At 39.3% G+C, this 230,686-nt stretch carries 193 protein-coding genes, 1 other RNA gene and 4 pseudogenes (1 of these 198 cut by a window edge); 109 read left to right on the forward strand and 89 right to left on the reverse strand.

Annotated elements, in window-relative coordinates:
• Window positions 1-197 precede the first annotated feature (197 nt).
• The 6 genes from DFQ12_RS27990 (at window position 198) to DFQ12_RS25925 (ending at window position 5,340) form a co-directional block, all read left to right on the forward strand.
• On the forward strand, window positions 198-413 hold the full coding sequence (locus DFQ12_RS27990) for a hypothetical protein (protein WP_147420480.1): 216 nt from the start codon (window positions 198-200) through the stop codon (window positions 411-413).
• 1,126 nt (window positions 414-1,539) lie between these two features.
• Entirely contained in the window at window positions 1,540-2,373 is an 834-nt protein-coding gene (locus DFQ12_RS25905; protein WP_120261930.1) for a helix-turn-helix domain-containing protein, read from the forward strand.
• 88 nt (window positions 2,374-2,461) lie between these two features.
• A complete protein-coding gene (gene ygiD / locus DFQ12_RS25910; protein ID WP_120261931.1) occupies window positions 2,462-3,346 on the forward strand; it encodes a 4,5-DOPA-extradiol-dioxygenase in 885 nt (294 codons plus the stop codon).
• Between the two features lie 153 nt (window positions 3,347-3,499).
• On the forward strand, window positions 3,500-3,787 hold the full coding sequence (locus DFQ12_RS25915) for an Rdx family protein (RefSeq protein ID WP_120261932.1): 288 nt from the start codon (window positions 3,500-3,502) through the stop codon (window positions 3,785-3,787).
• Between the two features lie 78 nt (window positions 3,788-3,865).
• Window positions 3,866-4,702 (forward strand): methylated-DNA--[protein]-cysteine S-methyltransferase, encoded by an 837-nt coding sequence (locus DFQ12_RS25920; RefSeq protein ID WP_167457356.1) that lies wholly within the window; start codon window positions 3,866-3,868, stop codon window positions 4,700-4,702.
• Between the two features lie 23 nt (window positions 4,703-4,725).
• Complete coding sequence (locus DFQ12_RS25925) at window positions 4,726-5,340, forward strand: alpha-ketoglutarate-dependent dioxygenase AlkB family protein (protein ID WP_120261933.1); 615 nt, start codon at window positions 4,726-4,728, stop codon at window positions 5,338-5,340.
• Window positions 5,341-5,559: 219 nt separating this feature from the next.
• Here the strand turns inward: DFQ12_RS25925 and DFQ12_RS25930 are convergent, their stop codons facing one another.
• Window positions 5,560-7,440 carry a M1 family metallopeptidase gene (locus DFQ12_RS25930; RefSeq protein WP_120261934.1) on the reverse strand — a complete coding sequence of 627 codons (1,881 nt, stop codon included), beginning with the start codon at window positions 7,438-7,440 and terminating at the stop codon, window positions 5,560-5,562.
• Window positions 7,441-7,694: 254 nt separating this feature from the next.
• On the opposite strand from DFQ12_RS25930, the gene DFQ12_RS25935 reads away from it, so the two are divergent.
• The 4 genes from DFQ12_RS25935 (at window position 7,695) to DFQ12_RS25950 (ending at window position 15,339) form a co-directional block, all read left to right on the forward strand.
• Window positions 7,695-9,005 carry a BamA/TamA family outer membrane protein gene (locus DFQ12_RS25935; RefSeq protein ID WP_120261935.1) on the forward strand — a complete coding sequence of 437 codons (1,311 nt, stop codon included), beginning with the start codon at window positions 7,695-7,697 and terminating at the stop codon, window positions 9,003-9,005.
• A gap of 110 nt (window positions 9,006-9,115) precedes the next feature.
• Window positions 9,116-9,925, forward strand: coding sequence for a hypothetical protein (locus DFQ12_RS25940; RefSeq protein WP_120261936.1), 810 nt, complete (start codon window positions 9,116-9,118; stop codon window positions 9,923-9,925).
• A gap of 19 nt (window positions 9,926-9,944) precedes the next feature.
• Window positions 9,945-12,014, forward strand: coding sequence for a TonB-dependent receptor (locus DFQ12_RS25945; RefSeq protein WP_120261937.1), 2,070 nt, complete (start codon window positions 9,945-9,947; stop codon window positions 12,012-12,014).
• A gap of 10 nt (window positions 12,015-12,024) precedes the next feature.
• On the forward strand, window positions 12,025-15,339 hold the full coding sequence (locus tag DFQ12_RS25950) for a DEAD/DEAH box helicase (protein ID WP_120261938.1): 3,315 nt from the start codon (window positions 12,025-12,027) through the stop codon (window positions 15,337-15,339).
• 70 nt (window positions 15,340-15,409) lie between these two features.
• Here the strand turns inward: DFQ12_RS25950 and DFQ12_RS25955 are convergent, their stop codons facing one another.
• From DFQ12_RS25955 to radC, 4 genes are all read right to left on the reverse strand, one after another.
• Entirely contained in the window at window positions 15,410-15,952 is a 543-nt protein-coding gene (locus DFQ12_RS25955) for a hypothetical protein (protein ID WP_120261939.1), read from the reverse strand.
• Window positions 15,953-16,053: 101 nt separating this feature from the next.
• Window positions 16,054-16,455, reverse strand: coding sequence for a hypothetical protein (locus DFQ12_RS25960; RefSeq protein WP_147420481.1), 402 nt, complete (start codon window positions 16,453-16,455; stop codon window positions 16,054-16,056).
• Between the two features lie 305 nt (window positions 16,456-16,760).
• Window positions 16,761-17,510: a class I SAM-dependent methyltransferase gene (locus tag DFQ12_RS25965; protein ID WP_120261941.1), complete on the reverse strand. Its 750-nt coding sequence runs from the start codon at window positions 17,508-17,510 to the stop codon at window positions 16,761-16,763.
• Window positions 17,511-17,527: 17 nt separating this feature from the next.
• Window positions 17,528-18,226 carry a RadC family protein gene (gene radC, locus DFQ12_RS25970; protein WP_167457358.1) on the reverse strand — a complete coding sequence of 233 codons (699 nt, stop codon included), beginning with the start codon at window positions 18,224-18,226 and terminating at the stop codon, window positions 17,528-17,530.
• Window positions 18,227-18,391: 165 nt separating this feature from the next.
• Here radC and DFQ12_RS25975 point away from each other — a divergent pair, with 165 nt between their 5' ends.
• Together DFQ12_RS25975 and DFQ12_RS25980 are read left to right on the forward strand one after the other, a co-directional pair.
• Window positions 18,392-18,850, forward strand: a complete 459-nt coding sequence (locus DFQ12_RS25975) for a peptidylprolyl isomerase (protein ID WP_120261942.1) — start codon at window positions 18,392-18,394, stop codon at window positions 18,848-18,850.
• 26 nt (window positions 18,851-18,876) lie between these two features.
• Window positions 18,877-19,281 carry a DUF5606 family protein gene (locus DFQ12_RS25980; protein WP_120261943.1) on the forward strand — a complete coding sequence of 135 codons (405 nt, stop codon included), beginning with the start codon at window positions 18,877-18,879 and terminating at the stop codon, window positions 19,279-19,281.
• A gap of 163 nt (window positions 19,282-19,444) precedes the next feature.
• Here the strand turns inward: DFQ12_RS25980 and murA are convergent, their stop codons facing one another.
• The 4 genes from murA to guaB form a co-directional block, all read right to left on the reverse strand.
• The gene (gene murA, locus DFQ12_RS25985) at window positions 19,445-20,770 is read right to left on the reverse strand and encodes a UDP-N-acetylglucosamine 1-carboxyvinyltransferase (protein WP_120261944.1); all 1,326 of its coding nucleotides are present in this window, start codon (window positions 20,768-20,770) and stop codon (window positions 19,445-19,447) included.
• A gap of 278 nt (window positions 20,771-21,048) precedes the next feature.
• Entirely contained in the window at window positions 21,049-21,855 is an 807-nt protein-coding gene (locus DFQ12_RS25990) for a DUF4290 domain-containing protein (RefSeq protein WP_120261945.1), read from the reverse strand.
• A 53-nt stretch (window positions 21,856-21,908) separates the two neighbouring features.
• Complete coding sequence (locus DFQ12_RS25995; RefSeq protein WP_120261946.1) at window positions 21,909-24,188, reverse strand: ATP-dependent helicase; 2,280 nt, start codon at window positions 24,186-24,188, stop codon at window positions 21,909-21,911.
• Window positions 24,189-24,331: 143 nt separating this feature from the next.
• Window positions 24,332-25,807, reverse strand: coding sequence for an IMP dehydrogenase (gene guaB / locus DFQ12_RS26000; RefSeq protein WP_120261947.1), 1,476 nt, complete (start codon window positions 25,805-25,807; stop codon window positions 24,332-24,334).
• Window positions 25,808-26,030: 223 nt separating this feature from the next.
• Here guaB and DFQ12_RS26005 point away from each other — a divergent pair, with 223 nt between their 5' ends.
• The 11 genes from DFQ12_RS26005 to rodA all read left to right on the forward strand — a co-directional run bounded on the left by DFQ12_RS26005 (window position 26,031) and on the right by rodA (window position 39,390).
• Window positions 26,031-26,504 (forward strand): hypothetical protein, encoded by a 474-nt coding sequence (locus DFQ12_RS26005; RefSeq protein ID WP_120261948.1) that lies wholly within the window; start codon window positions 26,031-26,033, stop codon window positions 26,502-26,504.
• A gap of 257 nt (window positions 26,505-26,761) precedes the next feature.
• Complete coding sequence (secDF, locus tag DFQ12_RS26010) at window positions 26,762-29,749, forward strand: protein translocase subunit SecDF (RefSeq protein WP_120261949.1); 2,988 nt, start codon at window positions 26,762-26,764, stop codon at window positions 29,747-29,749.
• 117 nt (window positions 29,750-29,866) lie between these two features.
• Window positions 29,867-30,301, forward strand: a complete 435-nt coding sequence (locus DFQ12_RS26015; protein WP_167457359.1) for a MarR family winged helix-turn-helix transcriptional regulator — start codon at window positions 29,867-29,869, stop codon at window positions 30,299-30,301.
• A gap of 5 nt (window positions 30,302-30,306) precedes the next feature.
• Window positions 30,307-31,311: an NAD(P)/FAD-dependent oxidoreductase gene (locus DFQ12_RS26020; protein WP_120261950.1), complete on the forward strand. Its 1,005-nt coding sequence runs from the start codon at window positions 30,307-30,309 to the stop codon at window positions 31,309-31,311.
• 2 nt (window positions 31,312-31,313) lie between these two features.
• A complete protein-coding gene (locus tag DFQ12_RS26025; RefSeq protein WP_120261951.1) occupies window positions 31,314-31,646 on the forward strand; it encodes a 2Fe-2S iron-sulfur cluster-binding protein in 333 nt (110 codons plus the stop codon).
• Between the two features lie 252 nt (window positions 31,647-31,898).
• Window positions 31,899-33,206: an NAD(P)/FAD-dependent oxidoreductase gene (locus tag DFQ12_RS26030; RefSeq protein ID WP_120261952.1), complete on the forward strand. Its 1,308-nt coding sequence runs from the start codon at window positions 31,899-31,901 to the stop codon at window positions 33,204-33,206.
• A gap of 447 nt (window positions 33,207-33,653) precedes the next feature.
• Window positions 33,654-34,676 (forward strand): rod shape-determining protein, encoded by a 1,023-nt coding sequence (locus DFQ12_RS26035; protein WP_028071379.1) that lies wholly within the window; start codon window positions 33,654-33,656, stop codon window positions 34,674-34,676.
• A gap of 92 nt (window positions 34,677-34,768) precedes the next feature.
• Window positions 34,769-35,611 (forward strand): rod shape-determining protein MreC, encoded by an 843-nt coding sequence (gene mreC, locus DFQ12_RS26040; RefSeq protein WP_120261953.1) that lies wholly within the window; start codon window positions 34,769-34,771, stop codon window positions 35,609-35,611.
• The gene (locus DFQ12_RS26045) at window positions 35,604-36,122 is read left to right on the forward strand and encodes a rod shape-determining protein MreD (RefSeq protein ID WP_077437419.1); all 519 of its coding nucleotides are present in this window, start codon (window positions 35,604-35,606) and stop codon (window positions 36,120-36,122) included. The genes mreC and DFQ12_RS26045 overlap by 8 nt, the downstream gene beginning before the upstream one ends.
• A 27-nt stretch (window positions 36,123-36,149) precedes the next feature.
• Window positions 36,150-38,132, forward strand: coding sequence for a penicillin-binding protein 2 (mrdA, locus tag DFQ12_RS26050; RefSeq protein ID WP_120261954.1), 1,983 nt, complete (start codon window positions 36,150-36,152; stop codon window positions 38,130-38,132).
• On the forward strand, window positions 38,125-39,390 hold the full coding sequence (gene rodA, locus DFQ12_RS26055) for a rod shape-determining protein RodA (protein WP_120261955.1): 1,266 nt from the start codon (window positions 38,125-38,127) through the stop codon (window positions 39,388-39,390). The genes mrdA and rodA overlap by 8 nt, the downstream gene beginning before the upstream one ends.
• A 28-nt stretch (window positions 39,391-39,418) precedes the next feature.
• Here the strand turns inward: rodA and DFQ12_RS26060 are convergent, their stop codons facing one another.
• Genes DFQ12_RS26060 through DFQ12_RS26075 form a run of 4 tightly spaced genes read right to left on the reverse strand, consistent with a single transcriptional unit; the run spans window position 39,419 to window position 42,248 of the window.
• The gene (locus DFQ12_RS26060; RefSeq protein ID WP_120261956.1) at window positions 39,419-40,273 is read right to left on the reverse strand and encodes a nucleoside phosphorylase; all 855 of its coding nucleotides are present in this window, start codon (window positions 40,271-40,273) and stop codon (window positions 39,419-39,421) included.
• A complete protein-coding gene (locus DFQ12_RS26065) occupies window positions 40,270-40,887 on the reverse strand; it encodes an IMPACT family protein (RefSeq protein ID WP_120261957.1) in 618 nt (205 codons plus the stop codon). Before DFQ12_RS26065 ends, DFQ12_RS26060 begins: the two co-directional genes overlap by 4 nt.
• Complete coding sequence (locus DFQ12_RS26070; RefSeq protein ID WP_120261958.1) at window positions 40,884-41,756, reverse strand: DMT family transporter; 873 nt, start codon at window positions 41,754-41,756, stop codon at window positions 40,884-40,886. The genes DFQ12_RS26065 and DFQ12_RS26070 overlap by 4 nt, the downstream gene beginning before the upstream one ends.
• Before the next feature lie 15 nt (window positions 41,757-41,771).
• Window positions 41,772-42,248, reverse strand: coding sequence for a thermonuclease family protein (locus tag DFQ12_RS26075; protein WP_120262169.1), 477 nt, complete (start codon window positions 42,246-42,248; stop codon window positions 41,772-41,774).
• A gap of 542 nt (window positions 42,249-42,790) precedes the next feature.
• Between DFQ12_RS26075 and DFQ12_RS26080 the strand changes: the two genes are divergently transcribed.
• From DFQ12_RS26080 to DFQ12_RS26100, 5 genes are all read left to right on the forward strand, one after another.
• Window positions 42,791-43,615 (forward strand): prephenate dehydratase, encoded by an 825-nt coding sequence (locus DFQ12_RS26080; protein ID WP_077437425.1) that lies wholly within the window; start codon window positions 42,791-42,793, stop codon window positions 43,613-43,615.
• A 115-nt stretch (window positions 43,616-43,730) separates the two neighbouring features.
• A complete protein-coding gene (locus DFQ12_RS26085) occupies window positions 43,731-44,843 on the forward strand; it encodes a chorismate mutase (protein ID WP_108636939.1) in 1,113 nt (370 codons plus the stop codon).
• On the forward strand, window positions 44,843-46,093 hold the full coding sequence (gene aroA / locus DFQ12_RS26090; protein ID WP_120261959.1) for a 3-phosphoshikimate 1-carboxyvinyltransferase: 1,251 nt from the start codon (window positions 44,843-44,845) through the stop codon (window positions 46,091-46,093). The genes DFQ12_RS26085 and aroA overlap by 1 nt, the downstream gene beginning before the upstream one ends.
• 215 nt (window positions 46,094-46,308) lie before the next feature.
• The gene (gene aroC / locus DFQ12_RS26095; RefSeq protein WP_108636941.1) at window positions 46,309-47,415 is read left to right on the forward strand and encodes a chorismate synthase; all 1,107 of its coding nucleotides are present in this window, start codon (window positions 46,309-46,311) and stop codon (window positions 47,413-47,415) included.
• Window positions 47,402-48,256, forward strand: coding sequence for an ROK family protein (locus DFQ12_RS26100; protein WP_120261960.1), 855 nt, complete (start codon window positions 47,402-47,404; stop codon window positions 48,254-48,256). The genes aroC and DFQ12_RS26100 overlap by 14 nt, the downstream gene beginning before the upstream one ends.
• Before the next feature lie 120 nt (window positions 48,257-48,376).
• Here the strand turns inward: DFQ12_RS26100 and DFQ12_RS26105 are convergent, their stop codons facing one another.
• Entirely contained in the window at window positions 48,377-50,794 is a 2,418-nt protein-coding gene (locus DFQ12_RS26105; RefSeq protein ID WP_120261961.1) for an alpha-ketoacid dehydrogenase subunit alpha/beta, read from the reverse strand.
• A 278-nt stretch (window positions 50,795-51,072) separates the two neighbouring features.
• On the opposite strand from DFQ12_RS26105, the gene DFQ12_RS26110 reads away from it, so the two are divergent.
• The 3 genes from DFQ12_RS26110 to DFQ12_RS26120 are packed head-to-tail and all read left to right on the forward strand — an operon-like array spanning window position 51,073 to window position 53,554.
• The gene (locus DFQ12_RS26110; RefSeq protein ID WP_120261962.1) at window positions 51,073-52,263 is read left to right on the forward strand and encodes a DEAD/DEAH box helicase; all 1,191 of its coding nucleotides are present in this window, start codon (window positions 51,073-51,075) and stop codon (window positions 52,261-52,263) included.
• 52 nt (window positions 52,264-52,315) lie between these two features.
• The gene (locus tag DFQ12_RS26115; RefSeq protein WP_120261963.1) at window positions 52,316-53,062 is read left to right on the forward strand and encodes a hypothetical protein; all 747 of its coding nucleotides are present in this window, start codon (window positions 52,316-52,318) and stop codon (window positions 53,060-53,062) included.
• A 36-nt stretch (window positions 53,063-53,098) separates the two neighbouring features.
• Complete coding sequence (locus tag DFQ12_RS26120) at window positions 53,099-53,554, forward strand: NUDIX domain-containing protein (protein ID WP_120261964.1); 456 nt, start codon at window positions 53,099-53,101, stop codon at window positions 53,552-53,554.
• Between the two features lie 355 nt (window positions 53,555-53,909).
• Here DFQ12_RS26120 and DFQ12_RS26125 read toward each other — a convergent pair whose 3' ends face one another.
• Window positions 53,910-54,623 carry a class I SAM-dependent methyltransferase gene (locus DFQ12_RS26125; RefSeq protein ID WP_120261965.1) on the reverse strand — a complete coding sequence of 238 codons (714 nt, stop codon included), beginning with the start codon at window positions 54,621-54,623 and terminating at the stop codon, window positions 53,910-53,912.
• A gap of 198 nt (window positions 54,624-54,821) precedes the next feature.
• Here DFQ12_RS26125 and DFQ12_RS26130 point away from each other — a divergent pair, with 198 nt between their 5' ends.
• Window positions 54,822-55,703 (forward strand): LysR family transcriptional regulator, encoded by an 882-nt coding sequence (locus DFQ12_RS26130; protein WP_120261966.1) that lies wholly within the window; start codon window positions 54,822-54,824, stop codon window positions 55,701-55,703.
• Window positions 55,704-55,737: 34 nt separating this feature from the next.
• Complete coding sequence (locus tag DFQ12_RS26135) at window positions 55,738-56,874, forward strand: serine hydrolase domain-containing protein (RefSeq protein ID WP_120261967.1); 1,137 nt, start codon at window positions 55,738-55,740, stop codon at window positions 56,872-56,874.
• A 186-nt stretch (window positions 56,875-57,060) separates the two neighbouring features.
• Here the strand turns inward: DFQ12_RS26135 and DFQ12_RS26140 are convergent, their stop codons facing one another.
• Both DFQ12_RS26140 and DFQ12_RS26145 read right to left on the reverse strand, forming a co-directional pair.
• Complete coding sequence (locus DFQ12_RS26140) at window positions 57,061-57,585, reverse strand: glutathione peroxidase (protein ID WP_120261968.1); 525 nt, start codon at window positions 57,583-57,585, stop codon at window positions 57,061-57,063.
• 11 nt (window positions 57,586-57,596) lie between these two features.
• On the reverse strand, window positions 57,597-58,463 hold the full coding sequence (locus DFQ12_RS26145; protein WP_120261969.1) for an N-acetylglucosamine kinase: 867 nt from the start codon (window positions 58,461-58,463) through the stop codon (window positions 57,597-57,599).
• 260 nt (window positions 58,464-58,723) lie between these two features.
• On the opposite strand from DFQ12_RS26145, the gene DFQ12_RS26150 reads away from it, so the two are divergent.
• A complete protein-coding gene (locus DFQ12_RS26150; protein ID WP_120261970.1) occupies window positions 58,724-60,469 on the forward strand; it encodes a M61 family metallopeptidase in 1,746 nt (581 codons plus the stop codon).
• Between the two features lie 69 nt (window positions 60,470-60,538).
• On the opposite strand, the gene DFQ12_RS26155 is transcribed toward DFQ12_RS26150, so the two are convergent.
• Window positions 60,539-61,039: a hypothetical protein gene (locus DFQ12_RS26155; protein WP_120261971.1), complete on the reverse strand. Its 501-nt coding sequence runs from the start codon at window positions 61,037-61,039 to the stop codon at window positions 60,539-60,541.
• 169 nt (window positions 61,040-61,208) lie between these two features.
• On the opposite strand from DFQ12_RS26155, the gene DFQ12_RS26160 reads away from it, so the two are divergent.
• Together DFQ12_RS26160 and DFQ12_RS26165 are read left to right on the forward strand one after the other, a co-directional pair.
• Window positions 61,209-62,975 (forward strand): AMP-dependent synthetase/ligase, encoded by a 1,767-nt coding sequence (locus DFQ12_RS26160; protein ID WP_120261972.1) that lies wholly within the window; start codon window positions 61,209-61,211, stop codon window positions 62,973-62,975.
• Window positions 62,976-63,010: 35 nt separating this feature from the next.
• Window positions 63,011-64,012, forward strand: coding sequence for a YihY/virulence factor BrkB family protein (locus DFQ12_RS26165; RefSeq protein WP_120261973.1), 1,002 nt, complete (start codon window positions 63,011-63,013; stop codon window positions 64,010-64,012).
• Between the two features lie 5 nt (window positions 64,013-64,017).
• Here the strand turns inward: DFQ12_RS26165 and DFQ12_RS26170 are convergent, their stop codons facing one another.
• Together DFQ12_RS26170 and DFQ12_RS26175 are read right to left on the reverse strand one after the other, a co-directional pair.
• Window positions 64,018-64,704, reverse strand: coding sequence for a hypothetical protein (locus DFQ12_RS26170; RefSeq protein ID WP_120261974.1), 687 nt, complete (start codon window positions 64,702-64,704; stop codon window positions 64,018-64,020).
• Window positions 64,705-64,770: 66 nt separating this feature from the next.
• Entirely contained in the window at window positions 64,771-65,382 is a 612-nt protein-coding gene (locus tag DFQ12_RS26175; protein WP_120261975.1) for a WbqC family protein, read from the reverse strand.
• Between the two features lie 88 nt (window positions 65,383-65,470).
• On the opposite strand from DFQ12_RS26175, the gene DFQ12_RS26180 reads away from it, so the two are divergent.
• The 7 genes from DFQ12_RS26180 to rplI all read left to right on the forward strand — a co-directional run bounded on the left by DFQ12_RS26180 (window position 65,471) and on the right by rplI (window position 71,663).
• A complete protein-coding gene (locus tag DFQ12_RS26180) occupies window positions 65,471-66,337 on the forward strand; it encodes a lysophospholipid acyltransferase family protein (RefSeq protein ID WP_120261976.1) in 867 nt (288 codons plus the stop codon).
• Window positions 66,334-67,365, forward strand: coding sequence for a glycosyltransferase family 2 protein (locus DFQ12_RS26185; protein WP_120261977.1), 1,032 nt, complete (start codon window positions 66,334-66,336; stop codon window positions 67,363-67,365). Before DFQ12_RS26180 ends, DFQ12_RS26185 begins: the two co-directional genes overlap by 4 nt.
• 119 nt (window positions 67,366-67,484) lie before the next feature.
• The gene (ligA, locus tag DFQ12_RS26190) at window positions 67,485-69,509 is read left to right on the forward strand and encodes an NAD-dependent DNA ligase LigA (protein WP_120261978.1); all 2,025 of its coding nucleotides are present in this window, start codon (window positions 67,485-67,487) and stop codon (window positions 69,507-69,509) included.
• Window positions 69,510-69,546: 37 nt separating this feature from the next.
• Window positions 69,547-70,425: a 4-hydroxy-tetrahydrodipicolinate synthase gene (gene dapA / locus DFQ12_RS26195; RefSeq protein ID WP_120261979.1), complete on the forward strand. Its 879-nt coding sequence runs from the start codon at window positions 69,547-69,549 to the stop codon at window positions 70,423-70,425.
• A 147-nt stretch (window positions 70,426-70,572) separates the two neighbouring features.
• Window positions 70,573-70,941: a 30S ribosomal protein S6 gene (rpsF, locus tag DFQ12_RS26200; RefSeq protein ID WP_104385828.1), complete on the forward strand. Its 369-nt coding sequence runs from the start codon at window positions 70,573-70,575 to the stop codon at window positions 70,939-70,941.
• Window positions 70,941-71,204, forward strand: coding sequence for a 30S ribosomal protein S18 (rpsR, locus tag DFQ12_RS26205; RefSeq protein ID WP_028071347.1), 264 nt, complete (start codon window positions 70,941-70,943; stop codon window positions 71,202-71,204). The genes rpsF and rpsR overlap by 1 nt, the downstream gene beginning before the upstream one ends.
• A 15-nt stretch (window positions 71,205-71,219) precedes the next feature.
• Window positions 71,220-71,663: a 50S ribosomal protein L9 gene (gene rplI, locus DFQ12_RS26210; protein WP_046671751.1), complete on the forward strand. Its 444-nt coding sequence runs from the start codon at window positions 71,220-71,222 to the stop codon at window positions 71,661-71,663.
• 562 nt (window positions 71,664-72,225) lie between these two features.
• Here rplI and trxA read toward each other — a convergent pair.
• Both trxA and dnaE read right to left on the reverse strand, forming a co-directional pair.
• Window positions 72,226-72,546, reverse strand: a complete 321-nt coding sequence (gene trxA / locus DFQ12_RS26215) for a thioredoxin (RefSeq protein ID WP_104385830.1) — start codon at window positions 72,544-72,546, stop codon at window positions 72,226-72,228.
• Window positions 72,547-72,670: 124 nt separating this feature from the next.
• Window positions 72,671-77,089 (reverse strand): DNA polymerase III subunit alpha, encoded by a 4,419-nt coding sequence (gene dnaE / locus DFQ12_RS26220; protein ID WP_120261980.1) that lies wholly within the window; start codon window positions 77,087-77,089, stop codon window positions 72,671-72,673.
• Between the two features lie 187 nt (window positions 77,090-77,276).
• On the opposite strand from dnaE, the gene DFQ12_RS26225 reads away from it, so the two are divergent.
• A complete protein-coding gene (locus DFQ12_RS26225; protein ID WP_120261981.1) occupies window positions 77,277-78,059 on the forward strand; it encodes a Cof-type HAD-IIB family hydrolase in 783 nt (260 codons plus the stop codon).
• Here DFQ12_RS26225 and DFQ12_RS26230 read toward each other — a convergent pair.
• Complete coding sequence (locus DFQ12_RS26230) at window positions 78,056-78,544, reverse strand: LytS family sensor histidine kinase (protein ID WP_147420482.1); 489 nt, start codon at window positions 78,542-78,544, stop codon at window positions 78,056-78,058. The genes DFQ12_RS26225 and DFQ12_RS26230 overlap by 4 nt on opposite strands.
• Window positions 78,545-78,700: 156 nt before the next feature.
• Here DFQ12_RS26230 and DFQ12_RS26235 point away from each other — a divergent pair, with 156 nt between their 5' ends.
• A complete protein-coding gene (locus DFQ12_RS26235) occupies window positions 78,701-79,600 on the forward strand; it encodes a pirin family protein (protein WP_120261983.1) in 900 nt (299 codons plus the stop codon).
• Window positions 79,601-79,806: 206 nt separating this feature from the next.
• Here DFQ12_RS26235 and DFQ12_RS26240 read toward each other — a convergent pair whose 3' ends face one another.
• The 8 genes from DFQ12_RS26240 to DFQ12_RS26275 form a co-directional block, all read right to left on the reverse strand.
• On the reverse strand, window positions 79,807-80,778 hold the full coding sequence (locus DFQ12_RS26240; protein ID WP_120261984.1) for an EndoS/ChiA family endoglycosidase: 972 nt from the start codon (window positions 80,776-80,778) through the stop codon (window positions 79,807-79,809).
• A 377-nt stretch (window positions 80,779-81,155) separates the two neighbouring features.
• On the reverse strand, window positions 81,156-82,634 hold the full coding sequence (locus tag DFQ12_RS26245; RefSeq protein WP_120261985.1) for a TlpA disulfide reductase family protein: 1,479 nt from the start codon (window positions 82,632-82,634) through the stop codon (window positions 81,156-81,158).
• 55 nt (window positions 82,635-82,689) lie between these two features.
• Window positions 82,690-84,159 carry a PKD-like family lipoprotein gene (locus tag DFQ12_RS26250; RefSeq protein WP_167457360.1) on the reverse strand — a complete coding sequence of 490 codons (1,470 nt, stop codon included), beginning with the start codon at window positions 84,157-84,159 and terminating at the stop codon, window positions 82,690-82,692.
• A 15-nt stretch (window positions 84,160-84,174) separates the two neighbouring features.
• Window positions 84,175-84,945, reverse strand: coding sequence for a DUF4843 domain-containing protein (locus DFQ12_RS26255; protein WP_120261987.1), 771 nt, complete (start codon window positions 84,943-84,945; stop codon window positions 84,175-84,177).
• A 6-nt stretch (window positions 84,946-84,951) separates the two neighbouring features.
• Entirely contained in the window at window positions 84,952-86,439 is a 1,488-nt protein-coding gene (locus DFQ12_RS26260) for a RagB/SusD family nutrient uptake outer membrane protein (RefSeq protein ID WP_120261988.1), read from the reverse strand.
• Window positions 86,440-86,442: 3 nt separating this feature from the next.
• The gene (locus tag DFQ12_RS26265; protein ID WP_120261989.1) at window positions 86,443-89,853 is read right to left on the reverse strand and encodes a SusC/RagA family TonB-linked outer membrane protein; all 3,411 of its coding nucleotides are present in this window, start codon (window positions 89,851-89,853) and stop codon (window positions 86,443-86,445) included.
• Window positions 89,854-89,883: 30 nt separating this feature from the next.
• The gene (locus tag DFQ12_RS26270; RefSeq protein WP_120261990.1) at window positions 89,884-91,002 is read right to left on the reverse strand and encodes a FecR family protein; all 1,119 of its coding nucleotides are present in this window, start codon (window positions 91,000-91,002) and stop codon (window positions 89,884-89,886) included.
• Window positions 91,003-91,071: 69 nt separating this feature from the next.
• Window positions 91,072-91,638 (reverse strand): RNA polymerase sigma factor, encoded by a 567-nt coding sequence (locus DFQ12_RS26275; RefSeq protein WP_120261991.1) that lies wholly within the window; start codon window positions 91,636-91,638, stop codon window positions 91,072-91,074.
• A gap of 422 nt (window positions 91,639-92,060) precedes the next feature.
• Here DFQ12_RS26275 and DFQ12_RS26280 point away from each other — a divergent pair, with 422 nt between their 5' ends.
• Both DFQ12_RS26280 and DFQ12_RS26285 read left to right on the forward strand, forming a co-directional pair.
• Window positions 92,061-94,907, forward strand: coding sequence for a TonB-dependent receptor domain-containing protein (locus DFQ12_RS26280; RefSeq protein ID WP_120261992.1), 2,847 nt, complete (start codon window positions 92,061-92,063; stop codon window positions 94,905-94,907).
• Between the two features lie 11 nt (window positions 94,908-94,918).
• On the forward strand, window positions 94,919-96,160 hold the full coding sequence (locus DFQ12_RS26285; protein ID WP_147420483.1) for a RagB/SusD family nutrient uptake outer membrane protein: 1,242 nt from the start codon (window positions 94,919-94,921) through the stop codon (window positions 96,158-96,160).
• Between the two features lie 424 nt (window positions 96,161-96,584).
• On the opposite strand, the gene DFQ12_RS26290 is transcribed toward DFQ12_RS26285, so the two are convergent.
• The 3 genes from DFQ12_RS26290 to DFQ12_RS26300 form a co-directional block, all read right to left on the reverse strand.
• Entirely contained in the window at window positions 96,585-97,043 is a 459-nt protein-coding gene (locus DFQ12_RS26290; protein WP_120261994.1) for a hypothetical protein, read from the reverse strand.
• Between the two features lie 332 nt (window positions 97,044-97,375).
• A complete protein-coding gene (locus tag DFQ12_RS26295; RefSeq protein ID WP_120261995.1) occupies window positions 97,376-97,705 on the reverse strand; it encodes a hypothetical protein in 330 nt (109 codons plus the stop codon).
• Between the two features lie 19 nt (window positions 97,706-97,724).
• Complete coding sequence (locus tag DFQ12_RS26300) at window positions 97,725-98,753, reverse strand: hypothetical protein (protein ID WP_208642629.1); 1,029 nt, start codon at window positions 98,751-98,753, stop codon at window positions 97,725-97,727.
• A gap of 313 nt (window positions 98,754-99,066) precedes the next feature.
• Here DFQ12_RS26300 and DFQ12_RS26305 point away from each other — a divergent pair, with 313 nt between their 5' ends.
• On the forward strand, window positions 99,067-99,945 hold the full coding sequence (locus DFQ12_RS26305) for an AraC family transcriptional regulator (RefSeq protein WP_120261997.1): 879 nt from the start codon (window positions 99,067-99,069) through the stop codon (window positions 99,943-99,945).
• 12 nt (window positions 99,946-99,957) lie between these two features.
• On the opposite strand, the gene DFQ12_RS26310 is transcribed toward DFQ12_RS26305, so the two are convergent.
• Window positions 99,958-100,311: a DoxX family protein gene (locus DFQ12_RS26310; protein ID WP_208642630.1), complete on the reverse strand. Its 354-nt coding sequence runs from the start codon at window positions 100,309-100,311 to the stop codon at window positions 99,958-99,960.
• 194 nt (window positions 100,312-100,505) lie between these two features.
• Complete coding sequence (locus DFQ12_RS26315; RefSeq protein WP_120261998.1) at window positions 100,506-101,435, reverse strand: class I SAM-dependent methyltransferase; 930 nt, start codon at window positions 101,433-101,435, stop codon at window positions 100,506-100,508.
• 260 nt (window positions 101,436-101,695) lie between these two features.
• On the opposite strand from DFQ12_RS26315, the gene DFQ12_RS26320 reads away from it, so the two are divergent.
• Window positions 101,696-102,868 carry a glycoside hydrolase family 27 protein gene (locus DFQ12_RS26320; RefSeq protein ID WP_120261999.1) on the forward strand — a complete coding sequence of 391 codons (1,173 nt, stop codon included), beginning with the start codon at window positions 101,696-101,698 and terminating at the stop codon, window positions 102,866-102,868.
• Between the two features lie 94 nt (window positions 102,869-102,962).
• On the opposite strand, the gene DFQ12_RS26325 is transcribed toward DFQ12_RS26320, so the two are convergent.
• Complete coding sequence (locus DFQ12_RS26325) at window positions 102,963-104,711, reverse strand: alkaline phosphatase D family protein (RefSeq protein WP_120262000.1); 1,749 nt, start codon at window positions 104,709-104,711, stop codon at window positions 102,963-102,965.
• Window positions 104,712-104,943: 232 nt separating this feature from the next.
• Window positions 104,944-105,219, reverse strand: coding sequence for a hypothetical protein (locus DFQ12_RS26330; protein WP_120262001.1), 276 nt, complete (start codon window positions 105,217-105,219; stop codon window positions 104,944-104,946).
• Window positions 105,220-105,284: 65 nt separating this feature from the next.
• On the opposite strand from DFQ12_RS26330, the gene DFQ12_RS26335 reads away from it, so the two are divergent.
• Window positions 105,285-106,544, forward strand: a complete 1,260-nt coding sequence (locus DFQ12_RS26335) for a hypothetical protein (RefSeq protein ID WP_120262002.1) — start codon at window positions 105,285-105,287, stop codon at window positions 106,542-106,544.
• 106 nt (window positions 106,545-106,650) lie between these two features.
• Here the strand turns inward: DFQ12_RS26335 and DFQ12_RS26340 are convergent, their stop codons facing one another.
• Window positions 106,651-106,851 (reverse strand): hypothetical protein, encoded by a 201-nt coding sequence (locus DFQ12_RS26340; protein ID WP_120262003.1) that lies wholly within the window; start codon window positions 106,849-106,851, stop codon window positions 106,651-106,653.
• Between the two features lie 326 nt (window positions 106,852-107,177).
• On the opposite strand from DFQ12_RS26340, the gene DFQ12_RS26345 reads away from it, so the two are divergent.
• Window positions 107,178-107,702 (forward strand): hypothetical protein, encoded by a 525-nt coding sequence (locus DFQ12_RS26345; protein WP_120262004.1) that lies wholly within the window; start codon window positions 107,178-107,180, stop codon window positions 107,700-107,702.
• A 78-nt stretch (window positions 107,703-107,780) separates the two neighbouring features.
• On the opposite strand, the gene DFQ12_RS26350 is transcribed toward DFQ12_RS26345, so the two are convergent.
• Window positions 107,781-108,146, reverse strand: coding sequence for a winged helix-turn-helix transcriptional regulator (locus DFQ12_RS26350; RefSeq protein ID WP_120262171.1), 366 nt, complete (start codon window positions 108,144-108,146; stop codon window positions 107,781-107,783).
• A gap of 100 nt (window positions 108,147-108,246) precedes the next feature.
• On the opposite strand from DFQ12_RS26350, the gene DFQ12_RS26355 reads away from it, so the two are divergent.
• Window positions 108,247-109,260: an alpha/beta hydrolase gene (locus DFQ12_RS26355; protein WP_208642631.1), complete on the forward strand. Its 1,014-nt coding sequence runs from the start codon at window positions 108,247-108,249 to the stop codon at window positions 109,258-109,260.
• A gap of 153 nt (window positions 109,261-109,413) precedes the next feature.
• Here the strand turns inward: DFQ12_RS26355 and DFQ12_RS26360 are convergent, their stop codons facing one another.
• Window positions 109,414-110,502: a S41 family peptidase gene (locus DFQ12_RS26360; RefSeq protein ID WP_120262006.1), complete on the reverse strand. Its 1,089-nt coding sequence runs from the start codon at window positions 110,500-110,502 to the stop codon at window positions 109,414-109,416.
• 118 nt (window positions 110,503-110,620) lie between these two features.
• Complete coding sequence (locus tag DFQ12_RS26365) at window positions 110,621-112,936, reverse strand: TonB-dependent receptor (protein ID WP_120262007.1); 2,316 nt, start codon at window positions 112,934-112,936, stop codon at window positions 110,621-110,623.
• A gap of 117 nt (window positions 112,937-113,053) precedes the next feature.
• Here DFQ12_RS26365 and DFQ12_RS26370 point away from each other — a divergent pair, with 117 nt between their 5' ends.
• The 3 genes from DFQ12_RS26370 (at window position 113,054) to feoB (ending at window position 116,338) form a co-directional block, all read left to right on the forward strand.
• Window positions 113,054-113,713: a metal-dependent transcriptional regulator gene (locus tag DFQ12_RS26370; RefSeq protein WP_120262008.1), complete on the forward strand. Its 660-nt coding sequence runs from the start codon at window positions 113,054-113,056 to the stop codon at window positions 113,711-113,713.
• A 195-nt stretch (window positions 113,714-113,908) separates the two neighbouring features.
• The gene (locus DFQ12_RS26375; RefSeq protein WP_120262009.1) at window positions 113,909-114,157 is read left to right on the forward strand and encodes a FeoA family protein; all 249 of its coding nucleotides are present in this window, start codon (window positions 113,909-113,911) and stop codon (window positions 114,155-114,157) included.
• 6 nt (window positions 114,158-114,163) lie between these two features.
• On the forward strand, window positions 114,164-116,338 hold the full coding sequence (gene feoB, locus DFQ12_RS26380; protein ID WP_120262172.1) for a ferrous iron transport protein B: 2,175 nt from the start codon (window positions 114,164-114,166) through the stop codon (window positions 116,336-116,338).
• Window positions 116,339-116,432: 94 nt separating this feature from the next.
• Here feoB and DFQ12_RS26385 read toward each other — a convergent pair whose 3' ends face one another.
• The 4 genes from DFQ12_RS26385 to fbaA all read right to left on the reverse strand — a co-directional run bounded on the left by DFQ12_RS26385 (window position 116,433) and on the right by fbaA (window position 120,261).
• Window positions 116,433-117,023 (reverse strand): 2,3-bisphosphoglycerate-dependent phosphoglycerate mutase, encoded by a 591-nt coding sequence (locus tag DFQ12_RS26385; protein WP_120262010.1) that lies wholly within the window; start codon window positions 117,021-117,023, stop codon window positions 116,433-116,435.
• A 362-nt stretch (window positions 117,024-117,385) separates the two neighbouring features.
• Window positions 117,386-118,054: a sterol desaturase family protein gene (locus tag DFQ12_RS26390; RefSeq protein ID WP_244211856.1), complete on the reverse strand. Its 669-nt coding sequence runs from the start codon at window positions 118,052-118,054 to the stop codon at window positions 117,386-117,388.
• A 233-nt stretch (window positions 118,055-118,287) separates the two neighbouring features.
• Complete coding sequence (locus DFQ12_RS26395; protein WP_120262011.1) at window positions 118,288-118,962, reverse strand: head GIN domain-containing protein; 675 nt, start codon at window positions 118,960-118,962, stop codon at window positions 118,288-118,290.
• 219 nt (window positions 118,963-119,181) lie between these two features.
• Entirely contained in the window at window positions 119,182-120,261 is a 1,080-nt protein-coding gene (fbaA, locus tag DFQ12_RS26400) for a class II fructose-bisphosphate aldolase (RefSeq protein ID WP_120262012.1), read from the reverse strand.
• Window positions 120,262-120,593: 332 nt separating this feature from the next.
• Here fbaA and DFQ12_RS26405 point away from each other — a divergent pair, with 332 nt between their 5' ends.
• The 6 genes from DFQ12_RS26405 to DFQ12_RS26430 all read left to right on the forward strand — a co-directional run bounded on the left by DFQ12_RS26405 (window position 120,594) and on the right by DFQ12_RS26430 (window position 126,639).
• Window positions 120,594-120,941 carry an ArsC family reductase gene (locus DFQ12_RS26405; protein WP_120262013.1) on the forward strand — a complete coding sequence of 116 codons (348 nt, stop codon included), beginning with the start codon at window positions 120,594-120,596 and terminating at the stop codon, window positions 120,939-120,941.
• A 93-nt stretch (window positions 120,942-121,034) separates the two neighbouring features.
• On the forward strand, window positions 121,035-122,981 hold the full coding sequence (locus DFQ12_RS26410) for a M1 family metallopeptidase (RefSeq protein ID WP_244211857.1): 1,947 nt from the start codon (window positions 121,035-121,037) through the stop codon (window positions 122,979-122,981).
• A gap of 153 nt (window positions 122,982-123,134) precedes the next feature.
• Window positions 123,135-123,821 (forward strand): hypothetical protein, encoded by a 687-nt coding sequence (locus tag DFQ12_RS26415; protein ID WP_120262014.1) that lies wholly within the window; start codon window positions 123,135-123,137, stop codon window positions 123,819-123,821.
• Window positions 123,822-123,939: 118 nt separating this feature from the next.
• Window positions 123,940-124,353, forward strand: coding sequence for an Rrf2 family transcriptional regulator (locus tag DFQ12_RS26420; protein WP_120262015.1), 414 nt, complete (start codon window positions 123,940-123,942; stop codon window positions 124,351-124,353).
• 8 nt (window positions 124,354-124,361) lie between these two features.
• Entirely contained in the window at window positions 124,362-125,009 is a 648-nt protein-coding gene (locus tag DFQ12_RS26425; RefSeq protein ID WP_120262016.1) for an NAD(P)-dependent oxidoreductase, read from the forward strand.
• 145 nt (window positions 125,010-125,154) lie between these two features.
• Window positions 125,155-126,639 carry an amino acid permease gene (locus DFQ12_RS26430; protein ID WP_120262017.1) on the forward strand — a complete coding sequence of 495 codons (1,485 nt, stop codon included), beginning with the start codon at window positions 125,155-125,157 and terminating at the stop codon, window positions 126,637-126,639.
• Window positions 126,640-126,760: 121 nt separating this feature from the next.
• Here the strand turns inward: DFQ12_RS26430 and DFQ12_RS26435 are convergent, their stop codons facing one another.
• Complete coding sequence (locus DFQ12_RS26435; RefSeq protein WP_120262175.1) at window positions 126,761-127,303, reverse strand: DUF1543 domain-containing protein; 543 nt, start codon at window positions 127,301-127,303, stop codon at window positions 126,761-126,763.
• A gap of 155 nt (window positions 127,304-127,458) precedes the next feature.
• Here DFQ12_RS26435 and DFQ12_RS26440 point away from each other — a divergent pair, with 155 nt between their 5' ends.
• Window positions 127,459-128,331, forward strand: coding sequence for a serine hydrolase (locus tag DFQ12_RS26440; RefSeq protein ID WP_120262018.1), 873 nt, complete (start codon window positions 127,459-127,461; stop codon window positions 128,329-128,331).
• Between the two features lie 365 nt (window positions 128,332-128,696).
• On the opposite strand, the gene DFQ12_RS26445 is transcribed toward DFQ12_RS26440, so the two are convergent.
• From DFQ12_RS26445 to DFQ12_RS26460, 4 genes are all read right to left on the reverse strand, one after another.
• Complete coding sequence (locus tag DFQ12_RS26445) at window positions 128,697-129,218, reverse strand: hypothetical protein (RefSeq protein ID WP_120262019.1); 522 nt, start codon at window positions 129,216-129,218, stop codon at window positions 128,697-128,699.
• 150 nt (window positions 129,219-129,368) lie between these two features.
• Window positions 129,369-130,256, reverse strand: coding sequence for a bifunctional 5,10-methylenetetrahydrofolate dehydrogenase/5,10-methenyltetrahydrofolate cyclohydrolase (locus tag DFQ12_RS26450; RefSeq protein WP_120262020.1), 888 nt, complete (start codon window positions 130,254-130,256; stop codon window positions 129,369-129,371).
• Window positions 130,257-130,325: 69 nt separating this feature from the next.
• Complete coding sequence (gene lepA, locus DFQ12_RS26455; protein ID WP_120262021.1) at window positions 130,326-132,116, reverse strand: translation elongation factor 4; 1,791 nt, start codon at window positions 132,114-132,116, stop codon at window positions 130,326-130,328.
• A gap of 148 nt (window positions 132,117-132,264) precedes the next feature.
• Entirely contained in the window at window positions 132,265-133,254 is a 990-nt protein-coding gene (locus DFQ12_RS26460; RefSeq protein ID WP_120262022.1) for a cation diffusion facilitator family transporter, read from the reverse strand.
• A 212-nt stretch (window positions 133,255-133,466) separates the two neighbouring features.
• Between DFQ12_RS26460 and DFQ12_RS26465 the strand changes: the two genes are divergently transcribed.
• A complete protein-coding gene (locus DFQ12_RS26465; RefSeq protein ID WP_244211858.1) occupies window positions 133,467-134,672 on the forward strand; it encodes a pyridoxal phosphate-dependent aminotransferase in 1,206 nt (401 codons plus the stop codon).
• Window positions 134,673-134,790: 118 nt separating this feature from the next.
• On the opposite strand, the gene DFQ12_RS26470 is transcribed toward DFQ12_RS26465, so the two are convergent.
• Window positions 134,791-135,318 (reverse strand): hypothetical protein, encoded by a 528-nt coding sequence (locus DFQ12_RS26470; RefSeq protein ID WP_120262024.1) that lies wholly within the window; start codon window positions 135,316-135,318, stop codon window positions 134,791-134,793.
• 95 nt (window positions 135,319-135,413) lie between these two features.
• On the opposite strand from DFQ12_RS26470, the gene DFQ12_RS26475 reads away from it, so the two are divergent.
• From DFQ12_RS26475 to ssrA, 4 genes are all read left to right on the forward strand, one after another.
• Window positions 135,414-137,444 carry a M3 family metallopeptidase gene (locus DFQ12_RS26475; RefSeq protein WP_120262025.1) on the forward strand — a complete coding sequence of 677 codons (2,031 nt, stop codon included), beginning with the start codon at window positions 135,414-135,416 and terminating at the stop codon, window positions 137,442-137,444.
• Between the two features lie 140 nt (window positions 137,445-137,584).
• Window positions 137,585-137,842, forward strand: coding sequence for a transposase (locus DFQ12_RS28700; RefSeq protein ID WP_120262026.1), 258 nt, complete (start codon window positions 137,585-137,587; stop codon window positions 137,840-137,842).
• A 189-nt stretch (window positions 137,843-138,031) separates the two neighbouring features.
• The gene (locus tag DFQ12_RS26485) at window positions 138,032-138,514 is read left to right on the forward strand and encodes a hypothetical protein (RefSeq protein ID WP_120262027.1); all 483 of its coding nucleotides are present in this window, start codon (window positions 138,032-138,034) and stop codon (window positions 138,512-138,514) included.
• 199 nt (window positions 138,515-138,713) lie between these two features.
• Window positions 138,714-139,081: a transfer-messenger RNA gene (ssrA, locus tag DFQ12_RS26490) on the forward strand.
• A gap of 14 nt (window positions 139,082-139,095) precedes the next feature.
• Here ssrA and DFQ12_RS26495 read toward each other — a convergent pair.
• From DFQ12_RS26495 to DFQ12_RS26500, 3 genes and pseudogenes are all read right to left on the reverse strand, one after another.
• Window positions 139,096-140,178, reverse strand: a complete 1,083-nt coding sequence (locus DFQ12_RS26495; protein WP_279634439.1) for a recombinase family protein — start codon at window positions 140,176-140,178, stop codon at window positions 139,096-139,098.
• Window positions 140,161-140,448 (reverse strand): annotated as a pseudogene (locus tag DFQ12_RS28555) (recombinase family protein); the annotation flags it as partial. The pseudogene DFQ12_RS28555 and the gene DFQ12_RS26495, both read right to left, overlap by 18 nt.
• A 115-nt stretch (window positions 140,449-140,563) precedes the next feature.
• On the reverse strand, window positions 140,564-140,752 hold the full coding sequence (locus DFQ12_RS26500; protein ID WP_120262029.1) for a hypothetical protein: 189 nt from the start codon (window positions 140,750-140,752) through the stop codon (window positions 140,564-140,566).
• Window positions 140,753-141,086: 334 nt separating this feature from the next.
• Here DFQ12_RS26500 and DFQ12_RS26505 point away from each other — a divergent pair, with 334 nt between their 5' ends.
• From DFQ12_RS26505 to DFQ12_RS26555, 12 genes are all read left to right on the forward strand, one after another.
• Entirely contained in the window at window positions 141,087-141,458 is a 372-nt protein-coding gene (locus DFQ12_RS26505; RefSeq protein ID WP_120262030.1) for a helix-turn-helix domain-containing protein, read from the forward strand.
• Window positions 141,442-144,477, forward strand: a complete 3,036-nt coding sequence (locus tag DFQ12_RS26510; RefSeq protein ID WP_120262031.1) for an efflux RND transporter permease subunit — start codon at window positions 141,442-141,444, stop codon at window positions 144,475-144,477. The genes DFQ12_RS26505 and DFQ12_RS26510 overlap by 17 nt, the downstream gene beginning before the upstream one ends.
• A 169-nt stretch (window positions 144,478-144,646) precedes the next feature.
• Entirely contained in the window at window positions 144,647-144,874 is a 228-nt protein-coding gene (locus tag DFQ12_RS26515; protein WP_120262032.1) for a hypothetical protein, read from the forward strand.
• Window positions 144,875-144,963: 89 nt separating this feature from the next.
• On the forward strand, window positions 144,964-146,196 hold the full coding sequence (locus DFQ12_RS26520; RefSeq protein ID WP_120262033.1) for a DUF4221 family protein: 1,233 nt from the start codon (window positions 144,964-144,966) through the stop codon (window positions 146,194-146,196).
• Window positions 146,183-146,617, forward strand: a complete 435-nt coding sequence (locus DFQ12_RS26525) for a hypothetical protein (RefSeq protein ID WP_120262034.1) — start codon at window positions 146,183-146,185, stop codon at window positions 146,615-146,617. The genes DFQ12_RS26520 and DFQ12_RS26525 overlap by 14 nt, the downstream gene beginning before the upstream one ends.
• Entirely contained in the window at window positions 146,617-147,675 is a 1,059-nt protein-coding gene (locus tag DFQ12_RS26530) for an efflux RND transporter periplasmic adaptor subunit (protein WP_120262035.1), read from the forward strand. The genes DFQ12_RS26525 and DFQ12_RS26530 overlap by 1 nt, the downstream gene beginning before the upstream one ends.
• A gap of 9 nt (window positions 147,676-147,684) precedes the next feature.
• Window positions 147,685-150,726, forward strand: a complete 3,042-nt coding sequence (locus DFQ12_RS26535) for an efflux RND transporter permease subunit (protein ID WP_120262036.1) — start codon at window positions 147,685-147,687, stop codon at window positions 150,724-150,726.
• Entirely contained in the window at window positions 150,723-152,141 is a 1,419-nt protein-coding gene (locus DFQ12_RS26540) for a TolC family protein (protein ID WP_120262037.1), read from the forward strand. Before DFQ12_RS26535 ends, DFQ12_RS26540 begins: the two co-directional genes overlap by 4 nt.
• Window positions 152,142-152,145: 4 nt before the next feature.
• Window positions 152,146-153,075, forward strand: coding sequence for a class I SAM-dependent methyltransferase (locus DFQ12_RS26545; protein ID WP_120262038.1), 930 nt, complete (start codon window positions 152,146-152,148; stop codon window positions 153,073-153,075).
• A gap of 460 nt (window positions 153,076-153,535) precedes the next feature.
• Window positions 153,536-153,688: a hypothetical protein gene (locus tag DFQ12_RS28245; protein WP_167457361.1), complete on the forward strand. Its 153-nt coding sequence runs from the start codon at window positions 153,536-153,538 to the stop codon at window positions 153,686-153,688.
• Between the two features lie 27 nt (window positions 153,689-153,715).
• Window positions 153,716-154,099 (forward strand): response regulator, encoded by a 384-nt coding sequence (locus DFQ12_RS26550; RefSeq protein ID WP_120262039.1) that lies wholly within the window; start codon window positions 153,716-153,718, stop codon window positions 154,097-154,099.
• On the forward strand, window positions 154,092-157,181 hold the full coding sequence (locus tag DFQ12_RS26555) for a lantibiotic dehydratase (protein WP_120262040.1): 3,090 nt from the start codon (window positions 154,092-154,094) through the stop codon (window positions 157,179-157,181). The genes DFQ12_RS26550 and DFQ12_RS26555 overlap by 8 nt, the downstream gene beginning before the upstream one ends.
• Here DFQ12_RS26555 and DFQ12_RS26560 read toward each other — a convergent pair.
• From DFQ12_RS26560 to DFQ12_RS28710, 5 genes and pseudogenes are all read right to left on the reverse strand, one after another.
• Complete coding sequence (locus DFQ12_RS26560) at window positions 157,178-157,882, reverse strand: LytR/AlgR family response regulator transcription factor (protein WP_120262041.1); 705 nt, start codon at window positions 157,880-157,882, stop codon at window positions 157,178-157,180. The two genes, DFQ12_RS26555 and DFQ12_RS26560, sit on opposite strands and share 4 nt — an antisense overlap.
• 13 nt (window positions 157,883-157,895) lie before the next feature.
• Window positions 157,896-159,056: a sensor histidine kinase gene (locus DFQ12_RS26565; RefSeq protein WP_120262042.1), complete on the reverse strand. Its 1,161-nt coding sequence runs from the start codon at window positions 159,054-159,056 to the stop codon at window positions 157,896-157,898.
• Window positions 159,057-159,631: 575 nt separating this feature from the next.
• Entirely contained in the window at window positions 159,632-159,907 is a 276-nt protein-coding gene (locus DFQ12_RS26575) for a hypothetical protein (RefSeq protein ID WP_147420484.1), read from the reverse strand.
• Window positions 159,908-159,910: 3 nt separating this feature from the next.
• A pseudogene (locus DFQ12_RS28705) lies at window positions 159,911-160,009 on the reverse strand (hypothetical protein); the annotation flags it as partial.
• Window positions 159,963-160,124, reverse strand: a complete 162-nt coding sequence (locus tag DFQ12_RS28710; RefSeq protein WP_120262045.1) for a DUF4372 domain-containing protein — start codon at window positions 160,122-160,124, stop codon at window positions 159,963-159,965. The pseudogene DFQ12_RS28705 and the gene DFQ12_RS28710, both read right to left, overlap by 47 nt.
• Window positions 160,125-160,297: 173 nt before the next feature.
• Between DFQ12_RS28710 and DFQ12_RS26585 the strand changes: the two genes are divergently transcribed.
• Window positions 160,298-160,753 (forward strand): hypothetical protein, encoded by a 456-nt coding sequence (locus DFQ12_RS26585; protein ID WP_120262046.1) that lies wholly within the window; start codon window positions 160,298-160,300, stop codon window positions 160,751-160,753.
• 405 nt (window positions 160,754-161,158) lie between these two features.
• Here DFQ12_RS26585 and DFQ12_RS26590 read toward each other — a convergent pair whose 3' ends face one another.
• The 13 genes and pseudogenes from DFQ12_RS26590 to DFQ12_RS26650 all read right to left on the reverse strand — a co-directional run bounded on the left by DFQ12_RS26590 (window position 161,159) and on the right by DFQ12_RS26650 (window position 175,483).
• The gene (locus tag DFQ12_RS26590) at window positions 161,159-162,082 is read right to left on the reverse strand and encodes a hypothetical protein (protein WP_120262047.1); all 924 of its coding nucleotides are present in this window, start codon (window positions 162,080-162,082) and stop codon (window positions 161,159-161,161) included.
• 69 nt (window positions 162,083-162,151) lie between these two features.
• Entirely contained in the window at window positions 162,152-163,297 is a 1,146-nt protein-coding gene (locus DFQ12_RS26595) for a M12 family metallopeptidase (RefSeq protein WP_120262048.1), read from the reverse strand.
• Window positions 163,298-163,301: 4 nt separating this feature from the next.
• Complete coding sequence (locus DFQ12_RS26600) at window positions 163,302-163,658, reverse strand: DUF4377 domain-containing protein (RefSeq protein ID WP_120262049.1); 357 nt, start codon at window positions 163,656-163,658, stop codon at window positions 163,302-163,304.
• 438 nt (window positions 163,659-164,096) lie between these two features.
• Complete coding sequence (locus tag DFQ12_RS26605) at window positions 164,097-165,632, reverse strand: S41 family peptidase (RefSeq protein ID WP_120262050.1); 1,536 nt, start codon at window positions 165,630-165,632, stop codon at window positions 164,097-164,099.
• A 15-nt stretch (window positions 165,633-165,647) separates the two neighbouring features.
• Window positions 165,648-167,375: a thiol-activated cytolysin family protein gene (locus DFQ12_RS26610; protein WP_120262051.1), complete on the reverse strand. Its 1,728-nt coding sequence runs from the start codon at window positions 167,373-167,375 to the stop codon at window positions 165,648-165,650.
• Between the two features lie 127 nt (window positions 167,376-167,502).
• Window positions 167,503-168,483, reverse strand: coding sequence for a hypothetical protein (locus tag DFQ12_RS26615; RefSeq protein ID WP_147420485.1), 981 nt, complete (start codon window positions 168,481-168,483; stop codon window positions 167,503-167,505).
• A gap of 9 nt (window positions 168,484-168,492) precedes the next feature.
• Entirely contained in the window at window positions 168,493-169,647 is a 1,155-nt protein-coding gene (locus tag DFQ12_RS26620; RefSeq protein WP_120262053.1) for a thiol-activated cytolysin family protein, read from the reverse strand.
• Window positions 169,648-169,668: 21 nt separating this feature from the next.
• A complete protein-coding gene (locus DFQ12_RS26625) occupies window positions 169,669-170,856 on the reverse strand; it encodes a thiol-activated cytolysin family protein (protein ID WP_120262054.1) in 1,188 nt (395 codons plus the stop codon).
• A 459-nt stretch (window positions 170,857-171,315) separates the two neighbouring features.
• Window positions 171,316-171,657: pseudogene (locus DFQ12_RS26630) on the reverse strand (integrase core domain-containing protein); the annotation flags it as partial.
• 515 nt (window positions 171,658-172,172) lie between these two features.
• Complete coding sequence (locus DFQ12_RS26635; protein ID WP_120262176.1) at window positions 172,173-172,778, reverse strand: NAD(P)H-dependent oxidoreductase; 606 nt, start codon at window positions 172,776-172,778, stop codon at window positions 172,173-172,175.
• A gap of 21 nt (window positions 172,779-172,799) precedes the next feature.
• A complete protein-coding gene (locus DFQ12_RS26640; protein ID WP_120262055.1) occupies window positions 172,800-173,438 on the reverse strand; it encodes an NAD(P)H-binding protein in 639 nt (212 codons plus the stop codon).
• Between the two features lie 149 nt (window positions 173,439-173,587).
• Window positions 173,588-174,499, reverse strand: a complete 912-nt coding sequence (locus DFQ12_RS26645; RefSeq protein ID WP_120262056.1) for an alpha/beta hydrolase — start codon at window positions 174,497-174,499, stop codon at window positions 173,588-173,590.
• A 135-nt stretch (window positions 174,500-174,634) separates the two neighbouring features.
• The gene (locus tag DFQ12_RS26650) at window positions 174,635-175,483 is read right to left on the reverse strand and encodes a helix-turn-helix domain-containing protein (RefSeq protein WP_120262057.1); all 849 of its coding nucleotides are present in this window, start codon (window positions 175,481-175,483) and stop codon (window positions 174,635-174,637) included.
• 604 nt (window positions 175,484-176,087) lie between these two features.
• Between DFQ12_RS26650 and DFQ12_RS26660 the strand changes: the two genes are divergently transcribed.
• Window positions 176,088-176,543 carry a protein-disulfide reductase DsbD domain-containing protein gene (locus tag DFQ12_RS26660; protein WP_120262059.1) on the forward strand — a complete coding sequence of 152 codons (456 nt, stop codon included), beginning with the start codon at window positions 176,088-176,090 and terminating at the stop codon, window positions 176,541-176,543.
• A 95-nt stretch (window positions 176,544-176,638) separates the two neighbouring features.
• Here DFQ12_RS26660 and DFQ12_RS26665 read toward each other — a convergent pair whose 3' ends face one another.
• Window positions 176,639-177,487: an AraC family transcriptional regulator gene (locus DFQ12_RS26665; protein ID WP_120262060.1), complete on the reverse strand. Its 849-nt coding sequence runs from the start codon at window positions 177,485-177,487 to the stop codon at window positions 176,639-176,641.
• A gap of 229 nt (window positions 177,488-177,716) precedes the next feature.
• On the opposite strand from DFQ12_RS26665, the gene DFQ12_RS26670 reads away from it, so the two are divergent.
• The 4 genes from DFQ12_RS26670 to DFQ12_RS26685 all read left to right on the forward strand — a co-directional run bounded on the left by DFQ12_RS26670 (window position 177,717) and on the right by DFQ12_RS26685 (window position 182,275).
• On the forward strand, window positions 177,717-179,396 hold the full coding sequence (locus DFQ12_RS26670; protein ID WP_120262061.1) for a GMC oxidoreductase: 1,680 nt from the start codon (window positions 177,717-177,719) through the stop codon (window positions 179,394-179,396).
• Window positions 179,397-179,400: 4 nt separating this feature from the next.
• Window positions 179,401-179,973 carry a gluconate 2-dehydrogenase subunit 3 family protein gene (locus tag DFQ12_RS26675; protein ID WP_120262177.1) on the forward strand — a complete coding sequence of 191 codons (573 nt, stop codon included), beginning with the start codon at window positions 179,401-179,403 and terminating at the stop codon, window positions 179,971-179,973.
• A 62-nt stretch (window positions 179,974-180,035) separates the two neighbouring features.
• Window positions 180,036-181,097, forward strand: coding sequence for a sugar phosphate isomerase/epimerase family protein (locus tag DFQ12_RS26680; protein ID WP_120262062.1), 1,062 nt, complete (start codon window positions 180,036-180,038; stop codon window positions 181,095-181,097).
• 26 nt (window positions 181,098-181,123) lie between these two features.
• Complete coding sequence (locus DFQ12_RS26685; RefSeq protein ID WP_120262063.1) at window positions 181,124-182,275, forward strand: Gfo/Idh/MocA family protein; 1,152 nt, start codon at window positions 181,124-181,126, stop codon at window positions 182,273-182,275.
• A gap of 141 nt (window positions 182,276-182,416) precedes the next feature.
• Here DFQ12_RS26685 and DFQ12_RS26690 read toward each other — a convergent pair whose 3' ends face one another.
• Window positions 182,417-183,463, reverse strand: a complete 1,047-nt coding sequence (locus DFQ12_RS26690) for a glycoside hydrolase family 18 protein (RefSeq protein WP_120262064.1) — start codon at window positions 183,461-183,463, stop codon at window positions 182,417-182,419.
• A gap of 110 nt (window positions 183,464-183,573) precedes the next feature.
• Window positions 183,574-184,767: a DUF5009 domain-containing protein gene (locus tag DFQ12_RS26695; RefSeq protein ID WP_120262178.1), complete on the reverse strand. Its 1,194-nt coding sequence runs from the start codon at window positions 184,765-184,767 to the stop codon at window positions 183,574-183,576.
• Window positions 184,768-185,292: 525 nt separating this feature from the next.
• On the opposite strand from DFQ12_RS26695, the gene DFQ12_RS26700 reads away from it, so the two are divergent.
• Both DFQ12_RS26700 and DFQ12_RS26705 read left to right on the forward strand, forming a co-directional pair.
• Complete coding sequence (locus tag DFQ12_RS26700; RefSeq protein ID WP_120262065.1) at window positions 185,293-185,793, forward strand: GNAT family N-acetyltransferase; 501 nt, start codon at window positions 185,293-185,295, stop codon at window positions 185,791-185,793.
• A gap of 71 nt (window positions 185,794-185,864) precedes the next feature.
• On the forward strand, window positions 185,865-186,305 hold the full coding sequence (locus DFQ12_RS26705) for a hypothetical protein (RefSeq protein ID WP_147420486.1): 441 nt from the start codon (window positions 185,865-185,867) through the stop codon (window positions 186,303-186,305).
• A gap of 85 nt (window positions 186,306-186,390) precedes the next feature.
• On the opposite strand, the gene DFQ12_RS26710 is transcribed toward DFQ12_RS26705, so the two are convergent.
• Window positions 186,391-191,100, reverse strand: a complete 4,710-nt coding sequence (locus DFQ12_RS26710; protein ID WP_120262067.1) for a TonB-dependent receptor plug domain-containing protein — start codon at window positions 191,098-191,100, stop codon at window positions 186,391-186,393.
• Window positions 191,101-191,110: 10 nt separating this feature from the next.
• Window positions 191,111-193,816, reverse strand: a complete 2,706-nt coding sequence (locus DFQ12_RS26715) for a hypothetical protein (protein WP_147420487.1) — start codon at window positions 193,814-193,816, stop codon at window positions 191,111-191,113.
• 199 nt (window positions 193,817-194,015) lie between these two features.
• Here DFQ12_RS26715 and DFQ12_RS26720 point away from each other — a divergent pair, with 199 nt between their 5' ends.
• A complete protein-coding gene (locus DFQ12_RS26720; protein ID WP_120262069.1) occupies window positions 194,016-195,497 on the forward strand; it encodes an FAD-binding oxidoreductase in 1,482 nt (493 codons plus the stop codon).
• 15 nt (window positions 195,498-195,512) lie between these two features.
• On the opposite strand, the gene DFQ12_RS26725 is transcribed toward DFQ12_RS26720, so the two are convergent.
• Entirely contained in the window at window positions 195,513-196,331 is an 819-nt protein-coding gene (locus DFQ12_RS26725) for a universal stress protein (protein ID WP_120262070.1), read from the reverse strand.
• Between the two features lie 118 nt (window positions 196,332-196,449).
• The gene (locus DFQ12_RS26730; RefSeq protein ID WP_120262071.1) at window positions 196,450-197,337 is read right to left on the reverse strand and encodes a sugar phosphate isomerase/epimerase family protein; all 888 of its coding nucleotides are present in this window, start codon (window positions 197,335-197,337) and stop codon (window positions 196,450-196,452) included.
• Window positions 197,338-197,596: 259 nt separating this feature from the next.
• Between DFQ12_RS26730 and DFQ12_RS27995 the strand changes: the two genes are divergently transcribed.
• The gene (locus tag DFQ12_RS27995) at window positions 197,597-197,779 is read left to right on the forward strand and encodes a hypothetical protein (RefSeq protein WP_147420488.1); all 183 of its coding nucleotides are present in this window, start codon (window positions 197,597-197,599) and stop codon (window positions 197,777-197,779) included.
• 91 nt (window positions 197,780-197,870) lie between these two features.
• Here the strand turns inward: DFQ12_RS27995 and DFQ12_RS26740 are convergent, their stop codons facing one another.
• The 3 genes from DFQ12_RS26740 to DFQ12_RS26750 all read right to left on the reverse strand — a co-directional run bounded on the left by DFQ12_RS26740 (window position 197,871) and on the right by DFQ12_RS26750 (window position 203,363).
• Window positions 197,871-198,965, reverse strand: a complete 1,095-nt coding sequence (locus DFQ12_RS26740) for a hypothetical protein (RefSeq protein WP_120262073.1) — start codon at window positions 198,963-198,965, stop codon at window positions 197,871-197,873.
• A gap of 17 nt (window positions 198,966-198,982) precedes the next feature.
• The gene (locus DFQ12_RS26745; RefSeq protein WP_120262074.1) at window positions 198,983-199,795 is read right to left on the reverse strand and encodes an RNA polymerase sigma factor; all 813 of its coding nucleotides are present in this window, start codon (window positions 199,793-199,795) and stop codon (window positions 198,983-198,985) included.
• A 2,827-nt stretch (window positions 199,796-202,622) separates the two neighbouring features.
• The gene (locus DFQ12_RS26750) at window positions 202,623-203,363 is read right to left on the reverse strand and encodes a hypothetical protein (protein WP_120262075.1); all 741 of its coding nucleotides are present in this window, start codon (window positions 203,361-203,363) and stop codon (window positions 202,623-202,625) included.
• A 299-nt stretch (window positions 203,364-203,662) separates the two neighbouring features.
• Here DFQ12_RS26750 and DFQ12_RS26755 point away from each other — a divergent pair, with 299 nt between their 5' ends.
• The 3 genes from DFQ12_RS26755 (at window position 203,663) to DFQ12_RS26765 (ending at window position 206,348) form a co-directional block, all read left to right on the forward strand.
• Window positions 203,663-204,502, forward strand: a complete 840-nt coding sequence (locus tag DFQ12_RS26755; RefSeq protein ID WP_120262076.1) for a helix-turn-helix domain-containing protein — start codon at window positions 203,663-203,665, stop codon at window positions 204,500-204,502.
• A 71-nt stretch (window positions 204,503-204,573) separates the two neighbouring features.
• A complete protein-coding gene (locus DFQ12_RS26760) occupies window positions 204,574-205,179 on the forward strand; it encodes a DUF417 family protein (RefSeq protein ID WP_120262077.1) in 606 nt (201 codons plus the stop codon).
• Between the two features lie 665 nt (window positions 205,180-205,844).
• Window positions 205,845-206,348 (forward strand): helix-turn-helix domain-containing protein, encoded by a 504-nt coding sequence (locus DFQ12_RS26765; RefSeq protein WP_120262078.1) that lies wholly within the window; start codon window positions 205,845-205,847, stop codon window positions 206,346-206,348.
• Here DFQ12_RS26765 and DFQ12_RS26770 read toward each other — a convergent pair.
• Complete coding sequence (locus DFQ12_RS26770; RefSeq protein ID WP_120262079.1) at window positions 206,320-207,366, reverse strand: fatty acid desaturase; 1,047 nt, start codon at window positions 207,364-207,366, stop codon at window positions 206,320-206,322. The two genes, DFQ12_RS26765 and DFQ12_RS26770, sit on opposite strands and share 29 nt — an antisense overlap.
• Window positions 207,367-207,537: 171 nt before the next feature.
• Between DFQ12_RS26770 and DFQ12_RS26775 the strand changes: the two genes are divergently transcribed.
• Window positions 207,538-208,032, forward strand: coding sequence for a hypothetical protein (locus tag DFQ12_RS26775; RefSeq protein ID WP_120262080.1), 495 nt, complete (start codon window positions 207,538-207,540; stop codon window positions 208,030-208,032).
• A gap of 141 nt (window positions 208,033-208,173) precedes the next feature.
• Here DFQ12_RS26775 and DFQ12_RS26780 read toward each other — a convergent pair whose 3' ends face one another.
• Window positions 208,174-208,908, reverse strand: a complete 735-nt coding sequence (locus DFQ12_RS26780) for a hypothetical protein (RefSeq protein ID WP_120262081.1) — start codon at window positions 208,906-208,908, stop codon at window positions 208,174-208,176.
• Window positions 208,909-209,102: 194 nt separating this feature from the next.
• On the opposite strand from DFQ12_RS26780, the gene DFQ12_RS26785 reads away from it, so the two are divergent.
• The 4 genes from DFQ12_RS26785 to pstB are packed head-to-tail and all read left to right on the forward strand — an operon-like array spanning window position 209,103 to window position 212,461.
• Window positions 209,103-209,981, forward strand: a complete 879-nt coding sequence (locus tag DFQ12_RS26785; RefSeq protein ID WP_244211859.1) for a substrate-binding domain-containing protein — start codon at window positions 209,103-209,105, stop codon at window positions 209,979-209,981.
• Between the two features lie 6 nt (window positions 209,982-209,987).
• Window positions 209,988-210,878 (forward strand): phosphate ABC transporter permease subunit PstC, encoded by an 891-nt coding sequence (pstC, locus tag DFQ12_RS26790; protein WP_120262082.1) that lies wholly within the window; start codon window positions 209,988-209,990, stop codon window positions 210,876-210,878.
• The gene (gene pstA / locus DFQ12_RS26795; RefSeq protein WP_120262083.1) at window positions 210,868-211,725 is read left to right on the forward strand and encodes a phosphate ABC transporter permease PstA; all 858 of its coding nucleotides are present in this window, start codon (window positions 210,868-210,870) and stop codon (window positions 211,723-211,725) included. Before pstC ends, pstA begins: the two co-directional genes overlap by 11 nt.
• Entirely contained in the window at window positions 211,715-212,461 is a 747-nt protein-coding gene (gene pstB, locus DFQ12_RS26800; RefSeq protein ID WP_120262084.1) for a phosphate ABC transporter ATP-binding protein PstB, read from the forward strand. The genes pstA and pstB overlap by 11 nt, the downstream gene beginning before the upstream one ends.
• A gap of 127 nt (window positions 212,462-212,588) precedes the next feature.
• On the opposite strand, the gene DFQ12_RS26805 is transcribed toward pstB, so the two are convergent.
• Together DFQ12_RS26805 and DFQ12_RS26810 are read right to left on the reverse strand one after the other, a co-directional pair.
• Complete coding sequence (locus DFQ12_RS26805; RefSeq protein ID WP_120262085.1) at window positions 212,589-212,999, reverse strand: hypothetical protein; 411 nt, start codon at window positions 212,997-212,999, stop codon at window positions 212,589-212,591.
• Window positions 213,000-213,265: 266 nt separating this feature from the next.
• Window positions 213,266-215,128, reverse strand: a complete 1,863-nt coding sequence (locus tag DFQ12_RS26810; protein ID WP_244211860.1) for a vWA domain-containing protein — start codon at window positions 215,126-215,128, stop codon at window positions 213,266-213,268.
• 81 nt (window positions 215,129-215,209) lie between these two features.
• On the opposite strand from DFQ12_RS26810, the gene DFQ12_RS26815 reads away from it, so the two are divergent.
• From DFQ12_RS26815 to DFQ12_RS26835, 6 genes and pseudogenes are all read left to right on the forward strand, one after another.
• Window positions 215,210-215,788, forward strand: coding sequence for an RNA polymerase sigma factor (locus tag DFQ12_RS26815; RefSeq protein WP_120262087.1), 579 nt, complete (start codon window positions 215,210-215,212; stop codon window positions 215,786-215,788).
• The gene (locus DFQ12_RS26820) at window positions 215,775-217,043 is read left to right on the forward strand and encodes an energy transducer TonB family protein (RefSeq protein ID WP_120262088.1); all 1,269 of its coding nucleotides are present in this window, start codon (window positions 215,775-215,777) and stop codon (window positions 217,041-217,043) included. Before DFQ12_RS26815 ends, DFQ12_RS26820 begins: the two co-directional genes overlap by 14 nt.
• Window positions 217,044-217,295: 252 nt before the next feature.
• On the forward strand, window positions 217,296-219,266 hold the full coding sequence (locus tag DFQ12_RS26825; protein WP_120262089.1) for a transglutaminase domain-containing protein: 1,971 nt from the start codon (window positions 217,296-217,298) through the stop codon (window positions 219,264-219,266).
• Window positions 219,267-219,702: 436 nt separating this feature from the next.
• On the forward strand, window positions 219,703-219,993 hold the full coding sequence (locus DFQ12_RS28430; protein ID WP_279634440.1) for a dihydrofolate reductase family protein: 291 nt from the start codon (window positions 219,703-219,705) through the stop codon (window positions 219,991-219,993).
• Window positions 219,933-220,223: pseudogene (locus tag DFQ12_RS28560) on the forward strand (dihydrofolate reductase family protein); the annotation flags it as partial. The gene DFQ12_RS28430 and the pseudogene DFQ12_RS28560, both read left to right, overlap by 61 nt.
• Before the next feature lie 100 nt (window positions 220,224-220,323).
• Complete coding sequence (locus DFQ12_RS26835) at window positions 220,324-220,812, forward strand: MepB family protein (protein ID WP_120262090.1); 489 nt, start codon at window positions 220,324-220,326, stop codon at window positions 220,810-220,812.
• A 214-nt stretch (window positions 220,813-221,026) separates the two neighbouring features.
• Here the strand turns inward: DFQ12_RS26835 and DFQ12_RS26840 are convergent, their stop codons facing one another.
• On the reverse strand, window positions 221,027-222,508 hold the full coding sequence (locus DFQ12_RS26840; RefSeq protein WP_120262091.1) for an aminotransferase-like domain-containing protein: 1,482 nt from the start codon (window positions 222,506-222,508) through the stop codon (window positions 221,027-221,029).
• Window positions 222,509-222,652: 144 nt separating this feature from the next.
• Between DFQ12_RS26840 and bioB the strand changes: the two genes are divergently transcribed.
• The 6 genes from bioB (at window position 222,653) to bioD (ending at window position 228,625) form a co-directional block, all read left to right on the forward strand.
• Window positions 222,653-223,735 carry a biotin synthase BioB gene (gene bioB, locus DFQ12_RS26845; protein ID WP_120262092.1) on the forward strand — a complete coding sequence of 361 codons (1,083 nt, stop codon included), beginning with the start codon at window positions 222,653-222,655 and terminating at the stop codon, window positions 223,733-223,735.
• Window positions 223,736-223,774: 39 nt separating this feature from the next.
• A complete protein-coding gene (bioA, locus tag DFQ12_RS26850; protein WP_120262093.1) occupies window positions 223,775-225,061 on the forward strand; it encodes an adenosylmethionine--8-amino-7-oxononanoate transaminase in 1,287 nt (428 codons plus the stop codon).
• A 111-nt stretch (window positions 225,062-225,172) separates the two neighbouring features.
• Window positions 225,173-226,303, forward strand: a complete 1,131-nt coding sequence (locus DFQ12_RS26855; protein WP_208642632.1) for an 8-amino-7-oxononanoate synthase — start codon at window positions 225,173-225,175, stop codon at window positions 226,301-226,303.
• The gene (locus DFQ12_RS26860) at window positions 226,300-227,007 is read left to right on the forward strand and encodes a DUF452 family protein (protein ID WP_120262095.1); all 708 of its coding nucleotides are present in this window, start codon (window positions 226,300-226,302) and stop codon (window positions 227,005-227,007) included. Before DFQ12_RS26855 ends, DFQ12_RS26860 begins: the two co-directional genes overlap by 4 nt.
• 13 nt (window positions 227,008-227,020) lie before the next feature.
• Entirely contained in the window at window positions 227,021-227,794 is a 774-nt protein-coding gene (gene bioC, locus DFQ12_RS26865) for a malonyl-ACP O-methyltransferase BioC (protein ID WP_120262180.1), read from the forward strand.
• A 198-nt stretch (window positions 227,795-227,992) separates the two neighbouring features.
• Window positions 227,993-228,625, forward strand: a complete 633-nt coding sequence (gene bioD / locus DFQ12_RS26870) for a dethiobiotin synthase (protein WP_120262096.1) — start codon at window positions 227,993-227,995, stop codon at window positions 228,623-228,625.
• Between the two features lie 291 nt (window positions 228,626-228,916).
• Here the strand turns inward: bioD and DFQ12_RS26875 are convergent, their stop codons facing one another.
• A protein-coding gene (locus DFQ12_RS26875) for a phosphocholine-specific phospholipase C (protein ID WP_120262097.1) crosses the window boundary here: on the reverse strand, window positions 228,917-230,686 show its 3' portion. Its footprint extends 744 nt past the window's final position; the window shows 1,770 of its 2,514 coding nt (coding positions 745-2,514); its start codon lies off the right edge, out of view — the gene reads right to left on this strand; it ends in the stop codon at window positions 228,917-228,919.

A 230,686-nucleotide genomic window follows, 5' to 3' on the forward strand; every position in this document is an offset into this window, starting at 1 on the left:
TCTTTTTTTCATGGCCTCTTCTTTCGAAGTAACCGTTCCTCCCTTGCGGAGTGGTGCAAAGATAGGGAGTTTACTAACAAACTTCCAAGCCTTTTATTCTTATTTATTTCATTTTGCCGCTAACTCGCTGTGAACTTGGCCGATTCTTTTTGTAAAACAGGATCCCCAGGGGCTCCGGGGGACAAAAAAGGACGGTTATGGCCAGATCGGACGCAGGGAAACAGCGCCGAGACTGTGGAAACGCTGTGGAAAGGCGGCGCAGGGGGATGGTGGAACCGCAGCGGATACACAGTGGAAAGGTCGGGATTGCCTATGGGACTAGACGTACGCCGCAGCAGCGCAAAACCGGGGAATGCAGTGGAAAGGTTGCAGCAGGGTCAGTTATGCGCGCAAAAAAGACAGCGAAGGGATAAAAGTGGATGGGCGGCAGAAACCGGGGATCAGGGAAGCAAGGAACCGCGACAGTCACTGCCGGAGGGGGCTGAAGGGTATTTTCAAACGGGCGCTCCTCGGGATCTGCTCACCCTTTCTTCGCCCCTCCTTCGGACGCTGCCTACCTTTTACCTATCCATTCCCTATCTATTCCCTATTGTTTGAATAGGGAATAGATAGGGAAACGGTAGAGAATCTATAGAGAAATCCCGAACAAAGGGCGAAGCGGGGACGAACGAGACCCGAACCGCAGCCGAAAAAGGCTATGTACGCGCGGATCGGCCGCAGTAAGGTCCGCGACAAGGCCGGATAGTTACCAAACAGCTGCTCCTCGATGGGGATAGCTGTTCTTATATTGATCATAAGGTCCCGTATTTTGTAATGGAGCGGCAGTAGAAGTGATCCGGGGGATTTCAGAAAAATCCGGACAGCACAGAAAAAGCCTCCGCTATAAGGGTAGAACAACCGGCAGATTGCTTTCTAACTGTTTTAATAATAAAAGGGATATTACTTAGGGTTTATAGGGGGGTAACAGGGGTATAACAGGGGTAAATCCCTGCTAATCCGGTGTTAATACTTTGTTATAACTTTTTTAAGTGTAAACCAGGTAGGAAGTAATCCCAGAGATGGGCCGGAGCGGGATCGGAAATGAGAACCTAATGATTGCCCCCGGAGCTCCTGTGTATCTCAGTCGGGACTGTTTTAGTATCTGTCCGTGCTGTGTCCATGGTGAGTCCGTCTTAACATGGAAACAGCATGTCTACAATCCGGACTTACATCGCTCAAATCTGTACTCAGACACCTTTAAAGCCCGATTTAGCCCCAATTCAAGAGTGACCAAAAACCGAACTGCAGCGTAAAAAAAACACGAAAAAATGCTAAACACGTGGACTAACTCGCTGGAAACGCAGTTTTTTGAAGCAAAAGCATCCAAAAATTGTGCATCACATAACGGGAATTAAGCTGTATATTTCCGCTACAAAAAAAATCTCGGTGGCAGAGAAGATACCAATTAATTGTTTCTATACGAAACGTAATTATATTGTATATCAAAAGCAATTTATCTAAGTTTGGATAATAAGGAAAATTTAATCGTTATCAGCAGTTTTGAACGAACTTTTCAAAATATATCAAGTCGATGCGAAAGAAGCACTACGCATCCAAGAGTCGAAAAATGAAATGCACCAACATGATTTCGAAGAACTGATTATTGGTGTAAAGGGACGATTAGAGCATTTTATCGATTTTAAAGCGCAAACATACAGCGCTCCCTTTGTCAGTTTTGTAGCGCAAGGTAAAAATCATCGTGTAAAACCGCTTCTCCAAGACAATGACATCGATTTTTGGGTTATCCGATTTAAAAGCGAATTCATCCCCGAAACCACCTTCCAACTTTATGCGCATTTTCATGAAAATGCAACATTGACTTTTTTCCAACCAACCTGTTTTTCCAGATTGGTCATCCTGTGCCAAATGATCCAACAGGAAACACAACAGTCCTTAGTAGATTATGCCGTTATTAAGCAATTGTTGAGTACAATCTTTATTATGATCGAGTCCGAGCGAAAAAAACAATTTCCGGATACCCAACAACAATTAAAAAACCAAAGTACAACGTTCACTAGCTTTCTTTTTATATTAGAAGAGAATTATCGACGACCAGAGGGGGTTAACTATTACGCGGAAAAACTTTTTATGTCCGCACGCAATTTAAACCTGATTTGCCAAAGTATATTGCAACAGAGCGTATCGGAGATCATCGAAACAAGAAAACTGATAGAAGCCAAAAATCTATTGTTAACAACCAATAAGACGATTTCGGAAATAGGCTTCGAATTAGGCTATCAGGAAAAATCTTATTTCACCAACGTTTTCAAAAAGAAAGCCGGAATGACACCATCTGAATTTAGAAATGAAATACAGAAATTGATTTCCGAATAATACAACAGATTGACTAAAAAACAATACCCCCTCCCACCCGACTCTACTTAATTTTGTAATAACAATTAACGCTATTAGAAATATTCAAATGCGTAGAAAGGATTTTATAAAAATTATGGCAACATTACCCTTATCAGGCATAGCTAGTCCCGCAAGTTCATTACGTAAATTGTCTACTGAACTTACTGCGACAGATAAATTTCCAGCTCTTTTTTTAGGACATGGAAGTCCCATGAATGCCATTGAAGACAATGAGTTTGTTCAGGGATTCAGAAAAATAGGACAAACATTCGAAAAGCCGAAAGCAATCCTGGTTATCTCGGCGCATTGGGAGACACGTGGAACATTTGTTACCGCCATGGAGCATCCGGCTACCATCCATGACTTTGGAGGTTTCCCCCAAGCTCTGTTTGACGTACAATATCCTGCACCCGGAAGCCCATCCTTAGCCCAAGAAACACAGCGTATCGTTACAAAAACCGAAGTGCATCTTGACGATAAATGGGGATTGGATCACGGCTCCTGGTCTGTTGTCAAACATTTATACCCCAATGCTGACGTGCCCATTATTCAGATGAGTATCGACTACACCCAACCAGCTTCTTATCATTATGAAATCGCACAGCAACTGGCAGAGCTACGGAAAAAAGGTGTATTGATTATCGGAAGCGGCAACATGGTCCACAATCTCAGAATGGTAGCCTGGGATAAACTCAATACAACCGGATACGCCTACGAATGGGCCTCCATTGCGAATGATAAGATGAAAAAGTTTATTCAAGATGGCAACCATCAGGCTTTAATTGATTTCAGGCAGCAGGGAAAAGAGTTTGACCTAGCAATCCCAACACCGGAACACTATCTTCCTTTAATTTATACTTTGGCTTTACAGGAAAAAAATGAAGATCTATTTTTGTTTAATGACAATTCTGTAGCAGGCTCACTGACCATGACTTCATTAAAGATCGGATAGTCGAAAAAACAAGATGATGAACTAAGATTTCACCCCAGACTATTCAACGACTATTTGTCAACGGTCTGGGGTGGATTTCTTATGGACGTTTTGATGACAGCAGAGAGATAAGTACATTTGTTTTATAAAACGCATACTATCTTAGTTTAAATCATGGCATCAAAACCTGTTATCGAAATTGAATACTGTCCAAAATGCAATTGGATGTTGCGTGCAGCTTATATGTCCCAAGAGATATTGAGCTCTTTCACGGAAGATATCCACGGCGTCCTGCTTATTCCAAGTGAAATTGCGGGCCGTTATACCATACGCATAGACAACAAAGAAATCTTTGATCGAAAAAGAGCAGGCCGATTTCCCGAAATAAAGGAATTAAAGCAACTGATCCGGGATATTGTCGCCCCTGAAAAATCATTGGGACATTCCGATAAAACTTCTTAAAATTCGTTCAATTTAGCATAAATCGGATTTTATAAACTTCTTCTTCTTAGCAACTTTGTATAAACTAAATGGACAATCATGACTATTCAACAAGAAGTAGATTTTCAACGTATCGCCAAGGCAATACATTTCTTACAAGAAAATTTCAGAACTCAACCCACACTGGGACAGATCGCTTCTCATGTCTACATGAGTGAAGCTCATTTCCAACGGATGTTTACCTCCTGGGCAGGCACAAGCCCGAAGAAGTTCTTGCAATATATTAGTTTAAATCACGCCAAATCACTACTGAAGGAAAACAATATTGCAGAAACCACTTTTCAACTGGGCCTTTCGAGTAGCAGCAGATTACACGAACTGTTTATCAATATCGAAGGGATGACACCTGCTGAGTACAAGAATGAAGGTGCCAACCTGCTTATTTCATACTATTATTATGAAACACTTTTTGGCCCCATCATCATAGCCTCTACCTCAAAGGGTATCTGTCATATTGCTTATGAAGAAGATAAAGAATCTGCATTCGAAACGCTTCAAAAGCGCTTCCCAAACGCAAAATATATACAACAGAAGGATGTAATGCATGAAAATGCACTAAAAGCATTAAATCCACAGGATAATGATATCGGTCAGGTGAAATTGCATCTCAAAGGAACAGAATTTCAGTTGAAGGTATGGGAAGCACTGTTAAAAATTCCTATGGGCAATTTAAGCACTTATGGTTCGATTGCTTCTCAAATCGGAAACCCCAAGGCTTCACGTGCTGTAGGCACAGCCATTGGCAGTAACCCTATTGCTTATCTGATTCCCTGTCACCGGGTTATCCAAAACAGTGGTATATTTGGGGGGTATCGTTGGGATCCGATAAGAAAAACAGCGATTATCGGCTGGGAGAGCCTCCACACGGCAATATAGGGCAACAAAACGGTAAGGATAACATGGAACTTTTCGACAATCTTTTTGATGGAAACAAAAATATACTTCCCTATGATGGGACAGTCAATTACTATGGCAAAATACTAGATCCGCAACAAGCGGATCATTATTTTAACCTGTTGATGAATTCCATCGAATGGGTAAACGATCGTGCGATTATTTTCGGAAACGAAATTATCACTAAACGCAAAGTCGCCTGGTATGGGGATCAGCCTTTTGAATATAGCTATTCCAATACCACCAAAAGAGCTCTTCCTTGGACAAAAGAACTACTCGAACTAAAAACACTTGCTGAATTAAAAACGCAGGAAACTTATAATTCTTGTTTATTGAATCTATATCACAATGGTGATGAAGGGATGGCCTGGCACAGTGACGGAGAAAAAGACCTAAAGAAAAATGGTGCCATTGCTTCTTTAAGTTTTGGAGCCGAAAGAAAGTTTGCTTTCAAGCACAAAACGACAAAAGAAAAAGTAGATCTTATTTTGGGAAATGGTAGTCTTCTGGTTATGAAGGATCTTACACAGACGTATTGGTTGCACCGTCTTCCCCCTACAAAAAAGGTATTTATGCCTCGTGTGAATCTGACCTTCAGAACTATTGACAATTTTCAATAACACAGACAATTGATTCGTCAAGCTGATTATTTTCAAATTACCCATCCATATGGGAAAGGATATTCAGCACTGATATTAGCAGCTGCAAAGACATCAACTTTAAGTTGGGTCCCGACCTAAGCGCACAATAATTTCATTGTCAGACAATGTGCGGCTATAAATTTAACAGGAATTGTGTCAATCTCCTTTATAAGAAGGAGATTGACATAAATAACGTTGTTATTTTACAGCTGCCCAATCATTGTCTTTGGCTGTATAGTCCATAAAGACACCCCCATCCAACGTAATTTTCTTCACTTTCTTTGAAGATGACCAGCTGATTGTTGCCTGTTTTTCATTTTGTTGCCAAATTACAGGTGTTTGATGTTTTGTTTCCAAAGTGCCGTCTGTATAGGTAATCAAGACATCAAATGGAACCGCAAATCCCCCTGCGTTTGTGATCGACAAGGTATTTTTATTGCCAGACTGCTTAAAGCTATCCACCTTTAAATCGATGTAATTATTGGTAAAATACCAGTTTTTCCAAAACCAATTTAAATTCTGACCAGCTCCGGCATTGATACTATAAAAGAAATCCCATGGCGTAGGGTGTTTACCATGCCAAAGATCCATATAATGATGTAGCGCTTTTTTGAAAACCGCATCACCTAAATAATCCCGTAGCGCGATATACGATAAGGCAGCTTTGATATAGGCATTATTTCCGTAGCCCAGACCATTTAACTGTGAAGTCATGGTAATCAATGGTTGATCCTCTTCTGTAGACGGGTCAAAGATGTATCGTTTCACGCGTGACTCTTTAAAAAGCTCCTTATTCTTTTCAGCTCCGATCTCCGCATTACCAATCCAAAATTCAAGTGCTGTAGCCCAGCCTTCATCCATATAACCATATCGGGTCTCATTGATCCCCATGTAAAAAGGGAAATAGGTATGTGCGATCTCATGATCTGCTGTTTGTCGGGCATCAACAAAATTGTCGGGCACACTTGAATCATTGATCATCATAGGGTATTCCATATCCGCAAATCCCTGTACTGCTGTCATTGTCGGATAAGGGTAGGTCACACCGGGCCAATTTTTGGAAAACCAGTCGATACAATATTGCTGCCAGCCAATATACTGTTCAAAATCGGGAGTACCAGCAACATAACTGGATTGTACACTGACGCGTTTGGTCCCTAGATCAACACTAGCAGCATCCCATATATAATTGTCACTTACACTGAAACAAAAGTCAGGAACATAAGTTGCTTTAAATTTCCACTTATTCCATTCCTGCTGTGCAGTTACCCTGCCCTCCTTCATTTCAGATGCTGTAGCAACATGGATAGGCTCATCACGCCGTTTCGATTGCTCAAAGCGTTCTAAAATAGGCTTCTGCAATACTTCCGCTGCATTCTGAAGCTCCCCCGTGGCCCAGACAACAAAATTCTTAGGAACAGCAATTTCAAACTGATAATCATTGAAACCATTATAGAACTCCTGTCTACCGTTATGCTCCAAAACATCCCAGCCATTATAATCATCATAGACAGATACACGTGGATAGGAATAAGCGCAATAGAAAGTAGATGCATTGAGCATGCCATCGCGATCACTCTCAACTGATAACGGATATTCCCAGCTAATCTCCAAGGTTGCCACTGTTCCGGGAAGAATTTTCTGCCCAAAATCACCGAGTTTGACTGTTCCCCAATCTCCACTATTGACCTCATAAACCTGTCCGTTGAGTTTAAAGGATTTTATCTTTAACCCTGATGTCAAATAGTCGTCCGAAGCATAATTAGAACGTGCAGCATTGGGTTTGTGTACATTGTTCACAAATCGAATTGCCAATTGCTTTAACGTATCGGGGCTATTATTGGTATATAAAATTGTTTCATTCCCACGGACGGTCTTCGCGGCAGGATCCAACTGTACCTTGACATCATATTTCCCAAAGTTTTGCCAGTAATTTTTACCTGGCACACCGGTTGTGGTCCGCGTGCCTTTTTCAATGGCTTGTTTAATATTCCTGGGTGTATAGAGTTCCTGTGCTTGCGCAAAACCCGTTAGCAACAGCAAGGCCAAACTGCAGCGATATATATTTTGTCGTATCATATGTCTGAATTAAATAATCAAAACTAAGATAAATTTCCCCTTACTTCCAAGTTTAATTGCGTGATTCTATCCTATCACTGAAAATTGTCTACCGCACGCATTTCCGCATTTAAACATGCAAAGATTCAAGCAGATAATTTCCGACCCAACAAGAATTGGCTAGCCCCAATAACTGTCCAAAATAAAATTGTGTTCATTCCTTTAAAAAACATTTTAATATTTTTGACGTTTAGATCTAAGATAAACCCGAAGGTATGCAGCAATTTTTACGTCATCACTATTTATTCACGCTCTGTTTTTTACTACCTTGCTTTCTGCTGATATCCAATAGGCTTGTGGCTCAATCTGAAACTGAGATAGATTCGGCTTCCTTCTATAAAAAGCAACGCGATTCCATTCTCGCGAGCCAATATGATATCTCGGATTTGATCGGCCGAATTATTCACCCCAAACGTAAAAAGGAAAAATCCAGCAAACGTTCGCCGATTACCTTAATGCCAAACATTGCCTATAATCCGACGATTGGTGGACAGATTGGAGTCAAGGCTGTTGCTGGAAAAGTACTGGGTGATCCAAAAACAACGACTATGTCAATCGCGGCAACGTCAGCCTCCATTACGACCAAAAACATCATGGTTTTCTATATTAGCCACAATGTATTTACCCCAAACAATAAGTTGAATTTTCAGGGGGCTTTTGCGTTGGTTAAAATGGTTGCCCTAGACGCAGGTTTGGGTATGACCCCGCAGGGCAAATGGAACAATGAGGAGGAGGAAATACTTGCTAATCCCGAGCATAAAAAATATGGGGCCAAATACGATGCCTTCACGTTTAATGAGAAGGTCTATAAAAAGGTTGCTGATGACTTATTTTTAGGAGCCGGACTGGCCTTCGATCTGCGACGGAAAATAACAAGCAGTGGCCCAAATGGCAATATTACACCCAATACAATATATACCGAAAAGCATGGTTTTGCTCCAGATAGCTACAACTCCAATGGCCTCCTATTGAATATGCAATATACCACCCGGGATAATCCCAACAGACCTTATAAAGGAATCTATTCGGATATTGGCCTACGATGGAATACAAGCTTATTGGGCAGTAGCAAAAATGCCGTCCAGCTCACGACCGACTTTCGGAAATACTTTAGTTTATCGCAGTCAGATCCAGCACATGTACTTGCATTTTGGTATTGGGGCTCTTACAAACTTGGTGGCGTTCTCCCCTACTTCGACCTCCCTGGTACAGGAAGAGATGCTGCTGTAAGAACCGGTCGCGGTTATACAATCGGTTATTTCAAGGGGCCTTCTTTTGCCTATGCGGAAACAGAATACCGTTTCCCAATTTTAAAAAACCGCTTTTTGAGTGGCGCAGCATTTTTTAACCTCCAAAGTGCAAGTGATGAATTGGGCACAAAACTTTTTGAAAGATGGCAGCCGGGCGGTGGTGCAGGGCTACGGGTACTGTTTAACAAAGCCACCCGAACAAACCTCTGTTTGGACTATGCCATAGGAAAATATGGATCCCGTGGATTCTTCCTCGGATTGAATGAAGCATTTTAATTTAATGGAAAGCGGCAAGACTTCTTTTCTATAAAATCATTAAATTAGCCGATATTGTGACTTCGTCCAAAATCCAAGGGATGGAGTCCCCCCATTGAAGATAAATACGCATGAATTTACAGACAATTTTTCTATACCTTTTGCTTTTTGGATTTGCTTCCTGTCAGCAAACAACACAATCTAATCCTCAGACCATTCCTACAAAAGACAGTGTGGTCAATAACCAAAGTCAGCAGGCGACTGAAAGCCCCCAGGCAGTGAAACCTTTGCTCGATACCTCCACCTATACTAATCCACGATTCAATAAGATGGCTAATCAGCAACGCGAACAGCTGGTCAAATTGGCTGATGAGGGACTCTTTGAAAAGTTGCATCTAAAAATGCAAGCAGACCTTGCTGAAGAGCAAAAGAATTATTTCGAGAGTCATGCAAATCTCAATATTTTGGCGCATACAAAAGGAGATATTTTTGAGAATAAAGGGAACGATCTGGCATATATTGTTTATGATAAAGAAAAACATCAAATTGAAATCCTTCTTTTTGATCAGAAGAATAAACGCTTTAAAACATTATATCGGGACGTACAAGTATCCAATTTGCTGCATCAATCCGATTGTTACTATGCCAATGGAACATTAGATTATAGTATTGGCGCAGAATTGATTTATCAAGAGGATTATATCCGTTCAAGTCAATCAAATTATTTGATTGATGAAAATGCATTTTCGATCAACAATATTTCAACCAATCATATCTTTGACCTCAAACGAGGATGCTTAAGCAGGGATTTCCCGACAAATGCTATGGCAAATACGCTGTGCATACCGACGAGCTCGGTATATGCCAATTATCAATGCTTGAAATACAATAAAACCAAAGCAGTTTTTGAAATTTACTTTAGCCAAGAATTTGCGGACTAGGCCAACCTAACCATTAAAAATGAAAAGAAATTACCTACTTGCCGCAATTTGTCTATACGGTAAATTATATGCCCAAACGACTGACAGCATCAACAATAGACTTGAACAGGTCGAAATTAAAGCTTATTTTAATAAACAACCCTTACTACGACTTACATCATCCGCTGCCGTATTAAGTCAGCAGCGGATTCAATCTCAGCAATCGCCAGCACTTGTGGCTGTCATGAATACGGTACCTGGACTACGCATGGAAGAACGCTCTCCCGGAAGCTATCGTTTAGCATTACGGGGTAGCATGCTCCGTTCTCCGTTCGGTGTCCGTAACGTAAAGATCTATCTGGATGACTTTCCGCTCACAGATGCTGGAGGAAACACTTACCTCAATCTGATTGATCCTTACGCAATAGACCAGATCAATATTTTGAAAGGACCCGATGGTTCTATTTATGGTGCCAACTCTGGCGGTGTAATTTCACTCTACAGCAAGGGTTTTAATACCCTGACCAAACCAGAAGTCAACTTACAGCTAACTGGAGGTTCATATGGCTTATTTCAGCAGCAGCTCAATGCCATACTTCCAATCAATCAGACACAGCAATTGGCGATCAATCAAAGCTGGACACGCAGTGACGGTTATCGGCAACATTCATCCTTGAACAAGAAAACCGTCCAGTTGAACTACAATTGGCAATATGCAAAACATTCTGAGCTCAAATTCACGGGATTCTATACCGATCTGGGGTATCAAACTCCCGGAGGTCTTACTGCTGCACAACTGGAGAGCGATCGCCGGCAATCTCGTCCCAAAGGTGGCCCGAATCCAAGTGCTGCGGAACAAAAAGCGGCAATCTATGATAAAACATTTTTTGGCGGTGTAAGCAACCAAACGAGTATCAATTCTAAATTAACCTTGTTTGCCAATGTATTCGGTTCGTCCAACCAGATCAAAAACCCATTTATCACCAATTATGAAAAAAGAGATGAAAAAAACTTAGGGACACGGTTGTATTTATCCTATGTTGATCGGTTCAGCAAAAACTTAACGTATGAACTACAATTTGGTTTAGAGGCTCAAAAAGGTTGGTACGATATAGACAATTATGATAATAATCAAGGGCAGGCTGGCAATCCACAAGCCAAAGATAAGCTGGAAAATAGTCAACAGTCATTCTTTGCGCGTACTCAGCTAGCTTGGTTAGATCGTCTTCAAGTCGAACTGTCCATTGGGCTCAATGAAAATAAGATCGCTTACCAACAGCGCTATCCAATTGCACAAGAGGATAAGGCACATATCAATTTTGGCAATACCTGGATGCCGCGAGCCGCCGTCTCCTATATGGCAACGCCAACATTAGCAGTCCGGGCTTCTATTTCAAAAGGTTTTTCAGCTCCGACAATTGCGGAAGTGCGCTCATCTGACAATATGATCAATAAGGACCTAAGGCCTGAGACTGGAACCAACCATGAATTCGGTGTTCGATGGCACTTGTGGAACCGCCGTGTTATATTAGATGCAGCAGCATACACGTATCAAATGGATGATGCCATTATTCGGCAAGTACGCGAATCTGGAGCAGAATATTTTCAGAATGCAGGAAAAATAGATCAAAAAGGAATTGAAGCTTCAATACTCGCCTATCTGTTAACACCAACGTCTGCCGGACTGATCCGTAGTTTACAGGTCGGAAGCAATTTTTCTTTAAATAACTATTCTTTCAAAAACTATCAAGTTGGGGATAAAGATTACAGTGGTAATAAATTAACCGCTGTCCCAAAAACAGTTTGGGTAAACACTTTAAATGTTCTTTTCCCTTATCAACTTCGCTTGGATCTACTTTCCAATTTAACCGCTGCCATACCATTGGATGACGCCAATACCGTTTATGCAAAACGTTACCATCTTTTACAAGGCAAAATATCCTGGAGCAAAGCTGTAGGCCATGGACATAAAGTCAGTATTTTTGCTGGTGCCGACAATCTGCTGAACCAAAAATATAGCCTTGGTAATGACATCAACGCTTTCGGTGGTCGGTATTTCAACCCAGCCCCATTGCGAAATTATTATGGCGGCATGAATTTTAATTTTTAATAGACTCCGTATGGATTTCCATCAACATACATTGACAACAATAGATTTCGGTACAGTAAGCCGTTACTCTTATTTTCCCTGGATGGATACCGCCTTGGCAAATATCCAAATCAATGTCCTGGAGATGGAATTCAATCAAGCTACCTTTCAGGTGATCGAAAGCTATACGAATTTTCAGGTGATGGTTATTTACAAATCACCTGTAACTTCGCTTTTCTGCAATTGTGCTCAAACGGGCTTTTGTACCCACCAGAAAGCAACGTTAACGAAACTATTCGGACAAGAAAACTGGTTATCTTTTTTCGACCTCAACCGTTATCGAAATCTACTAAAAAAGGCCGCTGTTCAGTATGGTTTAGAAAATGAGCCAGCGCTGGAAACCTATTTTTCGGCACAGGTTAAAGATGCTGATCTACAATTCGTCTTAAAAGACAAACACCTGACCTCCATAGATGATTTTGATCTACTGGAACCGAATTCAAGCCCCTCTAAACCTTCAAGCGAACAGCAGCATAGTTTTATCGTACTAACGCGTAATCGCTATTATAAGCAATTACAGGTATTGTTATGCCAGGCGCCACAGTCGAAATCGGGTGCACCGAAAAATCCCATTTCGGTTATGGAAAGTCAAACACGTATCTGGCAAACTGATTCCATTGAAGAAACCCAGTTTTTTGCAGCAATCAACCAGCTTGCCCAGCCTTTACAACAAGCGGATGTCGCTGTTGAACGCAGTTTGCGTGCTATTGCAAAAAATCCGCTGACCCTGGATTTCTACCTCCACGATCACGAAAAAGCAGAAAATATAACGGCTACTTCGTTATCTCCAATTCAAATCAGTTTGAACAAGGGAGAGATTAAATTGTTAGTCGAGCAAAATGACGCATTCTATAGTATAAAAGGGGAATTATCCATTCACGGTATCGCTTACGATCTACAGGATCTGCGTATTCTTTTTGACCACTTTATCCTGATAAAAAAGCACCTCTACCTTGTCGAAAATAAACTTCACCTCAAGCTGATTCGCCTATTTGGAAACAAAGGCAATCAACTGCGCATACACCGCAACAAGTTTAAAGAGTTTAATGAGCTATTTCTAGAACCCCTTGCCAATTCAGTCGTGTTAAATTTCAAGGATATCCCCAAGGCGAGCAAACCACAATTGAAGGAAAATCTCTACTATCAGGATATGCAAGCACTCCTTTTCCTGGAAGAATCGGAAGACTTTGTCAACATAATACCTGTCATGCGTTATGGCGATGTTGAAGTTCCTATTTTGAGTAAAAGGAACATTTTTGGAACTGATGCAAAAGGAGCCCAATTTTTGGTAGAACGAAAAAAAGAGGTAGAAACCAAAGTGATCTCACTACTGCTCAAGCAGCATCCCTATTTTCAGGAGCAATTGGATGATGATAGTTTTCAGCATCTCTATTTGCACCGCAAAAATTTTCTGGATAAAGACTGGTTTTTGAATGCCTTCGATGAATGGCATAATCAGGGTATCCAGATTATCGGATTCAATACGTTAAAGGGGAATAAACTAAGCCGTTTCAAAGGTAAAATACAAATTGAGGTATTAAGTGGACAAAATTGGTTTAATGCCAATATGTTAGTCAAATTTGGCCCTAAAAGTGTTTCACTTAAGAAGCTTGAAAAAGCTGTTCGCAATCGTTCTCAATTTATTAGTCTGGATGATGGTACGTTTGGGATTTTGCCTGAGGAATGGCTAGAAAAATTTGAGGCCTATTTTAATGCCGCTGAAATCATCGAGGATGAACTTATTCAGATTCCCAAATATAAGTTTAGCGAAATCGATCTGCTCTTTGACAAAAAAGAGCTCGATCAGGAAGTATCAGCCGAGGTTAGCTATTTAAAAAATCAACTTTCCGCTTTACCAACGTACCCACCAATAGAATTACCTGATATTTTTGTCGGAGATTTACGCAGCTATCAGTTGCAAGGGTTGCAATGGCTCAACTTTTTGGACCAGTTAAATTTCGGAGCCTGCCTGGCCGATGATATGGGATTAGGGAAAACGGTCCAAATCCTAGCCTTTCTGGCAACTCAAAAAGCAAAGGGTATATCCGCTCCGACACTCTTGGTTCTTCCAACCACACTCATTTTTAATTGGAAGCATGAAATTCAGCAATTCCTGCCATCTTTTAACACACTGATCCTCGAAGGGCCAAACCGAAGCGATATAACGGATCAGTTTGAAGAACTGGATATCGTGCTTATTTCTTACCATAATCTGCTGACCGATATCAATAGATTAAAAAAGCTGACATTCAACTATGTCATACTCGATGAATCTCAGCATATAAAAAATCCAGATTCACAGCGGTACAAAGCCGTAAATCTATTGCGGTCGAGAAACCGTATTATTCTTACAGGAACACCTATTGAGAATAACACAATGGATTTATTTGCACAGCTCTCGTTTACTGTTCCGGGCTTATTGGGGAATAAAAAGTATTTTAAAGACGTCTATACGACACCAATTGATGCTTTTCACGATCGTAAAAGAAAAAGGATGTTGAAGGAAAAAATCAAGCCATTTATCCTGCGGAGAACAAAGCAGGATGTATTGGATGATCTTCCCGTAAAAAATGAATTGGTGCTCTATTGTGAAATGAAAACTGCGCAACGTCGGATATACGATCTTTATGAAAAGGAGTTCCGTGAATTTATCTCCGCTAAAGATGGAGATGAAATCAAAAAAAGTCCCATGCATGTTCTTAAAGGTCTGACCAAATTGCGTCAGATCTGCAATTCCAGTAAATTGCTCCAAAGTGAAGACCTGACATCTGCGGAAGATTCGGCCAAGATCGAAATGCTGGTGGAACAAATTCAACACAAAAAAGATCAACATAAAATCATCGTGTTCTCGCAATTTGTCAGCATGTTGCGACTGATTAAGGAAGCATTGGATAAGAATGGAATACCGTCGCTTACACTGACCGGTCAGTCCAGAAACCGAGGGCAGCTGGTCAGCGATTTCCAAACGGATCAAAATATCCGTGTTTTTCTCATTAGTCTCAAAGCTGGCGGGACGGGTCTTAATCTCACAGCAGCAGATGTTGTCTATCTGGTCGATCCATGGTGGAATCCAGCCGTTGAACAACAGGCGATCGACCGTATCTATCGTATTGGCCAACAAAAGAATGTCACCGCCGTTCGTCTGATCAGTCCTAATACGGTTGAAGATAAAATTCAGGTGCTACAACAGCATAAAAAAGAAATCAGCAGCACGATTCTTGAAGATGGTGGAAGTTTAAATGCTTTCTACCTCGATAAAGAATACCTATTGAATATATTGCGGTAGAAATAATTGATTATACATAAAAAGGGGCATCCATGGATGCCCCTTTTTATGTATAATGCTTTACTAAATACTATTTTTTATCGGAAATGTAAGTTTTATTACCATTTCCATTGATGTAATATTTACCTCCTTTTGGACCTAGATAAACTGTATGACCGTTGTATTTTTCGCTGGTTGCCTTGTCGGCTGTTGCTACGGCATCTTTTTTAACTGCAGACACCTGTTTTTGCGCTTTAGTAACGTCCTTCTTTACAGCTTTCTCTTTGGTTTCTACTTGAGCAGTTTTTGTCTCAGCTGCTTTCGTAGCTTCCTTCTTTACGGCTTTCTCTTTGGTTTCCACCTGAGCAGCTTTGGTTTCAGTAGCTTTTTTTGCTTGAGTAGATTTCTCTTTGGCTACTGCATCTTTCTTTTCCATCGCTTTAGCGGGGGCAGCTTTCGCTTTCGTTTCGGTCCCGGAGGCCTTGGTCTTTACCTCTTTTACTTTTTGTTCTGTTTTTTTGGCTTCTTTCTCCATTTTCTTAGGAGCAGTTTGCGCATAGGATTGTCCCAATCCAAATGTTGCGATCAGAGCTAATGCAGCTGTGATTTTTTTGAAACGATTTATTGATTTCATAACCCAATTGTTATTTAAATAATTATAGGTAAAAGTACAATACAAATGCCAAAATTTCTTTACAATATTTTTTTTAACAAAGTTTTAACTTCACCACATAATCACTTGATGATCTGCTTTCTATATTTCGAATCAATTATATATTTTACCCCTTTTGCATCCACAAAAACTTGCTTTCCATCATAGCGCTCGTCAAGCTGTTTATCCAAGGCTACACGATATAATGTACTTGAACGGGAAGAAGAGTATTTTATCCCCGCTTTAGGCTTGCTATCTTCCACAACGGGAATCGAAACCTCTGCGGTCGGACGATCTACCTTATCTATAGTTTGTTTCTTTACGCCTGAATTTTTGGCTTTATCATTGACGGCTAAGTCCAATGCAACCACATTAGCCTGAATATTTAAAGGGAAAAAAGGATCTATCCAACGATTCGCAAAATGAAAATTTCCCTCCCAACTACTGAAGGAAGTAAGCTGTTGACCGTTTACTCTGCCTGCCAACACGAAAATTGGCACTAGAAATAAACACCGTCTAAAGAATATTAATTCAACTCCAAACATATCTTTTTAACTTATCCCTCAATCACTTCCAAATAAAATGCCATGTACCCATTCCAGCGAGATCTTTAACATTTTTTTAACTATCACAGACATCGGTGATACCGAATGCCATACACTTTCCAATCGGTATCCGCAAGTAAGGATAATGATCATATTTTGCCGCTCATCACACGCATTCGGGCCGACCAAACTCGTTTTCAATAAAAAAAGCAACAAAAGGCTCCCACAGATTCCACTAGTGTGTCTTAGCTGATATAGATCTCGGTAATATATTTAAACACGATACGTTGAGAAATTGCATACTTTTCAAACAATAAGCGGAGGTCATCGTATAAGCTTTTATTTTCATCCCCTTCTTTAGGAAAATAAGAAGATGATCTTACCCTTCCTAGAAACGATTTTAGATCGAAAATCTGTTGGTTAGGTAAGGATACCTTTGTCATTGGTCTATCCGCAAAAAAACTCCGAAGTTCATCATCGCATATATTTTTATGACTGACAGATTGGTAATTAGGAATATGATTACGTAAAAACTGTTCATATTCCTGTTGGAACGCATCCGTTGGATCACGTTGGTTCCAGACCAATACGATATGCCCCGTTTTTGTAAGGATACGATTGAATTCGTTGTAACAGGCTGTCCGATCGAACCAATGAAAAGATTGTCCGGCGAAAATTAAATCCACACAACTGGATTCTATGGACGTATCCTCAGCGGTAGCATTTAATGCAATTAAATTCCGGTAGGTTTTAAAATGGTGTACCAATGATTCCCGCATCTCCCGATTGGGCTCAACGGCAAAGACGTCATTTCCATTTTCTAAAAACAGCTGCGTCGATAAACCTGTACCACTACCGATATCAGCAACCAGCCATTTCTTATCCAAACCTATCTTTTCTTTAAGAATCTGAATAATTTCCTTTGGATAATTGGGTCTAAATTTTTCATAATCCACGACCCTATCTGTAAATCGCTCAATACTATTTTTGCTCATGTTAGATTGTCCTATAGCTAATTAATTATATCTTCATCTCTGAAGCTATAATATCCATTGTCTGTAAAGATCAGGTGATCATTTACTGTAATATCCATAATTTTTGATGCTTCGACAATTTTTTGCGTCAGAATCCTGTCAGCATGACTCGGCTGCAAAGTCCCAGAGGGATGGTTGTGAATCAGCACAATAGAATGTGCTTTTATTGCAAGGGCATTTCTTAGGATGATTCGAACATCGACTGGTGTAAAATCATTTCCGCCACGACCAATGAGCTGTTGATCCAGTAATTTGCATCCAGTATTCAGATATAGTGTCCAAAACTCCTCATGGGGTAAATCCTGTAGAATGGGTTTCATAAAATCATACACGCGCTTGCTGCTATTTAAGATCTTCTTTTCTTCTACAGGAGCCTCCTTCTTACGTCTCGCCAGTTCTAAGGCTGCAATAATCGAGATGGCTTTGGCCTCACCAATACCTTTGTATTGACTCAATTCATAGACTTCCATCTTCGAGACTGTGTCTAAGCTATTGTTCGCATCGGCCAATATACGTCGGCATAGTTCCACTGCACTTTCGTCCATTGAGCCAGACCCAATCAAAATTGCCAATAATTCTGCATCGGAAAGGGCCCTCCGTCCTAAATTTAATAATTTTTCGCGGGGTCGATCCGCCTCAGACCATTTCCTGATAACTAATTTGTGCAGATTTGACATTGTTTAAACTTTAATTGGCTAGCTCACATAAATATATAAAATATTTCGCATTATTTTTCAGGTCATTGATCCGTAGATAGATCAATTAAAAAAAAATGGAGATTACGAATTACTTCACATTTCACTCTGAAACATTATCTTTGTATTTCATAAAAATTTTTGAACATGAGTAAAGCGATTATTAAAACAGAAAAAGGCGACATGACTGTGGATTTCTACACAGCTGATGCTCCAAATACAGTAGCAAATTTTATTAAACTTGCTAAATCAGGTTATTATGATGGTTTGGCTTTTCACCGTGTTATCCCTGATTTTGTTATTCAAGGTGGTTGCCCAAATTCACGTGAAGGCGCTGCAGGCATCCCTGGAACAGGTGGTCCCGGCTATAAAATCGATTGTGAATTAACTGGAGAAAATCAATACCATGACAGAGGTGTATTGTCAATGGCGCATGCTGGTCGCAATACAGGTGGTTCTCAATTTTTCATTTGCCACAGCCGCAACAATACAGCTCACTTAGACCGTAATCATACTTGTTTCGGAAAAGTAATTGAGAATGTTGATCTGGTAGATGATATCAGACAAGGAGACCGTATTTTATCAATTGAAGTAATCGAAGATTAATTCTTGGAGATTTAAAAAAAATTAAAATGAATTTAAGAGCATTAGTATCTGTAACTGGTAAACCAGGATTGTTCAAGTTGGTTGGACAAAATAAAGGTGGTTTTATTTTAGAAACCCTTGATCAAGCGAAAATTAAGTCTATAGTAAGTTTATCTTCGACAAAAATGGCGACATTGGAAGATATTACCATTTATGGTGAAGAAGAAGAAATCCGTCTTTTGGATATTTTCGAAACCATCAAAGAAAAAGGTCTGACATTACCGGACACGAAATCGGATGGTGCTACATTGAGAGATTTCTTCCGTGAAGTCGCTCCTGGCCATGATGAATCGCGTGTATATACATCAGATATCAAGAAAGTGATTACTTGGTACAATATTATCAAGGAATTCCCTTTATTTGAAGAGGAAGCACCAGCTCCTTTGGTATAACGGGCTAGCAAATAAATAGAAAAGGAGTTGATATGATCAACTCCTTTTCTATTTATTTTAAGTTTTGTTATTATGTCTCGTTTCATAAAAAAGCCCCAGATTTTCTCCGAGGCTCTTATTATCAAATATTATTTTTTACGGGCTACTTATTCCCAATTTAAGACTAGTGTCCTTTCGGCTCCACGTCAACACGCTTGATATCTGCTCCTAATTTACGTAGACGCTCCTCGATATCTTGATATCCACGTTCGATCTGTTCGATATTATGGATCACAGATTTTCCTTTCGCCGATAATGCTGCGATCAATAAGGATACTCCTGCACGAATATCTGGAGATGTCATTTCGATACCTTTCAAAGAATGCGATTTATTCAAACCAATTACTGTCGCACGGTGTGGATCACATAAAATGATCTGTGCCCCCATATCGATCAATTTATCCACAAAGAACAATCTGCTTTCGAACATCTTTTGGTGAATCAATACGTTGCCTTTCGCTTGTGTTGCTACCACCAGAATGATACTCAATAGATCCGGCGTAAACCCTGGCCATGGCGCGTCCGAGATTGTCAAGATAGAACCATCTATGAAAGTATCAATTTCGTATGAATCTTGTGCTGGAATAAAGATATCATCCCCGCGCAATTCAAACTGAATACCCAAACGGGAGAATACCGATGGAATTACACCCAATTCCTGGAAGCAAACATCTTTAATGGTAATTTCTGATCCGGTCATTGCTGCTAAGCCAATAAAGGAGCCGATTTCGATCATATCAGGCAACATGCGATGTGATGTTCCACCAAGACGTTCTACTCCCTCAATGGTCAATAAATTGGATCCAATACCTGATATCTTAGCACCCATGCGATTCAACATCTTACAAAGCTGTTGCAAATAGGGCTCACATGCAGCGTTGTAAATAGTTGTTACTCCTTTGGCTAATACAGCAGCCATAACAATATTTGCTGTACCAGTCACAGAAGCTTCATCCAATAAGATATAATTACCTTTTAACTCTGTTGCATCCACATTAAAGAAATGTGTGGCAGCATCGTAAACGAATTTAGCACCAAGCTTTTCGAAACCTAGAAAGTGAGTATCCAAACGTCTACGTCCAATTTTATCGCCTCCCGGTTTAGGGATAGCAGCCTTTCCAAATCTAGCCAACAGTGGCCCAACAATCATAATGGAACCACGTAAGCCACCACCTTTTTCTTTAAATTCAGGTGATTGGAAATAATCTATATTAATATCTTTCGCTTCAAAAACGTAAGTATCTTTATCTATACGATCAATTTTAACACCCAATGCGGCCAACAAATCAATTAACTTATTGACATCCTTAATATCGGGAATATTACTGATGGTCATGGGTTCCTCAGTCAGTAAAACTGCTGACAGAATCTGTAACGCTTCATTTTTTGCTCCCTGAGGAATAATCTCTCCCTTTAACGGTTTTCCACCGATTATTTCAAATGCATTCATTTATATAACTGATATCTTCTTATTACAACAAAACCCGACTCATAATTTAGCTTATGTCACTAAATGACACTTCGGGATTCTTAAAATCGACAAAATTGTATTGAAAAAATTTTGTGGAGCTGTCCAATCAACAATCCTGAGCCGTCTAGGATCTTATTGATCGATTACCTAACCCCGGACTGACAGACAAATCCATACTATAAATAAAGAAGGCAATTGTAAAGAAATCTATGAATCACTTCGCAATTGCCTGCTTCTTAAATCAAAAACTTAAAGAACTAGCCTCTTTTGTTATTGTAATTATTTTGAGGTTTTCTATTTCTATTGTTGTTATTATTGTTATTGCTATTGTTATTGCTGCCAAAGTTGTTACGCTTCATATTGTTATTGTTATTTGACATACGAGGCTTGCCACTACCGCCGCCGCCTTTCGACTGATAACCTGAAGAACTATTATTGTTGCTATGGCTATTATTGTTTCCACTAGAGTTGCTCGTTGTAGGACCTTTGATACGATTTCCTGGAGGCGGGGTCTTAAAATCAAGTTTAGTCAATACCGTACCTTCAGGTAAAGTTAATTGATATCCTGACAATTCTTTCAGATCCTGAATAATCAATTCATCAGATACTGAATCCTTGTTCCAAGTAACGTATGCCATTTTCATAAAATTAGCGATACCGATAACCATCTGCTCGCGCTTAGGTTCATCAGTTACCTTCAACGCTTTATCGATCATTTTCTCCACTGTAAATCCATAGTGTTTGAATTTAATCGAATGTTGCGGATAGCCTAAGTGTTCAACTTCGTGCTTAACACTTTTTGCTGTCGCAATAGGATATGGCGAGTCGATATCAAGCTTAAAATCAGAGATAATCTGTAAGTGATCCCAAAGTTTATGCTTAAAATCTGAAACGTCTCTTAAATGTGGATTTAACACTCCCATCATGTCAATCACGATTTGGGCATGTTTATTTCTTTCTTCCTTTGTGGGTAAACTACAGATGTAATCTACCATATTTTGCACATTGCGGCCATATTCTGCAAGGATCAATTTTGGCCTAGTGCTGTTGTAGTCAAAGTTCATATAGCTAATATAAGTACCTAATTAAACGGTTAAGATCTCGTTTTGGTATTTTATTATTGAATTATTCTAAGTTTTGCAAATTTAAGCAACAATTGTTTCTGTCCCAACTCTTTAAAGAAAATAGTTGCTTTTATATCTCCTTTGTTTCCTTCGAGATTGACAACTTTACCAAATCCAAAGCGTTCATGTTCAACTTCCATGCCGACCTGAAGATTTGATGTGTCAGAAGGAGCAAAACCCGCAGTAGGTTTGTGGGCTTTTGGCAGTATAGACGTTGTTTTAACCATTGCTTTAGGCTTAGGTTTAGAAAACGTATCATCACTGTCCTTTTGTTGCCATGCAATTCGTTCGCCTTGAAAACTGCCGGCTGAGGCGGAAGTTTGTCGTGGTTTAAAATCCAGTGCAAGACAAGCAGGATTCAATTCATCCAAAAAACGACTGGGTTCGCAATTATTCAACGTTCCCCAACGATATCGCGAAGTAGCATACGAAAGTAGTAATTTTTTTTCAGCTCTCGTAACAGCAACGTAAAAAAGTCTTCGTTCTTCTTCTAATTCAGTCCTGGAATTCAATGACAACTGAGACGGAAATAAGTTTTCTTCTAGACCTACGATAAAAACAACGGGAAATTCAAGCCCTTTAGAAGAGTGTATCGTCATCAAAGAAACTGTATCCGCATTGGGGTCTTTATCGTTGTCGTCATTGGTCAATAACGCGATATCCTGCATATAGACGTCCAGACCACGGTCTTCAATATCTTCCCGTTCAGAAAACTCTTTGATACCATTGAGCAGCTCCTGAATATTTTCATAACGCGCCAACCCTTCTACAGACTTATCCTCGTAAAGTTCTTTCAAGATACCACAGTGCTGTGCAATATGCATGGCGGTATCAAACGCATTATTATTTTTAGCCAACGCCTGGAAGCTTTGTACCATCTGTGCGAAACCACCTACAGAGGTCGCACTACGACCATCCAGGAAATGTGCCGCGTTAGCAACAACATCCCAAATACGATATTGATTTTGATCGGCAGCAATCATAATCTTTTCTATGGTTGTATCCCCGATTCCCCGACGTGGATAATTGATCACACGTTTCAGTGCTTCCTCATCATTGGGATTGAAGGTAAGACGGAAATAAGCGATCAAATCTTTAATCTCTTTCCGTTGGTAGAAGGATGTACCACCATAGATCTTATAAGGTATATTGATCTTGCGCAGCGCCTCCTCCATCGCACGCGATTGGGCATTGGTACGATAAAGAATCGCAAAATCTTTGTAATTGAGTCCCTTTAAGGATTTTTCCTCAATAATCTGGTCTGCAACGATCTTTCCTTCTTCATTATCGGAAAAAGCACGTGAAACCTTGATTTTTTCTCCTTCTTCATTATCCGAAAAAACATTCTTTTCCAGCTGATTCTGATTATTGGCGATCACCGAGTTTGCGGCATTGACAATCATTTTGGTGGACCTATAATTCTGCTCCAATTTGAAAATCTTCACGTCTGGATAATCTTTCTGGAAATTCAAAATATTCTGGATATTCGCTCCCCGAAAAGCATATATTGACTGCGCATCATCCCCAACAACACAGATATTTTCATTGACTGCGGCCAGTCGTTTTACAATTAAATACTGGGAAAAGTTTGTATCCTGATACTCATCGACCATCAGGTAACGGAATTGATGTTGGTATTTGTGTAATACCTCTGGATGCTTATTCAATAAAACATTTGTCTTGAACAGGAGATCATCGAAATCCATAGCACCCGCGCGATAACAGCGTTGTGCATAGGTCATGTAAATCTGTCCCAATTGCCCACGTCCATTCGAAATATCTTCGGCTAATATGGCTTCATTTTTATTGTATTCCTGAGGGGATATCAAATTATTCTTGGCTTGTGATATCCGGCCATAAACATGGTTGACATTATATAATTTATCATCCAGGTTCATCTCCTTTAGGATGGCACGCAACAAACTTTTGGTATCGTCTGTATCGTAGATGGTAAAATTTCTAGGGTATCCTATTAGTTCAGCTTCAACGCGAAGTATTTTTGCGAATACGGAGTGGAATGTTCCCATCCAAATATTTTTTGCTTCGCTTCCGACGACTGAAACAATACGCGCACGCATTTCCTTGGCTGCTTTGTTCGTAAATGTCAATACCAAGATATTGAATGGATCAACGCCTTTTTGAATCAAGTGTGCAACACGATAGGTAATTACCCGTGTCTTTCCTGAACCGGCTCCTGCAACAATCATGACAGGGCCCTCTGTTTGCTCTACGGCTCCTCGTTGTGAAGGGTTTAAACCCGCTAAATAATCCAAATTAACTCCTTAAATTTTAAAACCTGAGAATAGGGTATAAAAGTACAAATTTCCTATCGATCACTAGGGCAATCTTGCCAATATTTTTGCACAAAAAAATCCGACAATTTAAAATCGTCGGATTTTTATAGTATCACTTGTGTTTAACCTCTGCTATTATAGTTTGGTGACTCTTTCGTAATAGAGATATTATGCGGATGAGACTCTCTCAATCCGGCACCTGTAATACGAACGAATTGTGCATCTTGCAGTTTTTCGATCGTTGCAGCACCACAATAACCCATTGAAGCACGTAATCCACCGATATATTGATATACAACTTCAGCCAATGTACCTTTATAAGGAACACGGCCGACAATACCTTCAGGGACTAGCTTTTTGATATCATCTTCCACATCTTGGAAATAACGGTCTTTAGATCCTTTTTCCATTGCTTCGATAGATCCCATACCACGGTACGATTTAAATTTACGTCCTTCGTACATGATAGTCTCTCCGGGAGCTTCTTCCACTCCGGCAAATAAAGATCCAGCCATAATTGTGCTTGCTCCAGCAGCGATAGCTTTTGCAATATCACCTGTTTGTTTGATACCACCGTCAGCGATCAAAGGTACTCCTGTTCCTTTAAGTGCTTTAGCCACTTCATATACAGCGTAAAGCTGAGGAACACCGACCCCTGCAATAATACGGGTTGTACAGATCGAGCCAGGTCCGATACCTACTTTTACAGCATCTGCACCAGCTTCAGCTAATGCTGTTGCGGCTGCGCCTGTTGCAATATTTCCTACGATCACCTGTAGTTCTGGAAACTTGGATTTCACCAATTTCAATTTATCAATAACACCTTTGGAGTGTCCATGTGCCGTATCGATCGTTACCACATCCACACCAGCTTTTACCAAAGCCTCAACCCTATCCAATGTATCTGGAGTAACACCTACTGCAGCACCTACTAATAAACGGCCGTGGCTATCTTTAGCTGCATTCGGATAATGCTTATATTTTTGGATATCCTTAAAGGTGATCAAACCCTTCAAGATACCTTCGTTGTTGACAACTGGAAGTTTCTCAATTTTTTCGTTCTGAAGAATTTCTTCTGCTTTCACTAAATCCGTTCCTTCGGGAGCAACGACAAGATTATCTTTCGTCATCAGCTCATTGATCGGACGAGTCATATCTTTTTGAAAGCGAAGGTCACGATTGGTTACGATCCCCACTAATTGGCCTTTTTCATTAACCACTGGAATTCCCCCAATCTTATGTTCCTTCATAATATTAAAGGCATCACCAACAGTAGCATTAGCTAATAGTGTTACTGGATCTTGGATCATACCACTTTCCGAACGCTTTACTTTGCGTACTTCAGCAGCTTGCTCTGCAATAGTCATGTTCTTATGTAACATACCAATACCGCCCGCTTGTGCTATAGCAATTGCTAAATCAGCACCAGTTACCGTATCCATTGCCGCAGAAACCAATGGAATATTTAATTTGATTTTTTTTGTCAGCGAGGTACTCGTATCGACGTCACGTGGTAAAATTTCAGAATAAGCTGGAATTAATAAAACGTCATCGTAAGTGAGACCTTCTGCTACGAATTTTTGTGGATCTAATTGCATGGCAAATATGTATTGGGTTTTCTATTTGCCAGGCAAATCTAAGAAAAATAAGCAATATAAAAAAATAAAATAAACAAATTACAATCGCTAGACAAATTAGAACGGTTATGAATTGACACAAAAGATCATCCCTGTTGATTGCATCTATTTTTTTGGCAAGCTATTTGCTTTTGGTTACACGAAAAGTAATTTTAATTAATGAAAATATAAAGTAAAGATAATTATGAAAAAGACCTTACTCTCATTAGCTGCTGTTGCAGCATTAGCATTTGGTGCACAAGAAGCGAAAGCTCAATCACCACAACGTGCCGCTATTGGTGTTGTTTTTGACGGAACTGGTGGTGATCTTTGGGGTGTTCAATACAAGCAATCTTTTGGTGGAACAAACAATGGTCAAGCGCAAGTGATGTTTGATGACAACGTTGTTGCTGTAGGTGCGGATTATCAATATGCTAGACCATTCCGTGGTGTAAACGGATTAGGATGGTATGCCGGTGTTGGTGCTCAATTGACATTTGTTGACGCTGGTGACAACATTACTCTTGTTGGTTTGAGACCACAATTAGGTTTGGAATTTAAAATCCCTGCTGCCCCTATCGGATTTCACGCAGACTGGAAACCAGACTGGAGATTAAATCATGGTAATGATTTCGATGCTTCAACTTTCACTTTCGGTATTAAATATACATTGAGATAGTGTTAAAGAATTATAAAAAAAGGCCCTGCTCAGGTTTGAGCAGGGCCTTTTTTTATAAAATAAATCCATTAAATATTTCTTTTTTTCAGCATTTCTTCTAATTTTATGCCTTTGACCTAAATGGCATAAATAAAGCTTTTCATTCTACAAAAATTTTATACCTTTGCCATTCTTGGTAAAGTGTGATTAAACAAGAACTAATTATCAATTACATAAACAGTATTTAACATTAAAATTAATACAATTAATAACAGACGATGCAAGGTAAAGGGCTGATTAAACTTTTAGTGATAGTGGTGTCATTAGCGTGTCTATACTCCCTATCATTTACTTGGGTGACCCGCAAGGTGGAGCAAGATGCTGAGAATTTTGCCAAAGGAGATTTGGCAAAAGAAAAGAGCTATCTAGACTCTATGGCAGGTGAAGTAGTGTACAATTTAGGTTTTGCGAAATACACCTATAGGGAAGCAAAAGCGAATGAACTGGCTTTAGGATTGGATTTAAAAGGTGGTATGAACGTTACCATGGAGATCTCATTGGATGAGTTGATCCGTAATCTGGCCAACAATCCAAAAGATGAGAAATTCAACAAAGCGTTGGAACAAGCGGTAGCAAAAAGCAAAACCAGTCAAAAAACGGTTGTCGCTTTATTTATGGAAGAATATAAATCCATAGGAGCTTCTACCCCACTTTCGACATTCTTTTCTACAAAAGACAACGCTTCTTTAATTAAACCAGGTGATTCTGATTCAAAAGTTGAATCGTTCCTTCAAAAAGAAGCTGACAACGCCATTCAAAATTCGTACAAAGTACTCCGTACACGTATTGATAAGTTCGGTGTTGCTTCACCAAACATCCAGATTCAACAAGGTACAAACCGTATCTTAGTGGAATTACCAGGTGTAAAAGACGAAAGTCGTGTTCGTAACCTACTTCAAGGTTCGGCTAAATTGGAGTTCTATGAGACTTACACCAATCAAGAAGTTTACCCTGTATTAGAAAATATTGACAGAACATTAGCAACTACTTTAAAAGCTGCGCCAGCTGCGACAAATAAAACCGTTGCTGACACAACGAAAAAGTCAGACGATTTATTGTCCAACTTAACCGGTGGTCAAAAAGACAGCAAAGCTAAAAAGGATAGTGCGGCGCTTAATCTAGGTCAGAAAAACCCATTATTTGAAGTCTTACGCCCAGCAGTTTATATGGGCGAAAACCAACAAATGGCACTTATGCCTGGCGCTATGGTCGGTATTGCTTCATTGAAAGATACCGCTAAAGTAAACGCTTATTTGCAACGCCCAGAAGTAAAATCAATTCTTCCGGGTAACTTAAAGCTTTTATGGGCTGTAAAACCAGAGCAAAAAACACCAGAGCAACTTTCCCTATATGCTATCAAAGCAGTAGGAGCAGATAATGGCGCGGTATTGACTGGTGACGTGATCACTGATGCAAATGCCAACTTTGATGAGAAAAACCAACCTGTCGTTGGTATGCAAATGAATAATGAAGGTGCACGTGAATGGAAGAAAATCACAGCAAAAGCGGCTCAAAATAGAGATGCTATCGCTATCGTCTTAGATAATGTAGTTTATTCAGCTCCTTCTGTTAATGGTGAAATTCCAAATGGTAGTTCATCAATTTCAGGTTCGTTTACTGTAGAGGATACAAAAGATTTAGCAAACGTATTGAAAGCTGGTCGTCTTCCGACTACAGCTAAAATCGTTGAAGAAGCAGTTGTTGGTCCGACATTGGGACAAGCGGCTATTGATGCGGGTATCAATTCAGCGGTAATCGGTATTGTCGTTGTGATGATCTTCATGATTGCATACTACAACACTGCAGGTATCGTGGCTAACATTGCTGTATTGTTGAACGTATTCATTATCATGGGCGTATTAGCATCGCTCAATGCCGTACTGACCTTACCTGGTATTGCCGGTATCGTATTGACAATGGGTACAGCTGTCGATGCTAACGTATTGATCTATGAACGTATCCGTGAGGAATTGGGCTTAGGAAAATCAATTCGTCAGGCTGTTGCTGATGGATATAAACATGCTTTACCTTCTATCTTAGATTCACAGATTACGACATTCTTAATCGGTATCATCTTATTCTTATTTGGTAGTGGTCCAATTTTAGGTTTCGCAACAACATTGATGGTTGGTATTATCACATCATTGTTTACAGCAATACTTGTAACACGTGTTATTTTTGAATGGATGTTGGAAAAAGATATTAAAATTAAAGTATCTTTCCCTTGGTCTGCAAACACCTTGCATAATGCAAACTTCAAATTCGTTCAAAAACGTAAAGTATTCTACGCAATCTCTGTTGTAGCGGTTTTAATTTCTGCAGCTTCAATTTTCACAAAAGGTTTCAGTTTAGGTGTAGATTTCCAAGGTGGACGTACTTATACTGTTCGTTACGATAAACCAGTTGATCCGGAAGCTGTTCGTACCAGTTTGGACGATATTTTCCAAAAAACAACTGAAGTAAAAGTATTTGGTGCATCAAACCAACTTCGTGTGACAACAACGTATCATATTGAAGAAACTTCTGATGCTGCCGATAAGGAAGTATTGGATAAATTAAACCAAGGACTATCCAAGGTAGATGCTTCCAACAAACATGAGATCCTGTCCTCACAAAAAGTAGGACCTAGTATCGCATCAGACATCAAGTCAAGAGCAACTAGTTCAGCAATCTTCTCCATTATTATCGTGGCGGCTTATATCCTAATCCGTTTCCGCAAATGGGAGTACTCAGTGGGTGCAGCGATTGCAACCATCCACGATGCAATTATTCTATTAGGTTTATTCTCCATATTGGATGGTATTGTGCCATTCTCATTGGATATTGACCAACACTTTGTGGCGGCCATCTTAACGGTAATCGCATACTCGGTGAATGATACTGTGGTTGTATTTGACCGCTTGAGAGAGTTCGTATCAAAACCTAATGCGCATAACGAAGATCTTGGTGAGGTTGTAAATCATGCGATCAACTCAACATTGAGTAGAACAATCATTACTTCATTGACGATCGTTTTCGTTCTTGCGGTTTTGTTCATCTTTGGTGGTGAGGTTATCCGTGGATTCTCTTTCGCGATCCTAATCGGTGTTATTGTGGGTACCTATTCTTCAATTATCCTGGCTGCGCCTTCTGTATACGATTTACGTAAAGGAAAGCACTTAGCTGAAGGTAATACTGCAAAAAAAGCTGAAGTAGTAAGACCATAATAAGCTTTAAAATAACATAAAAAGGCGTTCAAAAATTTGAGCGCCTTTTTTTTATTGCATTCAAATTACTTGTTGTACTAAATAATTTTAGATATATTTGTTGCACTAAATATTTGTATGCTAAACGAAAAATTCGACCGTTATTCTTTCATCTTGGATCAAACGGCCAAGAAGGTAAAACAATTTGCGCAATCGTCCTTTACAGAAAAGGGATTTGACATTACAGTGGATCAATGGGCCGTCTTAAAGGCGCTATATGAAACTGACCAGCTATCGCAGAAAGAATTAGCTAAACGATGCGGCAAAGATCAACCCACGTTGACCCGTATCGTGGATATCTTACTGAAGAAAGGTTTGGCTGAACGTGTTATTGACGAGGCAGACCGCCGAAGTCTCTATCTCCATTTGACGGAAGAAGGAAAACTTAAGGTGGCTTCCTTATCCCCTATCGTTGCAGCGATCCGTATGAAAGCCTGGGAGAAATTAACGGAAAAAGATTTCGAGGATTTTACAAGAATATTAAACACCATTTACAACAATTTAAATGTATAATAGCTATGATAAATACTGATATTTGTATCATCGGTGCTGGACCAGTAGGATTGTTTGCTGTTTTTGAAGCTGGACTTCTAAAAATGAGGTGCCATTTGATCGATGTTTTACCTCAAGTTGGTGGACAGTTATCTGAAATATATCCGCACAAACCCATTTATGATATACCGGGCTATCCGAGCATCACAGCTCAGGAGCTTATTGATAATCAACTTGAGCAGATAAAACCTTTTGCGCCTACTTTTACACTGGGTGAACGCGTAGAACAGATCGAAAAACAGGATGATGGTTCTTTTATCATCGCCACGAGTGATGACACTAAAGTTCATGCACAGGTTATTGTCATTGCCGGCGGACTAGGCTGCTTCGAACCCCGAAAACCTGAGATTCAAAATCTAAATCTCTTTGAAGGTAAAGGGGTGGATTATATGGTAAAAGATCCCGCCAAATATGCGGACAAACGGATTGTGATTGCTGGTGGAGGGGACTCTGCGCTGGATTGGACTTACCATTTAGCTGATATTGCCCAGCAGGTCACACTCATTCATCGCAGTGATTCTTTTCGGGGCGCCCCCGATTCAGCGGAAAAAGTCTTCAAATTGGCCCAACAAGGCAAAATTAATTTACTTTTGTCCCATAATCTGAGTAATATACATGGAAATGGTACGCTTACAACAGTTGAAACGATAAATAAAGATAAAGAAACGATTGCGGTCGAGGCGGATTATTTCATCCCACTATACGGCTTGACACCCAAGCTGGGCCCAATTGCTGACTGGGGGTTAAATATTGATAAAAATGCAATTGAAGTCAATACCTTCGATTATTCGACCAATGTCGAACGTATTTATGCCATTGGCGATATTAATACCTATCCCGGCAAACTAAAACTGATTCTCTGCGGTTACCATGAAGCTGCTCTGATGTGTCAAAGTGCATTCAAATTTGTTTACCCGGATCAAAAGTTAACATTTAAATATACAACCGTAAACGGTATCAATACTTTTTAGCCATGGAAGACAATTTGATACAAGTAACTGTCGTCGATCGCGATGGTTCGGAAAATACAATCGAGATACCTACGGATATCAATCTTTCGTTGATGGAAATTTTAAAGGCCTCAGCATACGACATATTGGCTACCTGCGGAGGTATGGCGCTATGCGCTACATGCCATGTTGAAGTCCTTGAAGGCTTGGATAATCTTCCAGAAGCTAGCGATCAGGAGTTAGATATGTTAGACACCTTACCAGATGCTGACGAACAAAGTCGACTCGCCTGTCAACTTCATCTTCATAATAATAACAATGGCATGAAAATCAAGCTGAAAGGTTCATTGCAATAACAAAGTCATTGTGTATAAAATACACAATGACTTTGTTATCTATGCAAGTTTTTTTTAAGCGCCTCTCTGAGTCATAAAAGACTTAAAACCAAAACACTACAAAATATTTTATTAAAAGAATTGGCCTTATAACGATAAATTTCACAATGTATTGCCATAATAAATAAATATTTTTTAGTTTTTTGGTTCAAAATTTAAGATATTTGCAGCTTAATTCGATTGTACGAATTTTTACAACAAACTATTAAAAATATGCCAAGCAATAGTTCAAATAGAAAATTCCCAAGAGTAATCATTATTGGTGCTGGATTTGGAGGAATTGAAGTTGCTAAAAAGCTTAAAAATAAGGAAGTTGAAGTTCTCTTATTAGATAGAAACAACTTTCATACCTTTCAACCATTAATGTATCAAGTTGCTACTGGTACACTGTCTGCGGACTCCATTTCCTTCCCTGTCCGTAAAATGTTCAAAAATCAGGAGAACTTCCATTTCAGACTTGCCGACGTAAAAAGCATCGATAACGAGGCTAAAATTGTTAAAACTGATATCGGAGATTTTGACTACGACTATTTGGTTGTTGCCACTGGTGCAACGACAAATTTTTTCGGCAATCAGCAAATTACAAAATATGCCTTGCCAATGAAAAACATCCAGGAGGCACTTAATATACGCAGTTACGTTCTTCAAAATCTCGAAGAAGCAGTAATGATCCCTAATCCTGAAGATCGTAAGCCTAATTTGAACTTTGTGATCGTTGGTGGTGGCCCTACTGGGGTAGAGCTTTCTGGAGCTATTGCAGAAATCAAGAATAATGTGCTGGAGAAAGACTATCCTGAATTAAAGAAATCAGAGATGTCTGTTTACCTGGTGGAAGGCCTACCAAAAGTGTTGGCTAATCTATCGGAGAAAGCATCAAAAAATTCTGAAAAATATTTAAAAGATTTAGGTGTTGAAGTACTATTGAATGTACAGGTAACTGGATACGATGGTAACTCCATTACCTTCGCGGATGGTAGAAGCATCGAAACAAAAACAGTCATCTGGGGTGCGGGTGTTGCGGGTCAATATCCAGATGGATTTAAAAAAGAGGTTATCCAACGTGGTAACCGTATACAGACAGACGATCAATGCCGTGTCATTGACATGCCAGGTGTCTATGCCATTGGTGACGTATCTGCATTTATTACAGACGATCTACCTCGAGGTTTACCTGGTGTAGCCCCAGTAGCACAGCAACAGGGTGGATATGTCGCTAAACACATCCTTCAGACGATGTCTAATCAACCTACCGAAAAATTCAGCTATTTTGACAAGGGTTCAATGGCTACAGTAGGGCGTAATAAAGCTGTCGTTGATATGGGCAAAATTCACTTCAGTGGTTTCTTAGGATGGATGACTTGGATGTTTGTCCACTTGATGTCCATTTATGGTTTTAGAAATAAGTTGATCACATTTGTAAACTGGACCGTGAAGTTTTTCACGAAAAACAGTGGTGTCCGCTTAATCTTCCATAAGTATGACGAGCCAACGCCTGAAGAACAAGCGAAAACGATACAATAAAAGTCGATAAATAAAATTGTAAAAGACAGATTAACACTGTTTTTTACACAAAAAAGAGTGCTATTATTCCATGAAAATAATGGCACTCTTTTTTTTCAGCACCACTAAAAAACGACCGAAAGTTGATCAAAAAAATAATTGATCTTAAAACTTGGCGCCCACTCCCCATATCGTTGTCAAAGCTACGATCCTGAAAACCCCAGTGCTCATACGGATAGCAAAGAAGTCAAAAACACATTTTTAATTCCTGCTTGCTATTGCTTCCAATAAAAAATAAGTTACTATTAGACGTAACAATTGTAGATTATATTCGTTAAATTTAAAGACAGTTTTTTCCAGATAGAATTTACTTGCAGAATATAGTTTTTTTTGATGTAGAACCTCAAAAAGATTAATTTTTTTTGTGTAGGTTTGCATATTATTTTAAAATAGCTTAAGGATTAGCAAATGGGCTTATTTAATTGGTTTACGCAAGAAGTTGCGATTGACTTGGGTACTGCAAACACCCTTATAATTCATAATGACAAAGTAGTAGTGGATGAGCCTTCTATTGTTGCATTTGACCGCACCACAAACAAAGTGATTGCCATTGGTCGACAGGCGATGCAAATGGAAGGTAAAACACACGATAATATAAAAACGGTACGACCTTTACGTGATGGAGTAATTGCTGATTTTACAGCTGCTGAACACCTGATCAGAGGGATGGTAAAATTGGTTAACAATGGTAAGAGTTGGTTTTTTCCATCCTTGCGTATGGTTGTCTGTATTCCATCAGGTATCACCGAAGTAGAGAAGAGAGCGGTGCGCGATTCTGCAGAAATTGCAGGTGCCAAAGAAGTTTATCTGATCCACGAGCCAATGGCAGCTGCCGTAGGTATCGGTATCGATGTGGAAGAACCAATGGGTAACATGATTATAGATATTGGTGGTGGTACGACAGAAATTGCTGTTATCGCATTATCTGGTATCGTATGTGATCAGTCCATCCGTGTAGCGGGTGACAACTTTGATTCGGATATTGTTCAATACATCCGTAGACAACATAATATCATGATCGGTGAACGTACTGCTGAAAAGATTAAAATTGAAGTTGGTGCGGCACTTCCTGAATTACAGGAACCACCTGCGGATTTTGCAGTTCAAGGTCGTGACCTCATGACTGGTGTCCCTAAACAGATTACCGTTTCTTACACTGAAATTGCCCATTGTTTGGATAAATCAATTTCAAAAATCGAAGAAGCCATCTTAAAAGCACTTGAAATTACACCTCCAGAGTTGTCTGCCGATATCTATCAAACAGGTATCTATCTGACTGGTGGTGGCGCGTTATTACGTGGTTTAGACCGTCGTATTCAAGCGAAAACAAAACTTCCTGTACACATTGCCGAAGATCCTCTTCGCGCTGTTGTAAGAGGTACCGGTATTGCGCTTAAAAATATTGGTCGATTCAAATTCTTGATGCAATAATTAGCGTTCGATAATTAACAAGATTTTATTAAAGAGCGATATAATATGCAAAATTATTATATCGCTTGCTTATTAAATACCCACGATAAAAAATGAGAAACCTTTGGTTATTCCTGAGACGATATAATGCATTCTTTTGGTTTATCCTATTTTTTGGATTCTCATTATTTTTGATTATTACCAACAATTCGTTTCAACGCAACTCGGTGTTAAATTCGTCCAACAGTGTAATCGGCAACCTCTATGCAAAGGTAAACTCGTGGAAAAGCTATTTACATCTAGGCGAGACAAATGATGCCTTAGCTAAAGAAAACGCGCAGCTACGGAAAGACCTTCAAGCTTATAAATCAACGGATAGTATTAAGATCGGGCCAGTACCACTCATCGATAGCAGTGAATTTGGGCGTTACCAATTTATTATTGCAAATGTCATCAACAATAGTATTCATCAAAAAGCGAATACAATCACGTTGGATAGAGGTAGTAAAGATGGTATTGAAAAAGGCATGGGTGTGATTGCTCCAAATGGCGTCGTTGGTATCGTATTAAATGTTTCGCCTAATTTTTCCACTGTGCAATCTTTATTACATCCTGACACCCGTATATCGGTCACCTTGGGCCGTAGTGAGACCTTTGGCTCCTTAGTCTGGGGTAACAACATCGATTATCGCGCAGCGACGGTTAAGGAGATTCCGAATCATATCAAAGTAAACAAAGGCGACAAAGTTTATACCTCGGGATATTCAGGACATTTTCCCAAAGGTATTTTTGTGGGCACAGTTATTCAAACCGGCATTTCCTCTGGAGATGCATTCCTGGATCTTCGCATTCTTTTAAGCACCAATTTCTCCAATCTACAACATGTATATGTAGTAAAGGATTTATTAAGTAATGAATTAAAAACATTGGAGGAATCGACTAAAGACAATGGCTAGGATTTTAATATTTAATTTTATTCGATTTATCGTCTTAATTGGAATGCAGGTATTTTTGTTCCAAAATATTGGCTATTATAACTTGGTTGCGGCATTTCCCTATATTTTATTTATCTTTTTGCTACCGACCGGAACACCCAATTTTCTGGTTTACCTGATTGCTTTTCTAACAGGTTTGACCGTTGATTCCTTTTATGACACATTGGGGGTCAACACCGCCGCATGCGTGGCTTTGGCTGCATTCCGAATTTTCTTTATGAAGATCACTCTTGAAGTAGAGGAACGGGACTCATTTCTTACACCAATGTTGGGGTTGATGAATGTGAGATGGTTTTTCTCCTATATCTTTTTTGGTACATTGATTCATCATACATTCCTGTATCTACTGGAATCTTTCTCCTTCCAACATATTCAATACACGCTGCTCAGTATTGTTTTAAGTTGTATATTTACGGTAATTATCATGCTGTTATTTAGCATATTATTCTACAAAAAGAAAGATCGATTGTAGTAGATCGGTGAATAGAAATTTATTTCTATGAATAGTTTTTTTGCTCGCAAGTACGTCGTTTCCGGAATCTTTGTTGCCATCGCGCTGACTTTGATTGCCCGTTTATTTTATTTACAGATCATCGACGATTCCTATATACATTCAGCCAATAGTAATGTCATGCGTAAGGTCATTGTCTATCCTGCAAGGGGTGTTATTTTAGACCGCAAAGGAAAAGTATTGGTACAAAATGAACCTGTTTACGACCTAATGGTTACCCCTCGTGAAGTCAAGGAGATTGACACGGCTTTGTTTTGTAAATTAATTGATATTGACAAAGAAGGCTTTATTAAACGGATGGATAAGGCTCGTGCCCATTCTCCATACAGGGCATCAATTTTTGAAAAACAGCTATCCGTCCGGACTTGGGCGCAATATCAAGAATATCAATATCAGTTTCGTGGATTTTATGTTCAAAAGAGAACCATCAGAAGTTATCCCGATAGTATTGCTGCTCAGTTTTTGGGTTATGTAAGTGAAGTAAACGATAAAGATATTGAACGATCCAACGGATTTTACCGAAGTGGTGACTATATCGGAAGAAGTGGTGTCGAACGTTCCTACGAAGATCTAATTCGCGGTAAAAGAGGCGTCAACAATTTGATGGTGGATGCGCTAAATCGTCCCAAAGGGATATTTATGGAAGGGAAATACGATACCTTGGCCGTTGCTGGTGAAGGATTAGTTTCCTCGTTAGACAAGGATCTTCAAATATTAGGTGAAAGCTTAATGAAAAATAAGCTCGGTTCTATTGTCGCCATTGAGCCCGCAACGGGGGAAATCTTGGCCTATATAAGTAGCCCGAGTTACAACCCCAATCTGATGGTAGGTCGACAAGTCGGCAATAATTACATGAAATTATTGAATGACGATACCAAGCCCCTTTTTAATCGTCCTATTCAAGCCTCGTATCCTCCGGGATCCGTTTTTAAGGTTGTTTCAGCCCTGACTGCACAGCAAGCTGGCGTCATCGACCGAAACACCGTATTTTTCTGTCCTCATGGTTATAGCTATGGTGGCGGACGCGGCTGGATGGGCTGTACACACTACCACGGTTCAACCACTTTACAACGTTCTGTAGCAGTATCCTGTAATACCTATTATGGGTTCACCTACGCCAAAATGATCGACGGACGGGGGCTCTCGGGGCCAAAAGCTTATGATCTATGGCGTAATGCAACTACGCAGTTTGGAATCGGGCACAAATTAGGGATAGATTTACCGGGGGAAAAACCGGGATTATTGCCCACATCGGAGTTTTATACAAAACGATATGGCAATGACAAATGGCGTTCAAGTTTCAACATCTCCCTCTCTATTGGCCAGGGAGAGATGGGTATAACACCGCTACAAATGGCCAATATTATGGCTATTGTAGCCAACAAAGGTTTTTACTATAGACCGCATCTCATCAAGGGTATCGGCGCACAAAAAATCGCCAAAAAGGAATTTACAGAAAAGATCAGCGCTGGGGTAGATGAAAAATATTATCCTGTAGTCATCCAGGGGATGAGCGACGCTGTCAACACACCTGAAGGAACAGCTTGGTCGAATCGTATCCCGGGTATTGAAATGTGTGGAAAAACAGGGACGGCACAAAATCCACATGGAGAAAATCACGCCGTATTTTTTGCATTTGCACCACGGGAAAATCCTAAAATTGCCATTGCAGTATTTGTTGAAAATGCTGGTTATGGTGGAACTTGGGCTGGTCCAATCGCCAGTATGATGGTGGAAAAATACCTGAAGGATACCATTACGACACCAAAATATATTCAGGATCGGATTTATAAAGCAAACTTTCTTCCTGCACCAAAGAAAGTAATAGATCCGAAAAGTAAAGATGTCAAGAAAGCGGATTCGATCAAATCAAAAACAGATACTGTTAAATCAAAACGACAATTAGCGGCATTGGTAAAACCAAAAGAAACAATTGTTCACCATAGTGAGGTAAAAAGAAGACATGAATAATCAAAAAAATAGTTTCTTTGGAAAAATAGATTGGTTAACAATCACACTCTGGCTCTCACTTTGTCTGATCGGTCTATTCAATATCCGCGCAGCTGTATTTAATCCAGAAATGCCTGGTTTTTTCACCTTGGGTACCAACTATGGAAAGCAGTCACTCTATCTGATCTCAGCGATTATTCTCGGTATATCCATCTTGATTATCGATGCCAAATTTTTCAGCTCGGCCTCACCCATATTTTATGGTATAACAGCTATACTCCTTGTCATTGTTTTGGTTGTCGGGCGAAATGTCGGCGGAAATCAGGCCTGGATTGATTTAGGATTTTTCAGGTTACAACCCTCCGAGTTTGCCAAGCTCTCCACCTGTCTGTTGCTGGCCAACTTCCTAAGTGCGCAGAGCAATAAAGCCCCCACCATGCAAACACTGGCCATGGGAGCCGGAATTGTGCTATTTCCTGTATTTTTAGTTATGCTACAGCCCGACACCGGTTCTGCATTGGCATTCTTTTCCCTGATTTTTGTTTTTTACCGTGAAGGCTATGTAAACAATGAACTATTGATATTTGGAGGTCTCTGTATCTTACTTTTCGTTTTAGCGCTGTTATTCAATCCATGGATTCTTATTTTAGTCTTGGCTGCTATCATTGGATTTTTTATGTGGAGCTTCCGAAAAAAGAGAAAATATATTATTAATCTAAGTATCCTTTTTGCAGCCTGTACTGCTTTTATATTATGTGTGGACCTGGTGTACGACCATGTATTACAACCGCACCAGCGTGACCGAATCGATATCATTTTGGGCAAAACAGAAGACCTCAAAGGAAAGGGTTATAATTTGAACCAGTCCAAAATTGCCATTGGATCGGGCCAGTTCTGGGGAAAAGGCTATTTGCAGGGAACGCAGACCAAATATAACTTTGTTCCCGAACAAAGTACTGACTTTATCTTCTGTACAGTGGGGGAAGAATGGGGCTTTGTAGGTTCAGTAACATTAATTGCCATCTATCTCACGCTGCTCTTGCGTATCATCCATATTGCAGAACGACAGCGTTCGGCTTTCGCCCGAATCTATGCCTACGGCGTAGCTTCTATCCTATTTTTTCACTTGTTTATCAATATCGGCATGACCATAGGAATTATCCCTGTCATCGGGATTCCATTGCCATTTGTCAGCTATGGTGGGTCTTCACTCTGGAGTTTCACGATACTACTCTTTATCATGCTCAAATTTGACTCCAACAGGAAAGGAGTTGTTTAACGTACATGTGGCACTTGGAGAGATTTTTCTAAATTCTTTCCAATACCAGTTGAATGGCTTTTTCTACGACTGCTTCAGGATTCGGCGAAAATTCTCCCGCTACCCGACTTGCTAAAATGGCATTTATGGATAAGGCCTGATGGCCAAACATTTTCGCCAAAGCATAGATACCCGCGGTTTCCATTTCCAGATTGGTCAAACGGAAATTGTTATGCTTAAATGAATTTACCAAAGGAATCAGATCTGGAATCGTATTATCTGAGCGCAGACAACGTCCTTGTGGTGCATAGAATCCCGGCGCCGTCAATGTCATCCCCTTGGGCAGATCAAAAGCAATTCGGTCTAATAGACGCTCTCCGGCTCCTGCTACATAAGGTTTTAAACTCAATTGTGGAAAATACCGAATTAGAGCCTGCTGGATATTCAATTCAATTTCATCGTAAGGCTTTTGATAGAACTGCATCAATGCATCAAAGCCAACCCCATATTCCGAAGCCAATATGCTTCCCATTTCAACATCCGTCTGTACAGCACCAGAAGTACCGATACGCACGATATCCAAAGAGGTCAGCTCGCTTTTTACTTCCTTATGCTGAAAATCGATGTTTACCAATGCATCCAGCTCATTCAATACAATATCAATATTATCTGTACCTATCCCTGTAGAGATCACGCTCAGCCGTTTAGTACCAATATATCCTGTATGGGTGATAAACTCGCGCTTCCCCTTTTTGAGTTCGATACGATCAAAATATTTCGACACCTTGGCGACACGGTCCGGATCTCCTACCGTAATGATCGTATCCGCTAAATCCTCTGGCAATAAATTCAAATGGTAAATACTTCCATCTGAATTTAAAATGAGTTCTGAATTGTTTATCATATCGTTCTTAAATAATTCAATTGACAACCTTCAATTTTCGAAAAACGTTCTACGACACGGTTCACCTGCATTTTACGCACCTCAAATTCCAGATAGCAATTATTGTCAAATTCCTGCTTTTCGATTTCCAGTCCTTCTTCCTTAATAATGCGCATAACATCATTCATATTTAGATAATCAAAGGTCAACCCATAACTATCATTAACTGTTCGTTCAATTACCTGAGCTTGATCCAAGGCATCCTGTGTGGCCGATTTATAAGCATTAATCAAGCCTGGTACGCCCAAAAGGGTTCCACCGAAATAACGGACAACAACGACGATTATATTTGTAATATCTGCCGAGAGCAAAGCATTTAAAATAGGACGCCCCGCGGTACCAGAAGGTTCACCATCATCGTTTATGCGAAATACATTACGATCTGGAGTCAGCCGATAAGCCCAGCAGTGGTGTCTTGCTTTTGGATGCAGGGATTTCACCTCCTGTAGCAGATCTTTTAATTTCTCCTCAGATTTAAAAGGAAATGCATAGGCAATAAATTTGCTTCCTTTATCTCTAAAAATTCCCTCATAGTTTGCATCGATCGTTCGATAAGTATCTTCAAATAAACTCACTGATATGCGATAATTAAAACTGAAATAATGGAAAGAACTATCCCCAGGTAATTCAACCACGAAAGTCTTTCTTTAAAAAATAATACACCCACCAAAGCACCCAACGAGATAACACCAATATTCATTCCAGTAAATACGATGGAAGGGTTCTCCGGTAATGCCCGATGAGCTTTCATATAAAATAATATATTACAAAAATTGAAAGCGCCTAAAATCAGGCCATAGACGACAGCTTTACCTGAAAAGATCTGCTTTTCAATAAAGATAAAATAGCCTAGTAAACCAAATGCAATCAGCATGGCCATGACAAAGATAATAAACATCGAACTGACATAAGGTATCGTCACATGCAATGCCACCTGTTTAAAAAGGATATCAATAATCCCCATACCAATAAAAACAAGCAATGGGTAGAGAGTATTTTTATATCCTTTATTTGACAGGGTTACTGTAGGGAGAGATTTTCGCCAACCGATGGAACATATTATCGCCAATAGACCTACTCCTATTCCCAACAGTTTATTTCCCTGTAGCTTTTCGTGGAATAAAAAAAACGCTGCTAGTAAGGGAATAAATAAAGACAGTCGTTGGGCTACCTCCGTTTTTACCAAACCACTGTAACGGATAGATAGCGCAATAAATACAAACATCCCCGGTAAAAGTACAGCCAGTGCTACATACAGCGGGAATGGTAAGGCATCCCAGCTAATTTCTTTTATTTCGGGCCGTAATATAAAATAGGTCAAAGCAACCGCCATAGGATAATTCCAGACAATCACTTGTTTTGTTTCTACGCCATACTGTTTTGCCAATTTTAATAATACGGCTACAGTGACGCTACAAATAACACTGATGAGGACAAAAATCATTGTTCTATTACTAAATTATTTCCAAAGCCCACGCTTAGCCTGACGGGCCTGTCGTTCTAATTTTACAAAAAAATCAGCATACTGAACATTCGGTGTCAGGGTGTAAGTCACAGCATAGCCCTGCTCTACCAATTCCGCGTTAACAAATTTCTCTCTAAGATACACATAAGCGAGAAGTCTTCCATAACGATCCTTTTTACCGACATCAAATACCAGCTTTACATTTTTTCCGGTCAACATAGTTTTTAGATATTCTTTTGCCTCCACGCCATAGTAACCAACCTCCTTTCGTGCTGTTCTCCTTGTTTCGGGAGCATCAATCCCAATCAAGCGTACCCGCTCGCCTTTTTTACTACCATTTTCAATCACAAAGGTATCGCCATCAATTACCCGTCGCACCTTCACATACCGCTCCTCCCCTTTATAAGAAAAACCTAAAAACAAGAAACAGATGATAGTGGCACTCACTAAAAAATTAAATCGCTTTAGCATAAAAATTACATTTGGGCAAAGGTAATAAAATACTTTTTCAGCAAACAACGGATAAAACACAGCATATTTTAATAAAAAAAACTAGTATTTTTAATAAAAAAAACATCAAAAAAAACAGCACTTTTTAATGTGTTTTTTATGTTAAAAAATCATTAAAAAAACAGACACAAAAAAGATAGTAAAAATCATAAAGCACTATATAAAAGAAAATTACAAAAACAAAGCATCTCAAAAAAGCTACAAAAAACATATATTTACAACATAAAAAAAGCAATAAAAAGTAGCATAAAACACATCGATAAATGATGTATTTTTTATGAAAAAAAATATTTTTTCTTTGATATTTCAAAAACATTCGTACATTTGAAATGTCAAACAACACAAGGATGAACAGATCATATACATATTTCTATTTTAACTTCTTTTATTTTAAAAATAAGAGCCGGGATTAGATTGTGTATACATTAAAATATAACAAGAAAGAGTCCCGGTTTAGATCATCGGGACTCTTTCTTGTTTAAGGGCAAAATAGCAACAAAAAAATGAGTTTAAAAATTGCGATACAAGGAGCAAAAGCTTCATTTCACGAGGAGGCAGCATTTAAATATTTTGGACGCGAAGTCGAAATTGTTGAATGTGATTCATTCAAAAAAACCTGTGAATTGCTTAAGCAAAGAAAAGTAGATTACATTGTTATGGCGATTGAAAATTCAATTGCGGGTAGTCTGCTACCAAACTACAATCTGCTTCGGGATTATAAATTTCATATCACAGGAGAAGTCTATCTCAACATTCAACAGAATCTGATGGTATTACCGGGTGTTAAATTGAAAGACATTAAACATATCGAATCACATCCGATCGCGATCCGTCAATGCGAAGAATTTCTTTCGGAGCTGGAGGGTGTACGTATTACCGAAGGGTCAGACACAGCAGCCACAGCAAAGATGATTGCTGAACGGAAATTGACTGATACAGCTGCAATTGCGGGCACTTTGGCTGCAGAGATTTATGGACTTGAGATTCTAGAGAAAAGAATCGAAACCAATAAAAAGAATGCAACACGTTTTCTGGTTCTATCGAATGAGGTGGTTGAACACAAAAATGCCAATAAAGCATCTTTATCGTTCCAAACGGGAAATACAGTTGGTTCCTTAGCGACAATTTTACAGTGTTTTGCTGAGCAAAATATCAACTTGAGCAAGATTCAGTCTATGCCTGTTATCGGAAAACGCAACGAATATGACTTTTTCGTTGATGTTGAATGGAAAAAACAATCAGACTATGAGGCTGCGATCCGAAAAGTACTCAAACATAGTATCAATTTCAATATTATGGGCGAATACATCAAAAACGAGAAACTATAATCAACAATTTAATAATTAAAAAAATCAACTTACCCTGAATCTGTCGGAGCTATAAAGACTTACAAAACAAGCATAACAGCTTAGCAGACTCAAATACCTTTAAAAATTTATTCCGATGAAAAATACATTAGAAATCACTCCTTTGAAATCATGGTTGGATACTGGAGACAAACCTTTAATTATCGCAGGCCCTTGTAGTGCAGAAACAGAAGAACAACTGGTATCTACAGCTCATCTATTGGCAAACACTGGAAAAGTAAATATCTTACGTGCAGGAATCTGGAAACCACGTACTCGTCCAGGTGAATTTGAAGGTATCGGTTCCATTGGTTTGGAGTGGTTGAAGAGAGCGAAAGAAGAGACAGGTTTATTAACAGCTACAGAGGTTGCGACAGCAAAACACGTCGAAGAAGCTTTGGCAGCTGGTGTTGATGTACTTTGGGTAGGTGCACGTTCCACTGCAAACCCGTTCACGGTACAAGAAATCGCTGATGCACTACAGGGAGTAGACGTACCAGTTTTCGTAAAAAATCCGGTTAACCCAGATTTATCGTTGTGGATTGGTGCTTTGGAGCGTATCAACCGCGCTGGCATCAAAAAATTAGGTGCTATTCATAGAGGATTCTCTTCTTACGAGAAAACTGCGTTCCGCAATGAGCCAATGTGGGATTTAGCCATCCAGTTAAAAACTGCTTGTCCTAATTTGCCGATCATCAACGACCCTAGCCACATTTGTGGTAACCGCGAATTGTTACCGTACATCGCACAAAAAGCAATGGATATGGATATGCAAGGTTTGATCATCGAATCACATATTGATCCTTCTGTTGCATGGACTGATGCCAAACAACAAGTTACACCAGCAGCCCTAGCAGAGTTGATTAATCATTTAACATTACGTAAAGCTGATTCTGACAACCCTTCATTTGAGGATAAATTAGCCGAATTGCGTAGCAACATCGATAAATTGGATGATTTAATTATCCAAAAAATCGGCGAGCGTATGAAAATTGCAGAGAAAATCGGTGAATACAAACGCGATAACAATGTGACGATCTTACAGGTAAACCGTTGGGATGAGATTGTTCAAAAACGTACAAAACTTGCTGAAGCACTTTCTTTGGGCAGTGAATTTGCAACAAAATTCCTAGAATTAATTCACAACGAATCTATCCGTAAACAAAACGCGGTAATGAATTCACAGGAACAACCAACAGCAGAAGCATAATGAATCAACAAGTCATCAAGCTGACGCACCCATCAAAAAAAATAAAAGGCACGGTTCAACTGACAGGATCAAAATCCGAGAGCAACCGTGCTCTTATTATTCACTCGTTGAGCAAGGGGCAAGTTGATATAGCGAATCTTTCCGAGGCTGCTGATACGGTGACGTTAAACCGTGTATTGCAGATTGCATCAGCTCCTCAACCCGGCTACAACACGATTGACATCGGTCCGGCGGGTACAGCAATGCGCTTTTTAACGGCCTACCTGAACCTTGTTCAAGGAAACTTTATCCTTACAGGGACCGAACGCATGCAACAACGGCCAATCGGTATATTGGTTGATGCCATGAAGGAAATCGGCGCCGACATTCATTATGAAAAAAAAACCGGCTATCCGCCCCTAAAAATAGAAGGTGGCATATTTCAAGGAAAGGACCGTGTCCGGATAAAAGGAAATATCAGTAGCCAATACATCTCTGCGCTGCTATTAATTGCTCCCGCATTGAAAAAAGGGCTTACATTGGAAATCGAGGGCGAACTGACTTCCAGACCCTATGTATCCATGACCCTCGATATGCTAAAAAGCGTCGGCATACAGCATGAGTGGACAGCGAATGAAATACATATTGCCCCACAGACTTTTTCAAAAAGCACGATCTATGTGGAGCCAGATTGGAGCGCAGCTTCTTACTGGTACGCTATTGTAGCACTGGCAGAAGACGGCGCATCTATCGTCTTACCTGGGCTTAAAAAAGACAGTCTGCAAGGAGATATTGCAATTGTCGATATCATGACCCATTTTGGCGTGCAATCCAGTTTTGAAGCCGATGGCTTGCATCTTCATAAAACAGCAATAGATTCGGAAAAAACGTTATTTGATTTCAAAGAATGCCCAGATCTCGCACAGACTGTCGTCGTTGTCGCTGCAGCTTTAGGTCGTGATGTTTCTTTTACGGGTCTTGAGACATTAAAGATCAAAGAAACGGACCGAATCGCAGCTCTCCAGACTGAAATAGCAAAATTTGGCGCTGAATTGATAGCAGATAACGAAACCTATCATCTTAAAACGGCACAGGTATTCCAGCCAAAAGAGGTGACCTTTGACACTTATGAAGACCACCGTATGGCAATGGCGTTTGCTCCCCTTGCATTGGTTTTTGACCAGATCAAGATTGCAGAGCCAATGGTTGTAGAAAAATCGTATCCTGATTTCTGGAAACATCTACAGGCCCAATCTTTTAGCATTGACTAATATTTTAAAAACCAGGGAGAATATAGTTATATACTCCCTGGTTTTATAACCTATATACACGCTATTAATAGCTTTAATGGCAACAAAAGAAATACTACCCGCGGACAAACGCAGTCATGATTGAAAATAATCAACTTGATAAAGTTAGGTTTTACAGTAGTGTTTTCATTGCATTTAAAGGCAAATTTATCTAAGTTTATTGAAATTTAATTCTTATGGCAGGAAACTCATTTGGCGATTTATTCAGAATCAGCACTTTTGGCGAATCACACGGAAAAGCGATCGGTGTAATTATTGATGGTTGCCCCTCAAATATAACGATAGACGAAGAGTTTATACAGTCTGAACTAGATAAACGGAAACCCGGACAGTCCAGAATTACCACACAACGAAAAGAAAGTGATACCGCTCAGATATTATCGGGCGTATTCGAAGGGAAGTCGACCGGAACTCCGATTGCCATTGTTATACCAAATGAAGATCAACGTTCCAAGGACTATACCCACATTAAAGATATCTTCAGGCCTTCCCACGCGGACTTCACCTATCAGATGAAATATGGTATCCGTGACTACCGTGGTGGTGGCCGTTCCTCAGCCCGTGAAACAGCCGCCCGCGTTGCTGCAGGTGCTGTTGCAAAGAGTTTTTTACAACAATTTGGCATCGAAATCTTCGCGCATGTTTCGGGTGTGGGTACGATCGAAGCGCCCAATTTGGACACCAAAGATCTTAAAGCCCTGCTTGAGCTACGCGAATCTAATATCGCACGCTGTGCTGATCCAGCTACAGCCAATGAAATGGTCGAATTTATAGATTCAGTAAGAAAAGCAGGTGATACAGTAGGTGGACGCATTTCGGCCGTGGTAAGACATGTCCCCGTTGGACTTGGAGAACCTGTATTTGACAAACTCCATGCTGACCTCGCGAAAGCGATGATGAGCATCAATGCTGTACACGGATTTGAATATGGATCAGGTTTTGCAGGTTCAGAGTTGCGAGGTTCCGAACATAATGATATATTTGTAGCAGATGACCATGATTTAAATCAAGTGCATACACATACCAATTTCTCTGGGGGAATACAGGGTGGCATATCAAACGGTATGGATATTACTTTTAAAGTAGCATTTAAGCCTGTTGCAACCATCATGAGAGATCAAGAAACAGTCGACATCCATGGCAACCCAGCCATCGCAAGTGGTAAGGGAAGACATGATCCTTGTGTTGTTTCGAGAGCGGTAATTATTGTAGAAGCCATGGCGGCACTTGTGATTGCGGATCATCTACTTAAACATCAAAGTTACAAACATGCTGCAAGATAATTATGTCGTAGGTGTTGATATTGGAGGCACTCATATTTCTGCCTGTATCATTGATACCAAACAATGGAATATACATTTAGAGAACGTGGTCAGAAACCACGTTTTTTCTCAAGGAGATGCTAAAACGATTTTACACACCTGGGCTTCCACAATACAGGATAGTATTACCACCTCACCCACTGCTATTCAATTCATTGGCATAGCAATGCCGGGCCCTTTTGACTATGAAAATGGCATCTCTAAAATGTTAGGGCAAAGCAAGTACGACAACTTGTACGATCAGGACATTAAAAGCCTTTTATCCGCTGAGTTGGGTTTACCTTCTACTGCTATTCACTTTATCAATGATGCAGCGGCTTTCCTACAAGGTGAAATATTTGTACAGAACCTTCAGACCAATCCGAGAATACTCGGGATTACATTAGGGACTGGCTTAGGATCTGCGGTATGGAATAAGGGCGAGAAGGCCTTCGATGCAGACCTTTGGAATACACCTTATCAGGAAAGTATCTTTGAAGAATATCTTGTGACAAGATGGTTTGTCAAACGGTTTAAAGAGATCACTGGGAAAGATGTCACTGGTTTAAAAGAAATTTTGGACAATCATAGAGAAACAGCTGCATTCGCAACAATCAAAGATGAATACGCAACACATCTATTCGATTTTATGCAGTTTTTTGAAGAAAAATATCAGACTAATCTCTTTATTATTGGTGGCAATATTGCGAAAGCACTTCCTATCTTTATCGCGGATCGGGAAGAATTCAATAGATTCACTATCTATACAGCTATATTGGGTGAAAAGGCAGCCATGATCGGCGCTGCAAGTATTTTCAGTTAGTTTAGGGACTTAAAAACACAAAATAGCGTTTCCCCTAAAAAAGAATACTATTCAAAGAGTTTCTTGCAAGCAGCTCTTTGAATAGTATCGCTAAAATAACAGATGCAAAGAAATATCCGTCTATTCAAACATAGATGGATATTTTTCTGGGTTAGCCTCATGCATGATTGCATATACCGTCTCTACAACATCATCTGAAGATGGTTTTGAGAAATAATCACCATCCGAACCATAAGGTGGGCGATGCGCTTTTGCAGTCAATGTTCTAGGTTGGCTATCAAGTAAATAATAACCATTTTGATTTTCAAGTATTTCCTGCAGTATAAATGCGGCAGCACCCCCAGGTACATCCTCATCTACCACTAACAACTTATTTGTTTTTTTCAGAGACTCCGCACATAATTGTCCTTTATCAAATGGCAACAAGGTCTGCGCATCAATAATCTCGATAAATATTCCCAAACGTTCTAATTCTACAGCTGCTTCTTCGACAACACGCAAAGTTGAGCCATAGGAAACAACAGTGATATCCTGTCCTTCTTTAATGCGCTCAGCATAACCTATTGGCACTGTAAATTCCCCAACATTCTCTGGCAAGCGTTCTTTGAGGCGATATCCATTCAAACATTCAACGACAATAGCTGGTTCATCTGAGCGGAAAAGCGTATTATACATTCCAGCAGCTTGTGTCATATTACGAGGTACGCAGACATGCAATCCTCTTAAAGAGCCCAATATCACAGACATCGGTGATCCCGAATGCCATACCCCCTCCAATCGGTGTCCGCGGGTACGGATAATGACCGGTGCTTTTTGCCCTCCGAAAGTACGGTAACTTAAGCTGGCTAAATCGTCACTGGCAACAGTGATACCGTAAATCAAATAATCTAAGTATTGAATTTCAGCAATTGGTTTTAACCCACGGATTGCCAATCCGATCCCTTTACCGATAATTGAATTTTCGCGGATCCCGGTATCAAATACGCGATGTGCACCGAGCTTATCCTGTAGACCTGCAAATCCTTGGTTAACATCTCCTATTTTCCCTACATCTTCCCCGAATGCCAATAAACGTTCATCTCGTTGAAAATTTTCTTCAAAACAAAGATTCAAGACTTCCCGACCATCTACGATTTTAGAATCCTCACTATAAATCGCTTCTACTGTAGGCACATTGAAGGGAGAATCAACGCCATCCGTAAATAATTTGGAGTTATACCGTTTCTCGTTAATCTCCTGTTTAACTTTATACCAATTCAACAATTCCTGACGGCCTTCTGTGTCTTTTCCCTTTAGCTCATGTAAGATCTTCCGAACCTGTCCATATACCTCTTTCAGAGAGGGTTCAACCATCGATTGCAGTTTTTTTGCGGCGAAGTCCGCCTTTTCATTTGGAATTCGTGACAATAGATCAATGGCTTCTTTCGCTTCAAGCGTCAAAGTTCTGATATAATCAGTCCAAGCCCTTTTTTGTTCCTGGCGAACAAAATCCTTAGCATCACGATCCAGTTGATCCAACTCTTCATCTGTAGCGATACCCGAACTTTGTATCCACTCTTTCATTTTCGCAATACAATCGAAGTCCGTTTCCCACTGCAAGCGTTCCTGAGATTTATAACGCTCGTGGGATCCTGAAGACGAGTGCCCTTGCGGTTGTGTCAATTCAGTCACATGGATCAGACAGGGGATATGCTTTTCTCTTGCTATATTTGCGGCCTGTTCGTATGTTTCACACAAGCCTGCATAATCCCAACCTCTGACTTTAAAAATTTCAATTCCGTTTGTCAGTTCCTCTTTTTGAAAACCCTTCAGTATTTCAGAAATATCACCTTTTGTGGTCTGGGTCTCATTCGATACCGAGATTCCGTAACCATCATCCCAAATAGAAATAACCGCAGGAATCTGATGTACTCCGGCAGCATTGACGACTTCAAAAAATACACCTTCTGAAGTTGCAGCATTACCTATTGTACAGAAGGTAACTTCATTTCCCCTATTCGAGAAATAGGACAAATAATCCAAGTTTCTATTTTGTTTATATAATTTAGATGCTAATCCTAACCCCAATATTCTTGCCATCTGCCCACCTGTGGTAGATATATCCGAAAACGAATTCTTCTGCACCGTTTGATCAAGCCAATTACCCTGATCATCCAGCACCCTTGTAGAAAAATGACAGTTCATTTGTCGACCGGCAGAGGAAGGATCAGCTTCAACATCTGGATGTGCATATAATTGAGAAAAAAAACGATAGACATCACTGATGCCTGAAGCAAATATAAATGTTTGGTCACGGTAATATCCCGATCGCCAATCGCCATTTCTGAAGACCTTAGCCATCGCAATTTGTGCCAATTCTTTTCCATCGCCAAAAATACCAAACTTCGCCTTACCTGTAAGCACTTCCTTACGTCCCAATAAACTTACGTAACGACTTTCCAAGGCGGTCCGATAATCATTCACAATAATCTTTCTGAACTCGTCAAAGCTCAAAGTGGAAATAGATTCATTGTTTTGGTCAAATGCAGTATCAAACATATTCTTTTTTGTTTCAACAAATTTAACAAAAATATTATTCTATATAATTGGTGTTTGTCAAATAATTTGACAATCAATAGTTCGTATTTGAAATAGAATATTCTAATTTCTCAAATTAGTACTTTTTGAGAAAAATTCCTAATTTTTGCAGATTTTTAATTATCATAGATAGGGATTGAACGCTAGCGGCAGGGGATCAGAAATTCATAGCTTCATGATCTTCTAAGACAAAGACTCGAGATTGAGATAGTTCTTTTTTTAAATTTTAACTTTTTACTGTGAATTTTTCGACACTACAACTCAATAAGCTCCTTTTTTCCAACATTGAGAAACAAAAGCTTTCGGTATTAACAACTGTCCAGGAACAGGCTATCCCTGCTATATTAGCTGGCGAAGATTGTTTGGCGATTGCCCCTACGGGAACCGGAAAAACCGAGGCTTTTGCCATCCCGATCGTACAACATTTATTAGAAAAAGAACAAAGAGAACACGCCTCCGTTCTTATTCTACTTCCAACACGCGAACTCTGTATCCAAACGAAAGATCGAATTGCTAAACTGATTGAGGGTACAGGTCTCAATATTGCCAGTTTTTATGGTGGCGGAACTTACGAACGCCAGCTTGCGGCCTATCCTAAAGCTCAGCTGATCCTGGCTACTCCAGGCAGATTACTTGACTTTTTGGAACAACAGCTTGTTGATCTAAAAGCGATAAACACCCTAGTCATTGATGAATTCGATCAATTGCTCGATCTTGGTTTTGCATTAGAAATCAATAAAATTATACAGGCACTTCCAACCAAAAGACAGTCTATTTTTGTTTCGGCGACACGCACAGCAGAAATGGATAAGATCATTCAAAAAAGGCTCAAAAATCCGATAGAAGTCAGGGTAGAAGATCATCTAAAAAAAGGAAAAATAAGCGAGTATGTATTATATGTTGATAAAAATGACAAGAAAAATCTAGTCCGTTACCTTCTTGAAAACAAAATTAAATCGCAAGCCCTTATTTTCACCCGGACAGTACATGCTGTCGAACGGATTGAAACAGACCTTCATCGAAATGGCATTTCGGCACTAGCACTATATGGTGATAAGTCGCAACAGCAGCGCGAGGAGATTATCTCCAAATTTAGAAATAAAGAAAACAGGGTTTTGATTGCCACAGATTTGCTAGCAAGGGGCATAGATTTCCCCGATTTGGAAGCTATCATAAACTATGAAGTACCGGACTCTCCAGAGGTATATACGCATCGTATCGGAAGAACGGGCCGCTCTCAGGCTGACGGTACGGCCATCACACTCTGCGACGCCGAAGACAACCAAAAGTGGATCAAACTACAGTTGTCACTAAATAAACAGATACAGATTGACGATCAACATCCATTTTTATTGAGCTGGGAGAAAATGCTGTCCAGTAGCCAAAACAATGGCCGAAAAGGACAATCAAAATCAAGAAAACGTCGTTAAATTATAATTATTCTTTTACTTTTACCTGCAATTAACAAAATCACAGTCCAAGATGAGTACAATACATTTATTTGACGATAGTAACAATGCGAACGACAATCGCTTAGGGGATCTGGAAAAAACCATCATCATTAATAATCTGATGGAGGTTCCTTTTGCAGAGCGGGATGAATTATGGCGTGATACCTTCTTAAATAACATCGCAGAGTGTACATTGAAACTCGCCGAAACCGAAGTCGTCATCGGTCCGGACGGATTTCCCTATTTCCAGTTGGAAAGTGTCCCCAAAGATCAGAATTTTCAGGCCTTTGTGATCAAAAACCGTTTAAAGGATTTTGTACTACCAAAAGGCTTTGGTATTGCCATTAATACACAAAATGAAAATCCAGACTGGATATTTACCTATGGCGATCTGGTCAATTATTTCCTGAATGAGGAGTTTTATACAGACGAGAGTATTTTTTCGCAAAAAAATGAGCAAACCACAATCGGCAAAGATGAAGAAATTTTAGTTGGCCAACCTTCCGAAACGATCCTACCTTATCATGTTCGTACACAGCTTCGTGAGTTTCTGGATTATTATGGTGTCAAGAATGCCAAAATTATGCTTATCGCACGTAATTATAAAGACGAAGAAAAAGCCTCTCAAGATCTGGTATTTAATATCGTTGCCAATCAGTTTAGAACAGAGAAAGAATTTACGAATATCATGGAAGCAATAGGCTGGTTTTTACCAAGACATTACTCCTATATCGGGTTGGATGAATTTGCGGTTGAAAATGGTTTCATGCCATTATAGAAGAAAAAATTTGATTATATAAATAGAGAATAAATAATGTTTCCATTTAACGTAAGAGTATACGGGATATTGATCAACGAGAAAGAGGAAGTGCTGATCAGTGATGAAAGAACGGAAAATGTTTCATTTACCAAATTCCCCGGTGGAGGGCTAGAGTACGGCGAAGGTCTATTGGAGGCTTTAATCAGAGAATATCAAGAAGAGTGTGCATTTGACATTGACGTCGTTAAGCATATCTATACCACTGATTTTTACGAAAAATCAAGCTTCAACGATAGTCAGATCATATCAATTTATTATCAGGTCAAAAATACTTCGACCATTCAGATCAGAACGACGACTAAAGCATTTGATTTTGATCTGGATCAGAAAGTTGAAGATAATAAGCGTCAATCCTTCCGATGGGTTCCGTTACAAATGCTTTCGATAGAAGATCTGACATTCAAAACCGATCAAATCGCTTGGTTGGAATTTTTGAAAACAATCAAATGATAATAAATTTCTAATTTTCGTCGATTTTATTTGTATTTAAAAAATAAACATATATCTTTACGTAAACCAATGGAAATACTTTGTTTTTTTAAAGTATTGACCTTAATAACTACATTTTATTATTTTTTTGATATCTCGCTAAGACGAGATGGGTGCAGGGGGAAGTGATATCAAACAGACATTGGTTTATTGAATTTGTAAATTCCTAGTCCTATAGGTTTTTTAATAGTTAGTGTGATTTTATGGCGATACTCCCCGTATCGCCTTATTTTTTATCATTTTATTGGCTATTTCCATACCAAGCATTTATCCTTGCATCTTGTCTGCTTTGTCGTGTTATTATCAAGCATGAGTACTATTTGAATGCGACAAAAGAAGCAAAACATAAATTCTTGTGTAGTACATCTATATCTTTAAATCCGACCTTAGCCAATAGCTCAAGCTGATAGACCAAGGGTCGTGGTGTATCTTCATGTTCCACATAGGCAAAAACATGGTCACGATATGCTTCGTTTTGCAATTTAGTCAAGTACGCACCATATTTTTCACGATAGATCAGCTGTTGAAGAGGGGCACTATTTTGTTCGATTAAATCGAAAATCCATACACTTCCCCCGCTTTTGAGAAGTTTAAAAAGTTTGCGAAATGCGGTCTCCCAATCTTGATCGTCTCTCAAATGATGCAAAACTGCTGTCGCAATAATCACATCAAATTTCTCCGCGGACAGATCGGCTTGTCGAAAATCGCCTTTAATCAAATGAACTGCGCCAGTTGTAAGAACGCCAACACGTTCTTTGGCTCGCTCCAACATGGGCAAGCTCAGATCGACCAAGGTAACATCGGGATTGGATCTGACTTTCTGAAGCAGTTTCACATCATAATTACCTGCACCGCAGCCGATATCCAACACCTGCTCAAGATTCGGGTAGAGCGATGAAATTGCGTCTGTTATAAGTTCCATATTCCAGACCGCATCCAATGTAGTCGCCTGACCTGTTTCTAAATTAGAGAACCGTTCGACATCTTTGTCAAATCGTGTTTCAATTTCTTGTAATGTTGCCTTACTCATAGCTAAATAAATATTTGTGAGCACAAATGCTCGGTTTGTCATTCCATGGAAATATCGAATATCCAAGTTATTTTCATAAGCGCTTTTTACATTCTATGCATTGATATCACCTATAAATTTTAATTATTTAAAGGTAGGGTTAACTCAAATTCATTAAAAATATTTATTTTGTCATCGATTCATACCAAAAAAGTATCAATGGAAATCCGACATCTTATTTATTTCAAAACAGTAGCCGAAGAACTCCACTTCGGAAGGGCTGCCGAGCGGTTATTTATGTCCCAACCACCGTTAAGTCGACAAATCAAAGATCTTGAAGATGAGCTGGGCGTTATACTCTTTTTCAGAACGAACAAAAGGGTAGAACTGACCGAAGCTGGTAAATACTTTTTGGAAGAGGTTGTTGAGATACTTCAAAACTTAGCGCATAGCAAAACGATCACAAAACAGATCCATAACAATATTTCAGGCGAATTTAAGCTCGGCTATATCAGTTCCACACCAAAGCAGATGTTGGCAACGGTATTGAAACAGATTCAACAAAAATTCCCCTATCTACGGGTCAGCTTGTTTGAGACATCAACACAAAAACAGAAAACAGCCCTGGAAAATGGAAAACTGGATCTCGGCATTATGCGTGCGCCCATTTACGCGAGCGAACTGCTCGTCACTCCCCTATTTGAAGATCCCATGGTTATTGCTGGATCCACGGAAGTTGACTTTAAGAACATCAATTTTTTCAATGAAAATTTTATCTCTTTCAATCAAAAATATGCTTCTGAATATCATCGCCTAACAATCAATACCTGTAATCGCATGGGGTTTGAGCCCAAAATTGTGCACCAAAGCAATTCTATGTCTTCTATCCTTGAACTCGTTTCACAGGGATTGGGTTTGGCTGTGGTCCCGGCATCCACGATAAAACAGTATCCACATCTAAAATTGAAAATCCTGAAACTTGATGACCTAGATAGTAAAACAGAGGTAATTTTGGTTTCGAATATAAAAAGTAAGAATAGTGCTCTTGCTGAATTTATTCAATGTATTCAAAAAGAATACCTTAAATTCAATAAAGGTTAGTAACCAACCTGATCATTTTATTCCCGTACACACTATGAAAAAGACCATTATTACCTTCTTTCACTTAGCGCTGTTACTCCCCGTATTATTGTTCGGACAGGAGACTTCAGAAATTGACCAACGATTGCAAACTATTATGCAACGATATCAAGCAATAGGACTTAGTGTAGTGCTTGTAAAAAACAACCAGATTTATTTTCATAAGAATTATGGTAACAAAAGCATCGAGGACAAGACTTTGCTCAATGACAATGATATCTTTCGGATCGCTTCCATATCAAAGTCATTTACCGCGACCTCTTTTATGCAGCTTTTGAAACAGGGGCGATGTTCTTTAGATGATGATTTCGGAGATCTTATCGGTTTTCCGATTAGAAATCCAAATTATCCCGAGGAAAAAATTACCCTTCGGATGATACTTTCTCACACCTCGAGCATTAATGATCAAAACGGTTATTTTAATCTGGATGTGATCAATCCAACCAAAAATCCGAATTGGAAAAGTTCTTATAATAATTATACACCAGGCAGTCAATATCAGTATTGTAATCTAAATTTTAATATGGCTGGCGCCGTATTGGAAAAATTGACGCAGATGCGTTTTGATAACTACATCTCCAAAAACATTCTTAAGCCATTGCATCTTTATGGTGGATATTGTGTTGACTCGCTAGATCATTCGAGATTAGTCCCTTTATATTCATTCGATAACAACGCTAATATTATCGAAGAACCGAATGCATATGCACCAAGGCGTGACGAACTTGCAGCTTATCAATTAGGCTATACGACTCCTGTCCTCTCCCCGACTGGTGGAATGAAGATCTCGACACTCGATCTTGCAAAATATATGCTTATGCATATGAACTATGGGGTGGCTAGCGGGAAGAAAATAATGGATAAAAAATATGCAAAGATCATGCAAACAGCTGTTAATAGCGATGCAGGATATGGCCTCGCCATTATGAACGAAAATACGGTAATTCCAGGTGTTACATTAACGGGACATACGGGATCTGCTTACGGCTTATACAGCGCAATGTTTTTCAATCCTGTAAAAAAATATGGATTTGTGGTGATCACCAATGGTTGCAACATACCTGATAGCGAAAATTTTAATCCACTGCTCAAAGACTGCATCCGCGCCTTATATGACACGTATATAAAATAGACTAATATTCAGTAAAAAAGTTCCACAATTTTTATTTTCAATCATTTATTTTAACTGCGAAAAAAGGGCTTGATAAGCAGAAGAGTTGGAGCACTTTCAGAATCATCCCGCTGTCTTTCAGCCATAAAAATACCCCCAAATAGTTGAACACTATTTGGGGGTATAGCTGTATTTCTTGCTTTTTACTTATTTCTTATTTCCTACCCAGTTTACAATCGCTGGATCCAATGGATTGGTAGCTGATCGAAAGCGATGTACTAATTTACCATTTTCGTCGATCAGGAATTTTTCAAAGTTCCATTTAATCTCTCCTGTAAAATCGGGATTTTCCTGTGTGATCAGATATTTAAATAAAGGTGAAATCTGATCCCCTTTGACTTCCACTTTTTCAGCCATTAAAAAGTCTACACCATAGTTTTGTTCACAGAATTCCTGAATCTCTGAATTGGAGCCAGGTTCTTGCTGTCCAAAGTTATTCGCCGGAAAACCAATGATAACCAATTTGTCGCCAAATGTTTTGTGTAGTTCTTCCAGGTCCTTATACTGTTTCGTAAAACCGCATTTAGAAGCTGTATTGACAATCAATATCTTCTTTCCTTTGAAATCGGACATTTTCACCTTCTGCCCTTCTAGCGTCTTAAAAGTGAAATTATAAATTTCGGGATTGCCAAATAACATTGACATGTACACCATAATAGTTGCTACGATCATATTTATTTAATTTAAAGACTCAACAATGAGTTACTCTCTCTTTCCAGCACCGCATTGAACAATTCGTTAATAGGTGACTTTAGTATTGTTCCGACCTTGATCTGATGTGTTTCACACACTTCACGCAATAACAGATCAAAGCTATAAGCAATTGAGCCAACAAAGTGGCACTCATACTGTGTATAATCCGCATAAGTCAAAATAGAGGCCTGAACAAACTCTTCAAAACCACCTTTTACCAGATCAATAATAAATGGATGGGTAATATTATCAGACATAAATGGTGCAAAGGAGGCTAAAAAAGCATTCGGCCGTTCTTTTTGGTACACATTTTTGATAACAACCTCTTTATTTATACGGTATTTAACGGCGAATTTCTCATTCAAATCTTTTGGCATACGCCCATATAAAAATAAGCGTAGGAGCTTTTTACCGAAGTAAGCGCCCGAACCTTCGTCTCCCAGCACATAACCATTACCATTGTGGGAGGCCATGAGCTCCTCACCATCAAAAAAGCTAAGATCCGATCCAGTACCAAGTGTAGCTACATAACCTTTTTTATTGCCACAGGTTGCTAAAGCACTACCAAAAAGGTCGTTCTCAACTGCGATATAAGCATTTTCAAATAAAGGGGTCAATGCATTTGAAACCATTTCACGACGGTCAGGGGTAATACAGCCCGCCCCAAAAAAATAAAGCTCTGTAACCTCGTCAGCATAGGGTATTATTTCAGGTATTTCTTTAATAACCCGTGTGATTTCTTTTTCATTAACGAAAAAAGGATTGAGTCCATTTGTACTGAACGAAATAGGAGCACTATCAGGCAATTCCAATTTCCAATCTGACTTTGACGAGCCACTATCAACAACTAAGATCATACAAATTCTTGATTATTTTCCCCTTATAAACTAGTGTATCAAATATACAAAAATTACCTCCAAACTGAAACGACGATTCTTAAAGAAAATACGTATCTTGGAATTCTTATGTGACATCTTTACAATCCAATGAGACTTTTTGAATCAATCAAAGTACGCCGGATTTTAATAAGCTATTGAAGAACCAACAAAACATTTTTTTGTTTGATTTAAGCATAAGATACTTTTAATTTTGTAAGCGCATACTAAAATTATTTTTCATGGATAGTGACCATTTAAATGTACCTACAATAAACTTTGAGGTATCATTTCCAGAAGTACAAGCTCATTACATTGACGTAAAGATGAGCATCAAAAAACTCAATCAACCCTATGTTGATCTAAAAATGCCCGTCTGGTCACCAGGTTCCTACTTAATTCGTGAATACGCAAAAAATGTAGAGCGATTTAAACCTGTCGATGCCAATGGAAATCCCATTCCTTTCAGCAAAATATCAAAAAATACCTGGCGTGTTACAACAGATGCACTGGATCAGATAGATGTACACTATTCGGTCTATGGCTTTGAGGTCTCTGTCCGTACAAATTTTTTCGACAGCGACCACGCATTTATCGTCCCAACAGCAACATTTCTACATATTGAAGGCTATCTTAACGTCCCTTCGACGATCGTTATTGTGCCAAAAGAAACTTGGAAAAGTATATCAACAGGACTTGAACGGTTGACGCAGCATACTTTCCATGCGCCCAACTTTGACGTTTTATATGACAGTCCGATTGAAGTAGGCAACCAGGATATTTGGAAGTTTCATGCTGCAGGAGTAGAACATGAGTGCGCAATGGTGGGTGGTGGCTCCTATGACAAAGAACGTCTTACCACAGACATTACACGTATTGTGGAAGAAGAAACCCGTATTTGGGGATCAAACCCCAATAAACGTTATGTCATTATCACACATAACTATCAATCTGGTGGTGGCGGTCTTGAGCACCTCAACTCTACCGTGCTAGGGGCTTCGAGAAATGCATATCGCAATGAACACAGCTACAAAACATATCTAAGCCTCGTAGCGCATGAATATTTCCACCTATGGAATGTAAAGCGCCTTCGCCCCAAGGCATTGGGCCCATTTGACTATGATGGGGAGAACTATACCACAGGATTATGGATCATGGAAGGGGTGACCTCCTATTATGACAATTTGATCATCAAACGTTGTGGGTTCTATGATGAAAAGGAATACCTTTCATTATTGGCCAATGATTTTAATATTATATTGAACCGTCCAGGACATGAGATACAGTCTGCGGCTGCATCAAGCTTTGATACTTGGATCAAATATTATAGACCAGATGAAAATGCCATTAATTCGGCTATTTCTTATTATAACAAAGGGGCTATGCTTACCGCCCTGCTTGATATCAAAGTAATAGCAGCCACAGATGGAAAAATAAAATTAGACGACATCCTCCGTGCTGCTTATGAAGAATTCTTCTTAAAACTTGACCGTGGCTTTGAAGAAAAAGAGTTTCAGAGCCTGGCGGAGCGTATTGCTGGCACCTCGCTGGATGATATATTCCAGGCAGCACATCAGGATGGCGAACTCGATTACAACGCTTATTTTAATTTGGTAGGATATGAAATCGTGGATACCAACGAAGATAACGACACATTAACCTTGGGTATCACGACCAACAAAGCAGATGGTGTAATCAGTGTTGCGACTGTTGAAAAAGGAACAGGTGCCTACGATGCCGGTTTAAATGTCAGAGATGAATTAATCGCAATCAATAATATCAGACTTGATTTAAAAGACAAGGAGATTGATTTTATCATCCAACATGCTACTGATGGTGAAATATTGAATTTCCTTATTGCAAGAGACGGCTTAATTCGAGAAATACCCGTTCAAATCAGAAAAAATAACAAGAAGATTCATGAAATCCGTCCGCTTAAAGACCAAACCTTCCTGCAGGAACTGTTGGGAAAAATCTGGATGGCTTAATGTGAACGTTAGTCAACTGTACCATTTAACAGAAAGAGCAGAAATATATTTCTGCTCTTTCTGTTAATTTTAAAACTTATATCTTACCGAGAATCCAATAGGATCAAATATCTTGAGGCTGGATTCATTCAGAAAATCAAAGTAAGGTTTTACATCCAATGAAATCTGAAATGGGGCTTGGGGAATATTATACTCTATCCCGACAATACCATCTATACTTAAATTAAGATGCGAATCAAAGGATTGACGTTGACCATTTATAATTTTGTCTTTTTCTTTGTACGATCCGATACTTCCACCAAAACCATAGTACCAATTTAAACCAGTCGCTAAAGGTTTGTAAATTTCATACAATCCAACTACACGAAATCGGCGGAAATCAGAATTGCTTTGAATACTCATAATACCTTCTAACGCATGGTTTGAATTAAGTGTATGACGATAAGTAATCCCTTGAGCAGAACCAAACCGCCCACCAATAGCGCCTTTATTATCCAGCTGAGCTACAGCTTTATTGGATAACGCACCAAACATCAGCATTCCACCGACAGCCAAAAATATTTTTCTCATAAAAATTGAACGCTTTATACTCTACTTTATATCTTTCAAAAGTAACAATTACAGCTATAACGACACAATGTTTAATTTGTTATGACATTAATCCCAATATCTCCAACTTTATTTCTGATATTTTTTTTATATTTAAGTCAATAGTGATAACCAAATAAACTCAAGTGATATGGGCAGAATTTTTGACTTTATAACCTTATATAAAGAAAAATACGCAAAGGACATTATGGTGGCGGGCAGAGATTCCAGTGGCAACTGGAAAACTTACTCCACCAAAGAATATACGGATGCAATTGATTCCTTGAGTAGGGCTCTATTGAAATTGGAGCTTAAGAAAGGGGATCGTGTCGGAATAATGTCCGGTAATAGACCGGAATGGAACTTGGTTGATTTTGCCTGCAATCAAATCGGGCTTGCAACAGTTCCCCTCTACCCGACATTATCTACACAAGATCTTTCATTTATTGTGAACGATTCCGATGTTAAAGTGTTATTTGTAAGCAATAAAGACTTAACAGCCCGTATTGAGCAGGCGATCAAGGAACATGGCATACAACCGCAGGTATATACCTTTGACCAGATTGAAAATCATACTCCTTTAACTGAGTTAATTGCAGGTGCAAAAGAAGACACGACTGATCTGTCCTCCCATCGCGATAGCGTTACCGAAGATGATCTATTGACCTTGATTTATACCTCGGGCACCACAGGGCGTCCCAAAGGTGTTTACCTATCTCATAAAAATGTCTATAGCAATGTCACCGCCTGCAATTATCTGATACGGGAGGATTTCAAAACTGCACTTAGTTTTCTTCCGTTATGCCATATTTTCGAACGCATGGTTGTGTATATGTACTATTCAAAGGGGATTCAAATTTACTTCTCAGAAACCCTGGATAATGTCGTTGCTGATATTAACGATGTAAAACCAGATGTCTTTACAACGGTACCACGTGTACTGGAAAAAGTCTACGACAAGATCATTGAAAAAGGTAAAGCACTGACCGGTATTAAAAAGAAACTATTCTTCTGGGCAGTAGACTTAGGGTTAAAATTCCAGGAGCCAGGCAAAAATGGCATGCTCTATTCGATTAAACTGGGCATTGCCCGTAAGCTGATCTTTTCTAAATGGCAGGAAGCATTGGGAGGTAATATTAAGATTATTGTATCAGGCGGTGCCGCCCTTCAAGAGCGCTTAGCGCGTATATTTTGGGCTGCTGACCTCAAGGTGCTTGAAGGATATGGATTGACGGAAACGTCTCCCGTTATTGCTGTAAACTCTTATTTACCAAATGGACTAAAATTTGGAACAGTTGGAAAACCGCTTAAAAACCTTGAAGTAAAAATCGCATCAGATGGTGAGATCCTAGTGAAAGGCCCTAGTATAACTACAGGCTATTATCAAAACGAGGAAGCCACTAAGGAAGCTTTCGATGAAAATGGTTTCTTCAAAACCGGAGATATTGGCGAAATTACGACAGATGGTTTCTTAAAGATTACTGATCGAAAGAAAGAGATGTTTAAAACAGCTGGCGGAAAATACATTGCACCGCAGTCTATTGAAAACAAATTAATGGAATCAACCTTGATCGGCCAGGTAATGGTAATCGGCGAGAATCGCAAATTTCCGAGTGCATTAATCGTACCTGCTTTTGATGTCCTTTCAAAATGGGCTGCCCAAAAAGGGATATCCAGTAGTTCAAATGAAGAACTTATCAAAAATTCCGACGTTGTTCAAAAATACCAAGAGGAAATAAACCGATTATCAGGTAACTTTGGCCATTGGGAGATTGTCAAGAAATTTATTCTTTTACCAAAAGAATGGTCAATAAATGAAGGTCAATTGACCCCAAAATTGAGTTTGAAACGAAAAGTTATTTTAAAAGAGAATGAAACTGCGATCGACAAATTGTATGTGGAACAGAATCAAGAATAACAATTTGCACGATTATTGGAGCGGATAATCTTATTATGAAGCACGTTACACTAAAAGATTTATTTACATTCGGGTACTGGAAAAATATTTGGCAGGTCATGATTGATGCCTTCAACGGATTCAATGATGACAAGTGCATGAAAAAAAGTGCGTCGCTAGCCTATTATACGATCTTTTCGATCGGTCCGTTGCTAATGATCGTCATTTGGTGTATCGGTTTCTTTTATGGTGAACATCTTCAAAGTGGTTCTTCTGCACAAGATGAAGTGCTGGACGAAGTTACGATACTTTTTGGACAGGGTGTGACCACGCAGATTCAATCCTATCTTCAGAAAATTACTTTTGAAAACAAATCCAATATAGGCATTACAGTCGGTATTGTTACTTTGGTCCTTTCCTCCACGACTTTATTTGTCGATATCCAGGATTCAATAAACAATATCTGGAAAGTGAAGCCTAAACCCAAGAAAGGATGGTTAAAATTGATCATCAATAGACTCATCTCCTTTTCCATCGTGATTGCTTTAGGCTTCTTATTAATTGCTTCATTGATGATAAACGGAGTTATTGTCGCGGTCACCAACCTGGTTATGACCTATTTCCCCATTATTCCGATTGCCCTGATATCTTGGGTAAATACCGGCATTACGTTTTCTGTCATTGTGATACTATTTGGATTTATCTTCTCATTCTTACCGGATGCCAAGGTGAAATTCCGCGATATGCTCGGTGGAGCTATTTTCACTGGCCTTCTTTTTATGCTAGGCCGCTATGGTATCTCGATTTATCTCAACCTCTCCTCCACGGCGAGTTTTTACGGTGCCGCAGGCTCTATCATCATTATGTTATTGTGGATCTATTATTCCGCAGCAATACTTTACTTTGGGGCTGAGTTTACCAAGTTTTATGCGATCAAATTTGGAGCGGGTATTGTTCCATCCGCATTTGCCGTTGCTGTTGAACAAACAGAAAAAGTCAAGAAAATGGGCTCCGATGCAGAAGCCCATATCGGAGATACGATTCAAGTCTTAAAGTAGTCACACTATTTTTTTTCTTTTTTCCCACTGATAGAGCCATCTATTCCGATCACATCAATAACCCTGTCACCAATTTGTGTGATATCTGATTTCAGTCCGATCATCACTGTAAAAATATTGACCGGTGTATCCTGTATCTTTCTGAAATTGTGCAAGTAACCTAATTCCAATCCAAGGAAAAAGCCATTGAATTTATAGTCAGCTCCAGCCCCTAGTTTGCTGGACAGGTTAAAACGATTTATATTTTCCATCTTAACCAGCTTCTGATCAGCCATTACATTCGCACGGGGTTCACTTGTCAAGCCTATTCCAGGCCCAAGAAAACCGTAAACATTCAATCGACGCATCTGTTTTCGCACACCGCCCGAAAATGCGAAAGTATAAAAATTCGTATTTGCATCCTCAATACGATAAGCAAAATTCGGATCAGGTAGGCGCTGTTTATATTTGAATGACAGGGTATACAATGTTGGCGACACAAAAAACATCGAATTTTTAAGGGAGATATCCAGACCAATACTACCAGAAAATTTTGGAGAGAGTATATCTTTCGTTTTGCCTATAGGAAATCCCATTCCGGTGGTTCCCCAATAGTAAACTTTCCGATAATGTATTGTATCAACACCGTTCTGGGCATAAGTAGCAATGCTAAACAAAGGAAGAAGAACGAAAACAAGAAGAAGTCTATTCATTTAAAAGCGTTTAATATTGAATAAGAACAATATTAAACGCAGAATGTTCAAGGTATCTAAAATAATTTAAAGATAGCTTTTGGACTGTGGACCTTGATTAAATAACAGATCGATAATACTCAAATCTGGATAGAAACCATTTTTATCCAAGAAAACCTGATAGTACTCTTTGGGTGCAACCAATATACTTTCCTTTTTCGGATGTATGATTTCCCGATAATCGATCGTGTCCGCATCATTGACCGTATATTCCTCGGTAAAAGAAACTGTTCTTTTTAGCTTAGTTGATTTTAGTATCAATTCCAACTGTGCAACGTTGAAGTCCAAGAGATAATCGAACTTTTCTTGATAAAAACGATTAAAATCATCTTCATAATATTCAAAATACGCAGAACTTCGATAAGCGGTCTGAATACTTAACCAATGTAAGCGCTGCCAGTCAAATTCATAACTTATCCGGATATCTTTCATTGGGACGCGTTCCTTATTACCATGTTGTATTGGAACGATTAAATCCTGTACCCCATTGGCAGAAGCAATGCGCGCCCGCGTACGATAGCTTTGTTTTTGAAAATGTTCATATTTTTCGATTACAACAGGGAGATTATTTTCCTGAATGGTATGAAAATAAGATATCGGCGGAAGATAACATGCTGGAAGTATTAACTGCGATTCCATAAAAACTGATGATTTTTGTTATAAGTGACGCAAAAATAACTTAATTTAAGGATATTTGTAAAATACAACTGGGAATTTTAGCTATAGCATGAAACAAAAAGCGTTAAACGCATTAATCTATGTCATCTCTCTTCTCCCCTATTGGTTTCTATATTTGATTTCCGATGGGCTTTATTATATCCTCTATTATATTATTGGGTATAGAAAGGGTATCGTATTCCAAAATTTAGAAAACGCTTTTCCCGAAAAAACCGAGGCTGAAAGATTGGTAATAGCAAAAAAATTCTACCGCTTTTTTCCGGATTTACTTGTGGAATCCATTAAGCTAAAAACGATTTCAGCCAAAGAAGTCAAGCGGAAAATGACTTTAGAAAATGAAGAGGAACTGACGCGCCATCTTGCTGCCGGGAAAAATGTGATTGGGGTAACCTCGCATTATGCCAACTGGGAACTCGGGATACACCGTCTGAGTTTGATCACTGATTTTCCAACATTGATTGTTTACAAACCGTTAAACAACAAGGATATTGATACAGTATACAATACAATGCGTGGTCGTTTTGGTGCAGAAATGGTTCCCATGAAACAAATTCTCCGGCATATTGTAAAATTGAAGGGGCAACCCAATGTTAGTATGCTGGTGGCTGATCAGACCCCATTATATTCAGACTCTGATTATTTTATCAATTGGTTGAATCAGGAAACATTGGTCTATACGGGAGCTGAGCGGCTATCAAGAATAAGCAAAGCCCCTGTTGTATTTTGTTATATTGGCCGAAAGGCAAAAAGAGGACAATACTTCTGCAAGTTTGTGACTTTGGTAGAGGACCCTTCTGAATTTGCCGAACATGAAATAACCGATTTGCACAATCGCTTTGCGGAGCAAATAATTCGTGAAAATCCTGAATATTGGCTTTGGTCACATAATCGCTGGAAAAGGAAACGTAGAAAATGAGTAAATTACCAAAAGTAGCTGTTGTCATACTGAACTGGAATGGTCGTTTCTTTCTGGAGAAATTCTTACCTTCCGTTTACAACAGTTCTTATCCAAATATTGAGTTCGTCATTGGAGACAATGCATCGGATGATGATTCTATTCTGTTTGTTAAGCAGTACTATCCCACCATTACCATTCTTGAAAACGAAAAGAATTATGGTTTTGCCGGTGGTTACAACAAAATCCTGGAACGTGTAGATGCGGATTATTATGTCTTGTTAAATTCAGATGTAGAAGTTAGCCAAAACTGGATAGAGCCTGTTATTGCATATCTGGAGCGTAATCCGGGTATTGCTGCCGCACAACCCAAGATCCTATCCTTTCATAATAAGGAGAAATTTGAGCATGCCGGTGCTGCCGGAGGCTACCTGGACTATTTTGGTTTTCCTTTTTGCAGAGGAAGAATTTTACATGAGGTAGAGGAAGACTATGAGCAGTACAATCAGGAATCCGAGATTTTCTGGGCATCAGGAGCCGCACTTTTTATCCGCGAGAAAGCCTGGAAAGAAGCGAATGGCCTGGATGAAGATTTCTTTGCCCATATGGAGGAAATTGACCTATGTTGGCGATTAAAAAAAATGGGTTATGGTATAGGTTACTGTCCAACGTCTGTTGTCTATCATGTAGGTGGCGGAACATTAAATGCCAGCAACCCCAAGAAGACCTACCTAAATTTCAGGAATAATCTCGTTATGTTGCAAAAGAACCTACCTTTGGGTAAGGCAATTTGGATAATTTTCCTACGGCTTTGGTTCGATTTGGCCGCATTGATGAAGTTTCTAATTGACCGAAAGCCGAAAGATGCATGGGCGATCAGTCGCGCGCATCAGTATTTCTTCCTAAATATTTTTAAAAATGCTAGAAAACGAAAGAAATATACGGCGATAGAAAACCAGACAGGACAATACAATAATTCAATTATTATTGATTTTTACACGAATAATAAACATAAATTTTCGCAATTGAATCCAAAGGATTTCAAATAAGGCATTTGAAGTCTGGATCGTAAAATGCATAAAAACGCATTTTAGAAATAAGGCACTCTTTACAACAAGATTCTTTATTTATTTTATTTAAACGTACTTTTTATTTGTAATTTTGCAACATGTTGGCGATGGATATTGAAAAAAAGATAAAAGACTTAACAGCAGAACTTAATCATTACAACTATCAATACTATGTATTGGCGAATAGTCTTATTTCAGATTATGACTTCGATCTCAAGTTAAAGGAACTCGAAGCACTGGAACGTCAATATCCAGAATTTGCTGATCCAAACTCACCTACACAACGTGTCGGTGGCGATATCACATCTAAATTTAAAACGGAAAAACATCGTTGGCCCATGCTTTCTTTGGGCAATACCTACAGCCAAGAAGAATTGTTTGACTTTGACCAGCGAATCCGCAAGATCATTGGCGATCAGTTTGAGTATGTCTGTGAATTAAAATTCGACGGTCTTTCCATTAGCCTCACCTATGAAAATGGGATACTCAGCAAAGCGGTTACCCGCGGTGATGGAACACAGGGTGATGTCGTGACAAGCAATGTCAAAACGATTCGTTCCATTCCGATCAGACTCAAAGAAGGTGACTACCCTGAACAGTTTGAAATTCGAGGGGAGATATTTATGCATAAATCCGCGTTTTTACGTCTGAATAAGGAACGCGAAGAGAATGAAGAACAGACTTATGCCAATCCGCGCAATTTTGCTTCGGGCACAATAAAACTTCAGGATTCGGCAGAGGTTGCCAAAAGACCCTTGGATTGTTTTCTATATTTCCTGTATTGTGACAATAGGACCAATTTATTTCACGATCACTGGAACAGCCTGGAACATGTGAAAAACTGGGGCTTTCCTGTTTGTGAACACACAAGAAAATGTAATACACTGACAGATGTCTTTGAATTCATTGACTATTGGGATACCGAACGACATAACCTTGGATACGAAATCGACGGGATCGTTATCAAAGTAAATGATTATGCCCAACAAGAAGATCTCGGTTTTACGGCCAAGAATCCAAGATGGGCGATATCCTATAAATTCAAAGCTGAACGTGTTGAGACAACACTCAAGACCATTAGCTACCAAGTGGGGCGTACTGGAGCGGTGACTCCAGTTGCTAACCTTCAACCTGTATTGTTGGCGGGCACGACGGTCAAACGTGCATCACTGCACAATGCCAATGAAATTGCACGGCTAGATTTACATCAAGGTGATACCGTCTATGTAGAAAAAGGTGGAGAAATCATTCCAAAAATCATTGCTGTGAACCTTGAAAAGAGATTAGCAGATGCAACAGCCTTTGTTTATCCAGACAGCTGTCCAGAATGTGGCACCGCATTAATTAGACAGGAAGGTGAAGCAGTTCACTATTGCCCCAATGAAACAGGATGCCCCCCACAGATCGTTGGTAAAATGCAGCATTTTATCGGGCGTAAAATGATGGATATCGAGGGAATGGGCGATGAAACAGTAGAGACCTTTTTCAAAAAAGGACTACTGCATAATATCGTCGATATCTACGGTCTAAAAGATCATCAGGAAGACTTACAGCAACTCGAGCGCTTTGGTCAAAAATCCATAGACAATATGCTTGCGGGCATTGAGAAATCAAAAGAGAAACCTTTTGAGAAAGTGTTGTTTTCTTTGGGCATACGTCATGTTGGCGAAACAATCGCAAAAAAACTAGCACAGCATTTCAAGAACATCGATGCCCTTGCTCAGGCTTCAACGGAAGAAATTGAAGCGGTACAAGATATCGGACGCCGTATCGCGGAGAGTGTCAAAGAATACTTAGACAACCCTATTCATCAGCAACAACTCATCAGCCTAAGACAGTATGGCTTAAATTTGGAAATTGAGGAAAAGGAAATCATTCTGGCAAGCGAAAATCTCAGCGGAAAGACCTTTTTGATTTCAGGTGTATTTGCTGATTATTCCAGGGAGCAGCTCGCGGAGCTGATTGAGAGCAATGGCGGCAAGATGCTTTCTTCCATTTCTGCAAAGTTGAATTATCTGGTTGCAGGAGATAAAATGGGACCATCTAAATTAGCGAAGGCGGAAAAATTAGGTGTCCCGATGATTAATGAAAAGGATCTCTTAGACCTTATTCATGCCAAATAGGATTTTTTAATTAAATTTATATAAATACAAAAACAAGATGAACGAGCTTCACGGCGCAGGAGTAGCATTGGTCACTCCTTTTAACTCAGATGAATCTGTTGATTTCGAGGCATTAGGTCAACTAATTGACTTGCAAATCAACGAGGGTATGGATTATTTGGTTTCTTTAGGTACAACTGGAGAAGTTGCCACATTGACTAAAGAAGAACGAAAGCGTATCTGGGATTTCACTGTCAAGCGCGTGAACGGTAGACTTCCTTTGGTTGCTGGCATCGGTGGCAACAATACCGCAGAGATTGTAGAACAGATCAAAGCTTTCGATCCGACTGGTTTTTGTGCCATCTTATCCGTGTCACCTTATTATAACAAACCGACACAGGAAGGAATTTATCAGCACTATAGAACTATTGCGCAAGTTTCCCCTTTACCTATTATATTATATAATGTACCGGGTCGTACGGGTAGTAATATGACAGCACAAACGACATTACGTTTGGCTAATGATTTTTCAAATATTGTTGCAATAAAAGAAGCTTCTGGCAATTTTGCTCAATTCAGCGAAATCTTACGGGACAAACCGGCAGATTTTCTATTGATCTCTGGAGATGATCCGGTGACCTTACCCATGATGGCACTCGGTGCTGCTGGCATTATCTCTGTTGTTGGAAATGCATTTCCAAAACGCGTTGCCAAGCTGGCAAAATTATGTGCAGAAGGGAATTATCATGAAGCAAGAGCAATCCATAACGATTTACTCCAGATAACAGATCTTTGTTTTGTGGAAGGAAATCCTGCCGGCGTCAAATATATACTTAAAAAATTAGGCATCGGTCATGATACTTTACGTCTTCCATTGGTAGGTATCAGTGAAAAAACACAAGTAGCGATAGCTGAAGAAATGCACAAATTGAACTAAGTGATCAATTTGTTTGTTGTTGAAAAAGTTTAGATCTCGCTTGGGGTCTAAACTTTTTTGCTTCAAGGCGTTGCAATATAACAATATAATACCTACCTTTGCACTTCCACAAATGTGGAATTTTAAATAACAAAATTAATTAACAAAATGCAACAGTACGAATCTGTAATCGTTCTTACCCCGTTGCTTTCTGAAGATGCTGCGAAAGAAGTAATCGCAAAATTCAAAAACATCTTAACAGAAGGCGGAGCCGAGATTGTCGCTGAAGACAATTGGGGTTTGAAAAAATTAGCGTATCCAATCCAGAAAAAATCTACTGGATTTTATCACTTAACTGAATTCAAGGCTCCAGGTGAATTAATCAACAAATTAGAGGTTGAATACAAACGTGATGAGCGCATTATGCGTTTCTTGACTGTAAGTTTAGACAAACATGCTAGAGCTTACAACGAGAAAAAACGTAGCGGTGCATTCAACAAAAAAGCTGAAACTAAAACTGAGGAGGGCGCAAACTAATGGCTAACGAAAATATCCAATACGTAACTGCTCCTAAAGTAGAGGACAACCGTAAAAAATACTGTCGTTTCAAAAAGAATGGTATCAAATATATCGATTATAAAGATGCTAACTTCTTGATGAAATTTGTAAATGATCAAGGTAAAATCTTACCTCGTCGTTTAACTGGTACATCTTTGAAATTTCAACGTAAAGTAGCTCAAGCTGTTAAACGTGCTCGTCACATCGGTTTGTTACCTTACTTAGCTGATGCAATTAAATAAGGAGGACGATAGAAAATGGAAGTAATTTTAAAACAAGATATCAAAGGCTTAGGTGAGCAAAACGATATCGTTAATGTAAAACCAGGTTTCGGTCGTAACTACTTAATCCCTCAAGGATTTGCTATCCAAGCGACTGAATCTGCAAAGAAAGTTTTAGCTGAGAACATCAAACAAGCTCAGTTCAAACAAGAGAAAATCAAAAAAGACGCTACTGAATTAGCTGGTAAATTGGAAGCTATTAAACTTTCAATCGGTGCTAAAGCAGGTGAATCTGGTAAAATCTTCGGTAAAGTAAATAGCATCCAAATTGCTGATGCATTGAAAGCAAAAGGTTTTGATGTAGATCGTCGTCGTATTACATTCGAAGTTGAACCTAAAGAATTAGGTGAATATATCGCTAACTTAAACTTACACAAAGAAGTTAAAGTTCAAGTTCCTTTCGAAGTAATCGCTGAATAATTTTATATTATTTAGTACAATATACAAAAGCGGCTATCCAATGGATAGCCGCTTTTTTTGTCGCTTACCTTACCTTACCTTACCTTACCTTACCTTACCTTACCTTACCTTACCTTACCTTACCTTACCTTACCTTACCTTACCTTACCTTACCTTACCTTACCTACTTAAAACAAAAAACTCGCGCTGCTGAGAACAACGCGAGGCATAATCTAGGGTATTTGAAAGGGAAAATCTTTATTTATATCAAAATATCAATAAAAAACCATAAATAAAACAAATAAATCAACAAAATATTTAGTTTTATCTCGTTTTCATATCCAAAAGAAGTAAAAATTATCCATTTATCAAAATAAAATCAATTTTATTTTGATAAATGAGTATAAATAAAATAAAAACACAAGAATTAATACGAAATCAAAACAAAAAAAACACACTAAAAACTTAAAAACACATTTTTTTGAATAAAAAACTTACTTAAACAAGATAAAACAAAAGGAATAATCAAAAAAAAGGCCTGAAATAAAAATATTTCAGGCCTTTTTTATCGAAACAGCAATTATTACGCTAATTGCTTCTCTAATTTCTCATTTAAAACTGATTTTGGAACTGCTCCAATTTGCTTATCTACAATTTCTCCATTTTTGAAGAACAATAAAGCAGGGATATTGCGGATACCATAACGAACTGAAATTTCTGGATTTTCATCTACGTTTACTTTTCCTATCACAGCCTTACCTTCGTAATCTTTAGCTAATTCTTCAACAACAGGACCAACCATACGACAAGGACCACACCATTCTGCCCAAAAATCAATTAATACGGGTTTGTCCGCTTTCAAAACAACTTCTTCAAAGTTGCTATCTGTAATTTCTAATGCCATAATCTTTTAATTTTATAAACCGAAGTTATATTTACGATACTACTTAATTGCTAAAATCAATAAACAAAGATAGTAACAACTGTCAATGTTATTGTAATCTTAATTACACAAAATCTAATCCAAATTAGTTCAAACGGTAATTAATCCCCTCAAACTTATCTATACAGTCCAAAAACTCATTTGTAAGGTTTATTTTCAGACTTTTAGCTGGCATTTCGACAGAGATTTCATCCTGAGGATCCCAGATTTTAAATTTCAATTGACAATTTGGCACAACACCTTCAATCTCGTTCTGCGCCAAGATATCTTTAATGCCATCTAAGAATTCTTCGTTCAACTTTGGCAGAGGAATATTAATTGTAAAACTCTTCGCCATCTTTTCGCGGAGCTCAGAAAGCAACTGCACACTTCTTAATTCAAAGCCCCAGTTTCCGACCTGTCTAAAACGCTCCTGAACCAATCCGCGCAATTGAACAAAATAACCCTCCTGTAAATACCCCTTTAGCTTCACATACTCTTCCCCAAACACAGCCATATCGTAAGAATCACTGTAATCCTCGATGATAAAGGAGGCAAACGGTTTACCGTTTTTAGTCAGGCGATGATTTGCCGAAGCTATAATCCCTCCAATAACCAATTCTTTGTTTTTGATACGATTAAACTCGAGTAATGTCTCCTCGTCTACTTCGGCAGCTTTCGCTTTGTTAATCAAGGAAAGATCAGACACCGGATTCTGACAAAAATGTTCGATCTCAAACCGATAAGTATCCAATGGATGACTTGTCAGGTATATACCAATGACATCTTTTTCGTATTTAAGCTTCTCGATCAATCCCCATTGTGGACAAGGTGTCAATACAGGTTCAGGCAGTTCAGCAGCTTCACCGGCACCAAATAAGCTGGCCTGTGCAGAGTTTTCATTTTCTTTATAGCGTTGAGCAAAACGGATTGCCTTCTCCATACCTGTTGAATTATCCTCGGCATGGAAATACTGCGCGCGATGGGTACTTTCGAAACTATCAAAACCACCTGCGTAAGCCAAACTCTCAAAAGCTTTTTTATTGACCGCACGCAAGTCTATACGTTTGGCCATATCAAAAACAGACTTATACAATCCAGATTGTCTCGTTTGCACAATGGCATCTACAGCACCCGCACCCACACCTTTAACAGCACCGATACCAAATCGAATTGCTCCGCGTTCATTTACCGTAAACTTATAGTAAGACTCGTTCACATCGGGACCGAGTACCTCCAAGCCCATACGCTTACATTCCTCCATAAAGAATGTCACCTGCTTAATATCATTCATATTATTGGAAAGCACCGCCGCCATATACTCTGCAGGGAAATGCGCCTTTAGATAAGCTGTCTGATAAGCTACCCATGCATAACAGGTGGAGTGTGATTTATTGAACGCATAACTCGCAAAAGCTTCCCAGTCCGTCCAGATTTTCTCCAGCACTTTCGCATTATGCCCTTTTTCCTCTGCCTGCGCAACAAACTTAGGCTTCATCTTATCAAGTACGGCCTTTTGTTTCTTACCCATCGCCTTACGCAAAACGTCAGCATCACCTTTGGAAAAACCTGCCAGCTTTTGGGATAAAAGCATTACCTGTTCCTGATATACCGTAATCCCGTAGGTTTCCTTCAAATACTCCTCACAAGCATCCAAATCGTAAACAATAGGGTCAATCCCATGTTTACGTTTAATAAAGCTCGGGATATACTCGATTGGCCCTGGACGGTATAGGGCATTCATCGCAATTAAATCGGCAAATACCGTAGGCTTCAGATCGCGCATGTACTTTTGCATCCCCGGTGATTCATATTGGAATACACCGATTGTTTCACCACGCTGGAAAAGCTCGTATGTCAATACATCGTCTATCGGAAATTTGTCGGGATCTAAGACTATACCATGGCTTAATTTAACATTCTCAACAGTATCCTTGATAAGCGTCAGGGTCTTCAACCCCAAAAAGTCCATTTTCAATAGACCAGCACTTTCAACGACGTGGTTATCAAACTGGGTTACATACAGATCGGAATCCTTTGCCAGGGAGACAGGAACGAAATTGGTAATATCATCCGGCGTGATAATCACACCACAGGCATGAATACCGGTATTCCGGACAGACCCTTCCAATACCCGTGCCTGACGAATCGTTTCGGCTTCGAGTCCCGCGCCATCAGCGATCGACTTTAAGCGATTAACGGCCTCGATCTCTTCTGTTCTTAACTTCTCCTTTAGGCCAGCATCATCCAAAGTAAATATTTTGGATAACTTCAGATTTGGAATCAATTTGGCTATTTCATTTGCATCTCCCAAAGGCAGATCCAGCACGCGAGCAGTATCTTTAATCGAAGACTTGGCAGCCATTGTACCATAAGTAATGATCTGAGCCACCTGACTGGCGCCATATTTATTGATTACATACTGCATGACCCGTCCACGTCCCTCATCATCAAAGTCAATATCAATATCGGGCATGGAAACACGATCGGGATTTAGAAAACGCTCAAATAGCAAATCGTATTTTATGGGATCAATATTCGTGATACCGAGGCAATACGCAACAGCTGACCCAGCCGCAGATCCCCGGCCCGGCCCAACCGAAACACCCATGTCACGTGCTGCAGCAATAAAATCCTGTACAATCAAAAAATACCCGGGATATCCTGTTTTTTCAATCGTCGCCAATTCAAAATCCAGACGTTCCCGAATATCAGCTGTTATCTCTTCGTAACGTTTCTCTGCACCAACATAACATAAGTGGGCAAGATATTTATTCTCCCCTCTTTTTCCACCATCTTCATTGTCCTCGGCAACCTGAAATTCTTCTGGTATATCAAATTTTGGAAGTAGGACGTCCCGATTCAATTTGAAGATCTCCACCTTATCTACGATCTCCTGTATATTCAGAATCGCTTCGGGTAAATCTTTGAATAGGGTCTTCATTTCGTCAGAAGATTTAAAATAATACTCCTGATTTGGCAATCCGAAACGGAACCCGCGCCCCCTACCTTTAGGTGTGGAAAGCTTCTCGCCATCCTTTACACATAAAAGGATATCATGGGCGTGTGCATCCCCTTTCTTTTCGTAATAGGTGTTATTGGTTGCAACAACTTTAACATCGTATTTACGGGCAAACTTAAGTAAGGTCTGGTTTACCCGATCCTCATCCTCCTGTCCATGTCGCATGAATTCCAGATAAAAATCTTCCCCAAAATGTTCCTTCCACCATTGCAAAGCTTCCTCCGCCTGGTTTTCACCGATATTAAGCACTTTGCTGGGCACTTCTCCTTGAAGGTTTCCGGAAAGCACAATGATATCTTCTTTATACTGTAGAATAAGATTTTTATCTATACGGGGCACATAATAGAATCCTGCGGTATAGGCGAAAGAAGCTAACTTAGCTAAATTATGATAACCGCGTTTATTTTTCGCCAACAAAACAACCTGATAACCGTTATCCTTTCTGGATTTATCTTTATGATCTTCGCAAACAAAGAATTCACAACCTACTATCGGTTTTAGGAGCTGACCGGTAGGTTCCTCCCCTTTTTCCAGCGCTTCCGCATTCTGTGCTTCTACCTCTTTATTATGACCAATGACCCTGGAAACAAATTCAAATGCCCCCATCATATTACCATGATCGGTAAGCGCAACAGCAGGCATATTATCCTTTACCGCAGCCGAAACTAACTTGTCATAGGACATTGTCGACTGTAGAATAGAAAATTGTGAATGGTTATGCAAATGTGCGAATTTCGCTTCTTTAAGTGCTGATAATGTATCTGCATCTACGACAACGCGAACATCATCTGGTTCAGCCCGTTTTCTGATCTCATCAGAAGCGGCTTTTAAATTAATATGTTTAAGTCCTGCCGTAGGAACGGGACCAGGATTGTTCGTTTTGAAATCGACAAAGTAACCGGTATCAACCTGGAGTTCCTCCACCGTAAATACCTCTCTTCTGACCAGTTCCAGAAAACAACGTGTTGTGGCTTCAACGTCGGCAGTGGCATTATGGGCCTCAGCAAATGGCACACCAAATAAATAGGAGTGTAATTCAGTCAGATTCGGCAGCTTGTATCGACCACCACGACCACCGGGAATTTTCAATAAATCTGCCGTTACCTCGGTACAGGTATCCAGAACCGGCATGCTCGCCATTTTAGATTCTACACCATAACGATAAAACTCACAGCCCATGATATTGAGGTCAAAACCAATGTTTTGTCCGACTACAAATTTTGCACTATTTAACGCGATGTTAAATTTCTCCAAAGCAACCTGCAAGGGCACCCCCTGCTCTTCCGCCAATGCCGTGGATATACCATGTATTTTTTCGGAGTCATAAGGTATATCAAATCCATCCGGTTTAATCAAAAAATCCTGATGTTCGACCAAATTCCCCATCTCATCATGAATCTGCCATGCCAGCTGTATACAACGTGGCCAATTATCCGTATCCGTAATTGGCGCGTCCCAACGCTTCGGCAAACCCGTCGTCTCTGTATCGAAAATAATATACATAAATTTCTAAACCTCTTTAATACAACACATTAAATGTAAGCATATTTACATTTATTTGAACTTGAAATTTACGAAATTCTTAGGGAAGATTATGTCAGATTTTTGCGAAAAGTATTAACAGCTATTTAATATTGTACCTATTACACTATTCCTTTATTTGTTATATTTGAACTTGACTCCAATTTCTATGATTAAAGCGATTTTTTTTGATATAGATGGGACATTGTTAAGTTTCAAAACACACCAGGTCCCCGACTCTACGCAACAGGCATTTCAATTACTAAAAGAAAAAAACATAAAAGTTTTCGTTTCAACCGGTCGTTCCTTTAACCAATTGGGACATATCCGCTACCTTGATTTCGATGGCTTTATCACATTTAATGGTGGTTATTGTGTCACCAAAGATGAACAGGTTATTTATAAAAATAACATTGCTCAAAAAGACATTCGTTCCTTAATTGATTATGCCAAGCATCATCCCGAGCTTACCTTTTCATTTATGTCCGATAAAGAAATCACCTTAAATCAGGTCACGCCCGAAGTGCTAAAAATGTATCAACAAGTCAACGTAAAGACGCCGCCTATACGCAATTACGAAGACAACTTTGATCTGGAATCTGTCATGCAGATCAATGTTTTTATCAATCCGGAAGAAGAGGCTGAATTTATGGAAAACGTTATGCCCAACTCGGTTGCATCACGATGGACATCCGTTTTTGCAGATGTAAACCCAATGGGCCAAAGTAAAAAAGTTGGTATAGATGTTTTTTTAGCACATTTTGGCATCGAACTTTCGGAAACCATGTCCTTTGGTGATGGGGGAAATGATATTACCATGCTCGCCCATACACAGGTTGGTATCGCCATGGGAAATGCGAATCCTGAAGTCAAAGAAATCGCAGATTACATTACCGACGATGTGGATAGTAACGGCATCTGGAATGCCTTAAAACATTTTGGTGTAATTTAGAAGTGAATGGTGAGTGTAGCGCGACAGGTATTGCTATTGCTGTTCAATAGCAAACTATGTCGTTCTGGGAAAAGATATTCCAATCTGTTCTGGAAATCTGTCATTAGGGTATTCTTAAATTGACCGTCCAGGTAATGATTCATACGATGACTTACCTCAAATAGCATTACTTTAGGAGATCCCGAGAGGCGGATTCGGATAGGATGTGAAGACATGCTATTATATCCGTTTGCAACTGCATTTTGCACCATCGGAAATAATAAAAGTGGCGGTATCATCAGCTCATTTTCCGACTGAAAACGGTTTTCCCATTTCAGTGAGAAACCGGCAGGCATCAATCTATTGACCATTTCGAAATATTGGTTTAACAGATCTAGCTCTACCTTTATTTCCTGGTAAGTCCCTAGCTCCAATAGCAACAACTTTTTTTGAAATATCCTGTATTCAGCTTCCAACACGGCCTCTTCAGCTAAGATTTTTTCCATTAGAAAATGATCTATTTGACTGTTAACAAATGACAATCTATCAGACAGTGCCAATAACTCTTCATTTCTTACAGACTTTTTACGCAGAATGCGATCGATTATACCTGACATTTCTTAAATTGCTCTAGATTAGATACACAAAAATAAGGAAACATTATGTCAAATATTGCAATAGTTATTGAAGAAAGAGCCGCAGACATAGGTAATTTCTTGGTGGGAAGACTACTTCCATTCAGACAAAAAAGGATGGTCGGTCCGTTTATATTTATTGATCATATGGGACCTGAAACGATCTCCGAACCTCAGTTCATGGATATTGCACCGCATCCTCACATTGGATTATCAACATTAACGTACCTGTTTGAAGGAAGTATTATGCACCGCGACAGTCTAGGAAATGAGGTCGAAATAAAACCGGGTGCGGTAAACTGGATGACAGCTGGAAAGGGGGTAACACATTCCGAACGAACTCCGGACTATCTAAGATCTATCACCCACAAACTACATGGTTTACAGATTTGGGTCGCATTACCAAAGGATCTGGAACAGATGGAACCAAATTTTGTTCACATTGAAGAACCTCAACTTCCCCATTGGAGCGAAGACGGTGTAAACTACCGCCTGATTGCGGGCGAGATTAACAATCATCGTTCCGAAGTACCTGTATACAGCCCCTTATATCTTATTGAAATTAAAGCTGACAAAGACTCCCTTATTAAATTAGGTGAACATCTCTATGGAGAAAGTGGATTGTATATTCTTCATGGCTCAGTACATGCCGAAGGTCAGGAATTTGGCCCAAAACAAATTCTGATTGCAAAGGATGCTAAATTATGTGAATTCGAAATCAAAGCAGGCACATCAGTGTACATCTTTGGTGGCGAACCTTTCCCCGAACAACGCTATATCGACTGGAATTTTGTTGCTTCGGACATTGAGACCCTCAAAATCGCCAGAGCTAAATGGGAGCAGCACCAATTCCCTGAAGTTCCCGGAGATGATGGCTATATTCCTATTCCGCCAGTAAATCCGGCATTAGGACAAAAGAAAGCTTAACAACAGTTCAAACCTTGGTTGAATGATACAAAATCAGGTATCCAATCTTTGGAGTGCAAAAAAAGTTGGACAAATTAACATTTTTAAGTTTTTTACACGAGAGTTCGGTATTGAAATGCCCCCCAAAAGTTCTTGTTTAACTTTTGGGGGGCATTTCAATAAAGTGGACAACACTTTATTTTCGTACAGATACTTTTAAATAATTACTAATTCGCGGGGTTCATTAGCTGAATCGCCTTTTTCGTAAAGATATAAGAGGGTGTACTATACGTGCCATCGGCATCAAGTCCATAGCTAAAAATGCCACCTTTTTTGCCATCACTAGGTTGCCATGCTGCATATTGATAAAAGAGTGCTGGCGTCCCATTTCTTGCCGAACCATCTTCAAAACTCGCTCCGAGAACGTATTTTCCTGGAGGAATATTTCCTTTATACGCCTCATTGTAAAGTTTGTCAAGCTGACCACCAAAATAGCGCTGCATAAAGAAATAGTCAATATAAGGTTCGATATCTTTTAAGAATTTAGGCGGTAAATTGACATAATTCAGATCCAGGATAAACAATTTCCCTGTTCCAGACGAAGGGCCAAAATGAGCACCTAAAGCTTTTATATTCAACGCAATCTGATCCAAATCCTGCTGGCTACCACTAAAAAAACCACCAAATAAGCCAGTCGATGTCGTCCCTCCACCGCTTTCAAAATCAAGATCTATCCCATCATAGTTGTAGTTCTGGGTATCGTCATTAATGTTTTGAACCCAAGCATTGCGATCTGCTACCGACATTGTCCATGGCATCCCCCTAGTGTAGACAACACGTGTACCTCTGCGATGAAGATAAGGGATGTACTGGTCGCGGAGCGCGGTCCAAAAAGGGCTCGTAGCAGGTGTGTAATCCGTAAAAACATTGACAATATCCACACTATCAGGAATAGCAAGCATCGTTTTTTGTCCCGCGTTTGATTCAACCAATGAATCACCCCAGGTCCGATAATAGCCAGCCATAATCTGGTGCGGGCTTTTTTTATACGCCTTTAATTTTTCAAAATAAGCTATCGAGTCAGAAACAGGTTCCAATTCTAAATTCGGATCAATGCTTTTCTGACATGAAGATACCATGCTGATCAATACAAATAAACCAGCACATAAGTTAAGTAGTGTTTTTCTTTCTGTTCTCATAATTTATTTTAATCTTTTATTGACTAAAGTATCTATACACTATAATATACGATTATCTCGCCTAATTATTTTAAAAAAACCACTTTTAAATAAAAAAATATCTCATATACAGCAAAACACATTTACTTTGCAGAAAACAAAACACTTCCAAATAATATCCTTACACGCGATGAAGTGCTCATTTATGGAAAAGGGAAATCCCACACAATAAGCTGCGGGGCCTCTGCCAATACAGATGAAACCAATCTCCGGCAGACCAAGGTCTTTTATGATCTGCAGCATGTTTAATAAAAAATCCGTAGCTCTCTAAAAAGAAAGCTACGGATTTCAGTAGGCTTAAGTTATTATCGTAAACTTATGCTCTTGTCCTGGGACGGTTAGCCCTTTTTTGCGAGTTCAATCTTGGTTGAGATTTCATGGACAATTTTTTCCACGTCGGCGCCACCACCCGAAGATTGGAAACGAATAAAACCTTCTTTATCAATAATGACTTTAGTCGGTATACCTTTGACACCGTAGGCTGTCACGACCGACTTATCCCGATCTTTCATTTCATCATATAAAACATGGAAACTATATTTATTTTCGTTGATAAAATTATTGACCAGCTCTTTATAATTCTCCTCTTTCTGCCATGTGTTAATAAATAAAAAGGCTACATCAGGATCATTCACATATTTGTTTACCGCAGCCTGCATTCCAGGAAAAGACATTTTGCAAGGACCACACCATGTCGCCCAGAAATCAAGTACCACAACCTTACCCTTCATACTTGCAAGAGAAACTTCTTTACCCGAACGATCTACAAGTGAGAATTGCGGTGCATCCTTTTTCACCATTTCACCTTGCAGCTTAGACACCAACGTTTCATCAATACGCGCATTTAGGCCCTTTAGATAACTTGCCGTATCTGATAGGCTATTATTCAATTTGCTATACAAAGGCAGCAATTCGGCCATTAACTTAGGTTCTTTTCCATTCTTGATTACTTCGGTCTCCAGGAGCTGAAAGGCATCTAGGCTTTTTCCTTTTGCTTCCAGGGCTTTCGCATAGGCAATGGTTGCTGTTTCTGAGGGTAATTCTCGCTGCACTTTTGCTAGTATCTCCAGCGCTTTGTCTACCTGTTGATTGCCCAACAAAGCCTCAGCATATTGTAGACTAATACCGCCCAAATATTGTAACCCTGCATTATTTTTTTGTTCATTGGCAGCAGCTTTTTGCTGGCTCAACTTTAAATATACCGGTTCAAGCATCGCTTGGGTATAGATATATTCCTTTTGCTGGTTTAACTCCCTGCCAATAGCGAAAATAGCATTTGTATAATTTTCTCTAGTTTTCAACAAATCCAGATAATAGCTCACCTTATCCAGGTTTTTTTCGCTCGCGTATTGTTGTGCAATGGCGCTGATTCCGTAGCCATAAATACCTCTGTTTTTTTCCTCAAAACTCGCTTCGGGAAACTTCTTGATCAACTCGGCATACAATAGCTCCGTCTGCTGAGCACCTGGCCCATTTTTTTCAAACAGCTTGCCAAAGGCTTCATTTCGAGCGGTGATTCCTTTCGGGAATTTTTTGGTAATACTCTTTTTTATGGCTTCTTCCTGAGCTGTTTTCTCCAGCCCTCTATAAATCTGTCCGGCCAACAGTAAATCTTCCTCCCTTTTTGATTTCGCCAAAAATTCCGCTTCCTTGAGCACTTCGGCCTTGGATGCCTCCGTATCCTTTTGGAATAATCCATTCAAATGCTTGTACAGTTCATCCTGTGTAACGCCCTTTTTAGCCGCCAGTTGTCCAAAAGTAACCTGACTGCTCAACAGCAATAAAGGGATAGCTAATTTTATCGATTTTATACCCATTTTTTAGATTTATTTATTTTTGATATTTATATTTTGTTCTTTATTGTTGAAATAACTATTCTTCCGGTATGCCCAAATGTAAATCGACAACCTCATCGACAACATGTTTATGCGCCTGTTCCAATACCATAGTATTGGCATTATAGATATAGATCGAACCAGGTTTATTCGCTGTAGGATCATTCGTAGCGACCATTAATTTACCATCCAGAATCTTAAACTTGACAATATTACCGGGAGCATCCGATGGCAGCTGCACATATTTTTGGAATTCTACCCCTAGATAAGAGGCCATATAAATTGTCTTGCCTGCCGCCATATACCATCTGCTTGTCTGCCCGTCAAAATAAACATAGCTTATGGGATCAGATGTGGGCATAGGTCCCTCTCCTAACAGATCAAAAGATACGGGTTTATAGTCCTCGCCGTAGTTCAGGCGATACGAGTACAATTGATTATCCTTTCTAAAAAGGTAAATCTGATTGATGGATGGAATATTGGCATAACTGCAGGCCAAAAATGTTTTGCCATCCATCATTTCTTGACCTGGAATATCTTTGTAATCATTAACATAAAGAAATTCGTTTCCCGTCATGCCATTATCCCAGACTCTGACCTTTTTATTTTTTTCATCATAGACGCTCATAAATAATCGACCATTGCCATAGGGTGTTGCAATACCATTCAGCGCAACCTGATAATCTAGCGGATCCTTAGCAAAGGCCGCTAGTGCAATTTTCCCCTGCCGCAGTACATGGAACTTCCCGTTGTTGATAACATAAATGATCTCAAAGTAATGATCTGAGATGACCTGACTTGGGCGAAAGGTGAAGTTTCCACCCCCGACATAACTTGATGAATTATAATACAAGATTGGTGTAAACTCACGCGAATCAATCACCGTAACCGGATTCGCGGCTTCCTGTACACCGATAGTAATCACATTATAAAAATCGGAAGCAGATGCGCCATATTTTTTCGTACCGCTTATGGATATCGGATTACGCCCTAGCGTCTGCGTCTGAGGAAACAGGACCTCCTCCCAAGATTGTTTTTTCGCAATTGTGGAAAGACAATATACAGAAGCGTCCTTGGCTTTATTCTGCGTCAAGACATAGTACCCCCATTTATAGGGATTAACCACATTCAGGAAACAATGATAACTGGTTACTGTTCCCGTCGATTTATCCGTTACACTAAACGCTGCAGGAATTCTCCCATAGCGTTTATTCGCGACATAAAACAAGTTTTTAGTTTTACTGACCGTAATAGAATCAACCTTCCATTCGAAAGTCAATGCATTCGTATCGGCACCTGATAGCGAGCCGCTGATTACCGGGTTAAGCCGAACCGTATCTTTAAAGGGAATCTCATAAATCCGTCCTGTGGGATGGCTATTTTCCAGCAAACCGCCAATAGTAATCGCATTGATATCCTGATAATTATAATTACCAAGATCTTTGGAGCAGCTTTCAAACACAAGAAGCACAATCACCAAAATATAATATAGGTTTTTCAATTTCATCTGATTCATGATTTATTAAGGCAATAGAATACGTTCTTTTGTACTATCACCATCAGGATACACTTCATTGTCCAGAAGGTACTGTTTGAGTACCTCTATATAATTAAAGGTAATCGGATACCAGCTTGGTACCGGGCTAGCCGGCATATTATTCCAATAATAAATTGGCCCCGGTGCATTCGTGATCAGCTCGGACGAAGGATCAGCTCCCAGATAGTAAATCTGTATCCATCGTTGAAAGACTTCTTTATGATAAGGACCAAAATAATTTTTCCAGGTGCTCCACCATTTGGGTTCATTCAAGATATCGTCAACAATCACCGTCAGCTTCTGGTTGTGCAAATTGCCTGGTATAAACTCATCATTTCCTTTCAAACTTAAATATAAAACAGTCTGTTCAGACAACATCTTAGCTGTACGCTGTAGACTGATATACAAGGTGTCCAGATATCTATCCGCGCTAATAACAGCTTTTGAAAACTTCACAGCATTGACATCAAAACGAGAAGAATCTTCGATCACCAAATTGTAAGAGCGGTCAGCTCCTTTTGCTGAACCACTGATCCGAATAGGAATCGCAATCGTCTTCTCTTTGACCTGAATATCCGGATCTAGGGCAAAACCATAATAAATACTATCGGCGTATCTTTCGATGGCTCTCCTATTCGGATTTGGATAGGCAAAGTATACATAGCTATTTCCTTGATCGTATTGGACTATATTTTCATTTTCTTTACAGGCACTCAGCAGAAATAATGTGCAAAGAAACAAAACAAACTTTTTCATGTTACCTTAATTTTGAGGGTTATACAACAATTCATCATCTGGAATCGGCAGCCTAAAAATTTCTCTTTTTGGCAGTATTGCCGTACGACGGTCAATTGCCCTAAAAAGGCGTTTATACTCAGTAAACAGGTAGCCTTCACCAATATTCTCCTTACGCATTTCGTCAAATATCAAATCTTTGATCCGTTGGCTCGTCATGGCATCACTCATGGAAATATTAGTGGTAATATTTCTTGAGTTGCGTACCAGATTTAAATATTCCAGCGCTTTCGACGGGTTGCTGACCGCATAGTTTTCGGCAGCGATCATATAGATCGTATGGAGTGATATCACCTTGTTTTCAAACAGTGGACGATAGGTTGCATCAGCAGGTTGCCTCGTCTGATCAAATAAGTACTTTGACAGTTTCCAGGGATAAGATGTATTGGGTTGTACAAACCAGTTTGCCAAACGATAATCGTTCAACGACCCATGGCCTGCAGCATTATACAAATTCGTTCGCAACCAAGAATAATTGGGAAATAGAAAAGGTGAAGTTGAACTCGAAATAATTGCATCTGCCGGAACAAATACACTGCCAACTAATGCGGCAATTCTATTGGAAAAAAGAGCAAATATATTCTCCATTGGCATGCGTATATTTCCTATTTGGCCCATCTCACTGGACAGTGCCATTCGGATACTATTGGTTGTCTTGAGTTCAGCGATCAGCTCCTCCGCATATTGCCTAGCCCTTTCCATATCCCCTTTCCATTGCGCGACCATAGCCTGCATGGCTACAATTGCATAATAATTCATCCGGATACCCCGATAGTCAATCAGGCTATTGTACCGTTCATAAGCAAACTGATTGAGATTAGCATCCCGGGGATTTGAACGAATGGGATCCTTATCCAATAATATTCGAGCTTCCGACAAGTCTTGTTCCAACAAATTGATGACTGCTGCGGTAGTCGAAAATTTAGTCCCTGTATAGGAAACTGATGTTTTATAGGGGATTGCCTGTGCATTGATCCCCTCATCTGGAATGGATGGTCCAAACAGTTTTAGCAATTGAAAATGGCTGAATGCCCGCAGTCCGACTGCCTCACCTTTGATCAGGTTGTAATATGGATCGTCTTTTACCCTGTCTACATTCGCCAGAATAATATTTGCCTGATTAATACTCTGATATAATTTACCCCAGATATTTGCGATAATCTTCTTCGGCTCGTCATAATTATATTGATGCTCATAAGAACGATAATATTTATGTGCCTCATTGCTGACATTATAAGATCCGACCAAAGTTTCCATAAAACCATATTTCATTTCCCGGCCGTAAAGTGTATCGGTATTCAATGTTTCATACACCCCTGCCAATGCTGTAGCAAAACCGGTACGGTCTGTCAACAGATCCTCTTCATACGCTTTATCAATCGGGTTTACATTTAAGAACTTTTCGCAGCCCGATAATAGAACGAGCATCACGAATGCAATTAATAACTTTTTCATGTTTTAAAATTGAACCATTACACCAAAATTAAATTCACGTGCGTAAGGATATTCTATCCCTCTTTCCATGCGTACAGTACTCCATCGAAACATATCGTTCATGGAAAAGTTCAGCCGCAGCCGTTCAAGTTTATACTTCTTCAAGACCGCATTGCTAAAAGAGTAGTTGACATTGATGGTCGAAAGCCGCAGAAACGATTCGGTTTGTACAAAACGGCTGGAGGGCTGTGTCGCGGACAGATCATCAATAGCTTTATATTTGGTGATATCTCCCGGCTGTTTCCAGCGTTCTTCCAATACACGACGATCCGCATTCTGATAAGCGTTATTATTTTCAATTTTGTCCATCAGCGTTTGATTATATCTATCGGCACCCAGGGAATAATTCCCGATCACTTGGACGGTCAGTCCCTTAAAATTGACGGTAGACCCTACATTTCCATACAGTGTCGGTTCCGAATTACCCACCACCTGTTGGTTATTGGCATCCCAGGTATAAGTGACATTGCCGTTTCGGTCGCGATAGAGTTCACGTCCGTTGGCGGGATCAATCCCCAACGACGGTACCGCACGGATAACACTCAAGGACTGTCCCTCCTGGTAGAATTGTCCCGGCTGAATAACATTACCATCTTTATCTTTTGTCACCAAGGACTCATTTAAGGCGCGAAGTTCATTGGATATTTCTTTTAGCTTACTACGGTTCTGTACTGCACCGACTGACAGATACCAGCTGAGATCTTTTGTTGTATTATTGAGCACCCGCCAGTTGGCCATTGCTTCAAAACCTTTATTCTGCACCTTACCAAAATTTTGGAAAAATCTGTCTTCATAAAAACCAAAAGATGGCGCCACATCAATAGTAGAAATCATACGGTTGGTCGTGCGGTCATAAAAGGAAAGATCTAATTTCAACAGATCACCCTTGATACCAAACTCTCCACCCACACTCCGCTGCTGTTGCTCAGGCCAACGTACCGCTGGATTACCCTGTCCTGTATAAATCGCCGCATATTGGTTATAGTAGTTACGGCCTGTAATGAAATTATAAGAAGTACTTACCATACCTACATTAAAATTACTCACCGTACTCGATGTACCAGCATTCACATACCAGCGCATCCGTGTCAGGAAATTATTTTTAAACCAGGTTTCGTTGTGCATATTATAGGAAAAACCCGCACTCCAGAATGTCCCAAAACGATTTTGGCTACCATAGATCGATGCCCCGTCAGATCGCAGGGTACTGCTTACATTGTATTTATTATCGTAGGTGTAAAACAGGGAACCCAAAAAACCGACCGAACGTACAGGTAATGAAGTCGATTTTGGCAACGATCCTACCGCATACTGCAAAGCCATCTGTGGTGTCATAAAGCGATCATCCACATAACCTGTCACAGTATTGCTGTTACCTATGGTGTTTTCCGAACGAATTTCTGCGATGCCATTGGCGACAAGCTGATGCTTGTCAAATTTATTAGAATATTGTACATCCACTTTCCCTTCATATTTCGTGAAATTTCGATTTCCGAAAGTATAAGATCCTTTTAGGTTTGCATCGGTAATATTGGTATAATCTGTATGAAAAGGAGACTTGTAGCGATCAATATCTCTCATTTCCCGTGCGATCATACCCGATGCTCTGACAAGTAGTTTTGGCAGCGCAAACCACTCGATAGACATGTTATTCTGAAGCGTTTGGGCTACTTCATCATCGCGGAATCCCAAACTGGCATTATACAATGGGTTAAATTGCGTTGGTCCCCAGTTATACCATTGTCCTAACTCACCAAAACGAACATTGTAGTTACCTTGGTCATTGTATATTCTTTCGTAGGGATTCAGCTCGGTATAGGTTTTAAATTCACCATAGGGGCTATTATAGGCTTTGCTATACAGATAAGTCGCCACGTTGCGGAAAGTAATCACGTTTGGTATGCGATAGATTAGGGTAAAACCTGCATTACCACGTTTTCGACCAGAGTCTTTCATTACACCTTTACTATCAAAATAACCACCTTCAAGACTATATCGCACACCATTCCCGCCCCCTTCCATCCGCAGACTGTGATTAATAGAAAATGTATTTCGAACAGGCTGTTTCAACCAATAGGTATCCGTTCCCCCCTGTATATCCTGCTCTCGTTTTGCGAATAGATTATTATAAAATTCCTGTTGAATAAGGTCAAAACCGCTATCACCACTTTTCGATGTATATAAATTCGCTAATTTTTCATATTGTAATTTCTCCCTCGCATTCATCAAATTGTAATCCGATAAATCCACCATGGAAACTGAAGGTTTCATATCGTAGCTCACTGTAAACTTACCATCTTTGGGCAATCTTGTTTCAATGACCACCACACCATTCCCCCCACGAGAACCGTATAAACTCGTTGAACTGGCATCTTTTAGGATAGATATAGTTTCAATGCGATTCACATCGATATCATACAGTGTCGTCAGTGGTACCTCAAAACCATCCATAATAATCAACGGGGCATTGACGGCATATTCTCCCACACTAGAAACTCCCCGAATATTGATTTGTGGCATTACATTCGGATTAGATCCCGCGGTTACACGCTCATCGACTTTAAAAGAAGGATCCAGCGATTGTAGCACAGTAAAGATATTGGTCGAGTTGAATTTCTCCAGTTCCTGCCGTGTCACCATCGTCGCCGCACCTGTAAAATTCTCGCGGCGTACCCTATTGTAGCCGGTGACCACCGTTTCCTCTATTCTATTGTCCACTTGATGCATCGTCACCACCAGCGGTTTGTCTGAGGTAACCTCAACTTCCTGTCTTTCATAGCCAACCATGGAAAAGCCCAGTTCCAAAGACTCATTGAGCAGGACTACATAGAACCTGCCATTCGCATCAGAAAGAACCCCGCCGCGTGGGCTTCGCAGCACCTTGATCGATACCCCGGCCAAAGGTTTCCCTGAAGCATCCTGCACACGCCCCTCAACGGTGATCTGACGCTGTTCTCCAGCCTCAGTCTTTCGCCCAGCAGGCCGTTCATTGTTTGTTTTCCCGGGAGCGGGTTCTTTTCGCCGCACCAAAATCGTGTTATTTCGAAAGACCAGATCCACATCTTGACCAGCAGCGACCTCCCTTAGTACCTGCTCGATCTCCTTATCTTTTACCTGAATGCTAATCGGTTTGCTATTTTTGAGTAAGGCTAAGTCACCGATAAGATCCGCATTCGCTTGTTTTCGGATTTTTTCCAGAATGGAGTACATGGAACTATTATGCTCTTTCAACGTAATACGCTGCGCCATTGCTGTACCTATGAAACCCGATAGCAACAGACCACTCAGCACAAGCTTCGATAAGCATTTACCGACATCTTTGGGCAAATCGGTAGCCGCCACTCTTTTTTCAAAAGGGTAAACTTTCAATTTCATAAAGTTAATTTTCGTTAGTTAGTCTTTTCGTTATTTGATGTATATAGAATTGTTTTTCAATGTATATTGCATGGGGTGGACTTGAGACAAAAGGTCCAGCACCTCTTTTAAACTTTTATCACGGCGTACGCGACCAAACAATTGCACCTGAGCTAATTGCGCATCAACACGAACATCAACACCATACCAGGCACGCAATTTAAGAGACAGTTGCCCCATATTTATTTCATTCAGATCAAAATAGCCTTCTTTCCAATCGATGTAACGGGTAATATCTTTAGCTTCGATAATCTTCTTTCCATCATATACTTGATTAGGCCTGATTCGCACGGAAAATTGGTCCTTTCTACTCTGCTCCAAGCTTGATCCCCGATCGGAGAAAGCGACCGAACCTTCCAATAAAGCTGTTTCATTGTTAGCCGTAAAATCAGCATTGAATTTCGTTCCCAATACCTGAATTGTTTGTCTATCGCCACGGACAAAAAATGGTACTCTTTTATGGTTTCGTTCTTGTTTGGCAACTTCAAAATAGCCTTCACCATCTAAGGCAACCTCGCGGATATCACCTCTAAAAGAAATCGGATAACGTAATTCACTATTGGTATTCAACCAAACCTGTGTTCCATCTGCGAGCTGTACATGTGCTGTACCCCCTGTCTTTGTGCGAATTGTATTGTAGACAACTTTCGATTTTTGTGCAGGATCAATTAAATAGATGATTTGATCGTCATGAGTTCGCACAATTCGATAACTTCCGGCATTTAAGGTATCATTAGGTTTTAATTTGTCAAGATCATATTCCGTATTATTTTCCAACACGACAATAGCATTGGATTTTATGGGCGCCTGTATCGCGTCAATACTTGCATATCGAACATGTTCAGCCCGTTGGCTCCAATAGATGTAAACAGTCGTTGTCAGCATAACGATAATGCTCGCCGCAGCCAGCCACTTCCATCTGGATTGTTTTTTGCGTTTTTTGATAAAAGGCATTTTGTCGTCCAGATTTTCCAAAAGCATTAACATCTGACGATCTTGAGGTTCGGGAAAACGATCTAACTGATCCAACCAACGCTCAACCAAAGCTATTTCCTCCGCGGAACATTCCCCAGCTTGATACCTTGCGAATAGTGAATCGTCGATCTTCATAGTAATAATTGTTAGTTCAGCTCTAATGCTGCTATACTAAGGTAAACGGCGCTGCCAGACGATTGTCCCTCAAAAAAATAAAAAAAGTAAAAAAGACGAAAAATTAGAGCGTATGATTTTTAAAGTAGATGAATATTGATTGCGTACCGTCTTTTCAGAAAGGCCCAACATAACTGCTATTTCGGGATTGGAATACCCCTGCAAACGCAATTTTAGAACCGCTTGATATTGCGGACCGTAACGATGGAGTACAGCGAAGATGGAATCACGAAAAGACTGCGCGCGGACGTGTTCATCAGCTTCGTCAAATGCAAACTCACTTGCATAGGATTTGAGATCCTCCAGATAACCTTGCGCATTATTTTCTTTGGCGAAATAATCCATGATACGACGTCTTAGCGCTGTAAAAAGATAGGCCTTAAAGTCATCCTGATAATCAATTGAGTACCTATTGTTCCAAGTGCGAATAAAAACATCCTGCACCAGATCTTCCCCAGCATCTTGGCCGACCCGCTTGATCGCATAGACCAGTAAAGCCGCCTTGTACCTTTCATACAACATATGAAATGCCCCATCTTGGTTCTTGGAAACCAAAAGAAATAGTTCCTCATCGCTTAGACTTTCCAACTTAGGCATGATGTATTGATTTGAACAAATATAGTTTTTAGATTTTTTTTATACAAGAAGATCATAAAACCTGAACAGCTAATTTTCACTATGCATTCATTTCTTACCTGCATTATATAATAATAGACAGCACATACGCATGCCATCTAGGATAACAGTGCTACAAAAATAGCAAAACCATAATTAAAAACTACCAAACAAATAGACTTTATTTAAACAACCTAAGAAATACGAAGAGTAGGTTTTCGAAACCGGCATATTATTTATTGTAATTCGACTAAACTATTCCCAATTAAACAGTTAGATTGGTACGTTTCGTTAAAAAAAGTTAAAAACCAATTTGTCAATTCTGAGGATATGATTACCTTTGCGCAAATTTTTACCTTATTTAGATCAAAACTAAATAAAGAAAAACAGTCTATAAAAATCATATGTATCGAATTTTTACTTTTTTGAGCATCACTTTGCTTTCCTGTTTTGCCCTTCAAGCGCAAAATATTCAAGGTATCGTACATGACAAGAGCACGGGTGTGATCGTACCGGGTGCGAGTATAATCATCAAAGAGCGCCCTCAAGGCGGAACTGTCGCCGATGGCAACGGAAAATTTAGTCTTGTACTTCACAATGGGGAGACCCTGCTGGTTAAAATGGTTGGCTATAAAAGCTACGAGCGTTATTTTGCCAAGGTACAGGAAGGACAACAAGTCGAGATCAGTCTTGAATCCGGTGTTGCACTGGACGAAGTATTGGTCACAGCAAGTTTGGCCAATTCACGGAGCAAACGGGCCATTGGTACCAATGTCGATCATATTGATGCCGCAGATATTGTCGCAAAAAGTAATCCCTCTTCTCTAGCGGAACTGGTAAACGGAAGAATTAGCGGCGCCCAAGTATACAATACCAATGGAAAAGTAGGTATGCCCATACGTTTTGATATTCGTTCGGCAGCAACCTTCAGTATGGAACGGGATCCCCTGATCTTTATCGATGGGGTACGCTACGGTAGCAGTAATACTGCTGATGTAAATTCTTCACAAGAAGCGATGAGTGCACTGAATGACTTACCGATGAACGATATTGCTTCTATCGATGTGATCAAAGGACCGGCGGCGGCAGCTTCCTATGGTGCAGAGGCAGCTAACGGTGTTGTTATTATCCAGACCAAACGTGGCCTGAGCGGCAAAAAAGGCGTGGCTGTCAATGTAAAATATACCGGCGGTTTCAGCGAACTCGCCAATAAATACACAAAATATGTCAACAACGATGCGCTGAATAACTTTTTTGACCGCGGTCATCAAAATCAGTACTATGCCAATTTATCGGCACAGTTTGATCAGGCAAACAGTCTATTCTTTTCGGCCAACTCCAATACCACCTCAGGTATTGTTCCGGGCAACAAAGACAATAGACAGACCTTTCGTGCAGGATATGATTTTACTAAAGACAATTTCAAACTGGGTTTCACCGCTGGCTATGTCAAAGGTAAACTGAGTATCCCACAGTCAGCTTCGGGACGTGATGATGCCATCTGGAATCTGATGCGCGATCAGACGCCCTGGCCTTTTATTTCCGAAGAAACCTGGCGTGCCATTGAGAAAAGCTATTCCAACGACCGCTTTACAGGAAGTGTCAAATTAAACTATACGCTTCCTTTTAATATCAAGCTGGAAAGTCTTGTGGGGCTTGACCTCAATCGGATCGATGGGTTGAACTATCTTCCTTACGGCTACCTACAGGGTACAAACAGCACGGGTGCCAAACAGGTCAGTGACCGTAAAAACCAGAATATCAACTGGGATGTCAAGTTGTCGCGCAACTTTGCCTTAGCGGATAAATGGCAACTGAATCTAGCCTTATTATCTCAGTTGACTAAATCTACCGAAACTGTCAGCGGTATCAGCGTACGTAATTTTGCAGTACCAGGCATCAGTAACATCTCCTCAGCAGCTGAAATCTTAGGTACAACCGATACTTATTTCGAAAAACGTACCCATGGTATCTATGGTGAGGCATTTTTAAGCTACAACAATCAGTTATTTATCAATACCGGTGTTAGAAGAGACGTATCCAATATGATTGGTCGGAATGTAGCCAGTATCTGGTACCCCACAGTGAGTGTTGCCTACAATGTGAAACCCTTTGAATTTATGCAAGGTAAGATCGATGAATGGAAGATAAGAGCCGCTTATGGTGAATCTGGTCGTTTACCATATCCAAATGATGCGCAGACAGCCTATCTTATTGAAAACTCTTCGTTTGGCACCTTGGTTAGACCATTGCGCAAAGGTAATCCTGATATCAAACCAGAGCGCACCGGTGAGTTTGAGATCGGTACGGATCTCAGCTTTTTCAAACAACGTTTGGGCTTTACCTACTATTTGCAAAACACACGCGATGCGATTGTATATACCACATTATTGCCTTCTTTGGGTTGGCCTTCAAGCTTGAGTGGGGACTATCCCGAAAATGTGGGTAAAATTCGTGGTAAAGGGATTGAAGTGACTTATAACAGCCGTGTATTTACCAGCAGTAATCAGAAAAACAGTTTGGACCTCTTCGTGATTTTCAATCACCAGTCCAATAAAGTCATCAGCTCAGGTGGAAATGACATTATCAACACGGTCAATCTGATCCGTCCGGGACTCCCAGCATTCTCGTTCTATACAGGTGTATCCGAAGGTGCCAACTTCAATAGCAACGGCGTATATACAGGTGCTAAAGAAAGCGCACCGCAGGTTTTGGGCAAACCTTTCCCTACCTATAATGGATCATTTGGCTTCAATCTTCAGTTAGTCAATAACCTCCGTATCCAATCTTTGTTCAACTATTCAAAAGGCGCTAAAGTCTATAATATCTCCAATAGAAATGTAGCCAGCCAAGGGAATAACTTCAAGACAAGCGAGGATCTCAAAGCACAGCTTGCCACGCAGACACCAGGCACGCCGGAGTATATTGCAACAGCAAATGAACTTGCCCAATATGCTGGTCCTCGCGGTAATTTTATTGAGAAAGCCGATTTCATCCGTTTGAGCAATGTCACCATCTCCTATGATTTAGGTGTTTGGGCCAAGAAACAAACCAATGGTCTATTCAAAAGCTGCGTGCTATCATTAACAGGAAACAACCTGTGGCTGACGACCAACTACGGCGGTATCGAACCACAAATAGATTCACAGGGCGGTAGTAAACGTACCCGTGGTATCAGCTATCTATCATCCGACTGGACTGCGGTACCGGCTCCACGCAGCTACGCTATGAGTGTAAATATTGGTTTTTAAAAATGATAATTATGTCTATCAAAATAAAAGATATTTGGAAAGCAGGATTCGTCTGTATGGCAGTACTTTCCTTTTCCTCCTGTGACAAGTGGGTGAACGACACCAAGTTGCCGGACAACACCATTGATGAATCACAGCTAAACAACATCGCTATGCTCGGTCGTATCGAAAAAGGTGCTTATGTCTATGGTCCTGTCATCGCCGGTGTATGGCGCGCGGGTGCAACATCCGCGTCAGACCTGTTGGTCGCTTCCGGGGCTATTGTGGATGAAATTGTCCCTACCGCAGTTCCAAACTCCCCTTTTTACAAGGAATTGGATGAAGATAAATTAACTCCGGACAACACGTCACTCTTTAGTGTATGGTCCAATGTGCAAAACTACCGTGCCCGTGCCGAAGATGCGATTGCCAATGCAGAATCTTTAAATCCAACGGATGAAGATGGCATCAAGATCAAACAAGCGGCTTTGGTCAATGCAAGATTACATGCCGGTTATGCCTGGTTGCTGATGGCGGATTATTTCAGTGTCAGCAATACCAGCCACTCTGTCTATGCTGACCACAAAGAGGTTAGTCATCAGGAAGCCTATACCAAAGCACAGACTTACTGGCAACAGGCACTTCCTGCTGCCAGCGATACTGAGAAACGATTGCTTCATGCCTTACTGACAAAGCTGGGAATCCATACTGGCAATTATCCCCTGGCTGTGCAGCATATCAACCAGTCGTTTACTGCAACGGAAAACTTCAGCTTTCTGAATACCGTAGGTACTGTAAGCAACGGTTTCTTTAATGCGTTAAATATCAATTCAAGAGATGCGGCCGTTGATCCAAGTTTGGTTGCCGCATCAAAAACCATAGCTGACAAAGCTCGTGTTCCGGTTGTAAAAGCAGCCAAAGGACATTGGTCACTGACCTTGTTTAAGGAAAGAGATCCCTTGCTTGTCAGCGATTTTGATGAAATGCAATTGATCCGTGCCGAATTGGTTGTACGCGGACTGATTCCGGGTAATGCCGTGGAACTTGTTAATTCGGTTATTTCAAAATATGATGCTTCCGGAGCATCCAATTATACGCCATCCACAACCCTAACGCTGAATGACATCGTTGTTGTCCGCCGGATATTTTTATCCTGGCGTGGTACACGTATCATCGATCTGAGAAGGTTTAAAATTGATGGTGATGTCAATCCAGGTTTCACCCAGCGCAAATGGCAATGGATCGGTATACCCGAAATTGAAACACAGTTTTAAGATCATCCTACCCAGGTAGATCATATCCGAAAAGCAAGTAAATCTATGCCATCGTTGATTCGACAGGTATAGCTGGAAAAGATTAAAATAAGGCCGTGAGAATGGGATATTCTACACGGCCTTAATATTATGAATAAATCTAGCTGGTACTGCAGCTACCTACTCTACAGCACATATCTATCATACGGTTGAGATCTCCAATTGTCCCAAAATATTTCAATTATTTTTTCAAAACATCAGAATAACAAAGACTTATACATTTTACAGAACATTACCCATTTATAAGAGATATGAAGCACTACTTCCGGTAGAACATCTTGACACAAACATAGGAACCCGGAGGGAGGCTTGACGAAATGTGGGACAAATTGGGACGAACTGGAACAAACGCTTTTGATATGGGACAACATTTGGGCAAATATTTTCAACATTTGCCCAAATCCCTGACTAGTTTTTGGCTTTTGCTAAACACTCTTTGGAAAATAGTGAACAGTATTTCCAACAAACTGAACACATTTTCCGACAAACTGAACAGTATTTTAAAGATGCTGTCCACTTTTTTAACGCAAGTGATCACCTCGGACCTACAACTGATTACTTTTTGCAGCACTTCGATCACTCCTTCGAATAACGTGTTCAGTTTTTCCCAAAAAGGCAACACTTTTTCACTAGGACTGATCAGTTCCAGCTGCTGACTGATCAGTCTTCTCAACATACTGATCACTTCTTTCAACATACCGAACAGTTCTTCCAATATACCGATCACTTTCTTCAATATACTGATCACTTCCTTCAATATAGTGATCACCTTTTTCAACATTGTGATCAGTCCTCCCAACATAGTAATCAGTCCTCCGAGCATTGTGATCGGTCCTTCGAACATTAGGATCGGTTCTTACCAAAAACTGATCACTTTTTCCAAACAACTGATCGCTTTTTCCGAACAAGTGATCACTTGTTTGGAAAAAGTGACTAGCGAAAGCCAAAAAGTAGTCAGACTTAGGCACATATTATTCAACAATTCCCCCTCTTTCTGCGATCGTTATTATCATTTTGTATGATAGATTTCGAATTGTATGGCAGTATCCCGATAAGTGTGTAAGTTATTGATAAAAGGTAATCTAGGTTTTGAATAAACACTTAACTTTAGAATAGATGTCATACAAGTCCCCCCATAATAAGCATACTTGTGCTAAATAAAGCAACATCACCTATTTATCTTGTCGGCTGTAGCTGAATTTCTGGTAAGGAGCGATTCCGGTCTTTAATATCAATAGCAACAGTATATCCTGTATAATCGGGCACGTCAATCTCCAAAAGATAATGCCCACTGTTTAATTCGCCGATTTTAAATTCTCCATTCTGATGATGTACGGTGTCTACCCGCAATCTGTCTAGCTTCTCTTTCTGTTGATTAGACTTATATACATGAACTACAAAATAGCTAACGGGATTATATTGATGATCCACCAATCTACCTGTTACAACGTAAGCATCTAGAAGAAATGATGAAAGTAGGGTACACAAAAGTTGGAACTTTAACATAACATATATATATTTTCTGTTACTTATTTTTTTTAAAGAGTCCAGCACCTAGATCCGAACCAAAAGATCCCATCTTCAATTGAAGATAATTTGCTTTACTTTGATCTCTTTCAATCTGTATGTCTCCGGAAAGAGTCACTCTTTCCATTGTTAAAAAGTCCGACGAAGTGGGATTGTCACCTCTCAAAGGTCCACTTCCATATCCAGCAAGATTGGTATAGTCAGAAAAAATACAATCGAAGGCTTTGTATTGCTTTGTACTCCCCTTCTCCCTGACCCATACCGTACTACTATTTGCAATAATATTGTGATGGAATTCAAAAGTATCCCCATTGGTTCCATTTGTTGTCCAGACTCCACTAAAGTAGCTACCATATACCAGACAATACCGCATGGCATTACCGCTTCCTGCCTGTCCCTCAGATTTCCAAAAGACAACTGGATTTTTACAATTGGAAAATACACAGTGGTCAATAATTAATCCGTATCCATTAGCAATAACACCCACATGTAATGGTAACACATCAATATCACCCACAAAAAGACATTGTGTGACAAGCAAGTCGTCCAATTGTTTACCATCACGCCATATCGGGTACGAGCGGCGTGAGTTATCCTCATCCATATAGGAATAATCCGGACTCCCCGTAAATCGTATGCCCTCAATGGTCACATGGTTTACCTCGGGTTGAATCCCCCTACCCTCCATTCCACCAAATCCGGGAACTAATGGCACAGCTGTCATGATCACAGGCATCTGCTGTGGAGTCCAACCTTCATCATCAGGCATAAGTTCGGCGCGAATTGTTAGACGATTTTTAGCTGTATATTTATTATTGGAAAATAAAACCGTTTCGGTTAACAGGTGTATACCAGCGGAAAGTACGACTGTGGAGGCTCCCTTTTCTTGATTTGAATTTATACGCTTTGCCGCTGCTAAAATAGTTTTTAGGGGATCTGATTTTTCTCCCGAATTCAGATCATTTCCAGTCTTGGGATTAACATACAACTGCTCCGCCAGTATATCCGACGCTGCTATTGTAAGCATGAAAAGGATGATTAGATACCTCAACTTCATAAGTCTTGAATTTGAATTTGATTATCATCAAAATTACAGGATATCTATTCGTCTAAATGGTCATTTTATGGCAAATATGGTCATTTATAATCCATGTTTTTTGGGGGTATCCCATTTGATGCTGAAACGGCTTTTTTCTAGATTTTACACTAATTCCTCCATAGAAAAAACATTTGTTTTTAAATACCAAATATTAATACCTTAACAATTATGTACTTTCAGCTGTTATCAAAGGAACATAAATGCTATATTGTATCAGTGATCAACGAAAAACTGATTATCAATGGATAAAAGGACCAACAATAGCAAGAAAATTAAAACATATCATTTTCTCCCATATAAATATAATCGACATTTGTTATTCGATATAGGTCGCATTGAAACCTTAGAAAATTATGTTTTAGATGACTCATTGCATCAACTCAGTTTCTATGAGATTATTTTTATAGAAGAAGGAACTGGGACATTATCAATTGGTGATAAAACAATCTCACTTTCCAAGGAAAGCATTGTCTTTACCAGTCCTGGACAGACGCGAAGATGGGCAATTGAAAAGGATATAACTGGTTATGTCCTATTTTTTGAAAAAGACTTTCTTGATCTATTTTTTTTCGATAATCTGTTCCTCTATAGGTTTCAATTCTTCCATCAATATATCCAACCTCCTGCTCTAAAACCGGACGAATATTTTTTCAATCAATGTCTCCACCTGATTCAAACAATAACGCGAGAATTTTCCTGTCTCTTGCATGATAGCGATCATTTAATAAGAGCTCTTTTATATCAGCTACTCATAACAATAAATCGCCTTTATTCAAAAACATATAACCTTCAAGACAATGGTGTCATTCATTCAGATTTCCAAAAGTTCAAGCTTCTATTGGAAAAAGAATATACCATGAACCATAATATAAGCAGTTACACGAAGCTGCTCAATATCAGCCCGAAAACACTTAACAGGCTATGCAAACAATATAGTGGTTTATCGGCTCAACAAATGATCCATCAGAAATTGATATCGGAAATAAAAAAAGAACTAATTTTAAAAAAATCAGCCAAAGAGATTACCTATGCTTTTGGTTTTTCGGACCCATCGAACTTCAATCGTTTTTTTAAACGAAATACCGGGCTTACTCCGCAGCAATTTCAAAAAGAGGTATAGCTCCATCTTTCATCAGCTAGACTTAAACGGATATTGCAAATAAATAATAACTAAATTGAGCATTAGGAACGGTAACTCAATGACCACGCCCTTTAGGTCTTTATGTACCAAATGGAAACAAATAATCATCAGAATTGTTGCAGCCATTAAAAAGTTGCCCCAGACAAATGTCTTAGGAAACAGAATCAGAATAGCTGCAAGAATTGTGACAAGACCATTGATACATACTGCAGTCTTACTGAATCCCCAATTACCAAACAGCTGCAACATTTCCTGTTTACCAGAAACCATGGCATACCCCTGTTTGAAACCCATGGCAACTGCGATGAGTACCAATATCACATTTATAATTTTCAATACCATCATTTTACATCTTTAAAGATCCAAACAACAGTACTATGACTATTGTTTGGAGCAGAACGACCTTTCCTTTTACATCGTTGTTTCTCATGATTTATCGTTTATAATTAAAAAATTTGACCTACATCTATTTTGTGTCAGACGTATCTATATAAGACGATTGAGAACTCGATTTGTCCCTGGAAATAAAAAAATGAGACCTACAAATAGGGGTTTTGCGGAATTTCGACCAACCTATATCCATCAGCAATAAGTGATTGTCGGACTGCGGGAGAAGGCAACTGTTTAAACACAACAATGCTCAATGTTTGACTGGGGACAGCTCCGACCTTTGAAAGCAGGTCACGAAGTCCCTTTTTCCACAGCACTTTCCTGAATTTATGCGATGTCCGTTTTGCTGGAATGTTATTACTCCCCGGAAACCAAAAATTTGGGTTAAGCGCCTTTACTGCAATCATAGGGAGATTCAGCCCTGCCGCAAGTTTTTCAAACTCCCGTTCGGAGGTCTTATAGACAAAATTGCCCACCCGCTCATAAGAAAATCTATTCTTCCAGACCTTCGCTATCAATTTATCATTTACTCGCGCCAATAGATTATTCATAAACAAAAGCAGCGGCATTTTTAAGATCGGATCCTGCGGTTCTATGATGACGATCGCTTCTCGAGCCACCCGTATCATTTCGTAAAGGGCGGCATATGGTCGTGGAAAATGGTGATAGGTTTCTTTACATAGGATATAATCAACACTGTTATCTCCAAGACTCATTGCTTCGGCATTTTCGACAGCATACTTATCGATCAGTCCGATTTCTTGCGATAAGGCCAAAAAATCTCCATTGAGATCACTCGCCGTAACGTCTTCGACACCCTTTTCCAAAAGATACTGGGCATCATGTCCATAGGCATCCCCCACTGTAAACCAACTCGCTTGCTTTTCCTGCATAAAAGGATCTAAGCACTTAAAGAAAAGCTGCTGTAACCAATGGTTGATGCTACCCTGATTATCTTTAATTGAGAAGAGTATTTGCATTTTTTGTATGCGCTCCGGGTAGAGATCATTATACCAGTTTGCATGTCGCTGGTAGCTATTTGTTGCAAATTCTTGATGGGCTGGAATAGAATCTTTCATATCAAATATATCTTCTTGAAACGTTTTTGGCTTAAACACAGAATTTATATCCTTTTTCTTATAACATAGGTGTATACGCTTTTAGGATATCTCATTATACAAAATTATGCAAATTGACATCCCTATATTTTGCATTTTATTGGTTTGTACGTTCAATTTATTAGATAAGGAGCATCGCTTTTTTTCCTCAGCATACACTCCCAATGTGTGCTTCGTTGTGCATTTGAACTTATTTAGTGTTATCTTAGAACAAAAAAAACATGTATTTATCCAACGTCAGAACATTGAGATTATCCTGTCTTTTATTCTTGCAATTACTTGTTCTTACTGTAGTCGGGCAAGAAAACAAAGCGCCTATTATGGGCTGGAGTAGCTGGAACAACTTTCGTATTCACATTAATGAAAACCTGATTAAACAACAGGCGGACGCCTTGATCTCAACAGGCCTATATCAGGCAGGCTATCGCTATATCAATGTTGATGACGGTTATTTCGGAGGCCGGGACAGTCATGGAAAACTTTACGTGGACAGTACTAAATTCCCGAATGGCATGGATGCCATCGCAGCATATCTCCATCAGAAAGGATTAAAGGCCGGTTTATATTCCGAAGGAGGGCGAAATACCTGCGGATCAATTTGGGATAACGATAAAAAAGGTATTGGAGTAGGAATGTATGGGCATGAACAGCAGGATGCCGAACTATTCTTCAAAGAATGGAACTTTGATTTTATTAAGATAGATTGGTGTGGCGGGCTGGAAATGAAACTAAATGATCAGGAACAATACAGTAAGATTATTTCCGCCATACGAGGGGTTAAGCCCAATGCGCGGATCAATATCTGCCGCTGGCAATTTCCCGGCGAATGGGCTATTAAACTAGTGGACTCCTGGCGGATATCCGAGGATATTCGAAACAATTTCGGTTCTGTTTTAGCTATTATTGATCTCAACAAAAATTTGAATCAATACAGCAGCCCCGGCCATTATAATGATATGGATATGTTGCAGGTAGGTCGAGGAATGACTTACGAAGAAGATAAAACACATTTTTCCATGTGGTGTATGCTGAATTCGCCACTTCTAGCAGGGAACGACCTCACCAAAATGTCGAAGGAAACCATTGCCATATTAACGAACAGGGAACTGATTGCCTTAAATCAGGACACAGCCTTTAAACAAGCTGTATTTATAGGAAATGACGGTACCGTTGATCTTTGGGTGAAGCAACTACAGGGAAAAAACAATACCGCTATCGCTATGCTGAACAGATCGGATAAAGCTGTGGATTATCATCTGGACAGTAAAAAGCTTCAAATTTCTCCGAATACCAAAGTACGTGATCTTTGGATAAAGAGGGATTTGGGAAGACTGAGCAACATCAAAACATTACACATTCCGCCACATGGTATTGTGCTGCTAGAAACGAAATAAACATCATGTATATAGACAGTCTCCAAACACTTAGCCCATTTCGTTGAGAGATTGAGCTACTTTGCTTGGAGACTGTTTATTATTGAGGCTCTTACTAGGAAATAGTATACGTCTTTTCCGTCGTAACAGTATAACTATCTGAAATGACGTTATCCACAAATCTCCATTCTGCAAGCGACGTGGCGGCCGTAAATTTCACATGTAGATACCCTCTCTTATAAAGATTGGCATATTCTAGTTCATCAATTAATACAGAAAAAGCCTGAGCAAGTTCCATTGCTTTTTTAGTATCTGTGGTAATTCCCAAGTAACTCTCTAATCCAGGTGAAGAGACCGAACTGCAGGCCAATTCTGTTCCTATAAATTTACCCTGAGCATCTGTCAATTTTCCTAGCCATGCATTGTGTGTATCGCCAGCCAATACGACGACTTTCTTACCTGCTAAAATCGAATATAAACGCTCTCTTTCAATAAAATAGCCATCCCATGCATCGAGATTATAGGGCAGTACCGTTGTAATTCTTGCGATGTCCTGCTGTGTCAGTGTAGGATCTTTTTGTAGGTATCTCGTTTTTAGGATGACCAACTGCCCTATTGCAGCTGAAAGTGCAGCCATTGTAGATGGCTGAGCATTTCCAAAATGTGCTATTTCAGTCATCACTTGGTTCAGCAACATCAAGAGTTCCGCAGGAATCAGCATCTTAGTCATCAGGATCTGTTGCCCCAACACTTTCCATGTTGTCGTATCAGCGTTAATCTGAGTTCCTAACCAAGTCATTTGTTCGTCACCAATCAACTTTCTATTGTTACTGAGCAGATCAGTCTGAAATTGTGTCTGTTTAAAGTTTCCGCTTCCATCTATATAGTTTGTGTAATCCAATTGTTTATCCCGTGCGATTATCCGGGTATCCAGCATATAGAGTGAGAGCAAATTACCAAAGGTAAAACTCCTATAAATACGTTGGTCCTTGCCTGTCTTCAGGGGAATATATTCACTATAAGCTTGAAAAGCGGCCATTTTACGGGTGTCAAAGCTTCCCTCCTCTGGCTGATGATTTTCAGCGCCGGATCGGTATGCATTATCGGCAAGTTCGTGATCATCCCATACACAAATAAATGGTTTTTTCTGATGAAGAAACTGCAAATTTTTATCACTTCTATATTGTCTATATCTTTCTCTGTAATCTGCGAGATTTACAATCTCTTTAGCCGGTTTATGGGCTCTGCCGAGTTCATTGGTATAGGGATTGGTGCCATATTGACCAGGAGCATACTCATAAATGTAGTCCCCGAGGTGTACAACAACATCAGCCTCCGATTTTGCAATCGCCCCATATACGTTGAAAAGTCCAGCTGGAAAATTAGAACAAGATACCACAGCCATTTTTACTTCATTGACATTATCTGTTTTAGCAGGAAGCGTTAATGTTTCACCAACAACACTTGCTTCTTTAGTCTTGGCATTATAAAATCTATAATAATATTTTGTATTGGATGCGATATTCTGAACATCAATGGCCAATGTAAAATCATTGGCAACATCGGCCTTCACCTGTCCCCTTCGAAGGATCTCCGAAAAGCTATTCTCTTTACTTATTTCCCAGGTAATTTCAGCATCTGTCTCTACAGAATATCTCGTCCAGATGATTATCCCGGTTGCCGAGGGGTCAAAGCTCGCAACTCCAGATTCAAAGCCACCATTTTTAAGGTTGTCTGGTGCGCTATCAATATCTGTAGGGTCATCCGAACAGCTTTCAATAAGCGGTGCTATAAAAACCCCTCCTGCTGCAATTAATGAATTTTTAAGGAATCTCCTCCGGTTAATTTGCTCGTTATTTTTCATCTCTACTTTTTTAGGTGAAAATACGGCGCCACCGGAAACTACATGTTAAGCCAATTTTATTTATTCTTTATCTTTCCAATTATATATAAACTATACGATGACCTACTCATTTTTTTAATTTGTCAAACTTGTTGATGGGATACTTTATTCCTATTTTCTCCGATTAGATAGCTTTAGTGTAATAATAGTTGAAATTATCCTGGTGTCAATACTCTTAACAGGAACGAGTAAATTAAAAACCAAATGCACCAAAACCGCCCGACTTATCACCGATCACCACCAAAATCGGTCGTGTCAACAATATTCCGGCGAGATAAAAGCCATCCCAGCCCGTTCCAATACCTAAACGTGAGTATACAACACTTGTGGCACCACCCACATTTTGTCCCCGTGATATTTTGCGATGATCTGTTGCCTCCAATACATCAATATCTGTTATACCGGCAGCTTTACCAGCCTCTACTGATTCAGGTAGCATTTTTTTACTGATATTGATCAACAGATTCATGATACAGGTTCTATTTTAGCTGAATTTAAAATCTTAAATTAGCGTATCGAAAACAATAATTGAACATGCTTAATTTTTTCAAGAATAGCTCCAATTTCCCAAAAGAAAATGATAAAAACCGCATCTGGATGGATGGCGATCGCTTACATTACCTCGATCATGGTAACGAAGAAGAGGTCAACTTATCTCAATTGCGCTATGCATACGTTCAATTATTAGCTGGAGATCCCTACTTATTTCTATTTGACGATCATCAGCATTATATTCCCGCTCGTTCACAAGGTTTTTCGAAGGTCTATCCCAAGTTGTCCGAGCAATTTGGATTTGATGATGCATTATTCTTTCATACCATTAAGCAAAAACAGGACTGCAAGGCCAAAATCTGGATCCAGCAACAAACTCGCAACTATAATATTCTACCCGGGGACTTTGAAGATGACCATATAGGTTTTGAGGTTTATGCCGAACCAACGCAATTTATTTCTTGGGATATCAGCTATGCCGACATCGAAAAACTCGGTATTGGACACCAATATGCAAGCGAATATGGGACACTCTATTTCAAAATAGATTACCCGGTTCGTATCGGCAATCTATGGTTGAAAGAACTGGAAATTTACTGTGATGATATTCCACCGCATGTACCAATTCAAGAGTATTTTATCACTATTTATGACGAGTCCAATACAGATAAAAGTTACAAAGACCTCCGCGATCTCTGGTTAGATGGCGAAGACTATGACGCGGAGGATTATGGTTATGAAAGAGAAGACCAATGCTATTTATCTTTTGATTTTGGTGATCACATCTCCTCCTCCATCTGTTATACCTACGATGATGAGAGCAACTACGACGATGGCGGTACCTCGCTCCATTTTTACAACCAGCGTGATTACCCCACTCTTTTGGAAAATCCAGCATACGATCAGCTTATCGAAGTGACCGAACTTGTCAAATTGAAAAACAAGTGGGACATTAAGGAGGATTTCCGCAAAAATGCTGCTGTAAAAAATATTCCCACAAGCATACAACAACAACTGGGAAAGTCAAGCGGTATCTGGTTGGACAAGAAAAATAATAAAATTGGCTTTGCTGGAAGGAAAACAAGTCTAATTTACGATATCGAGGACATTGATTTCTTCGAAATTGAGAATGTCCTACCTGCAAAAGGCCCCGGCTATGCCATACTTCGTGCGAACTTAATCAATAGCAGTTATAACTATATTTTTGACGCCGATACCTTCGAACTGGATCCTTATGCAATCACATTGGAAAATTGGACGCATAAAAGAGTCTCAATACCTGAAGCGTATTATAACTGTTAAGTTTCTGTCCTATATTACGATTAGAAACAACAGAAATCAGATCCTTCTGCCTCTCAAAACAGTGGAAAACAACCTTTTTCTCAGCTGTTCTTAGCTGTCGCATTTCCTATAATTTTTTAAGTTCCGCTTCCGGCCAAGTAATTAATTCCTTTAGGAGATAGGTCTTTGGCTTGGCCTCATCAGCAAATTGGTCCAAAAACTCCGGCAAATCTCCTTCGACTTTTAACAGCTTCCCATTCTGCAAGACGTCATAACCTTCTGCCAACCATTGTTCTATTTTCTTTCTATTGATTTGAGTATGTTCCATAGTGAAATCTTTAAGCTTATGTTATCGTGCATGTGTTTCCAATAAGTTCTTCTATCCCTGTATTTATTAAATGAACAATGTTCAAGCAGATATCGTTTCAGCAAGGTGGGTTGAATTCCCCAGTTTTCAATTTCAATAGAAATAAAAGGCTAGAAAATTAGCATAAAGGATCAAGAGTGGAATAAAAAAAATAATACACTTATAATAAAATAGTTAACAAGACAAAACATTTTAAACGAATGAAAATCCAAGGCTTGGCAAAGTATTTGTTACAACAGCGAAAGTTTTCAATTCGAAAACTTAACACTAACATTTTTTAAAATATCATGAAAAAAGTACTTCTACCTATTCTGACACTTTTTACATTCTTATTTGTCATCAATAGAGAGGCAAATGCACAAACACCTTATCGTACAGCCCTTGGTCTAGGTATCGACCTTGGCGATGGCCAAACACTATTCGGTCCACAGATAAAACACAGTTTTGGCAGAAATGATGCCGTAAATGCACAAGTATTGTTCGGAGATAACATTACAGTTGTCGGTGTAGACTATTCGTACAACGAACGTATACGAGGAACCCGTGGCCTATCTTGGTATGTTGGCGTAGGTCCTCAGGCATCGTTTATCGACTATGGCAAATGGCATGGCGACTGGGATGATGACTACCATTGGAAAGACGGAAACACACACACGCATTTTGCAATCCGTCCAGCTTTGGGTTTAGAGTTTAGAATTCCTTCAGCGCCATTGGCAATGCATTTTGACTGGAAACCTTGGTGGAACTTATCGCATGGTTCTAATTTCGAGGCCTCTCGTTTCTCATTGGGATTCAAATTCGTTTTGAAATAAAAACTGATATTCAGAAACAAAAAATCCTGCTAACTTTATGTTCACGCAGGATTTTTTGTTTCTGAATCTTTAAACGCTTCAATCTTCTTGCACTGCTTTCATATGCTCCTTCCCCCAGCCCTCCAATTGGCTCAATATGGGCAGAAGCCCTTTGCCTAATAAGGTCAATTCATATTCAACCCTTAGCGGCACCTGTGCATATACTTCTCTTCGGATTAATCGGCTACCCTCCATCTTCTTTAATTGGAGTGTCAACATACGCTCTGTAATATTGGGAATGCTATTTTTCAGTTCAGAAAATCGCAGCCGACCTTTCTTTAGGTGGTAGCAAATACACAGAATCCATTGACCGCTGATCAGGTTAATCGCATAGATTTCAGCACAATCTTTTTCCAACGTTTTTTTATTCTCAAAATTTGTTGACGTCTTTTTAATTTTAGTCATACTTACATTTTTGTATGTTTCATACAACAGGCTGTTTATTTGCAAACAGTTGCTGAGGTATCTAAATTTACAAAAAACACCACAAAAATTTATTCTGTAAATGAAGGAACTTATTTTTTTGACGATCATTCTATCCCATTTTCTTATGGCAACAGCACAAAATAAACTCGATCTAAATAGAATCAATAGCGAACTAAAGGCAAGTATTGAAGGCACCGCGCAATCCCTTGAGCTTGATAGCTCCCTGTTCCTGAATAATCCGGCAGCGATACAACAGGAAAGAGCTGAATTTATAAGAAACAATCCTATTCAAAAACCAGTTCATATTCAGGTTCGCGATATTTTTATCGAAAGTACAATAGATAAATACAATATTAGGCTACACTGCTATCAGCCCAAAGACTATAGCGCTGAACGGGTCATTCTTTATTTCCATGGCGGCGGATATATTTTTGGTCAACCAGAACAAGTTGACGGGCAGATGTTTCAGCTTGCAACGGCAGCCAAAGCCACCATTATATCCGTAGATTACCGTTTATCCCCTCAATATCCCTTTCCTGTACCTGTCACAGATGGTTTTGACGCACTACAATGGATAATTAGAGATGGAAAAAAGGTTTTGAATATCCATCCAGATGCGATCACGGTATACGGCGCCAGTGCCGGTGGCCATCTAGCCGCTGCCGTCACCCAAATGGCTGTAGATAACAATATAAAGAACATAAAACATCAATTTTTGCTGTACCCTGTCATCCATAACAAACTTAATACGCACTCTATGGAGGAATTTACCGATGCCCCACTCTGGAACAAAAAATATGCTGAGATTGCCTGGGCTCATTTTCTCGGTAAAGACAATGTGAAGAAAAGCATTCGATATGCAGATCTAACACACTTTGATAAGTTTACATATCTGCCACGAACCACAATTGTAGCCTGCGAATTGGATCCACTGCGCGATGAGGGTATCGACTATGCCCAGAAATTATACCAGGCAGGAGTAACAACAGAACTATGGGTTGTCCCCGGAGCATTACATGTGTTTGATTTATTCCCGTCTGCACTTACGGATAAATTCACCAGGTTTCTGACGGATCGGATTTTAATGGACTAATTGCTGGGTGTGGACGCTGTTTCGTAAAAGAAAACACGATGACCGAAAGCCGAATAGTTGATGAATACAATCCTCCGGGTATATAAGCAGAGCTAAAAAACATGGGCTATTCAAAATAATTGGATAACCCATGTTTTTAGTATAAAGGGAGATTTACATTCCCTGCTTTTTCATATAATCAGTAGCCAGTTGGATATATACCGGAGTAGCCTCTTTTACAGCTTGACTAAGCTGGTCGAAAGTAATGATCTCGGGGATCCCCAAGACTTTGGCAAAATCAATTACCAAAGGAACATCGGGTTTGATACCTTCTCCTATTCCGTAAAGCTTTCCTGTACGATCTTTAATGACGCTGGTTGTCAAATTGATCATGTAATTATTTCCAACTGCGAATTGCTCGTTCGCGGAAGTATGACCACTTGTTGTCTGCCCGATGACGGTTGCATTTTTCTGCCCTTTAAAATGAGCCGCAAAAAACTCGCCTGAGCTTGATGTAAACCGACTGACCAATAACACAATAGGCACATTTTTATTTTTTATAGCAATAGGTGGCACTTTATCGTATTCCAGGTCAAATAACTTAGCCCATTTTTGATCCTGATCATTCAGATTATTCATTCGTACATTTTGTTTGGATTCAACACCCGCTCTATCCACAACCGAATAAGTGCTGTCGACATCGATCAAATCCGCAAAGTGCCAGATCATCGGAAAAATGCTCCCGCCATCGTTTTCTCTCAGATCGATGATCCAGCCTTTTGGCTGCTGTGCGTCCAATATTTTTAGCTGTGCTCCTATAGTGTCCACATATCGTCGTTGCTCATAAACTACCGCTGGGATTCGAATATAGGCATAATGGTCTTTCGTCATAAAATGACTAAAAACTTTGGGTGGAAAACCGGCCTCCTGATCGGTCATACCGGCCATTCTTACAAACAACTCCTGTTCAGCCTCCTTATTTTGATCAGCTTTCTCAAAAAAAAGTCTGGAATGACCATCCTTTAATTGACTTAAGATTTTTTTAAAATGGGGTTCCAATGCATTAATATCCGATATGGTCCTTGTCTGTTCAATAAAAACTGGCCGGATAGAATCCCATTTGATCAACGATCCACGATAAGCATACCGTTGGACAGTATCTAAAAATGCATTGGCAAGCTGGTTCACCGATGAGACCTGGGCATAGGACCGGACAAAAAAACCGGTTAAAATCAGTAAAAAAAGGACTATTTTCTTTTGCATCTGGTTAATAATTATCCCTCCAATGAGATAGCACTAAATTAGTTTAAAAATATTTCTCTAAGCGTAACAAGTTTGAAATGTTTTACACAGATCCGGTATAATGCCCCTGTCAATTTACCTAGGGTGTCTTTATCTTTAACCCAACAAAGAAAGTTCGGGGCATATTAGGACCGTAAATGTAATTGCTATCCCGATTTTTACCTATATCAAAATCATGTTGATAAGCGTTAAAAATATTCTTTACCCCAGCATAGACTTCGATCACATTTTTAAATTTTGACAGATTAAAAGTATGTGACACTTTACTATTTACCTCTGAGAATGCTTTTGTATGAACCATTTGATCTTCCGGAAAATTGTCCGCACCACCAGCATGAGCGATCTTCATCTTACCCGTGTACACATAGTTCAAATTGATTGTCCAGCGTTTATTCGGTGTAATATTGAGGTTTGCAAAACCATATTCATCTGGTGTTCTCAAGAATGATCTAGTAGCTTCTATACCCTCCAGGTAAGATACAGGATTTTCATATTTGCTCTGTTGCAAGGTAAAGCCGGTCTCCAGTTGCACCTTTTTATTATAATTGGCACGCAATTCAAGTGTAGTCCCTGCTACCTTCGCATTATTCCCATTACGTTTTTCAAACACCTTACCAAAGTCGTCCGTACCGATTTCCTCAAGTACAAAGGCATTTTTCAGTTGTGTATAGAATCCCTCCAATGTAAAACCCGCAATCCATTTCTCCGTGGCTTTATCATAGTTTACCGAGCCGCTGAAACTCTTTGATCGCTCCTCCCGAAGATCTGGAGCTAATTGAACACGTGAAACACCACCTCCCGCAAAGGCAATATGAAGGTCTGTATCAAAAGCCTGTGGTGCCCGAAAACCCGTTCCATAGCTAAGGCGAAACTGCGTATTGGCCGCATGCTTATATAACAGTGCTACACGTGGGCTGACAACCACTTTGTCCAATAGATTATGTTTGTCCACACGAACACCAGAGAGCAAGTTAAACTTGTCCGCAAAGTCCCAGTCACTCTGAAAAAAACTCCCCCAATCTTTCGTATGCTGATCGACCAAATAGTTATAACTCGGAATTTCATCGTAAACCTTATCGGACACATATTCCGATCCAATCGTCAGCACATTCCGATGGTTCAAAAAATTGCTAATCTCATGGTTCAATTGAAAACCGCCCTGTAATGTTGTTGTCTTTGAATCGCCATAAGGCGGATTTTTGAGGTGATTTTCGATCTCTTCCGGACTATCTGGGAATATTCCGGTATAATGCTTTCTATTGGTATTTTGAAAAGCTGTATAGAAGATCAATGAAGATTTATCCTGATTAAAATTAATCTGATAATCCGCACTTCCCATCCATATTTTATGGGTACGTTCCTCAGACTGAAGTGTAAGGTAGGCCGGTTTTTTCGTCATCTCACCCCCAAATCTATATTCGTTCAGATTGCTCAAGGAGACTTCCAATTTTTGATTTTCAGAAAATTGATAGAATGAGTTGATACCGAAGGAGGTATTTTCAATTTTAGGTATTTCCGAAAAATTATCACCATTTGCATCGTAAAAACCGCGATCGCGCTTATTGAAGAAAAAGGATGTTCCAGCATTCCCCTTTTCATTGACCAAGGTGGCATTTCCGCCAAGATTAAAATCGCTTGTTTTTCCATCAATGCTTTGGTAAAAAGAATTGACTTCATAACCACTCTGCTTCGGCAATTTGGTGATCACATTGACAGTGCCCCCTATGGCGCTAGAACCATATAACGAAGAACCTCCACCTCGGACCACCTCAATCTTTTCGATCATATTGACCGGCAGTTGTTCCATCCCATAAAGCCCCATCAAAGGACTAAAAATAGGCCGTCCATTAATCAGTATCTGCGAATATCCCCCCTGGAGTCCATTCATCCGCAATTGAGTGTAGTTACAGGTCTGACAGTCTGTTTCCACCCGCAAGCCCGGTTGAAATTTCAGTCCCTCCGAAAGATTACATACCTGTAGGTTGTCCAGGGTTTTACTATCCAAAATATTGACGATCACCGGACTTTCAGTTTTTCGTTTAAATGTCTTCGTTCCAGTGACCACAATTTCATCCAATAAAAAGATGGAACCATCTAAACGGATATCCCTGGTCTCAGATACATGTTCGATCCTGATCGAATCGCGATAAGCATTAAAACCAATATGCTTCACTTCTACTTCCCAAGTACCATAGGGAATCTTTTCCAATGCGAATTTTCCAAGCTCATTGGATTTGGTGCTCATCTTAAGAAGAGGGATAGCCACAGATACCGACTTCAGCGGAAGTCCATTGCTATCATAAATTTTACCTACTACCTTACCTGTCTGCCCAAAGGAAATAAATCCGATCAGCATGAATACTGTTGTCAAGAGAACTCTGGATCCCGTCATCATTGTTTTGTTTTGATTAATTATAAATTTAGAATTGCAAATCTAATAAGTTAGATTATACTAACAAAATATTTTCTAACATTACTATTAGACGAGACTAATATTTATTAAATTTGGGCTATGATATCACAGACTGAAGAGAACTACTTAAAAGCATTATACAATCTGACTTACCTAAAAGGCGAGGCCAGCGTCAACGAGATCAGTAAACGACTGGAAATCAAAATGCCAACGGTAAATAGCATGATGAAAAAACTATCCGAAAAAGGTTTGGTTCATTACGAAAGCTACAAACCCCTCAAGCTTACTGAAGAAGGAAAAAAAGAAGCTGCGCTTATCATTCGCAAACATCGACTTACCGAAATGTATCTCGTTGAAAAAATGGGTTTTGCATGGGACGAGGTTCACCAAATCGCGGAACAGATTGAGCACATCCATTCACCTGAATTTTTCACCAAGATGGATCAATTATTGGGTTACCCGACAGTAGACCCCCATGGCTCGCCGATTCCTGATCATAATGGTGTCATGCGTTCGGAAAGCTATATCTTTCTCGATACATGCAAAACTGGAGATGTAGTGACGTTAATGGCTGTACAACCCTCTTCCAAAGAATTGTTACAATACCTGAGCGCCAAAGATCTCGAATTGGGCACAACATTAACCATCCTTTCCATTGAGCCATTCGACAACAGTATAACAGTCAGTTATGGCGATCGAACTTCAGCAGTACTCAGTAGTAAAGTAACCGCTACACTACTTGTACGCCCCATTTCTTAATAATAACTCGCTGCATTTTCGGGTCACCCGTCCATACTTCCCAGGAGTCTGAACATAGGACTCCCATTTTTTTCTAATAGCCCAAAAACCTCTTCGACACATCACCCATTTGCATCTTTTGACTAAAATATAACACTACATTTTGTTAGTCTAATCTAATTTTATAATTTAGTAAAACTAAAAATAAAATAAGTAATGATAAATAATCAGGTAATCACATTGGGGTTATTAAAAAAAGGAGAGCTTGCAAGCATCGCGGGAATAGCGACAGATTGTCGCCAGGAAATCCGACAGCGCTTGCTTGATCTAGGTTTTGTCAGGGGCGCTGAAATAAGCATCCAGAATATAAGTCCCCTTGGTGATCCGATCGCCTATAATATACACGGCACCCTGATTTCACTTCGTAAAGAGGATTCGTTACAGGTATTGATTACCCATAAATAGATGACGATGAAAAAACATACAGCATGCGAAACCTGCCAGCTGAATCCCACTTCGGATCTAAAGCAATGGGGAGCAAATTCGGGAAATTCCACCTACACTGTTGCTTTAGCGGGAAATCCCAATACAGGCAAAAGTTCCATTTTTAACGCGCTAACGGGATTAAAACAACATACGGGAAACTGGCCAGGCAAAACTGTTACGCGAGCTGAAGGAAGTTATTCACATAAAGGCGATAAATTTAAAATCATTGATCTTCCCGGTACCTACTCCTTACTTTCTACATCCGAAGATGAAGAGGTCGCCCGAGATTTTATCCTATTTGGCCAACCCGATGTCACTGTCATTGTTGTCGACGCCAGCAGGTTGCAACGCAATTTCAGTCTAGTTCTTCAAATCCTCGAAATTAGCAACAAAGCGGTCTTATGTCTCAACTTGATGGATGAGGCACGACGTCATCGGATAGAGATTGATGTACGAACCCTATCAAAGGATCTCGGTATCCCCGTTATTTCCACCAGCGCCCGTACTAAAGAAGGCCTTTCAGACCTCCTGGCGGCCATTCATCAAGTGGCTAACGGTAGTTTCCTCCCCACAAAAACAACCTCTTTTCAGTTGACAAAGCAAACCGGCACCGCCGTTGCGACAATAGCCAACCATCTCCACACGCTGGACAGCACGCTAACCAACACGAATTGGCTGGCCATGCGTCTGATCGAAGATGATAAAAGCATTATTGATGCCTTACAAAAAGGACAACTATCCAATTCCATTGACAGTGAAAACTTAGCCCCCATATTACATCACGCCACAGCATATCGGTTTAAACTAGGAGATAATTATCGAAATGAGCTGGTTGAAGCGATCTATGCAAAAGCGAGCAAACTGGTAAAAGAACATGTTTCTACAGATTCGGAAAGCTATTCATTTCGAGTAGACCGGAGTATCGATCATATCGTCACCCACCGCATCTGGGGATTTCCGATTATGTTTATGCTGCTCGGATTAATCCTTTGGCTCACCATCACAGGGGCAAATTATCCTTCACAAATGCTGTCAACACTATTGCTCGATCATGTTTATCCGTTTTTAAAAGATACGTCAACAGACATGGGTATTCCTGCTTGGCTAGGTGGGTTTCTGATTGACGGGATCTATCTGGCTACAGCCTGGGTCGTATCGGTCATGCTGCCACCGATGGCGATCTTCTTTCCATTATTTACATTGTTGGAAGATTTTGGGTACCTCCCTAGGGTTGCATTCAATCTAGACCGGATATTCAAAAAGGCGGGTGCTCATGGCAAACAAGCACTAACCATGAGTATGGGCTTTGGCTGTAATGCTGCCGGCGTTGTTGCGACAAGGATCATCAACAGTCCACGTGAAAAATTAATTGCTATCATCACCAATAACTTCTCGCTGTGCAATGGAAGATGGCCCACACAGATTTTGATCGCCAGTCTTTTTTTAGGCATTTTAGTTCCTGCCAAATGGTCTGGCTCAGTCGCCATGTTTGCTGTAATTTTCATTGCGATCCTTGGTATTGCATTTACATTTTTCACCTCCTGGCTATTATCAAAAACATTGCTCAAGGGAGAATCCTCCTTCTTTACGCTGGAACTCCCTCCTTATCGCCCGCCGAGATTCTTTCAGACATTATACAGCTCATTCATAGACCGCACATTGATCGTCTTATGGCGGGCTATCATTTTTGCTGCACCCGCTGGTGCAATTATTTGGTTGATCTGCAACATTCATATCGCTGATCAAAATATCGCGCTCTGGCTCATTCATGGCCTCGACCCGATGGGCTTATTTATAGGTCTAAATGGTGTTATTTTATTGGCTTATATCGTTGCCATTCCAGCGAATGAAATTGTTATCCCGACCATACTCATGTTAACTGCGCTCACGATAGGGAGTACCGGAGCTGGTACGGGTGTATTGTTTGAAGGCTCAGCAAATGAGGTCTCCACCCTATTACATGCGGGTGGGTGGACAACATTGACCGCCATTAATTTGATGCTGTTCAGTCTCCTACACAATCCCTGCAGCACGACAATATACACTATTTATAAGGAAACAGGAAGTCGCAAATGGACCGCAGTAGCGACATTGCTACCCGTATTTTATGGCCTGATTGTATGCTTCCTGGTAACAAAAGTTTGGTACTTTTTTGCCTAATCTTTTGACCGATGATGCCTGTCCATATACCGTGCTGATTGTTTGCAAACAGTTAAGTCTATTCGAACTAAACCTTAGCGACAAAATCCGACTATTATATGATTTTATTATTGTGATCCCATTGATAAGTGATGGGATCTCCAGTCGCTATTTCTCGCTCAAGGATCTGCGCAGGGGTGAGATGTTCCAGATACATAATGAGCGCTCTTAAACTGTTACCATGTGCGACAATAAGAACATTTTTACCTGCGTCCAACTCTGGCTGTATGAAATTCTCAAAATACGGTATCACTCGATCGTAGGTATCTTTTAAGCTTTCACCGCCCGGAGGAGCTACATCAAAAGATCTTCGCCAGATATGGACTTGTTCCACACCATATTTTTCAGCGGTTTCATCCTTATTTAGTCCTTCTAAGTTTCCGTAGCTCCGCTCGTTCAGTGCAGCATCAACGATAATCGGAATATTGGGCTTTCCGATTTCCTCAAGAATAATTTGCAAAGTATGCTGGGCACGAATTAGTGTAGAAGTAAACGCGATATCGATTGATTCATTCATTAACGCTTTCCCAGCTTGTCGCGCTTCCTGTTGTCCCAAGACTGTGATATCAATATTTTGCCAACCGGTAAAACGGTTCTCAAGATTCCATTGCGATTGTCCGTGACGGACTAAAAATAATTTTACCATTACTCCTATTATTTATTGTTTTAGCGGATAGCTACCCGAAGCAAACTTATAACCAGCACAGCAATGAGATTTATTGAAGGGGTATTGCATAGATAATCCCCTATCAGATCATTTCTATTTGTAGCTATCTATAGACAAAATAATACTTTGCGGTCTTTTGTTTTAAAGTATAGCTAATCCTCTTCATATCGCCTAAATTTTATTTATTATTCGCGTTCAAATAATTGTACCTTGAATAAATCAAAAAAAGCACATTCTTTTAGTTCGCATTTTAAAATTCAAATTCGTCTACTATAAATATTGCCCACAAAAAAAGCCTCTGGAATTACTCCAAAGGCTTTCTTATTAAGAATAGAAAAGCATTATGCTTTTTCTTCTTTTAGTGTCGATGTTTCTTTTTTGGGCTCTTTTTCTTCGAAACCTGAACGTAATATTTCATCCCATAATGACGAGCTCACACCGAATCCTTTTTCAGGATCCGAATAGTGATGTAACATATGATGCTGTTTAATGCGTTTGAAAATTCCACTCTTAAAGTTCGCATGGTGCATGGCATAGTGACATTCATCATAGATCAGGTATCCAATCATAAATCCGGAGAAAAAGCAAGCCAGGATAAACTCATTTGAAAAGAACAATGTAAATCCAAAATATACCAGCGCTGCCAAAGGGATACTTGCCGATAAAGGCATCACCAAGCGCATCCGGTCTCTTGGATAGTCATGATGTACACCGTGAAAAATGAAAGCGATCCGTTTCCCCCACTCTGAGGTCGGATGAAAGTGGAATACCCAGCGGTGGAGTGCATATTCAAATGCTGTCCAAAATGCCAAACCAAAAACAAAGTACCCAAGATATGTCATTAGGGAAACTTCTCCCCAAACCAGAGCTTTATACGAAAAGAAAACAACTACGGGTACATAGAAAATCAAAGGTACACTCCAGTGCACTTTCGTCAAAGACTCCAAAAAGTCATTTTTGAACATGCGCGTAGATTCCGTAGAATTTGAAACATAATTACGCTTTGCCATAATACTATTTTTATTATTCCCTCACAAAAATACGTATTTTAAGCACAAATGAAGAAGGTTCAAGACTAGAAAAACAAAATATTTGACCTTTTCAACAAAAAGGTTAAACACATAGTTAGGAAAATCTTAGTCTAAAACCTTTTATTTGATCTTTTAACTTAAACTTTCTTCAAATTTTGTCAATTTTGATCAAAAATACGCACGATCAAAATTGACAAAATCAAGACAGTTTCTTATTTGAAGTTGACTGTTCCGCCCGCCATTTTCTTTTCTACGCGCTGTTCTGGCTTGCCATACACATCGATTGTGCCGCCACCACGCGTTTTCGTTTCAATAGAATCGACCACATTGACTTCCGCTTTTCCACCGCCGTTCACTGTGACGATCGTGGTTTTCGTTTTAAAATCTTTCCCCTCATATTTACCACCAAAATTTGAGATAATCTCCTGTCTATCTGCTTTACCATAGAGTGCTATCGTCGCTCCGGAGGTCACTTTCACCTCAGCATTTTTTGCATCAGCATAGAGGTCCACCAACCCACCCTCCGATGCATAGAGTTTTAGCTGGTCAGATGATACGACATTATTTGATGTAGCAAATACCTTAGCCCCTTTCTTAGCCTCTATATTTTTCAAGCTTTTATAATACACTTTTACAGAGATATTTCCTCCCTGCAACATATTTAAGGTATTCATTTTTAGAGCCAAGGCACCATTTGTATTGACTACCTTTACATTCTCGTGGTTCTGACCTTCAAAGGTCACCAGGGATTCATTGGATTTGATCAGCTCTACCTGTATTTTATCTGTAGCGACAACTGAACTAAAATCGCCTACATTTTGTTTCGCCTGTCCGAAACCGACTTGGGTCATTAATAAAAGAAATGCACTAATTCCTAAAAATTTCATAGCTGTTTTATCTATATTTCCACCTTTTTGATATACTTCTCCGCCGTAGCGTGACTTATATTGCCCACAGGGATTGCATATTCATTCTGACTTATTCGAATTTCTTAATGTCAAAAAACACGCCAATCATCACTATTAAGCCCTTTTTTTAACCTATTTTGACAAAAAAAGGTGTCCTGTAATCCAGGACACCTCATATTATCATATATTTTGTTCAGCTTACAGTTTGCTGTTTACGTCTACTGCATTTAAATCAGCAAACGCCTCTTTCAAGCGAGCAACAAATGTCTCTTCACCTTTACGTAACCATACACGTGGATCGTAATATTTCTTGTTTGGAGAATCTGCACCTTCAGGGTTTCCGATCTGTCCTTGCAAATAATCGTGGTTTTTAGCTTCGTAACCTCTTACACCATCCCAAAATGCCCATTGCATATCTGTATCGATGTTCATTTTGATCGCACCATAAGAGATTGCCTCAGCAATTTCCTCTGGAGAAGAACCAGATCCACCGTGGAATACAAAGTTCACTGGTTTTTCAGCAGCAAGCTTGTATTTTTCGCGGATATATTCTTGAGAATTGTGTAAGATCACAGGTTGTAATTTTACATTACCTGGTTTGTAAACACCATGTACGTTACCGAATGCTGCAGCAACTGTAAATTTGTCAGATACTTTAGACAATTCTTCGTATGCGTAAGCAACCTCTTCTGGCTGTGTATATAATTTAGAGCTGTCCACATCTGAGTTGTCAACACCATCTTCTTCTCCACCTGTAACACCTAATTCGATCTCTACTGTCATACCTAGTGGTTTCATGCGCGCTAAGTATTTTGCAGAAATTTCGATATTCTCTTCGATTGGTTCTTCAGATAGATCCAACATATGTGAAGAGAACAATGGTTTACCATGTTGTGCGAAGAATTTCTCACCAGCGTCCAACAAACCGTCGATCCAAGGTAAAAGTTTTTTAGCAGCGTGATCGGTGTGCAAAATTACCGCAACACCGTAGTGCTCTGCCAATAAATGCACGTGTTGTGCTGCAGATACCGCACCCAATACACAAGCTTGCAAGTTGTCATTATTTAATGTTTTACCCGCATAGAATTGTGCACCACCATTTGACAATTGAATAATTACAGGAGAGTTTACTGCTTTAGCAGTTTCCATTACCGCATTGATAGAATTTGTTCCGATAATGTTTACCGCAGGCAAAGCAAATTTGTGTTTCTTTGCAACTTCAAACAACTCTTGTACTTGATCTCCCGTCAATACACCTTTAAAATCTTTTAGGCTCATATTACTGTTATTGATTTATTTTAATCTTTATTAACTCTTGAAGCTACTAAATTATTAAAAATAATTATCACTTCCTAATTTTTAAAGTGTACTAAATACACTATCAAATATTTGTTACCATAATCCTTGTACGGTGATAAAGCAGGCAGTTGTTCGTCATCCAAGATGTAGTTTATCCAGCAAGGCCAATTCAAGCCAAATCAGATAGATTGACATGCAAAGGCTCACAAACTCCCGACACTGCCTAACTATTCAACAAAAAAACAGGTCTGATAAGGCATGAAATACATCATGGATTATTTAAATTTGAGCTCACTAATATTGTAATCATTATGCTACAGGTATACGGTATCAAAAATTGTAACACAGTAAAAAAAGCCTTGACATGGTTAGAAGACAATCAGATTGCCTATCAATTTCATGACTTCAAAAAGGAAGGTGTCAGTGATGAAAAACTACAAGAATGGGAGAAAAAGGTTGACTGGCAATCACTGGTCAACAAAAAGGGTACTACCTGGAAGAAACTGACCGCAGAGGAACAAGCGGGGGTCATTGACGCAAACAGTGCCAATAATGTATTAAAGGTACACACCAGTATGATCAAACGCCCTGTGATCGAACACGGTAAGAGTATCCTACTCGGATTCAGTGAAGACGACTATAACAGCAACTTAAAATAATTGTTACAAGCTCCTTAAAAAGGAGCTTTTTTTTGCCTTATGTACTTTTCATTGTATATTGTGACCAATAAACATAATTTAATACGAACAGATATGATGAAAAGACTTGCATTGGCTTCTTTGAGCCTTGTTGCTTTGAGCTATGCTTTTCCGTCCTTTTCCCAGGAAAAAACATCCAACTATAGTTATACAGAAGCTTTTGCACCATTATTTTTCAAGAACAATGGAAATGATTATCGTTCTGCGGCCGGTAAGCCCGGGCCCGGATATTGGCAAAATGCTGCGGACTACAAGATACAGGCATCACTAAACGACCAAAATGATCAGGTAACTGGTGCAGTGGAGATTACCTATAGTAACAACAGTCCTGACAATATGGATTACCTTTGGCTTCAATTAGACCAAAATATGTTTTCACAACATGGCCGTGGTCAGTTGATTTCTCCCCTGACTAATAGCCGATATGGTGATGGAAACTCAAAATTTGATGGCGGTTACCAGATCCAATCTGTCACCGATGTCAATGGAAAAACCATAGAGCATATTATTGATGATACACGTATGCAGCTGCGGCTACCTGCCGCGCTGAAAAGTAAGGGTGGAAAAATTACATTCAAGATTACTTACCAATATACCGTGCCACAATATGGTGCTGACCGCACGGGTATCCTTGACACCAAAAATGGAAAAATCTATGCTATTGCGCAATGGTTTCCCAGACTTTGCGTATATGACGACATTAGAGGATGGAATACGCTGCCTTACACAGGACCGGGGGAATTCTATCGCGAATTTGGCAATTATCAGGTAGAGATCACAGCGCCTGCTAATCATATCGTTGTTCTAGGAGGCGAGCTCTTAAATCCACAGGAGGTATTTACAGCAGACCAATTCAAACGATATCAACTGGCGTTACGCAGTGATGAAACGGTATTGATTCGCTCAGCGGAAGAAGTGACCGCAAAAAGTTCCAGACCAAGCAAAAAAGCGTTGACCTGGAAATATCAACTCAACAATGCACAGGATATCGCATGGGCATCCTCTACTGCCTTTATATTAGATGGCGCCAAGATCAATCTACCAAGTGGCAAAAAAGCTCTTGCGCTGTCAGCTTATCCTGTAGAAAGTAACAGCAACAATGCTTGGGAGCGTTCAACAGAATACACCAAAGCTGCCATCGAAATTTATTCCAAAAACTGGTTTGAATACCCCTATCCTGTAGCGGTAAATGTTGCATCCAACGTAGGTGGTATGGAATATCCTGCCCTGTCATTCTGTGGCAATCAAGCCAAGGCAGGCTCACTCTGGGGGGTGACCAATCACGAGTTTGGCCACAACTGGTTCCCAATGATTGTCGCGTCTAACGAACGTGAACATGGCTGGATGGATGAAGGCTTCAATACTTTTATCAATGAGTTAGCGACACAAGAATTCAATAAAGGTGAATATCATCGTCCTCAGGCTAGCCGCTCGTATATTTTCACATCACAGAATCTCGAGCCGATTATGAGTACACCGCAAAATATGAAAGAGCGTAATATTGGTGCCCTTGTATATTACAAACCAGCCTATGGACTAAAATTATTGCGCAATGAGATTATCGGCAAAGAGCGCTTCGATTACGCCTTTAAAAAATACATCCAGGAGTGGGCTTTTAAACACCCGACACCAGAAGATTTCTTTAAAGCGATCGAAAACGGAACTGGTGAAAACCTCAATTGGTTTTGGCGGGGATGGTTTGTCAACAACTGGCAAATGGATCAGGCGATCAAGGCTGTTTCCTATGTCAACAATCAGCCTATGCTCGGCGCACTGGTAACTGTGGAAAATCTGGAAAAATTGCCAATGCCTATTATCGTGGAGGCAACCACCGTATCGGGCAAAAAAATAAGAAAAAAACTACCCGTGGAAATCTGGGAAAGAAACAATGTATGGCAATTTAAAATTGCGACAAACGAAGCTTTACAGTCTGTTCAGCTGGATCCCGATGACGTGATGCCAGACAAGAATCCGGACAATAATACATGGAAGGCAAATTAGCGCGATAATTCAAAATCTATTCGTTATTTTTGATAAGGAAATTCTCTGCAATGAAACCATTATGATCAAAAAATTATTCATCATGGTTTCATTGCGATAAACGAATAAAAACGGAAGGTAACAAGCTCATTTATGTATAATATATATATCCCCATGAAAGTAATACAAACGATTCTAAGCTGCTTATTGATTACGTTGGCCTCCGGACAACTATTTGCACAGGAAAAAACCAAAGGTATTATTATGGAGCTTGTCAGCGGAGAAAAGATAGAAGCTGCGCAGATCCAGAATTTACGGAGCAAAGTAGAAGTTCAGACCAACAGGGATGGATCATTTGCCATCGATGCCAATATCAATGATCTCTTATTGATCAAAGCCAACGGATATGAACAAGATACTGTATTTATTTATGATACAAGTCTACGGAGAATCTATTTGAACAGAATAAATACACCTATTGAATTGAGTCAGGTTGTCGTCGAACGGATGACTGACAGTAGACTTGCAGCTGAAATTCAACGGGAAAAAGAAGCCGGAAAATATTCGGATGCTAGCAAAAACCGCGGCGGGATCCGTATCTCCCCCAGTCGCATATTTGGCAAGGAAGGTAAACAGGCACGCTCAAACTACAAACTTCTCGTAGCGGAAATGGAAAAAAGAGCCGTTGACCGGAAGTTTACTGATAATCTTATCAAAGAGCTGACGCCTCTAAACGCTTCCGAACTAGCATTATTTAAAGAAAGATTTAGACCTTCATATCAGTTTATCCAAAACAGCAGCATAGAAACACTGCGGGTCTATATCATGGATAGTTACAAGAAATTTAACGAGAAAAAATAAAAAACGATACTTTTTATCATGTGATTGTCAGAAGGTTTTAAACTGTAATATTTTTTATTTCAGTTTAAAACCTTTTGCATTACCTTTGTGTTATCAAAATTAAAAAATCAGCAACAGGATGTTACACAACTTGAGATTTGCAACAGCTTTACATATTATGGTCCTAGCACAATTGGAAGAGTCCGAACAGTGGCTCTCTTCCGAATACATCGCGTCAAGCATCCAGGTAAATGCCGTTGTAGTCCGCAAGGAGATCGCTTCGCTGAAAGCCGCAGCTTTATTAGTCAGTAAAGAGGGCAAAGGTGGAGGGATTCGCATAAACAAGGAAAAAGAGCGCATCAGCCTTGCAGACATCTATCAAAGTACAAAACAAAATGAGCTATCGGGTAAATTTAACAATCCCAATCCAGCTTGTATTGTAGGTAAAAACATCAATGCCAAATTGCAGGATCTTTATCAGGAAGTCGACACTGATATTGTAGCGCGTTTGGGAAAAATGACGCTGGTTGATTTCAGTAAAACATTTAATTAAAAACACACATGAAAGTAGCAGTAATTGGATCCACAGGATACGTAGGAACACACCTTGTCAAAGAATTGGTTGACCGCAACTACCAGGTCGTAGCACTAGCTCGTCATACAGATAGCATTCCATCGAACGACAAAATAACGAAAGTACAGGTTGACATCAACAATCATGAACAGTTGGTAAACGCTTTAACAGGCGTTGATGTAGTTATTTCAGCATTTAATGCGGGCTGGACTAACCCTAACCTTTACGAAGATTTTACCCAAGGTGCTTTAGCAATTCAACAAGCCGTTAAAGATGCGGGCGTTAGACGATTTATTGTTGTTGGTGGAGCTGGAAGCTTATTAATTGATGGCAATCGTCTGGTCGATTCACCAGATTTCCTGAGGGAAATCAAACCTGGAGCTTTGGCAGCAGCAGATTATCTTGATACCATTCGCAAGGAAGAACAGCTGAACTGGACGATGATCAGCCCCGCCATAGAGATGAATCCGCATGCTGGCGGTACACGCACGGGCAATTATCGCACGGGTTTGGATGCGCCGGTATTTGATCAAGAAGGGCGTTCGAGACTATCAGTTGAAGATCTTGCCGTTGCCATCGTGGACGAGATCGAGAACAAACAGTTTACAAACAAACGTTTTACAGCTGCCTACTAATCGTGCTACAATCGTTTGATTTAGATTTTATACAAAATTTTATTACAAAAGGGAAGCGCAATCTTCCCTTTTGTCGTTGATATCATTTATATTTGACATTAATTAAACAATTAAAAAGCTAAATAATCGAAAAAGAATTAATCCTATGCTATTTAAAAAATCGATTCCTAAACTGATTGCTGAGGCAAATGAAAATGGTGAACATACACTGAAACGAACATTAACAAGTGGCGGATTAATTGCGCTAGGCGTTGGAGCTATCATTGGAGCAGGGCTATTTTCCCTAACCGGAATTGCAGCTGCAGAGAATGCTGGTCCCGCTGTTATCCTATCTTTTATTATCGCTGCCGTTGGTTGTGCTTTTGCTGGTCTCTGTTATGCCGAATTTGCATCCATGATTCCGGTCGCTGGAAGCGCCTACACCTATTCTTATGCAACTATGGGTGAGTTCGTTGCCTGGATCATCGGATGGGACCTTGTATTGGAGTACGCACTAGCGGGTGCTACTGTAGCCGTCAGTTGGTCGCAATACTTTAATCAGCTCCTGATGATTTTCCACATCCATCTACCCGACGCACTGCTGAAAGGCCCCTGGGAAGGTGGTATGGTTAATTTACCAGCCATCATTATCGTATGCTTGCTTTCGCTGCTATTAATGCGTGGAACACAGGAATCATCACGCGTAAACAATATCCTAGTGATCCTAAAAGTAGGCGTTGTATTGATTTTTATTGCGTTAGGATGGAGCTTTATCAACCCTGCAAACCACGATCCTTTTATCCCGGTAAATGCTGGTGAGGAAATGGTCAAAAATGGACAGCAAGGCTTTTGGGCTTTTCTAAAGAGCGATGACTTCGGTCATTTCGGAATCAGCGGTGTATTGCGTGCAGCAGGTGTTGTATTCTTTGCTTTTATTGGTTTTGATGCTGTAAGTACGGCTGCTCAAGAGGCGAAAAATCCGAAAAAAGGAATGCCAATTGGTATCATCGGATCATTAATTATCTGTACCCTTCTTTATGTATTGTTCTCTTATGTAATGACAGGTATTGAAAATTATACCATGTTTAAAGGCGATGCCAAACCAGTAGCTACAGCATTTGCGAAAACAGGATATCATTTTCTGAATACAGCATTAATTATTACGATTATTGCAGGTTATACATCTGTTATTCTTGTCATGTTACTCGGACAAAGCCGGGTATTCTATTCCATGAGTAAAGATGGCTTGCTTCCAAAAATATTTTCTGATCTTTCCAAAAGACAGACTCCTTGGAAAACAAATGCAATCTTTATGGTATTCGTAAGTATCTTCGCTGGATTTGTTCCTGTTTCCGACCTTGGTCACATGGTGAGTATAGGTACCTTATTTGCCTTTACATTGGTTTGTGTAGGGATATTGGTACTCCGCAAAACCGATCCCAATCTAGAACGTCCATTCAAAACACCTCTAGTTCCTTTTGTTCCGGTTATGGGTATCATTGTCTGTGTACTGATGATGGCCTCACTACCTATCGAAAGTTGGGAACGTCTGGCAATCTGGTTGGCCCTAGGTCTATTGATTTACTTCGTCTACGGTAAAAAGCATAGTGTTATCCGCAAACAACACCGAGATCAACAAGGTATAGAATAATAGAGACAAACACGATCTATTGACACTTGTCTCCATATAAACAAATCGGGCTTCTTAAAAAAGAAGCCCGATTTGTTTATATCTAATTATCATGTGTTTTTGAATTCGCCTGCCAAATAAGCTATAATGCGCTCAACTTAAAATAGCCATTTGCAATTACATCCTCTTTCAACCCGGTTTTGGGAACAATCTGAATATGATATTTTATTTTATCCGCATCAAGCAACAGATCTTCTATTTCATAAATATCATCCACATCCAACCCATATTTATCATCAATATGAGCTGTGCTATGGTGCTTCCAAAAAACGGTGCGTTTGGCCTTCTCTGTAGCTTTAGCCAAATTGGGGGCAACAATCAGTTCCTTATAATGAAATTCATCAAACTCATTTGGCTTATAGCCCCCCAGGTTGACAAAAAATAATTTCAACTCAGTATCCGACACTGTAGAATTATTTTTTTCTACCACCTTAATTTCATACTCTCCGATTTTATTAACCACACGGTAAGCATCAATATGAATTTTACCATCAGCATCAGGCCAGAAATCTTTAATTGGGTCTATAAAATCCTTCAGTTCATTACCGATTCCAAAAAAGATATCATGCTGTTCTGTACGTCTATTTTTCGGTTTACAACCGATCAAAATCATAAATAATTTCATATGCAAATAATCTGTCTTTGAAAGGCTATATGGAATATCCAGGTTATTTTCATCAGTGTTTGTGCTTTCCAATCATGGATATTTCATAACTTAAGCCCATTAAACAATAAAAATAACGATTATCCACCACATTTAATACAGATAAAGACCTGACTATGAGTAAAATTTTCCTATCATTTACGTTACTATTCCTGTCTTTGTATTCTTTCGGGCAAAAACGAAGTACAGATAAAAAACTGGAAAAACAGATAAAACAGCTTATTCAGGGTTTTCAGGGAGAAGTAGGTATTTATGTGCATGACCTAAAGAAACACAAGGAAGTCAACATCGGAGCCGATAGTATCTTTCCTACAGCAAGCGTTGTCAAGATCCCAATTTTAGTGGGCGTCTTTGATAAAATTGAAAAAGGACAGCTGCAATTGGACCAAGAGTATGTCTATCGTGAAAGTCAAAAGTATGGTGGCTCGGGTCTGATGCAATTTTTTAAGGACAGCAGCAAAGTTGATCTCAAAACACTCGTCGCTCTCATGCTGTCCTATAGTGACAATGTAACAAGCATCTGGAATCAAAAGCTTGCTGGTGGTGGAATAGCAATCAACAAGTTGATGAGCGACCTTCAATTACAGCATACCCGTGTCAATTCACAAACCGAAGGAAGAAAAGCTGATTGGGAAAAATACGGTTGGGGACAGACGACAGCCAAGGAGATGGCAGATCTCCTAACTTTGATCCGTCAGGGAAAAGTAGTCTCAGTAAAATCTTCGGATCGGATGTATCGTTTTCTGGGCAATATGTTCTATGATGAAAGAGCGCTTTCCCAGATTCCTGCTACAGTCAAGGCAGCCTCTAAAACTGGTTCCTTGGATGATGTACGTAACGAAGTTATTTTGGTCAATGCACCTAAGGGAGACTATGTATTCAGTATATTCACCAAAAACAATCAGGATAAGAGCTGGGGTAAAACCAATGCTGCAGAAGTATTGACACGCAATCTCTCCAAATTACTGTGGGATTACTACGGCAAATAATTTGTTTACCCGATTGATTAAGCCTGCCTGCACCGCAGCACAACGATGATATAGGCCTTCGGCAGCGCTAAATTTGATACAAATGGCAGCATAGTTGCTGTTATTTCTATACAGATTATTGCATTAACTATCTAAACCATTTCAAGTAATATTGGATATGCTGCTGTAACGACGATTAGCGTCCCTCCCATGCTGGTACATCGCGGTGATATCCGCTCCAAAAGCTGATCATTAATGACTGTCAACACAAATAAAAGAACATAAAAAACGGAGGCTGAAACAGTCTCCGTTTTTTATGTTTAAGTAAGCGAATTAGTTTTTCAACGCATCACTACCATTTCTGGCTTTGCGGCCACTATTCTCATTTACTTTTTAAAAGCATCTTTCACATCTTTTGCAGCTTCTTTTGTACCGGAAGCAACATCCTTAGCGACCTTTTTAGTACCATCAGCAACATCACCAGCCACTTTTTTAGTACCATCTGCTACATCTTTTGCTACATCCTTAGTTTTATCGGCGGCTTTATTCGCTGCATCTACCGTAGCATCTTTCGCGTCTTTCAAACCTTCTTTTACGTCCTGACCAGCATCACGCAATGCAGTTTTAGTTTTCTCCCAAGCTGTGTTAGCCTCTTCCGAAGCCGCACGAGCCTTCTCTTCTGCAGCCTTATCACCTTTGGCGATTGCTTCATCTAAAGCCTTCTTAGCTTCCTCAGCTTTCAAACGCGCAGTTTCTTCGGTGTTCTTTAAATCTGCTATTGCTGCATCTACATGCTCACCTACTGTTTGTGCAGTATCTGTAGTGTCTGACGCTTTCTTCTCCGAATTATTGCAAGAAGACATTACCAATGCTCCCGCTACTACTGCTAAAAGTGCAATTTTTTTCATTAGAATATTTGTTTTTTAATGGCAAGAAGTCATCAAGAGCTTATATTTATCCTTTTTGGAGCCTATCAACTGCATGATGTTTTCATGTAAGTTTGTAATTATATGATTAACTAGTCTTCAATTTACAACTTCTATGCCAAATAGAAAAACTTATTGTTTTGGGTAAATTGTTCCCTTCGCCGCTTCCAATGTATTTTTCAATAATCCAACGATGGTCATTAAACCCACACCGCCCGGTACCGGAGTAATCCAGGAAGCTTTAGGTGCGACATGCTCAAAGTCCACGTCACCATATAATTTAAACCCAGATTTAGTTTCAGTAGATGTTTCTCTATTGATACCCACATCAATTACCACAGCCCCCTCTTTGACCATATCTGCAGTAACAAAATTCTTTCTACCGATAGCGGCCACGACGATATCACCACGCAAGACCTCAGTTTTAAGATCTTTCGTACGACTATGTGTTAACGTAACAGTACAGTTTCCAGGATTGGCATTACGAGCCAATAAGATGCTCATCGGCGAACCAACAATATTGCTTCGGCCTACCACCACTGCATGTTTACCCGCTGTCTCGATCTTGTAATAATCAAGCATCAACATAATACCATAAGGCGTCGCTGGGATAAAACAAGGAAGATTACGCTGCATACGACCCAAGTTGATCGGGTGAAATCCATCCACATCTTTGCGATAATCAATTGCTTCGGTAACTTTGTCCGGGTCAATATGTTTTGGTAAAGGCAATTGAACGATCAGACCGTCGATCGTATCATCTTTGTTGATTTCTTTGACCTTAGCGATCAATTCCTCTTCGCTGATACTTTCATCGTAACGGATATTTGTAGATTCAAAGCCGACCAATTGACAATTGCGCATTTTGCTGGCTACATAGGTCTCACTACCACCATCATTACCAACAAGGATAGCCACCAAATGCGGTTTACGGCCAGTTTGCGTTGTAAATTCAGCCGCGTCCAGCGCAATTTGTTCTTTGATTTTTTCGGAAACTAGTTTACCATCTAATAGATTCATGTTTAGGAGATTTGATTGTATTTAAAAGGAGCCCAAGAGCTCCTTTATTTTATATAATTTAAAATATTATTAATCCAATTTCAATACCGCCATAAATGCAGATTGCGGAATTTCTACGTTCCCAACCTGACGCATGCGTTTTTTACCTTTTTTCTGTTTTTCCAACAATTTACGTTTACGCGAGATATCACCACCATAACATTTTGCAGTTACATCCTTACGCAAAGCAGAGATCGTTTCACGTGCGATGATCTTCGCCCCGATAGAAGCCTGGATACGGATCTCAAATTGCTGGCGAGGTAGAAGTTCTTTCAGTTTCTCACAGATTTTCTTACCAAAATCATAGGCATTGCTTCGGTGAATCAATGAAGACAAAGCATCCACAGGTTCATCGTTCAATCGGATATCCAATTTAACCAAATCCGAAGTACGGTAACCGATCTGATGATAGTCAAATGAAGCGTAACCTTTGGAAATAGTTTTCAACTTGTCATAGAAGTCAAATACAATCTCACCCATTGGCATCTCAAAAACCAACTCCACACGATCCGAAGTCAGGTAATGCTGATTCATGATTGTACCGCGTTTTTGAATACACAAAGACATGATCGGTCCCACGAAATCCGATTTCGTAATAATATTAGCTTTGATATAAGGTTCTTCAATCGAATCCAATTTACTTGGATCAGGCAAGTCTGAGGGATTATGTACAATCACTTCTTCCTTATCCTTTGTCATATAGGCTTTATAAGATACGTTGGGCACGGTAGTAATTACCGTCATATCAAACTCTCTTTCCAAGCGTTCCTGAATAATCTCCATGTGGAGCATACCCAAGAAACCACAACGGAAACCAAAACCTAAAGCTGCTGAAGACTCCGGTTCGAACACCAAAGAAGCATCATTCAATTGCAGACGGTGCATTGATTCACGCAATTCCTCGTAGTCTTCGGTATCCACAGGATAGATACCAGCAAAGACCATTGGTTTCACCTCTTCAAATCCTTGGATTGCCGCACCGCAAGGGCGGTCTTTATGGGTAATGGTATCCCCCACTTTCACTTCACGAGCTTCCTTGATACCAGAAATAATATAACCTACATCCCCAGTCTTGATGACTTCTTTTGGCACTTGATTGAGCTTCAACGTACCGATCTCATCTGCAAAATACTCTTTGCCAGTCGCAACGAATTTTACTCTGTCCCCTTTGCGGATCTCGCCATTTTCAACTTTGAAATAGGCCATGATACCGCGGAATGAGTTGAATACAGAGTCGAAAATCAAGGCCTGTAGTGGTGCATCAGCATCACCTACAGGATGTGGAATCCGTGCAACGATCGCTTCCAGGATATCTGGAACCCCAAGACCGGTCTTTCCAGAAGCAGGAATAATTGCATCGCGCTCACCACCGATCAAATCGACGATTTGATCTTTTACCTCTTCAGGCATCGCCCCCGGAAGATCCATCTTATTTAAGATCGGGATAATTTCCAAGTCATGCTCTAAAGCCAAATATAAGTTTGAGATTGTTTGTGCTTGAATCCCCTGTGATGCATCCACAATTAACAAGGCCCCTTCACAGGCAGCGATAGAACGGGATACTTCATATGAAAAGTCAACGTGTCCAGGAGTATCAATCAGGTTCAAGATATATTCCTGACCATCTTTTTTATAATTCATTTGGATGGCGTGACTCTTGATCGTAATACCACGTTCACGTTCCAAATCCATATTATCAAGTAATTGTGCCTGTGCTTCGCGTTGACTGATGGTATTGGTATACTCTAAAAGGCGATCTGCCAAAGTACTTTTGCCATGGTCAATATGCGCAATAATACAGAAATTACGAATGTGCTTCATATAGGATTTTTAAACTCTTTTGCTAAAAGGCAAAGATACCTTTTTTTATACATATTTATAGAATCAAGTATATTTTTCGTTTATGGGATAAGGTAGGACGAAAAGATTTGCTATAGACATGAGCCACAAGCAAAAAGCATTTTCATTTTTAGTCGGCTATCGCGTAGGAAAAATGCTTTTGGTTGCGGGTCACCTTATCCATATCCCAGGCGATCTTACCTTTAAATTGTTCTGAACGTATTGGACAGTCCGTCACCTGGCAATAACGGCAACATTGTGGGAGACAAGGATCCGCATGTACAAAAAACTCGGTGCGAACAGACATTTCCTTATTGACAATCTTATCGACAGCCGAAATTTCATCGTGTACCTTCACTAAATCAAGGTAACGGGGCAAAGTAAGGTGGCAATCCACATGCAGTTCGTTGCCATAGCGCTGCACCCGAAGATTATGCACATCAATCCACTCCGCTTTACGGTTACGTTCCAAAATAGCCACCACATCCTGCACAAGCTCGGTATCCGATTCATCCATCAGGCCACCGATAGACTGCCGCAGCAATTTGTAGCCATTGAATAAGATAAAAAGTCCCAATATAATGGAGATTACCACGTCGATCCATTGGAATCCCGTAAGCTTCATCAGAAGTAAACCCAATATCAAGCCGATTGTACTGTAGGCATCCACCTGCAGGTGTTTGCCATCCGCCACCAAGGTAATAGACCCCAAGGCACGCCCTCTTTTCATGATATAAAGTCCCACAGCAAAATTGATCAGCGAGGTAATTCCGATCAAATAGATCCCTTGTTCGAGATGCGTAATTTCTGCCGGGAAAAAGATATTGTAACAGGCTTTTGCCAAAATAATCGCACCAGCGATAAAGATCAGCCCGCCCTCAAGGAAAACAGAGAAAAACTCAACTTTACCATGTCCATAAGGATGGTTTTCATCTTTAGGTTGTGCAGCAAGGTAGATGCTATAAAATGCGAAACCTGAGGCCACAACATTGACGATACTCTCGGCAGCATCTGTAAAGATGGCGCTGGAATCTGTTAAAAAATAGGCAACAAACTTAATGATCATTAAGCCTATTCCCGTAAACAGCGATAATAAAACCAATCTTGTTTGTCTCGACATGACCTGTATTTTGTAGGACAAAGGTAAAGATATAACGCCAAATCAAATTGATTAGTTTTACACATCAACAGCACAAAGATGTCAATATTTGTAGGCTAAATCGCTTCAAGCGCTTTTTGTTACCAAAGCACCAATAAAAACAGCCCTTTTCTTTGTAAATTTTCAAAAATAAAGACAATTATTTGCGACGTATATAATATCTTTGTCTTACCATGAGCACATCATCATACTTATCAGACAGGATAAATAATTTGTCCGAATCGGCTACACTTAAAATGACCAAGTTGGGCCGCGAATTAGCAGCAAAAGGCGTTAATGTAATTAGCCTTAGCGTAGGTGAACCTGATTTTAACACGCCTGAACATGTAAAAGATGCAGCAAAGAAGGCCCTGGATGAAAACTGGACACGTTATTCGCCAGTACCCGGTTACCCTGAATTGCGTCAGGCGATTGTGAATAAATTGAAGACAGAGAATAATCTGGACTATGATATTTCGCAGATCGTTGTTTCAACAGGAGCAAAACAATCCCTGTCTAATGTGATCTTAACATTGATCAATCCAGGTGATGAAGTAGTTATTCCTACACCATATTGGGTATCCTACTCAGAGATGGTTGTTTTAGCAGAAGGAAAATCAGTATTTATCAATACCGAGATCGAAAATAACTTTAAGATTACACCAGCACAATTGGAAGCGGCTATTACGCCAAAAACCAAACTGTTTATGTTCTCTTCACCAAACAATCCAACTGGAACAGTTTATAGTAAAGATGAACTAGCTGCATTGGCTCAAGTTTTCGAGAAGCATCCACAGATATTCATTCTATCTGATGAGATCTATGAGCACATCAACTTTGTGGACAAACACGAATCCATTGCACAGTTTGACAGCATCAAAGACCGTGTTATTATCATCAATGGTTTCTCAAAAGCATTTGCAATGACAGGCTGGCGTTTGGGTTATATTGCAGCCAACAAAACTATCGCGGCAGCAAATGATAAATTGCAGGGCCAGACAACTTCAGGTACTTGCTCGATTTCACAACGTGCAGGTATTGTTGCATACGAACAAGGATTAGAGTCAGTCAACAAGATGAAAGAAGCCTTTGCGCGTCGTCGTCAATTGGTATTTGATCTATTGAGTGATATCCCAGGAGTACGCACTAATCTTCCAGAAGGTGCTTTCTATTTCTTCCCTGAAATTTCATCCTTCTTTGGCAAAAAAGACCAAGATGGCAATATCATCAAAAATTCATCTGATCTAGCTTTATATTTATTGAATGTTGGTCACGTCGCAACCGTAGGCGGTGACTCTTTTGGTAATGACAACTACATTCGTTTATCTTATGCTGCTTCTGACGAAAGTCTGATCGAAGCATTAAAGCGAATCAAAGAAGCATTAGGCAAATTAGCATAATCAATACACCCTATACTGAATGGGCTATCCAAGAAAATTGGATAGCCCATTTTTTTATCAATCCCAGCTGTATCAATCCCGCTGTATTTTCCACAACGGTATATTCAAATAGGTCCTTTTATTTGATATGCTCCATCACCTCAATGAATTTCTTTCCCTTATTCTTCGGATCAAAAAGCATTTTTTCTACCTTATCCAGCTCAAGAGCCTCGAGATGACTAGGTAACAGACTCTCTTTCATCAACTTCAACAATTGATCCCAGTCCGCACGATTGATCTTATGATGGATCAATTGCATCATCTGGACGGCATTGCGGTATTCCTTGCTCGTTTTCAGTTCCTCCACCATATCCATCCAGTCACCATAAGTGAAAAGCCTATTTTTTACCTTTTGCAATTGTAAGGCTTGCATCTTGACCATATCATAGCCAAGCAGCATCTCCGTGACAGAATCAATCTCCATACAGCTAGCGATTTTAGCATAATCTTTTGGGAACTCCACCCGTGCATCGTCATCCAGAAGCTTACAGAACGCTGGTACCTCCTTTTTCAGGGAATCACAGTTCTGCTGTGCATGTAGCTCCATGGTCATGATCAGGACTAGTCCGATCGCTAACATCCGCAGATAAATAGATTTCAATTTCATGCTTCAAAGATACCCATTTTTGGGAAATATCATCCATAGCACATAATTCACAATGATTTTGGCGCTTCAGCCAAATATTTATTACATTTACCTTTATGAGTATTTTAACAGAAAAATTCAAAACGAAGCACGATACGGCTCCGTTTTCACAGATAAAAAACGAAGATTATATCCCTGCATTTGATGCAGCAATTCAAAAGACAAAAGATGAGGTTGACGCCATTGTCAACAATCCTGAAGCAGCTACATTTGACAATACCATTGCAGCGATGTCCTATTCCGGACAGACCTTAGACAGGTTGTCCAGTATCTTTTTCAACCTCCATTCTGCGGAGACCAATGATGAACTCGAAAAGATAGCACAGGATGTCGCCCCTAAATTATCCGCTTTAGGCAATGACATTACGCTAAACTTTGACTTGTTCAAACGCGTAAAAGCGGTTTACGATCAGAAAGATCAACTGTCACTTACCACAGAACAAACAACGTTATTGGAAAAATCCTACAAAGATTTTGTCCGCAATGGCGCGCTGTTGAACGATGAGCAGAAAGAACAGTTGCGTGCAATTGATGCCGAACTATCGCTTTTAAAATTAAAATTCGGTGAGAATGTTCTTGCTGAGACCAACGCCTACCAGCTGCTGGTTAGCGAAGAAAAAGATCTGGCGGGACTTCCAGAGGGAGCCATTGAGGCAGCCCAGGCATTAGCTAAAGCCAACGAAAAAGAGGGCTGGTTATTTACCTTGGATTTCCCAAGTTATCTGCCCTTCGTCACTTATGCCGATAACCGCGAATTGCGTCGGGAGATCACCCTGGCAGCGGGGCGCAAGGCCTTTCAGGACAATGAGTACAACAACGTTCAAAATGTATTGAAAATCGTAAAACTACGTTTTGAACGCGCCAAATTATTAGGTTATGCAACCCATGCAGATTTTGTGTTAGCTGAGCGCATGGCACAAAACCCAACAAAAGTAACCGAGTTTCTGAACGATCTGCTTGGAAAGGCAAAACCGGCAGCACAACATGAGTTTGCTGAATTAGGTGCCTTCGCTAAGAAACTGGACGGTATCGAACAGCTTGAGAAATGGGATGGCGCTTACTATGCGGAGAAACTAAAACAGGAACGTTTTAATCTGGATGATGAAAAGCTGAAACCTTATTTTAAGCTCGAAAATGTGTTGCATGGTGCATTTGAGGTTGCCCACCGACTATTTGGTATCAATTTCAAAGAAGTCAACGACATTGAAACCTATCACGAAGAAGTTCAGACTTTTGAAGTCACCAAAGATAATGGTGAATTGGTAGCGATCTTCTATGCCGATTTCTTTCCACGTAAAGGGAAACGAAATGGTGCCTGGATGACATCCTTCAAGCCACAGTATGTGCAAGATGGTAAACAAGAACGTCCGCATGTATCTATCGTATGCAATTTCACACGTCCAACAGCGACTAAACCTTCCCTATTAACCTTTCAGGAAGTAACAACCCTATTTCACGAATTCGGTCATGCCCTACATGGCATGCTTGCAGATACGATCTATCCAACCTTATCTGGTACCTCAGTCTATTGGGATTTTGTTGAGTTACCAAGTCAGGTAATGGAAAACTGGTGTTACGAAAAAGAAGCCTTGGAACTGTTTGCCAAACATTATGAAACCGGAGAAGTGATTCCAATGGAACTGGTGGAAAAAATCCGTGAGAGCGCATCTTTTCTGGAAGGAATGGCCACGATGCGCCAACTAAGCTTTGGCCTGTTGGATATGGGTTGGCATGGACAAGACCCAAGTGCCATTGCTGATCTGAAAGCATTCGAAGATGAACAATTCGCATCCACCAAGTTATACCCTGATGTGAAAGAGAATGCGATGAGCACAGCCTTTTCCCATATTTTTAATGGCGGTTACTCATCAGGCTACTACAGCTACAAATGGGCTGAAGTACTGGATGCAGATACTTTTGATTATTTCAAACAAAATGGCATTTTCAATGCCGATATTGCCCATAAATTTCAGGACAATATCTTATCCAAAGGGGGTACAGAACATCCAATGGTGCTCTATAAGCGATTTAGAGGACAGGAACCGTCTGTTGAGCCTCTACTCAAACGAGCAGGATTACTTAAATAAAAGGCAGTATCAAAAGTCAATCTTTGTGATTGACGGCAATGATATTTTTACGAATCCGTCCAATGATTAAATAAGGTCCAAGTTCGATTCCGAATTTAGACGTGCCCCAAAAAGTTAGACACTTATTTTGGGGCATTTCTATGAGCAAAAAACAGAAATATGATTTGGAGTTTAGGTTACGCTTAGTAACTATTATTCTACAAGGTAAAGAGAGCATTTGCAGCCTTGCAAAAAACGAAGGGTTAAGTAAATCCAATTTACAATATTGGCTTAGGCTTTATGAATACTATGGTGAACAAGGATTGCATGGAGTGGCAAAAAAGTCATTCACGGAAGAAGAAAAAGTCCATATAATTCAAGAATATCAGACAATATTGAACCCTATTTCCGAATTCTAGTCCAGCTAAATGGCAAACTACACAAATCTGCTCCAATACCACCTACCTTATTTTTAAAACATCCCTTTCCACCTCAATAATGCGATTGACGTAACTGACTACAACAAATCATAAAGAATTTAATATATTCACCATTTATTAATTCTTCAAAAAGATAGAAATTAGGATCAATCCAAACAGCCCCATAGCATGAGTGAAATCAACTTTTTATTACGCGATAAAAACCGGCGCAAATTTTTCTTCAAATGCATTTTAATCGGTCTCCCCATATTGATCGGCCTGGCATTATTGATCAATTATATGGAAGATAGTTCAGCTGCCAAAGGTACTCCGAACGACAAAGGTGGGATGGACTATTACTTTAGGGATGCCGTTATCGAAACCGCTCCGGATGTACTTTGCAAACTGATTCCAATGTATCCCAATGGTAAAATCACCTATTACAACTTTTCCACCGATCAAACGGATAATCCAGCTGGAGACCTATTTCTGTTTACAGCCGATTCCTTTGAAAAGGTGAAAGCATTCTATCAGGAAAAAGGAAAGATAGTTGATGATGGGACAGATACATTTGTCTGTGATATTGGTGGAAAGAAAATAACCTTAAGCAAATTCACAACCAAAGAAGACGACCCAGTTCAGGGTGAAAATAAGATCAATATTTCATTTTAAATTTTGCGGCAGCGGGCCCCATTACTTCGAAATTTATCATTAATCAACAATTAAGTTTGAAGCCCAAGCGCAGTTCGTTATTCGTGCTACAGTTTGAGCACATGACACCTTGCCGCTATTTATAACAGGGTACTCCCCAAATAAAAGCTGTCTGTGTTGATTTATCATCAAAAAAGCTGTATCTTTGTAAAACATAATTGGGGTTGACCGGAATTGACAGGATGGAGACGGTTATGTAAGCATGTAGTGCGTTGTTAGTAGAGCACTTTAATCGGAACTTTCAGAATTACAACTGGCGAAGAAAACTACGCCTTAGCTGCTTAAGTTAGACTTAACATAGCTATTTGTCCCGTTAGATCCTGTTCTTTGGTTTAACATTCGGGGCATCGAACGATAGAACTGGCAAGTGTGATGTTGCTAAGCACTTGTGAGAAACAGCAACTACGGCGTACGGTATAGGTAAGCGACTCACCTTCCCTCGCTCGACAATCAAAGAGAAGCTAAACATGTAGAAAGCGTATACAGTACCATGACTGGACGAGAGTTCGAATCTCTCCAGCTCCACTTGACGGGATAATTTTTCAATTATCCCGTTTTTTTGTATAATACAAATAACCCATTTCTCTCATTTTCAATTCATTACGAACAAAAGTCCCCATAATATACGGAGTTCGATAGATACCGTTTTCATAGTATAAAAAGTCACCGAACACCATTTTAATGAGTTCCTGCTTTTCTATTGTGTTAGCTTCTGTATAGACGTAATTTAGGTCTGAAAGATAAAATAATTGATCTCTTAACAATGAATATGTCTTATCTCCATTATGTCTTAACTTATCTATTTGTTCTTTAAGAGATTCTTTTTTTATAGTCAACTCATTATGCCATCTTTCATATGTATCGTGTTGAATCCGATTTGTAATCCATTTTTCTTCGATTGACATAAGTTTTTCGCCAGTCTGCTCGTATTCTATTTGGCGTTGTTTTAATAATGTTTTATGTTCTCTTAAAGTTATATCCATCTCGATCTCACTCTTCTCCTTTATACTGGATATTAATTTTTCAGGAAGACTCATTAATTCTAAAGCGCCGGATAATTGTCTGTGAGCTCTCTCAGCATTTATATTATTATGTGAACTAGCAATACTACATTTATAGTAATAATAGTATGTTCCCATTTTACCTTTGCTTGCTGCACCTGTTAATAGTTTTCCACAATGGCAGCGTAAAGCACCACGTAACGGAATCTGGTCGTCATAAATTTTCCTTTCTTTATTACCTCTTTTTATTTTTTCATTTACTAATTTCCAAGTCGTTGCTTCAATAATTGGTTCGTGATTTTTTAAAGGGAATAATCCACCTGGATTTTGTTTCCATGCTTTGACTTGGTGAAAGCCATAATACAAAGGATTTGTCAGTATTCTTTCAACGGCAGTAGTTGCCGTGCGATTTAATCCCATTTCTAAAGCCTTTTCCTTTATTTTGTATAAAGCAACTCCAGCTATATAAGCATCATAAATATATCTAACGACAATTGCTTCACTTTCATCAACTACTAGACGACGTTCCCCATTATTACCCTCCTTTTTATAACCGAATGGAGCCCGCCCGCCTTGAATCCAAAGACCTTTAACTGCTTTGGCTGTATAGATTCCTGCATTTATATCATTCTGTCTTTTTATACTTTCAGAATTGCCCATTAAAAATTCAAGCCCCATTATAAAGAATGAATTATGATCCATACAATCATAAATTGATCCTCTACTAGCGCTTACAATTCTAACATCGTAAAGCGATTGAATCTTGGTAACCATATTAATAGCGTCACCTGTAATTCTACTAAATCTTGTTAATTCAGCTACAACCAAGTAATCAATTTGATCATGGTTCTTTTTGATAAAGTCAAAAAGAACCTTAATATCTGGCCTGTCAAAGTTTCGTGCAGAGTGTCATTCGTCGATAAATGTATCCACTATTTCCACACCACTATTATTCATCCATTGACTTGTTATCAAATCCTAACGTTCGATACTATGTAAACTTTGACCATCACTGCTGTATCTTAAATAGCGTATACCCTTTTTCATTAGCCTCCTTTATTGCTTTGTTAACCAAAATTTTAACAATTAAATTTACTAATTTTTCATCATTTTTTATTTTTAGGTCTGCTATAGAATTGTCTTTTTTATCCACTTTATCAAGATTGCTGCTATCTTTTAAAACTATATTTTTTGACATAACTGATATTATATTAAATCCATTTTTTTTTATAGAAACTCTTTCCCACCCAACTTAAGTAGAGGCTTGAATAACACATATCACTGTAAACCTAATTTTTCAATATTATTATTTTTAGTAATTGAACAATTTCAAATTGCCCATTTTTAGAATCTAAAATCATAAAAAAGTAGTCTAAATATTAGTGGGTAAATAATTATTGTCTTTGAGTTTTGACAAGCTGTAAATAATATATTAGTAAACTAAGTGTTCGTATTGGTCAAACTTGAGTTTGTCGAGAATTTTTGATTAATAAAGGCTTCAATTGTATCTTTTAGCATTCAATCAGTAGCTCATGAAGAAACCAAATAAAAAAATAGAGTGTTCAAAGCTAGTAATCGGGTCGGTACTAAAAAAACATAGAATACAACATGGTTATACACAAAATGAAATAGCTGATTTAATACATGTCTCTAGGCCGTGTTATTCGTCATGGGAAAATGATTACCATGAAATACCATTATCCAAATTACTTCAACTCGCAGAATGCTATAATTTGGAATTAATGTCATTTATTGCGGAAATCATACAAGAAGATTCAAGCATTCATGATAATCAGGAAAATATAATTGCTAAACAAATAACGAATCTAAATTCGGACATAAATCAAATGAAGGAATTGTTAGGTGAGATCCTAATTAAACAAAACGATGGTTACTTCATTTAGATTAATCATAATCTTTTTTATTCTAGGTTTCATAAGTATATTTTCTAAAAGAAACTTAAATTTTCAATTGAACCAAAACTCAGCGGAAAGCTCGTTAGAGATATCCTTTTCTACCTTTAAAACAACACCTGAAGAAACCGAACAATATGTTACCTCAAAAATTGAAAACGCTTTATCTAGAATAGATAATATCAAAACAATTAGCTCCTTTTCAACCGAGGACAATGGCTCTATAAAAGTTTCTTTTAATACCACCTCCAGCCTATCGCAAAAAAGATTCGATATACTATTAAATCTAAGGCAAGTTTTTGAAGACTTACCCCCCGGAACAACTTTTCCGATCATATCACAAATAGGACAAGGATCAGAAAAACAACCTTTAATATCATATTCCATAGCCGGAATAAGCAATTCAGAGATCAATTCTATAAAAACAATTTTTGAAAAAATATTTAGAAACAATGATATCCCAGCTACATTGGAAGTTACTGGAGGAAGCAGAAAGATTATTCAAATTGAATATGATAAAAATCGAATGTTTTCAAGAAAGATTGCTATTAGTGATGTAATCACTTCCCTTCAAGGTCTTACAAACGAAAATTATCTTGGAAATGTAACTGATCATGGCATGAATTATTTTGTTAGACTAGCGTCACACTCAGTGGGCACCTCAGCATTAGAAGAGATCGTTTTAAAAAATACTCCCTTAGTCAAATTACGGGACATTACCACTATTTCTGAAACTTATGAGAAAAATGATTTTTCATATCGTATCAATGGAAAAAACACAGCATTGATCCATATTTATGAGGATCAATCAGAAAATGTTTTAACGACCTATTCGAAAATTTCCGAAGTTTTGGATAAGATCAAAAAAGAACTTCCAGAAGGAAGTGAATTAAGGTTAGAACAGGATAATTCCAAACATTTAAGGAAACTCGTCAGAATAGCTATGATAAATGGCGCAATTACTCTTTTACTTATTGCTTTGGTATTACTATTATTTAAGAACTGGAAATACCTCCTAATTGTAATTACAACCATAATAATAAATTTCTGCATATTAGTTCTAATTTATTCTTTATTTAAGATTCCAATTGACTTAATTACATTAAATAGTATCTCCTTCATTTTATCACTTTTATGTTTTAACCTACTAATTGCGTTGGGACAATTTGATAAAATAGGCAAAAAACGAATACAGCAATCCCAAATAATTATATTTCTTATTGCTGCTTCTATTTATATGGCGATAGAATTTTTAGATTATCAAGATCTTCATCAACTTCAATCCATTCTAAAATTTTCAATAATTGTAATTGCAGTGGGAACAATTCCCAATTTCCTTTTTGCTAACAGTTTACACAATTTGCTAACAAAAAATTCGAACAGACAAAAGAGCAGCAAAAATCTGACAGTTTTTACGAATGTTAAAATAATAAAGTTCAGATATATTATTTTATTTCTTGTTCTTTCCTTTACAGGAATACCTCTCTTTATGCTTCCTTCCAAAATAGAGGGCAACAACACTTACAATAAAATTTTTGGAACACCCTTTTTACAGGATAAGATTATTCCGGTATCCAGTTTAGCACTTGGAGGTATGTGGAGATTATTCCATGAAAATATTTATGTAAATACAGATTTTGAAGATTCGCAAGAAACTTCTTTGAATATTTATGCTGAACAGCCAATTGGCGCAACAGCAGAACAAATGAAAAGCTCACTGGAATACTTAGAAAAATTTCTTTCAGACACCGAATATATAGAACTATATGTCTCACAGGTTTTTTCTGGACAACGAGGAACTATTCGAGTCAAATTTTTAAATGATATACCTATTCATTACCCTGAAAAATTGAGGCAACAGTTAATCAATGCATCTCAAAACTTAGGTGGTGTTGGTTGGACGTTTTTTGGTATTGGCAAAGGGTTTAGTAATAAAATGACTAAGGAACATCCTAGTTTCCAATTAAAAATAAGTGGATATAATTTTGCCAAATTAAAAGAAATAGGTGAATTTGTTAAAACAGAGATTTCCAAAAATGATAGAATCAATAGTGCCACATTAGCTTCTGACAACCAATTTATTTCAGATAATAATCATGAATACAAAATGTCTGTAAATGACAGACAACTGGCACAGTTAGAATTGGATGATAAGAATGTTAAATCGGAACTTATCCTGAACAATTCGGAAATCATGGATAAGAAAATGTTTGTTAATATATACAACGAAAATATTCCAATAAAAATAACTGCAAAAAATCAAGATAATCTGACGATTAATGAATTTTTAACCCACCCTATTAGACTTGAAGATCGTTATATCAAGCCAAATTCGTTAACGACCTTCCTAAAAGCAGACAGAGTAGAATCAATCGTCCGGGAGAACAGGCAATATATTCAGATATTAAATTTAAAATATGTAGGATCTCTCGAAACGGGATACAAATATCTTTTAGAAGAAACAGAAAGAATAAATAAAAATCTTCCAGAAGGTTACTTAATCAATGTCTTAAGCGATCATGAAAGTTCGAAACCTCTGACGACAAAATTGCTAATATTTCTTTCTACAACATCCTTTATCTTTATCCTATTAACAATTCGATTGAATAGTTTTAGAAAAGCAGGCTTGGTTTTCCTTATGGTTTACATATCTCTTTCGGCCATCTTTGCAACCTTTTATATTGGTGATTTTAAATTTGATGAAGGGGGGCAGGCCTCTTTTATATTTACCATAATAATTGGATTTTGTTATCTTCTTTATTTTTGGGAAGATTTAGGTGTAGTAGTAAAAATAGGAGGTAGCAGAATCCATCTCCGCCAGAACATTAAATTAATAAGCCTATCCTTTCTTATTGTGAATATTGGAAATCTTACTTACCTAATCACTCAATTTAATGATCCTTTTTGGTCAGCTTTTTCCATCGGAATTTTAGCATCATCCATTGCAATTGTTTTTATTACCACATTCGTAATTCCATTATTTTCAGTAAATAAGGAGACACTTAAATAATGATTTTTAAATTTCCCCGTGATTGGTAAAAATGAAAAACTTACTATCAGAATGTCAAAAATGCAATCAAAACCCTGAATGTCTTTTAATTAAATTTGATAGAACAGTAATCAATTACGGGGAAGCCTAAACCCATAATCGTAGGCATTATTTCATTAATTCATTTAACATGAAAAAATCAATTAAAAAAGTAGCAGCATTTGCTTTGTTGCTTGGTGGTATTGCAGGTTCAGCTTCTGCGCACATCGCCGTTGGGACTTATTGTTTAAGTCTTGCCTCAGGACCATCAATTGGTAAATGTGTAAGTGCCACGTATGGAGTGGAGTGTAACCGCTACGCTACATCGGGATCAGATTGTGCTGGTAACAGAACGGTAATTGACAACATTGGTGGTTAATTGCCTTAGAGAACTGTTCAATTGAGAACAGTTCTCTTTATTAAAATCTCAAAAATCTAAAAATCAGTTATTTTTAAAATCTCCAATAAATGAGTGATAGACTTATCAATTCTCTGCGGTTACTTTTACTTTCCAGTACGATATATGGGTGTTCAGGATCTGGTGATAATCCCGTCGAATATAAAGATGAAAACGCCAAATCTTATAAAAAGAGCGCTACGCTAGAATTTACAGATTCTTATCTATTACCCGTAGATGAAAATACAGATAGCAAGATCTACGGTATTGATATTTTTAAGGATAAAAATGACAACACTAAGACGATTTCATTTCTGAATCCTTCCTCAAAGTCTATTCTATTATTCGATTTTGATAAGAAAGCAATTATTAAGAAAGTTCCCTTATTTCAGGAAGGTAGGAATAATACAGGAGCAATCAATCTTCCTTCGATGCATAAAGTTATCTCGAAGGATTCAATTCTCTTTTTTAATATGGATTACCTAAATGTATTGAATACAAATGGGGATCTTTTGGATCGTGTTCAATTAGTCACTGAAAATTCAATAGTTGATAGCAGTCCAAAACCTAATCCAAGCACCAATTCGCCAATTATATATAAGGATGGAACTGCCTATTTATTGTGCGCATATAACGTATATTATTCTCCTCAGAACGAAATCAAGGATCTGCTAAAGGTCAATCTAGCCAATAAAGAAATAGAACCATTATTCAATAGGATCAATTTATATAACTATGGATTTTGGGGCCATAACATGAACCTTTATTACTTATATGGAACCCAGAACTCCAAAGAAAACAGCTTAATAATGGGTTATGCAGCTGATCCCCATTTATATACATTCAATTTGAATGACGAAAAAGTGACACCTAGTCAATTTATCGGAAGCGAGAACTTCAAAAGTATTGATCCATTTTTATCTAACAAAAATGATAAAACTCTAAATCCTAGTCATGATGACATGGCTAAGTCAGCAGAATTTGAACTGACCAATCCTTCTTATTATTCAGTTTTTTATGATGACATAAATGACGTGTATGTTCGTTTAGCTTATCTACCAAGGACGAAATCAGAATATAGAGATCCATTAACCCGCTATAAATTTAAATATAGCGCAATAATCATGGACAATAACTTCAATAAAATTGGAGAAACAATTTTACCGGACGCAACGGAATTGGATTACAGAATGATATTTTTTGATAATGGATATATGTATGTATTCAATAAAAAGAAATATAACGAAGATAACAATAACCTATATTTTGATAGATATAAACTGAAAAAAGATGCGAATATTTAAAATAACAGCTTTACTCTTATTATTTGCTTCTTGTTCCGAAGGCAACAAAAATAGCGGGTTGTATAAGAACGCCTTAAATCAAAACCACATCGAGAATCAAAAATATGTAGTGGTAGTCCCTGGCGCAGGGTGCGGCGGATGTATATCTAATGCAACTTATTTTTTAGTGAATAACTATAGTAAAATAAAAGATAGTGTTACCATAGTATTTACAGGAGTAATGGACAAAAAACTTCTAAAAAATGAAGTCGGAGAAGAATTTCTAAAAAATTCTAATGTTAAGATTGATCAGGATAATTATTTCTTGGCACCGGAAATTGTCTCCAACTATCCGCAAGTTATTTCTTTCAAGGGAAATGATGGAGAAATTGGTGAGATTCAAAATTTTGATGATAATACGTATAATTCCATTATTCAATAATGAACAGGAGGATAGCATATTTTCTTTTTGCTTCAATCCTATTTTCTTGTTCTGGAACGCAAGAATCTGAGGTAAAAACGGCCAAATCCACTAATTCCGAAAAATCGGATAAGAATATAGTAGTACATGCTAAAAAAGTAGATGAATCCGATCTTTCATTTTCAATCTATTCGAATGGTAAAATAGTTTCTAAAAATAATTATACCATTTATTCGCCAATAGATGGTATAGTTCTGAGGTCTGAATTAAAGAATGGAAAACATGTGCAGGAAAATAGCCTGCTTTTGCAATTAAGAAATGACGAACTGGACTACAGCCTACGTAAAACAAAAGCCTCCTTATTTAATAACAGTTTAACGTATAAAAGTGATTCAATAAGCCAGAGCAGATTAAACAGCATAGATGGGCGACAGTTTACTGACACGGTATTGAAACGGCTCGAAATCGAATCTGGAGTCGCAATTTCTCAAATCGAACTTGATGAATTGAAATCAAAGCAAAAGAAACTAACGATCGTTTCCCCAGTTACCGGAACTATCTATGATACCAAAATAGGAAATAAAAGTGTAATCAAAGAGGGAGACGAATTATTCAAGATCTATTCAACGTCCAATCTAAAATGTTCTTTTAGAATCATGGAAAGTGAAATCAAATTGATAAAAATCGGAGATAATATTAAAATTGTCCCACAAGCATTCAACGGTACTTTTCAGGCCAAGATCTCAGAAATTAATCCCATAGTTGACGAGAATGGTACCATTGAAATTATTGCAGATATACTAAATCCAAATCGCCTTTATCTCGGAATGAATGTAGATGTTGAGGTTTTAGTCAATCCTCAAAGGAGTTTATGGGTTCCTAAAAATGCGTTGGTAAAAAGGTCAGGAAAGGATATTGTATTTACTTATGAATCTGGAAAAGCAATATGGAATGAGGTAAAGATCGGTGTAGTCAATGGCGATCAAGTGGAAATCAAAAATGGTCTCTTACCGGGAAGTTCCGTAATTGTCTCCAATAACAATTATCTTTCCCATAATTCTAATGTGGTACTAAATTAAGGCTACATTATGATGAAGTTTCTTTTGCATAAATCACTGGCCGTATACCTTATTTTTTTAATTGCAGTTGTATGGGGTGGCTTTTGTTTTTTCAACATTCCCGTCTCTTTGCTACCTAATATTGAGAAACCTGCCATCCAGATAAAAATAAACTATCCAAACCATGCAGCACAGTCGGTTGAATCCAACGTTACAAAAATTATCAGGGAAGGGATCAGTTCTGTAGGATCAATCAAATCCATAGAGAGCGAATCATATAGTCACTTTGCATTAGTAAACTTATCGTATGAATTCGGAACAAATATGAGTGATGAATTTATTAAACTAAATGAACGTATTGACCAGTTGCTTCCTGATCTTCCAAGCGATTTTATTAGACCACAACTAATTAAACAAAATGTTTCAGATGTTCCGATAGTAAATCTACAGATCACACCACAAGTAGGTATTGACCTTTTGGAAGCATCTGATATCACACTTCAACTTATCAAAAGAAGGATAGAAAAAATAGAAGGCGTTTCCCTAGTTGATATCAATGGTTTAAAGACTAGAAGTGTCAGAATAATTCTGGATAAAACAAAGATCAGATATTTAGGACTCGAAGAACAAAAGATAAGAGAAACGGTTCAGACAAGCGGCTCTTCTTCTGGTGCTTTAACAGTAAAAGACGGCAACTACTCCTATCTGGTCAAGATGGCAAATAATATAAGTGACATTGACCATTTAAAGGATATCTCCATTCGGCTCGAAAATAATCGTGTTATTTCATTGAGAGATATTGCAAAAATTGAATCGGTAGCGGACCAGGAAGTTGGCAAGCATTTGTTCAATAATGATGAGGCAATTGTATTAGCGATCCACAAACAGGCAAATGCTCGAATGAATGAGGTAATACAGTCCGTCCATGATGAATTGGATTTAATCAGGAAGGATTATAACAAGCTAAATTTTGATCTCACTCAGGATCAGACCTATCTCCTAAATGCAGGAATAGAAAACTTGACACAGGACCTTATTTATGGAGGCATTTTATGTGTATTGCTTCTTTTTCTATTTGTCAATAACATATCGTCTCCTGTTTTGATGGGTATAAGTATTCCTATATCATTATTGCTGACTTTTATCTGTTTCTATTATTTCAAAATATCATTCAATATCATTTCGCTATCAGGACTTGCCTTGGGTATTGGAATGCTAATCGACAACTCTATTGTTGTTATTGATAGTATTTCAAGAAATTATCTGGATTTTGATCTTGAAGAAGCTTGTATTAAAGGTGCTGGAGAAGTATTCGTCCCTGTTCTGAGTCAAGTTTTAAGTACAATTGTCATCTATGCCCCACTTATTTATTTAAGTGGAATAGCTGGAGAGCTGATTTATGACCAAGCAATCGCATTGACCATTTCCTTGTTTGTTTCGCTGTTTGTAGCGTTTATTCTAACGCCTGTCTTATTTTATAGTTTTAATGCAAGAAGTAAAAAGCGAATTAAATCTGGGCAGGAAACCTTTGTATTTAAGTTTATCATGAGATTTTATGATGTTTTATTCGAAGTGATATTTAGAAACAGGAGGAAATTCGTTTTAGGAATTTTAATATTGATTCCATTAGGATATCTAATAGCAGTCCGTATTCCGATACGGATCATGCCACAATTTGAAGAGAACGAAACGTCTGTCAATATAGATTGGAACGAACCGGTAGGGATACAAGAAAATGAAAATAGAATAAACGAACTCTCAAAATTACTGCATGGCGTTGTTCATTGGGAAGCCGACATAGGTATAAGCGACTTTATGATAGATATAAAAAGGCGCAATATCAATAGTTCGGATATTTACTATAAATGTACAGACACCAAATCAAAAAATGTATTGGACAAAAAACTGTCAACATATTTCAACGAAAACTATCCAAATGCCTTTATAAAAATTTCAGGCGCTAAAAATGCCTTTACACATTTGTTTGAAAACGATGAACCGCAAATGGAAATTCGGTTTCGACAGGATGCTTTTTTAGATAGTGGAGATAGCGAAAATAACGTCCAGCTTGTTAAAAATGCCTTACCTGAATTGAAATGGGAAAACTCCAGCAATCTATCAAAAGTTACGAATGTGGATCTACATCTTAATGAAAGAAAATTAAGTAGCTATCAGCTGGAAAAAAGTGATGTGATCCATCAATTAAAATCAATCTTTAATGACAGCGAAAAAATTAAATTTACAGGAAACGGTGATGTCTTCACTTCTCAAATCGTCGATACAGCATCCTTAATCCAGAAATTTAAAATATCTTATCTAAAGAATAGCAACGATGGATACTTTCAGTTGCAAAACTTTGTATCATATGACTATTCAGATGAAGATCAATCCATTTCGGCAGATAAATTCGGATACTATAAATCAATATTCATAAATGAGAAGCCAAAAGGGTTTAATATTGATAAGATTCAAAAACAATTAAATGAACTGATTGAGTCAAAAAACTTAAATGCGTCCCTTACCGGAGCATTCAAAGCTGAGAAAGAGATCAAAAAAGATCTGTTCATTGTTGTTATATTATCCCTAATTCTTCTTTTTGCCCTGCTGGCCATACAATTTGATAATTTCTTACATCCATTTGTTGTTATGTCATCATTGCCTTGCGCACTGTTTGGTTCATTCTTTACACTTTGGATTATGGGTGGAGAATTTGATATAATGGCCGGTATAGGAATTATAGTCGTTCTAGGTATAATAGTAGATGACCCTACTTTAAAGGTTGAAACGGTCAATAGGTTAATAAAGGAAGCAAAAACCCAAGGCAGAAACATTGATAGGGAGAATCTCATTTCACTTTTACATGATGCAGGGAGAATTTGTTTAAAACCTTTAATCATGGTTTCCCTCACCACTACATTAGCATTAGTACCCGTTTATTTTTCACATGGTATTGGAAATGATATCCAGCGAAATTTTGTAAGCGTCGTTGTTGGGGGTTTAAGCCTGGGAACGATTCTTTCATTCTGTTTTATACCATTGGTTTATTATGCAGTAACAAAGAAAAATTTATGAAGCTACTGAAATACATTATTATATTTTCTTTTTGCTCGGCAACTAACGGATATTGTCAGAGCTCGGCAAATGATTATACGCTAGAGAATATCATCGAAATTGCAAAATCTGAATCAATTGCCAATAAAATCTCGGTGGCACATCATCAAAGAAATATTGCTCAATATAATAGTTACAAAAAGCTCTTTTTACCGGAAATCAGCTTTACATCTAATATATTGGATTATAGCAAAGATTACTTTAGTGTAATACAACCATCCGGAACTATCTCATTTCAATCAAGGTCGCAAAATTATTCCACTTTAGGATTGGCAATTACACAGATTGTTCCCCAAACCGGAGGAACTGTTTCAGTGTCCTCCAATCTTACACGGTTTGATGATTTTATATTAAAAGAGAAGCAATATAATGGTATTCCCATAAATTTATCTATTCGGCAACCCATTAATGCTTATAATGAATACAAATGGTTAAATATAATTGAACCGATAAGACTTGAAAATACAAAGAGAAGAAGTGTAGCGGAACTAGCGCAAATATCGTTATTAACAACAAAGTTATACTTCAATGTAATTGAGGGTAAATCTTCATTCGATCTTTCAGAAGAAGCGTACAAAACTTTTCAACGATTATTAAATGAAGAGAAAGAGAAAGTGAAAATCGGGACTACATCTCTCAACAAATATTCCCAGATTGAGATTCAGATGCTAGATGCCGAGAAGTTAAGAAATGCGGCATTGGAAGATCTTAATAATTCCATTGTCGAACTATCCGATTATATTGGCATTCACATTTCAAAAGACAATGAACTTCGCTTACCTTCCCAATTACCTGAAATTAAAATTGACAATATAGACCTAGTATCCAACATGGAAAAAAACATGGCTGAGTATACTGAATTTAAAATTAAAGCTCTTGAAGCTCAAAGAGATTTGGAAAAAGTAAAAAAAGAAAGATATAAGATAAATGTTGGACTTTCGGTCGGATATAATTCTACCGATAATCATTTAGGCAATGTATATAGTCGGGCGAATCCAAGACAGAGCGCTACCTTATCCTTAAATTTTCCGATTCTCGATTGGGGAAGATTAAAAGAGACCGCTAAAGCTGCTGAATATAATTTAAAGGAGGTGGAATTAGCTATTGAAAGCGACAAAAAAATAATCCTCCAAAATATGCGGCGCGCAGTTAATGGTATTGAATATAGTTTAAAAGATATTGAAATTTCAAGGAAGATGCTAGAAATTGCCAAACAACGATACTCTTTACTGATCGACCAATTCTCAACAGGAAAAATTACCGTTACAGATCTGATAAACTCCCAACAGGAAAATAATGTAGCAAATCAGTCTTATATAAGATCATTAAGGAAATATTGGGAGAATTATTACGAGCTAACCGTTTTTGTAAAATAACATTATGGAAAATACAGACAACAATACCGAATCATTTCAAGAAGACAGTTATAATAGACATTCCAATTGGTATACAAATCTCTTCCCCGAAAAAGAACAGAAGATAGCTTTGTTAAATGGGATAAAGACATATAAAGGAACAATAAACCATTGGTTACAGAATCAGTTTTTTGAATGTGTCAAACCCATTACAAAATATAAGAATGCATCCTGGTTGACCGTAGGTGATGCTTACGGGCATGATGCTAACTATTTAATCGAGAATGGTGTCCAAAATGTAATTGCCTCTGATATAAGTGATGAATTTCTTGCCGTATCTAAGGAGGTTGGCATTGTTGAGCAATACTCCGCTGAAAATGCAGAAAATCTCTCATTCGAAAATAATAGCATAGACTATATTTTATGTAAGGAAACCTATCATCATTTTCCAAGGCCCTATGCTGCTCTTTATGAAATGATCCGAGTTGCAAAAAAGGGAATTGTTATTATCGAACCGCAAGATCCGATCATGAAAATGCCATTCTTGTTATTTATGAACAATGTTTTAGAGAAGATAAAATATGGTTTAGTAAATAAGATATGGAAGAACCGCTTTTCTTATGAAGCTGTGGGAAATTTCGTATATAAGGTTTCCGAAAGGGAAATGGAAAAGTTTGCAGCCGGTATTAATTTACCCATGATAGCGATCAAAAATTTCAATCCAAACTTCTGGTTCCCTGGAAGTGAAAAAATTCCCGCAGTAAAGTCTGAGAAAAAGTTTAGAAAAATTCTATTCAAAAAAGGTCTTAGGGATTTTTTATCAAATTTTGGCATAGTACCAAGTCAGTCTTTAAGTATTATTATATTTAAAACCCTTCCCGAAATCGAGTTACAAAAATTATTAAAGAAGGATGGATACAAATTAATTGAAATCCCTAGAAACCCATACTTATAAATTGAAGTAGTCAAGACTTAATGTGACAGTTGCAATAAATTAACAACTGAAAAATAGATTAGAATTATGACTAGGTCTATAAATACAGAAAACTGTCAAATTCATATTTTTAGAGATCGACATTTATTTCCCCATTTTATATAACATTTATGATTCGTGCCATACCATTTCGAACAACCTAGTTTTTTGGTCACTACGATCCATAGTCAATTATTATAAGACTTAAAGAGCGACGGACCAATTTTTCTCGTCAAACTCAATTTTCACCCATCCCAACCAACAGAATTACCCGACAAACTAAAAACAAGCACAAAAAATATCGTTAAAACGCTTTAAATAAAGAAATAGGGTAAAATCGACCGTTCATATTGGTCAAACACGAGTTTGACGAGATTATTTTTTTTGAGTTGAAAGGAGATAGATTTTAGTGAAAAGTATTAGTCACTAAATATTAAAAATTATGGAACTATCTAATTCAGAAATTGAACAATTTTTAAAGATCGAAAAGCAAATTATCGGGAGTGCCGATTATTCAAATAATGCCGGTAAGGGAATATTTGATGAGACTGAAGCAACTGACACTTCAATCACAATGACAACAACCTATTCATAAACCGATTGAATATTTAAATCTAAAACAATGGAGAATAGATTTTCTTGTATACTAATTGAGGATGAAGCATTAGGGATTGAAATGTTACAAGACTATATTGGTCGAAGGAACGATCTATTCTTGGTGGGTACCGCTAGCCAGCAATCTGAAATTCAAAGTCTGCTGAAAATTTGTTCTCCTAAATTAATTTTCCTTGATTTAGTCATACCTTTTGGAGATGCTAATGATTTCAATTATTCAAAATTTCCGGAATCTTCAATTCTTGTCATAATTTCTGCTACCCCACTAAACTACTATAAGGGGGACATTCCGTTCGGGGAAAAACACGAACTATTGAAGCCAATTTCCTTTGAAAATTTCAATAATTGTGTAGATAATATATTAAGAAATATACAGTTAACCAATGTATAGGCTTGTTAAACCAGCAGATTTCTTTATAATTAGAAGCCCTAGATTACCAATTAGCTTTTTTGATAAAGTAAATAATTGTAGATCTGAAATGGAATTTTGGGACTTCACTTTAGAGTTCTTTAAAGACCCTCAGGTTCTAGATGCAATTGCGATAGCTAGTCAAGATCTTTTTAATCAATTACAACCATTATTAAATAAACCCTTTACAGAGGAAACTAAGAATATCTTACCGTCAATATATAAGTACATAAGTAGAATGTCTAACCGTCCAACTCCATTTGGAAAATTTTCCTCTGTTTCAATTGGTAAGATCTCATATGTTAAGACCAAGCTGGTTTTAAACAATAAATTTCTTTCTAAATACCGGTTGGATTATGCTAGTCAGGAGATAATAAATAAACAGTTATTAAAAGATGAAAAAACTATTGAAAATATAATCTTTTATCCAAATTCAACCCTCGTCGATAATGGTGAAACATTCTCATATATCGAATTTGTTGATCATATTTCCGATAGAAATTTCAATTGGGCAAGGATCAATTCAAACATACTAATCAAGACAGTTATTGGTAGTGTAAGCACAGGGAAAACAATCAAACAGATTATGAATTCTATCGTGCAGTTTGGTGTAACTGAAATTCAAGCAAGAAAATTCATACTTGATCTGATTGAACATAAAATTCTTATACCGGAAACAGAGCCTATAACTACAGTTGATAGCGTAAATCATTTCTTCAACAAAACACTGAAGATTTCAAAAGGAACATATTTTCATAAAAGTATCATTGAACTTTCCGAAATTTTAATTAATACCGAGATAGAAGGAATCAGCTCTTCGAAAAGAAATAACAAGGAAGCTTTTTCAGGGTTATATCATGAGAATCCCAAAAATCTGTTCCAAGTGGATACAATGAGGGAAATGAACGAAGGCAATTTAAATACTGATGAGCTTTCCATTTTAATAAGGGAGATATTTGAATTAATTCATCTAAATCCCAGCAAAGAATCTGCCGATCTTCAACTTTTTGCGCAAAAATTTTATGCACGATACGGAGATCAGGAAATTCCCTTAATGGAAGCTTTAGACTTCGAAAAAGGTGTTGGATATGGTACCCAAGCTACGTTTTTAGAAAAAGAACTCCCTCTTCTAAAGGGAATAACCGGTAATAAAAAAAACAGTATCCCCGATTATAATGAATTTATTGAATCAATTGTACAAAAATATTCAGCGAAATCAGATTATGATAAACGTACAATAGAACTGAAAGAAAAAGATTTTGAAATTTTTAAGACTCAAAACCATCCAAAAAAGACAAGACTCCCTCTTGGATTCTATATTTTTGGGAACCTATTAGAAACAAATTCTCTCCATAAGGATTTCAGATTTCATCTTAAAGGCTGTGGTGGCTCATCGGGCTTACCTTTGCTTACCCGTTTCTCTTATCTTGATAACACACTTAAGTCCAAACTTGTAAAGCTTGCACAAGAGGAACAAAGCCAACTAATTGAAACCATTCTGGCAGAAATAGTGTTTTATCCAAAAGCAAATGCAGGAAACATTCTTTCTAGACCAAGTTTATTCGAATATGAAATTCCTATTATTAGTCAGTCCGCAGTTGATAAGGATCATACAATACAGCTAAGTGATATTTGTATAAAAGTTGAGAATGGAAAAGTAATTTTAAGATCAAAAAGACTAAATAAATATATTTTACCTCGACTCAGTAGTGCGCATAACTTCTATTATGGAATGACTATTTATAGATTTTTATGTGATGTCCAGCAACAAGAAAATTCCATTAAAATTTCTTGGGACTGGAATTCAAGCATGAAAAAAACATTCTTTCCCAGAATATCCTACAAACATCTTATTCTTTCCCGTGCAGAATGGCATATCCCGTACGTAGAACTTAGGTCCTTAAATTTTAGGGATGATAATGAAAAAATCGAATACATTATAAAAAATTATCAGCTTCCTACAAAAGTTGTAATTGCAAATGGGGACAATGAGGTACTAATTGATCTTGCTAACGAAATAGGAAAACAGATCATTCTAAAAGAATTGAATCATAATGATTTAAGACTAATTGAAAATATTTATGATGAATTTAGTAGCCCAGTAATTAATTCTGACGGTGAAATATTATCCAATGAAATGATTATTCCAATTATTGGAAATTCAGCTAGAGTTCCGAATTCTTTGACGATGCAGTCCGATAAGAGTATAAAACGAAAATTTGTTCCAGGAAGCGAATGGCTATATCTAAAAATTTATTGTGGAGAAAGGGAAAGTGATAGAATCATTCAAGAAGAATTGCAACGAATAGTTCAAGTTCTAAAGCAACATGATAACATTCAGAAATGGTTTTTTATTAGATACTCCGATCCAGAACCTCATCTGCGTGTACGATTTCAATTAAATGGAGAATTTGATAGTACATTTTTAATAGCCTCCAAATGCATAAACAACTCATTGGAACCATTGCTTGAAAACCGACGGATCTCAAAATTCATGTTTGATACTTATGAGAGGGAGCTTGAACGATATGGCTTCACCAATATTGAAAATTGCGAATCAATTTTCAACTTAGAGAGTGAGACTATTACCAAATTATTACCCTATGTTAAACTTGAAGGCGAAAACCTAAGATGGAAGCTCGCATTGAGAATGACCAAGAATCTTCTCTCAGCATTCAATTATACAATTGCTGAGAAAATAACACTACTTAATTTATGGAGAGACAGTTTTTTTGAAGAATTTAGCACTATCCCAAAATTGAAATACAAACTGGATAAAAATTTCAGGGAAAAGAAAGATGAGATTTCTTCTTTTATGGAATCAGAAGACGCTAATTTCGGTTCGATACTTAAGGAATATAATACCAAGATTATATTAAGCGCAGATCAATGTAAAAAGAATAATGATTTTCAAATCATGCCTTCCAGAATAATTTCTTCTCTAGTCCACATGCTATTGAATAGAATTTTCTTCACCAAACAAAGAGAACAAGAAATGGTAATTTACCATTTCCTAGCCAAAAGCCTAATTAGCGAGATAAAGAGAGTAGATCGTGAAAATTAACCTCCTGACAACCCCAAACGTTTAAACAATACCGATTTATATTGGCCGCCAATGGGAACATCGTCTAAACTACCTTTCATTTTTATTATATTACCCTCAACTTGCTTAGCATAATCCAGATTTATAATGTAAGATTTATGAACACGAATAAATTGCTTCGCATTCATTAAGGATTCTTCCATCTCCATGAGTTTTTTCCATACATGATATGTTTTTTCCAATGTTTCTACCCATACATAATCCTTATCTGCTTTTATTGAATACACTTCATCATAAGGTGTAATAATAATGTTTGATCTATCTTTAATAATCAGAAAGTTCCGTTCCTGTTTCATGCCCTTTTCCAAGTTTAAATATGCCTGAGCCTTTTCTACAGTCTGCAAAAGACGATCTACACCAAAAGGCTTTAGTATATAATCTAGGACATTCAATTGATACCCTTCGATAGCATGTGATGGGTCACCGGTAACAAATACAAATAAAGGAGGATTTTTAATACTTTTTAGAAAATTCACCCCATCTAAATCGGGCATTTGAATATCACAGAATACTAGGTCCAATTCGTTTGATTTCAACCCCTTCATCGCATCGAATGCATTATCAAATACACCCACAATTTCCACATCTGGGATTTTTCCTAAATGAGACACCAGTATTTCCTGTGCCAATTCTTCATCATCAATTACGATACATCTAATCATTTCTCAATATTTATTACAATTCAATTTCAAGTATTACGGAGTAGCTATTCAGATTATCTGACACGTTTAACGTGTATTTATCCTTATATCGAAGTTCAAGTCTTCTTTTAACATTTTGCAATCCAATTCCGCCTTTGGAAGGTGCAGGACTGTTTTTATTTACGCCATTTGCGACTAAGAATCTTAAAATACCATCTTCTATAGTTAATGAAACATCAATCCAGGCATCAGCCCTGCTTCTATCTGGTCCATGTTTGATTGCATTTTCAATAAAAGGTAATAGCATTAAAGGTACAATTCGATAAGGCTCTCTTATTTTTGCTATATTAAAATTTAGATTAACGCTATCACCAAATCTGATTTGGGTAAGATCCAGATAATCATTCAAAAATTGAATTTCTTTGGCAATGAATATTTTATCATCATTAGTTTGATAAAGCATATACCGCAGCATATTGGACAGTTTCATTATGATATTTGGGGTACCGGCTTCTCCTTTTTCCGCTAGCCTATATATGCTATTTAATGTATTAAATAAAAAATGGGGAGAAATCTGGGATTTAAGGATTTCCAGTTCCATTTTCAGGTTATCTCGTTCCAGACTTGCTTTATCTAATTCCAGATTACTATTCTTTAATCCTAATTTTGCTTTTTCAAGTTTCAGTTCCGCCTGATCCTTTTCCAATAAGAGTACCTTGTTACCTTCTGCCACCAGAAGTCTAATCAATTTAGGAGCTAATGGAACAGATACAAGTGTCAAAAAATCAGGGAAAGCATTTGGAAATTTTTTAAGTTGATAGATTCCAAAATAACCATCACGAATAAAGAAATTCACATATTTATAAATACCACTGCCTTCCTTTAATTCAAAATCTTTAAGAAGATCGCACGTCAAATAAGTGATATTTAACCACCAGATGTATGAAAAGACAATAAAAATTAAGATGGGAAGTACTTTTCTTTTTTCTATCCATTTTGAAACTAGCCATATAACTGAATAGAACAAGGAAGTGGTAACAAAAAGTTCCTTCGCCACCAATACCCAGAAATAGCTTCCACCTAATCTTCTATACGTAAAATAATACATACAAAAGACCAACACCCAAAAAACTATATGAACTATCACCCGAACATACGGTGTATACCATTTTCCCCAAATAATTTCACTTCTCATTTAATATTGGTTGATTAGTTATATCATATTATTCAATATGTAGTCAAAAATTTACTAAATATAATAAAGAAAAATCTTAAAGAAACGTATTCGGAATATAACATTATTCAAAAATAATTTACGTAAAACGCAACAACCTCTAGCTAAAGCAATTAAAAAAAATATCCACTTTTTTGGTAAACTTAAAGATTTCAAATCGTTACATTTTAAAATATCATGGTATTCTAGTGATTTGACAAGGTCAAAATAGCGTTGGACGAGAATATTTAATATTAAGGTCTTATAAGCGTATTTAGCTTGGCTATAAATTGATGTTAGAATTTTTATCCGCATCGATCAATTTTTGGATAGAACTCTAACTTAAAGATGTTGCACCCTTTTTATAGCAATAAAGGCATGGAGCAGATCGTAATCATAGAGCCTACTGAAGAGAATTGTGGAAAATCAGTTCCAAAAATAATTCGTCATAAACCGAATAATTGCAGATTTCCTATGACTGGTTTGCCATGGGAAAGAAAAGCTGTTAGCTTTTTTACTTTCGTGCACCTTACCATCGGTAATCTCAATAAAAACCGTTAGGAAGCCATCATAGTCAAGTACGGCATGCAGTTTCGCTGCCCCTTATTGCAAAGGAATTTAGCCCAGTCAAATATCGACAGGCATAATGGGATCACTCTGGCATCCATCAGATAGACCTTACGCTTCGATGCCCTGAGCTCACTGCGTTGGCTGGGCTCCTTATTCCAAAGATTGTCCAAAAGGGCCAAATAAAGATCTTTGAAATGCTTATGGTCACGGTGTTCATTCATATAGGAGATGCTCGATTTGCTGGGAGTACGAGAAATACCCATATGCTTCATGTTGCCCTTGGTACTGCCAAGACCGTTACTGATATCTCGAACCGAATCACTGGAAGAGAGATGGCAAAAAAAGCATGCTAACCAGATCCAGATGTGTCCAACTGTTAAGCCCTTTCTGATGTTTGTCGCTATTGTATTTTGATACAAGCTTCTTAAAAACCCGGCCTATCAAAGACAGAAGCTGACTGAAAACGTTTATATTTACCATTGCACTGGAGGCGTATTTGCGTTTTCAATATAAGTTTTTTGAAAGCGAAATACACCACTTTTTTTATGCAGTTTTCCTAATCATTTTGGACAGTAGTATTAACAAATGTATTTTGGTGTAGCATTGTTTAGACATAAACCGTTTAATTAATTACTAATCAAACGAACATAAACATGAGAAATTCATTTAAATTACTTCTTTTATCGGTATTTTTTATATTTAACGAATCTTGTAAAGAAAATGAAATTGAGATTCCTATTATAGACCCTCCAATGTATAGTAACCAATATGCATGGAAAGAAACTGCAATAAAAAAGGGAAATGAAGAATGGAAAGAAATTCCAAATGGAAATATTCTTCGTCTTTACACTGATTATAAAGTAGATGCAGATACTATGTTTGGAGCTTATGAATATAATGGCATAAATGCAAATATTGAGATAAATACTCCATCATCAATATACAAAGGATTTCTTAAAAAGAAAGATTCACTTTTCTTAAAAATACCAAATGAAAATGGACAGGAAAACTCTTATGTTTCCTTGAATTGTGAAATTCTGAGTAACTCCGAAATGATTATTCGGAATAAACAGAGTGATCCCATGGTAAATGTCAAATACAAAAGATAAAAAGAAACCCGTATGGAAAATACGGGTTTCTTTTTTATTATAAATTTGTGTGATTATTGGTTAACCTACAACAATTTGGAGGATTAGGATTACCGTTGTTCAAATATACCTGCAAAGTATATCTTTCTTGAGCAGTCATTGCAGTATTATCAGATTTGTAAACAGTTGGAGCCGATTCTCTATATACATCTGACCTAACTATATTTGGTTAATAGAAATAGTTAGCATACGACCTATCCAAATCTGATAGCACAGTTCTATTAACAGAGTAAGTCCTCCTTGAATTTAATGTGATCAAAGGAAAATTAAAATCTTTAGGGAAATCAGTCATACCGTACATCATAATTGAGATTCTTAATCAATACAAAAGGAGAAGATTATTAAATATGTTGGAGCTGTTCAAGTTTAATTAAAAAATATAGGAAGAATAATTCCGAGCCTTAATCCGTGAATACTTAGATGGGTTTGGTTCAATCTCGTTGTAGGACGGCTTCCATTTTTAAGAAATAAGGTATCTACACCATTAGACGTTTGTTCTGTCAGGTAATTATAAATCAAGAAAATGCTGAACTGGTTTTTTATTTTCGTGGATATTCTTAACGAGTAACCAATATTAAAACCATTTGATAAATGGGTAAAACTTTTGGGATGTTCAAAATTATTGATGAGGTTCCAGTTCCCATAAGAATTGTAATAAACTCTATTCAATATAAAATTACCTTGCAAAGAAAAGATAGGTGAAATCTCGTAATCCTTTTTAATCTTTAGACCAAAACCATCCGCCCGATATTTGTAATAAGATGTTAAATCACTATCTTCCGTTGAATGCATATCAAACTTTCTACGGTATGCAAATACATTTATGCCGGCTCCTAGATTGAATTTCGTGTCTTTAAAAAATAGGTATAGAACACTTAAATTCAATTGACTTTGCCTACCATTTTCACTATCAAAATATAATGAACTAGTCTGCCCTGTTCGGTTATTCTCTTGATAATCTATATCTGTTCCTCTGCCAGATAAGGTCATTAAAAATGCATAAGAAGCTGACAGTTCAAAGAATTTGTATGGTTTATAAGAAAGCTCAATTCCTGTTCCTGAGCTTAATAGGTTCTTAAAATTCAATTCAGAGAGAATATTTGGATTTTCACCAAACATATTTCCAGCGATATTCCAATTAAAATTACTTGTCTCTATTTCTTGATAAATTCGCATGCGCAAACCATCCTGTGCGCTAAGATTATTTGGATATGCAACTTTTATGATACCTATCAATATGATTAAATATGTATGATAAAAGTTTACAGAGAAATATTTCAATTTTTTCATTGGTATTAAAAACCCCCAACCACATTAAAAAGATGGATGGGGGACAATATTGCTTTATTTCACAAATAATTAAAAGTCATTGGGTATTCTACCTCCAGCTGGAGGTGTAGAATTTCCATTATTGAGCTGTGCCTGTAATTGTAAACGTTGGGAAGGGGTTAAAATATTATTATTTCCGTCATAAACTACATCCGCAAGTTCACGGTATACGTCAGAACGTGCTATATATGGAAGATGATAATTATTTAACCAAATTCTATCAAGACCACTTAATAAGGTGCCTGACACAATTGGATCACCGTTTAACTTAGTATACATTGGTAATGAAGTGTTGTTAACATGATCCGTAGAGGAAGTATAAGAATCATATCCCATAATTGAACTGAAATCGTATGCCCCGAAATAAGAATAATTAGTCGTCACCTTCGTGAACTGGGCAAGACCTTTAGTTGTTAGATTATTTGTCTTAATAGAGACATATTGATCTCGATCTGGACGATTCTGTTCATGCATCATACCAATTGCATGGCAAAGCTCATGTACAATTGTAGAATAGTCGTTATCAAAAGGTGGATTTGGAAATGCAAAATCTGCTAATTTTAATTCTTGTTTTCCTCCTTCTGGGCGTCGTCCAATATGGGATGAAGAACTGGCGGATAGATTACCTACATAATTAATTTCTATATAGGGATATGCGAATCCCCAAGTTGGATCAACTGTTGGTTGTCCTGTTGCATTATAAAATCTTACATTCGTATTGTCTTGAATATGATTGAGCGCTAATTTTATTCCATTTATAAAATAATCTTTATTTGGGTGATTTAAGATACTTGGCCCATAAGTAAATCTTACCATAGCCCAAAGTCTATATGGGTCTGCATTCATTCCTAAATTTCTCGGTAAGGTTCCTTCTTTTTTTTCGACGGCAGCTACCGGAATATTAAATACAGGGTGAATGGTGGTATCGGGACTATCTTTGGTTTTACCATCTTCTCCACTTAAATTGCCCTTTTCATCCAAGGCTTTTAGTTGCATTGGAGATAGAATCATATCTCCTCCAAGAATATATTCATCTCCTCTTTTCTCGACGATTATTCCTGATTTTAGGGTTACAAATTCTGAATTTTCACTTTTGATTTCAGTGTCAATTTCGGGATTTTTACTACAAGAAAACACTAGTAAACTTGCTAGTAACAAAATACTTGTTCTTTTCATAATGTTATTTATTTATAGTTACCTGTTCTTTAGAAATAACTTCAATAAGTTTGTAGGTTTTGGGATTTCCATCTATTGGCGGAGTTGCCAAAATAGTTATCTGAACTTTTAGGTTGTAACGGTTTCCTTCCTCGAAAACAAAACCATTAATCTCTTCTAAACCTAAATGATACTCTTCATTATTACCCTCCCTCACCTTTAGCGCTGGTATATCCTTAGTTTGGTCTGGTTTCGCTGGAGGATGGGGTGCGACGTACTCAATATTAGGTTGAATCTCCAACTGTGCAATATAGGTTTGGTCAGAATTTTCTTTGTTGCACGAAAACAGGAAAGTTAACAAAAGGAAAATGCTATTTCTCATGGAGTTTACTTTAAAATCTAAAACACTTTTGGCCTTCAATACTTTTTCGAACTAATATTATTGAAATATTTTCACTCGAAAAAGTTATCTCGCCCAACTCAACTTTGACCCATACAAACAATATGATTTCCTCGATAAAAAAAAAACAGAATTCAATATCTATAACTTCTAAAATAAAAATTCTCTCAACAAGCTCAGAAAAAATAGGTATTGAAGAATGGAGGGTAGCACTTTTCTAGGGATAGTAAAATACGATCGCTGAGTGGAGATTTCGGACATTAGTGTTATACGATTCCGAGGCTAATTGACCAATTTGAACAAAACCACAAAATATAAGTATAAAGTAGCGTTGAAACCTCCCAACTTATTATTTTAATGGTCAAAATCATCCGTATTGACTGGTCAACAGTATCAAAATCTCCAGTAAAGAAAGTGGTTCTATTTTATCTTAATTTTCAACTCATTATTATTTTTAATATTTCCTATTAACCGATCAGTATTAAAATAAAATGAATATTTATCCTGCCTTATTTTATTTCCGGTCTTTAGTTCCATTCTTTTATTTTCCATTCCTAGAATCCAAGCAATAGCTGGGTCATCTTGCCCTCCAAAGTCAGTATCTGTATCGTCACTTAGGGCGACATCAGATTTGATACCTTTGAAATAGTTGCTTTCCCTATTGGTATTTTTGAGTTCATACATCCCTAAATACAGATCAAACTGCCCCACTGGAATTCCAAATGATCCAACTGGCTTACCGTAAGTATATACAGCAGAAAGGTTATCCTCTGATACACCTATAACCTGAACATCCATATACGGTTTTAGAATATTGATCAGTAGCTCACTTGCAGATGCAGTTCTGTTGCTCACTATAAAGTAAACTTTTTTTAAATCCGTCAACCCGTCATCTTTATGAAAATACGTTGTATTGGCTTCCACACTATAATCAATATCATAAAGGCTTATCTCTTTACCATTAATGATAACAGGCCGATGATATTCATCATACAATTTGTAGTTTTCTAATACTTTTGAATTCCCATCCTGCATTTGCCTGTTATAATGTTCAGTATACATAATCTTTGCGTCGGCATTATTAGGTGCAACCAGATTCGCAATAAAATCAGCTGTAATCTGATATCCCCCTTGGTTGTACCGAAGATCAATGATGAGTTCATTAATTTTTTCCTGTGTAAAAGAAAGAAAAATTGGAGTGAGATATTTTTGCGCGTTTTGAATTGTAGTGAAACTATTTAATGCGAAATAGCCTATTGTCCTTTCCCCACTTCTCAATATATTTCGCTTTACAACTGGATTTATCTCATACGAAGCCGCGTTCAAGCGTACTTCTCGTTTCTTAATGCCTTCTTCCATAACTTCCAACTTTATGAAGGACATGGCAAGGGATTTTTTCCATTGATCCAAAAACGATTCCTCAGTTAGTACATTTTCTCCATTTATGGATAAAATTTGCGTCCCTCGTCTTAGCCCTGCTTTACCCGCAGGGGAATTGGGATCAACATATAATAAACGGAGAATATTATTTTTAACCACAACGGACAGACCAAAGGTATTGCTTACATTATAAGCATGCCTACGTTCACTTTCTTGGAATTCTCTAAACACAATACCGGAATATTTGGGTCTATTCAGATCAAATATATTCCGTTCATAAAGCTCGCCTGTCGCAGCATCTTTTGCAAATTGCGTAATTTCAAATAATCCATTTTCATAACACCGAAACTCATTCAGACCTTGATTATAAAACCGTGAGGGGTTGAAACGATCAACTGAAGGAAGTTGATCGTTCCATAAATACACCCCCTGAGCGAGAAAAAATATAGAGTCCAGATTTTCAATTATTCTTTTCTGCTCTTTAGATATTTGAGGGATATCATCATTCTTTTTATTGCAAGATTGCATTAGAAAGATGACCAACAAAATTACAATTCCAATATTCGCTTGCTTCATTTTGATTTCAAAATTCTAATTAGGATATGCCTCACCTTTCCTCTGTGCCTTGTAATGGTCAATTACTCTCGGAAGAACATAGTAATTCTCACTAGAAACCATATCAAAGTGACAATAGTCCCTAGATAAAGTCGCATCAGATCCGTAGCGGACATAATAGAATACCCTTTTATTCTCAATCAATTGATCAGATGTCGGGTATTTCCAAGTTTCACTTTCAGTTCGTTTACCGTCATTCCAAGATCCGACCCAATTAGAAGTACTTAATGAACCATAATCCCGTTCATATTTATAGTCAATAAAGATCGGAGCATCACTATACTTTCGGTTCGCCGTTGGGTCTTTATAAAAACTCATGTAGATATCTGAATAAGTGAATTTTGGATTTGAGGATGAATTAGCCTCCCAATTGCTATTTTTATATTCAATTCGGACATAAGGTTTTTCAAAAGGCCCATAGTTAATCTGAAAAGGAGCTTCGACCAATCCGTTTCCACTATTTAAATAAGCTAGTTGAAAGGCAATAGGCACTCCTGGACTTGCCTTGGAATACGTTGTATTAGCACTCAATACTTGAATAAAACCACTCAATCCTGAAACGGAAACTGCAGGTGAAGTATCTGTGCCAATCCCGGTATATTTAACTTTAATACTCGCTTCATTTATAATAGTTTTCTCTTCCGCAGTTAAAGCCGTACCTATCCCAATCATATTTTTTAATATTCCGAGCTGTTTATAAACAGCGTTATACAATTTAGTCGAACTATAGGAAGATTCTATTACCATGATACCCATGCGACCATAGGTCACACTTTTTACATACACCGGAGTCACCCCTCCGGTAATAGCCTGCATATTCAGACCAGTAGGATCAAATAATTGCGTATTATTTGTGGGCACATCCATGTCAATTGTAAAATTGTGCTGGAAAAATTTAATCTTAATCGCCGATGTTGAAGCAATTAGGTGATTCTCGCCCTGTTGAGTAGTATTTGTATTAATCAAAAATGCATCTAAGCCCTTATTGAATCCATAAATAGTTTTTAATTCCTCATATACACGGAAAGTATCCATTTCTACTATCAAAGAAGCTGCCCCCACGTCACCGGGATTTGTATTCTCTAAATCTGTCAGCGCCGCGTTATATAAAGCAGCTTGTGAAACCGGACGGGGAAGACTTGTACGGGCAACAGCCGAACCAGAAACTGGCATGGAAGTAGATATGGTAATCGGTCGGATATTATTGGAAATACCTGTTAACATTTGTGGTGAAAAAACACCTTCTATACTCTGGCCCTTTAATATAGCGCCCGGATAAATATTGAGTCCCATTGATTGATCTGTAATAGTGAACATCTGGGATTTATATTTCTGATAAAAATATAGTTTATTTGGATCAGGAGTAGGAGCATTACTACCGTTAACAATTATTCCCGGACCATCTTTATAACCGCCTGAACCTGCTTTTGGTTTAAATGGATTATCTTCGTCCGGTGGGGTAGTCACATCCGCTCTTTTCCCTCCTGATGATCTTTTGCTAGACGAATTATTGTCTGGATTAGATTTTGAACTGACTGTAAAATCTTGGATCTTCGGTATTCTTAATTGATCCAACGCTTGTCTACCGCTCGTATTGTTAAAGTCGGATTCCAGTTTAGAACAACTGATGGTTAAAAAAATCATCAGTACCAGCGGAACATATTTCATGATCCGTGACAAGAAATAATTCTTTTTACTTTTCATACTTTTCTAGAATTTTATAAGCACAGGTATCCTTGGCATACACAAAACATGATGCTTATTGGTTAAAAACTGTATTATTGAATAATTTAGATTTTGTTAAAAGCGTAAAATTCTAACAATATTAAGCTCAATTTCCGAGTGGCATTCCATTTCCTATTGCCCATTTTCGGGTTCTTTTTTCCTTCATCTGACCATTTTCATTATAAATATTATAACTAGCGCTTACCACATTATTCTGAGTATTATAATCAGTAATTTTTATGGAATAATCAGCGGGAATATTATTGGTCTCTTTGAGATTATCCTTCCAAATTAAAGGCTGTTTTCCTGCCCATTTATCTTCAACGCTAGTGACTATCTGCAACCTAGCCACAACGCCCTCAGGTATAAAGGTCATATATTCATGATTATTAATTGGAATATTTCCTGCTCCCCCAGAAGGATAATAGGCATCGGTAGCATCTATATCTTTGGTATAGCGAACTGAAAAATCCCGCTCGTAACATACCAATTGAGTTCCCCGCTGTCCGAGGCCCATATTCCCTCCTCCCCTATTAAGGTCTTTGTCAGTGCCCTCCCTTACCAATAACGAATTTTGGTACCATTGTACTAAAGAAATATTGTAATCAACATAAGACCAATCTAAGGGCTCCTCAACCTTATACTTTTTGGTATAAAATTTCTTGCTGTCAAGATCTATATTCGCAAGAAGTTGAACGTACTTATTCGGAATTTCCAAATCATCAAGAATGAGGCGCAATGAAAGCGTGGCATGGTTAGAATTAATATATTTATTGGGCGATACTAAATAAGTAAAAAGCTTTTTTGAATTTTCAGGGATTTCACTTGCTTCAATTGTCGGGCAAACTTCTGAAAAAATCGTCTTCCCATCTTTATTATCGACCCTGACCTCCAAAGTATTATCCAGTGTACTTACCACATAATATTGGTTACCCATACTATCTGTTTTGGTATCGGTTCTCCATTTTTCATTTTTCTTTTCAGGAATGTTTGGAGTATCTTTTTTACATGAGAAAAAGAAAAACCCAATTAAAAATAATCCTATTAATACCCCTGAACTTTTTGGTCTACATGTTGTACTCATCATAAAATATATTTAATGGTCAATTCTAAAGGTTGTTTTAAATGGCGAGTTATCTTTTAGATATTTTGCCGTATAGTGAATCGGGACACCTGGATCACTTGCTGTAAATGTACCTACGTTCTGTGCGATAAAATCAGATACCCCATCTGGACTTGGATTGATCAATAGCTGTATCACATTATTGCCCATGGTACTTCCCAAAAGATAGATCGTTATACGACAACTGGCAAAAAGATTAGTTTCTTCCTGTGTATAAGATTCTGTTGTTTTTTTAAGGATCTTTTTTATCACCTTTTGAAAAGCACTCTTCATTTCAGAACTATTGTTGTTAGATTCAAGTACCAGTAATCCGAACCTACCATAAGTTACGGAATTAATATATACCGGCGAAATTCCATTAAAAGCATTAGCTGGAATAGAAGCCATATCAATAAGCTCATTAGCAGTGGGATCAGACATTGTATAAGTAAAATTCTCGACAGTATAACTGGCCACAAATTTAGTTGAATAGTAAGTTCCGCTTGAATAGGAATCAAAATTAGTATTTGTCGAAGAAAATAGCCTATGCTGATTTACATTATAACCAAAAGCATATTTCACTTCCTCATATCTTGAAAATGCGGCAAAATAATCAGAGTAGTTAAGTATCGTATTACCTGAAAAGCCGGGAGCCAATAGCGCATTCCGTAAAAATATACGGCTATTTGAAAGACTTGGAGAGGATAGAGTGCCAATTGATAAACTAGAAGGAAATGATAATTGAACACTGATCGGTGCGGTCTGATAACCGGAAAAGGTTTCAAATTGATCCGATGCTATTGACGCTGCCTTTAAAAGTGAACCGGGATAAATATAACTTAGATTACCCGGTGTTACTACCATCTCGTCAGATTCATAAAATGAGCTTGTCCCTAAACCATTGGACCAGACACTGTCCCGGAGATGTATCATTCCTGCAGTTTTTTTCTTGTCAAATACTGTTTTGACGTCATTATTTTTATTCCTAAGATCAACAATATCCAAGGGTGCTATACGGAGTTTGCTAAAATATTCCGAAAGGAGTTTCCCATCACCTTTTTCAGCAGGCGATGGGCTCTGAATTTCCTCTTTTTTACATCCAATAAATAAAAGAAGAGAAAAAATGGCTATGATTTTTTTGATTTTCATACCAGACAGATTTTAAATAACCTAATTGGGTATATTAAGTTTGAATTGATTCCTAAACGTCGAAAAATCATCAAGATAATTTAGCGAGTAATAGAGAATGTCGCCGGGACTATCTTTTGTAAAGCCTCCGTTTTTTGCTAGAACCTCAGCAAACCCCTCAAGGCCAGTTGTTATAGCCTTGACAATACTCTTCCCATCCGCCCCAATTATATAAACTTTCATCCGAGAATTCTCTAAAGTAGCCTTTTGCTCCTTTGTGAGCCTCAATTTCAATTCCGCAGAGAACTTTGGACCGAGGCTATCTGTAGAGGATATATTTAACATTTGGGCTGATAAAGTTAATGCAACATTCAGGGTGTTCTTAACCATCGTATAAGACGAATCTGATTCCATGATAAAAATCCCTTTTCTTCCATAGGTCACTGAACTAACAATTACGGGGCGGATGCCATTAAATATAGAATAATCGAAGTTGCTCTTAAGGTAAGGCTCATAGATAGGTGGTTCGATAGCAATAGAAAAATTTTCCTGTGTAAATTCTGCCCTTACTAAAGTAGCAAAGTTCGTGGTAGCCAGCGAATCCAGATAATTCACAGTTAAGATTCCGGCCAAATTCAAATTCGCCCCAAATGACTTTTTAAGTTCTTCTGTTTTCCTAAATTGGCTTTGTTCATAAGTAAATGATTGAATCTGATTTCCCGCAGCAGAACTCAACGCAGCCCTTAAATAACTTAAATCTTGTATTTTGGAAGGAATGACCGTCCGGTAAATACTATCTGTAGGAAAATTCGCATACATTGTTATGGGATTTCTCATTGTTGCGGGAACAAAGACGGGATTAACATTATTGACATCAATAGCGGCTTCCCCTCTTAAGATAGCGCCAAGATATAATTTACGTCTAGTCTCTTCAAGAACCGCTGGAATATCTGTGGTTTCATAAAATGAAGTTTTTCCAGCATTATTCGGCCAAATACTGTCTCTGAGAAATGTAAGTGAATTTTGTTTGCCTTTTTTTGTAAATCCCTGTATTCCTGCCGTATCAAAATTTGAAAGATTTATCTCCGTAGGTTTAAAGGTGTAAGTTTTTAGACCTTTAAGTCCAGAATTAGGCTCAATTGTTCCTCCCGGAACGAGGTCTTTGGAACAGGAAGTGATTAAAACCACAAATGATGCTATTAAAACAATGCAATTTAGTGTCTTTTTCATAATCGGTAATATATAAAGTTTAAAATTGGACAATTCATACCCAAACTTTCCCTTTCTTCTTTTATAATATCACCGAATATATCTCCCCTAATGATATCCAGTTGGAATAAAAAGCAGTAATTTAAAATACTTTCATCTCGAATTATAAAAGATCTTCTTTCCCTAATTATTGATAATTCTAGACCTTATTTAATTAACAACCAAATTAACTCGACAAACAACGTTTTTACCAATACAAACATGTCAATTGACACGATGAAAAAATTACAGCCTCATGATTTTTTTCCTTTTGTTAGTAGATTCTTATCCAACAAATGAATAGTTAGTGAAATTGATTTTCGGCAAACTCGAGCCTCTATATTATTGACGAAAGATATCTTTATTATCACCCTTGACCTCTCTTCAAAAAACTGGAGCATTTAAAAGTAGAGAATTCGGACTTGTGACCTCGCCCCAAATTTAGGAGTGTTCTAAAGTAGAAAATTCCGCTGTTTTGACCTGTTTTTCGATAAACATTTCAGGTGTCAGATCCCCTAAACAGCTGTGGGGTCTGAAGGTGTTGTACTCTTCCCTCCAGATTTCAGTTTTTTCCTTCGCATCTTCCAATGACAGGAACCAATGCGCATTTATGCACTCGTCACGGAAACTTCCATTGAATGACTCAATATACGGATTATCTGTTGGTTTCCCCGGTCTGGAGAAAACTAATTCCACCTGATGTTCATAAGCCCACCTGTCGACTTCCTTGGAGATAAATTCCGATCCGTTATCCACTTGGATTTTCCTGGGTATTGCCTGGTTGGAGATTTCAGACATCGAGACCATACGATTCCGAGGCGAATTGACCACTTTGAATAAAACCAAAAAAACTAAGTAAAAATGGATTTGTGACTTCTCAACGTAATATTCAAATGGTCAAAATTGTCCGAATTGAATGGTCATCTGTTTTCATATTTGGATGGTCAATTGTATCAAAATATCCATTATATAGGAAAATCATATATAATTCTATTTGCCTGTTTTTATCTTTTTTATAAACTGTAATAAAGGAACTAAAAGTTCTACTGTACTCTCGTGACCTCCACTTAAGGAGACACTTAACAGAAAGTGTCTCCTTTTTTTATACATATAAAAAACAGTTGACCAGATAGTTACAACCTATTCCTTTAGCGTTCGAAAATTTTAACAAAATTAGTTAGACTTCGGTTACCAATTACTCTAAAAATCTGGTTTACAGCCTCCCTACCTCCTTTTTCCATTGTCCGAAATCCCCTTAGGGATCTTTAGCTATTTAATAGCTATGCAGAAATGTTTAGTCATGATATATTTATAGCCTCAAGATGTGCCCTATAGCTTTCTAAATCCTCCTTTGGCGTACCGTTCTTCACGACGTCAAAGCTATTAAATCCCGGCAGAATGGTGCTTCCACAAAAAGCATAATTACTGGTAATATTCAACAGCAAATCTGCCGTAGTCTTGCCCTGCATGAGCTTTTGACTATCATTGCCAAATGCTGCTTCGGGAGCATTCCATGTGGCCGAAACCATAAATTTCTTTGACAACAGCTTTCCCCCACTTCCATATTGTCTGCTCATATCCTGTCTGCTCCTACCATCTCCATCTAAAAACTCGCGTTTCACATAGCCTGCTTCAAAGAGTTCGTCTGTATATTTTTTGTAGATCCAAGGAGCGCCAAACCAGTTAATCGGTGTCTGAAGGATAATAATATCTGCTGCTAGATGCTTGGCAACCTCCTGCTCCGAATCATAGCCATTTTCAATCTTGGTTTCCAGCACCTCATATCCCTGCGCCAAAAAGAAATCACGGGCAACTTCCTGAAAAGAAGCATTCAACTTTCCCTCCGACCTATTGGGATAGGTTAAGTGCGCATTGATCAGCAGTGCTGTTTTCTGTTCTCTCATTTCCATGTATTCAAACAAATACTAATAAAAATCCGGTTTATCACCATATACGCCCGGTTTATTGACACCGACACTTGCTTTGCTATCTCGGGCAGGATCAAGAATAATAGCAGCGATATAGGCCCCTACAGCTTTTCTTGACACCTCTGTACCGCGAAAAGGTTCATTTTTTTGCGTAGTCTCATAATCGGTTTCATCTTTGTCTGTTAACCATGAGGGGCGAACGACAGTATAATCAAGACCCGATGCCTCAACAATCTTCGTAGCTTTGCTATAACGGACCAGTTCTGCTCCGATAATACGGTTATTCCATTCGCCAAATTTGCCCGCAACCTCATTGTGGACACCGAGCGAAGTCACAAAGATCAGCCGTTTCACTCCTTTTCTTTTCATCGTCGCAGTAATTGCTGTCGCCATTTTATCCACCTCACCCGCAAGGTTCGCATAGACGATATCCTGTCCTTTAATGGCGCGGTCAAGATCCTGCTCATTCAATACATCGCCTTCGATAAGGTGTGTACCTAATGTCTGATTTGCTGAAAAATGTGAAGCATTTCTGACGAAAAATGTGAGTTCAATATCTTTGTTGTCCTGCAAAAAACCAATTACGTGTTGTGCTATAGCACCTCCTGCTCCCAGGATGAGTACTTTCGTTTTCATATGTTATCCTAAATTATTGTCCTTAAAACTAATTTCCCGACTTTGGAATGTTTGATTTGATTTACTCAGGCACTGCTGTGGCTGATAGTTGTATACCAATGGCCAAATTTTGAGCATTAGCCATTGGTATTATGAAATCCTTCCGTTTACTAGAGATTTTCTTTGTAAAATGGAATCAACTTGGCCAAAGCTTGTCTTACTGGTTCAGGCTTATCGTAAAGATCATAGTGAGACCATCCTTCCACGACAACCAGTTCCTTTTTCTTTGAAGCTGCCCGACGAACAATTTCAAATCCATCCCTGTAGGCTCCAAAAGCACCTGGTTTGCTTCCTACAATAACTAACAAAGGCTGTGTCAACAATACTTCGGCAAGGTTGAAAGCATCCCATGTGATTGCTGCCGCATTGTGTGAGAATAAGGTTTTATTGACACCATTGGCGCTTTCACCACGCGAAGTACGGTAGTACTCAGTCGCCTCCAGCAGATCAATATCCGCATTGGCCTCTTTGGCCATTTCATAGGTTGGATATAAACCTTGGTCCACACGCAGCGCTGCACCTCTGGCTTCGGCTGTACGTTGTGCGGCAATTGCCTCAAGATTAGCGATCGGATCACCAAACTCGCGCATCACGCGACCATAGTTTGCTCCCGTAACAGTTGCCAACGCTTTAATACGGCGCTCTTTCATTGTTGCATTGATGGAATATCCTCCGGCACCGCAGATGCCCAATACGCCGATACGTGCCTCATCAACAAATGGCAGTGTAACCAAATAGTCAACAGCATAGCTGTAATCCTCTACACGCAATGATGGATCTTCGATAAAGCGTGGTTCACCACCACTTTCTCCCTGAAAGGATGCGTCTGGTACCATTACCACGAATCCAGCATCGGCAAATGCCTGTCCGTATACATTGCCCGAGGTCTGCTCTTTACAACTTCCGATAGGGTGTGTACTGATGATGGTCGGATATTTTTTGTTCTCGTCAAAATCTGCAGGGAATAATAGATCTGCTGCTATATCCCAATAAAGTGCTTTAAATTTTACTGACTTTTTCATTTTAATATTTTTTTAATTGTGATTGATTTTACCTTTGCTTTCATGACTTTGTCTCATTTACTCATCTTGATAGAACAAAGTTACTGCAGCTCAAAGGCTAAGCTTGAAAACAAATCACCTTAAAAACGATACTTTTTACTGATTGCGGTAAATTTTTGGGGAGATACCGGTTTTCGTCCGAAAAAAGCGGGTAAAATAGGTCGGATAGTCAAAGCCCAGGTCATAGGCAATCTCATTGATGGTCAAATTGGTCTGACGGAGTTTCTCCTTGGCTATCTGAATAATATATTGATGGATATGTTCCAGTGGCGACTTGCCCGTAAAATGTTTGATCAGGTCTCCAAAATAGTTGACAGACAGGTTACCTTTTTCAGCAAAATACGCCACTGTCGGCATTTTGTTCTCGCCATCTTGTGCTGAATAATATCGGTCCAGTTCTTTATAAAAATCGGCTACAACCTGATTGTATATTTTGCTGCGCGACTGGAACTGCCTTTCATAAAAATTCTGGGTATAGGAAAGAATCAGCATGGTATAGGATACAAGCACGTCTTCGGAAAAACCATCCTGACAGAATTCGTCATAGGCTTTGATAAAAAGATCGGAGAGAATACGACTTTCCCGATCAGTTAGAAAGAGTGCTTCATGCCTATTGTAGCCCGTGAAACTATAGTCTTTGGCATATTTTTTTAAGATCTTTTCATTGATAAAAATACCATACCCCATAAAGGGTCCCGAGAGATCCCATTCCATTAGGTTACCCGGTCTATCTAAAAAAAGATAAGAGGCGGACATCTCGGCTATCGGTGGTTGCACCTCAATATTATTCTTGATGGCAATCAGGTAGAAATCCAGTTCGACTGGATCTGATTTCAGCAAAATCTCTTTTTGCTGGTCATAATGAATCACCTGAATACTATCGTTTGAGGATGCCTTCACATTGATATATTTCAGGAATGCCGGTATATTGTATTTCTTTCCCATCGTGCAGCTAATGCTTATAAATTTACAAATTTAACTTTCGTCTCCATCAAAAAACGATACATTTCACTTAAAGAATGAAACAAATCACCGTGAGCTGATTACCCAAAAACCAAGATGCTTCGCGGCTAAACATAACGAGGTACATAAAGAAAAAATAAAATGCCGGGTTAAACGACGTCCCTCCATATTTTCACTATTATATTAAAAGCACTAGAACACGCTTTATTATGGTCAAATTTAATCTGATCAATGATTTCCATAATCATATGCTCAAAGCTTTCAAATTTCCAATAGAGTTCTAGGTACTTGCTCGCTTGGAAATAAACATTGTATAAACTTAGAAAAGCTTGTTCAAAACCATATCCATGCAAAAAATATTTCGACAAATTCAATAAAATTAGTTAGACTTTGGTTACTAACACTACAAAAAAGTAGCGCTATAGCGTCTATTCTATCCTCTTTTTTAAGTTCGATTTCTGCCTCTTAATAAAAGCAACAAATTCAGTCTCTAAGAATATTAAGGTCATTCAAAATGAAAAATTAACTATATTGTAGCAACGAATACAATTAAGACGTAAATTTCATCCCTCTAACTAAAAAATAAATGAAAAAAGTAGTTCTTATGTTGGCACTTATCGGATTCACAATTTCCTCGGTGAAATGCCAGATTTTCAAACCAGTAAAATGGACATTTGCATCTAAGAAAATTAATAGCAACGAAGCTGTAATATTCGTAAAAGCTACTATGGACGCCGGCTGGCATATTTATGGATTGAACGTTCCACAGGGAGGGCCTGAAGCTACCAAATTTGTATTTACAAAATCAAAAGATTTTAACCTCATTGGGAAGGTCTTGGAACCTAAACCGAAAAGTAAATATGAGGACGTATTTAAAGTGAATGTTCCTTTCCACGATAAGGAAGTTATATTTCAACAAAAAATAAAACTTAATTCTTCCACGCCAACCAGAATATCCGGAAAGGTATCATTTATGTCTTGTGATAAAACGCAATGTCTTCCTGAGGACGATTATAATTTCGCTCTAGTAATTAAAGAATAAATCTCAAAAAGATAAACCCATTCCGAGACTATACAATGGGTAAAGAACGAACCGTATTAGACCATCTGTAAAACCATAACATGAAGAGGCAGCCATTACCCCGTACGAAACTGTTTCCTATATTTTAGCGGGGATGCCTTTGTCACGACCTTAAATTGTTTACTAAAATGTGCCCAGCTGTTATAGCCGCTATTATAACAGATATCCAAAATAGGCCGATCTGTATCGCGTAATAGTTTGCAGGCATGACCGATCCGGAGTTCTTTGATAAAATCAAAATAACTCTTTTTTATGTTCTTTTTGAAAAAACGGCAAAATGCTGAAACAGACATATTGGTGCTGGAAGCAACCTCTTCGAGTGAAATCGGATTTAAAAAATTCTTAAAAGAATAGTCTATTATCGCTTCTATAACGATGTTTTCCTCTCTACCGGCAATCGTGTCAAAAGCCATTGTAATCACCTTATGCTCTTCGGACGATCCAATCTGTTCCATACAGTTCAATAATAACTGAATACGTTCAAGCCCCTCTGTATTTTCTATTTTGCGGATCATGAGATCAATTTCCGCTGAAAGATTTCCCATAAGCTGAATTCCTGTGCTGTCATTTTTCAACAATCCAGCGATCACATGCATCTCGGGCAGCGCCAGAAATCCCGGCCCCCAAAAGTCCTTGAGGAAATGAACAACAATAGCACTACCAACCGCATCCTGCCTGGATTTACGGAACCAATGTGGCAGATCCGAACCGAGGAAGAACACATCTCCCTGCTTATAATCGCCGATATAATCACCAATAAGCGCTGTTCCATTACCTTCTGTGATCACAATCAGCTCACACTCGGGATGCCTATGCCAAGCCGTTTCAAAAGTGGGCGTCCTGTACGTTCGACAAGCGAAAGAATACTGGTCTTCGACATGTATTTTCTGGATCAGTGTTTTCATGATAAATTATTGCTAACGAATACATCTGCTATCTGAACACATAATATACGATTATAAACACAACAAATAGCAAGATAGCATATTTTTTCACCCAAATAGCGGTTGAAAGATGCTCAACTGATGCTGTAAATTTATCTTACGACAAGGGAACCACATGTAAGCGTATGCGGCTATCGCATAAGAATAAACCGAAATAAAATTATGAACTCAATTTCAACGATAACCAAGTATGGAAAATAATACCTATGATGCCATCGTCGTTGGCTCTGGCATCAGTGGCGGATGGGCCGCCAAAGAGCTTTGTGAAAGGGGCTTAAAAGTTCTGATGCTGGAACGCGGCAGCCCTTATGAACATGTCAAAGATTATAAATCTGCCCTACGGGAACCCTGGGATCTCCCACACCGCGGGCGCACAACAGTAGAACAGAAAAAGAAATATCCCGTAATCCACCGCGGATGGGCAGCCTCAGAAGCGGTCATGGATGGTTGGGTAAATGAAGAAGACTGTCCCTATACCGAATTGAAACCCTTTACATGGTGGCGCAGCTACCGCATGGGAGGACGATCAACCTTATGGGGTAGACAGTCCTATAGACTGAGCCAAATGGACTTCGAAGCCAATGAGCGAGATGGGATTGCCGTGCCATGGCCCATAGGTTACAATGATATCGCTCCTTGGTATGACCATGTCGAAAAATTTGCCGGAATCAGCGGATCCCTAGAAAATATTGCACACCTTCCGGATGGACAGTTCTTACCCCCCATGGAGTTGAACTGCGTAGAAAAAGATGTAGCCAAACGCATTAAACAAGAATATGGAGACAAGCGGCACCTGATCATTGGACGGGTTGCAAACCTTACAGCCCTGATCCCAGGGAGATCAAAATGCCAATTTCGGAACCGATGCTGGGAAGGATGCCCTTTTGGAGGCTATTTCAGCACCCAGTCCTCTACCCTACCTGCCGCAATGAAAACAGGTAATTTGACCGTCAGGCCTTATTCGCTGGTTCGGCAGATCCTGTATGACAAAAACACCAAAAAGGCCACTGGTGTTGAGGTCTTAGATACCGAGACCAACCAAACCTATGAATTCAAGAGTAAAGTAGTTTTTCTATGTGCTTCAGCCCTTAACAGCACTTGGGTCCTATTTAACTCCGCAACGGACATTTGGCCTGAAGGTTTAGGGAGCAGCAGTGGCGAGTTGGGTCATAATGTGATGGACCATCATTACAACATCGGTGCTTCCGGAATAGTGGAAGGCTATGAAGACCGCTATATATTCGGTAAAAGAGCCAATGGGTTTTATATTCCCCGATTTGTCAATATTGGCAGTGACAAAAGAGATTACCTGCGTGGTTTTGGCTACCAAGGCGGTGCCAGCCGTGAAGGTTGGGGCAGAGAGGTTGCCGAACTCAATATAGGTGGTGATTTTAAAGACGCACTTACTGAGCCCGGCCAGTGGACTATCGGCGCAACAGGCTTTGGAGAGATACTGCCCTATCACGAAAATAAAATCTCACTGGATAAAGATCGTAAAGATAAATGGGGCTTGCCTGTATTGGCGATGGATGCTGAACTGAAAGATAATGAGTTGAAGATGCGAAAGGATATGCAGGAAGAAATGAAAGCAATGCTTACTATCGCTGGTGTAAAAAATGTAAACACCTGGGACAGTGGCCATGCCATGGGACATGGTATCCATGAAATGGGAACCGCGAGAATGGGACACGACCCCAAAACCTCGGTGCTCAACAAGTGGAATCAGGTTTGGGATTGTCCCAACGTATATGTTACCGATGGCGCCTGCATGACTTCATCGGGTTGCCAAAATCCATCATTGACCTATATGGCATTGACAGCACGGGCTGTAGACCATGCCGTCAATGAGCTCAAGAAAAATAATAGCTAAGCCCATGGAAAGAAGAACACTTTTAAAGATGATTGCCCTGCTTACAGGTGGAGCCGTGATTGGTGGCAATGCTTTTTTGACTGGCTGCAGTTCCAGCAAAGAAAGCGGCCTTAAGGAACGCCTCAATTTAACTCCCCAGCAAATCGCATTCCTAGACGAAGTAGCAGACACCATACTTCCAACTACCCCCAAAAGCCCGGGTGCCAAAGCAGCCAAAGTCGGCTCATTTATGAAGGTCATAGTGAACGATTGTTATGAAGCTCCGGATCAACAGGTCTTTCTTGAAGGAATGGACAGCTTGGATGCGGCCTGTAATAAAATGCATAAGCTGGGATTCGTGGAAGCCACGGCTGAGCAAAGGCTTAGCCTACTCACAGCAATCGATAAAGAGGCAAAAGAGTATATGGCCAAAAAAGGAGATTTACCCAATCACTACTATACCCTATTTAAGCAATTAACACTACTAGGCTATTTCTCTTCGGAAATAGGCCATAAACAGGCGCTGCGATACAATCAGGCGCCAGGTCGATACGAAGGGGATGTGCCTTATAAAAAAGGGGATCGTTCTTGGGCTTAAAATAACGAACTTACGGATATAAGGTTCCACAAAAGGAACCTTTTCACCTAAAAAAGAGATTTATGACAACAATTAAAGGACCTGCTATTTTTTTGGCGCAATTTGCCGGTGACAATGCACCCTACAATACTTTAGAAGGTATCTGCAAATGGGCAGCTTCCCTCGGCTACAAAGGCATCCAGATACCTACTTGGGATGCGCGCTTAATAGATCTTCAAAGAGCTGCTGAAGACAAAGACTATGCACTGCAGCTCCAGTCTACCGTACAATCCTATGGACTGGAGATCACCGAATTATCAACACATCTCCAAGGGCAACTGATCGCTGTACATCCGTCTTTTGATCCATTATTTGATGCATTTGCGCCACAAGAGCTGCATAATAATCCCAAAGAGCGACAACAATGGGCTGTACAGCAACTCCATTATGCGATTAAAGCCTCTCACAATCTCGGTTTGAAAGCCCTCGCAACCTTTAGCGGTGCATTTCTCTGGCCTTATGTATACCCCTGGCCACAACGTCCCGCCAATCTGATCGAAACAGGGTTCACTGAACTCGCCAAAATGTGGCTCCCCATATTGGATATCTGTGAACAGTACGATGTCGATCTTTGTTATGAGCTTCATCCGGGTGAAGATCTGCACGATGGTGTTACCTTTGACCTGTTTTTAGAAAAAGTAAATTACCATAAACGGGCAAATATTCTATACGATCCATCGCATTTTGTCCTGCAATGCCTCGACTACCTGCAATTCATCGACATCTACCACGAGCGGATTAAAATGTTCCATGTAAAAGATGCTGAATTCAACCCATCTGGTCGTCAAGGTGTTTATGGTGGATATCAAGATTGGCAAGCACGAGCTGGCCGTTTTCGCTCTATTGGGGATGGACAGGTCAATTTCAAAGCAATTTTCACCAAGTTGACACAATATGATTTTCAGGGCTGGGCAGTCCTGGAATGGGAATGTGCATTTAAAAATTCAGAAGATGGCGCTCGCGAGGGTGCACAGCATATCAAAGAGTATATTATCCGGGTAGGTGATCGCGCATTCGACAATTTTGCTGCTGCTGGTAGTGATAATAACTTGAATAGAAAATTGATCGGTTTATCAGACGAGTAACAGCCTAAACCTAAAATACAGTTATTATGGAAATCAGAAAAATCAGGATGGGCATGATAGGCGGTGGCAAGAATGCTTTTATTGGCGCTGTGCACCGTATGGCTGCAGGGATAGATGGACAGGTCGAACTATGCTGCGGCGCATTAAGTTCTGACCCCGTTAAAGCACAGGAGTCCGGAGAACTGCTTTCGCTCCCTACAGATCGAATCTATACAAATTTTCGGGAAATGATCTTGCGCGAAAGTCAGTTGCCCCCTGACGAAAGGATGCATTTTGTGAGTATTGTCACTCCCAATGTTGCCCATTTTGAACCTGCTATGCTTGCACTTGAACATGGATTTCATGTACTTCTGGAAAAACCCATGACCTTCTCCATGCAAGAGGCCCAATTATTACAGCAGAAAGTCAATGAATCGGGATTGCTACTTTGCGTTACCTATACCTATTCAGCCTATCCGATGGTCAAACAGGCACGTCAGTTGGTCCGCGAAGGTAAGCTTGGCAATATCCGTAAAATCATGGTCGAATATCCACAGGGCTGGCTCAGCACATTGATTGAAAACGAATCCCCGCTTGCCGCCTGGCGAACAGACCCTGAAAGAGGAGGACTAAGCAGCTGTATGGGAGATATTGGAACGCATGCCGCTCATTTGGCTGAATATATTTCCGGTCTAAAAATAACCAAAGTATGTGCTGATCTTCGTACGGTCGTAGCAGGAAGGCGACTGGAAGATGACGGTAATGTCCTGCTGGGATTTGAAAATGAGGCAACCGGCGTACTCTCTGCCTCACAGGTAGCGGCAGGCGAAGAGAATGCTTTAAAAATAAGGATATATGGAGAGAAAGCCGGTTTGGAATGGAACCAGCAAGAGCCCAATAGCCTCCTGCTGAAACCGCTTAACGAACCAGCACAACTATTCCGTGCAGGACAACAATATCTTAGTCCTCTAGCTCAGCACAACAGTCGTTTACCAGCAGGGCATCCGGAAGGTTACATCGAAGCATTTGCCAATATCTATCGGAATTTTTCAGCTACAATTCTTGCAAAAATAAACGGCACCAGTCCCTCGGAGGCCATGCTGGATTTCCCTACCGTTGCAGATGGAACTAGGGGCATGAAATTTATCGAAACGGTAATAGCTTCTGGACAGTCCAGTCAAAAATGGACAGCCTTCTAATCGTCATCACAATAACGTAGGCGCTAGAAGTCAATTCCATAACCGAAATTACTGCGTCAGCAAGTAAGACGTCTTGCAACAGCTCAGTAATTTCGGTATTTTAGGTTCTTTTTGGAAGGCTTTATATCAGAATGCCCTATGTCAACGTATAATCCCCTTGTACACCGCATCCCGTAATACCCCACCTTCGGTATCACCGGCATATTCCCAATACATTGCTCCCAGTAAGCCCTGTCCATGCACATAATCGCATTTCAAGGCAATGGATTCTGGAGTTTCAAAAGTCAGTACCAATTCTCCCTGTGCATTGACCAGATAGTGGGCCTTCGCTTCATCATCCCATTTCTGTTCAAAGCCCTGTAAATTCAGGAGATCCTTATAATCTATAAACCCTTTGATATCCGTTTTATTTCCCCGTCCGTAAAACGGAATACCGAGCACCAATTTTTCGACAGGCATTCCAGCGGCAATATGCGCCTTAACAGCTTCAGCACAGGTCGTGCGTCCCGATAAGGGAGAACGATGCAAGCTCGCATGATGATATGGTGGATTGCCCGAGTCGTAAGTCATGATGTTCACAAAGTCTACATCGTTTTTAATCTGATCAAAAGCAATATATTGACCACTTGATACCGAAGCGAGTGTCAATAGTTTTTTCTTACCAATAGCCTTCCGGATATCCCGCATCAATAAGGTAAAATTCTCGGTATCCGATTTCGTCGCAGAAATACCGGCGGAAGAATTGGTTGGGTATTCCCAATCAATATCAATACCGTCGAGTTTAAACTCCTTTACAACCCGCTCACAGTCCTTGGCAAATTTTCCCCGATTAACGACATCTGCAGCCATCTCACTAAAGCGACCACTTCCCCAGCCTCCAATGGATAACAATACTTTCAAGTGTGGATGCGCCTTCTTCAGCGCTATAATACTTTTTAATCTGGCTTCATTGTCGATACGCACTCCGTCAAAACTGTCATTTACATGCCCAAATGCATAATTGATATGGGTCAGATAAGTCGGATCCGGCACAACTGTTGACCAGGATGTAACATAAGCGATCACCACTTTTTTATTTTTCCCATGTGCACAACTCCGTTGTGGGCTAACCGTCATTAACAATAAGGCTATTGCTGTAAAGCCAAGGGTTATTAACTTGAGGGGATTTATACTGTTTTTAGATTTCATACACATCATCATATTAAAGATTCAACATAAATAACACTGCTATCGAGTTAATTGACCAAATTCCATTCTCCATTTAACACGATAATAAGCGGACAAGGATCGATCTTCTATTAAAGTTTTAAATAGATATTGATCTTTTTCAGTAAAATAGCATACCACAGCATGGCGAAAGCCCATAGCAACGAACCACCAACAGCAAGGAGCATGTTACCCGATTGCTTATAGAAAAACAAAGGAATCTGCAATCCCCAACAGATGAAATAAATTAAATCCGGTGCGAGATAGGTCGTCAAAGAATTCTTTCCGGCTTCCTCGAAGACGAATATTCCTTTATGGTATTTCCGAATATCTATTACATAGTAGATAACAAGCAGTAAGAGCAGGCTGATACCACAACAGAGCAATGCCCAGCTTGGCGTGCCATGAATTTTGGATAATATAAACCAGGGGCGCAGCGCAAACCCGCCCGCTAACCAAAGTATGCCAATAATCAGCATCCAACGTAAAAGTAGCTTCGGTGTAGCAGCATACCGTTTGATCAATATACCAATGATTGTCCCGGCCAATACAATGCAAGGTACATTACCCGATAACAGTACATTCAGGTAGTTCCCGATGATAGGAATATGCAATTTGAATGCTGTTTGAGACAGAATATTTAGGACAAGAAACAGCAGCCAAAAGCATACTACAATGGAGAGCCTTCCCCGACTTAACACAAAAGTAGTAGCAGCAGCAAAATAACCCCAGCCGATCAAGCCCAAGATTCCCCACCAACCGATCTCCAAGCCTTTACCCTCTGCTGCTTTAAAGCAATAAACCAAATAACAGATCCCTAATACCCCGACCAGGCGCATCCCTTTAAATAGGGTCTGACTGCCGGCAGTAGTAGGATACCTATTCCAGATCAGAAATACGCAGAGATACAACAAGCCTAGCCACCAAAAACCAGACATACCCGTCAATGAAGCATCCACACGTCCACCGTTCAGAATCAAGACACCAATCAAGATTAAACTCGCGGTACGGGTGACAATATGCGCAAAAATCAGACGAGGAGATTCTCCCAGCTTCTCCCGGGCAGCCACAGCATATGGTACAGCCATGCCGACCATAAAAAGAAATCCCGGAAAAACCCAATCTGCCAGCCCCATGCCGTCGACATCCGCTTTGGTATGCAGCAGCCATTCTGGAACACCGGGCGCAAATAAATCGTTGACAAATAACATGAGAAATAGAGTCATACCCCGCATGACATCCATTGAGCGAATTCGAATTGATTGTTTAGGTTGTTGTTGATCCATAATGATACGATAAATCCAAAGCAAATCAGCTGTCACAGCCCAAAACATCCCGTTTACCCAATTCTGCCACAGACGACTCAGCTACTTTTAAGGAATTGTAAAATGCAGGGTTCGGTCACTTAAAATATGTTCACACGATTCCATTTGCATTCAGGTTTATAATTTTTAGCAAACAGATCAACTATTTGCTTACCCTAAGATGAGCATATTATATCATATTCAAGAGAAATAATTGTTCAAATTAGTGTAATTTTTGCTTTTATCATACAAGTTTCCTGGAATTATGCCTTCATCTTACAACATTTTGAAAAGCACATTGCTTGCGTTATGTTTCATTTAGCCTCTTTTTGCCAGCGGATAAGAAATGGCCGGGAGTCCGGTGTTAAATATATGCTGTTATATAAAAATAATCACCTCATCACAAAAAAGCTGCAACCAAATAAACAGAGGAAAAAATTGATCAAAAAGCATCAACTATAGTGTAAAACTAATATTTTTGACCTTAGTTCTAAAACAACATATAACATGAGCCAGTTAGTATTTCGTGACGCCAGAAAAGAAGATTTACCTCGCATCGTAGCCATATACAATACCACCGTTGCTTCGAGAATGGTCACTGCAGACACCAGTCCTGTAACCGTAGAAAGCAGACAGAAATGGTTTGATGAACACAGCCCGTCAACGAGACCATTATGGTTGGTAGAGGAACAAAATAATATCCTCGGCTGGGTCAGCTTCCAGTCTTTTTACGGTCGACCAGCATACGATGCGACAGTAGAGATCAGCATCTACCTGGATGAACAACAGCGAGGCCGGGGACTGGGCAAGCAAATTCTCCAATACTGCATAGACAAAGCCCCCAGCCTTGGCGTACATACCTTATTGGGTTTCATCTTTGCGCATAATGTACCTAGCATCACCTTATTTGAAAAAATGGGATTCCAGGAATGGGCCAACCTGCCCAATATTGCTACGCTAGATGGGGTAGAACGAAGTTTAAAGATATTAGGAAAAAGGCTAAGTTAAGTCACACAATTGGCTCCCAAGAGAAAAATCATTAGCTTTAAGTAATTATTTTACACTCTTAATTTACAACTATGACTCAACGACTACAATTAATGCTAATATTCACCCTTTCTATGTTGTTTTGGATCAATGTGGCCATCGCCCAAAATCCCGAGCGGACCAAGACTATCGCGATCCCAGCCGATTCCACCTATACAAAAGTCGTACAAGCACTTCAAGAAAATGGCTACTATATTGCTCAATTAGACCGTTCTTCAGGTTTTATTCAAACCAGTGTATCGCTTAAAAGCAAATCAATATTTGGTCGTGATGGTGATAAAAGAATCTTCAATTTTCTAGTTGTCCCGCTTCCAGATCGAAGGTCCAAAATCATTCTCAATATTTTTCTGTTCGAACGCCTTCAAGCCGGAAGCGGTAATTCCGGAAATTATTACTACGATGACAAAGGTCTTGTCCAGGATGATAAAATCTATCAGCAGATTTGGGATAAAATTTTGCCCCTTATCCAATAAAAACAGCTATAGGATACAAACAAAGCCTGCCAAAAGTATATTGACAGGCTTTGTTTTATTCCGATTGTATTAATAATTTAGTAGACTATTCAATCTCGACCTTCAATCCTTCTTGCCAATCTTTTAGCTCCCCGGTATAATATAAATAGCCCGAAGATGCGGCACCTTGGTATCTCCCTGGCACTTGGGCTTTTAAATCTATAGACAGTTCTTTCGTTTCATTTGCATCAATCCCACGCCAATAAAAAACCAAGTAATTTTCAAAAATTTCATAGTAGTCTACGAAGCCTTTCTCCATTAAATCCCTTAATTGTTGAGGCTCGGGAGTTAATCCTCCTGGGATACCGACCTTCGCTAATGGCATTGCCTGTGCCCTACCCCGCTTATTGTTTAACCGCACCTTGAGTACCGTATTGTCACCCAGACGAACACGATTACTGGATAAAGATGTTGACAGATCCAGTGTCCTATCTTTTGCACTTGGCGGTTCCAGTGTCAAATAATTAAATCGGTAGGAAGCCACCGCATAATCTAAATTTTCCAGGCGCAAAGAGATTTTATGCTTTCCGGCAGGCAGCTCCAGCGAAAACAATTTGCTCAGGGAGTCCGCTTGGAGTGTAGTATCGCGGAGCAGAATTTCACCGTCCACCCACAATTCAATTTTCTTCCCCTTTTTCGTCTTCATATCCTGATCAAACAGTTGATAATATCCTATTGCAGCTTTCAGGGCGAGCCCTGTTGCTTGCGTTGAGCCATAATAACCTTTGTCCGCAAATTTAACAAGTGCCTCCATACACAAGGTCAACTCGTTGGATGGCTTTTTATCCAATTGGAAAACAAGTGCGATCCAGGCCAGCGTTTCATTGCGCAATGACCGTCCATCCGAATTTGTGATACTCCCTTCTACTAGCTCCTTTTTACCTTCAACGACCAATGGGAGCAGCTCTTTTAATTGCAATTTCAGGCTCTCCAATTGCTCCAATTTATTGAGGTTACTTGCTGTAAGCGCAACGAGGGCCATACGATAAGGATCTTTTGACCGCAAGACCTCCTGATAAGCCTTTTGAAATTCGTTCTCAATTTCCTCCCTTAGCCCCGCAACGCTCAAAGCATAAGTGATATAAGCATTATTTATCAACTCACGATTCCCGGAAAAAGCATACCGTCCTTTAGCCTGATGGTATCCACCTCGACCATCCTTTTTCGATAAAAGCCAATTTTTGGTTCGTTCGATCATCTTTTGATCCACAGCAATAAACGGCTTCATTTCGATAAATTCAATTAAACCAAAAGCTGAAAGGACCTCATGCGCGGGCGGTTTGCCGTACCAATCAAAGCCCCCACCTTTAATTTCGTAGGCCGCCAATTTTTTATAACCGTTTTCCAAAAACTCTTTTGTCTTGCGTTGCAAGGATTCATCCGCCCTAATTTGGCGCATAAGAGAAAGTGCGTAAATATTGGGATATACCGAAGAAGATACCTGTTCAAAACAGCCGTGTGGTTCGCGGACAATACGCTCCAGTCCCTGCGTAATTTGCTTCAAAGGATTAAGGTATAGCTCCACAGAAAGCTGTTGAGAGCCTTTAACTGCATTTTTTAGTTCAAATTCATGTTCCACGTATTTAGATGTTGAATGTCCGAACGCTACAGGAAAGCCTTTATTGAATAATTTGATATCCTTTATAATCCCCTGGGCTGAGGAATCCGTTCGGATCGAAAAACGTATTTTATCGCGATCAATTGAAGGGCGCTTTACTTCCAGTGGTACACGCAACTGACTTTGCTCCTGTGCGCCAATTTTCAGGATATTCCCCTCAGATTTCCATTCTAGCTTGTCCCCTACCAGGTCGACCTGACTACGGATTGATATCGGTTGCCGTCTTGTATTATCAACCAGTAATTGTGCGTTGATCAGATCGCCCTGAGAAGCGTACAAAGGCAATTTGACGTCCAGGTCAATTTCGTCTCTCACTTGATAAGTTGTTTGCTGATTACGTCCTATCATACCGTTTTTACCTATTCCTTCCGTTATGATCCGATAAGAAGTATTCTCATCTGCATTGGGAAAAGTTACCTGGGCACGGCCCTGGGCATCGGTCTCAATATGGTAGTTCCAATAGATGTTATCCCTAAAATCATCTTTGATCATAGCCTGTTTATTTTGATACTTGGGCACATAAAACTCCTGCGCATGATCAAAACGAACCTTTGGTGACACAGTGTTCAAGGTCAGGTATTCTTGAGGCCCTACCAGATGGCTATGTCCTAAAAAGCTAGCTGCATCTCCCTCCATTCCTTTTCCACCTTTCGTTGTGATTAGAATCACACCATTGGCTCCGCGGACACCGTAAATTGCTGTCGCCGAGGCATCTTTTAGTATCGAAATACTTTGGATCAATTCAGGCGGAAATCCAGTAAAGTTTGCCATATTGGCTTCATTATAGGGCACTCCATCCACAACAAAAAGAGGGCCACCGGTACCGCCAATGGAGTTCATCCCACGAATTACAACTGGTGCATTTGACCTTTCAACAGAAGGGCTAACACTCACTCCAGCGAGCTTGCCTGATAAGGCCGAAATTAAATTCGCTTGTGCATAGAGATCGTTACCACTAATTGTCACCACCGATCCAGTTAATGATCGCTTGCGATCTACGTCGTAGCCAAGAACAACCACCTCTTCTAGGATCCCATCTCGATTAAATGCCTGTGGCTCCATTTCTATTTTTGGTGGAAGTGGCGTTTCGTCATTGACGCGTTGGATTAATGGAGTTGTCCCAAACTTCACTAAAACAGGATCAGTCGCGCGTCGCTTCTCCCTTACTGAGGCGAGGTCTTCATTTCGGGATGCAGTAATATAATAAAATTCATTTTTACGATGTGTCGGAATATAGATTCGCCACAAGGCACATGGAATTGTCCGAACCGAAAAACGTCCTTGTTTATCCGGCGTTACCGTATACAACAAGCTATCTGCAACGACGTACATTTTTGAAGAATATACCGTATTTCGTCCTTTGCCCTGTCTATAGACTACACCTGTAAGCAAATTATTTGGAGGGGTCTTGACCACTGTAAGCTCGTCATTGCTCAGCACCTTATCCCACTTATAATTTCGCCAACCCTGTGTCAGCATAAGCATATCTAGGGCTTGAGTACGTTTCTCTTTGGTTGGATCAAAATAGAATGCGGGTTGATAGATGTCACCATGGACAGCAGTTCCCAGCCACATCCAGGAGAGTATATCATGCTGTTTATCGCTTAGGTAACTTAAAATCTTATCATCAACGACACCCAGTGATATCGCTGCTGGGACAGCCTCGCCCCGAGTATCGCGAGTCTCAATCGTCAGCTTCACATCCTCCCGAGTCTTATAGATCGCTTTATCGCTCGTTACATGAATCTGTAATCCATCGTTTATTGCATTAAAGAATAAGCGCTCGCTCAGAATTTGTCTTCCCTGCAAGATTGAGATGCTTAGCACCCCCTGTGGTAAAGCTTCTTTTGATACCTTTAGCGAATTTATACCCTTAGTTACTGCAAGTTCACCTGTATGAAAGATTTTGTCCTCCCTACGGATAAGATAACTTACTCGGCTATCCATACTACTGATGACCTGCAAGCTCAATTCATTTTTTGATTGCTCGTCCAGCTGTACCTTTATACCATCAGGTTTCATTGTCGGCAATGTGATCTGCTTATTTGCTCGATAAGGCTTTTCCAATTGAGCATAATAGGCTCGCCCTTTTTTGGGGATGAATGAAAACTTGCCCATACCTTGATGAAAGGAGGAAAACTTGCTGATCTCATTCCCACGATCGTCGTAAATGGTTCCCTCGATATCAGCTGGAAATCCCTCCGCATTCAACGCTTTAAAGGCCACCACATTTAAAAAATTTCCGAGCAGATAACCACCCTCAGGCATAAATTGAACATCGATATTTTCAAGAATAATAGGGACGTTCTTAGATATCGACTCTATCTGTTGCTGATGTACAAAGCGGACATTCAGGCTCACATGTTGATCTTTCAAAATTGCTGGCAATGCAAATGTTATTTGGGACTTACCCAAATGGTCAGTTTTGCTATCCCGCGAAAGATACAACTCGCCACCAATACTTACCTCATAAACAAAAGATTGATTTGAAAGCGGATGATTTCCCAGATCTTTGACTACAAAATCTGCTGCGACAGTTTCTCCCTTCCCGTAAGATTCCTTTTCCAATTCCAACTGCATGATGAGTCGTGGTGGATTGGTCCGCATGATGGTGATATCTTTCTCATAAGCGAGATTTGGAAAATTGATCATCCAAGGAGTTTGCACTTTCAATTTATAAATCCCACCTACAAGCTGTCCCCCTAATTGGAGACTTCCCTTGGCATAAATGGTATTTGCAGCAAATTGCCTATGCTGAATGACCTGTCCATTTGGTGCAATCAAATCAACAAGAACAATATCGCTTTGATTGGATACACCGAAAGCAGTATTACATAGATAAGTCGTAAAATAAATTGTTTCTCCTGGTGCGAAAATAGTCTTATTTGTATGTGCATATACACGTTCCAACGGTAGAAGATCCGCGTACTCATTTATTTTATCACGGATTACCTCAACCTGACCAAAAGCCAAAGTTGTACATAACACATATATTATTGTAAAAAAAGAATTTAGAAAAGACCGTTCATGCTTTTTATGGTTAAAGAACTTTTCCTTTTTGCTTAGACGCGATATAGTTTCAAATACAGATCGTTTATCCAGCTTTTTTCCCTTTGTAATTAGGTTGTCGTTAATCATGGCATGTAGGTTAAAAATTCAGTACTACGTTAAAACCAAAAGTCTTCATCAATGGCGAGTTGAAGTAATCCAAGCCCACCGCATTACGCTGTCCTAGCAGGGATGCTCCAGGGTAATTCCCTTTATATTTACTCCAATACATCAGGTTCTCGGCATAGAGGGTCAAATCAATTTTTTTGAGGTATCGCCAGGATAGATCAAAACTACGTGAAAGATTTACGCTAGAAAGACGTAAGTAACTTGCATCTTCGATGACATCTTCGGCCACACCCAATAGGCCATAACGTACCCATCTATTATTTTCGGTGCCCAATGTTGGATTATAATAGTCAACCAATTTGCTGTTTCCATTTCCCTGCGGGTCAATCCCTGTAAACAATTGATCTTTAAGCAATCGTTCTGTAGAGGTTTCCATTGAGCGCCCCATATAATTGAGCATTTGCCGTGTTCCATTCCACACTTTGCCCCCCTTGCTCCATTCGAGATCAAAATCAAAACGGATTCCTCTATATTGTAATGCATTACCAAAGATCAAGGCAAAATCAGGATTTGGGTTTCCCAGAATCTTTTGCTCAGGAGCTACAATGGGATAGCCATCCTTATCAATCTGTAGCTGCCCATCAGTAGTACGTTCATATGCAGTTCCCATAATCACTCCAATCGGTTGACCAACGACATAGTTTTTACTGATTTCCTGCATACCAGCTATTTGGATTCGATCAGACTCCACATTAATTTTATCGACCTTATTGACATAACGATGAAAGTCTAGTCTTGGAGACCATCTCAACGGACTATTGAAGACTCCAAAATGAGAAGAAATAGCAATCCTGAATCCCTTTTGTTGATAATCGACGGCATTGTTCAAGCGATATTGATTACCTTGCCAAAGTGGGACATAGCCATTCTTCACATAAAACTGATAAAAATTTCCCTCAAGGGTCAATAGCTGTCGTTTGACTGATGCACCAAACTCATAATTGATTTTCCGCTGCAATTTATCCACAGGATCCCGCAATAGCAATTCGTCCACGGGTAGGAAGGATTGAAAATCCTTGATGGAATATCGCATCAGGCTAAATTGTATATCATTATTGATTTGGTTGGGTTCAAGATGTGAAAGATTGAATTGCCCCCATACATTGGTGATAATATTTCCCCAATCAAACAAATCAAAATCAAATCTTCTTTCCAATTGGCCAACAAAATTGAAGGCAGTCTTATTTTTACTTTTGTTGCTTATCAGGATACTTGGCAGCAGATCAAAGGTCCAGTTGCCATTATCTCCATCGAATTCCTTCGCTACCAATCCAGCCTGAAATTCTGAGGATTGGTGCAACAAGGATACTGGCGCAACAGCCTCCACAGAACGATCTAAAGACATCCATTGGTTTTTGTACCAAAAATTTCCTTGTAGATACAACTTTTTGTCTTTAGCCAAATAATACTTACCCTGTACATTCGTATCAAAGAGTTTTGTCTTTAATTTACGGTTGACAAATATATCTTGGTTCCCTCTGGCTATGTTCCCAACAAGACCATAGTCTAGTGTATTTTGTTGGTATTGATAGTTGAGCTGTGCGCCCAAGAAAAAACGGCTATGATCCCAATCATATTTCAATGTGCCTAGGTATTTCTGATTAAATTGATTATCGCGATTATTTTGTAATAGAAACCAGGGATTGGCATATATATCGGAAATAACAACATTCGGTTGTGATTTAGCATCAAAATTGATTGGTGATAGATAGGCTCCCATAAGGACATTGGCGTAGTTATTACCTATCATAGGCATCTTTTCATCGGATTGATTAAACTTATTCAATACCTGGAGGCGATGTCCAGCCACCAATTGAGGAGAATAATTCAGCTGCGCGCCCCATGAATTAGTTTTGTTTAGGTAAAATACCCCCTGTTTCTTGGTATATTCGATTTCACCATAAAATTTCCCCAGCCCATCCTGTTTGTAGGTCATATCCAAGGTCGTGGACGCTTGGTAACCGTTCCGATAGATATTTTTGTTGTTGTAAACTGTAGGTAGGCCCGCCTGGGTAGCCGAGGGACCCCAACTATAAGGCACATCATTCGAAGCAACCAATTTCCCTCCGACGGCATGCCCCTGTACATAATCAGTTTGCAGCTCTACACGATCATCCGCTTTACTAATTAGTCCACCAAGTGTCAGATTAATATCTAGGAGTCCATATCCCGGCGTCGGGTTCTGATGAATATACACTCGATTTTTCTTCTCCTCGAGGCTGTAATAAGAACCACCATTATTTCTAAAGACGACCGGTCTAGGGGAACCTGTTGTGATTGAGCTATCTATTGGAAACAAATTCACATCAGTATGCTGTTCTTTCGCTGCTACGAGTTCAACAAGATAACCTCCAGACTTCTCAAATGGATCCGACCGAAACTCATATAATAGGTAAGTCGTTGGTAGCTGAACTGGATATTTCCACACCTGTATTTTATCCCGGTCATTGAGGTTAATCCCAAATACGCCCTTGGCGTCGGAGTGTACTACAGTCCGACCTCTACTATTAATCGGTTCATAAAAACTGAGCAGCACCTTATCGGACACTCTGATCACGGCAGCATCTTTAAGAGGTTTTCCACTGGCATCTGTAATCTTGCCTTCGTAGTGGCTCACCTGGCCAAAAAGCGCCTGAGTAGTACAAACAAATAGGAACAAACAGGTATACTTTATCATCTTTTTAAGCAATAATTTGAACAGGGATGCGGCGGGCGGCAGAATTCCATAACACATATTATTTTTTTTTGAGAGACTTTGATAAAATCCGGTTAAATAACTTTCTCCATAAAAATAGAACTAAAAAACAATAAATTTATATTATTTTGGTGGTGAAATATTTTTGCAATATTGCGCGATATCTAATTGATCAAAGCCAATGCGTGTAACTAAAAAAAACAAACTTTTTTCATTCGTTATTATAGTTATTGTTCTTGGCATTATTGCATTTCCAATTGTCCATATCCTTAGAACAAAATGGGGAGAAACAGACATCCACAGGACACTTCCACCTCATTATGTGGATGATGCCAGTACCTTAAACCCAACCAAAGTCGACACCATCATTGCCATTCCAAAAGACAGGTCGGCAATCGAAAATCAATTGCGGCAAATTCTGCAGTATGCAAATGCCAAGGGCCTAAAAATCTCCGTCGCAGGGGCGCGTCACAGTATGGGTGGTCATACGATGTATCCCGATGGAATTGTACTCAATATGCTCCCATACAATCACATGGAGCTGGATACTGTTGAAAATATACTGACAGTCGGTTCGGGAGCACTTTGGTCAGATGCTATTCACTATTTAGATCATTATGGTAAATCAATTGCGGTGATGCAAGCATTTAGTTCTTTTTCTATTGGAGGCTCGCTCAGTGTAAATGGACACGGATGGCAAAAAAATTCGCCACCTTTAGCCTCCAGTGTACTTTCCTTTACATTAATGAATGCCAAAGGTCAGGTGCTCCTTTGCAGTAGGAAAGAAAATAGCGAACTTTTTCATCATGTGATTGGTGGATATGGTTTATTTGGTATTATACTCGACGTGAAACTTAAAGTCGTCAATAATCAATCTTTAAAATTTCATTACATCAATTTAGCGCCCGAAAATTACACGAAATACTATAAAAAATATATTCTTGACAACCCGAAGGTCGATCTAGTTTTTGGTCGGTTAAGAGTATCCAACAAGAATTTTCTAGCGGAGGCTACGCTCAACTATTTTGAGCAGACGGCAGAACAACCAATACAGCTGGATCAACAGAACAAGAAAATGGAAGAAACCAAGAGACTGATATTTCGGGGCAGCGTCAATAGCGAATATGGAAAGCGGCTCCGTTGGGACCTTGAGACATCCTCCGCTATTCCGGCAAGGCATCTTACCTTCACCAGAAATGAGATCATGGATAGCCAAGTCTCTTTGATTGAAAATAAAGATACCACATCGACAGATCTGCTCCACGAATATTTTATTCCCGAACGAAATTTCATGAAATTCATTCAGGATATAAAACCTATTTTATTAAAATCAAAGCTAGATCTACTAAATATTACGATCCGTGCGGTCAATCGGGACGATGATGCTTACCTAAACTATGCCCAGGAAGATGTTTTCGGTTTCGTACTGCTGTTTAATCAGAAAAAAACAGCACAGCAAGAAGTCGAGATGCAGACACTCACAGATCTTTTGGTTGATGCAACTATTAAAAATGAAGGAACCTATTATCTTCCTTATCGTTTACACATCACAAAAGACAAAATGAGGAAAGTCTATCCACAAGCAAACAGTTTTTTCAGGACCAAAACAAAATACGACCCGTCAGAACTTTTCAACAACAAATTTTATAGGCACTATAAGTAACCGCCGGGTATTGAGCTATATTGATATTGTCAGCAATGGAACATCGAGGCCAGAGGCCATCATCCGTGTTTTACTGCGATGTGTCAACGAGCTCCAGAAACCATATTTATAAGGAATCATGACCAATAGGTCCGTATGGCTTTCTTTGACCTCATCACGAATAGCTTTCACCACTTCATTTGAAGTTACATTTTTATAGTAATAGCTGACGATCCCCATCACATCGTTGATGGCTTCGCGGGTAGCACTACCTTTTTCCTCGTTTAGCTGTTCGACGGTTTTACGGATATTGAGCACCTCTAGGACAGCATTAAAGTCAGTTGCAAAATCTTTAACTTTTTCTAGGATCTCTTTTTGGACACCACGAACGATGTCGCAGGCAAAGAGAATATGTTTTAGGCCGGTGAATTGTGCTCCCAATGGTACAGAGAGAATAGGTATTTTTAGCCTACTGATGGCTGCGGTCGTTGTATTGCCCAACATATCCTGGTCAAACGACCGTTTGGCCATACCCATAACCAGTAGATCGGCATCTGTTTCCTGAATACATTTTGTAATCTGATCATAGAACAAACCAGTAGCCAGATAAGGGACGGCGGGCACCCCACTCTTCTGGGTAATAGCCTCCGCTTTATGTTTTAAAATCTTGTTTTGATGTTCAAAAATTTTGAACATAGAATCGGGAGAAAGACGTGCATTCATCGCATGGATGGAAGGGTTCTGGAGAGAAAATAAGACAATCTCATATTCTTTACCTGCAAAAACTTCCAATATAAAATTCAAGGCATGTTCTGCCTCTTCAGCATAGTCTGTAGCAACAATAATCCGTTTCATATGATCCGATTTAATACGATTAAACAATTCCTTATTAATACGATCAAGTTACCGAAAAATAATAAATCTGTCAACCGGACAATTGTCTCAGCATCGTCAATTTTCTCCCGATTTTTCGCTATTTTGAATAGCTATCTTTTACAAAAGAAGCCTTTTTCAGGTAGTCGATACTTTGCTCAAGGCCTGTGTAAATATCATTGCGTGTATCTTCCAGTTCAACGAACAAATATTTCAGTCCACCTGTTTTAGCATTGTTAAAGATCGCATCAAATCCAACCATTCCACTTTGACCGATTTCACGGTGGTCTTTGATATGTAAAGCTTTAAATCTGCCTGCGTACTTGTTAAAATAATCCACAGGGCTTACATCTCCGATTACTGCCCAGTAAACATCCATTTCAAAAAATACATTTTCAGGATTGGTATGCTCCAACATGTAATCGAACATCACTTTATCCTCTACCTTTTTAAATTCGTGTGCATGGTTGTGGTATCCATACAATATTCCCTGTTGGCGACATTTTGCACCCACAGCATCCAAATAGCGGCATTGCGTTTCAAGATCTTTGAGCGTCTTAGGCACATCCATCCAAGGAGTTACAATGTATTTCATACCGGCAGCTTTGTGGGCAGCGATACATTCATCCCACCATTTTAGGGATTCGGAGAAATCTCCAGATGCAAGTTCCTGTGCAGACAATGTTTTTGTCGCATGGGACGACAATACCTTCATTCCTGTTTTTTCCACTTTGGCTTTAAATTCCTGTGGGCTCAGGTTGTACAGTTTACCATCTTTATAACCAGCAGCTTCCACCCCAGTATAACCAAGCGCAGCGATCTTTTGTAGAATTTGATCGAAATTCGGGTTCTTGCTGATTTCTTCACGTACAGAGTATAACTGTAGACCAATTTCTTTTTTTGCGGCTTTTTGTTGCGCAAAAGTCGGATTGATGGCCAATAGCATACAGCCAGCCATTAAAGATCCGATGAGTGTTCTTCTTTTCATGAGTTTTATTTATTCTATAGACCTATCCAACACGAAAGCTATCATAAACATCAGTTTACGGGTTGTTTAGGTTTATTCGTGTTAAGTGCAGCTGCAATGTATGCAAATCCGTTAAAAAACACAACGTTTTGGTTTTTTATTTATTCACATCCTCACGTTTTTGAAGGTTAGCAGCAGTCTTCTTTCAACTCGAAAATCGAACATTTTAAACGATTTGCAGCTCAAACTTGTTCTATTGGTAGAGACAACAAAAAAAAAGATGGAAAATCAATTCAACACCCCAGAGCATAGCAATGAGAAGCAGGAGGAAAAATTACCTCCGATAGCCGTTGAAGAAAAAGATGATGCACCTGCCGGTCGCAATATCAAACGAACGATTATTATTGCCGTTTGTGTGCTGATTGTATTTTATTTGATCTATTATTTTATGAGTTCACATTAAATATGGAGCAGTCCATTGGTCATGAAATAAACAGCTATCCAATTAGAATACTTCAGTTTTATCAGTCTCCGGGCTGATAAAACTGAAACAATTATTCAACAATAACGTTAATTCCCACCATTTTAGCTTTGTATTTAATCTTTTCGATGAGGCCATAATAGCTCCAGTTGCGCAATAAAAATTCATCGTCTTTGGCCAATTCCTCTTTATTCGATTGATTGACTAATAAAAGTGTTCCGGCTTGCGTTTTGACACATAGTTCAATCAATCGCCGGCTATATAAGTGGAGTTTACTGTCCACATAATTTTTCTCTTTATCGTTATAATGTTCCAGGCTTTTCATTTTCCGTTTTCTTCCACGTCCTCCTTTATTGAAAGCTGAGGCCTTTTGCAAGCTATGGCGGGCGGCCTGAATAGCCATCCGTCGGTAGAGGAACTCCTCTTTGTTCCCGATCTGAAAGGACTCTTTACCTACGATAACCGAGATGGGGTGTTCAATTGCCAGTGAAGCTTCTGCGATTACATGTTCTTTCAGTTCTTGGATTTTCTTTGGAAGTTCGAGCGCCAGCAGCAGGAATATTTTGCCTTTAACAATCTTAATTGCGCTGCTACAGACTTTAATTTGCCCCACCAATGCCCGTTGCAGCAGTACCCTTTTATCCGATCGGTCTTTGCCGAGGTAAGTTCGAAACGGTATTTTGAATAGTGTGAATCTAAAATCTCTATTATTCTCATCTTTGCTGAAATTAACCTGTTTACCCGAAAAAGGGATCGGCATATCTTTTTTATAGTTGCGGAGAGATTTCTCCCCTTTCCAATAGGCCAGGCGATCTGCCTGAAAATATTTTATTAAGGCAGTATTTATATGCGACAAGATATCCGTTGGAATCCGTCCTTTGAAGTAAGCGGATAGCAGGCGATAGGTGGTATTCATGCGGGAAGTATTGAGTATCCCTGCCTCATCTTTGGCATGATCTGCCAATTTCACTTTGACATCCTCTTTCAGGTAGATCAGATCTTTTAGATTTTCCTGCACATATTGATGTGTGATGACCATATTGGCACCACGGAAAACGACATCCTGCCATTCAAAGAGTTGTTTAAAATATTCAGATCGTTTTTCCTTGTCATCGCAGTCCACGAATACCTGGATTTTGCGGGTCAATACCATTGTATCGGTAGCCATATCTTTCGTTTATTTAGTTATGCTGTTTTCTTTGGGGTCTTAATTTTTGCATGCGCATTGATAAATAATTTCCGCACCTGTCCACCATCCAGTTGCAGCGCTTCGGAAATCTGATCAAATGAATACTGCAGTTCGTAGCGCATGCGGAATATCTCCGCTTCTTCGGCTGTCATTTCATTGTTTAATCTAAATTCAGCAGGTTTGGCTATCAACTGCATTTTTTCCTGGTTATTAAAGATGGAGCGGAGGAATTCGATGGTTTTCTCTACACGGAGGCAGACTTCATAATCCGATATTCCTCCCATGTGGTAAGCGATACGTTCGTAGTTAAAACTATATTTAAGACAGAGTCGAATGAAGAGTTGCTGATCGTTGTTGAGGTTGGGCAGGATCAGGTTGAGCTGTTTTAATTGCTCTTTTTTCTCCAGTTCCAGTTGTTCGAGGTAGAGGATATCCACTTCGGGCTCTTCTTCGAGTTCATATCCCAGCAGAAACTCCTGATAATCTTCGATACCATCCAATCGGAGGAGGCTACGGTGGAACCTATTGCGTGATTTTTGGAAGAAGGCGTTGATGGCGGATTTAACCTGAGATTTAAGGAATTCGAACAGTTCGGTTTCGGAATTGACATTTTCACGGAATAGCCAGAGTCTGAGAAAGGCTTCCTGTGCAATACTTTCTCCGGTACATTCGTCATCTGTTGCACGGTGGGCACGAAAGCGGAAGTAGTCGTAGAATCTTTGGTAGAAGAATTTCAGTCCATTTTCATTGCCATTATGAAGGCATTGGAGCGCATTTTTCACGTCCTCATTACGTGTAAGAAGTTTCATAATTAGTTTATATAGTTAGTAAAAATCACTTACCAGCGCCCCAGTAATTCTGGCGGATTTTTTGGGAACTGGAGCGAGGTAAGTTTATCGCATGGTATGGTAAAAGCTTATTGGTATTGAGAATGGGAAGGTTGCGAAGAAAATGTCTTTTATTTCTGCATTGAAATAACAAAGAAGTCCAAGCGAACTTCTAAGCTCGTTTTAGATACCTTACATTTCATAGCATCTAACAACCATCTTTAATTAGTTACAAAGCAGTTGATAGTTATAGATACCCTACATTTCTTAGCATCTAACAGCTAATTATTCATATGAAATCATTACGTGAGGTTGTAGATATCCTATATTTTGCAGCATCTAACAACGCACACCCAGAACGCTATAATTAATATCAGTTGTAGATACCCTATATTCCGCAGCGCCTAACAGCGATTAAAAGAAGTGAATAATCCTGAATTTGGTTGCAGATACCCTGCATTTCGTAGTACCTAACAACTAAACCGTGCCACAGAGTTCCGACGCCCTCATTGTAGATACCCTACATTTCATAGCTTCTAACAACTGTAAAAACGTCCAAGCATTACATATGCGGGTTGCAGATACCCTACATTTCTTAACGTCTAACAACTGAACGAGCCCCTTTAAAATACGTAAGGGAGCTGTAGATACCCTACATTTCATAGCTTCTAACAACCAAATAGTACAGATAGTCCGATAGATTATTGTTGCAGATACCCTACGTTTCATAGCTTCTAACAACTGAAAGGATCTAAAAGCAATCTATGTTCATGTTGCAGATACCCTATATTTTGTAGCACCTAACAATCTATATTTAAGCGATTAAATCACTGACTAGTTGTAGATACCCTACATTTTACAGTATCTGACAACTTGACTCCACTCCTTTTACGTACTGTGTATGTTGCAGATACCCCACATTTCGTAGCATCTAACACCGAACATACTGTGACCGCAAGATAGTTATATGTTGCAGATACCCCACATTTCGTAGCATCTAACACCCTAGCTAATCATATCTCACTATAAACCGAAATATAACACCAGCTTCTATTCAAAAATAATCCAGTTGTCAGGATACATAATATCTTTATTAAATAAGGATATTTAGTGAGTCGCATTTGCGCTCACCCTATGGCATAACAAGATGCCTCAATATAATTTTATTATTGATTTTGGAAAATATCGTTGGTATAGATCGGGTCAAATCGTAGTAAATTTACTGACTGTAACAGACCAGATCAAAAGAACGAAAAAGTGCCTTTAGTCGTTTATACCCTAGTTTTATCGTCTTTTACAACAATGATCTTAAACAACTCGGCTCCGAGTAATTGTAAATACTTTACATTTCACTGTCCTTATACCACCTACTTATGAACAAGCAAAGATGCTGTCATTGTTACCCCCCTACATTTCTTAGCATCTAACAACGTTTTGATCCACTTATCGCCTTGTTCCATTGTTGCAGATACCCTACATTTCTTAGGTTCTAACAGCTAATTATTCATATGAAATCATTACGTGAGGTTGTAGATATCCTATATTTTGCAGTACCTAACACCTGAGGAGGCTACCATTAAGATACATGCAAGTTGTAGATACCCTAGATTTCATAGCATCTTACAACACGAAGAGGTCCAAAGCGCTTAGAGTTGTTAATACCCCACATTTCGTAGCACCTAGCAATTTATTTATGAAATGGGATTCTGGCTTTAGGGTGCAGACACCCTATATTTTGTAGCAACTAACAACAATCGAGCTGAATGAACCAGATATTGCGATGTTGCAAATACCCTACATTTCATACCACCTAACAACAAGTTCAAAGCTATTGCAGAGAGCTAATTGGTTGCAGATACCCCAAATTCATAGCATCTAACAACTTATTTGGTAAACGAGCCTCTTAAATGTTGCAGACACCCTACATTTCATAGCACCTTACAACGGACAAGATTTTTAAAATAATTGAAGCTATGTTGTAGATACCCAACATTTCTTAGCATCTAACAACCTCCACCATCATATCTAACTATAAACCATAGCCAAAACAGTAAACTAAAATAATCCAGTTGTTAGGACACATAATATCTTTATTAAAAAAGGGTATTTAGTGAGTCGCCTTTTGCGCTCACCCTACGGCTTAACAAGAAGCCTCATGTCATAATCGAACCGATCATCAAGAATCTGATCAGTCTATATTTTTAATCCTCCTTATTTCAATACCAATAAGTCAAAGAACGTTCACATTATTTACACAAAACAATATTGTAAATAATACATTATTTTTGCGCAAAATAAAACATAAACAAACTCAAAAACAGAGTCCATTTCAATCTTTCAAATAATTTACTTTTTTATTCATCCTATGCTTTAAGCAGCAGTAAAAGCCAATAATCGAGTTTATCAACATAGGGCATTAGAATAAGTCTATAAAATCGAATTCAATTTTATTCTGGAGACTTTACGATATTTTTATGATTTAGTTTTCTCATGTATTAGATTTTAATTACTCAACAACAATTATCTCTATTTAATAGAACATCGCTGTTATTCATATTTAGTTATCGGCTATCGTTAATACAAATATAATTTTTTAAAATTATATACACAAATATATTTATTAAATTAAATACATTTTTTGCGCAAATATATTATCATAAATATTTATAATATAATACAAATAAGACGAGATCCTATCCAAAAACAGATCTCAGACAGCCAAATTACCGCCAATCAAGTTTTGAAAATAAAAAAGAATAATTTTCAGAACCTATAAAATTGAGACCTATTACTATTCAATAAATTGGTTTTAACTCGGTTCCATGTCGTTCCCTACCCAAAAGATCTTATCCCGCAAAAATGGTAAATTCCAGTCTTCGCTATAGATCTTATTCTCAAATTCTGCAGACCAGCCATCAGTAACAACATCTTTGTTCCCTTTTTCTTTCCGGATAACGATATATTTTCCGGTAATGAAATTGATAGATTTTGTAATAAAGAAGGCGTCTTTCCGATAACTCAGATCATAGCCTATGATTTGAATCCTGCGGTTTTCGACATTAAATCGATATTTTATTCTTTCAACCAAATCTTTCCTCTCTCCAGATATATTCGGTACCGATTTCTGATCCGGATATTCAACTCTTATTTCAAGGATCTTATTGTTTATGAATTTAAAAAACGTCCAATAATCGACCCCCTCCCTATTATATAAAACACTATTATTCAAAATATTTATATTGACCTCTCTTTTTATCGCGGATAAATTAGCTGAAAGAAAAGATTGGACGATTTCATCTTCATTTTTTACGATTTTGAAATGATCAGGAATAGTATCATCATCAAACTTCGATGATAAGCTGCCTGCGATTTCCTCATCCTTTATTCTTTCTTCATCCGTTTCCATTTTTACATAACCGCTATCCTTTTGAACTTGTCTGTTTCCGGCTTCCAGTGTTTTTTGTGCTCCGTTCACCGTTATTTTTTGCGCGCTGTTTTCACAGGACTGTACGATAAAAACCAGGAACAGCAATAGGTATATGTTTTTCATTCTTTCTTCTATTGGTAGTTTATTAAATCGTATATCAACTCATCAATATTTCTTATTTTTTGTATTCAAAACATAAATCCATCTTAAATCTAGTATTTTTCCTAGCATGTATAATGCTTAGTTTTATATTCGACAGCCCCTATTTATAATTCGTTTTAAAGGAATATTTATTCGATATATTGAAAAGCCTTTAACAGTTCAGCTATTTATAAACAAATGGAGACCTCGAATTTACGAATATTACATGATGACGATTATACAATATAAAGCCCTAAATAAAAATTTTGTATTTTACTCCTATGACGTCTTCACTTATTCTAGTTGGAATCCCGGAAACCCTGTCCACACAGTTGGAATTGACAGAACCGTTCTACTTCATTATTTTGATGGAACAAGAACTTCATTTTTCGATAGACCTGGTGCCTTATCGATCTGCCGCGAAAAGCATTTTATTTCTATCTCCTTTTCAACTGTTTTCAGTTCAAGAAAAATTACCTGACCATACGAAGGTTTTAAAATTTCATGGCGATTTCTATTGCATCGAGTATCATAAGGACGAGGTAGCTTGTAATGGTTTATTATTCAACAACATCTACCAGCAACCACATGTCGCATTGACACAAGAGGCTTTCCAGGAGATTGCTGCGATCATAGACAAAATAGATCATCTAAAATATTCGTCCGCTTCCTTTGATCAGGCTATTACAAAGACCTACCTCCAGCTCATCCTTGCCATTGCAAGCAAACAGAAAATATTGACCAATAAACTATCCTTGCCAACCACATCACGTAAGGATCCTATCGACGGTTTTGAACAACTTTTGGAAAATGAGTACAAAACGCATAAAAGTGTATCCTTTTACGCTGAATACTACAATCTGAGTTCAGCTGCTTTCACAAAAAAAGTGAAACAAAGATGGGGCAAATCCCCCTCCACACTTATTCAGGAACGTATTGTACTCGAAAGCAAAAGACTTCTTCACTTGACCCCGAAGAGCATCAAAGAAATTGCGGCAGAACTACAGTACCTGGATGAGTTTTATTTCAGTAGATTTTTCAAAAAAATGACCGGTGTATCCCCAAAAGTCTTTCGCGAACAGGTCGGACTATCTATTGTTGCCCAAAAGTCTATGTTATAACCCTATTTGTCCATGTTTTGACGACCTAATCCTATCTAATTTTGCTGTATCCTTTAATCAAACAAAGTAAGATGGAAAAAATAGTAAACATGCTCGCCACAAGCCAAAACAGCTTTATCAATTTTGCCCGCATCGCGATATTTATCGTCATGGCCTGGATAGGCGGTTTAAAAGCGTACCAATATGAAGCGGATGGCATTGTTCCATTTGTCATCAATAGCCCTTTTATGAATTTCTTTTATCACAGCACCGGAAAATATGCCGAGGATAAAAATGGAAAACTGGTTCCCGAATATCAGCTATTCAAAAACCCAGAAGGTCTGATGGTGAAGAAAAATATAAACTGGCATCAGCAAAATGGGACATACACCTTTGCTTATCTGTTGGGTTTTGTGATTGTTGTCATCGGTTCGATGACTTTATTGGGAATCTGGTTTCCAAAAATAGGTTTATGGGGTGCCCTATTTACGATAGGGATGTCCATCGTGACGCTAACATTTCTCATAACCACACCTGAGACCTTTGTACCAAAACTAGATGGTGATTTCCCTTCACCAAACGTTGGCTTCCCTTACCTATCCGCAGCAGGCCGTTTGGTATTAAAAGATGTTATTATGCTAGCGACAGGGTTGCTCATTGCTTCTGATAGCGCAAAGCGCATACTGGCCAATAAATAATTCACTGTTTATCAAGGCGCTTATGGCGAAGAAAGAACACGAAAAGCAGGGAGATTACGAACACCACCAAAAGTAGAAAAAAGTAACTTACCTCAGCCTTGGAAGAACTTCGACGGATTCTTATGGGGACCCGAGGCTGGGTAAGTCGGCTGCGAGTGCTACTTTTTTTTTTACTTTTTCAAGCTACTTACCTCAGCATCTATGGAAATTGACGGATAACTGGGGGTACAAAAAGCTGGGTAAGTCAGTATGCAACCAAGCAATGTAATTTTTACTTTTTCACGCAACTTACCGCAGCCTCGGCGGAACTTGACGGATTCTTTAGAAAACCGAAGCTGGGTAAGTCGACTTTTATCTTAATTTATTTTTCATTGGTCTGCGCTAGATTACCTCTAGAACATGGATATAGGGCTATTTTGTAATTTTTTAAACACATTGATAAAAAGAAAACAGAACCTCAACAAAGTATCAATAAAAGAATAAATATTTATATAAAATATAAATTAAAAACAAAAAGGTTAAATAATATACATAAAAATCAATTACAACATCATACATTCTTTTAATGACATGTTATAACGAATATAGAGAAAAAAAATATAATTGCAAATTTTCAAACAAAATAATAAACTATTTTTTGCACAAATTGTTATTCAATTCGTTACATGACGGACGACAACAAACACAGACTGGAATGGATTGGTTTACGCTTTCGCACAAAGCGTAATGAACTCTATTATTCTTTGAGAGATGTATCAAACCTGACAGGCATTTCGACAGGAACCTTGAATGGTATAGAAAAGGGGCGAGATCTTACCATGACCAACTTTCTGCTACTGTGTCATAGCCTAGAAATCCAACCCAAAGTTTTCTTTCAGGATGATATTACCTTTAATCCACCTTATTCACTCTCCCCCGACGTACAAGAAAGAATATCGATCAATAAGAAACTAGATCAGCTGGTTTATCACTCCAATTTCTTTCATCGTCCCAAACGCGTTGCAGAGGTTCTAAATGAATTGGAAATAGACAAAAGCCAAAGCAACAAGTTCTCCGTATACCTTTCCGCTTATTGCGAAGAAGGTGCACTTGCATTTGAACAACAAGGCAACTACAAAGAATACAGGAAGAAAAGTGACACTACTTCGAAAATTCCCGAAAACGGTTAGCCCTTTTGAATGTGCCCAGATCATTAAATCGAACACCATACTTTTTCAGGACTTCCTGTGCTTTCTTACGACCGATATGACGTACATAAAAGGTTTCATTGACGACAAAGTGATGAATACTATGTGTCCAGCCAAAAAAGAAACAGAATAATTGCATCGGGTATGTCCACCAGATATTGAGAACCTGTGTCTGCTCAATCACATTCCCCTCCTCTACATCACCGAAATAATGCATATTGGAAGTGATAAAATGCAAACAGAACTGCCGCAGCAAATTAGGTAGCAGGATCGTATAAATAATCACATTTAGACTTATCAACATGTTATCCACATAGTGTGGAAAACTCAAATCCAGAACAGAACGTCCATTCAACCAACCCAATAGCGCGTCCGCAAAGAAGAAATATAAGATGACATGTGCAAAAATTGTTACAGGTACAATACTCAGAAACATAATCTGTTTCAATTTTGATGATGTCTCCACTTTCAGGTTTCCATTCTTGACTTCCCGATCCATATCACTAAACATCCGATGTAAACGCAGCAGTCCGCCCAAAACAACATCGGGTGTTGTCAACAGCCGTTTTATGGTCCAAGGTTCGCCATTGGTCACACTGCGCTCCTCCACATCGTGTAATGTCCCCGAAAATTTATGATGATGGTGGTGTAAGGTCCGTCGGATCCAAGGGTTGACTGTCAGCGGACGTAAGATCCAAACGGTGAAAAGCATAAAATGGTGTACAGTCTTCTGCTTTTTAAAATAAAGCCAATGAATAAGATCATGCTCGATTTCATGAAGAACCCCCATAAAAAAAGCGTTCGCAACAATCATAAGCCAGGTCGGAACAAGCGTTTTGTACCAGCCTATCGATACGGCAAGGATAGCGACAATAGCAATTAAAAATATAGCCAATCCGATACTATTCTGAAGTTTTAATATGGGATAAGCCCCTTTAAGCTCTTGATAGGACAGATTTATTTCCTTTCTGATCTGACTCGACTTTTGTTGATGTGTCAATGTAATGTGATTTTAAATACAAAAATACAGTTTTTTACCGGACATCACTGCAGCTCTTTCCGTTAGAATGTGGATGACTACAAGATATTTATCACATTTTAAAAAAAATCTGTAACATAATTTCCAACACCAATACTAATTTGAAAAATAAACATATTAAACTAGACAATTATGGAAAAGCGATCTATTTACAGCTGGAAAAACAATTTATTGGGAAATAAATCAAAATTATATAACAATGATACCCTGATCGGCTCATTGGAATCCAATGACTGGACACTAGATGCCAATGTCTCTATCCGCTCAGATCAATATAGTTTTAAAAATAAAGGTCTTTTCAACCCATATACTGAAATACGCAATAAACAGGGTGAACTGATCGGCGATATCGAATACAACAATTGGACAGGAGGGGCAACCATTAGTCTAATTGACAAAAAATACAAATGGAGTACACGGAATATGTGGATGTCGGCCTGGAAAATCGAAGATGAACAAGGACAAATCGTTGAAGTAAGTCCTTCGGTTATGGGCAATGGCGGAACAATAGAAAGTATTGAAAACAGTGAGTTATTGTTATCGATCAGTTTATATCTTCAAAAAAGGGTCGCGGTGATGTATTCAATGATCGCACTTATTCCCATCTTCGCGCTACTTCTATTTTAATCAATCTCAACGATATTCATTACGATTTCATATCGTATAAAACAGGCGAAATGCCTGTTTTTTTTTGCATTAATCACAAACAGTGGGCATCTTCCATTCAATACTAAAACTGGTCTTCAACTCGAGTTCAAAATAAGAATACTATTTTGGTTTTACCGCCTTAAAAGATTCATAGCTTTTCTGTATATAGAGGTACAGATCATATGTATTCCAGGATTGTACCTGCTCAAAAGTTGGTCTATACTCTTCCATAAAAGGCGTAATATCCTCGTCTTTTATGGAGGTACTCATTTTAACAGCATTTCTATTAAAGACGCTGTCTATTTTGCTTTCCTTAATCGCAAGTTGGATATTCTTCTCCATTGCTCTAGCTCGTTTTCCATTCTTGCTAAAAAGTTCGTAGAAGAAAGTGATCGGTTTCCCACCAAAGGGATTCAGTAGTGCGATAGGTGGCTTTCCACCATAATAGATGCCACCTTTCTTGTTCTTCTCTTTTTCTATTTCTTTTAAATCATTTATTTCGTTGTTATGTCGGTTCCTTGTGATCACAATTTCATCAAGGACGATAGACCGTTTCTTTAGAAAGACAGAATCCTTTAGCTTGTCTCCATAAACTAGCTTTGTTTCCCAGTGATCATGTCTAAATTCAATGGTATCACCTAATTTATAGTCAAGGACAAAATTTCCATACTCATCTGAAACAGTATGCTTTTTTGAATTTAAATTTAAAAGCTTAATCCCTCGGAGCAGCAAGGTTGTATCAGCTGACAAAATTGCCCCCCGGTATTCATTTCTTTTTTGGCCATAAACTGGCCGCAAATAGCTAGATAAACTAATAATGAATAACAGCAATAAAAACTTAACGGAGACGCTCATATCAAGGCTACTATGAAAACTAAAAAATTACCACAATCTATCAAATCATTTCAGTTTATAAAAACGCTTTAACACTATTTAGCTGTTTGCTGAATGTATTATCCAAAGAGATTAAAGCCGACACGAGGTAATGTGTGTACAAAATATTAATTCACAATAAGATAACACAAATCTAACACAAAATCATTCCTCTTGTGTTTAACTTAGTAAGAATGAATGATATGGCTTTCAATCGTCTTATTTCTACTGTCCTTCTTGGTTTCAGTACCCTGTTATGGTCCTGCGGTAATACCGATCATACCATCAAAATGAAAGGTTCGGATACTGAAGTGAATCTTGCTGTTAATCTAGCCGAGGCGTACAATAAGACAGATCCTACATTCAGTATGGCTATCTCTGGTGGGGGCTCGGGACTTGGTATTACTTCCCTATTGAATGGGCAGGCAGATATTGCCAACTCATCGCGTCCTTTGACCGAAGAGGAACAGGCACTCTTCAAAAAAAAGAACATGCTCCTCAAAACCGTTGTCTTTGCCGAAGATGCTACCGCTTTTGTTGTTCACAGCGACAATCCGATCACAGAAATCGATGTGAAAACGCTTTCAAAAATCATGAGCGGTCAGGTAGAAAACTGGAAATCTGTTTCTGGACAGGATGTTCCGATCAATATCTATGGTAGACAGAGCAGTTCGGGAACCTATTCATTTATTCGCAAGAAGCTGAAAATAGCCTATAGCCAAAAGGCTAAAGAAATGACCGGAAATGCTCAAATTCTGGAAGCCATCAAAATTGACAAGTCTGGTATCGGTTATGTCGGTGCTGGTTATATTTCCAAAAAGATTCAGGACAACAAGGGGATCAAAGTATTGAAAATTAAAAATGATACAGATTCCAATGCCGTATCGCCCTTAGATCCTACAGCAATAAAAAATAGATTATATTTTTTTCAACGTCCCCTCTATCAGTTTATTCCCGAAAAATCATGGGCCAAAGTGCTGTCATTTATCCAATTTGAAACCAAAGGAGAAGGGACCAAGATCATCGAAAACTCAGGTTATTACCTTATTCAATAAAATAACATGCAGTACAAAAAACGAGTCGCCATCGATAAGATCGCCAAAATCATATTCAAGTCCACCGGATATCTGGTGCTTGCACTTTTGGGTGGTATTTTCTTCATGTTGCTTTACAATGCAATTGCCTTCTTTCTGGAAGTTTCGCCATTGGATTTTATCACCGGAAGCCAATGGAACCCCACGGCAGCAGAACCAGCCTATGGCATTCTGCCATTAATCGTAAGTACCTCGATTGTTTCTTTGGGTGCGATGCTGATTGCCATTCCACTGGGTGTGGGTACCGCAGCTTTTATTTCCGAATACGCAAGTCCCAAACTCAAGACGATCTTAAAACCCGCCATAGAGATGCTTGCAGCAATTCCTTCGGTCGTGATCGGTTTTTTGGGGATCGTATTGGTTGGTCCCGGAATAGCGGACCTAAACAACCTACCCAATGGACTGAATGCATTAAATGGAGCAATCTTACTGGCCATTATGGCCCTTCCAACAATCATTACCATTTCCGAAGATGCCATCCATGCTGTACCGCAAACTTACCGAGAAGCGAGTTATGGTCTCGGAGCATCCCGTTGGCAGACATTGCGCAAGATTACGATTCCAGCAGCAGCACCGGGAATTATTGCCGCCGTCATGCTGGGACTGGGAAGAGCCATCGGTGAAACCATGACTGTATTGATGGCCACAGGTAATGCTGCAATATTTCCCAAAGGATTTTTTGACTCGGTCAAAACCATTACCGCAACAATTGCGATCGAAATGGGTGAAGTCCCCTATCAGACCACACATTACTATGCTTTGTTTGCCATAGCGATTGTCTTGTTCTTTATGACCTTGGTGGCCAATCTGATTGGTGAATATTTTATCAACCGCTTTAGAAAATACCATGCTGCATAAATTTAAAAAACTGGCACCAATCGTCGAATGGGGTACACTCCTCCTGTCCACAGGGCTTGTATGCTTCTTTTTGTGCGTGATCCTATACGATATTTTTACGAAAGGCTCCCATGTGCTATCCTGGGATTTTGTCTCCAAGCTACCATCCGATGGTATGACACGGGGAGGTATTCTTACCCCGATTATAGGCACGGTATTTCTGACCCTGATAACGGCATTATTTTCCATTCCCTTTGGAATCTGTTGTGCCATTTACCTCAACGAATATGCAGAGAATACCTGGCTGACCCGCACGATCCGGGCTTCCATTCGTAATTTATCCGGAGTTCCATCGATTATCTATGGTCTGTTTGGTCTGGCACTCTTTGTTCAGGCCCTGAATTTCGGCACCTCGATTTTGTCTGCCGGATTGACCTTGGGCTTGCTGTCCCTTCCCTATATCATTACTACAACGGAGGAGGCCCTGCTCCGTATTCCACGAAGCATGCGGGAGGCCGCATTGGCTGTAGGAGCCACCAAATTTGAATCAATTAAAGATGTGGTCCTTCCCGCCTCTCTACCGGGGATACTCACAGGTATCGTCCTGACACTTTCTCGCGCAGCTGGTGAAACAGCCCCCATACTATTTACAGGAGCCGCATTCTATATCACCAATTCCTTTGGCAACCTCAATCAGGAGTTTATGGCACTTCCTTATCACCTATATATGTTGTCCACGCAGCATCAGTCTATTGAGGAGGTCAGACCTATTGCATACGGAACAGCGTTGGTGCTTATCATTGTGGTCTTCCTCATGAATTTAACAGCTTTCTATATTCGATATAAGTTTAGAAATAATGAAAAGTAAATTGGTCACTGAAAATCTCAATCTATGGTTTGGGAGCAAACAGGTGTTGAAAAATATCAATATCGAATTTGAGGAAAATAAAGTTACGGCGCTGATCGGACCATCAGGATGTGGCAAAAGTACCCTTTTGCGGAGTTTTAACCGTATGCATGACCTCTATCCGGAAGCCAAAATAGAGGGCCATATCAAATTGGATGGTCGCGAGATCTATCAAAAGGATATAGAGGTGACGGATCTACGCAAGCGTGTGGGTATGGTATTTCAAAAAGCCAATCCCTTTCCCAAAAGCATATACGAAAACATCACCTATGGTCTCAAGATCAACAATCTGATTGCTGATAAGACAACCGTACAAAAGGCATTGGAAGAAGCGTATATCTGGGAGGAGGTAAAAGATGATCTGAAAAAACCAGCTACTCGGCTTTCCGGAGGGCAACAACAAAGACTCTGTATCGCCCGTGCGGTAGCCTTGCGTCCCGAAATTATTTTAATGGATGAACCTTGCTCAGCATTGGACCCCGTGAGTACCCTAAAGATCGAGGAACTTATTCACCATTTGAAAAAAAAATACACCATTGTCATCGTCACGCACAATATGCAGCAAGCGCAACGTGTCGCCGACAAAACCGTCTTTATGTATCTTGGGGAGATTATTGAGCAGGGAGATACGCATCAGATTTTTAACAATCCACAACACGAAACCACTCGTAATTATATCAGCGGGCATTTTGGTTAACCCCTTCAGCAATCCGAAACACAGCTTCTATGTGCATGCCCCCAGACTTTCTCTTATGTTCGGCGAGTTCGTGTCTTGCCGAACATACTAGAAGAAAAAAGTTTAGCTACAGTACGACAACGCGACGTTAGCTTCCAAAAGGATCAGTCTTCTTTTCAGTCTTTAGTATCCCGATCAAATGCTGTACAGCTTTCTGCAGACGTTTGGCATCATCTTCGGTTTGAATGGCCCACAAGATCTCCTCGGTATTTGCAGCGGATTTATAACGGATTTGGTACCCTGATTTTACGCGTGCAATGACAAGCGGTTCGGATTTTGACAGATCGCTTCTATAGTGCTGACCAGTGGACAGAAAAACGGTCAGGACTTTTCCGTCCACCGTAACCGTGTCAATTTTGGTTTCTTTATAGCGATAAGCAATCTTGTACAGCTTATTGATGTAAGCTATGGTCTGCTGTTTGTTGAGCGCTGTATTTTGGGCTTCCAACCCGCTATGCACTCCAAAAAAGAGAAAACATATTAATAGGAAGTTCTTCATGCATCAAATTTATTAATAAACTCCACTTTCCTGACTTTATTATATAAAATTTATTTATTCGCTGAAACAAAAAAACTTGGTAAAGGTACGCTTTTTGAAAATTTGATAAAAAAACAATTAACCAGTTTTGAGGAAAGTCCGGAAATCAGCCACAAGAAGTAAAAGGAGTGTTCAATATTCAATTGTGTCTGACCGGTAACTCCATTGCTGGTCAGACACAATTTTCTAGCGGGTGTTAATGCGACTTAGCATGTATTTTAAGCCTCCTACATTTTCGTTTTCGATAAGTCCCGTGCATTTTCTGCCATTCGGATAAATTCGGCACGATAACCCTCATCATCTGCTCCCTTTGCGGTTTTCGCACGTGCGATCAAACTATCAAAATTAGCCTGTTGTTTAAAGTCCGAATCACGAAGTAACATCCCCAGTTCGGCCACAGCAGTTGCAAAACGTAAATCTTCACTGACTTTATTCAACTCGGTTACCTTAGCCTGTACCACCTGTTGTTGCAATTTGCTTTTATCACCATCAGGTTCTTTGTAACGGAATTTGACTGTTGCCAATTCCCCATTTCCCTTGACAGCGATATTTTTGGCTGAGTTCTGCTGGTATTTCAACGGATCAACTGTTCCGACCATTGTCGAGCTGACACCGACAGGAACGATCTCATACAGTGCGGTAACCACATGACCTACGCCCATATCGCCGCCCATCTTTTGGTCGTTGTTGAAATCCTCCGCTTCAAGCAAACGATTTTCATAGCCGACCAAGCGGTAGGCCTGTACATAATTCGGATTGAACTCTACCTGAATCTTCACATCTTTAGCCACCGTAAATAATGTTCCTCCAAATTCGGTGACCATGGCTTTCCGGGCTTCGGAAATATTGTCGATATAAGCATAATTTCCATGCCCTTTGTCTGCTAAGATCTCCATCTTACTATCTTTCAAATTTCCCATACCATAGCCAAGTACGGTCAGAAAAACACCAGATTTACTCTCTTTACCGATCAGTTCTTCCATAGACTCATCACTACTCTCGCCCACATTGAAATCACCATCGGAAGCCAAGATAATTCGATTGTTTCCACCCTTGACCAAATTTTGGCGGGCAATCTCATAGGCTCTTTTGATCCCTGCAGCGCCGGCAGTACTTCCTCCAGCCTCAAGTTCGTCTATGGCTGTTTTGATTTTCATTTTCTGACTTCCACTTGTACTCTCTAATTTTACTCCGGCCGAACCTGCATAGGTTACAATAGCAACACGGTCGATATCACGCAGCTGATCCACCAACATTTTCAAGGAAGATTTTACCAAAGGTAATCGTCCCGGCCCCATCATCGATCCTGATACATCGATCAAAAAAACCAAGTTCGAGGCTTTGAGTTTGTCTGTCGGAATATCTTTGGCTTTTAACGTCACCCGCATCAATTGATGCGCATCGTTCCACGGTGCTTTGGTCAATTCGGTTACAATATTCACCGGTTCGCCATTCTTTGGTCCTGCTACCTGATACTGAAAATAATTGATCATCTCCTCCACACGTACAGCATCCTTATCGGGTAAATTGCCCGCATTGATAAACCGACGGACATTACTGTATGAAGCAGCATCCACATCTGCAGCAAATGTTGACAACGGCTCCTTCATTGGATTGATAAACTTATTTTCCTTGATTTTCTGATACGATTCCTGATTTTGATCGGGTATATACCCGCCTCGAATATAGAGTCCCTGAGTCTGGCTTGCTAAGGCCGTAGAAGCAGTCATCATATTTGCTGTATTTCGTTTCGCAACTTTACCATAGCTCATAACGACAACTTCATCCAGTGTAGGGTTATTCTGTACCATTGCGATGTCGACTTTACCCTTTCTTTTTACTTCGACACGCTGTGTAATATAACCGAGGTAGCTGAATTCCAAAGTCGTCTTACCAGTAGTGACCTGAATCTGGTAATTTCCATCACGGTCAGTGGATTTGCGTTCGTTGGTCTGCACATTTGTTACCACCACTCCGCTTAACGCTAATTTGCTCGTTGCATCTGTCACCTTCCCTTTCACTTCGTATTGTTGGCCGGCATATCCACCAATGGATAGCAACATGCTCATTAAAAAAAGTATCGTTCTCATATCGTTCATTTTTTTGTCAAGGGATGCAGCTAATATTAAATTTCCATAAACCAGAAAAAAAAAATATTTTTAGCAAATAAAATGTTCGCATTCAAGTCGTCAAAAAAGGATTCAACGCAAGACCAGGAGCTCTTGCAACAATACCAGGAGGCATCTGATCTCAAGGTATTGGGCAACCTTTATCAGCGACATACCGAAATGGTTTATTATGTCTGCTTACGGTATCTCCAAGATCCAGAATTGAGTAAAGATGCCGTAATGAATATTTTTGAAGAGCTCATCTACAAAGTTAATAAGCAAGAAATCAAAGACTTTCCGAGATGGCTCTATGTATTGAGCAAAAACCATTGCCTGATGTATTTAAGGTCGCAAAAGAACAAATCACAAATTTCTTTGGATGAATTTGTGAAATATCCCGAAGATCTGCATCAGTATGAACAACAGGATGAAAAGGAGGAGCAATTGACTGCAATGGAAGGCTGTCTGGAAAAACTACCGGACAAACAGCAACAGTCTGTCAGACTCTTTTTTCTGGAGGAAAAATGTTACAAAGAGATCAGCGACTCGACAGGATATAGCTTAAATGAAGTTAAAAGTTACATCCAGAATGGGAAGCGGAATTTAAAAAATTGCATGGAGGCTTGGAATGAGCGACAGTAATTATGACATAACGTACTTAAAGAAATACGTCAACGGCCAACTTTCTCCCAAAGAGATGTACGCCATTGAACGTGAGGCCCAACGTGATCCCATGTTGGCAGATATTCTTGTGGGTATAGAAATGGATCAAAACAGTGCTGTTCCTTCCGAACTCAACGCGCGTATTGCCCAACGCATTGAGCATAAAAAAGAAACTAAAATAAAAGTCTTCGATTGGAAAAGACTGGCCATCGCTGCTACTGTAGTCGCGGTTTTAAGTGCGGGGATTCTCTATTTCCAGCAACAGAAAAGCCCTTCTGAGGCAAAGCGTACAGCAGATGTCGCTGTACCGGCTGATGTACCCTTGTCAAAATCGATCCCTCAGAATGACACAACGACCTCATCTGCCATTGAACCCAGTATAAAAGAGAAGGACAGTCCTCGCTTGGCGGACAACCGTAAATCTTCCGATCTAGGTCAATATAAGGAGGAGACCGTGCCAGTACATCAGGAGCCATCGGTACGCATAGCTCCAGTTGAAAAAATGAATAGTGGCATCCACAGAGACCGAGCCATAGCTGATTCCAAAATGTTAGACAGTGTGGAGGTATTTGGTTATACCCCCCAAGCGAAAAAGAGTATCACGGGAAGTTCAGTTGTAATCCGAGGCCAACAAGTCAATCAAAGCAATGCACTCGCTGGCAGGATAGCAGGTGTCAATGTGACCCCACAGACCTTTGGTAGTCCTTTACAGGTCACTGTACGTGACAAAGAAACTGGCTTGCCGATATCAGGTGTTACCATCATGCAGCCCAATAGCAAACTGGCAACAAATACAGATGCTCAGGGCAAAGCCACCATTCAACCGAGCACAGTAGACTCGCTGGTTGATATCATGGCTGTAGGTTATAACACAGTTGCATTAAATATGCGTCGCAACAAAAACCTGAATATAAAATTGCAACCTTCCAGTGCGACACTTGATGAGGTAGTAGTTACAACCATGTCCTCTCGGAAAATAAAAAGTGCAGAACCTGTTTGGGGATGGAAGTCATTTAATAATTACGTTAAAAAGAAAACAGCTAACAGTCGATACGAAGGTACCGTGCGCTTGAATTTCTATATCGATAAAGATGGTTTCCCTTCCAATATCAATATCTTACAAAGTGCCAATGATTATCTGGACAACAAGGCCAAAGAGATTTTACTTTCCGGACCAAAATGGAAGGGTGAGGACAACCGATATGTAACGCTGACCTTTGATTTCACGTATTAAAATCCATCAAAGAAGGGCTTTAACGCGCTAAAAAAAACACTCTTTTTAAGATCATGGTGTCGAAACAGACGGCTTGATTCCATATTTCGATCAGCTTGACCCAGTTCAGCAAGAAATTGAGAAGTTAAACCTTGCGCAATACCTCCTGTAAAGGCTGTTCAACAGCAACTTAAACGGAAATTTTTTCACTTATAAAATTTAATATTATTTCATACATTAGCATTATAATTCTTAACCATATAGTGACTTTTTATGAAAGGTTTTTTCACCAGCCTGCTTATTCTCGGCAGTTTTTGGGCTCATGCCCAAGATTTTTCATTCGGTAAAGTAAAAAAAGAGGATTTCGCGATCGATATTGGCAAATTGGACACTGCAGCCAACGCATTTGTCATTCGGGAGTATGGTTCCGCACAGGTCAACTACACTTCGCACACAGGTCTGGTTGTCGAGTTCGTCAAACATGTTCGGATCAAAATATTGAACAAGGAAGGCTACAACCATGCAAACTTCACCATCCCCCTTTACAAAAGTGGAAATGAACGTGAGGTCGTCACTGACATCAAAGGAGCTTCCTATCACCTACAAGGGGATAAAGTCGTCGAAACTGAAATGACAAAGGCAAACATTTTTAACGAAAATTCTTCAGAAAACATCTCCTTAACCAAGGCTGCCATTCCACAGGTTCAGGAAGGAACAATTATTGAATATCGCTACAAAACGGAATCGCCTTTTATTTTTAACCTCAATACCTGGGAGTTTCAGGAGGAGATTCCCAAAATCTATAGTGAGTATGTCACACGTATACCAGAAATCTGTCATTACAAATCCAATTTAAAGGGAGGATTTCCCATCAAAGACCGTAAAACAGAAAATTACAACACCAGTCTGCGTAGTGAAATCGGTGATATTCTGGGTACCAAAACGACCTATATCATGGAGAATATTCCAGCCTTCCATAGTGAAGACTATATGACTTCTTCTAAAAACTTCCGGTCTATTCTATTTTTTGAACTCGGTCGTTATAGCGTCCCTATGGGACCCACAAAAGACTTCTCCCTAACCTGGGAGAACGTACGGGAAAAATTAATCGCCGATGAAAGTTTCGGCGGTCAGGTCAAACGAAAAGGAGCCTTAAAAGAATTTATCGAACCCGTGCTACAAGGGGCAAATAATGATATCACAAAAGCCTCCCGCCTCTATGCTTATTTTCAGAAACGGATTAAATGGAACAATAAGCACTCGATCTACGCGAAAAATATCAAAGAAGCGCTTGAAAAAAGAACAGGCAATAGCGCCGATATCAATCTCGGATTGGTCAATGCACTGCGTTATGCCCAGTTAGAGGCTATTCCAGTTATTTTATCCACACGCGACAATGGTTATGCCGGATTGTATTCACCTGCAATATCGGAATTCAACCATGTTGTCGCCCAGGTAAAACTCGGTGAGGAATACTATTTATTGGATGCAACCTCTCCTTATGAACCCTTCGGCAATATTCCTTTAAAATGCGTCAACTATCAAGGTCGTTCTATTCCCTTGACTGGTGAGTCTGACTGGGTGAAACTCGAGTCAAAACTCCCCTCTTCACAGAGTAATTTCTTCTTTGGTGAACTTATGGAGAATGGCACGTTAAAAGGAAAATGGGTAACCTCCCGCAATGGCTACCTGGCATCAAGAATGCGTGAACGCCTACAGGGTAGTAATTCAGAAGAGGAATTTTACGAAAAATGGGATGAGGAAAACAACCGTATCAAAATCAATAGCTTTAAGGTTTCCAACAGGGACTCCTTAGACAAACCACTCGCCGAAGAGTTTGAGATCGAGATTGAAAATTTTGCCAGCCTGCAAAATGAACAGCTTGCTTTCAATCCTTACATTGAAAGCAAAACCACCAAAAATCCTTTTAATCTGACCGAACGGAACTACCCAATTGATTTTGGATCCATGATCCAAGAAGAAAGCTATATGGAGATCAAATTACCCAAAGGGTATACATACGCCCCCGAGACAAAATTAAAAAATATCAGTATGGCACTCCCCGAACGGGCAGCCCGTTATATTTTTAAAGTCAGCAATTCGGATCCGAATACCTTACTTATTGAGAGCGCAACACAATTTAACAAACCGCTATTTCTGCCCGAAGAATATTTTGATCTAAAAGAGTTTTTTAGTCGGATTATCCAGGCGCAAAAACTAGATATTGCGCTCAAAAAGATATAATAGTCGCCTTAACAAAAACTTCATGTTATATTGACGATAAACTTAAATAAGGGTGATAAATTTGAATATCAAAAAATAAGAAATAAAATGATTAAAGATTCAGAATTATTCGAACTAGAGTATACCTTTCTTGGTGAAGGTTTCGAGTTAGATGGTGATGACATTATCACCGATGAAGACTAGGTCTTCACTTTTTTAAGCAAGTATTATTCCCCTTATATAATCTCTAAGCCCGGTTGATTCCTCTCCGGGCTTTTTCTTTTCATTTGTCTACATTTTTTAATTTAACTATATTTAGGCATCCTTAAAAACACAGGGATCCCCCATAATTCAGCACTCCTGCCCCACATCCGCACGACAAATTATGATAGGGTTTATTCATTAAAAAATAGATTAAAGCAATAGGTATATGAGAAAAATCATATTGGATCTAGCCATGACGCTAGATGGATTTATTGAAGGTCCAAACGGCGAAATAGATTGGTGCATCATGGACGATGATATGGACTTCGATGGTTTTTTAGCAGGCATCGATACCATCTTTATGGGCGTGTCAGTTATGACGCCTGGGGGAATTTTCAGCCAGACAGCAATGCCAGTGAAGCCGAGGCTAGTCTTTGGAGAAACGTTCACGCAAAGAAAAAATATGTTTTTTCCCATCAGCCAAGACAAGATCCTGGAGCCATCTTTATCAATGATGACATTCAGCAAAAAGTTTCAGCGATAAAGCAGCAAGAGGGAAAAGATATTTGGCTTTACGGTGGAGCAAGTCTAATCAAAACCTTTATACGGGCAAATCTTGTTGATATATACCGTATCTCTGTCCATCCAATTGTTTTGGGTAACGGAAAACCATTATTCGAAGATCTATCTGAACGATTGCATTTAAAACTTGTAGAAAATAGAGCGTTCAAATCGGGTGTCGTACAGTTAATTTACAACGCTGACACAAAATAAAAACGACCAACTAGCTCCAGAAATAGGAGCTAGGATAGGCTTTTGTCAAGCGTTTCGTGACAGCCATAAATTCAAAAAAAAGAAGGCAGTATCAGCATACATGATTAAAGAATTAAAACAACTGGGCGAGATCCTATCCAAAAATATTACGAACCTAACGGAGGACAAGGACTGTGCTGGTTATTTCGGTTTTAACTTTCAACTTGATCAGCGAAATATCAAGTTTCGAAAAGCCAAAATAACGCCTACAAAGGTGGGACAATTCGTCACCCTCTGGAAACGTGATGCCCAGGGTCAAACGACAGCATTTACAGCCGATGACGCTATTGATTATTACATTATTGCAGCAGAACAAGAACCACATGCGGGTCTCTTTGTTTTCCCAAAACAGGTTCTGATCGACAGACAAATCCTAACAACAGCACAAAAGGAGGGTAAACGTGGATTTCGTGTATATCCCGACTGGAGTATCACCCAAAACAAGCAGGCAACACAAAGTAAAAATTGGCAGGGACAATACTTTATTGATCTTAGGATTCCCACTCAGGAAATAAAGGAAAAATTGACAGCTATCCTGCAGATGAGTTGACCATAATTCCGATCCTATCTTCATATAGATCTCAGGTTGCAGACGGATCACAGTTATCTTTATTATCGAGATGGGCAAAACCTAAGCGGCAAGGCTGTCACAGCTCTACTAAGCCTCAACCGTCTCATGATAAGCTTCATACAACAAACGGACCGCATCGTACATATCTTTCTCATCGAGATGGGCAAAACCCAAGCGCAAGGCTGTCACAGTTCTACTTAGCCTCAACCGTCTCATGATAAGCTTCATGCAGCAAACGAACCGCATCGCACATATCTTTCTCATCGAGATGGGCAAAACCCAAGCGCAAGGCTGTCACAGTTCTATTCTGGTACAGGCAGTTACTTGGCAACAATAGTCCTTTTTCCTTTGCTTTTTCTTGTAAGGAGGTCAGTGAAAAGCTGACGTTGAATCGAACCCAAAAAGCTAAGCCCGAAACCGGAACTTCAAATGTAACCTTGTTTTCAAAATTACCATGTAGTAATTGCGCAAATAAGTCTTTCCGTTCAGCAACTATTTTTTGAAACTTCCGCTGATACCGAAAGATATCGCCCTGATGGATAATTTCACCCAATGTTTTTTCGATCATAAAATTGGGCTTACCAAAGAGATTTAGGTATTTTTTTCCCTCCTCCAGGAGGTCTTGAGGAGCAATCAAGAAATTCATCTGAAAACCGGGATCCAAAAAACGACCAAATGTCCCCGTGTAGATTACCCTATTCCCTGCATTTTTGCGAAATAGTGACTCCCCTTTGTCTTTGACCAGCGAAGACTCAAAATCAACATCATCTTCGATCACAATAAAATTATACTGTTCGGCCAGTTGTAACAGCTGTATTTTCCTTTTTTCAGAAAGGCTTACTGTAGTAGGGTATTGGCATTTTGTATTGATGTAAACACACCTGATCTCACCGGGCGCAAAATGATCTGCAATATAATCAATGTCCATTCCCATCGCATCTACAGGAACCGTTTTCAATTTGGCTCCAGCTTGGCTAAAGATCATGTTCGGCAAAAAATAGCTTAGATTTTCGACCAGTACAATATCTCCTTGTTGAATCAATAAGCGTGATAAAATAGAAAAGATCTGCTCACGGCTGGCAATGGGCAGTAGAAAGTTCCGCGAGAGATGGAAACCACGTGTCAAATTGAGGTAATAGCTCAATTGATCCCTAAAAAATAGATTTCCATCAGTCGTAGCCGGAAATTCATCGCTCTTCTTTTTACGCTTTACCATGGAGGCGTAAAAACGTACCAGTTCCTCAGTCTCGATAATACGGTAGTCTGGAGTACCGTCCGTAAAATAATATTTTTCAGGAATTTCAAATACCGGCGTATCCAAGATCAATTCTTTTCTAAAATGATACGGAGCCCGATCCGGTGGTTGCCGAAAAGCTTCGATTGCCGAAGCAGCAGTAATCACACGTTCGGGATTTTTCACAAAGGTACCCCTGTTTGGCAGAATCTCCACCCAGCCTTGCTCCTGTAGTTCTGCCAGTGCAGCGACCACTGTTTTTCGGTGCACATTCAATTCCGTCGCTATCTTTCGGCTTCCTGGGAGAAGATCCCCATCCTCCAGCAGGTTGCGCTTGACAGCATTGATAAATTGATAGACGATCTGTATATAAACAGCATCCTCCTTGCGACGATCTATCTTGATAATCGAATGAAAACCTATACTAACCGGACTACTCATTATGTTTATTTCGGACTACCAAAGTTAAGGTTTAAACTGTAATCTTTGCAATTCAACTGAAAAAAACAGGCGCATGGAAATTTGATATCTACCGCATTTTTCTGTGATAGTAACCTGATTTCCAAACGATCAAACACAAAGAACATGAGCACAGAAAAGAATTGGACACAGGCAGAAGTTGTTGCCTTATATAACAAACCGATCATGGAACTGTTGTACGAAGCTGCTACAGTTCACCGTACCTATCATGATCCAAATAAGGTACAGGTATCTACCTTGATTTCCATAAAAACTGGTGGATGTCCTGAAGATTGCGCTTACTGTCCGCAAGCAGCACGCTATCATACTGACGTTAAGGCCGAGCGGCTGATGAGTGTAGAACAGGTAAAAGCGCAGGCTTTGGCAGCCAAGGCTGGCGGCAGTTCACGGATATGCATGGGTGCCGCCTGGCGCAATGTCAAAGACGGACCAGAGTTTGACCAAGTATTGGATATGGTCCGTACACTGAACAGACTGGATATGGAAGTCTGCTGTACCTTGGGTATGCTGACCGAAAATCAAGCGCTCCGGTTATCGGAAGCAGGACTCTACGCCTATAATCACAACCTGGATTCCTCAGCTGAGTATTATGAAGAAATTATCTCGACCCGAAGTTACGATGACCGCTTGCAGACCATCGAAAATGTACGTAAGACAAATATCACGGTATGCAGTGGCGGTATTATTGGTATGGGGGAAAGCATAGCCAACCGGGCGGATATGCTGATTACACTCGCTTCGCTCATCCCACAACCCGAGTCGGTACCGATCAATGCGCTGGTTCCGGTCGCTGGCACTCCGATGGAAGAGATGGAAACAGTATCCATATGGGAAATGGTGCGCATGGTTGCCACCGCACGAATTTTATTACCGCAAACGCAGGTTCGTTTATCAGCGGGTCGCACCAATATGAGTCGCGAGGGACAAGCTTTATGCTTTTTTGCTGGCGCAAATTCCATTTTTGCAGGTGATAAGCTACTGACAACGCCCAACCCTGCTATAAACGAGGATATGGAACTTTTCAAAACGTTAGGGCTGATTCCCCAACAGCCTTTTGAGAAAAAAAGCCAACCTAAAACCATCGCGATGGAGGATAGTCAATACCAGGCACTGGGTGAAAAACCACAATGGTCGCGACCTGACCACAAAATTCAACGCAATCTGGACAAACAGCATCAGGAAAAATAGATCAGGGACAGAAAATCAGGAATTGAAAAAAATAACATCATGACAGCGCAGCATACGACCGACGATTTCGACAGACAGCACCTATGGCACCCCTATACCAGTATCACAGACCCACTGCCAGCCTACAAGGTGAAGCGGGCGGATGGTTGTATGATTGAACTGGAAAATGGGCAGCAGCTGATCGACGGCATGTCATCCTGGTGGTGTACCATTCATGGGTATAACCATCCGGTATTAAATGCCGCGGTAACAGCCCAACTTAACAAGATGTCGCATGTGATGTTTGGCGGTTTGACACACGAACCGGCAATTGCTCTTGGCAAAATGCTCCTTGAAATCACACCGCCTTCACTCAACAAAATATTTTATGCTGATTCAGGTTCCGTTGCAGTGGAAGCGGCACTCAAAATGGCTGTACAATATTGGGTGGCACAAAAGAAGATCAACAAGACCAACTTTGTTACCGTTCGTTCGGGATACCACGGTGACACCTGGAATGCCATGTCTGTATGCGACCCTGTGACCGGTATGCACCGTATTTTCGGCAATACCCTCCCCCTTCGTTACTTCGCAGCGGCCCCTCAAATTGGGTTTGATGAAGAATGGGATGCCAGCGACATTGCTCCACTGGCCGCACTTATCAGAACACATCAAGACGAATTGGCGGGTCTGATCCTTGAACCCATTGTTCAGGGAGCCGGTGGAATGCGCTTTTATCATCCCGAATACCTTCGTCAGGCGGCACAACTCTGTAAGGAGAATAACATCTTACTGATTTTTGACGAAATCGCCACTGGATTCGGTCGCACCGGTAAGCTCTTCGCCTGTGAACATGCGGCTGTAGCACCAGATATTCTATGCCTGGGTAAGGCCTTAACAGGTGGATACATGACCTTATCTGCAGTAATCACTTCCACGGCTGTTGCAGAAACGATTTCCAATGGCAGCCCGGGTATGTTTATGCACGGCCCAACTTTTATGGCGAATCCACTGGCCTGTGCCGTAGCGCTTGCCTCGATCAAATTATTATTGTCAACAGACTGGAAAACAAAGGTGAAATCTATTGAAGAACAACTGACACAAGCACTTGCACCAGCAAAAGACTACCCCCAGGTAGAAGATGTCCGGATTTTGGGAGCCATTGCTGTTATCGAAATGAAGAATCCGGTATCCATGGCCAATATCCAAAAACGATTTGTTGAAGAAGGTGTCTGGATCAGACCTTTTGGCAAATTGGTTTATATCATGCCGCCTTTTATCATTGGGACTGAAGAGTTAAACAAACTGACACAGGCTTTGCTCAAGGTCGTCAAAGAAATCAATTGATGGAGCGCATTCTACACTATAGCATTGTGGATGAACGAAGAAGAAAGAACAGGTTCAATTCAAGGTCGTTAAAGAGATCTACTAATGGAAAACAATCTACTCGATAGCTTTGTGGATGAACTTCACAAACTCGAAAAACAAGGAAATAGGCGAACACTCCCCCTGATTACCCAGCAGGGAAACCACATCCAATACGAAGAGAAAAACGGTTACAACCTCTCCTCAAACGATTATCTGGATCTGGCTACGGACCTGACATTGCGTGAAGATTTTTTACAATCGGTCAACAGCGACAATGCGCTTTTCAGCGCTTCATCTTCACGCCTATTAACTGGAAATCATGTGCTGTATACCCAACTGGAGGAGCGGTTGAGCGCTATGTTCGGTACCGAAAGTGCTCTGGTCTTTAACAGTGGTTATCACATGAACACAGGTATACTTCCAGCCATCTGTCATGGGCGTACCTTAATCCTCGCTGACAAATGGGTGCACGCCAGTCTAATTGATGGGATTCGGCTTTCAGCAGCACAGCATTTCAGGTATCGCCATGCCGACTATGCCCATCTGGAAGAATTACTAGCAAAACATGCTTCCCACTTCGAACGCGTCATTATCGTCACGGAAAGCATTTTCAGTATGGACGGGGATTGTACAGACCTCGGCTACCTAGTTCGCCTCAAACGCCGTTATTCGAATGTCATGTTGTATGTTGATGAGGCTCATGCGGTGGGCGTACGTGGCGAAAGAGGACTTGGCTGCGCAGAAGAGCAGGGATGCATTGATGCCATTGATTTCCTGACAGGTACCTTTGGAAAAGCACTGGCCTCGCTAGGCGGTTACCTCGTCTGTCGGCAGCCGATTCGGGATTATTTGATCAATAAAATGCGGACATTGCTATTCACAACTGCCCTCCCGCCGATCAATCTCCGCTGGAGTTTATTTATTCTGGAACGCTTGGACAGTTTTTCAGATCGACGTCAGCAATTGTGTAAAAACAGCACGTTGCTCAAACAACAGATCGTCGCAAAGGGGTACGAATGCGGCTCACAAAGCCATATTCTGCTTCTTATAATAGGCGATAGCAATGCGGCTGTCCTGAAAGCAAAAGAACTGCAGCGAAAAGGATTTTATGTCCTTCCGATCCGTCCACCTACCGTTCCGGAAGGAACTTCAAGAATACGTATTTCATTAACAGCAGGGATGCCAGCATCGCTTATCCATCAACTTGCAGCAAGCCTATGATATTCAAAAAAATTACCCATGCACTTCATCCGGTTAACCCAGATAATTTGGTATCACTAAATAATACAATATCATCCAACAAAAAGCTTGTCTTATTCTTTGTGGGATGGGGAATGGATGAACATCTGTTTTCTGATTACGCCCGATCCGGACAGGATCTGATGATCGCCTACGACTATTCTTCCTTAACACTGGACGAAAACCTTCTAAAGGGCTACGAAGAAATCCGGGTTTTCGCTTGGTCTATGGGCGTATGGGCAGCTTCACAGGTATTACCGAAACTGCAGATGCAGCATTATCCGATCAGTACCTGCACAGCAATCAATGGTACGCCATTTCCGATTGATGACAACAGAGGAATTCCAGTCCAGGTATTCCAGTCCACCTTGAACACGTTAAGCGAAAAAACGCTTGATAAATTCAGGCTACGAATGTGTGGATCAAGAGAGATGTTAAACCATTTTCTTGCTAAAGCCCCCAGGCGGGACATAGCGAGTCTTCGAACAGAACTGACCGCAATTGAAGAGCAGGCGACAGCACAATCAGCAACAGCATTTCAATGGGATGAGGCCTATATCGGAAATGATGACCGCATTTTCAGTCCGGAAAACCAACAACGAGCATGGGCGCACACCCCTCATAAATGTGTCGACATGGCCCACTATCCCGAAAAATTATTTAAACAGCTTTTGCAGGAGATCTAAAATGCTTAACATCATGGACAAACAACGGATCAGATCCCGCTTTTCGAAAGCCGCACAGAGTTACCACTCAGCCGCGGTTGTGCAAGGTCAAATTGCCGAAAAAATGATCAACTTGCTCCGGAACCTTTTTCTCATCAGTCCAGACAGGGTGCTCGAAATAGGCTGTGGAACCGGATTCTTTTCCCGTTTGTTGCTCCAGTACCTTTCTCCGAAGCATACAATCTTCAACGATATCTGTCCAGAAATGATCAAAAGCGTGATGAATATCGTCTTGTCGCAGCATAGTTCGCAACATTACAGCTTTATCTGTGCCGATGCCGAAACCTTCAGTCTACCCGACGGACTGGATCTCATTACCTCCTGTTCCACTATTCAATGGTTTGAAGACCCTAGCGCCTTCTTTGCGCGCTGCCATACTGCACTTCATGCGCATGGTATCCTAGCATTCAGCACATTTGGCGAAGAAAATATGCGCGAGATCAGCAGCACAACAGGAGTCGGCTTGACCTATCGTACCCAATCGGCACTCCTAACGGAACTGTCGGCATTGGGGTATGAAATTCTCCTGGTAGAAGAAGAACTCATGAGTTTAACCTTTGAAACCCCCTTACAGGTGCTCAGCCACCTGAAAAAAACCGGAGTGACAGGCATAAAAAATCATCGTTGGACAAAAAGCAAGCTTCAGGCCTATTGTACCGAATATATAGATCGTTATGCTGTGGGCACGCGGGTTCCGCTGACTTATCACCCCATCTATATCATCGCAAAGAAAAAAATGAATAATTAAACAAGCAGTGTTTTAAAACCTGGTTTAGCCGTTTCGGATTGAACAATGAACACATTAAACAAGAGCGCCAAATAGGAAAGCGAACTGATGTGTAGTAAATCTGCTCCTGAATGCGCTGACAGGTGACAGATCTTTACGAAATCTCAACAACACATCGCACTGAATTGACAATCGAATAAGTAGCGAAAAAACATAAAAATGAAAAACAACATTTATTTTGTATCCGGCATAGATACCGGAATAGGCAAAAGTTACGCAACTGGTCTTATTGCAAAGCAATGGAATGCAGAAGGTCTGCGTACAATCACACAGAAACTGGTACAGACCGGAAACACAACGATTTCGGAAGATATTATCTTACACCGCCAACTGATGGGCATCGCCTTTACCGAAGATGACCAGGAGAAAATAACCATGCCTGAAATTTTCAGCTACCCCGCATCACCGCACTTGGCGGCACAAATAGATAAACGTGAAATTGACTTCGAAAAAATCAAGCAAGCGACAGCGCAGTTAAGCCAGCGCTATGATGCTGTACTGGTAGAAGGTGCCGGTGGCCTCATGGTACCACTCATTGAGGATTACCTGATCATCGATTATATCAAGGAAATGGGTTATCCTTTGCTTTTTGTAACCTCCGGCAAATTGGGCAGTATCAATCATACCCTATTAAGCCTGGAAGCCATTGCCACACGTGGGATTAATCTGCATACCGTCATCTACAACACTTTTCCTGTACTTGAAGACAGCACCATCAGCACAGAAACACAGCGTTATCTCCGCAATTATATTCAAAAGCATTTTCCCGAAACCAAATTTATCACCTTATAAACGCATTTAGGCAAATAATGCTGTTTAGGACGACAATCGTTGCGTGTAGATCACTAAATCAAGTTCAGTAATCGAACCTCCAACCTTATTTCAAGTCACAATAGGACCATTAGTACGTTCTTCTCATTGCAGCTATTTCGCTTACGATGAGAAGAACGTCTAATCGCAGTTTTAAATGACCTTAGTCAAGCTGCACCAGTCAAACTGCTGTATTACCTAAATCCTGCAACGAAAGGTCGAGCCTACTGCCATGGCCAGACTGCTAATACAAACAGCCTTGCTTGCAAAACACTAGGCCAATAAGGGATCAGTCGTGGTTTCCACTCCCGTCTCCAATCGTCCCGCAAGCTGTAGTTCAAAACCAGCATTGCCCAGCCCCTTGATGGCAAGATCGTACCAATTGCCCTGTGCGGCAATATCCAAGGTCAGGATAAGTTCTTTACGGGCTCCGATTTCCTTTGTCACTGTATAATGCTGATAATTCAAACTTTTCACCTCCACCTGAACAGTCTTTGCATCCAGGTTTTTGAGTGTTAGTTGTAGCTTGCCTGTCGGTGCTTTGGTCAGTGATTTAAGTTCTGGAGACACCGCGGCCAACAACGTTGGCGCGTCTTTTTGTCCGGCAAACTTTCGGTAGAAACCATTTGGTCCATGGAGCTCAAAGGCATATAGCTGTCCTTCAAATTTCCGCAGATCCCATTGATAGTCGAGGTTATCTCCGGCCTTGACCGCAAAATTCCAGTTTCGATAGGTTTCGATTTGGCCCTCTTCGTCTGTATAGGCAAGTGGACTATAAACATTGAAAGGTACTCCAGTCGTTTTTTCACCAAATATGGTTTTATCCACCTGCATCTTCAGGTTAAATTGACCGTTCTGCACATAACCAACAGCATCATGGCCATAGGGTAAGGCCGCTGATTTACGGGTTCCTTTTTCCTGTACACGATTGAATTTCGAAGTCCAAACCCGCTGTTTAGCCTGATTCAGGTCCGTAATTTCAATAAACCCGCCCGGATTATCCTTGAACTGGGCATTGTATATGGTTTCTATATATTGGTTTCGATCTAGAAAAGGGAGCTGCTCCTGCGCTTGGACAAAGGGTGTGAAAGCTGCTGTCAGATTACCGCAGATCGTCCGCCGCCAGGCACTGATATGATCCAGATGAATATTTTTGTTGTGTTTATGGTTAAAGAAGTATTCCAAGAACTGTAAAGTCGAGGTATGGTCAAACACTTGGGAGCAGACTTTTCCTCCCCGTGACCAAGGCGATGCGATATACATCGGCACACGGAATCCCAACCCAACCGCTCCCTCACGGGCCTGTTTTTTTGGAATCCCCTGTTTGAGCTCATTGCCCAAACGTACCATTTCCACTTCGCTATCAATTCCCGCCGAACAGGCTCCTGTATCTTTCCTCTTTAGATCCGGTACGAGGAAAGGTTTCACATGGTCGTAATAGCCATCATTCTCATCGTAAGTGATAATAAAAATGGTCTTTTTCCAGACCTCCGGATTTTTGGTCAGGATATCCAATACTTCCGACACATACCAGGCACCATACCAAGGGGCACTGGGATGATCCGAGAAATTTTTGGGACCAGCCAGCCAGGATACCGCAGGCAATTTACCACCGTCGACATCTTTTCGGAACTGATCCAGCACATCTCCTTTAGGTACCTCCAAAGTCCGCTTTTTCCCCTGTTCCTTAAACTGCAATGTCTCTAGCTTACGGTAATTATTATCCCCTTTATTGATCGTAAAGGCTCGTTGATGTAAAGATTTCGTAAGATCAGACAGTTTATTATAATTGTCGGCATTGAATTGTTTCAGTTCAGCTTCGGCCCGCTCCAGGGTTTCACTTTTCTTACGGATATCAACACGGATTTTCTCGGCCTGCTCTTCGGATTCGGGCGACCGCTCCTCGAGCTTAGAGATTTGCCCTGGCAGATCACGTACCTGTGTTGCAAGGTTGCTGACGTAAGTATCTTTGAATTTGACCTGATAGGCCTGAAAAAATTCCAATAGATTACAACCAAAATTGGACAACCAGGCCCGCTCTTC

It is taken from the genome of Sphingobacterium detergens (assembly GCF_003610355.1).
In the GTDB taxonomy this organism is placed as follows: domain Bacteria; phylum Bacteroidota; class Bacteroidia; order Sphingobacteriales; family Sphingobacteriaceae; genus Sphingobacterium; species Sphingobacterium detergens.

Bases quoted from the DNA above. Each gene is read 5' to 3' on its own strand.
- DFQ12_RS27990 (WP_147420480.1), top strand. From the start codon at position 198: ATGGCCAGATCGGACGCAGGGAAACAGCGCCGAGACTGTGGAAACGCT.
- ygiD (WP_120261931.1), top strand. From the start codon at position 2,462: ATGCGTAGAAAGGATTTTATAAAAATTATGGCAACATTACCCTTATCA.
- DFQ12_RS25915 (WP_120261932.1), top strand. From the start codon at position 3,500: ATGGCATCAAAACCTGTTATCGAAATTGAATACTGTCCAAAATGCAAT.
- DFQ12_RS25920 (WP_167457356.1), top strand. From the start codon at position 3,866: ATGACTATTCAACAAGAAGTAGATTTTCAACGTATCGCCAAGGCAATA.
- DFQ12_RS25925 (WP_120261933.1), top strand. From the start codon at position 4,726: ATGGAACTTTTCGACAATCTTTTTGATGGAAACAAAAATATACTTCCC.
- DFQ12_RS25930 (WP_120261934.1), bottom strand. From the start codon at position 7,440: ATGATACGACAAAATATATATCGCTGCAGTTTGGCCTTGCTGTTGCTA.
- DFQ12_RS25935 (WP_120261935.1), top strand. From the start codon at position 7,695: ATGCAGCAATTTTTACGTCATCACTATTTATTCACGCTCTGTTTTTTA.
- DFQ12_RS25940 (WP_120261936.1), top strand. From the start codon at position 9,116: ATGAATTTACAGACAATTTTTCTATACCTTTTGCTTTTTGGATTTGCT.
- DFQ12_RS25945 (WP_120261937.1), top strand. From the start codon at position 9,945: ATGAAAAGAAATTACCTACTTGCCGCAATTTGTCTATACGGTAAATTA.
- DFQ12_RS25950 (WP_120261938.1), top strand. From the start codon at position 12,025: ATGGATTTCCATCAACATACATTGACAACAATAGATTTCGGTACAGTA.
- DFQ12_RS25955 (WP_120261939.1), bottom strand. From the start codon at position 15,952: ATGAAATCAATAAATCGTTTCAAAAAAATCACAGCTGCATTAGCTCTG.
- DFQ12_RS25965 (WP_120261941.1), bottom strand. From the start codon at position 17,510: ATGAGCAAAAATAGTATTGAGCGATTTACAGATAGGGTCGTGGATTAT.
- radC (WP_167457358.1), bottom strand. From the start codon at position 18,226: ATGTCAAATCTGCACAAATTAGTTATCAGGAAATGGTCTGAGGCGGAT.
- DFQ12_RS25975 (WP_120261942.1), top strand. From the start codon at position 18,392: ATGAGTAAAGCGATTATTAAAACAGAAAAAGGCGACATGACTGTGGAT.
- DFQ12_RS25980 (WP_120261943.1), top strand. From the start codon at position 18,877: ATGAATTTAAGAGCATTAGTATCTGTAACTGGTAAACCAGGATTGTTC.
- murA (WP_120261944.1), bottom strand. From the start codon at position 20,770: ATGAATGCATTTGAAATAATCGGTGGAAAACCGTTAAAGGGAGAGATT.
- DFQ12_RS25990 (WP_120261945.1), bottom strand. From the start codon at position 21,855: ATGAACTTTGACTACAACAGCACTAGGCCAAAATTGATCCTTGCAGAA.
- guaB (WP_120261947.1), bottom strand. From the start codon at position 25,807: ATGCAATTAGATCCACAAAAATTCGTAGCAGAAGGTCTCACTTACGAT.
- DFQ12_RS26005 (WP_120261948.1), top strand. From the start codon at position 26,031: ATGAAAAAGACCTTACTCTCATTAGCTGCTGTTGCAGCATTAGCATTT.
- secDF (WP_120261949.1), top strand. From the start codon at position 26,762: ATGCAAGGTAAAGGGCTGATTAAACTTTTAGTGATAGTGGTGTCATTA.
- DFQ12_RS26015 (WP_167457359.1), top strand. From the start codon at position 29,867: ATGCTAAACGAAAAATTCGACCGTTATTCTTTCATCTTGGATCAAACG.
- DFQ12_RS26020 (WP_120261950.1), top strand. From the start codon at position 30,307: ATGATAAATACTGATATTTGTATCATCGGTGCTGGACCAGTAGGATTG.
- DFQ12_RS26025 (WP_120261951.1), top strand. From the start codon at position 31,314: ATGGAAGACAATTTGATACAAGTAACTGTCGTCGATCGCGATGGTTCG.
- DFQ12_RS26030 (WP_120261952.1), top strand. From the start codon at position 31,899: ATGCCAAGCAATAGTTCAAATAGAAAATTCCCAAGAGTAATCATTATT.
- DFQ12_RS26035 (WP_028071379.1), top strand. From the start codon at position 33,654: ATGGGCTTATTTAATTGGTTTACGCAAGAAGTTGCGATTGACTTGGGT.
- mreC (WP_120261953.1), top strand. From the start codon at position 34,769: ATGAGAAACCTTTGGTTATTCCTGAGACGATATAATGCATTCTTTTGG.
- DFQ12_RS26045 (WP_077437419.1), top strand. From the start codon at position 35,604: ATGGCTAGGATTTTAATATTTAATTTTATTCGATTTATCGTCTTAATT.
- mrdA (WP_120261954.1), top strand. From the start codon at position 36,150: ATGAATAGTTTTTTTGCTCGCAAGTACGTCGTTTCCGGAATCTTTGTT.
- rodA (WP_120261955.1), top strand. From the start codon at position 38,125: ATGAATAATCAAAAAAATAGTTTCTTTGGAAAAATAGATTGGTTAACA.
- DFQ12_RS26060 (WP_120261956.1), bottom strand. From the start codon at position 40,273: ATGATAAACAATTCAGAACTCATTTTAAATTCAGATGGAAGTATTTAC.
- DFQ12_RS26070 (WP_120261958.1), bottom strand. From the start codon at position 41,756: ATGATTTTTGTCCTCATCAGTGTTATTTGTAGCGTCACTGTAGCCGTA.
- DFQ12_RS26075 (WP_120262169.1), bottom strand. From the start codon at position 42,248: ATGCTAAAGCGATTTAATTTTTTAGTGAGTGCCACTATCATCTGTTTC.
- DFQ12_RS26080 (WP_077437425.1), top strand. From the start codon at position 42,791: ATGAGTTTAAAAATTGCGATACAAGGAGCAAAAGCTTCATTTCACGAG.
- DFQ12_RS26085 (WP_108636939.1), top strand. From the start codon at position 43,731: ATGAAAAATACATTAGAAATCACTCCTTTGAAATCATGGTTGGATACT.
- aroA (WP_120261959.1), top strand. From the start codon at position 44,843: ATGAATCAACAAGTCATCAAGCTGACGCACCCATCAAAAAAAATAAAA.
- aroC (WP_108636941.1), top strand. From the start codon at position 46,309: ATGGCAGGAAACTCATTTGGCGATTTATTCAGAATCAGCACTTTTGGC.
- DFQ12_RS26100 (WP_120261960.1), top strand. From the start codon at position 47,402: ATGCTGCAAGATAATTATGTCGTAGGTGTTGATATTGGAGGCACTCAT.
- DFQ12_RS26105 (WP_120261961.1), bottom strand. From the start codon at position 50,794: ATGTTTGATACTGCATTTGACCAAAACAATGAATCTATTTCCACTTTG.
- DFQ12_RS26115 (WP_120261963.1), top strand. From the start codon at position 52,316: ATGAGTACAATACATTTATTTGACGATAGTAACAATGCGAACGACAAT.
- DFQ12_RS26120 (WP_120261964.1), top strand. From the start codon at position 53,099: ATGTTTCCATTTAACGTAAGAGTATACGGGATATTGATCAACGAGAAA.
- DFQ12_RS26125 (WP_120261965.1), bottom strand. From the start codon at position 54,623: ATGAGTAAGGCAACATTACAAGAAATTGAAACACGATTTGACAAAGAT.
- DFQ12_RS26130 (WP_120261966.1), top strand. From the start codon at position 54,822: ATGGAAATCCGACATCTTATTTATTTCAAAACAGTAGCCGAAGAACTC.
- DFQ12_RS26135 (WP_120261967.1), top strand. From the start codon at position 55,738: ATGAAAAAGACCATTATTACCTTCTTTCACTTAGCGCTGTTACTCCCC.
- DFQ12_RS26140 (WP_120261968.1), bottom strand. From the start codon at position 57,585: ATGATCGTAGCAACTATTATGGTGTACATGTCAATGTTATTTGGCAAT.
- DFQ12_RS26145 (WP_120261969.1), bottom strand. From the start codon at position 58,463: ATGATCTTAGTTGTTGATAGTGGCTCGTCAAAGTCAGATTGGAAATTG.
- DFQ12_RS26150 (WP_120261970.1), top strand. From the start codon at position 58,724: ATGGATAGTGACCATTTAAATGTACCTACAATAAACTTTGAGGTATCA.
- DFQ12_RS26155 (WP_120261971.1), bottom strand. From the start codon at position 61,039: ATGAGAAAAATATTTTTGGCTGTCGGTGGAATGCTGATGTTTGGTGCG.
- DFQ12_RS26160 (WP_120261972.1), top strand. From the start codon at position 61,209: ATGGGCAGAATTTTTGACTTTATAACCTTATATAAAGAAAAATACGCA.
- DFQ12_RS26165 (WP_120261973.1), top strand. From the start codon at position 63,011: ATGAAGCACGTTACACTAAAAGATTTATTTACATTCGGGTACTGGAAA.
- DFQ12_RS26170 (WP_120261974.1), bottom strand. From the start codon at position 64,704: ATGAATAGACTTCTTCTTGTTTTCGTTCTTCTTCCTTTGTTTAGCATT.
- DFQ12_RS26175 (WP_120261975.1), bottom strand. From the start codon at position 65,382: ATGGAATCGCAGTTAATACTTCCAGCATGTTATCTTCCGCCGATATCT.
- DFQ12_RS26180 (WP_120261976.1), top strand. From the start codon at position 65,471: ATGAAACAAAAAGCGTTAAACGCATTAATCTATGTCATCTCTCTTCTC.
- DFQ12_RS26185 (WP_120261977.1), top strand. From the start codon at position 66,334: ATGAGTAAATTACCAAAAGTAGCTGTTGTCATACTGAACTGGAATGGT.
- ligA (WP_120261978.1), top strand. From the start codon at position 67,485: ATGTTGGCGATGGATATTGAAAAAAAGATAAAAGACTTAACAGCAGAA.
- dapA (WP_120261979.1), top strand. From the start codon at position 69,547: ATGAACGAGCTTCACGGCGCAGGAGTAGCATTGGTCACTCCTTTTAAC.
- rpsF (WP_104385828.1), top strand. From the start codon at position 70,573: ATGCAACAGTACGAATCTGTAATCGTTCTTACCCCGTTGCTTTCTGAA.
- rpsR (WP_028071347.1), top strand. From the start codon at position 70,941: ATGGCTAACGAAAATATCCAATACGTAACTGCTCCTAAAGTAGAGGAC.
- rplI (WP_046671751.1), top strand. From the start codon at position 71,220: ATGGAAGTAATTTTAAAACAAGATATCAAAGGCTTAGGTGAGCAAAAC.
- trxA (WP_104385830.1), bottom strand. From the start codon at position 72,546: ATGGCATTAGAAATTACAGATAGCAACTTTGAAGAAGTTGTTTTGAAA.
- dnaE (WP_120261980.1), bottom strand. From the start codon at position 77,089: ATGTATATTATTTTCGATACAGAGACGACGGGTTTGCCGAAGCGTTGG.
- DFQ12_RS26225 (WP_120261981.1), top strand. From the start codon at position 77,277: ATGATTAAAGCGATTTTTTTTGATATAGATGGGACATTGTTAAGTTTC.
- DFQ12_RS26230 (WP_147420482.1), bottom strand. From the start codon at position 78,544: ATGGAAAAAATCTTAGCTGAAGAGGCCGTGTTGGAAGCTGAATACAGG.
- DFQ12_RS26235 (WP_120261983.1), top strand. From the start codon at position 78,701: ATGTCAAATATTGCAATAGTTATTGAAGAAAGAGCCGCAGACATAGGT.
- DFQ12_RS26240 (WP_120261984.1), bottom strand. From the start codon at position 80,778: ATGAGAACAGAAAGAAAAACACTACTTAACTTATGTGCTGGTTTATTT.
- DFQ12_RS26245 (WP_120261985.1), bottom strand. From the start codon at position 82,634: ATGGGTATAAAATCGATAAAATTAGCTATCCCTTTATTGCTGTTGAGC.
- DFQ12_RS26250 (WP_167457360.1), bottom strand. From the start codon at position 84,159: ATGAAATTGAAAAACCTATATTATATTTTGGTGATTGTGCTTCTTGTG.
- DFQ12_RS26255 (WP_120261987.1), bottom strand. From the start codon at position 84,945: ATGAAAAAGTTTGTTTTGTTTCTTTGCACATTATTTCTGCTGAGTGCC.
- DFQ12_RS26260 (WP_120261988.1), bottom strand. From the start codon at position 86,439: ATGAAAAAGTTATTAATTGCATTCGTGATGCTCGTTCTATTATCGGGC.
- DFQ12_RS26265 (WP_120261989.1), bottom strand. From the start codon at position 89,853: ATGAAATTGAAAGTTTACCCTTTTGAAAAAAGAGTGGCGGCTACCGAT.
- DFQ12_RS26270 (WP_120261990.1), bottom strand. From the start codon at position 91,002: ATGAAGATCGACGATTCACTATTCGCAAGGTATCAAGCTGGGGAATGT.
- DFQ12_RS26275 (WP_120261991.1), bottom strand. From the start codon at position 91,638: ATGCCTAAGTTGGAAAGTCTAAGCGATGAGGAACTATTTCTTTTGGTT.
- DFQ12_RS26280 (WP_120261992.1), top strand. From the start codon at position 92,061: ATGTATCGAATTTTTACTTTTTTGAGCATCACTTTGCTTTCCTGTTTT.
- DFQ12_RS26285 (WP_147420483.1), top strand. From the start codon at position 94,919: ATGTCTATCAAAATAAAAGATATTTGGAAAGCAGGATTCGTCTGTATG.
- DFQ12_RS26290 (WP_120261994.1), bottom strand. From the start codon at position 97,043: ATGTTCGAAGGACCGATCACAATGCTCGGAGGACTGATTACTATGTTG.
- DFQ12_RS26295 (WP_120261995.1), bottom strand. From the start codon at position 97,705: ATGTTAAAGTTCCAACTTTTGTGTACCCTACTTTCATCATTTCTTCTA.
- DFQ12_RS26300 (WP_208642629.1), bottom strand. From the start codon at position 98,753: ATGCTTACAATAGCAGCGTCGGATATACTGGCGGAGCAGTTGTATGTT.
- DFQ12_RS26305 (WP_120261997.1), top strand. From the start codon at position 99,067: ATGGATAAAAGGACCAACAATAGCAAGAAAATTAAAACATATCATTTT.
- DFQ12_RS26310 (WP_208642630.1), bottom strand. From the start codon at position 100,311: ATGATGGTATTGAAAATTATAAATGTGATATTGGTACTCATCGCAGTT.
- DFQ12_RS26315 (WP_120261998.1), bottom strand. From the start codon at position 101,435: ATGAAAGATTCTATTCCAGCCCATCAAGAATTTGCAACAAATAGCTAC.
- DFQ12_RS26320 (WP_120261999.1), top strand. From the start codon at position 101,696: ATGTATTTATCCAACGTCAGAACATTGAGATTATCCTGTCTTTTATTC.
- DFQ12_RS26325 (WP_120262000.1), bottom strand. From the start codon at position 104,711: ATGAAAAATAACGAGCAAATTAACCGGAGGAGATTCCTTAAAAATTCA.
- DFQ12_RS26330 (WP_120262001.1), bottom strand. From the start codon at position 105,219: ATGAATCTGTTGATCAATATCAGTAAAAAAATGCTACCTGAATCAGTA.
- DFQ12_RS26335 (WP_120262002.1), top strand. From the start codon at position 105,285: ATGCTTAATTTTTTCAAGAATAGCTCCAATTTCCCAAAAGAAAATGAT.
- DFQ12_RS26340 (WP_120262003.1), bottom strand. From the start codon at position 106,851: ATGGAACATACTCAAATCAATAGAAAGAAAATAGAACAATGGTTGGCA.
- DFQ12_RS26345 (WP_120262004.1), top strand. From the start codon at position 107,178: ATGAAAAAAGTACTTCTACCTATTCTGACACTTTTTACATTCTTATTT.
- DFQ12_RS26350 (WP_120262171.1), bottom strand. From the start codon at position 108,146: ATGACTAAAATTAAAAAGACGTCAACAAATTTTGAGAATAAAAAAACG.
- DFQ12_RS26355 (WP_208642631.1), top strand. From the start codon at position 108,247: ATGAAGGAACTTATTTTTTTGACGATCATTCTATCCCATTTTCTTATG.
- DFQ12_RS26360 (WP_120262006.1), bottom strand. From the start codon at position 110,502: ATGCAAAAGAAAATAGTCCTTTTTTTACTGATTTTAACCGGTTTTTTT.
- DFQ12_RS26365 (WP_120262007.1), bottom strand. From the start codon at position 112,936: ATGATGACGGGATCCAGAGTTCTCTTGACAACAGTATTCATGCTGATC.
- DFQ12_RS26370 (WP_120262008.1), top strand. From the start codon at position 113,054: ATGATATCACAGACTGAAGAGAACTACTTAAAAGCATTATACAATCTG.
- DFQ12_RS26375 (WP_120262009.1), top strand. From the start codon at position 113,909: ATGATAAATAATCAGGTAATCACATTGGGGTTATTAAAAAAAGGAGAG.
- feoB (WP_120262172.1), top strand. From the start codon at position 114,164: ATGAAAAAACATACAGCATGCGAAACCTGCCAGCTGAATCCCACTTCG.
- DFQ12_RS26385 (WP_120262010.1), bottom strand. From the start codon at position 117,023: ATGGTAAAATTATTTTTAGTCCGTCACGGACAATCGCAATGGAATCTT.
- DFQ12_RS26390 (WP_244211856.1), bottom strand. From the start codon at position 118,054: ATGGCAAAGCGTAATTATGTTTCAAATTCTACGGAATCTACGCGCATG.
- DFQ12_RS26395 (WP_120262011.1), bottom strand. From the start codon at position 118,962: ATGAAATTTTTAGGAATTAGTGCATTTCTTTTATTAATGACCCAAGTC.
- fbaA (WP_120262012.1), bottom strand. From the start codon at position 120,261: ATGAGCCTAAAAGATTTTAAAGGTGTATTGACGGGAGATCAAGTACAA.
- DFQ12_RS26405 (WP_120262013.1), top strand. From the start codon at position 120,594: ATGCTACAGGTATACGGTATCAAAAATTGTAACACAGTAAAAAAAGCC.
- DFQ12_RS26410 (WP_244211857.1), top strand. From the start codon at position 121,035: ATGATGAAAAGACTTGCATTGGCTTCTTTGAGCCTTGTTGCTTTGAGC.
- DFQ12_RS26415 (WP_120262014.1), top strand. From the start codon at position 123,135: ATGAAAGTAATACAAACGATTCTAAGCTGCTTATTGATTACGTTGGCC.
- DFQ12_RS26420 (WP_120262015.1), top strand. From the start codon at position 123,940: ATGTTACACAACTTGAGATTTGCAACAGCTTTACATATTATGGTCCTA.
- DFQ12_RS26425 (WP_120262016.1), top strand. From the start codon at position 124,362: ATGAAAGTAGCAGTAATTGGATCCACAGGATACGTAGGAACACACCTT.
- DFQ12_RS26430 (WP_120262017.1), top strand. From the start codon at position 125,155: ATGCTATTTAAAAAATCGATTCCTAAACTGATTGCTGAGGCAAATGAA.
- DFQ12_RS26435 (WP_120262175.1), bottom strand. From the start codon at position 127,303: ATGAAATTATTTATGATTTTGATCGGTTGTAAACCGAAAAATAGACGT.
- DFQ12_RS26440 (WP_120262018.1), top strand. From the start codon at position 127,459: ATGAGTAAAATTTTCCTATCATTTACGTTACTATTCCTGTCTTTGTAT.
- DFQ12_RS26445 (WP_120262019.1), bottom strand. From the start codon at position 129,218: ATGAAAAAAATTGCACTTTTAGCAGTAGTAGCGGGAGCATTGGTAATG.
- DFQ12_RS26450 (WP_120262020.1), bottom strand. From the start codon at position 130,256: ATGAATCTATTAGATGGTAAACTAGTTTCCGAAAAAATCAAAGAACAA.
- lepA (WP_120262021.1), bottom strand. From the start codon at position 132,116: ATGAAGCACATTCGTAATTTCTGTATTATTGCGCATATTGACCATGGC.
- DFQ12_RS26460 (WP_120262022.1), bottom strand. From the start codon at position 133,254: ATGTCGAGACAAACAAGATTGGTTTTATTATCGCTGTTTACGGGAATA.
- DFQ12_RS26465 (WP_244211858.1), top strand. From the start codon at position 133,467: ATGAGCACATCATCATACTTATCAGACAGGATAAATAATTTGTCCGAA.
- DFQ12_RS26470 (WP_120262024.1), bottom strand. From the start codon at position 135,318: ATGAAATTGAAATCTATTTATCTGCGGATGTTAGCGATCGGACTAGTC.
- DFQ12_RS26475 (WP_120262025.1), top strand. From the start codon at position 135,414: ATGAGTATTTTAACAGAAAAATTCAAAACGAAGCACGATACGGCTCCG.
- DFQ12_RS28700 (WP_120262026.1), top strand. From the start codon at position 137,585: ATGAGCAAAAAACAGAAATATGATTTGGAGTTTAGGTTACGCTTAGTA.
- DFQ12_RS26485 (WP_120262027.1), top strand. From the start codon at position 138,032: ATGAGTGAAATCAACTTTTTATTACGCGATAAAAACCGGCGCAAATTT.
- DFQ12_RS26500 (WP_120262029.1), bottom strand. From the start codon at position 140,752: ATGTCAAAAAATATAGTTTTAAAAGATAGCAGCAATCTTGATAAAGTG.
- DFQ12_RS26505 (WP_120262030.1), top strand. From the start codon at position 141,087: ATGAAGAAACCAAATAAAAAAATAGAGTGTTCAAAGCTAGTAATCGGG.
- DFQ12_RS26510 (WP_120262031.1), top strand. From the start codon at position 141,442: ATGGTTACTTCATTTAGATTAATCATAATCTTTTTTATTCTAGGTTTC.
- DFQ12_RS26515 (WP_120262032.1), top strand. From the start codon at position 144,647: ATGAAAAAATCAATTAAAAAAGTAGCAGCATTTGCTTTGTTGCTTGGT.
- DFQ12_RS26520 (WP_120262033.1), top strand. From the start codon at position 144,964: ATGAGTGATAGACTTATCAATTCTCTGCGGTTACTTTTACTTTCCAGT.
- DFQ12_RS26525 (WP_120262034.1), top strand. From the start codon at position 146,183: ATGCGAATATTTAAAATAACAGCTTTACTCTTATTATTTGCTTCTTGT.
- DFQ12_RS26530 (WP_120262035.1), top strand. From the start codon at position 146,617: ATGAACAGGAGGATAGCATATTTTCTTTTTGCTTCAATCCTATTTTCT.
- DFQ12_RS26535 (WP_120262036.1), top strand. From the start codon at position 147,685: ATGATGAAGTTTCTTTTGCATAAATCACTGGCCGTATACCTTATTTTT.
- DFQ12_RS26540 (WP_120262037.1), top strand. From the start codon at position 150,723: ATGAAGCTACTGAAATACATTATTATATTTTCTTTTTGCTCGGCAACT.
- DFQ12_RS26545 (WP_120262038.1), top strand. From the start codon at position 152,146: ATGGAAAATACAGACAACAATACCGAATCATTTCAAGAAGACAGTTAT.
- DFQ12_RS28245 (WP_167457361.1), top strand. From the start codon at position 153,536: ATGGAACTATCTAATTCAGAAATTGAACAATTTTTAAAGATCGAAAAG.
- DFQ12_RS26550 (WP_120262039.1), top strand. From the start codon at position 153,716: ATGGAGAATAGATTTTCTTGTATACTAATTGAGGATGAAGCATTAGGG.
- DFQ12_RS26555 (WP_120262040.1), top strand. From the start codon at position 154,092: ATGTATAGGCTTGTTAAACCAGCAGATTTCTTTATAATTAGAAGCCCT.
- DFQ12_RS26560 (WP_120262041.1), bottom strand. From the start codon at position 157,882: ATGATTAGATGTATCGTAATTGATGATGAAGAATTGGCACAGGAAATA.
- DFQ12_RS26565 (WP_120262042.1), bottom strand. From the start codon at position 159,056: ATGAGAAGTGAAATTATTTGGGGAAAATGGTATACACCGTATGTTCGG.
- DFQ12_RS26575 (WP_147420484.1), bottom strand. From the start codon at position 159,907: ATGGGTATTTCTCGTACTCCCAGCAAATCGAGCATCTCCTATATGAAT.
- DFQ12_RS28710 (WP_120262045.1), bottom strand. From the start codon at position 160,124: ATGGTAAATATAAACGTTTTCAGTCAGCTTCTGTCTTTGATAGGCCGG.
- DFQ12_RS26585 (WP_120262046.1), top strand. From the start codon at position 160,298: ATGAGAAATTCATTTAAATTACTTCTTTTATCGGTATTTTTTATATTT.
- DFQ12_RS26590 (WP_120262047.1), bottom strand. From the start codon at position 162,082: ATGAAAAAATTGAAATATTTCTCTGTAAACTTTTATCATACATATTTA.
- DFQ12_RS26595 (WP_120262048.1), bottom strand. From the start codon at position 163,297: ATGAAAAGAACAAGTATTTTGTTACTAGCAAGTTTACTAGTGTTTTCT.
- DFQ12_RS26600 (WP_120262049.1), bottom strand. From the start codon at position 163,658: ATGAGAAATAGCATTTTCCTTTTGTTAACTTTCCTGTTTTCGTGCAAC.
- DFQ12_RS26605 (WP_120262050.1), bottom strand. From the start codon at position 165,632: ATGAAGCAAGCGAATATTGGAATTGTAATTTTGTTGGTCATCTTTCTA.
- DFQ12_RS26610 (WP_120262051.1), bottom strand. From the start codon at position 167,375: ATGAAAAGTAAAAAGAATTATTTCTTGTCACGGATCATGAAATATGTT.
- DFQ12_RS26615 (WP_147420485.1), bottom strand. From the start codon at position 168,483: ATGATGAGTACAACATGTAGACCAAAAAGTTCAGGGGTATTAATAGGA.
- DFQ12_RS26620 (WP_120262053.1), bottom strand. From the start codon at position 169,647: ATGAAAATCAAAAAAATCATAGCCATTTTTTCTCTTCTTTTATTTATT.
- DFQ12_RS26625 (WP_120262054.1), bottom strand. From the start codon at position 170,856: ATGAAAAAGACACTAAATTGCATTGTTTTAATAGCATCATTTGTGGTT.
- DFQ12_RS26635 (WP_120262176.1), bottom strand. From the start codon at position 172,778: ATGAGAGAACAGAAAACAGCACTGCTGATCAATGCGCACTTAACCTAT.
- DFQ12_RS26640 (WP_120262055.1), bottom strand. From the start codon at position 173,438: ATGAAAACGAAAGTACTCATCCTGGGAGCAGGAGGTGCTATAGCACAA.
- DFQ12_RS26645 (WP_120262056.1), bottom strand. From the start codon at position 174,499: ATGAAAAAGTCAGTAAAATTTAAAGCACTTTATTGGGATATAGCAGCA.
- DFQ12_RS26650 (WP_120262057.1), bottom strand. From the start codon at position 175,483: ATGGGAAAGAAATACAATATACCGGCATTCCTGAAATATATCAATGTG.
- DFQ12_RS26660 (WP_120262059.1), top strand. From the start codon at position 176,088: ATGAAAAAAGTAGTTCTTATGTTGGCACTTATCGGATTCACAATTTCC.
- DFQ12_RS26665 (WP_120262060.1), bottom strand. From the start codon at position 177,487: ATGAAAACACTGATCCAGAAAATACATGTCGAAGACCAGTATTCTTTC.
- DFQ12_RS26670 (WP_120262061.1), top strand. From the start codon at position 177,717: ATGGAAAATAATACCTATGATGCCATCGTCGTTGGCTCTGGCATCAGT.
- DFQ12_RS26675 (WP_120262177.1), top strand. From the start codon at position 179,401: ATGGAAAGAAGAACACTTTTAAAGATGATTGCCCTGCTTACAGGTGGA.
- DFQ12_RS26680 (WP_120262062.1), top strand. From the start codon at position 180,036: ATGACAACAATTAAAGGACCTGCTATTTTTTTGGCGCAATTTGCCGGT.
- DFQ12_RS26685 (WP_120262063.1), top strand. From the start codon at position 181,124: ATGGAAATCAGAAAAATCAGGATGGGCATGATAGGCGGTGGCAAGAAT.
- DFQ12_RS26690 (WP_120262064.1), bottom strand. From the start codon at position 183,463: ATGAAATCTAAAAACAGTATAAATCCCCTCAAGTTAATAACCCTTGGC.
- DFQ12_RS26695 (WP_120262178.1), bottom strand. From the start codon at position 184,767: ATGGATCAACAACAACCTAAACAATCAATTCGAATTCGCTCAATGGAT.
- DFQ12_RS26700 (WP_120262065.1), top strand. From the start codon at position 185,293: ATGAGCCAGTTAGTATTTCGTGACGCCAGAAAAGAAGATTTACCTCGC.
- DFQ12_RS26705 (WP_147420486.1), top strand. From the start codon at position 185,865: ATGACTCAACGACTACAATTAATGCTAATATTCACCCTTTCTATGTTG.
- DFQ12_RS26710 (WP_120262067.1), bottom strand. From the start codon at position 191,100: ATGATTAACGACAACCTAATTACAAAGGGAAAAAAGCTGGATAAACGA.
- DFQ12_RS26715 (WP_147420487.1), bottom strand. From the start codon at position 193,816: ATGATAAAGTATACCTGTTTGTTCCTATTTGTTTGTACTACTCAGGCG.
- DFQ12_RS26720 (WP_120262069.1), top strand. From the start codon at position 194,016: ATGCGTGTAACTAAAAAAAACAAACTTTTTTCATTCGTTATTATAGTT.
- DFQ12_RS26725 (WP_120262070.1), bottom strand. From the start codon at position 196,331: ATGAAACGGATTATTGTTGCTACAGACTATGCTGAAGAGGCAGAACAT.
- DFQ12_RS26730 (WP_120262071.1), bottom strand. From the start codon at position 197,337: ATGAAAAGAAGAACACTCATCGGATCTTTAATGGCTGGCTGTATGCTA.
- DFQ12_RS27995 (WP_147420488.1), top strand. From the start codon at position 197,597: ATGGAAAATCAATTCAACACCCCAGAGCATAGCAATGAGAAGCAGGAG.
- DFQ12_RS26740 (WP_120262073.1), bottom strand. From the start codon at position 198,965: ATGGCTACCGATACAATGGTATTGACCCGCAAAATCCAGGTATTCGTG.
- DFQ12_RS26745 (WP_120262074.1), bottom strand. From the start codon at position 199,795: ATGAAACTTCTTACACGTAATGAGGACGTGAAAAATGCGCTCCAATGC.
- DFQ12_RS26750 (WP_120262075.1), bottom strand. From the start codon at position 203,363: ATGAAAAACATATACCTATTGCTGTTCCTGGTTTTTATCGTACAGTCC.
- DFQ12_RS26755 (WP_120262076.1), top strand. From the start codon at position 203,663: ATGACGTCTTCACTTATTCTAGTTGGAATCCCGGAAACCCTGTCCACA.
- DFQ12_RS26760 (WP_120262077.1), top strand. From the start codon at position 204,574: ATGGAAAAAATAGTAAACATGCTCGCCACAAGCCAAAACAGCTTTATC.
- DFQ12_RS26765 (WP_120262078.1), top strand. From the start codon at position 205,845: ATGACGGACGACAACAAACACAGACTGGAATGGATTGGTTTACGCTTT.
- DFQ12_RS26775 (WP_120262080.1), top strand. From the start codon at position 207,538: ATGGAAAAGCGATCTATTTACAGCTGGAAAAACAATTTATTGGGAAAT.
- DFQ12_RS26780 (WP_120262081.1), bottom strand. From the start codon at position 208,908: ATGAGCGTCTCCGTTAAGTTTTTATTGCTGTTATTCATTATTAGTTTA.
- pstC (WP_120262082.1), top strand. From the start codon at position 209,988: ATGCAGTACAAAAAACGAGTCGCCATCGATAAGATCGCCAAAATCATA.
- pstA (WP_120262083.1), top strand. From the start codon at position 210,868: ATGCTGCATAAATTTAAAAAACTGGCACCAATCGTCGAATGGGGTACA.
- pstB (WP_120262084.1), top strand. From the start codon at position 211,715: ATGAAAAGTAAATTGGTCACTGAAAATCTCAATCTATGGTTTGGGAGC.
- DFQ12_RS26805 (WP_120262085.1), bottom strand. From the start codon at position 212,999: ATGAAGAACTTCCTATTAATATGTTTTCTCTTTTTTGGAGTGCATAGC.
- DFQ12_RS26810 (WP_244211860.1), bottom strand. From the start codon at position 215,128: ATGAGAACGATACTTTTTTTAATGAGCATGTTGCTATCCATTGGTGGA.
- DFQ12_RS26815 (WP_120262087.1), top strand. From the start codon at position 215,210: ATGTTCGCATTCAAGTCGTCAAAAAAGGATTCAACGCAAGACCAGGAG.
- DFQ12_RS26820 (WP_120262088.1), top strand. From the start codon at position 215,775: ATGAGCGACAGTAATTATGACATAACGTACTTAAAGAAATACGTCAAC.
- DFQ12_RS26825 (WP_120262089.1), top strand. From the start codon at position 217,296: ATGAAAGGTTTTTTCACCAGCCTGCTTATTCTCGGCAGTTTTTGGGCT.
- DFQ12_RS28430 (WP_279634440.1), top strand. From the start codon at position 219,703: ATGACGCTAGATGGATTTATTGAAGGTCCAAACGGCGAAATAGATTGG.
- DFQ12_RS26835 (WP_120262090.1), top strand. From the start codon at position 220,324: ATGATTAAAGAATTAAAACAACTGGGCGAGATCCTATCCAAAAATATT.
- DFQ12_RS26840 (WP_120262091.1), bottom strand. From the start codon at position 222,508: ATGAGTAGTCCGGTTAGTATAGGTTTTCATTCGATTATCAAGATAGAT.
- bioB (WP_120262092.1), top strand. From the start codon at position 222,653: ATGAGCACAGAAAAGAATTGGACACAGGCAGAAGTTGTTGCCTTATAT.
- bioA (WP_120262093.1), top strand. From the start codon at position 223,775: ATGACAGCGCAGCATACGACCGACGATTTCGACAGACAGCACCTATGG.
- DFQ12_RS26860 (WP_120262095.1), top strand. From the start codon at position 226,300: ATGATATTCAAAAAAATTACCCATGCACTTCATCCGGTTAACCCAGAT.
- bioC (WP_120262180.1), top strand. From the start codon at position 227,021: ATGGACAAACAACGGATCAGATCCCGCTTTTCGAAAGCCGCACAGAGT.
- bioD (WP_120262096.1), top strand. From the start codon at position 227,993: ATGAAAAACAACATTTATTTTGTATCCGGCATAGATACCGGAATAGGC.